This is a genomic window from Streptomyces sp. NPDC006739 (assembly GCF_042869815.1).
Lineage (GTDB): Bacteria > Actinomycetota > Actinomycetes > Streptomycetales > Streptomycetaceae > Streptomyces.
The window spans coordinates 112,703-340,540 of the sequence record NZ_JBIAGM010000001.1 but is presented as its reverse complement, the minus strand read 5'-3'; the positions used below and the strand labels follow the sequence as shown (position 1 = coordinate 340,540).

208 protein-coding genes, 2 tRNA genes, 1 pseudogene and 1 riboswitch (2 of these 212 only partly in view) are annotated in these 227,838 nt (G+C 70.8%); of the genes and pseudogenes, 128 read left to right on the top strand and 83 right to left on the bottom strand.

Going from position 1 to position 227,838, the window contains the following annotated elements; all coding sequences use genetic code 11:
• Positions 1-1,971, top strand: partial view of a transglycosylase domain-containing protein gene (locus ACFYMM_RS01565; RefSeq protein ID WP_388382692.1) — the 3' portion only. Its footprint begins 426 nt before the window's first position; 1,971 of the gene's 2,397 nt are visible here — the last part of the coding sequence; its start codon lies off the left edge, out of view; the stop codon is at positions 1,969-1,971.
• Between the two features lie 38 nt (positions 1,972-2,009).
• Here the strand turns inward: ACFYMM_RS01565 and ACFYMM_RS01560 are convergent, their stop codons facing one another.
• From ACFYMM_RS01560 to ACFYMM_RS01545, 4 genes are all read right to left on the bottom strand, one after another.
• Positions 2,010-4,145 carry a SpoIIE family protein phosphatase gene (locus tag ACFYMM_RS01560; RefSeq protein WP_388382691.1) on the bottom strand — a complete coding sequence of 712 codons (2,136 nt, stop codon included), beginning with the start codon at positions 4,143-4,145 and terminating at the stop codon, positions 2,010-2,012.
• A gap of 293 nt (positions 4,146-4,438) precedes the next feature.
• Positions 4,439-5,140: a DUF402 domain-containing protein gene (locus ACFYMM_RS01555; protein ID WP_388382689.1), complete on the bottom strand. Its 702-nt coding sequence runs from the start codon at positions 5,138-5,140 to the stop codon at positions 4,439-4,441.
• A gap of 84 nt (positions 5,141-5,224) precedes the next feature.
• Positions 5,225-6,631 (bottom strand): class II fumarate hydratase, encoded by a 1,407-nt coding sequence (locus tag ACFYMM_RS01550; protein WP_388382687.1) that lies wholly within the window; start codon positions 6,629-6,631, stop codon positions 5,225-5,227.
• Between the two features lie 171 nt (positions 6,632-6,802).
• Positions 6,803-8,470, bottom strand: a complete 1,668-nt coding sequence (locus tag ACFYMM_RS01545) for a fumarate hydratase (RefSeq protein WP_388382685.1) — start codon at positions 8,468-8,470, stop codon at positions 6,803-6,805.
• Positions 8,471-8,636: 166 nt separating this feature from the next.
• Between ACFYMM_RS01545 and ACFYMM_RS01540 the strand changes: the two genes are divergently transcribed.
• Positions 8,637-9,338 carry a DUF1707 domain-containing protein gene (locus ACFYMM_RS01540; protein ID WP_388382682.1) on the top strand — a complete coding sequence of 234 codons (702 nt, stop codon included), beginning with the start codon at positions 8,637-8,639 and terminating at the stop codon, positions 9,336-9,338.
• A gap of 174 nt (positions 9,339-9,512) precedes the next feature.
• Positions 9,513-9,890: a WhiB family transcriptional regulator gene (locus ACFYMM_RS01535; RefSeq protein WP_388382681.1), complete on the top strand. Its 378-nt coding sequence runs from the start codon at positions 9,513-9,515 to the stop codon at positions 9,888-9,890.
• A 66-nt stretch (positions 9,891-9,956) separates the two neighbouring features.
• Here ACFYMM_RS01535 and glpX read toward each other — a convergent pair whose 3' ends face one another.
• Positions 9,957-10,991 (bottom strand): class II fructose-bisphosphatase, encoded by a 1,035-nt coding sequence (gene glpX / locus ACFYMM_RS01530; RefSeq protein WP_388382679.1) that lies wholly within the window; start codon positions 10,989-10,991, stop codon positions 9,957-9,959.
• A 127-nt stretch (positions 10,992-11,118) separates the two neighbouring features.
• Between glpX and ACFYMM_RS01525 the strand changes: the two genes are divergently transcribed.
• Positions 11,119-11,643: a DUF4245 domain-containing protein gene (locus ACFYMM_RS01525; protein WP_388382677.1), complete on the top strand. Its 525-nt coding sequence runs from the start codon at positions 11,119-11,121 to the stop codon at positions 11,641-11,643.
• A gap of 79 nt (positions 11,644-11,722) precedes the next feature.
• Here ACFYMM_RS01525 and ACFYMM_RS01520 read toward each other — a convergent pair whose 3' ends face one another.
• From ACFYMM_RS01520 to xseA, 3 genes are all read right to left on the bottom strand, one after another.
• On the bottom strand, positions 11,723-12,313 hold the full coding sequence (locus ACFYMM_RS01520) for a malonic semialdehyde reductase (protein ID WP_388382675.1): 591 nt from the start codon (positions 12,311-12,313) through the stop codon (positions 11,723-11,725).
• A 139-nt stretch (positions 12,314-12,452) separates the two neighbouring features.
• Positions 12,453-12,686, bottom strand: a complete 234-nt coding sequence (locus ACFYMM_RS01515) for an exodeoxyribonuclease VII small subunit (RefSeq protein WP_388382673.1) — start codon at positions 12,684-12,686, stop codon at positions 12,453-12,455.
• 9 nt (positions 12,687-12,695) lie between these two features.
• On the bottom strand, positions 12,696-13,988 hold the full coding sequence (gene xseA, locus ACFYMM_RS01510; protein ID WP_388382671.1) for an exodeoxyribonuclease VII large subunit: 1,293 nt from the start codon (positions 13,986-13,988) through the stop codon (positions 12,696-12,698).
• A gap of 86 nt (positions 13,989-14,074) precedes the next feature.
• Here xseA and ACFYMM_RS01505 point away from each other — a divergent pair, with 86 nt between their 5' ends.
• Both ACFYMM_RS01505 and ppgK read left to right on the top strand, forming a co-directional pair.
• Positions 14,075-15,091, top strand: a complete 1,017-nt coding sequence (locus ACFYMM_RS01505; protein WP_388382669.1) for a 4-hydroxy-3-methylbut-2-enyl diphosphate reductase — start codon at positions 14,075-14,077, stop codon at positions 15,089-15,091.
• 78 nt (positions 15,092-15,169) lie between these two features.
• A complete protein-coding gene (ppgK, locus tag ACFYMM_RS01500; RefSeq protein WP_388382667.1) occupies positions 15,170-15,916 on the top strand; it encodes a polyphosphate--glucose phosphotransferase in 747 nt (248 codons plus the stop codon).
• A 39-nt stretch (positions 15,917-15,955) separates the two neighbouring features.
• Here the strand turns inward: ppgK and ACFYMM_RS01495 are convergent, their stop codons facing one another.
• Positions 15,956-16,486 (bottom strand): DUF6542 domain-containing protein, encoded by a 531-nt coding sequence (locus ACFYMM_RS01495; protein ID WP_388382664.1) that lies wholly within the window; start codon positions 16,484-16,486, stop codon positions 15,956-15,958.
• 188 nt (positions 16,487-16,674) lie between these two features.
• Between ACFYMM_RS01495 and ychF the strand changes: the two genes are divergently transcribed.
• Both ychF and ACFYMM_RS01485 read left to right on the top strand, forming a co-directional pair.
• A complete protein-coding gene (ychF, locus tag ACFYMM_RS01490) occupies positions 16,675-17,763 on the top strand; it encodes a redox-regulated ATPase YchF (protein ID WP_388382662.1) in 1,089 nt (362 codons plus the stop codon).
• 97 nt (positions 17,764-17,860) lie between these two features.
• On the top strand, positions 17,861-18,433 hold the full coding sequence (locus ACFYMM_RS01485; RefSeq protein ID WP_388382660.1) for a hypothetical protein: 573 nt from the start codon (positions 17,861-17,863) through the stop codon (positions 18,431-18,433).
• Between the two features lie 319 nt (positions 18,434-18,752).
• Here ACFYMM_RS01485 and ACFYMM_RS01480 read toward each other — a convergent pair whose 3' ends face one another.
• Together ACFYMM_RS01480 and ACFYMM_RS01475 are read right to left on the bottom strand one after the other, a co-directional pair.
• Positions 18,753-19,160: a DNA-binding protein gene (locus ACFYMM_RS01480; protein ID WP_388382658.1), complete on the bottom strand. Its 408-nt coding sequence runs from the start codon at positions 19,158-19,160 to the stop codon at positions 18,753-18,755.
• Complete coding sequence (locus ACFYMM_RS01475) at positions 19,157-19,432, bottom strand: hypothetical protein (protein WP_388382656.1); 276 nt, start codon at positions 19,430-19,432, stop codon at positions 19,157-19,159. Before ACFYMM_RS01475 ends, ACFYMM_RS01480 begins: the two co-directional genes overlap by 4 nt.
• Before the next feature lie 502 nt (positions 19,433-19,934).
• Between ACFYMM_RS01475 and ACFYMM_RS01470 the strand changes: the two genes are divergently transcribed.
• From ACFYMM_RS01470 to ACFYMM_RS01460, 3 genes are all read left to right on the top strand, one after another.
• Positions 19,935-21,176, top strand: coding sequence for an argininosuccinate synthase-related protein (locus ACFYMM_RS01470; RefSeq protein ID WP_388382654.1), 1,242 nt, complete (start codon positions 19,935-19,937; stop codon positions 21,174-21,176).
• A gap of 35 nt (positions 21,177-21,211) precedes the next feature.
• A complete protein-coding gene (locus tag ACFYMM_RS01465; RefSeq protein WP_388382652.1) occupies positions 21,212-21,955 on the top strand; it encodes a 2OG-Fe dioxygenase family protein in 744 nt (247 codons plus the stop codon).
• 89 nt (positions 21,956-22,044) lie between these two features.
• A complete protein-coding gene (locus tag ACFYMM_RS01460; protein WP_388382650.1) occupies positions 22,045-23,040 on the top strand; it encodes a DMT family transporter in 996 nt (331 codons plus the stop codon).
• Between the two features lie 83 nt (positions 23,041-23,123).
• On the opposite strand, the gene ACFYMM_RS01455 is transcribed toward ACFYMM_RS01460, so the two are convergent.
• Positions 23,124-24,113, bottom strand: a complete 990-nt coding sequence (locus ACFYMM_RS01455; RefSeq protein ID WP_388382648.1) for a LuxR C-terminal-related transcriptional regulator — start codon at positions 24,111-24,113, stop codon at positions 23,124-23,126.
• Positions 24,114-24,385: 272 nt separating this feature from the next.
• Between ACFYMM_RS01455 and ACFYMM_RS01450 the strand changes: the two genes are divergently transcribed.
• The 3 genes from ACFYMM_RS01450 (at position 24,386) to ACFYMM_RS01440 (ending at position 26,711) form a co-directional block, all read left to right on the top strand.
• Complete coding sequence (locus ACFYMM_RS01450) at positions 24,386-24,652, top strand: hypothetical protein (protein ID WP_388382647.1); 267 nt, start codon at positions 24,386-24,388, stop codon at positions 24,650-24,652.
• Between the two features lie 5 nt (positions 24,653-24,657).
• Entirely contained in the window at positions 24,658-25,536 is an 879-nt protein-coding gene (locus ACFYMM_RS01445; protein ID WP_388382645.1) for a hypothetical protein, read from the top strand.
• A gap of 296 nt (positions 25,537-25,832) precedes the next feature.
• The gene (locus ACFYMM_RS01440) at positions 25,833-26,711 is read left to right on the top strand and encodes a methyltransferase domain-containing protein (protein ID WP_388382643.1); all 879 of its coding nucleotides are present in this window, start codon (positions 25,833-25,835) and stop codon (positions 26,709-26,711) included.
• An 8-nt stretch (positions 26,712-26,719) separates the two neighbouring features.
• Here ACFYMM_RS01440 and ACFYMM_RS01435 read toward each other — a convergent pair whose 3' ends face one another.
• Complete coding sequence (locus tag ACFYMM_RS01435; protein WP_388382641.1) at positions 26,720-27,301, bottom strand: Uma2 family endonuclease; 582 nt, start codon at positions 27,299-27,301, stop codon at positions 26,720-26,722.
• A 175-nt stretch (positions 27,302-27,476) separates the two neighbouring features.
• Here ACFYMM_RS01435 and ACFYMM_RS01430 point away from each other — a divergent pair, with 175 nt between their 5' ends.
• The 5 genes from ACFYMM_RS01430 (at position 27,477) to ACFYMM_RS01410 (ending at position 35,490) form a co-directional block, all read left to right on the top strand.
• Positions 27,477-29,525, top strand: coding sequence for a hypothetical protein (locus ACFYMM_RS01430; protein WP_388382639.1), 2,049 nt, complete (start codon positions 27,477-27,479; stop codon positions 29,523-29,525).
• 46 nt (positions 29,526-29,571) lie between these two features.
• Entirely contained in the window at positions 29,572-30,660 is a 1,089-nt protein-coding gene (locus tag ACFYMM_RS01425; RefSeq protein ID WP_388382637.1) for a hypothetical protein, read from the top strand.
• Between the two features lie 43 nt (positions 30,661-30,703).
• Positions 30,704-30,994, top strand: coding sequence for a hypothetical protein (locus ACFYMM_RS01420; RefSeq protein ID WP_388382636.1), 291 nt, complete (start codon positions 30,704-30,706; stop codon positions 30,992-30,994).
• A 54-nt stretch (positions 30,995-31,048) separates the two neighbouring features.
• Positions 31,049-31,990, top strand: coding sequence for an NAD-dependent epimerase/dehydratase family protein (locus ACFYMM_RS01415; RefSeq protein WP_388382634.1), 942 nt, complete (start codon positions 31,049-31,051; stop codon positions 31,988-31,990).
• A gap of 71 nt (positions 31,991-32,061) precedes the next feature.
• Positions 32,062-35,490 (top strand): aminotransferase class I/II-fold pyridoxal phosphate-dependent enzyme, encoded by a 3,429-nt coding sequence (locus ACFYMM_RS01410; RefSeq protein WP_388382632.1) that lies wholly within the window; start codon positions 32,062-32,064, stop codon positions 35,488-35,490.
• Between the two features lie 94 nt (positions 35,491-35,584).
• Here ACFYMM_RS01410 and ACFYMM_RS01405 read toward each other — a convergent pair whose 3' ends face one another.
• The 5 genes from ACFYMM_RS01405 to ACFYMM_RS01385 all read right to left on the bottom strand — a co-directional run bounded on the left by ACFYMM_RS01405 (position 35,585) and on the right by ACFYMM_RS01385 (position 40,073).
• On the bottom strand, positions 35,585-36,160 hold the full coding sequence (locus ACFYMM_RS01405; RefSeq protein ID WP_388382630.1) for a toxin: 576 nt from the start codon (positions 36,158-36,160) through the stop codon (positions 35,585-35,587).
• A gap of 13 nt (positions 36,161-36,173) precedes the next feature.
• Complete coding sequence (locus ACFYMM_RS01400) at positions 36,174-36,614, bottom strand: helix-turn-helix domain-containing protein (RefSeq protein WP_388382628.1); 441 nt, start codon at positions 36,612-36,614, stop codon at positions 36,174-36,176.
• A gap of 232 nt (positions 36,615-36,846) precedes the next feature.
• The gene (locus tag ACFYMM_RS01395) at positions 36,847-38,034 is read right to left on the bottom strand and encodes an MAB_1171c family putative transporter (RefSeq protein ID WP_388382627.1); all 1,188 of its coding nucleotides are present in this window, start codon (positions 38,032-38,034) and stop codon (positions 36,847-36,849) included.
• 41 nt (positions 38,035-38,075) lie between these two features.
• The gene (locus ACFYMM_RS01390; protein ID WP_388382626.1) at positions 38,076-38,804 is read right to left on the bottom strand and encodes a TetR-like C-terminal domain-containing protein; all 729 of its coding nucleotides are present in this window, start codon (positions 38,802-38,804) and stop codon (positions 38,076-38,078) included.
• Between the two features lie 93 nt (positions 38,805-38,897).
• The gene (locus ACFYMM_RS01385; protein WP_388382624.1) at positions 38,898-40,073 is read right to left on the bottom strand and encodes a serpin family protein; all 1,176 of its coding nucleotides are present in this window, start codon (positions 40,071-40,073) and stop codon (positions 38,898-38,900) included.
• A 154-nt stretch (positions 40,074-40,227) separates the two neighbouring features.
• Here ACFYMM_RS01385 and ACFYMM_RS01380 point away from each other — a divergent pair, with 154 nt between their 5' ends.
• The 6 genes from ACFYMM_RS01380 to ACFYMM_RS01355 all read left to right on the top strand — a co-directional run bounded on the left by ACFYMM_RS01380 (position 40,228) and on the right by ACFYMM_RS01355 (position 46,789).
• Entirely contained in the window at positions 40,228-41,460 is a 1,233-nt protein-coding gene (locus ACFYMM_RS01380; RefSeq protein ID WP_388382622.1) for a DUF4190 domain-containing protein, read from the top strand.
• A gap of 147 nt (positions 41,461-41,607) precedes the next feature.
• Positions 41,608-42,360, top strand: coding sequence for a GntR family transcriptional regulator (locus tag ACFYMM_RS01375; protein WP_388382620.1), 753 nt, complete (start codon positions 41,608-41,610; stop codon positions 42,358-42,360).
• Positions 42,361-42,696: 336 nt separating this feature from the next.
• Positions 42,697-42,888 (top strand): SPOR domain-containing protein, encoded by a 192-nt coding sequence (locus ACFYMM_RS01370; protein ID WP_388382618.1) that lies wholly within the window; start codon positions 42,697-42,699, stop codon positions 42,886-42,888.
• Between the two features lie 102 nt (positions 42,889-42,990).
• On the top strand, positions 42,991-43,401 hold the full coding sequence (locus ACFYMM_RS01365) for a (deoxy)nucleoside triphosphate pyrophosphohydrolase (RefSeq protein WP_388382615.1): 411 nt from the start codon (positions 42,991-42,993) through the stop codon (positions 43,399-43,401).
• Positions 43,402-43,521: 120 nt separating this feature from the next.
• Positions 43,522-43,950, top strand: coding sequence for an ATP-binding protein (locus ACFYMM_RS01360; RefSeq protein ID WP_388382613.1), 429 nt, complete (start codon positions 43,522-43,524; stop codon positions 43,948-43,950).
• Between the two features lie 250 nt (positions 43,951-44,200).
• Positions 44,201-46,789: a SpoIIE family protein phosphatase gene (locus ACFYMM_RS01355; RefSeq protein WP_388382611.1), complete on the top strand. Its 2,589-nt coding sequence runs from the start codon at positions 44,201-44,203 to the stop codon at positions 46,787-46,789.
• A gap of 21 nt (positions 46,790-46,810) precedes the next feature.
• On the opposite strand, the gene ACFYMM_RS01350 is transcribed toward ACFYMM_RS01355, so the two are convergent.
• Positions 46,811-48,376, bottom strand: a complete 1,566-nt coding sequence (locus tag ACFYMM_RS01350) for a hypothetical protein (protein ID WP_388382609.1) — start codon at positions 48,374-48,376, stop codon at positions 46,811-46,813.
• 82 nt (positions 48,377-48,458) lie between these two features.
• On the opposite strand from ACFYMM_RS01350, the gene ACFYMM_RS01345 reads away from it, so the two are divergent.
• Positions 48,459-49,550 carry a hypothetical protein gene (locus ACFYMM_RS01345; protein ID WP_388382606.1) on the top strand — a complete coding sequence of 364 codons (1,092 nt, stop codon included), beginning with the start codon at positions 48,459-48,461 and terminating at the stop codon, positions 49,548-49,550.
• A gap of 4 nt (positions 49,551-49,554) precedes the next feature.
• Here ACFYMM_RS01345 and ACFYMM_RS01340 read toward each other — a convergent pair whose 3' ends face one another.
• Genes ACFYMM_RS01340 through ACFYMM_RS01325 form a run of 4 tightly spaced genes read right to left on the bottom strand, consistent with a single transcriptional unit; the run spans position 49,555 to position 53,421 of the window.
• Entirely contained in the window at positions 49,555-50,325 is a 771-nt protein-coding gene (locus tag ACFYMM_RS01340; RefSeq protein WP_388382603.1) for a succinate dehydrogenase/fumarate reductase iron-sulfur subunit, read from the bottom strand.
• Positions 50,322-52,271: a fumarate reductase/succinate dehydrogenase flavoprotein subunit gene (locus tag ACFYMM_RS01335; RefSeq protein ID WP_388382601.1), complete on the bottom strand. Its 1,950-nt coding sequence runs from the start codon at positions 52,269-52,271 to the stop codon at positions 50,322-50,324. Before ACFYMM_RS01335 ends, ACFYMM_RS01340 begins: the two co-directional genes overlap by 4 nt.
• Positions 52,272-52,290: 19 nt before the next feature.
• A complete protein-coding gene (locus ACFYMM_RS01330; protein WP_388382599.1) occupies positions 52,291-53,112 on the bottom strand; it encodes a hypothetical protein in 822 nt (273 codons plus the stop codon).
• A gap of 18 nt (positions 53,113-53,130) precedes the next feature.
• On the bottom strand, positions 53,131-53,421 hold the full coding sequence (locus ACFYMM_RS01325) for a hypothetical protein (protein ID WP_388382597.1): 291 nt from the start codon (positions 53,419-53,421) through the stop codon (positions 53,131-53,133).
• A 290-nt stretch (positions 53,422-53,711) separates the two neighbouring features.
• On the opposite strand from ACFYMM_RS01325, the gene ACFYMM_RS01320 reads away from it, so the two are divergent.
• The 6 genes from ACFYMM_RS01320 (at position 53,712) to ACFYMM_RS01295 (ending at position 63,232) form a co-directional block, all read left to right on the top strand.
• Complete coding sequence (locus ACFYMM_RS01320) at positions 53,712-55,919, top strand: ABC transporter family substrate-binding protein (protein ID WP_388382595.1); 2,208 nt, start codon at positions 53,712-53,714, stop codon at positions 55,917-55,919.
• A 175-nt stretch (positions 55,920-56,094) separates the two neighbouring features.
• The gene (gene typA, locus ACFYMM_RS01315) at positions 56,095-58,002 is read left to right on the top strand and encodes a translational GTPase TypA (RefSeq protein WP_388382593.1); all 1,908 of its coding nucleotides are present in this window, start codon (positions 56,095-56,097) and stop codon (positions 58,000-58,002) included.
• 164 nt (positions 58,003-58,166) lie between these two features.
• Complete coding sequence (locus ACFYMM_RS01310) at positions 58,167-59,129, top strand: ABC transporter permease (RefSeq protein WP_388382591.1); 963 nt, start codon at positions 58,167-58,169, stop codon at positions 59,127-59,129.
• Between the two features lie 11 nt (positions 59,130-59,140).
• Positions 59,141-60,979: an ABC transporter substrate-binding protein gene (locus ACFYMM_RS01305; RefSeq protein WP_388382589.1), complete on the top strand. Its 1,839-nt coding sequence runs from the start codon at positions 59,141-59,143 to the stop codon at positions 60,977-60,979.
• A gap of 20 nt (positions 60,980-60,999) precedes the next feature.
• Positions 61,000-61,980, top strand: coding sequence for an ABC transporter permease (locus tag ACFYMM_RS01300; RefSeq protein ID WP_388382587.1), 981 nt, complete (start codon positions 61,000-61,002; stop codon positions 61,978-61,980).
• Positions 61,981-62,020: 40 nt separating this feature from the next.
• Positions 62,021-63,232 (top strand): ABC transporter ATP-binding protein, encoded by a 1,212-nt coding sequence (locus ACFYMM_RS01295; protein ID WP_388382585.1) that lies wholly within the window; start codon positions 62,021-62,023, stop codon positions 63,230-63,232.
• Here the strand turns inward: ACFYMM_RS01295 and ACFYMM_RS01290 are convergent.
• The 3 genes from ACFYMM_RS01290 to ACFYMM_RS01280 all read right to left on the bottom strand — a co-directional run bounded on the left by ACFYMM_RS01290 (position 63,229) and on the right by ACFYMM_RS01280 (position 65,099).
• The gene (locus ACFYMM_RS01290) at positions 63,229-63,984 is read right to left on the bottom strand and encodes a class I SAM-dependent methyltransferase (protein WP_388382583.1); all 756 of its coding nucleotides are present in this window, start codon (positions 63,982-63,984) and stop codon (positions 63,229-63,231) included. The genes ACFYMM_RS01295 and ACFYMM_RS01290 overlap by 4 nt on opposite strands.
• Before the next feature lie 64 nt (positions 63,985-64,048).
• Positions 64,049-64,249 (bottom strand): DUF397 domain-containing protein, encoded by a 201-nt coding sequence (locus tag ACFYMM_RS01285; protein ID WP_388382582.1) that lies wholly within the window; start codon positions 64,247-64,249, stop codon positions 64,049-64,051.
• A 7-nt stretch (positions 64,250-64,256) separates the two neighbouring features.
• Positions 64,257-65,099, bottom strand: a complete 843-nt coding sequence (locus tag ACFYMM_RS01280; protein WP_388382581.1) for a helix-turn-helix domain-containing protein — start codon at positions 65,097-65,099, stop codon at positions 64,257-64,259.
• 190 nt (positions 65,100-65,289) lie between these two features.
• Between ACFYMM_RS01280 and ACFYMM_RS01275 the strand changes: the two genes are divergently transcribed.
• The gene (locus ACFYMM_RS01275) at positions 65,290-65,694 is read left to right on the top strand and encodes an ATP-binding protein (protein WP_388382578.1); all 405 of its coding nucleotides are present in this window, start codon (positions 65,290-65,292) and stop codon (positions 65,692-65,694) included.
• A 76-nt stretch (positions 65,695-65,770) separates the two neighbouring features.
• On the opposite strand, the gene ACFYMM_RS01270 is transcribed toward ACFYMM_RS01275, so the two are convergent.
• The 6 genes from ACFYMM_RS01270 to ACFYMM_RS01245 form a co-directional block, all read right to left on the bottom strand.
• A complete protein-coding gene (locus tag ACFYMM_RS01270; protein ID WP_388382576.1) occupies positions 65,771-67,408 on the bottom strand; it encodes an NAD-dependent malic enzyme in 1,638 nt (545 codons plus the stop codon).
• A gap of 301 nt (positions 67,409-67,709) precedes the next feature.
• Entirely contained in the window at positions 67,710-68,756 is a 1,047-nt protein-coding gene (locus tag ACFYMM_RS01265; protein WP_388382574.1) for an ABC transporter ATP-binding protein, read from the bottom strand.
• A gap of 26 nt (positions 68,757-68,782) precedes the next feature.
• Positions 68,783-69,820, bottom strand: a complete 1,038-nt coding sequence (locus tag ACFYMM_RS01260; RefSeq protein ID WP_388382572.1) for an ABC transporter ATP-binding protein — start codon at positions 69,818-69,820, stop codon at positions 68,783-68,785.
• Positions 69,821-69,867: 47 nt separating this feature from the next.
• Positions 69,868-70,848 (bottom strand): ABC transporter permease, encoded by a 981-nt coding sequence (locus ACFYMM_RS01255; protein ID WP_388382570.1) that lies wholly within the window; start codon positions 70,846-70,848, stop codon positions 69,868-69,870.
• 96 nt (positions 70,849-70,944) lie between these two features.
• Complete coding sequence (locus ACFYMM_RS01250; RefSeq protein ID WP_388382568.1) at positions 70,945-72,702, bottom strand: ABC transporter substrate-binding protein; 1,758 nt, start codon at positions 72,700-72,702, stop codon at positions 70,945-70,947.
• 82 nt (positions 72,703-72,784) lie between these two features.
• Entirely contained in the window at positions 72,785-73,774 is a 990-nt protein-coding gene (locus tag ACFYMM_RS01245) for an ABC transporter permease (protein ID WP_388382567.1), read from the bottom strand.
• Between the two features lie 532 nt (positions 73,775-74,306).
• Between ACFYMM_RS01245 and ACFYMM_RS01240 the strand changes: the two genes are divergently transcribed.
• Genes ACFYMM_RS01240 through ACFYMM_RS01220 form a run of 5 tightly spaced genes read left to right on the top strand, consistent with a single transcriptional unit; the run spans position 74,307 to position 79,850 of the window.
• Positions 74,307-75,935: an ABC transporter substrate-binding protein gene (locus ACFYMM_RS01240; protein ID WP_388382565.1), complete on the top strand. Its 1,629-nt coding sequence runs from the start codon at positions 74,307-74,309 to the stop codon at positions 75,933-75,935.
• Positions 75,936-75,941: 6 nt separating this feature from the next.
• Entirely contained in the window at positions 75,942-76,865 is a 924-nt protein-coding gene (locus ACFYMM_RS01235; protein ID WP_388382563.1) for an ABC transporter permease, read from the top strand.
• Positions 76,858-77,823, top strand: coding sequence for an ABC transporter permease (locus tag ACFYMM_RS01230; RefSeq protein ID WP_388382561.1), 966 nt, complete (start codon positions 76,858-76,860; stop codon positions 77,821-77,823). The genes ACFYMM_RS01235 and ACFYMM_RS01230 overlap by 8 nt, the downstream gene beginning before the upstream one ends.
• Before the next feature lie 7 nt (positions 77,824-77,830).
• Complete coding sequence (locus ACFYMM_RS01225) at positions 77,831-78,805, top strand: ABC transporter ATP-binding protein (RefSeq protein ID WP_388382559.1); 975 nt, start codon at positions 77,831-77,833, stop codon at positions 78,803-78,805.
• A complete protein-coding gene (locus ACFYMM_RS01220) occupies positions 78,798-79,850 on the top strand; it encodes an ABC transporter ATP-binding protein (protein ID WP_388382557.1) in 1,053 nt (350 codons plus the stop codon). Before ACFYMM_RS01225 ends, ACFYMM_RS01220 begins: the two co-directional genes overlap by 8 nt.
• A gap of 127 nt (positions 79,851-79,977) precedes the next feature.
• Here ACFYMM_RS01220 and ACFYMM_RS01215 read toward each other — a convergent pair whose 3' ends face one another.
• On the bottom strand, positions 79,978-82,089 hold the full coding sequence (locus tag ACFYMM_RS01215) for a prolyl oligopeptidase family serine peptidase (protein ID WP_388382555.1): 2,112 nt from the start codon (positions 82,087-82,089) through the stop codon (positions 79,978-79,980).
• Between the two features lie 177 nt (positions 82,090-82,266).
• Here ACFYMM_RS01215 and ACFYMM_RS01210 point away from each other — a divergent pair, with 177 nt between their 5' ends.
• A complete protein-coding gene (locus ACFYMM_RS01210; protein WP_388382553.1) occupies positions 82,267-82,461 on the top strand; it encodes a hypothetical protein in 195 nt (64 codons plus the stop codon).
• Between the two features lie 72 nt (positions 82,462-82,533).
• Positions 82,534-85,275, top strand: a complete 2,742-nt coding sequence (locus ACFYMM_RS01205; protein ID WP_388382552.1) for a DEAD/DEAH box helicase family protein — start codon at positions 82,534-82,536, stop codon at positions 85,273-85,275.
• 13 nt (positions 85,276-85,288) lie between these two features.
• Here the strand turns inward: ACFYMM_RS01205 and ACFYMM_RS01200 are convergent, their stop codons facing one another.
• Positions 85,289-85,498: a DUF397 domain-containing protein gene (locus ACFYMM_RS01200; protein WP_388382550.1), complete on the bottom strand. Its 210-nt coding sequence runs from the start codon at positions 85,496-85,498 to the stop codon at positions 85,289-85,291.
• Positions 85,495-86,370, bottom strand: coding sequence for a helix-turn-helix domain-containing protein (locus tag ACFYMM_RS01195; protein ID WP_388382548.1), 876 nt, complete (start codon positions 86,368-86,370; stop codon positions 85,495-85,497). Before ACFYMM_RS01195 ends, ACFYMM_RS01200 begins: the two co-directional genes overlap by 4 nt.
• A 154-nt stretch (positions 86,371-86,524) precedes the next feature.
• Here ACFYMM_RS01195 and ACFYMM_RS01190 point away from each other — a divergent pair, with 154 nt between their 5' ends.
• From ACFYMM_RS01190 to ACFYMM_RS01140, 11 genes are all read left to right on the top strand, one after another.
• The gene (locus ACFYMM_RS01190; RefSeq protein ID WP_388382546.1) at positions 86,525-86,992 is read left to right on the top strand and encodes an ATP-binding protein; all 468 of its coding nucleotides are present in this window, start codon (positions 86,525-86,527) and stop codon (positions 86,990-86,992) included.
• A 218-nt stretch (positions 86,993-87,210) separates the two neighbouring features.
• Entirely contained in the window at positions 87,211-88,107 is an 897-nt protein-coding gene (locus ACFYMM_RS01185; RefSeq protein ID WP_388382544.1) for a helix-turn-helix domain-containing protein, read from the top strand.
• Positions 88,108-88,159: 52 nt separating this feature from the next.
• Positions 88,160-88,777: a Uma2 family endonuclease gene (locus ACFYMM_RS01180; protein WP_388382542.1), complete on the top strand. Its 618-nt coding sequence runs from the start codon at positions 88,160-88,162 to the stop codon at positions 88,775-88,777.
• A 93-nt stretch (positions 88,778-88,870) separates the two neighbouring features.
• Positions 88,871-89,575, top strand: a complete 705-nt coding sequence (locus ACFYMM_RS01175) for a hypothetical protein (RefSeq protein ID WP_388382540.1) — start codon at positions 88,871-88,873, stop codon at positions 89,573-89,575.
• A gap of 36 nt (positions 89,576-89,611) precedes the next feature.
• Positions 89,612-90,469 carry an N-acetyl-1-D-myo-inositol-2-amino-2-deoxy-alpha-D-glucopyranoside deacetylase gene (gene mshB / locus ACFYMM_RS01170; RefSeq protein WP_388382538.1) on the top strand — a complete coding sequence of 286 codons (858 nt, stop codon included), beginning with the start codon at positions 89,612-89,614 and terminating at the stop codon, positions 90,467-90,469.
• Positions 90,466-90,882: a DUF6113 family protein gene (locus ACFYMM_RS01165; RefSeq protein ID WP_388382536.1), complete on the top strand. Its 417-nt coding sequence runs from the start codon at positions 90,466-90,468 to the stop codon at positions 90,880-90,882. The genes mshB and ACFYMM_RS01165 overlap by 4 nt, the downstream gene beginning before the upstream one ends.
• A gap of 155 nt (positions 90,883-91,037) precedes the next feature.
• Positions 91,038-93,320, top strand: coding sequence for a hypothetical protein (locus ACFYMM_RS01160; RefSeq protein ID WP_388382534.1), 2,283 nt, complete (start codon positions 91,038-91,040; stop codon positions 93,318-93,320).
• A 149-nt stretch (positions 93,321-93,469) separates the two neighbouring features.
• Positions 93,470-94,396 carry an ABC transporter ATP-binding protein gene (locus ACFYMM_RS01155; protein ID WP_388382532.1) on the top strand — a complete coding sequence of 309 codons (927 nt, stop codon included), beginning with the start codon at positions 93,470-93,472 and terminating at the stop codon, positions 94,394-94,396.
• Positions 94,393-95,124 (top strand): ABC transporter permease, encoded by a 732-nt coding sequence (locus ACFYMM_RS01150; protein ID WP_388382530.1) that lies wholly within the window; start codon positions 94,393-94,395, stop codon positions 95,122-95,124. Before ACFYMM_RS01155 ends, ACFYMM_RS01150 begins: the two co-directional genes overlap by 4 nt.
• Positions 95,125-95,129: 5 nt before the next feature.
• The gene (locus ACFYMM_RS01145) at positions 95,130-96,323 is read left to right on the top strand and encodes a sensor histidine kinase (protein ID WP_388383287.1); all 1,194 of its coding nucleotides are present in this window, start codon (positions 95,130-95,132) and stop codon (positions 96,321-96,323) included.
• 10 nt (positions 96,324-96,333) lie between these two features.
• The gene (locus ACFYMM_RS01140) at positions 96,334-96,948 is read left to right on the top strand and encodes a DNA-binding response regulator (RefSeq protein WP_388382528.1); all 615 of its coding nucleotides are present in this window, start codon (positions 96,334-96,336) and stop codon (positions 96,946-96,948) included.
• Between the two features lie 14 nt (positions 96,949-96,962).
• Here the strand turns inward: ACFYMM_RS01140 and ACFYMM_RS01135 are convergent, their stop codons facing one another.
• Both ACFYMM_RS01135 and ACFYMM_RS01130 read right to left on the bottom strand, forming a co-directional pair.
• The gene (locus ACFYMM_RS01135; protein WP_388382526.1) at positions 96,963-97,814 is read right to left on the bottom strand and encodes a transglutaminase-like domain-containing protein; all 852 of its coding nucleotides are present in this window, start codon (positions 97,812-97,814) and stop codon (positions 96,963-96,965) included.
• 2 nt (positions 97,815-97,816) lie between these two features.
• Positions 97,817-98,911, bottom strand: a complete 1,095-nt coding sequence (locus tag ACFYMM_RS01130; protein ID WP_388382523.1) for a GNAT family N-acetyltransferase — start codon at positions 98,909-98,911, stop codon at positions 97,817-97,819.
• A 140-nt stretch (positions 98,912-99,051) separates the two neighbouring features.
• Between ACFYMM_RS01130 and fdxA the strand changes: the two genes are divergently transcribed.
• Both fdxA and ACFYMM_RS01120 read left to right on the top strand, forming a co-directional pair.
• Positions 99,052-99,372, top strand: coding sequence for a ferredoxin (gene fdxA, locus ACFYMM_RS01125; RefSeq protein ID WP_030929316.1), 321 nt, complete (start codon positions 99,052-99,054; stop codon positions 99,370-99,372).
• A gap of 164 nt (positions 99,373-99,536) precedes the next feature.
• The gene (locus ACFYMM_RS01120) at positions 99,537-100,631 is read left to right on the top strand and encodes a bifunctional succinyldiaminopimelate transaminase/glutamate-prephenate aminotransferase (RefSeq protein WP_388382521.1); all 1,095 of its coding nucleotides are present in this window, start codon (positions 99,537-99,539) and stop codon (positions 100,629-100,631) included.
• A 99-nt stretch (positions 100,632-100,730) separates the two neighbouring features.
• Here the strand turns inward: ACFYMM_RS01120 and ACFYMM_RS01115 are convergent, their stop codons facing one another.
• Together ACFYMM_RS01115 and ACFYMM_RS01110 are read right to left on the bottom strand one after the other, a co-directional pair.
• Positions 100,731-101,180, bottom strand: a complete 450-nt coding sequence (locus ACFYMM_RS01115) for an ATP-binding protein (RefSeq protein WP_388382520.1) — start codon at positions 101,178-101,180, stop codon at positions 100,731-100,733.
• Between the two features lie 288 nt (positions 101,181-101,468).
• The gene (locus tag ACFYMM_RS01110; protein ID WP_388382518.1) at positions 101,469-102,443 is read right to left on the bottom strand and encodes a heavy metal transporter; all 975 of its coding nucleotides are present in this window, start codon (positions 102,441-102,443) and stop codon (positions 101,469-101,471) included.
• 55 nt (positions 102,444-102,498) lie between these two features.
• On the opposite strand from ACFYMM_RS01110, the gene dapE reads away from it, so the two are divergent.
• Both dapE and ACFYMM_RS01100 read left to right on the top strand, forming a co-directional pair.
• Positions 102,499-103,584: a succinyl-diaminopimelate desuccinylase gene (dapE, locus tag ACFYMM_RS01105; protein ID WP_388382516.1), complete on the top strand. Its 1,086-nt coding sequence runs from the start codon at positions 102,499-102,501 to the stop codon at positions 103,582-103,584.
• Between the two features lie 103 nt (positions 103,585-103,687).
• Positions 103,688-104,446 carry a TIGR00730 family Rossman fold protein gene (locus ACFYMM_RS01100; RefSeq protein WP_388382514.1) on the top strand — a complete coding sequence of 253 codons (759 nt, stop codon included), beginning with the start codon at positions 103,688-103,690 and terminating at the stop codon, positions 104,444-104,446.
• A gap of 53 nt (positions 104,447-104,499) precedes the next feature.
• On the opposite strand, the gene folP is transcribed toward ACFYMM_RS01100, so the two are convergent.
• Entirely contained in the window at positions 104,500-105,360 is an 861-nt protein-coding gene (gene folP, locus ACFYMM_RS01095) for a dihydropteroate synthase (protein ID WP_388382511.1), read from the bottom strand.
• Between the two features lie 163 nt (positions 105,361-105,523).
• Here folP and ACFYMM_RS01090 point away from each other — a divergent pair, with 163 nt between their 5' ends.
• Positions 105,524-105,874 carry a DivIVA domain-containing protein gene (locus tag ACFYMM_RS01090; protein WP_388382509.1) on the top strand — a complete coding sequence of 117 codons (351 nt, stop codon included), beginning with the start codon at positions 105,524-105,526 and terminating at the stop codon, positions 105,872-105,874.
• Positions 105,871-106,467 carry a DNA-3-methyladenine glycosylase I gene (locus ACFYMM_RS01085; RefSeq protein WP_388382507.1) on the top strand — a complete coding sequence of 199 codons (597 nt, stop codon included), beginning with the start codon at positions 105,871-105,873 and terminating at the stop codon, positions 106,465-106,467. The genes ACFYMM_RS01090 and ACFYMM_RS01085 overlap by 4 nt, the downstream gene beginning before the upstream one ends.
• 22 nt (positions 106,468-106,489) lie before the next feature.
• Here the strand turns inward: ACFYMM_RS01085 and ACFYMM_RS01080 are convergent, their stop codons facing one another.
• Complete coding sequence (locus ACFYMM_RS01080) at positions 106,490-107,293, bottom strand: enoyl-CoA hydratase/isomerase family protein (protein WP_388382505.1); 804 nt, start codon at positions 107,291-107,293, stop codon at positions 106,490-106,492.
• Between the two features lie 372 nt (positions 107,294-107,665).
• Here ACFYMM_RS01080 and ACFYMM_RS01075 point away from each other — a divergent pair, with 372 nt between their 5' ends.
• Complete coding sequence (locus ACFYMM_RS01075) at positions 107,666-107,833, top strand: DUF3117 domain-containing protein (protein WP_018544333.1); 168 nt, start codon at positions 107,666-107,668, stop codon at positions 107,831-107,833.
• 90 nt (positions 107,834-107,923) lie between these two features.
• Here the strand turns inward: ACFYMM_RS01075 and ACFYMM_RS01070 are convergent, their stop codons facing one another.
• Positions 107,924-108,619, bottom strand: coding sequence for an O-methyltransferase (locus tag ACFYMM_RS01070; protein ID WP_388383286.1), 696 nt, complete (start codon positions 108,617-108,619; stop codon positions 107,924-107,926).
• Positions 108,620-108,794: 175 nt separating this feature from the next.
• Between ACFYMM_RS01070 and sigE the strand changes: the two genes are divergently transcribed.
• The 5 genes from sigE (at position 108,795) to ACFYMM_RS01045 (ending at position 114,083) form a co-directional block, all read left to right on the top strand.
• Positions 108,795-109,511 carry an RNA polymerase sigma factor SigE gene (gene sigE, locus ACFYMM_RS01065; RefSeq protein WP_388383284.1) on the top strand — a complete coding sequence of 239 codons (717 nt, stop codon included), beginning with the start codon at positions 108,795-108,797 and terminating at the stop codon, positions 109,509-109,511.
• Positions 109,508-110,482 carry an anti-sigma factor family protein gene (locus ACFYMM_RS01060; protein ID WP_388382503.1) on the top strand — a complete coding sequence of 325 codons (975 nt, stop codon included), beginning with the start codon at positions 109,508-109,510 and terminating at the stop codon, positions 110,480-110,482. The genes sigE and ACFYMM_RS01060 overlap by 4 nt, the downstream gene beginning before the upstream one ends.
• Before the next feature lie 605 nt (positions 110,483-111,087).
• Positions 111,088-112,677 carry a trypsin-like peptidase domain-containing protein gene (locus tag ACFYMM_RS01055; protein ID WP_388383282.1) on the top strand — a complete coding sequence of 530 codons (1,590 nt, stop codon included), beginning with the start codon at positions 111,088-111,090 and terminating at the stop codon, positions 112,675-112,677.
• Between the two features lie 84 nt (positions 112,678-112,761).
• Complete coding sequence (locus ACFYMM_RS01050) at positions 112,762-113,235, top strand: sec-independent translocase (protein WP_388382501.1); 474 nt, start codon at positions 112,762-112,764, stop codon at positions 113,233-113,235.
• A gap of 176 nt (positions 113,236-113,411) precedes the next feature.
• A complete protein-coding gene (locus ACFYMM_RS01045; RefSeq protein ID WP_388382500.1) occupies positions 113,412-114,083 on the top strand; it encodes a hypothetical protein in 672 nt (223 codons plus the stop codon).
• 63 nt (positions 114,084-114,146) lie between these two features.
• On the opposite strand, the gene ACFYMM_RS01040 is transcribed toward ACFYMM_RS01045, so the two are convergent.
• The 3 genes from ACFYMM_RS01040 to ACFYMM_RS01030 are packed head-to-tail and all read right to left on the bottom strand — an operon-like array spanning position 114,147 to position 117,214.
• Positions 114,147-115,280, bottom strand: a complete 1,134-nt coding sequence (locus ACFYMM_RS01040; RefSeq protein WP_388382498.1) for an Mrp/NBP35 family ATP-binding protein — start codon at positions 115,278-115,280, stop codon at positions 114,147-114,149.
• Positions 115,281-115,323: 43 nt separating this feature from the next.
• A complete protein-coding gene (locus tag ACFYMM_RS01035; RefSeq protein WP_388382496.1) occupies positions 115,324-115,935 on the bottom strand; it encodes a DUF1003 domain-containing protein in 612 nt (203 codons plus the stop codon).
• The gene (locus tag ACFYMM_RS01030; RefSeq protein WP_388382495.1) at positions 115,925-117,214 is read right to left on the bottom strand and encodes a magnesium transporter MgtE N-terminal domain-containing protein; all 1,290 of its coding nucleotides are present in this window, start codon (positions 117,212-117,214) and stop codon (positions 115,925-115,927) included. The genes ACFYMM_RS01035 and ACFYMM_RS01030 overlap by 11 nt, the downstream gene beginning before the upstream one ends.
• A gap of 215 nt (positions 117,215-117,429) precedes the next feature.
• Between ACFYMM_RS01030 and ACFYMM_RS01025 the strand changes: the two genes are divergently transcribed.
• Positions 117,430-118,179: a hypothetical protein gene (locus tag ACFYMM_RS01025; RefSeq protein ID WP_388382493.1), complete on the top strand. Its 750-nt coding sequence runs from the start codon at positions 117,430-117,432 to the stop codon at positions 118,177-118,179.
• Positions 118,180-118,214: 35 nt separating this feature from the next.
• Here the strand turns inward: ACFYMM_RS01025 and ACFYMM_RS01020 are convergent, their stop codons facing one another.
• Positions 118,215-118,730 carry a hypothetical protein gene (locus ACFYMM_RS01020; protein WP_388382492.1) on the bottom strand — a complete coding sequence of 172 codons (516 nt, stop codon included), beginning with the start codon at positions 118,728-118,730 and terminating at the stop codon, positions 118,215-118,217.
• Positions 118,731-118,766: 36 nt separating this feature from the next.
• A complete protein-coding gene (locus ACFYMM_RS01015) occupies positions 118,767-119,903 on the bottom strand; it encodes a magnesium and cobalt transport protein CorA (RefSeq protein ID WP_388382490.1) in 1,137 nt (378 codons plus the stop codon).
• Positions 119,904-120,408: 505 nt separating this feature from the next.
• On the opposite strand from ACFYMM_RS01015, the gene ACFYMM_RS01010 reads away from it, so the two are divergent.
• A complete protein-coding gene (locus tag ACFYMM_RS01010; protein ID WP_388382488.1) occupies positions 120,409-120,993 on the top strand; it encodes a suppressor of fused domain protein in 585 nt (194 codons plus the stop codon).
• A 111-nt stretch (positions 120,994-121,104) separates the two neighbouring features.
• On the opposite strand, the gene ACFYMM_RS01005 is transcribed toward ACFYMM_RS01010, so the two are convergent.
• Complete coding sequence (locus ACFYMM_RS01005; protein ID WP_388382487.1) at positions 121,105-122,331, bottom strand: MFS transporter; 1,227 nt, start codon at positions 122,329-122,331, stop codon at positions 121,105-121,107.
• A gap of 187 nt (positions 122,332-122,518) precedes the next feature.
• Here ACFYMM_RS01005 and ACFYMM_RS01000 point away from each other — a divergent pair, with 187 nt between their 5' ends.
• The 3 genes from ACFYMM_RS01000 (at position 122,519) to ACFYMM_RS00990 (ending at position 125,351) form a co-directional block, all read left to right on the top strand.
• On the top strand, positions 122,519-123,160 hold the full coding sequence (locus ACFYMM_RS01000; protein WP_388382485.1) for a DUF6758 family protein: 642 nt from the start codon (positions 122,519-122,521) through the stop codon (positions 123,158-123,160).
• Positions 123,161-123,272: 112 nt separating this feature from the next.
• Positions 123,273-124,130, top strand: a complete 858-nt coding sequence (locus ACFYMM_RS00995) for a PHP domain-containing protein (protein ID WP_388382483.1) — start codon at positions 123,273-123,275, stop codon at positions 124,128-124,130.
• 615 nt (positions 124,131-124,745) lie between these two features.
• Positions 124,746-125,351, top strand: a complete 606-nt coding sequence (locus ACFYMM_RS00990; RefSeq protein WP_388382481.1) for a MarC family protein — start codon at positions 124,746-124,748, stop codon at positions 125,349-125,351.
• A 79-nt stretch (positions 125,352-125,430) separates the two neighbouring features.
• Here ACFYMM_RS00990 and ACFYMM_RS00985 read toward each other — a convergent pair whose 3' ends face one another.
• A complete protein-coding gene (locus ACFYMM_RS00985) occupies positions 125,431-125,583 on the bottom strand; it encodes a hypothetical protein (RefSeq protein WP_018571269.1) in 153 nt (50 codons plus the stop codon).
• A 206-nt stretch (positions 125,584-125,789) separates the two neighbouring features.
• On the opposite strand from ACFYMM_RS00985, the gene ACFYMM_RS00980 reads away from it, so the two are divergent.
• A complete protein-coding gene (locus ACFYMM_RS00980) occupies positions 125,790-126,683 on the top strand; it encodes an NYN domain-containing protein (protein WP_388382479.1) in 894 nt (297 codons plus the stop codon).
• On the opposite strand, the gene ACFYMM_RS00975 is transcribed toward ACFYMM_RS00980, so the two are convergent.
• Together ACFYMM_RS00975 and ACFYMM_RS00970 are read right to left on the bottom strand one after the other, a co-directional pair.
• Positions 126,680-127,597 (bottom strand): alpha/beta fold hydrolase, encoded by a 918-nt coding sequence (locus ACFYMM_RS00975; RefSeq protein ID WP_388382477.1) that lies wholly within the window; start codon positions 127,595-127,597, stop codon positions 126,680-126,682. The two genes, ACFYMM_RS00980 and ACFYMM_RS00975, sit on opposite strands and share 4 nt — an antisense overlap.
• A 94-nt stretch (positions 127,598-127,691) precedes the next feature.
• Positions 127,692-130,184 (bottom strand): DEAD/DEAH box helicase, encoded by a 2,493-nt coding sequence (locus ACFYMM_RS00970; RefSeq protein WP_388382475.1) that lies wholly within the window; start codon positions 130,182-130,184, stop codon positions 127,692-127,694.
• 506 nt (positions 130,185-130,690) lie between these two features.
• Between ACFYMM_RS00970 and ACFYMM_RS00965 the strand changes: the two genes are divergently transcribed.
• Positions 130,691-131,428, top strand: a complete 738-nt coding sequence (locus ACFYMM_RS00965) for a ferritin-like fold-containing protein (RefSeq protein ID WP_388382473.1) — start codon at positions 130,691-130,693, stop codon at positions 131,426-131,428.
• A gap of 39 nt (positions 131,429-131,467) precedes the next feature.
• Here the strand turns inward: ACFYMM_RS00965 and ACFYMM_RS00960 are convergent, their stop codons facing one another.
• From ACFYMM_RS00960 to ACFYMM_RS00945, 4 genes are all read right to left on the bottom strand, one after another.
• Complete coding sequence (locus tag ACFYMM_RS00960; protein ID WP_388382470.1) at positions 131,468-131,737, bottom strand: hypothetical protein; 270 nt, start codon at positions 131,735-131,737, stop codon at positions 131,468-131,470.
• Between the two features lie 168 nt (positions 131,738-131,905).
• On the bottom strand, positions 131,906-132,133 hold the full coding sequence (locus tag ACFYMM_RS00955; RefSeq protein ID WP_388382469.1) for a DUF3107 domain-containing protein: 228 nt from the start codon (positions 132,131-132,133) through the stop codon (positions 131,906-131,908).
• 134 nt (positions 132,134-132,267) lie between these two features.
• Positions 132,268-132,909 (bottom strand): TetR/AcrR family transcriptional regulator, encoded by a 642-nt coding sequence (locus tag ACFYMM_RS00950; RefSeq protein ID WP_388382467.1) that lies wholly within the window; start codon positions 132,907-132,909, stop codon positions 132,268-132,270.
• 233 nt (positions 132,910-133,142) lie between these two features.
• Complete coding sequence (locus tag ACFYMM_RS00945; protein WP_388382466.1) at positions 133,143-133,367, bottom strand: hypothetical protein; 225 nt, start codon at positions 133,365-133,367, stop codon at positions 133,143-133,145.
• Between the two features lie 193 nt (positions 133,368-133,560).
• Between ACFYMM_RS00945 and ACFYMM_RS00940 the strand changes: the two genes are divergently transcribed.
• From ACFYMM_RS00940 to moeZ, 12 genes are all read left to right on the top strand, one after another.
• Entirely contained in the window at positions 133,561-134,556 is a 996-nt protein-coding gene (locus tag ACFYMM_RS00940) for an alpha/beta fold hydrolase (protein WP_388382464.1), read from the top strand.
• Between the two features lie 8 nt (positions 134,557-134,564).
• The gene (locus tag ACFYMM_RS00935) at positions 134,565-136,124 is read left to right on the top strand and encodes a DUF3152 domain-containing protein (protein WP_388382462.1); all 1,560 of its coding nucleotides are present in this window, start codon (positions 134,565-134,567) and stop codon (positions 136,122-136,124) included.
• Positions 136,125-136,180: 56 nt separating this feature from the next.
• Positions 136,181-136,273, top strand: a complete 93-nt coding sequence (locus ACFYMM_RS00930) for an Ms4533A family Cys-rich leader peptide (protein WP_388382459.1) — start codon at positions 136,181-136,183, stop codon at positions 136,271-136,273.
• 174 nt (positions 136,274-136,447) lie between these two features.
• On the top strand, positions 136,448-138,166 hold the full coding sequence (locus ACFYMM_RS00925) for an ABC transporter substrate-binding protein (RefSeq protein WP_388382458.1): 1,719 nt from the start codon (positions 136,448-136,450) through the stop codon (positions 138,164-138,166).
• Between the two features lie 4 nt (positions 138,167-138,170).
• A complete protein-coding gene (locus ACFYMM_RS00920) occupies positions 138,171-139,181 on the top strand; it encodes an ABC transporter permease (RefSeq protein WP_388382457.1) in 1,011 nt (336 codons plus the stop codon).
• Positions 139,178-140,176, top strand: a complete 999-nt coding sequence (locus ACFYMM_RS00915) for an ABC transporter permease (RefSeq protein ID WP_388382454.1) — start codon at positions 139,178-139,180, stop codon at positions 140,174-140,176. The genes ACFYMM_RS00920 and ACFYMM_RS00915 overlap by 4 nt, the downstream gene beginning before the upstream one ends.
• A complete protein-coding gene (locus tag ACFYMM_RS00910) occupies positions 140,173-141,777 on the top strand; it encodes a dipeptide ABC transporter ATP-binding protein (RefSeq protein ID WP_388382452.1) in 1,605 nt (534 codons plus the stop codon). Before ACFYMM_RS00915 ends, ACFYMM_RS00910 begins: the two co-directional genes overlap by 4 nt.
• Positions 141,778-141,978: 201 nt before the next feature.
• Positions 141,979-143,805 (top strand): DUF3492 domain-containing protein, encoded by a 1,827-nt coding sequence (locus ACFYMM_RS00905; RefSeq protein WP_388382449.1) that lies wholly within the window; start codon positions 141,979-141,981, stop codon positions 143,803-143,805.
• Positions 143,802-145,088, top strand: coding sequence for a hypothetical protein (locus ACFYMM_RS00900; protein WP_388382447.1), 1,287 nt, complete (start codon positions 143,802-143,804; stop codon positions 145,086-145,088). The genes ACFYMM_RS00905 and ACFYMM_RS00900 overlap by 4 nt, the downstream gene beginning before the upstream one ends.
• A 193-nt stretch (positions 145,089-145,281) precedes the next feature.
• A complete protein-coding gene (locus tag ACFYMM_RS00895; protein WP_388382445.1) occupies positions 145,282-146,241 on the top strand; it encodes an NAD-dependent epimerase/dehydratase family protein in 960 nt (319 codons plus the stop codon).
• Positions 146,229-146,978: a spherulation-specific family 4 protein gene (locus tag ACFYMM_RS00890; RefSeq protein WP_388382444.1), complete on the top strand. Its 750-nt coding sequence runs from the start codon at positions 146,229-146,231 to the stop codon at positions 146,976-146,978. The genes ACFYMM_RS00895 and ACFYMM_RS00890 overlap by 13 nt, the downstream gene beginning before the upstream one ends.
• Positions 146,979-147,041: 63 nt before the next feature.
• Complete coding sequence (moeZ, locus tag ACFYMM_RS00885) at positions 147,042-148,220, top strand: adenylyltransferase/sulfurtransferase MoeZ (protein ID WP_388382442.1); 1,179 nt, start codon at positions 147,042-147,044, stop codon at positions 148,218-148,220.
• A 116-nt stretch (positions 148,221-148,336) separates the two neighbouring features.
• Here moeZ and ACFYMM_RS00880 read toward each other — a convergent pair whose 3' ends face one another.
• The 4 genes from ACFYMM_RS00880 to ACFYMM_RS00865 all read right to left on the bottom strand — a co-directional run bounded on the left by ACFYMM_RS00880 (position 148,337) and on the right by ACFYMM_RS00865 (position 154,989).
• Positions 148,337-148,720 carry a DUF4440 domain-containing protein gene (locus ACFYMM_RS00880; RefSeq protein WP_388382440.1) on the bottom strand — a complete coding sequence of 128 codons (384 nt, stop codon included), beginning with the start codon at positions 148,718-148,720 and terminating at the stop codon, positions 148,337-148,339.
• Complete coding sequence (locus tag ACFYMM_RS00875; protein WP_388382438.1) at positions 148,717-150,264, bottom strand: alpha/beta hydrolase; 1,548 nt, start codon at positions 150,262-150,264, stop codon at positions 148,717-148,719. The genes ACFYMM_RS00880 and ACFYMM_RS00875 overlap by 4 nt, the downstream gene beginning before the upstream one ends.
• 135 nt (positions 150,265-150,399) lie before the next feature.
• Entirely contained in the window at positions 150,400-151,944 is a 1,545-nt protein-coding gene (locus tag ACFYMM_RS00870; RefSeq protein WP_388382437.1) for an alpha/beta hydrolase, read from the bottom strand.
• Positions 151,945-152,019: 75 nt separating this feature from the next.
• Positions 152,020-154,989 (bottom strand): lysylphosphatidylglycerol synthase domain-containing protein, encoded by a 2,970-nt coding sequence (locus tag ACFYMM_RS00865; RefSeq protein ID WP_388382435.1) that lies wholly within the window; start codon positions 154,987-154,989, stop codon positions 152,020-152,022.
• A gap of 162 nt (positions 154,990-155,151) precedes the next feature.
• Here ACFYMM_RS00865 and ACFYMM_RS00860 point away from each other — a divergent pair, with 162 nt between their 5' ends.
• From ACFYMM_RS00860 to nudC, 5 genes are all read left to right on the top strand, one after another.
• Entirely contained in the window at positions 155,152-155,538 is a 387-nt protein-coding gene (locus ACFYMM_RS00860; protein ID WP_388382433.1) for an MGMT family protein, read from the top strand.
• A 255-nt stretch (positions 155,539-155,793) separates the two neighbouring features.
• On the top strand, positions 155,794-159,249 hold the full coding sequence (locus ACFYMM_RS00855) for an ATP-dependent helicase (RefSeq protein ID WP_388382431.1): 3,456 nt from the start codon (positions 155,794-155,796) through the stop codon (positions 159,247-159,249).
• A gap of 101 nt (positions 159,250-159,350) precedes the next feature.
• The gene (locus ACFYMM_RS00850) at positions 159,351-162,815 is read left to right on the top strand and encodes a UvrD-helicase domain-containing protein (RefSeq protein WP_388382429.1); all 3,465 of its coding nucleotides are present in this window, start codon (positions 159,351-159,353) and stop codon (positions 162,813-162,815) included.
• Positions 162,816-162,825: 10 nt separating this feature from the next.
• Positions 162,826-164,238, top strand: coding sequence for a dipeptidase (locus tag ACFYMM_RS00845; protein ID WP_388382427.1), 1,413 nt, complete (start codon positions 162,826-162,828; stop codon positions 164,236-164,238).
• A 144-nt stretch (positions 164,239-164,382) separates the two neighbouring features.
• Entirely contained in the window at positions 164,383-165,327 is a 945-nt protein-coding gene (nudC, locus tag ACFYMM_RS00840) for an NAD(+) diphosphatase (protein WP_388382425.1), read from the top strand.
• 78 nt (positions 165,328-165,405) lie between these two features.
• Here nudC and ACFYMM_RS00835 read toward each other — a convergent pair.
• Positions 165,406-165,501: pseudogene (locus ACFYMM_RS00835) on the bottom strand (NrdH-redoxin); the annotation flags it as partial.
• A 56-nt stretch (positions 165,502-165,557) separates the two neighbouring features.
• On the opposite strand from ACFYMM_RS00835, the gene ACFYMM_RS00830 reads away from it, so the two are divergent.
• On the top strand, positions 165,558-167,120 hold the full coding sequence (locus ACFYMM_RS00830) for a recombinase family protein (protein ID WP_388382423.1): 1,563 nt from the start codon (positions 165,558-165,560) through the stop codon (positions 167,118-167,120).
• Positions 167,121-168,159: 1,039 nt separating this feature from the next.
• Here the strand turns inward: ACFYMM_RS00830 and ACFYMM_RS00825 are convergent.
• The gene (locus tag ACFYMM_RS00825; protein ID WP_388382420.1) at positions 168,160-168,543 is read right to left on the bottom strand and encodes an STAS domain-containing protein; all 384 of its coding nucleotides are present in this window, start codon (positions 168,541-168,543) and stop codon (positions 168,160-168,162) included.
• 230 nt (positions 168,544-168,773) lie between these two features.
• Here ACFYMM_RS00825 and ACFYMM_RS00820 point away from each other — a divergent pair, with 230 nt between their 5' ends.
• From ACFYMM_RS00820 to ACFYMM_RS00795, 6 genes are all read left to right on the top strand, one after another.
• Positions 168,774-169,028, top strand: coding sequence for a helix-turn-helix domain-containing protein (locus ACFYMM_RS00820; RefSeq protein ID WP_388382418.1), 255 nt, complete (start codon positions 168,774-168,776; stop codon positions 169,026-169,028).
• 52 nt (positions 169,029-169,080) lie between these two features.
• Positions 169,081-169,251, top strand: coding sequence for a hypothetical protein (locus ACFYMM_RS00815; protein WP_388382415.1), 171 nt, complete (start codon positions 169,081-169,083; stop codon positions 169,249-169,251).
• Positions 169,252-169,266: 15 nt separating this feature from the next.
• Complete coding sequence (locus ACFYMM_RS00810) at positions 169,267-169,977, top strand: hypothetical protein (protein ID WP_388382413.1); 711 nt, start codon at positions 169,267-169,269, stop codon at positions 169,975-169,977.
• 140 nt (positions 169,978-170,117) lie between these two features.
• Positions 170,118-170,465, top strand: a complete 348-nt coding sequence (locus ACFYMM_RS00805) for a hypothetical protein (RefSeq protein WP_388382411.1) — start codon at positions 170,118-170,120, stop codon at positions 170,463-170,465.
• A gap of 635 nt (positions 170,466-171,100) precedes the next feature.
• Positions 171,101-171,853 (top strand): histone-like nucleoid-structuring protein Lsr2, encoded by a 753-nt coding sequence (locus tag ACFYMM_RS00800; protein ID WP_388382409.1) that lies wholly within the window; start codon positions 171,101-171,103, stop codon positions 171,851-171,853.
• A gap of 397 nt (positions 171,854-172,250) precedes the next feature.
• Entirely contained in the window at positions 172,251-173,690 is a 1,440-nt protein-coding gene (locus ACFYMM_RS00795; protein ID WP_388382407.1) for a DUF3987 domain-containing protein, read from the top strand.
• A gap of 336 nt (positions 173,691-174,026) precedes the next feature.
• Here the strand turns inward: ACFYMM_RS00795 and ACFYMM_RS00790 are convergent, their stop codons facing one another.
• The 4 genes from ACFYMM_RS00790 to ACFYMM_RS00775 form a co-directional block, all read right to left on the bottom strand.
• Positions 174,027-174,455 carry a hypothetical protein gene (locus tag ACFYMM_RS00790; protein ID WP_388382405.1) on the bottom strand — a complete coding sequence of 143 codons (429 nt, stop codon included), beginning with the start codon at positions 174,453-174,455 and terminating at the stop codon, positions 174,027-174,029.
• A gap of 76 nt (positions 174,456-174,531) precedes the next feature.
• Positions 174,532-174,969 (bottom strand): glycine-rich domain-containing protein, encoded by a 438-nt coding sequence (locus tag ACFYMM_RS00785; protein ID WP_388382403.1) that lies wholly within the window; start codon positions 174,967-174,969, stop codon positions 174,532-174,534.
• Positions 174,970-175,295: 326 nt separating this feature from the next.
• The gene (locus ACFYMM_RS00780; RefSeq protein WP_388382401.1) at positions 175,296-175,529 is read right to left on the bottom strand and encodes a hypothetical protein; all 234 of its coding nucleotides are present in this window, start codon (positions 175,527-175,529) and stop codon (positions 175,296-175,298) included.
• On the bottom strand, positions 175,526-175,888 hold the full coding sequence (locus tag ACFYMM_RS00775) for a hypothetical protein (protein ID WP_388382399.1): 363 nt from the start codon (positions 175,886-175,888) through the stop codon (positions 175,526-175,528). Before ACFYMM_RS00775 ends, ACFYMM_RS00780 begins: the two co-directional genes overlap by 4 nt.
• A 182-nt stretch (positions 175,889-176,070) precedes the next feature.
• Here ACFYMM_RS00775 and ACFYMM_RS00770 point away from each other — a divergent pair, with 182 nt between their 5' ends.
• The 4 genes from ACFYMM_RS00770 to ACFYMM_RS00755 are packed head-to-tail and all read left to right on the top strand — an operon-like array spanning position 176,071 to position 178,105.
• A complete protein-coding gene (locus ACFYMM_RS00770) occupies positions 176,071-176,478 on the top strand; it encodes a hypothetical protein (protein ID WP_388382397.1) in 408 nt (135 codons plus the stop codon).
• Positions 176,450-176,974: a DUF6879 family protein gene (locus ACFYMM_RS00765; protein WP_388382395.1), complete on the top strand. Its 525-nt coding sequence runs from the start codon at positions 176,450-176,452 to the stop codon at positions 176,972-176,974. The genes ACFYMM_RS00770 and ACFYMM_RS00765 overlap by 29 nt, the downstream gene beginning before the upstream one ends.
• Before the next feature lie 7 nt (positions 176,975-176,981).
• Positions 176,982-177,836, top strand: coding sequence for a helix-turn-helix domain-containing protein (locus tag ACFYMM_RS00760; RefSeq protein ID WP_388382393.1), 855 nt, complete (start codon positions 176,982-176,984; stop codon positions 177,834-177,836).
• An 11-nt stretch (positions 177,837-177,847) separates the two neighbouring features.
• Positions 177,848-178,105, top strand: coding sequence for a DUF397 domain-containing protein (locus tag ACFYMM_RS00755; RefSeq protein WP_388382391.1), 258 nt, complete (start codon positions 177,848-177,850; stop codon positions 178,103-178,105).
• Between the two features lie 574 nt (positions 178,106-178,679).
• Here ACFYMM_RS00755 and ACFYMM_RS00750 read toward each other — a convergent pair.
• The gene (locus ACFYMM_RS00750; protein ID WP_388382390.1) at positions 178,680-178,949 is read right to left on the bottom strand and encodes a mycoredoxin; all 270 of its coding nucleotides are present in this window, start codon (positions 178,947-178,949) and stop codon (positions 178,680-178,682) included.
• A 181-nt stretch (positions 178,950-179,130) separates the two neighbouring features.
• Between ACFYMM_RS00750 and ACFYMM_RS00745 the strand changes: the two genes are divergently transcribed.
• From ACFYMM_RS00745 to ACFYMM_RS00725, 5 genes are all read left to right on the top strand, one after another.
• On the top strand, positions 179,131-181,326 hold the full coding sequence (locus ACFYMM_RS00745) for an ATP-dependent DNA helicase UvrD2 (RefSeq protein ID WP_388382389.1): 2,196 nt from the start codon (positions 179,131-179,133) through the stop codon (positions 181,324-181,326).
• Positions 181,327-181,492: 166 nt separating this feature from the next.
• Positions 181,493-181,807 carry a hypothetical protein gene (locus ACFYMM_RS00740; RefSeq protein ID WP_388382387.1) on the top strand — a complete coding sequence of 105 codons (315 nt, stop codon included), beginning with the start codon at positions 181,493-181,495 and terminating at the stop codon, positions 181,805-181,807.
• 169 nt (positions 181,808-181,976) lie between these two features.
• Positions 181,977-182,345, top strand: a complete 369-nt coding sequence (locus tag ACFYMM_RS00735; protein ID WP_369233332.1) for a WhiB family transcriptional regulator — start codon at positions 181,977-181,979, stop codon at positions 182,343-182,345.
• A complete protein-coding gene (locus tag ACFYMM_RS00730; protein ID WP_388382385.1) occupies positions 182,342-182,665 on the top strand; it encodes a hypothetical protein in 324 nt (107 codons plus the stop codon). Before ACFYMM_RS00735 ends, ACFYMM_RS00730 begins: the two co-directional genes overlap by 4 nt.
• Before the next feature lie 136 nt (positions 182,666-182,801).
• On the top strand, positions 182,802-183,014 hold the full coding sequence (locus tag ACFYMM_RS00725; RefSeq protein ID WP_388382383.1) for a hypothetical protein: 213 nt from the start codon (positions 182,802-182,804) through the stop codon (positions 183,012-183,014).
• A 26-nt stretch (positions 183,015-183,040) separates the two neighbouring features.
• On the opposite strand, the gene ACFYMM_RS00720 is transcribed toward ACFYMM_RS00725, so the two are convergent.
• Both ACFYMM_RS00720 and ACFYMM_RS00715 read right to left on the bottom strand, forming a co-directional pair.
• Entirely contained in the window at positions 183,041-184,393 is a 1,353-nt protein-coding gene (locus ACFYMM_RS00720; protein ID WP_388382381.1) for an ABC1 kinase family protein, read from the bottom strand.
• The gene (locus tag ACFYMM_RS00715; RefSeq protein WP_388382379.1) at positions 184,386-185,600 is read right to left on the bottom strand and encodes a TOMM precursor leader peptide-binding protein; all 1,215 of its coding nucleotides are present in this window, start codon (positions 185,598-185,600) and stop codon (positions 184,386-184,388) included. The genes ACFYMM_RS00720 and ACFYMM_RS00715 overlap by 8 nt, the downstream gene beginning before the upstream one ends.
• 224 nt (positions 185,601-185,824) lie before the next feature.
• Between ACFYMM_RS00715 and ACFYMM_RS00710 the strand changes: the two genes are divergently transcribed.
• From ACFYMM_RS00710 to ACFYMM_RS00695, 4 genes are all read left to right on the top strand, one after another.
• Positions 185,825-186,421 carry a M48 family metallopeptidase gene (locus ACFYMM_RS00710; protein WP_388382377.1) on the top strand — a complete coding sequence of 199 codons (597 nt, stop codon included), beginning with the start codon at positions 185,825-185,827 and terminating at the stop codon, positions 186,419-186,421.
• A 140-nt stretch (positions 186,422-186,561) separates the two neighbouring features.
• Complete coding sequence (locus ACFYMM_RS00705) at positions 186,562-188,220, top strand: TerD family protein (protein ID WP_388382375.1); 1,659 nt, start codon at positions 186,562-186,564, stop codon at positions 188,218-188,220.
• An 11-nt stretch (positions 188,221-188,231) separates the two neighbouring features.
• On the top strand, positions 188,232-188,912 hold the full coding sequence (locus ACFYMM_RS00700) for an AIM24 family protein (RefSeq protein ID WP_388382372.1): 681 nt from the start codon (positions 188,232-188,234) through the stop codon (positions 188,910-188,912).
• Positions 188,913-188,930: 18 nt separating this feature from the next.
• Positions 188,931-189,686 carry an AIM24 family protein gene (locus ACFYMM_RS00695; protein ID WP_388382370.1) on the top strand — a complete coding sequence of 252 codons (756 nt, stop codon included), beginning with the start codon at positions 188,931-188,933 and terminating at the stop codon, positions 189,684-189,686.
• Between the two features lie 55 nt (positions 189,687-189,741).
• Here the strand turns inward: ACFYMM_RS00695 and ACFYMM_RS00690 are convergent, their stop codons facing one another.
• On the bottom strand, positions 189,742-190,263 hold the full coding sequence (locus ACFYMM_RS00690) for an NUDIX hydrolase (protein WP_388382368.1): 522 nt from the start codon (positions 190,261-190,263) through the stop codon (positions 189,742-189,744).
• A complete protein-coding gene (locus tag ACFYMM_RS00685) occupies positions 190,260-191,687 on the bottom strand; it encodes a zinc-dependent metalloprotease (protein WP_388382366.1) in 1,428 nt (475 codons plus the stop codon). Before ACFYMM_RS00685 ends, ACFYMM_RS00690 begins: the two co-directional genes overlap by 4 nt.
• Before the next feature lie 193 nt (positions 191,688-191,880).
• Here ACFYMM_RS00685 and ACFYMM_RS00680 point away from each other — a divergent pair, with 193 nt between their 5' ends.
• From ACFYMM_RS00680 to ACFYMM_RS00665, 4 genes are all read left to right on the top strand, one after another.
• A complete protein-coding gene (locus ACFYMM_RS00680; protein WP_388382365.1) occupies positions 191,881-192,993 on the top strand; it encodes an SDR family oxidoreductase in 1,113 nt (370 codons plus the stop codon).
• A gap of 138 nt (positions 192,994-193,131) precedes the next feature.
• Positions 193,132-193,593 carry a molybdenum cofactor biosynthesis protein MoaE gene (locus ACFYMM_RS00675; protein WP_388382363.1) on the top strand — a complete coding sequence of 154 codons (462 nt, stop codon included), beginning with the start codon at positions 193,132-193,134 and terminating at the stop codon, positions 193,591-193,593.
• Between the two features lie 125 nt (positions 193,594-193,718).
• The gene (locus ACFYMM_RS00670) at positions 193,719-193,883 is read left to right on the top strand and encodes a hypothetical protein (protein WP_388382361.1); all 165 of its coding nucleotides are present in this window, start codon (positions 193,719-193,721) and stop codon (positions 193,881-193,883) included.
• A 58-nt stretch (positions 193,884-193,941) separates the two neighbouring features.
• Positions 193,942-195,039 carry a PDZ domain-containing protein gene (locus tag ACFYMM_RS00665; protein WP_388382359.1) on the top strand — a complete coding sequence of 366 codons (1,098 nt, stop codon included), beginning with the start codon at positions 193,942-193,944 and terminating at the stop codon, positions 195,037-195,039.
• A 3-nt stretch (positions 195,040-195,042) separates the two neighbouring features.
• Here ACFYMM_RS00665 and ACFYMM_RS00660 read toward each other — a convergent pair whose 3' ends face one another.
• Positions 195,043-195,585 (bottom strand): PPA1309 family protein, encoded by a 543-nt coding sequence (locus ACFYMM_RS00660; RefSeq protein WP_388382357.1) that lies wholly within the window; start codon positions 195,583-195,585, stop codon positions 195,043-195,045.
• Between the two features lie 164 nt (positions 195,586-195,749).
• Between ACFYMM_RS00660 and ACFYMM_RS00655 the strand changes: the two genes are divergently transcribed.
• The 4 genes from ACFYMM_RS00655 to ACFYMM_RS00640 all read left to right on the top strand — a co-directional run bounded on the left by ACFYMM_RS00655 (position 195,750) and on the right by ACFYMM_RS00640 (position 200,905).
• The gene (locus ACFYMM_RS00655) at positions 195,750-198,617 is read left to right on the top strand and encodes a UPF0182 family protein (protein WP_388383281.1); all 2,868 of its coding nucleotides are present in this window, start codon (positions 195,750-195,752) and stop codon (positions 198,615-198,617) included.
• Positions 198,618-198,667: 50 nt separating this feature from the next.
• Positions 198,668-198,741 (top strand) — tRNA-Met (locus tag ACFYMM_RS00650).
• 204 nt (positions 198,742-198,945) lie between these two features.
• Entirely contained in the window at positions 198,946-200,751 is a 1,806-nt protein-coding gene (locus tag ACFYMM_RS00645; protein ID WP_388382355.1) for a sel1 repeat family protein, read from the top strand.
• Positions 200,752-200,831: 80 nt separating this feature from the next.
• Positions 200,832-200,905 (top strand) — tRNA-Met (locus ACFYMM_RS00640).
• A 126-nt stretch (positions 200,906-201,031) separates the two neighbouring features.
• Here the strand turns inward: ACFYMM_RS00640 and ACFYMM_RS00635 are convergent.
• Positions 201,032-201,448 (bottom strand): Fur family transcriptional regulator, encoded by a 417-nt coding sequence (locus ACFYMM_RS00635; protein WP_388382353.1) that lies wholly within the window; start codon positions 201,446-201,448, stop codon positions 201,032-201,034.
• A gap of 333 nt (positions 201,449-201,781) precedes the next feature.
• Between ACFYMM_RS00635 and katG the strand changes: the two genes are divergently transcribed.
• Positions 201,782-203,998, top strand: a complete 2,217-nt coding sequence (gene katG, locus ACFYMM_RS00630) for a catalase/peroxidase HPI (protein ID WP_388382352.1) — start codon at positions 201,782-201,784, stop codon at positions 203,996-203,998.
• An 87-nt stretch (positions 203,999-204,085) separates the two neighbouring features.
• Here katG and ACFYMM_RS00625 read toward each other — a convergent pair whose 3' ends face one another.
• Complete coding sequence (locus tag ACFYMM_RS00625) at positions 204,086-204,481, bottom strand: cyclic nucleotide-binding/CBS domain-containing protein (protein WP_388382350.1); 396 nt, start codon at positions 204,479-204,481, stop codon at positions 204,086-204,088.
• Between the two features lie 147 nt (positions 204,482-204,628).
• On the bottom strand, positions 204,629-205,429 hold the full coding sequence (gene hisN, locus ACFYMM_RS00620; RefSeq protein ID WP_388382348.1) for a histidinol-phosphatase: 801 nt from the start codon (positions 205,427-205,429) through the stop codon (positions 204,629-204,631).
• Positions 205,430-205,859: 430 nt separating this feature from the next.
• On the opposite strand from hisN, the gene ACFYMM_RS00615 reads away from it, so the two are divergent.
• A complete protein-coding gene (locus tag ACFYMM_RS00615; RefSeq protein ID WP_388382347.1) occupies positions 205,860-206,468 on the top strand; it encodes a TetR/AcrR family transcriptional regulator in 609 nt (202 codons plus the stop codon).
• Between the two features lie 60 nt (positions 206,469-206,528).
• Here the strand turns inward: ACFYMM_RS00615 and ACFYMM_RS00610 are convergent, their stop codons facing one another.
• The 4 genes from ACFYMM_RS00610 to ACFYMM_RS00595 all read right to left on the bottom strand — a co-directional run bounded on the left by ACFYMM_RS00610 (position 206,529) and on the right by ACFYMM_RS00595 (position 210,047).
• The gene (locus ACFYMM_RS00610; protein ID WP_388382345.1) at positions 206,529-206,852 is read right to left on the bottom strand and encodes a DMT family transporter; all 324 of its coding nucleotides are present in this window, start codon (positions 206,850-206,852) and stop codon (positions 206,529-206,531) included.
• Between the two features lie 76 nt (positions 206,853-206,928).
• The gene (rsgA, locus tag ACFYMM_RS00605) at positions 206,929-207,939 is read right to left on the bottom strand and encodes a ribosome small subunit-dependent GTPase A (RefSeq protein WP_388382343.1); all 1,011 of its coding nucleotides are present in this window, start codon (positions 207,937-207,939) and stop codon (positions 206,929-206,931) included.
• Positions 207,940-207,955: 16 nt separating this feature from the next.
• On the bottom strand, positions 207,956-209,296 hold the full coding sequence (gene aroA, locus ACFYMM_RS00600; protein ID WP_388382341.1) for a 3-phosphoshikimate 1-carboxyvinyltransferase: 1,341 nt from the start codon (positions 209,294-209,296) through the stop codon (positions 207,956-207,958).
• A gap of 28 nt (positions 209,297-209,324) precedes the next feature.
• On the bottom strand, positions 209,325-210,047 hold the full coding sequence (locus tag ACFYMM_RS00595; RefSeq protein ID WP_388382339.1) for a M50 family metallopeptidase: 723 nt from the start codon (positions 210,045-210,047) through the stop codon (positions 209,325-209,327).
• Between the two features lie 139 nt (positions 210,048-210,186).
• Here ACFYMM_RS00595 and ACFYMM_RS00590 point away from each other — a divergent pair, with 139 nt between their 5' ends.
• The 10 genes from ACFYMM_RS00590 to ACFYMM_RS00545 all read left to right on the top strand — a co-directional run bounded on the left by ACFYMM_RS00590 (position 210,187) and on the right by ACFYMM_RS00545 (position 220,226).
• Positions 210,187-211,002 carry an SOS response-associated peptidase gene (locus ACFYMM_RS00590; protein WP_388382337.1) on the top strand — a complete coding sequence of 272 codons (816 nt, stop codon included), beginning with the start codon at positions 210,187-210,189 and terminating at the stop codon, positions 211,000-211,002.
• 37 nt (positions 211,003-211,039) lie between these two features.
• Positions 211,040-211,705: an alpha/beta family hydrolase gene (locus tag ACFYMM_RS00585; RefSeq protein WP_388383279.1), complete on the top strand. Its 666-nt coding sequence runs from the start codon at positions 211,040-211,042 to the stop codon at positions 211,703-211,705.
• A 255-nt stretch (positions 211,706-211,960) separates the two neighbouring features.
• Complete coding sequence (sigR, locus tag ACFYMM_RS00580) at positions 211,961-212,644, top strand: RNA polymerase sigma factor SigR (protein WP_388382335.1); 684 nt, start codon at positions 211,961-211,963, stop codon at positions 212,642-212,644.
• Positions 212,641-212,970: a mycothiol system anti-sigma-R factor gene (gene rsrA, locus ACFYMM_RS00575; protein ID WP_388382333.1), complete on the top strand. Its 330-nt coding sequence runs from the start codon at positions 212,641-212,643 to the stop codon at positions 212,968-212,970. The genes sigR and rsrA overlap by 4 nt, the downstream gene beginning before the upstream one ends.
• Before the next feature lie 111 nt (positions 212,971-213,081).
• Entirely contained in the window at positions 213,082-214,392 is a 1,311-nt protein-coding gene (locus ACFYMM_RS00570) for an HD-GYP domain-containing protein (protein ID WP_388382332.1), read from the top strand.
• Positions 214,389-215,642 carry an HD-GYP domain-containing protein gene (locus tag ACFYMM_RS00565; protein ID WP_388382330.1) on the top strand — a complete coding sequence of 418 codons (1,254 nt, stop codon included), beginning with the start codon at positions 214,389-214,391 and terminating at the stop codon, positions 215,640-215,642. Before ACFYMM_RS00570 ends, ACFYMM_RS00565 begins: the two co-directional genes overlap by 4 nt.
• A gap of 97 nt (positions 215,643-215,739) precedes the next feature.
• A complete protein-coding gene (locus ACFYMM_RS00560) occupies positions 215,740-216,720 on the top strand; it encodes a tetratricopeptide repeat protein (protein WP_388383277.1) in 981 nt (326 codons plus the stop codon).
• A 102-nt stretch (positions 216,721-216,822) separates the two neighbouring features.
• The gene (gene def, locus ACFYMM_RS00555) at positions 216,823-217,473 is read left to right on the top strand and encodes a peptide deformylase (protein ID WP_388382328.1); all 651 of its coding nucleotides are present in this window, start codon (positions 216,823-216,825) and stop codon (positions 217,471-217,473) included.
• Between the two features lie 300 nt (positions 217,474-217,773).
• Positions 217,774-218,859: an epi-isozizaene synthase gene (gene cyc1 / locus ACFYMM_RS00550; protein WP_388382326.1), complete on the top strand. Its 1,086-nt coding sequence runs from the start codon at positions 217,774-217,776 to the stop codon at positions 218,857-218,859.
• Positions 218,856-220,226, top strand: a complete 1,371-nt coding sequence (locus tag ACFYMM_RS00545; RefSeq protein ID WP_388382324.1) for a cytochrome P450 — start codon at positions 218,856-218,858, stop codon at positions 220,224-220,226. Before cyc1 ends, ACFYMM_RS00545 begins: the two co-directional genes overlap by 4 nt.
• A 79-nt stretch (positions 220,227-220,305) precedes the next feature.
• Here ACFYMM_RS00545 and ACFYMM_RS00540 read toward each other — a convergent pair whose 3' ends face one another.
• The 5 genes from ACFYMM_RS00540 to ACFYMM_RS00520 form a co-directional block, all read right to left on the bottom strand.
• Positions 220,306-221,316, bottom strand: a complete 1,011-nt coding sequence (locus ACFYMM_RS00540) for a ribonucleotide-diphosphate reductase subunit beta (RefSeq protein ID WP_388382322.1) — start codon at positions 221,314-221,316, stop codon at positions 220,306-220,308.
• Positions 221,316-223,676, bottom strand: coding sequence for a ribonucleoside-diphosphate reductase subunit alpha (locus ACFYMM_RS00535; protein WP_388382320.1), 2,361 nt, complete (start codon positions 223,674-223,676; stop codon positions 221,316-221,318). The genes ACFYMM_RS00540 and ACFYMM_RS00535 overlap by 1 nt, the downstream gene beginning before the upstream one ends.
• 145 nt (positions 223,677-223,821) lie before the next feature.
• A riboswitch (cobalamin riboswitch) is annotated at positions 223,822-223,911 on the bottom strand.
• Positions 223,912-224,121: 210 nt separating this feature from the next.
• Entirely contained in the window at positions 224,122-225,750 is a 1,629-nt protein-coding gene (gene mctP, locus ACFYMM_RS00530; protein ID WP_388382318.1) for a monocarboxylate uptake permease MctP, read from the bottom strand.
• The gene (locus tag ACFYMM_RS00525) at positions 225,747-226,010 is read right to left on the bottom strand and encodes a DUF3311 domain-containing protein (protein WP_388382316.1); all 264 of its coding nucleotides are present in this window, start codon (positions 226,008-226,010) and stop codon (positions 225,747-225,749) included. The genes mctP and ACFYMM_RS00525 overlap by 4 nt, the downstream gene beginning before the upstream one ends.
• A gap of 106 nt (positions 226,011-226,116) precedes the next feature.
• A complete protein-coding gene (locus ACFYMM_RS00520; RefSeq protein ID WP_388382314.1) occupies positions 226,117-226,881 on the bottom strand; it encodes a GntR family transcriptional regulator in 765 nt (254 codons plus the stop codon).
• Between the two features lie 305 nt (positions 226,882-227,186).
• Between ACFYMM_RS00520 and ACFYMM_RS00515 the strand changes: the two genes are divergently transcribed.
• Positions 227,187-227,838, top strand: partial view of an extracellular solute-binding protein gene (locus ACFYMM_RS00515; RefSeq protein ID WP_388382312.1) — the 5' portion only. The gene runs 629 nt beyond the window's last position; the window shows 652 of its 1,281 coding nt (coding positions 1-652); it begins with the start codon at positions 227,187-227,189; its stop codon lies beyond the right edge, outside the window.

Genomic DNA, 227,838 nt, shown 5'->3' with positions numbered 1-227,838 from the left:
AAGGACGTCCAGCGCTGCTTCGTCGCCGCCGAGAACAAGACCTTCTACACCGACGTCGGCATCGACTTCCGGGGCACCGCGCGCGGTCTGCTCAACACGGTGACCGGCCGCGGCACCCAGGGCGGTTCGACGATCACCCAGCAGTTCGTCAAGAACTACTACCTGAACCAGGACCAGACCGTCACCCGCAAGCTCAAGGAGATGGTCATCTCCCTGAAGGTGGACCGCGAGAAGTCCAAGGACTACATCCTCGCCGGCTACATCAACACCAGCTACTACGGCCGCAACGCCTACGGCATCCAGGCCGCCGCCCAGGCCTACTACCGGGTCGACGCGGACAAGCTCACGGTCGAGCAGGGCGCCTATCTCGCGGCCCTGCTGCAGGCGCCGAGCCAGTACGACTGGGGCGTCGCGTCCGCCACGGGCAAGAAGCTGGTGACGGCTCGCTGGAACTACGTCCTGGACAACATGGTCAAGCAGCACTGGCTCGACGCGGCCAAGCGGCAGGCGATGAAGTTCCCGGTGCCCAAGGACCCCAAGGGGACCCCGGGTGAGGAGGGCCAGAAGGGCTACCTCGTCCAGCTCGCCAACCAGCAGCTGGAACAGCGGCTCATGGACCAGCAGGGCATGACGCAGGCCCAGGCGGAGAACGCGGTCGTCGACCACGGCTGGACCATCACCCTGAACATCACCAAGAAGAGGCAGGCCGAGCTGGAGAAGGCGGTCAAGTCCCAGCTGACCAGCAAGCTCGACGCCAAGAAGCGCAAGGTCGACGGCAATGTGCAGGCCGGCGCCGTGTCCGTGGACCCCAAGACGGGCAAGATCGTCGCCCTGTACGGCGGCCAGGACTACTTCAAGCACTACATCAACAACGCGACCCGCCGGGACTACCAGCCCGCCTCCACGTTCAAGCCCGTGATCCTCGCCGCCGCGCTGGAGGAGAACGCCCAGACGCAGGACGGCAAGCCGATCAACGCCAACACGGTCTACGACGGCACCAGCGGCCGCGAGGTCGAGGACCACGGCACCAAGGTCGGCTTCGCCCCGCCCAACGAGGACAAGCAGAGCTACGGCCCCATCACCGTCCAGGACGCCATGGACAAGTCCGTCAACTCCGTCTTCGCGCAGATGGGCGTCGACGTGGGCATGGACAAGGTGATGAGCGTCGCCGGCAAGCTCGGCATGAACACCAAGGGCATGCAGGCGGTGCCCGCGCAGACCCTGGGCTCCATGGGCGCCAGCCCGCTGGAGATGGCCGGGATCTACGCCACCTTCGACAACCACGGCAAGAAGGTCACCCCCAGCCTCATCGCCTCGGCCGAGCAGAAGAACCGCACCGTCGACATACCGAACCCGGTCGGCGACCAGGTGATCAGCCGCACCGCGGCCGACACCGTGACCTCGGTGCTGACCGGCGTGGTCGACGACGGCACGGCCAAGGACTCGGTGGCCGGGAACCCCCTGCGCAACGGCCAGCAGGTGGCGGGCAAGACCGGTACCTCCGACAAGAACAAGTCCGCCTGGTTCACCGGCTACACCCCGGACCTGGTCACCTCCGTCGGCCTGTTCGGCGAGGAGAGGAATACCGGGCGCCAGGTGCCCCTGACGGGCGCGACCGGCCTGATCAAGAGCCCCGGCCGGATCAACGGTGGCGGTTACCCGGCCCAGATCTGGGCGACGTACACCTTCGGCGTGACGGACAAGGCCACGTTCGACCTGGAGACCACCCAGGGCGCCGCCGTAGCCCCGTCGGACACCCCGACCACCTCGCCGAGCCCGACCGCGACGGCCTCCCACTCGCCGAAGCCGTCCCACAGCCCGACCCACAGCCCGTCCAACAGCCCGTCGGACACCCCGACGACCAAGCCGCCGACGTCGTCCCCGCCGCCGACGAGCAACCCGCCGACCTCGCCCAACCCGCCGACCCCGACGGGCAACATCACGAACAACCCGCTCAACCCGGGCGGGTAGCAGGCGGAAGGAAGGGCGAGGGCACCGGCAGGGACCGGCTAGGTCCGGTTCAGTTCGAACCAGACCACCTTGCCGGTGCTCAGCCGGGTCGCGCCCCAGCGGCGGGCCAGGCGGTTGACCAGGTACAGGCCGCGGCCGCCCTCGTCGGTGGCCCGGGCCTGGCGCAGCCGGGGCAGCTGGGGCACGTCGTCGCCGACCTCGCAGCGCAGTACGTCGGTGCGCAGCAGACGCAGGGTCACCGGCCGGGAGGCGTAGCGCACCGCGTTGGTGACCACCTCGCTCACCAGCAGCTCGACCGAGTCGGTGAGGTCCTCCAGGCCCCAGCGGGCCAGCGCGCGCCGGGCCAGCCTGCGGGCCTGACCGGGAGCGGAGTCCTCCGGCTCCAGGAACCAGTACGCCACATCGCTCGGCGCGATCCCGTCGAAGCGGGCGGCGAGCAGCGCGATGTCGTCGTCCCGGTCGCCCGGCCCGAGCATGTCCAGCACGTCGTCGCACAGCGCCTCGAGCGGCGGCGGATGGTCGGCCCCGGTCAGCTGGGCGGTGGCGGCCAGCTTCTCGCGCAACTGCTCTATGCCGGTCCACACGTCCCGCAGCCGGGACTCCACCAGACCGTCGGTGTACAGGAGCAGCGTCGCCCCGGCGGGCGCGTCCAGCTCGACGGCCTCGAAGTCGACGCCGCCGACGCCGATCGGCGCGCCCGGCGGCACCCGCAGCACCTCGGCCCGTCCGCCCAGGTGCAGCAGGATGGGCGGCGGATGGCCGGCGTTGGCGATGGTGATGCGGTGCGAGACCGGGTCGTAGACGGCGTACAGGCAGGTCGCCATGCGGTCGGTGCCGAGGCGCTGGGCCTGCTCGTCGAGGTGGTGCAGGACCTCCTGCGGGGGCAGGTCGAGCCCGGCCAGGGTCTGGGCCGTGGTGCGCAGCTGGCCCATGATCGCAGCCGAGGTCATGGAGTGGCCCATGACGTCGCCGACGACCAGCGCGACCCGGCTGCCGGGCAGCGGGATGGCGTCGTACCAGTCGCCGCCCACCCGCGCGGTCTCGGCGGCGGGCAGGTACCGGGAGGCGAGCCGGACGCCGGTCGGCCGGGGGAGCGTCTCGGGCAGCATGGTGCGCTGCAGCTCGTCGGCGATGTAGGCCTCACGGCCGTACAGCACCGCCTTGTCGATGCCGAGGGCGCTGTGCGTGGCCAGCTGGGCGGCGACCAGCAGATCGTCCGCCTCGAAGGCCAGCCGCTCCGGGCGGCGCAGGAACAGGGCGGCGCCGATCACCCGGCGACGGCCGCGCAACGGCGCGAGGATCGCGTGCCGGCCGTCGGGAACGATCGATTCGCCTGACTCGCCGAGGAGTTCGGGCAGCGCCTCGCGGGCGCCGGGCGCGTCGGCGAAGACCGGCCGCACCCCGCGCAGCACCTCGTTGAGGGCGCCACCGGGCCGCACCTCGCACAGCTCGGCGGTCAGCGCGGACAGCTCCGACAGCGCGGACGGCTCCCCCTCCGGCTCGGGCAGCGGCACGGGCAGGAAACCGCCCTCGGTGTCCCGCTCCTCCGGGATCCGGTCGGTACGGCGCAGCCGCAGCACCACGGGACCGGTGGGCCGCTCGTCACCGACCGGCAGCGGGTCGCGCAGATAGACCAGGATCGCGTCCGAGAACGTCGGTACGGTCGCCCGGCACAGCCCCATCACGATCTCGTCGAGGTCGATGCCCCGGGCGATCCGCCGGGTGGCCGCGCCGACGAACCTGAGCCGGTCCCCGTCCCGCCGCATCGGCATCGGCCGCCCGGGCGGCAGCCCCCGCCCGCTGCGGCGCTCACCGTCGCCCGTCACCCGCTCCTGCTCGGCACCCGGCTGGGGCGGAATGCCCTCCGGCGTCGGACGCGGACGATGCTCCCCCACGCTCGAGTCCGCTCGCGCTGCAGGGGCCCCCATGGGCTCGTTGGTGGCCGGCTGGGAGTGCTCGGGGCCGTTGACGGGGGGCTCCTTCCGCTTGCCGCAGGGCGTGGTCGTACCCGGCCCGGCAGGCGTCTGGTCGGCGCGGGCCTGTGCCGCTAAGCCGCCGGCGCCGAGCGGCTGCGGGGCACGCAGGAGCGCCCCGCGGGTCTCCGCGGGGTCGACGCCCGGCTTGGGGCGCTCGTAGGAGGAGGTGGGCTGCTCCGTCACGCGTGTCGAATCCATCCGTTGGGGGCTGCGCGCCGCGCGCGCAGTTCGTCCCGCAGAAATCCCGATACCCGGAATACGTGCCTGGGGAACGGAATTCCCGCGTGGTCAGAGGCTGTTCCTGTGCCGTCGGCGCACCGTTCCCGGCCCGTCACGGCGTTGCCCTCGTGCCCCTCGCTCACTTCCTGCCGCCCCTCGGTGACGTACGGTCAAGCCCGGCGCAGTCTCCGGGAGTTGTCGCTGTCAGTTGTACCTGTGCGCCCTTGCGGAGGACGATCCTACGGTTGTGTACCGGGGGCGCATCAAGGGTCTCATGAGGACACGTGCGCGGGCGTACGGTCCCAGTCCTTCGGCAGCGACGGTACCGCCCAGGACGGGTCCGGGCGCCAGTTCTGCCAGCCCTGCGAGAACGGCGGCCCCCAGGCCTCGATCACCTCCACCGCGGCCCGCCCCGCCGACCGGACCCGCTCGGCGGTCTCCTCGTCCATCAGCCCGTCCCGCTGGGCCTGCGCGAACTCGTCCTCGTCCCGCCAGTGCCAACTCCGATCCGGATGAACGGAGATGTCCAGAAAGTAGTCCTCCGAGTCCACACCGCCGTCCCAACGGGACAGTGGCTGCTCAAGATTGACGTACCAGTTCTTGAAACACCAGCCCGGATCCCAGAACAACCACACCGACCAGGGCTCGCCCGGCCGGGCCAGCTTCAGCACGCCCGTGCCGAACCACCGGTCCAGCTGCACGGTGCGCGGCTTGGTGTAACGCGACTCCAGCGGCTCCAGGTGGACGGGCGTGCCGTCGGCCAGCACCGGCTTGACGCACTCGGTGCCCGGCGCCATCCAGACCGCGAGCAGCTCCGCGTCGTCGCGGACGACGGTGACGGGACGCGCGATGTGGAAGCGCCGGCCGGCGTTCTCCCGGTACCGCCACAGGATCTGGCTCCCGGCCGCCCAGAAGGCCGCCGGACCGCCCGCTCCCCCGCGTGCCACGCGTCTCATCGCTCCACCGTCTGCCATGCACAGATATTAGGTGCCGCAGGCATACGACGCTGCGGCGCGCGTCACGGTTCTGGCCGGACGGCGTGAATGGTTCGCGGGCGGTTACGGGCGCGTCATACGCAGGACATCCAGCGCCTCGTCCAGTTGTTCCCGGGTCAGGTCGCCGCGCTCCACGTACCCGCCCTCCAGCACCGCCTGACGGATCGTCTTACGTTCCGCGAGAGCCTTTTTGGCCACCTTCGCGGCCTCCTCGTACCCGATGTACTTGTTCAGCGGGGTCACCACGGACGGCGACGACTCGGCGTACTCCCGGGCCCGCTCCCGGTTCGCGGTGATCCCGTCCACGGTCCGTTCGGCGAGCAGCCGCGAGACGTTCGCCAGCAGCCTGACCGACTCCAGCACGTTCTTGGCGATGACCGGGAGCATCACGTTCAGCTCGAAGTTCCCGGCGGCGCCGGCGGTGGCGATGGTGGCGTCGTTGCCGATCACCTGCGCCGCGACCATCAGGACGGCCTCCGGGATCACCGGGTTCACCTTGCCCGGCATGATCGAGGAGCCGGGCTGGAGGTCGGGCAGCCGGATCTCGGCCAGCCCCGTGCGCGGCCCCGACGACATCCACCGCAGGTCGTTGGCGATCTTCGTCAGCCCGACCGCGATGGTCCGCAGCTGTCCGCTGGTCTCCACGATCCCGTCCCGGGCCCCCTGCGCCTCGAAGTGGTCCCGAGCCTCGGTCAGCGGCAGCCCCGTGACCCGGGCCACCTCCGCGATCACCGCGCCGGAGAACCCGGGCGGCGTGTTGATCCCGGTGCCCACGGCGGTCCCGCCCAGCGGCAGCTCGGCGAGGCGGGGGAGCGAGGCACCGAGCCGCTCGACGCCGTACCGGATCTGCGCGGCGTACCCCGCGAACTCCTGACCGAGGGTCACCGGCGTGGCGTCCATGAGGTGCGTCCGCCCCGACTTCACCACGTCGGCGAACTCCTCGCTCTTGCGGGTCAGCGAGCCGGCGAGCTGTTCCAGGGCCGGGATCAGGTCACGGGTGACCGCCGCGGTGGCCGCGATGTGGATCGAGGACGGGAAGACGTCGTTGGACGACTGCGAGGCGTTGACGTGGTCGTTCGGGTGTACGTCCCGGCCCAGCCGCTCACTGGCCAGCGTCGCGACGACCTCGTTGGTGTTCATGTTGGACGAGGTCCCGGAACCTGTCTGGAACACGTCGATCGGGAAGTGGTCGTCCCACCTGCCCTCGGCGACCTCACCGGCCGCCTCCTGGATGGCCTCGGCGATGTCCTTGTCGAGCACCCCCAGCTCGGCGTTCACCTTGGCCGCCGCCGCCTTGATCCGTCCGAGCGCCTCGATGTGCGCCCGCTCGATCCGCTGCCCGGAGACCGGGAAGTTCTCGACGGCACGCTGGGTCTGCGCCCGCCATTTCGCCTCTGCGGGGACCCGGACCTCGCCCATGGAATCGTGCTCGATGCGGTACTGCTGGCCTTCGGACTGACCGTCTGTCATGGGTGACACCTCCATGGGGGACAGCATCGGGGAGACACACGGTGTTCCCCGGCCGCCCGTCCACACACCCGCGGCCCTTCGTCCGGCCGGCCCAGCGCCCACCGGCACGGCCACTCGACGGCACCCTCCGCCCGCCCCTGTCCGCGCCAGGGGCGGGCGCCCGCCACACCGCTACGCCAGGCCGGGCCCGCGCACCGGGATGCTGGTGAACGTGGGCTGCGGGGCCGGGTTCTGGAAGAAGTCGTTGCCCTTGTCGTCCACCACGATGAACGCCGGGAAGTCCTCGACCTCGATCTTCCAGACCGCCTCCATGCCCAGCTCCTCGTACTCGACGACCTCGACCTTCTTGATGCAGTCCTGGGCGAGGCGGGCCGCCGGGCCGCCGATGGAGCCGAGGTAGAAGCCGCCGTGCGCGTCGCAGGCGGCCGTGACCTGCCGGCTGCGGTTGCCCTTGGCGAGCATCACCTTGGAGCCGCCCGCCGCCTGGAACTGCTCGACGTAGGAGTCCATGCGGCCGGCCGTGGTCGGGCCGAAGGAGCCGGACGCGTAGCCCTCGGGGGTCTTCGCCGGGCCCGCGTAGTACACCGGGTGGTCCTTCAGGTACTGCGGCATCTCCTCGCCGGCGTCGAGGCGCTCCTTGATCTTGGCGTGCGCGATGTCGCGGGCCACGACCAGCGGGCCGGTGAGCGAGAGGCGGGTCTTCACCGGGTACTTGGTGAGCTCGGCGAGGATGGCGTCCATCGGCTGGTTGAGGTCGATCCTCACGACGTCACCGGCCTCGTCCAGATGCTCGTCCGTCGTCTCCGGCAGGAAGCGCGCCGGGTCCGTCTCCAGCTGCTCCAGGAAGACGCCCTCGGGGGTGATCTTCGCGAGGGCCTGGCGGTCGGCGGAGCAGGAGACGGCGATGGCGACCGGGCAGGACGCGCCGTGCCGGGGCAGCCGCACCACGCGCACGTCGTGGCAGAAGTACTTGCCGCCGAACTGCGCCCCGATCCCGATCTTCTGCGTCAGCTCGAAGACCTTCTGCTCCAGCTCCTTGTCCCGGAAGCCGTGGCCCAGCTCGGAGCCCTCGGCCGGGATCTCGTCCAGGTAGTGCGCGGAGGCGTACTTCGCGGTCTTCAGGGCGTACTCGGCGCTCGTACCGCCGACGACGATCGCCAGGTGGTACGGCGGGCAGGCGGCCGTACCCAGCGAACGGATCTTCTCCTCCAGGAACTTCATCATGGAGGCCTCGTTCAGGACGGCCTTGGTCTCCTGGTAGAGGAACGACTTGTTGGCGGAGCCGCCGCCCTTCGCCATGAACAGGAACTTGTACGCGCCGCCGTCGGTGGCGTACAGCTCGACCTGCGCGGGGAGGTTGGAGCCGGTGTTCTTCTCCTCCCACATGGTGAGCGGAGCCATCTGCGAGTAGCGCAGGTTGAGGTTCAGGTACGCGTCGTAGATGCCCCGGGAGAGGGCCTCCTCGTCGCCGCCCTCGGTGAGCACGTTCTGTCCGCGCTTGCCCATGACGATCGCCGTGCCGGTGTCCTGGCACATCGGGAGCACGCCGGCGGCCGCGATGTTGGCGTTCTTCAGCAGGTCCAGCGCCACGAACTTGTCGTTGCCGGACGCCTCGGGGTCGTCGATGATCCGGCGCAGCTGGGCGAGGTGCGCGGGCCGCAGGTAGTGCTGGATGTCGTGGATGGCCTCCTCGGCGAGCTTGCGCAGCGCCTCCGGCTCCACCTTGAGGAAGGTCCGCCCGTCGGCCTCGAAGGTGGAGACACCCTCGGAGGTCACCAGCCGGTACGGGGTGGTGTCCTCTCCCATGGGGAGCAGATCGGTGTACGCGAACTCAGGCATCTCAGCCCATTCCTCACTCTGCGGACGGCGGCCCGCCGACGTTGGCGGGCCTCACCAGCCTAGAACCTGGCTCCGACGTCGAATCTGTGAGGTAGGGCTCAGTCGCGGCTCGCCAGGTTTTCCACAACCCTAGTCGCGATCTATCGCGTTTCGGTACGCTGCTGTCGTGGACCTTCAGAAGCAAGCCCCCGGGCAGGGCGCGTCGCCGCGTGTTTCCGAACTGCGCGCCTCGGACGCCGACCGTGACCGCATCGCCGACATCCTGCGGGACGCCCTCGCCGAGGGCCGCCTCACCGCCGACGAGCACGCCGAGCGGGTGGAGGGGGTGCTGAACGCCAAGACGGTCGGCGAGCTGGAGGTCTTCATACGGGACCTGCCCGCCGCCCACCGGGCCGCGTCGGCCCCCGCCTACACGCCCGTGCCGCCGAGGCCGACGCCCGGTGCGATACCGGCCGAGGCCGACGCCAACGTGGTGGCCGTCTTCAGCAGCGCGGTGCGCCGGGGCCGCTGGCGTGCCGGGCGCCGGTTGCACGCGTACGCCGTCTTCGGCACGGTCGAGATCGACCTCAGCGAGGCGATCTTCGAGTACCAACAGGTCGTGATCAAGACAGTGTCGGTCTTCGGCACCGTCGAGATCCGCGTCCCGGAGAACGTGACGCTGCGCGGCAGCGGCGGCGGCGTGCTGGGCACCTTCGAGGTGGACACACTGGATTCGGTCGAGTCCGACGCGCCGGTCGTCTACGTCGACGGGTGGGCCGTGCTGGGCACGGTCGAGGCCCGTCCGAAGCGGGGAAAGGTCGTCGCGGACATCCTGGACCGTGTGCACCACAAGGTGGACAAGGCTTTGCGCAAGCACGTCGGCCGTTGACGGCCGCGAATCCGCCCGGAACCGGAAGGAACCGGTCCTGCGGCGGCGGGCGCACAGGGTCGTGAACCAGCCGTCGCGCTCCGGCGGTCGGGAACGCAGTGCATAGGCCCGCGCACAGCGGGTAGGCCTTGCTGCATCGTCTCTCGCTCGCGAAGCCGTCGTCAGGAGTAGACCGTGCTGCAACCGCCGCATTCGTCTCTGCAGGTAGCCGCCGTACCGGCTCAGCGGGAGCCAGTGCGGGACAGGGACCAAGACGCCCCCTGGCACACCGAGGCGGTGTGCCGGCGCGACGAGGCCGGCCTGTTCTTCGCACCGTCCAAAGAGCCCACCGCCGCCCGGCTGTCCCGCGAGGAGGCCGCCAAGCGGGTCTGCGCGCGCTGCCCGGTGATGGTCGAGTGCCGCGAGCACGCGCTGCTGCAGCCCGAGCCCTACGGCGTCTGGGGCGGCCTCACCGCCGCCGAACGCCGGGTGGTCCTGGCCCGGCGCCGCCGCCGCGACCTGGAGCTGAAGAAGACGGCCAACGCGGCGAACCGCATAGCGGCGGCGGGCTAGCCGATCACGTACCCAAGAGGGCGCCCCCTCCGCACCAGGGGGCGCCCTCTTGTGTACGCCGCGCGGCTACTTGGCCCGGTCGAAGTCGATCGCGCTGTAGGCCCGCAGCTTGCTCAGCCGGTGCTCGGACTCGATCCTGCGCACCGTCCCGGACTTCGACCGCATGACGATCGAGTCGGTCGTCGCGGTCTCCGACCGGTACCGCACACCCCGCAGCAGCTCGCCGTCGGTGATGCCGGTGGCGACGAAGAACACGTTCTCCCCGGTCACCAGGTCCTCGGTGGTCAGCACGCGGTCGAGATCGTGCCCGGCGTCGACGGCCCGGGCGCGCTCCTCGTCGTCCTTGGGCCACAGCTTGCCCTGGATGGTGCCGCCCAGGCACTTCACGGCGCAGGCCGAGATGATGCCCTCGGGTGTGCCGCCGATGCCGAGGAGCATGTCGACGCCGGTGCCCTCGCGCAGTGCGTAGATCGAGCCGGCCACGTCACCGTCGGAGATCAGCTTGATGCGCGCGCCTGCCTCCCGGATCTCCTTGATGATGCCCTCGTGGCGGGGGCGGTCGAGGATGACGACCGTGACGTCCTCGGGCGTGGACCGCTTGGCCTTGGCGACCCGGCGGATGTTGACCGACACGGGCGCGTTGATGTCGACGAAGTCGGCGGCCTCGGGGCCGGTGACCAGCTTGTCCATGTAGAACACGGCGGACGGGTCGAACATCGCGCCGCGCTCGGTGGCGGCCAGCACCGCGATCGCGTTGGGCATGCCCTTGGCGGTCAGCGTGGTGCCGTCGATCGGGTCGACGGCGATGTCGACCTCGGGCCCGGTGCCGTCGCCGACGCGCTCCCCGTTGAAGAGCATCGGAGCCTCGTCCTTCTCGCCCTCGCCGATGACGACCACGCCGTTCATCGACACGGTGGAGACGAGGGTCCGCATGGCGCGCACCGCGGCACCGTCGGCGCCGTTCTTGTCACCGCGCCCGACCCAGCGGCCGGCCGCCATCGCGGCGGCTTCGGTCACCCGGACGAGTTCCAGGGCGAGGTTGCGGTCGGGGGCCTCGGAGGGGACATCCAGTTCCGAGGGCAAATGATGATGCTCGGTCATCGGAGCGCACCTTTCTGATACGACGACGGCCGGATGAGGGTGTTGGCCCCGACTCTATCGCCAGGCGGACAAAATGAGCAGGGCCCCCCACGGATGAGCGCATCCGGCACCTGCGACGATAGGGGACGTGGCAGGTACGAACGGCAGGCAGAAAACGGTCCGGGACATGATCCTCTCCCTGGGCCTGATCGGGATCGCGGCTGCGGTGATCTATTTCTTCGTCCCGCACGACGATCACGCTCCCGACGTGAAACGGGTCGACTACCGCATCGAACTGCTCACCGCGCGCCGCGCCGCCTCCTACCCGGTGGCCGCGCCCGAGGGTCTGCCGGACACCTGGAAGGCGACCTCGGTCCGCTTCCAGGGCGAGGCGTCCAACCGCTGGCACCTGGGCTTCCTGGATCCCGACGGCAAGTACGTCCAGATCGAGCAGTCCGCTCAGAAGCGCGCGGACTTCATCGACCAGGCGAGCCAGGGCGCGTCGGCGACGAAGACGACCGAGCGGATCGGTGGCCGCACGTGGACGCGCTACACCGGCGGCCGCTACGACGCCCTCGTCCTGGAGAACACACCGGGCTCCACGACGGTGGTGGCGGGTACGGCGCCGTTCGCCGAGCTGACGAAGATGGCGCAGGCGCTGAAGATGGCGTGAGACCGGGCCCGGCCAGGCACGCGAAAGAGGCCCCCGGCGGTGCTGGGGGCCTCTTTCGCGCGTCTTGCCGGGGGGTGGCTCAGACGGTGGTGACCACGTCGTCGAAGGCCAGGCGCGGGGAGCGCGGGAACCAGGCGTCCTCGCCCGGCTTGCCGATGTTGACGACCATCAGCGGGGTGTGGTCGTCGTCCAGGAACTCCTTGCGGACGCCCTCGAAGTCGAGGCCGGTCATCGGGCCGGCGGCCAGACCCGCCGCGCGGACGCCGATGATGAAGTAGGCGGCCTGGAGGGCGGCGTTGAGCCCGGCGGCGTTCTCGCGGGCCGCGCGCTCGCCGAAGAAGACGTCCTTGGCCTGCGGGAAGTGCGGGAAGAGCTGGGGCAGCTCCTCGTGGAACTCGTTGTCCGCGGAGAGGATCGCGACCAGCGGGGCGGTGGCCGTCTTGGGCCGGTTGCCCTCGGCCATGTGCTGGACCAGGCGCTCGCGGGCCTCGGGGGAGCGGACCAGGGTGATGCGCAGCGGGGACTGGTTGAAGGCGGTGGGGCCGTACTTGACCAGGTCGTAGATCGCCTGCACCTGCTCGTCGGTCACCGGCTCGTCGGTGAAGGTGTTCGCGGTGCGGGCCTCGCGGAACAGGAGGTCCTGGGCGGCGGGGTCAAGGGCGAGAGACATGCGGGATCTTCCTCACGTACGCGTCCCGGTCCGGGCGGGGCCGGACGGGCTGACGGCATCGACACTACGACAAGGAAGTTCAACCTTCAACAAAAACGGGAGCGTGGTGACCCGCTTCACAACCGCCGCCCTCCTCGGGCTACCGCTCCCCGGCCTCCCCGGCCTCTTCCTCCTCGGCCAGCGCCGCGTCCAGCCGGGCCCGGGCACCCTCCAGCCAGCGCCGGCACACCCTGGCCAGCTCCTCGCCGCGCTCCCACAGGGCGAGGGACTCCTCCAGGCTCGTACCGCCGGCCTCCAGCCGCCGTACGACCTCGATCAACTCGTCCCGCGCCTGCTCGTACGAGAGCGTCTCTTCCGCCACCTTGCCGGTCATCCGCCCACCCTAGACATCGCTTTGAACCTCACTCTGAACTTCACTCCGAACTTCACTCCGAACCTCGCCCCGGACTTCGCTGTCACCGTCGCCCTGATCGGCGACCCGCACCGTGAAGGCGCCCCCGGCGACCCGCGCGCGCAGCGTCTCGCCCGCCGACACCTCCTGCGGAGCGCGCACCACATGGCCGTCGGCCCGCTGCAGCACCGCGTACCCGCGCTTCAGCGTGGCGGCGGGGGAGAGCGCCACCACGCGCGCGTGCGTGTGGCCCAGCTCCGAGTCGGCGCGGTCGAGGAGGTGGCCGAGGGTGCGCCGGCCACGGTCGGCGAGGGAGGTGACGTGCTCCGCCCGCTCGTCGAGCATCCGGTGCGGATCCTCCATGCACGGCCTGGCCAGCGCGTGCGCCAGCCCCCGCTCCTCCCGCTCGACCAACGCCCGCGCACACCGCCGGGCCCGGTCGCGCAGCATCCGCACCCGCTCCAACTCCTCCCCGACGTCCGGTACGACCTTCTTGGCGGCGTCCGTCGGAGTGGAGGCGCGCAGGTCGGCGACGTAGTCGAGGAGGGGGTTGTCGGGCTCGTGCCCGATGGCGGAGACGACGGGTGTACGACAGGCCGCGACCGCCCGCACCAACTGCTCGTCGGAGAACGGCAACAGGTCCTCCACGCTGCCACCGCCCCGGGCGACGACGATCACGTCCACCCCCTCGGCCTCGTCCAGCTCCTTGACGGCCTGCACGACCTGCGGCACGGCGTGCACGCCCTGCACGGCGACGTTGCGCACCTCGAAGCGGACGGCGGGCCAGCGGTGCCGCGCGTTCTCCAGCACGTCCCGCTCGGCGGCGGAGGCACGCCCGCAGACCAGCCCGATCAGCTGCGGCAGGAAGGGCAGCGGCTTCTTGCGCTCGGCCGCGAACAACCCCTCGCTCGCCAGTGCCTTCTTCAACTGTTCCAGCCGCGCGAGCAGTTCGCCGACCCCCACCGGCCTTATCTCGGCGGCCCGCAGGGACAGCTGCCCGCGCGGGGCGTACCACTCCGGCTTCGCGAGGACGACGACCCGGGCGCCCTCACCGACGACATCGGCGACGGCGTCGAACACCTGCCGGTAGCAGGTGACGCTCACCGAGATGTCGTACGACGGGTCGCGCAGCGTCAGGAACACCACCCCGGCCCCCGGCCGCCGCGACAACTGCGTGATCTGCCCCTCGACCCACACGGCGCCGAGCCGGTCGATCCACCCCCCGATGAGCCGTGACACCTCACCGACGGGCAGGGGGGTCTGCGGGGACGAGTTCACTGCCATGCCGCGAGACTAACGGCCGGGACCGACAGTGCCCGCCCTCCCGGGCCGCCCCGGCCCGCCGAAGGCGTCCGGGCGGCGGCCTTACGATGGGTGCCATGACCGCTTCGCCTGGCCGCCGTGTCCTGCTCGCCGCCCCCCGTGGCTACTGCGCGGGTGTGGACCGCGCCGTGATCGCCGTCGAGAAAGCCCTGGAGCAGTACGGGGCTCCCGTCTACGTCCGGCACGAGATCGTCCACAACAAGTACGTCGTGCAGACCCTGGAGAAGAAGGGCGCCGTCTTCGTCGAGCGGACCGAGGAGGTCCCGCCCGGGAACATCGTGATGTTCTCCGCGCACGGCGTGGCCCCCGTCGTGCACCAGGAGGCCGAGCGCGGCCGCCTGGCCACCATCGACGCGACCTGCCCGCTCGTCACCAAGGTCCACAAGGAAGCCGTCCGGTTCGCGAACGAGGACTACGACATCCTGCTGATCGGGCACGAGGGCCACGAGGAGGTCATCGGCACCTCCGGCGAGGCCCCCGACCACATCCAGCTCGTCGACGGCCCCGAGGACGTCGCCAAGGTCGAGGTCCGCGACCCCTCCAAGGTCGTCTGGCTGTCCCAGACCACGCTCTCCGTCGACGAGACCATGGAGACCGTCGACGCGCTGCAGGAGAAGTTCCCGCAGCTGATCTCGCCGCCCAGCGACGACATCTGCTACGCCACGCAGAACCGCCAGCTCGCGGTGAAGCAGATGGGCGCGGAGGCGGAGCTGGTCGTCGTGGTCGGCTCGCGCAACTCCTCCAACTCCAAGCGGCTCGTCGAGGTCGCCAAGCTGGCCGGCGCCCGCGCGGCCCACCTCGTGGACTTCGCCGACGAGATCGACGAGGCCTGGCTGGAGGGCGTGACCACGGTCGGCGTCACCTCCGGCGCGTCCGTCCCGGAGGTCCTGGTCGAACAGGTCCTCCAGTGGCTCGCCGAGCGCGGCTACGAGGATGTGGAGATCGTCAAGGCGGCCGAGGAGTCGATCACCTTCTCGCTGCCCAAGGAACTCCGCCGCGACCTGCGCGAGGAGGCGGCGGCACTGGTCGCCGAGCGCGGCGGCTCCGGCACCCCCGAGGCGTGACGGCGGGGCCCGGCGGTGCCCATGACACCCGCCCGGCCGGGGCGCGTGACGGTCAGTCGTACGACGTAACGTAGGGCCATGCAGATCTTCGGCGTGGACATCGGCGGATCCGGGATCAAGGGCGCCCCTGTGGACCTGGCCAGGGGCGACCTCGCCCAGGAGCGCCACAAGGTGCTCACCCCGCACCCGGCGACGCCCGAGGGCGTGGCCGACGGGGTGAAGCAGGTCGTCGACCACTTCGGCTGGACCGGCCCGGTCGGCCTCACCTTCCCCGGCGTGGTCACCGGCGGGGCGACGGTGCGTACGGCGGCGAACGTCGACAAGAGCTGGATCGACACGGACGCGCGGGCGCTGTTCAGCGGGCGGCTGGGCGGGCTCCCGGTGACGGTGGTGAACGACGCGGACGCGGCGGGCGTCGCCGAGATGCAGTTCGGCGCCGGTCAGGGCCGGCGGGGCACGGTCGTGCTGCTCACCTTCGGCACCGGCATCGGCAGCGCGGTCTTCACCGGCGGCGAACTCCTGCCCAACACCGAGCTGGGCCACCTGGAGCTGGGCGGCCACGACGCGGAGAAGCGGGCCTCCAGCAAGGCCAAGGAGGACCACGACCTGACCTGGGAGCAGTGGGCGCACCGGGTGCGGAAGTACCTGGCCCATGTGGAGATGCTGTTCTCCCCCGAACTGTTCATCATCGGCGGTGGCGTCAGCCGCAAGGCCGCCAAGTTCCTCGACCTGATCACCGGCATCCAGGCCGACATCGTGCCGGCCCAGCTGCAGAACAACGCGGGGATCGTGGGGGCGGCGATGCAGGCCGCGAAGAACACGTAGGCGCTGCCCGGTGGGGGCGGCGGATCGGGGCCGGGCGCCTCAGGGGCGGCGCCGGCGTTGCCGTACCGCCGCCACCCGTCGTACGAGCACGAGCCCACCGGCGATCAGCGTGCCGCCGTACAGCCAGCCGGCCTGCGTGGCCAGGTAGGTGACCAGGGACATCAGCCGGCCCGCGAGGCCGCCGGCGCCGTCGGTGATCGGCAACAGGCCGGCCGCGAAGGCGATCGGCACGACCACGGGCGCGGTCAGCAGGTCGTCGCCGCGCACCCACAGCGCGGTCAGCGCGCACACCGGCAGGAACAACAGGCCGTACACCGCCGGTGACGCGCCGAACAGCAGCTGGTCGAGACAGCCGAGCAGGAACATCACCGCACCGCAGAACAGCCCCCCGCCCAGCCCGGTGAGCCGGGGGTTGGGCAGCCGCCGCACGGGAGCCGCCTCACCGGCCGCCCGCGCCGGGCCGGGCCCCCGCTGGCCCACCGGGCGGCGTCTGGCCTGCGGCGGCAACGGCGCGGGAGGCGTACCGCGTCGCTGTCCCTCGGGCCGGCCTGGCGTCCTGTGTTGCTCCACTGGACCAACTTAGGTCGGCTTATGTGTCGAACGGCCCGTCAGACACGCCGATGGCCGCAGCTTGGCCATGGGTTCGAAGCGCCCGCCGATCCGCCGCCGGGGACGCCGTAGACTGGTGGATCGGCCAGCACCCTGGCCCCCTCACCCCCTGGCAGCCTCTGGCCCTCTCACGTACGGGAAGTCGCAACGTGTCGCTCACGATCGGAATCGTCGGTCTGCCGAATGTCGGCAAGTCGACCCTGTTCAACGCCCTGACCAAGAACGACGTGCTCGCGGCCAACTACCCGTTCGCGACGATCGAGCCGAACGTGGGCGTGGTGGGCGTCCCGGACGCGCGCCTGACGAAACTGGCCGAAATCTTCTCCTCCCAGCGCGTCCTGCCGGCGACCGTCGACTTCGTCGACATCGCGGGCATCGTGCGCGGCGCCTCCGAGGGCGAGGGCCTGGGCAACAAGTTCCTCGCGAACATCCGCGAGTCCGACGCGATCTGCCAGGTCATCCGCGCCTTCAAGGACGAGAACGTCGTCCACGTCGACGGCAAGGTCTCACCCAAGGACGACATCGAGACGATCAACACCGAGCTGATCCTCGCCGACCTGCAGACCATCGAGAAGGTCCTGCCGCGCCTCCAGAAGGAGTCGCGGATCAAGAAGGACGTGGCCCCGAAGGTGGCGGCGGTCGAGGCGGCCAAGGAGATCCTGGAGAAGGGCGACACCCTCTTCTCGCAGGGCGTCGTCCAGGGCGGCGAGCGCGCGGAGCTCCTCCACGACCTGCACCTCCTGACGACCAAGCCCTTCCTGTACGTCTTCAACGTCGACGAGGACGAACTGGTCGACGACGACTTCAAGAACGAGCAGCGCGCCCTGGTCGCCCCCGCCGAGGCGATCTTCCTCAACGCCAAGCTGGAGGCGGACCTCGCCGAGCTGGACGAGGAGGACGCCCTGGAGCTGCTGGAGTCGGTCGGCGCCGAGGAGCCGGGCCTGGCCACCCTCGCCCGCGTCGGCTTCAACACCCTCGGCCTGCAGACCTACCTCACGGCCGGCCCCAAGGAGTCCCGCGCCTGGACCATCAAGAAGGGCGCCACGGCCCCCGAGGCGGCCGGCGTGATCCACACCGACTTCCAGAAGGGCTTCATCAAGGCCGAGGTCATCTCCTTCGGCGACCTGGTCGAGACCGGCTCGGTGGCAGAGGCCCGCGCGAAGGGGAAGGCGCGGATGGAGGGCAAGGAGTACGTGATGCAGGACGGGGATGTGGTGGAGTTCCGCTTCAATGTGTAGCGGGTGACATATCACCACGCCACTGATCTGGCAAACATGCAGGTCAGAAGGGGGCCGACTCTTCGGGGTCGGGCCCTTGGTTTTTTCCCGTGCTGGGATGGTGCTGGGATGGCTGACCCCTCGTCACCTGTCGTCATCCCTGGTCATCCGTACCGTGCTGGGATTGTGCTGGGACGTGGATGCGGCGCCGGTGCTGGGTTCTGCTCAGGTGAGTGGCCGAACCGTGGGACGGCGACTGCTGGCATCCCGCCCGTTCACCGCCGACAGCATGCTGCTATTCCAGATGGCCGCAAGCCGGGACGCGTTCCTCTCGCTCTTTCCGAACATCCTGCCGAGCGAGGCGCATGACGGCGCTCCGCTGAGGGGCCCTGTCGTCGCCACTTACTCCCGTCACGACCGGGCGACGGGGTTCTGGCACCTGCGGGCCGAGCAGCAACCTGGCATCGGACACTCCGGAATTGGTCCGGCCCCAGCGCCCATGTTCACCACCCCCCTGCTGCCACTCGACGAGCGGTATCCGCACTCCGCGCTCGACCATCGTTTCGTCAACATCGACGCCTCCGACGTGTATGTTCGCGGGCGCCACCTCAATCCGGCAGGTGCCCATTCCGATCACGTGCGCGCTGAGTCGGCACACCTGCTACTCACCCTCGCGGACTACTCGCGCTGAGGAGACGGTCCAAGGTCCCCCTCGCCAGAGGACTGCACCGTCGCGCAACTCGTGTACGCCGGCACCACTCATCCGCTATGCCTCGCGCAGCCGACCGTGGAACCGCTCACTCAACCTTGACCCTCCCGGGCCCTTCAAAATGACCCCACGGGTTTCGTTGGGCTCAGCCGCGGGGTCGGTGAGACAGCGCTCGTATTCGAGCTGATCGCCGACGCCTTTGCCCACCTGGAACAGGGTCACGCCAAGGGCAAGGTCGTCGTCCAGATGTCGTGATCCAGTCACAATCAGCAGGTGAATTCAAGCTGAGTGAACGCCGAGGTCAGACATCCTTGATCTGTACTCCGTCGCCGCACAGTTTCGACCAGTCGTCGCGGTCCGAGGTCAGCACCAGGACGGGCGCTGGCGAGCGGAGCACCATCGCGGCGACGAGTGCGTCGATGGCGTACTTGTGACCGTGCAAGCCACCGGCGTCGCTCAGCAACTGCACCGCGGTGAGGCTGTCCGCCTGGGTGACGTCCTGGACCTGAAGGCGGGAGAGCACCCAGCGCAGCCGGGCGGTATCTGTCTTCCCGTAGACGGCCTCCACCACAGTCAGGGCCGATACGAGGACGGGCACGCCTACGCGCCGGGCGGCCTCGATCCGGGTGATCATCTGGCGGTCGTTGCGCAGCAGTAGCGACAGCGCCTGGGAGTCGAGCACCAGGGACCTGGCCGCGGGCTCCTTCACGCGGCGCTGTCGTTCGACGCGTAGGGCGCCGGTGCGTCACCAAACAGTTCGCTCTGCGCGGCCTGGACCTCGGCATCGCTCAGCGGCTCGTGCTCGGCTTCGTAGGCAGCCACGATCTCGGCGAGGCCGTCCATGGCGAGCTGATGCCGGACTGCCGCCGTCACGTATGCGGACACGCCGCGCTTACCGGTACGGGTGCGCAGGGCACCGAGGAGTTCGGAGGGCATCGACACGGAGATGTTCTCCGTGCCACCGGGGCGGGATGACTTCATGGCCACAAGTCTAGTACAGAAACTATTACAGCGTCTGGAGCGCTGTGCGGCCTGTATCCGGGGCGGGCGCTGATGCGTAGTCTTGGCGCTTCTGGATCTTCTTGTACTTTGCAGTGAATCCCGTGCTGGGACGGTGCTGGGATGCGCCCGCATACCTGCAGGTCAGAGCCTTGTGGTGGAGTTCCGCTTCAACGTCTGATCCGTCTGACGAAAGGCCGTGACCTGCGGTGGAGCGGGTTGGGCGGCCTTTGCTGTCCGCGGGGAGTCGGCAGGGCGCCGGCTCCCTCGACGCGACCGCGGGCCGTCGTCGGATCGCAGCCGGGGCCGGACTGCCCCTGGGCGGCCCCTCATCGCCCTGACGAGCCGAGATCACGCGTCGGGGCTTGTCGGTGTCCATCCTCCGGAGCCTGCCGTCGCGGGTGGCGTCCGGGTCCGGTCATGGCCGGGCGCGGCCGTCGGGAAAGCGTTGTGCCGGGCGCCGCCGGGCAGAAGTCTGCTCCCCGTGACCACAACAGAGGCTGCGAACACCGCAACGTCCCCGCTCGTCCGTTCCTTCGGCCAGCTCGCGGACCTGGACCCCGACCGACCGGTCGTGACCCTGTTCAGCGGCGGGCTGGACAGCTCCTACCTGCTGCTGCGCCTGCGCCGGATGGGATTGCGCGAGGTGCACGCCGTGAGCGTGGACATCGGCGAGGACGAGTCCGGCCCCTACAAACGCCAGGTGGCCGAGGCGCTCGGCGCACGGCTCCACCTGTTCGACCGGCGTGCGGAGTTCGCCGACCGCTTCGTCGCACCGGCCATCGCCGCGCAGGCCGTGTACCTCGGCATCCACCCGGTCAGCTCCACGCTCAGCCGTCCGCTCATCGCGGAGACCGCGGTGCGGCTGGCCCGCTCGCTGGGCGCGCAGGCCGTCCTGCACACCGCCAACCGTTCGCAGAACACCCTGCGCCGGCTCAACGGAGCGCTGGCGCTGCTCGGGTACGAGGGCGCGTACGGCAGCCCGTACGACCTCGACCCCGTCACCCGTGAGGACAAGCTGACCGCCCTGCGCGCCGCCGGGGTCGACCTGCTGGCCGGACGGATCGTGAGCGGCGACTCCAACCTGTGGTGCCGCGAGTTCGAGTCGGGCATCCTCGACGATCCCGAACACCACAACGTGCCCGAGGAGATGTACGCGTGGAGCCGGCCCACCGCCGCGCCGGGCGCCACCGAACTGCTCACCGTCACCGTCGAGAACGGCCGCCCGGTCGCACTGGACGGCGCCCGGCTGCCGCTCACCGAACTGATCGAGCAGCTCAACCGGCGCGTGGGCGCCTACGGGCTGGGCCGCTACTCGGGCCTGGAGCACCTGGACCACGGCGAGAAGGTCCTGGAGATCCGCGAGATGCCGGCCGCCTGGCTGCTGCTGAGCACCTACCGGCACATCGAGAGCGCCTGCCTCGATGCCGAACTCGTCCGGGAGAAGCGGCACCTGGAGCAGCTGTGGGTCCGGGAGGCGCTGGAGGGCCGGTGGTTCGGCGAGCTGCGGCTGGCCGCCCAGTCGTTCGTCGACGCCTGCGCGTTCCGGACCAGCGGCAGCGTCACCTGGCGGCTGCGCACGGGCGGTGCCGACACCCGGTCCATCACCGCCGACCGGCCGCTGTACCTGCGGGACCGGGAGGAGTGGGAGGACCTGGCGATCGCCGCCGAGTCGGCGCCGTTCGACGCTCCCGCCGTCCCCGCGCTGCTTCCCGCGACCGCCTGACCACCCCCACTTCCACGACGTACGGAGTCGCACCCATGACCACCGCTCTCGCCCACCCCGCCGCCCTCGACGCCGTCGCCGCCCTGTCCGGGCCCGGCGGGCATCTGATGCCGTCGGCCGAGCTGTCCTCGCTGCTCGGTGTCGACGCCACCGACTGGGCGCGGTTCGCCGCGCACTGGGACGAGCTGACCCTGGACACCTACATGGCCGACGGCGGCACCTACCGCTTCCGCCGCTACGGCCAGTTCGACCTGGATCCGGCCGCCGGGGAGCTGACGCTGCTGCCGCACGAGCCGTACCGGCAGGAGACCGACGTCAATCCGCTCAACGGCGGCGTCGAGCGGATCTTCGACCCGCTGACGGTGTCGTTCGTGGGCGACCCGCTGCTGCGCTCGGTGCTCGTCACGCTCGGCCGGATCTTCGGCTCCGTCCTCGGCCCGGACACGGACGGCACCCGGCGCTGGAACGTCAAGCTGCACCCGTACCGGATCAGCGCCGCCGACGGACAGGTGGGTCAGCCCGCTCCCGAGGGCCGGCACCGCGACGGGGTCACCTTCATCACCTCGCTGCTGATCGGCCGTACCAACGTCGGCGGCGGCGAGAGCGGGGTGTACGCCGACTCGGGCGCCCACCTGCTGACGACTACGCTGTCCGAGCCCGGTGACCTGCTGCTGGGCGACGACCGCCGCACGCTGCACTCGGTGACCCCGGTGCATCCGGTGGACCCCGCGCTGCCCGCACACCGTGACGTCCTGGTGATCGCGTACACAGCACGCTGAGTGCCGACCGCCGCGCGCGCCAGGCTCCCGTCCCCTTCGCAGCACCGTCTTCGCAGCACCGTCGTCCCCAGTTCCGCAGAGGAGTGCCCATGACCGTCACCGCGGCCCGCAGCAGCCGGCTGACCGATCTTCCCGTCCTGCTGGTCGCGGTGGTGTGGGGCTCCAGCTATCTGGCCGCCAAGGGTGTCACCACGGAACGGACCGTGCCGGCCGTGCTGGTGCTGCGGTTCGCCGTGGTGCTGCCGGTGCTGGTCGCCGCCGGCTGGCGGCGGCTGCGCGGCCTGAGCGCCGTGCAACTGCGCGGGGCCGGACTGCTGGGACTGATCCTCGCCGGGATCTTCCTGCTGGAGACGTACGGCGTGGTGCACACCTCGGCGACCAACGCCGGGCTGATCATCAGCCTCACCATGGTCTTCACACCGCTGGCCGAGAGCCGGGTGCGCGGCACCCGGCTGCCGGGCGCCTTCATGGCGGCCGCCGGGCTGTCGGTGCTCGGCGTGGCGCTGCTCACCCAGGGCGCCGGTTTCAGCGCCCCGACCGTCGGCGACCTGCTGATGCTGGGGGCCGCCGTCGCCCGTACCGTGCACGTCCTCGCCATGTCCCGCATGGAGTCGGTACGCGGAGCGGACGCGCTGTCGCTGACCACCGTCCAACTGGGCGGGGCGGTCGTCGTGTTCGCCGCCCTGGTGGCGCTGCCGGGCACCGGTGCCTCGCCCTGGGCGGCCGCGGCCGGCTTCGGCGCCGGGGACTGGCTCGGGCTGCTCTACCTGTCCGCGTTCTGCACTCTGTTCGCGTTCTTCGTGCAGATGTGGGCGGTGCGCCGTACCTCCCCGTCCCGGGTGAGCCTGCTGCTCGGCACGGAGCCGGTGTGGGCCGCGGCGGTCGGTATCGCCGTCGGCGGCGACCGGCCCGGCTGGCTGGGCCTGCTCGGCGCGGTCCTGGTGCTCGCCGGCACGGCGTGGGGGCGGTCGGTGGCGGACCGGGAACGGGGACCCGCGAACGCCACGGAGACGGCGGCCGCGGGGGCGGGAGCCGAGGCCGCGGGGGCCGGGATCCGTCCGGCGGATCAGGTCGCCGGACAGTGACGGCGCCTCATCAACGCGGGTGGGCGGGGGTGATGGGGTACGTATCCCCCCGGCCGGACAGGCCCTGACGCCGCCAGGTGAGATCAGGCGTCCAGCCAGCCGAGCCGGACGGCACAGGCTCCGGCCTGGAAGCGGCTGGCGGCACCGAGGCGTTCGGTGAGCTCGGAGACGAGGCGGCGGATCGTGCGTTCGGAGACGCCGAGCTTGCGGGCCATCGCCTCGTCGGTGAGTCCGCCCGCGAGCATCCGCAGCAGTTCCAGGTGGCGTCCCTCGGGGCGCCATGCGCCGTCCGTCCCGGCCGCCGCGTCGGTCAGCACGCTCGCCGCCGCCCAGCAGTGCTCGAAGATCTCCCGGAACACTCCGACCAGCGTCTCTCCCCGCAGGATCACCGCCGTGATCTCACCGATGGCCGACGGCGGCGCCGGCACCAGCGCGGTCGAGCTGTCCACGACGATCAGCCGCAGCGGCAGCGTGTGCGCGGTGCGCACCTGCGCCCCGGCCGCGCTCAGCCGCCGCAGGTAGGACGCCATGTGCGGCACGGCCGCCGCGGAGCCCAGGTGGATCGTGCGCATGCGCACCCCGCGCCCGATCACCCCGAGGTCCCGATCCAGGCCCGACTCGACCATCTGGGCGGGCAGCGCGCGTCCGGGGTGCAGCGACAGCACCTCCTCCTCGACACGGCGGGACACGTCCTCCAGCACCGCCGAGACGTTCGCGGCACCGGTCACCACCTCCATCCGCACCGGGAGCAACTCCCGTGCGTGCACCGGCTGGAAGTCCGTGAGGATCCGCGTCAGTGCGGAACGCGTGCGCTGAACGGAGCTGAGCAGCCCGGCCGTGTGCTGCTCCTCCTCCACGAGGAGGTTGCGCAGCGCGGTGTCGGGCGACAGCGCCGTCCACCCGTTTCCGCTGTCCGGGGCCGATACGAACAGCCTCAGCCTGTTGAGGAGTTGAATGGCGTCCGCGAACTCCGCGTCGCTCCAGCCACGCTCGCCGATCACGCTCTCGGGGTGCCAGTTCGCATCCTCCAGCGCGATGCGGTACAGCTCCTGCGCACGCTCCTTCACATCCATCGGGCCCCTCCATGTCGTCCCCCGGCGCGACCGCCCCCCGGCCAGGCACCCAGTGGATCTTAGGAACGTCCCTGCTCAGCTGGCCAGACAAGGTCCGGCATACGGACGCGGCGGGAGCCGGGCGAGCCGTCCGGGCCTGGCCATGGCCGGTCCCGGAACCAGCGGAGACATGGCGGTGGGTGACCGTCCCGGCACATGCTGACGGCGCACCGCGTACTCGCGCACCACACACCCAGCCCACACCCAGCCCACCCCCATCCCGGAGGTCCGCCATGCCCGCTCCGTCAGCCGCGTCTGCCCTGTCGTCCGCGTCCCTCCTGTCCGCCGCGTCCGCCCTGTCGTCCGCGTCCGTCATGTCCTCCGCATCCGTCATGCCCGCTGCGTCCGTCATGTCCTCCGCGTCCGTCCGGCGCCGGCTCCGGCGTGCCGCCTCCGCCGTGGCCCTCGCCGCCCTGCTCGCGGGCGGCGCAGCCGTCGCGGGTACGCCGACGGGCACCACGGCCGTCGCCGCCGGCTCCGACTCCCTCATCTGGGGCTGATCACCGTGCCCGTACCGGCCGTCGCCGTCGTCGCCCCGCTCACCGGGCCGCGAACGGCCGCGGGCACCGTCCTCCTCGCCGAGGTGGACCGGATCCGTGGCGGCGCCCCGGGAACGGCCGACTGGCAGGTCTTCCACGAGACACCCGGTGTCGCGCACACCGTGGCGGCCGGCGGCTTCACGGCGGTCGTCGGCCACGCCGACCCGACGGTCGCCGACGGCGCCCTGGACGTCTACCGGCAGGCCGGACTGCCCTGTCTGCTGCCGCTTCTCCCCGGCCGCGCGCCCGCGCTGAGCTGGGCACCCGACGAAGCCCACCTCGCCCGCACCCTGGCCGACGCCGCGCTCGCCCTCGCCGCGACGGCGCTGACGGTGGCCTGCGACGACGACCCCGGCAGCACCGGACTGGCCGGGCTGCTCGCCGCGCAGGCACGGGCGACGGGGCTCGCCGTGCGAACCGGTGGGGGCACCGGTGACGTCCTCGCCCTGATCGCCCCACAGCACCGGTTGCCAGCCCTCCTGCGCGCCCGGGAGGGGAAGTCGTGGCGGGCCGTGCTGGTGGTGACGGACTGCGGGTTGCCGTCGTTCGACGCGCTCGTGACCGCGGCCGCGCGGCTGCCCGTGTGGGCCGTCCACGCTGAGCCGTGTCTGGTCCGCCGTACCCGGGCGGCCATGGCCTCGCTGGCCGCCGCCCTGGCCGAGGACCCCTCGCTGCGGGGGGCCCGGCTCGTCTCGCGGGTCCTGTCCCGCTCGGCCCTCCTGATCGGTCCGGACGGCGGTGTGCTCGGCGAGGGGCGGCGCGTGTCACGGCTGTCCGCGGTGTGCCCGATCCGGGCCGCGGTACGGGAGGACGCCCTGACCCTCCCGCACACCCAGCCGGTCTGACTCCCGCTCGGGCGACCCGCACCCCCGCCGCCGAACCCCCGCCGACCAGCGGCGGCAAGAGCCCCTCCCGCCAAGCCGCTTCCCGAACGCCTTCGCCGCATACGAGTCGGGCTACGCGGGGCTCCGTAGACTCATGACGTGGCATTCATGAGCACTCCGCACTGCTGCTTCCTGTGACTGGGAGGAGTTGAGGGCGATGCCGGACGGCGTCGCCCTCCTCGGCGTGCCTGCCGCGTGAACCACCTTTCCGGCGCGCAGGCACGGTCCCTTCCCCTCACCCGTGCCAGGAGTGCCCCGTGCCCGTGTCGCTTCCCCCTGCCCTCGAATCCTCCCTCGACCTGCTGTGCTGCCCCACATGCCGCACGCGCCGCCTGCACCCCGGCGGCGGCGCACTGCGCTGCCCGAAGGGCCACACCTTCGACATCGCCCGCCACGGCTACGCCGGCCTGCTGACGGGCCCCCGCGCCACCAGCGGCGACGACGCGCCCATGGTCCGGGCCCGCGACCGGTTCCTGTCCACCGGCACCTACGCGCCCGTCCGCGACACCGGGGCCCGTCTGGCGGCCGACGCCGTGTCCGAGCGGGCCACGGTGGTGGACGTGGGGTGCGGAACCGGCTACTACCTGGCCGGCGTACTCGACGAGCTGCCCGGCGCCCGGGGTCTGGGTCTGGACACATCGGTGCGCGCGCTGCGTTCGGCGGCCCGTGCGCACGACCGGGCCGCGGCGGTGGCCTGGGACGTCTTCCGTCCCCTGCCGCTGGCCGACGGGGTGGCCGATGTCGTGCTGGACATCTTCGCCCCGCGCAACCCGGCCGAGTTCCACCGTGTGCTGCGTCCGGCCGGCCGGCTGGTCGTCATCCGTCCCACCGGACGGCACCTGGCCGAGCTGCGCGGCCGGCTGCCCGCGATGGTCACGGTCGACCCGGCCAAGGAACAGCGCCTGCACCGGGCGCTCGACCCCTTCTTCGAGGCAGCCGTCACCGAACAGGTGGAGTACCCCGTGACCCTGACCGGGCCGGCCGCCCTGGACCTGGTGGCGATGACGCCGAGCGCCCGTCACGTGAGCCGGGCGGACCTGGACGATGACGGCTTCCCGCCCGGTGAGGTCACCGTCTCCGTGCTGGCCACCGCCTACCGGCCTCGGCGACCAGGAGCCGGCGCGTCCGCCCGCTGACCTTCGGGTCAGCCGCTGCGGGGCGGGGTGAGCCTGTCCAGGGCGAGATCGATCTCGAAGGGCACGGGCCGGTGCAGCGAGCCCCGGAAGATGCCGGCGGGCGCGTAGGCGCGGGTCGGCTCGTCCAGCTCGTAGACATGGACGACGGGGGCGCCGGCCTCGTCCTCGACGCACCAGTAGTGCGGGATGCCCACCTCGGCGTACTTGCGGAGCTTGACCGTGCGGTCGCGGTGGGCGGACTCGGGGGAGACGACCTCGATGACGAGACGGACGCTGTCGGGCGGGTAGCACGTACGGTCCGGATCGTAGGGAAGGGTCGTCAACAGGAGATCCGGCTCGGGGCGGTTGCGGTCGTCGAGGCGGATCGTCATCTCCCGCTCGACCGCGAGGCCTTCCGGGGCCTGAGCCGTCATCGCGGTGGTCAGGGCAGTAACGACGCGGCCATGCCAGGACCGCTGCGGTGACAGCATGAAGACGAGCGCTCCGTCGATCAGCTCGGTGTGGCGGGGCGCCTCGGGGAGGCGGTCCAGGTCCTCCGCGAACCAGCCTTCCGCGCGCGGCGGGCGCATCCAGTCGGGCAGTGCGGTCACGGCCCTACGGTAGCGACTCGGTCGGGAACCGGCCACGAGATCACCCGCGGTCTCCCCTTTGGGGGACATGTCACCGAATCCCCACACACTCTTGGCGCCCACTTGACCTGTGCAAGACATCCCCCTATGCGCAGGCGATAACCTCTGCTGAGCCACGGCACGGGGGAGAAACGGCATGTCTGAATTCGCGGGGGTCGACCCCCATCGGGTACGTCTGCTGGCCAACAAGCTCAGGGACCTGGCGGACACGCTGGCGCGCGAGGCGCCGACCATTCGCAAGCTGTTCGACGAGTGGGGCGGGACGATCGACCAGTCCCAGCTCTCGCGACAGGTCACGCAGGTCCAGGACGACGCGCGGGACATGGCCAAGCGGGCCGACGAGGCGCTGAACCTGCTGCACGGCCCGCGGTTCGTCGATCCCAACGACCCCCACAAGGACTGGATCACCATCCCCTGGGACGTGTCGAAGATCAACACCAGCTACGAGGCGCAGCAGGAGGCGCTGGACCTCAAGCAGGCGATGGACAACCCGAAGGACCCCTCGTCGCGGCAGACCATGGCCGAGGTGGCCCAGTCGCTCGCCGACCACCAGGACGACCCGGCCTACCTCCAGGCGTTCATGGCGAACGGCGGCATGGACCAGGCCGCCCGCGTCGCGCGCATCCTGCACCAACAGGACGGCACCCACGACGGCGTGGTGCTCTCCAAGGACTCCGAGGCGATCCTCGCCCAGTTCGGCCAGGGCGTGCAGGCCGCGACCAGCCTCGCCCAGGACGGCAAGATCACCCTCCCGCCGAACTACCTGGACAAGCTGACGAAGCCGGACGGCGGCGACATGTGGTCCGTCGGCATGCTCTTCAAGTACGGCCCGGGCGGCGACAAGTGGGACCCCCATGTGCTGTCGGCGGTGGGCGGCGCGATGCTGGACTGGCGCCAGAAGAACCCCATGCGCCCGGACTACGTCGCCCCGGACTTCTCGTCGGGCGGCTACGGCGGCTACGTCGAGGGCAAGGACGACTACTGGTACAAGTCGCTCGGCCTCAGCGTCGACTACAGCAAGGGCAGCAACGGCGTCGACGCGAAGATCGCCGCCATCGACGCCAACGACCCCTCGCTCGCCCTCATGCAACGCCTCAGCGAGAACGCCGACGCCTCGCGCCTGGTGCTCACCGGGCCGGACGGCGCCGACCACGCGAAGGACCTGGTCAGTTACAAGTGGGCCACCCCTGGGCCCCAGTCCTTCGATGACTCCAAGTGGCCTGCGGCCGTCATCACGGCGGCAACCTCCGACCGGATGGGTCATGCGCAGCAGTCCGCCGAGGCGGCGGCGAACATCGTCACCGCCGGCGCGGCCGAGTACGCGGCGGAACAGAGCAGGAACGACCTCGACAAGCAGGAATACCCCTCCCTGCCGACCGACCTGACCCATTCACTCGCCCAGGTGTTCGCCAACTACACGACCGACTTCGCGTACTCCACCGACGGCAAGAACGGGGACGGCGCCTACCCCATCCAGCCACAGGGCGACGGCACGTGGATGATCCACGTCAGCCGCGACACCATGAAGAACTACTTCGCGGAGATCATGCAGAACCCGAACGAGGGCAACAACGTCGTCAACGCCGTCAACGCGCAGGTCGCCCTGACCACCGCCCGCGGCATCGACAGTGAACAGGCGAAGGCCTACCTGGCCAACCTGGCCGAACTCCGGGGCGAGGTGTCTGTAGCGGGCCAGAAGGTGGGCTATGACAAGGCCGCCCGAACGGACGCCCAACACGTTCAGGACATCATGTGGCTCAACGCGGTCGGTGGCTTCATCGCGAGCGTCCCCACACCCGGGTCCATTCCGTTCGAGGCGGTCAAGACCGGGATGGACTACACGAAGGCCGCCATCTGGGGCGGCCTGCCGATCGCCAGCGCCGCGTTCTCCACCGACAACGCGGCGACGGTGGACACCAACGCCCAGACCACGGTCTACGACGACTACTCCCAGATGCGGGTCTCGATCATGCAGGGACTCGTCGCCTCCGGCCAGGTCAAGGCACCGCCCGGCCATCCGGAGTGGGCCAGCGGCGTCATCGCCTTCAGCGGCAAGCAGGACCAGCAGGACTTCGAGGGGTGGTGGACCGGGGTCACGCAGAAGGACCCCGCCCTCGAGAACGTGTTCAAGACCTCGATGGGAAGCGCCTACAGTCTGGGCTCCGAGCGGTTCAACTCCAACTAGGTCTCCGTTCTCCCGTACACGAACAACGAGCGAAAGTGTCATACGCATGAGCTTGCGTGCATTGCCGGCCGCCCTGGCCGCGGTCCTGCTCGTGGGAACCGCCGCGGCCTGCACCAGCGACAGCGGGGACCACGGGAACCAATGGGTCGCCCCTGGCAAGGGGCAGGCGGCGCAGCTGCTGGACTTCTCGGACGGGGGGCGCGACGCCGCGACCAAGGACGTGGCCTTCTACGGTTTCCACGGGGCGTCGCGGGGCATGGCCACCGGCCCTGACGGCAGTACTTACGCTCTCGGCCAGAAGCTGGTCCAGCTCAAGCGTGATCGCACCGTGTCGATACGGCTCGACGGAGGCGGCTGGACCTCGGCCGGGGGCGTCGTCGCGCCGGCCGACGACTCCGTGGTCTACGGCAGCAACGGCCAAGTGAAGAAGATCGGCCCCCAGGGCAACGAGACGGTGCTGGCCGGAGCGTCGGGGCAGCACCGAACCGCGGGCCACCCTCTTCCGGCGTCGGCGCCCGCGACCACTGTCCGGTTCACCGCGAACGCCGGCCCGTTCGGAATCCGCCCCGACGGCAGCATCCTGATCGCCGACGGGGACGCCCTGTGGACGCTGAGGGACGGGACGGTGAGGCGCCTCTACCAGGTCACCGCGAAATCGTCGGACGGGCTGCCCTTGCTGCTGGCCCAGAACAACGCCGTGGACGCTACGGGAACCGCCTACCTGTCACCGGAGAGCGAGGGCACCGGTGTCGACGGAACACTCGGCGACGTGGTGACGGTTCGCCCGGACGGACGGCTCGGCAAGCCGCTTCTGCCGGCGAAGATCAGCGGTTTGCCGGGCGTGCTCGCCGCCTATCGGGTCCGGTGGCTGACGGGTGACGGCAGTGACGGAGTCTTCGTCCTCGTGTACGACCGGTCGGGCGGCAACGGGGCCGTCGTGCACCTTCACTCCGGCAAGGCGGAATTGATCGCCCACGAGAAGGCAGGCGCCGCGTCGGGCAAGCCCTGCTCGATCACTCGCCCGGTGGACGCACTTCATCTGCCCTGCGGGCTTCCCGAAGCGATGACATACCGGTCCGGCAGTCTCATCCTCGGCGGGTTGGCGGACTTCGTTCTGCAGATCCGCGTCGCATAGAGAAGACAGCATCCACATCGGCATCAAGTAACGGGGAACACCCATGGGCATACCTGACGAAGACAAGCTGGGCACTCTCTGCCGCCAGGACATGAACAAGATCGAGGCGTCCGTCTCGAACATCCGCGCCGCCATCACGGCCGTCAACAACCTGATCGGCTGCGAGACGTGGGTCGGCGCCGACGCCGACAAGTGGGGCAACGACTTCCAGGGCCGTATGGGAGCCCTGGGCAAGCTGTTCGACTCCTACCCGCCGGAGGAGCAGCGCCTGGTCACCAAGGCGCAGAAGGACCAGGCGGCGATGGACCGCAAGCGCACCGGCGGAGGGGCGTAGGCCCTGTCGTGAATACCCGCCTGGGGTGAGTGTCATTCGCGCTAGTGTGCGACGGTGAGTCTTTCCGTCGTGATAGGTTTCGGACCCGCCGGAGCGGCCACCGCACGGCTGCTGGCCGCAGAGGGTCGATCAGTGCGGGTCATCACCAGGTCGGGCCGGAGCCCGGAACCCGGTATCGAGCACGTCGCGTTGGACGCGACGGACAGCCAGGCACTGACCGGGGCGGCGCGCGACGCGGCCGCCATCTACAACTGTGCCGCCCCGCCCTACCACCGCTGGCCGAGCGAATGGCCGCCCCTCGCCTCGTCGGTGTGTACGGCGGCCGAGGAGACCGGCGCGGTCCTGGTCATGCTGGGCAACCTCTACGGCTACGGCCCGGTCCGGGGCCCCCTGACCGAGACGCTGCCGCCGGCGGCCACCGGTCCCAAGGGGCGGACCCGCGCGGCCGTCTGGACGCAGGCCCGCGAACTCCACGAGCAGGGCCGTATCAAGGCCGTCGAGGTACGGGCCTCGGACTTCTTCGGCCCCGGCGTGACCGACGGCGGCCACCTGGCCGCGCGGGTCATGCCCCGGCTGCTGCGCGGCAAGCCGGTCTCCGTCCTCGGCGACCCGGACGCCCCGCACAGCTGGACCTACCTCCCCGACGTGGCCAGGGCGCTGGTCGAGGTCGCCGGTGAGGAACGGGCCTGGGGGCGTGCCTGGCACGCGCCGACGCGGCCCGCGCTGTCCTCCCGGCAGATGGTCGGCCTCCTCGCCGCCGAGGCCGGGACGGGCCCGGTCGCGGTACGGCCGCTGCCGCCCGCCGTGCTGACGCTCCTCGGGCTCGTCTCTCCGCTGATCCGCGAACTGAAGGAGGTCCGCTACCAGTTCGACCAGCCGTTCGCCCTCGACACGAGCGACTACGAGGGCGCCTTCGCGGTCCGGGCCACCCCCCTCGACGAGCAGATCAAGGCCACCGTGGACTGGTGGCGCGAGCGACTGACGGACGGCAGGTGACCGCTGTGCGAGCCCAAGACGGTTTAGTGGATTCGGGGGGAGCGCGGCGCGACGACGTCGCGATCGTGGGGATGGCGTGCCGGTTCCCCGGGGCGCGGAACCTGAACCAGTACTGGCGGCTCCTCACCGCCCCGCAGGCCCAGTTCGCCGGCGTACCGGACGCGCGGTGGCGCAGCGCCGCCTTCCTCAGCGACAACTTCCGTGACACGTCCGCCGCCTACACCGACATCATGGCCCTGCTGCCGGACGTGGGCCACTTCGACGCCGCGCACTACGGCATCCCGCCGCGCCGGGCCAAGTCGATGGATCCCCAGCACCGGCTGCTGATCGACCTCGCCCGGGAGGCGCTCCAGGACGCCGGCTGGGAGGCGGAGGGCTTCGACCGCGAGGACACCTCGGTGATCACGGCGCTCACCGACAGCGGCTACCGTGAGATCAGCACCCTGCAGATCCGTATGCGGCAACTGGCGGGCGGCGAGTTCGGGGCCCGGGTCGGCGATCCCGCCTGGCTCGACGCGGCGCGCGGGGTCGACGGGCTGCAGGGCACCGCCGTCGCCGGTCTGCTGCTCAACATGGGTCCGAACACCGTCAGTTCGGTCTTCGACCTGCACGGCGAGAGCTACGCGCTGGACTCGGCCTGCTCCGGCGGCCTCATGGCGGTCGCCAACGCGGTGTTCGCCCTGCGCTCGGGCCGCTGCCGCATCGCGCTCGCGGGCGGCGCCCAACTGGTTCTCACGCCCGACCTGTTGATCGGGCTGTGCCGGGTCGGCGCCATCTCGCCGAGCGGCCGGTGCCTGCCGTTCGGTGCCGGGGCCGACGGCTTCGTCCTGGGCGAGGGCGCCGGCGTCCTGGTGCTGCGGCCCCTGTCCGACGCGCTGGCCGCCGGTGACCGGGTCTACGCGGTGATCCGGGGCGTGGGCACGGCCAACGACGGTACGGTGCCGGGCGGTATGCAGCCCCAGGCGGCCGGCCAGCTGCGCGCGCTGAGCCGCGCCTACCGTGACGCGGGCCTGCCCCCGGACGCCACGCAGTACCTGGAGGCGCACGGCACCGCGACCACGGTCGGCGACCCGATCGAGATCGACGTCCTGCGCGAACTGCGCGGCGACCAGGGTGCCCCCGCCTACCTCGGGGCGGTGAAGGCGGTGGTCGGCCACTCCCTCAACGCGGCCGGGATGGCCGGCCTCATCAAGACCGCGCTGGCCGTCCACCGGGGAGTGATACCGCCGCAGCCGCAGTTCGACCTGGCCGACCGTTTCGGGCTGGACACCGCGCGGCTGACCGTCCCCACGGCGCCCACCCCCTGGCCGGGGTCCGGGCAGCCGCGCCGGGCCGGCGTGAGCGCCTTCGGCTTCGGCGGCACCGGAGTCCATCTGGTGGTCGAGGAGTGCGCCCCGGCACCGGCCCGCCCCGAGGCGTACGACGCCGGTCCGCAGCTCCTGGTGCTCAGCGCCCGCGACCGGGCCGGGCTGGCCCGCCACGCCCGGGAGCTGGCGCACACCCTCGCCGCCGACCGGCCGCCGCTCGCCGAGGTGGCGGACACCCTGGCCCGCCGGGCCTACTTCCCGGAACGCCTCGCCCTGGTGGCCGGGGACCTTGCCGACGCCGTCACCGGCCTGACCGCGGCGGCCGAGGCCGTGGCGGCGGGGAGAGGCGGCACACTGGGGCCGGGGCAGGAGACCGGCACGGCGCCGCGGGGCGCGCTGCCCGAGGTCGTCGTACCGGCGCCGGGCGCGCTGCCCGAGCAGGCGCGCGCGGCCGAGCTGGCCCGGCTCGCGCGGCGTGCGGTCAGCGACGCGGACCCGCGGCCGGCGGGCGGGCGCGTCCCCCCGTCCACGCTGCCGCCGAGCCCGCTCGCGCCCCGCCACCACTGGGCGGTGGACGAGTCGGCACGCGACCTGGCCGACCAGGTGCCGCCGGCGGCCCTGCCGGCGCCGGCCCCCGAGGCCGTACCGGTGGCGGGTGGTGCCTCCGCCTCCGCCTCCGCCTCCGCCTCCGCTTCCGCCATCGTGCTCGAAGCCGTGTCGCGGACCGGTGTCTTCCCGCTCTCCGACCTGAACGAGCGGATGGCGCTGGTGGCCGACCTCGGCTTCGACTCCCTGATGCTGCAGGAGCTGGAGGTCGGCATCGGGAACCGGATACCGGGCTTCCGCACCGACGAGATCTTCTCGCCCGGCCTGACCATCGAGAAGCTGATCGCGCTGGCCGACCCGCACCTCGACCCGCATCTCGCCGCACCGTCCGCCCCCGCCGCACCGCCCCTTCCCCCTCGGACCCGGCCGTCCTGGGACGCGACGACCGCGAGCGTCGACGACTTCCCGGAGGTACGGCAGTTCGAGCAGCGGCTGAGCGCGATCACCGAGAGCGGCGTCGACTACCCGTACTTCCGGGTGCACCAGGGCAACATCCGCGACACGACGGTGATCGACGGCCGGCCGTACCTGTCCTTCGGCAGCTACAACTACCTCGGCCTCTCCGGCCACCCGGCGGTCAACGAGGCCGTGCACCGGGCGGTCGACCGGTACGGCACCTCGGTCTCCGCGAGCCGGCCGCTCTCCGGCGAACGCGACCTGACCGTACGGCTGGAGCGGGCCCTCGCCGACTTCCTCGGCGTCGAGGACTGCCTGGCCCTGGTGAGCGGCCACGCCACCAACGTCACCGCGATAGGGCACCTCGTCGGCGCCGGGGACCTCGTGCTGCACGACGCGCTCGCCCACGACAGCATCCTGCAGGGCTGCGCCCTGTCCGGGGCGGCCCGACGGCCGTTCGCCCACAACGACTTCGGTCAGCTGGACCATCTGCTGCGGCTCAACCGGCACCGGTTCAAGCGGGTGCTGATCGCCGTCGAGGGCGCCTACAGCATGGACGGCGACCTGGTCGACCTGCCCGCCGCCGTCGAGCTGAAGAAGCGTCACGGGGCCCTGCTGATGGTGGACGAGGCGCACAGCATCGGCACGGTGGGCGAACTCGGGCGCGGTGTCGGGGAGTTCTACGGCGTCGACCGGACCGGTGTGGACCTGTGGATGGGCACCCTGTCCAAGGCCTTCGCCAGCTGCGGCGGTTACCTCGGCGGCTCGGCCCGGATGGTGCGCTGGCTGCGGCACACCCTGCCCGGCTTCGTCTACAGCGTCGGCCTGACCCCGGCCAACGCGGCCGCCGCGCTGGCCGCCACCGAGCTGATCGTCGCCGAGCCGCACCGGGTGGACGCGCTGCGGCGCAACGCGCGGCTCTTCCTCGACCTGGCCGGCTCGGCCGGGCTGGCCACGGGATCCAGCGCCCACACGCCGATCGTGCCGTGCCTGCTCGGCGACTCGGCCCGGACCCTGCGGGTCGCGGACCGGCTGTACGACCGGGGGGTCATCGCCGATCCGATCTTCCACCCGGCGGTGGAGGAGGGGCTGGCGAGGCTGCGGTTCTTCGTCACCGGCGAACACCGTGAGCAGGACATCCGACGGGCCGTGTCGATCCTGGCCGAGGAGGTGGCGGCCACCGGAGGATGAGCGGCCCACGGCCGGTGCCGCGTGCCCCACGGCCGGTCCCGCGTGCCACGCATCCGGTCCCTCGTGTCGCACGCCCGGTGCCGCGTGCCGCATGTCAGAACAGGGTGCGTTCTATCCGGCTGAGCATGGCGTCCGTTCCCGACTCCGGGCCGTCCTCGGCCTCTTCCGGCCCGGGCACGCCCTGCCGCTCCTGGGTGCTGCCCACCCGCTGGGAGAGCAGATAGGCGATGATCTCCGCCTCCTGCTCCTGGACGTCGTCGTAGGTCGCGCGCAGGAGCATGTCACGCACGAGGTCGGGGTCGAGGTTGGGGAAGAGGAGGCGGGCACTCGCCTCGTCCAGCCAACCCGCCCCGCGGTGGCAGCAGATGATGTGGCCCAGCTCGTGCAAGATGATGTGCTCCTGATGCGCGCCGGTCGTGTTGGCGTCGTAGAAGATCAGGTCCTCGTCGCGCGCGGCGACCCACATGCCGCACGGGTGCGTGGCGGGCATCTGCATCGGGACCAGCGTGATGGGGCGGTCGCGGACCTCGCCGAGGTAGCGGCAGAGTTCGGCCACGTCGGCGACCTCGGGCAGGTCCAGTTCGGCGAGCTTGCGGGCACCGGCCTTGCGGAGCACCTTCAGCTGATGGCGGCGGTCCTGCTCGGCCGCCCGCGCCTTCCTGCCCCTCACGCGCCCGCGCCCCTCACTCCGGGGCCGAGGTGTCGGCCACCGGCGGCAGGCCCTGCATCTGCCGGTACTGGTCCATGATGGCCGTGATGGCCTGGAGGTTCTCCTTCTTCATCCCGGCCGCCCGCATCGCCACCGCGCGCACCCCGGCCTGCCGCAGCGCCTCGATGGCGGCGACCTGGCTGAGGACGGACTCGGCTATCTCGTCGTCGAAGAAGTAGGCCACCGACACGCCGAAGAAGCGCGCCAGCGCGGCCAGCAGGTCCGGTGAGGGATTGGAGCGCTTGCCCGTCCGCAACTGCGACAGATACACACCCCCGACCCTGAGTTCGGGGTTGGCCCGTTTCAGCTCCTCCGCCACTTCGGCGTTGGTCCAGTGCCTGCCCTTGGGACGAACCGTCTTGAAGAGGTTGTCCAGACGCACTGCCAGCACGGGCCGGTCGTCAGTCTCTGACATTGCGAAGCTCCTTCCGTCACCTCCTCGGCCTTGCTCTCAGCTAACCGCAAGTTTCGCAGATTAGCGGACAGTTGACAATCGACCGAGAGTCAGCCACCGTTGACCTCGCGCCAATAGCTGGCAGCTAACTTCGCTTACGGGGGTAGCCGGGTTGGTTGCCGATGACAGGCGCGCCACGGGGGAACGGGGGACTCCCGCCCGGTCTGACGGGGGCAGACCGGGCGGGCAGCCGTCACCCCGCCCTGCCGAGCCTGCGGTAGGCCGACGCGACCTTGGTCAGCCAGGCCACCTCGGCCGTGAAGTTGTCCGTGTCACGGTCCTCGAAGTCGGCGGCGTCCTTGTTGTCGTCCGGGATGGTGCCGGCCCGCTTGGCGTGCAGGGCCTGTCTGATCTGGGCCGCCTCGGCGAACGCCTGCCGCGACTCCTCGGTGCTTCCTGGACTCCCTGGGCTTCCTGGGCTTGCCGGGCTCCCGGTACCCGGCCCGCCGCCGTTGGAGCTGCGGTCGATGTAGGGGCGCAGGTCCCGCCAGCCGTCCCGTATCTCGATGACCCGCCGGTGCAGGCGGTAGTCGAGGTCGGACACCGAGGCCCCGGGCGGCTCCAGGACGATGTCCGGCGAGGACTCGTACAGGTCCCGCCAGAGCGGGTAGAGCGCCCGGTACGAGCGGTAACTGTGCGCCCACTCCGCCAGCCTGGTGGCCGAGGCGCCCCACGAGGTGATGGTCAGACTGAGCGAGAGGGTGACGATGCCCGCCGCGCTGAACACGGACGCGGCGAGCGTCCAGACACCGATGTCGATCCCGCCCGCGGCGGTCAGGATGTTGACGGTCCGGGCCAGGCAGTAGAGGAACAGGATCACCGCGGCGACGGACAGCACCCGCAGCGCCTGCCGCAGCGAGGCCTTGTCGGTCATCCGGGCGTAGGGGCCGCACTGCCGGAAGATGGTCACGCACGGAACCGCCTGGGACACGATGAAGACCAGGAGGTAGGTGAGGACCAGCGGCTGCCCGCTGCCGGTGTTGAAGTCCGTGGCCGGCCGGGAGGGACCGTCGGCGACGAAGAACAGCGCGACCAGCAGCGCGTTGAGGGCGAAACCGGTGATCAGCCAGTACCGCGTCCTGCGCGCGGCCTCCTCGTCGGTCGTCGCCCAGCGCAGCAGGATGATCTGCGCGCTGACGCAGAAGGCCACCGCCGAGACGTGCATCACGAGGATGGCGAGATTGCCGACGCCCAGGAAGCTCCCGTCGCCCATGGCGACCGCACCCATGGTGAAGGTGAGGCACTGGAACAGCAGGGTGACGATGAGCGTCCGGTAGGCGTTGTCCCGCCGGCTGCGCCGGGCCTGGCCCAGCCGGTAGACGAGCGCGGCGTACGACGCCAGCGCCGCTATGCCGAAGCAGATCGTTCTGGTGGTGTTCACGGCCTGATTCCCCCGCCGGTGCCGCGCAGGCGGCGGACGGCCTAGTCGGTGGACCCGCCCACGGGAACGGTGAGCCCGATGCTCTCGGCGGCCACCGCGATGGCGTAGTCGAAGAACGCGGACTCGTCCCGGACGCTGTCGTGGGTACGGCTGAAGACCTGGAAGACCAGGAGTCCGATCAGATTGCTCCACAGCACGATGCCGCGCTCGATGATGTCCGAGAACGGCGCCTCGGGTACCCCGCCGAACAGCTGCACGGCCTCCGGCAGGAGCAGCGGCGGACCGGGCACCTCGCGCCGGGGCGGGGTGAGTTCACCGGCCTCCAGCGCCGAGCGCACGATGCCGGCGAGCACGGCGGGGGTGCGGGAGGCGGGCGGGACCGTGTCCTCGGGGGCGTGGTAGTCGGGAACGGGAGAGCCGTAGATCAGCGTGAACTCGGCCTGGTTGTCGAAGGACCACCGGCGCAGCGCGCGGGTGACCGCGAGGAGCCGCGCGCCCGCCGGTGCCCCGGCGTCCACGGCGGCCCGGTCGGCCCGCTCCATCGCGGCGCCGGACTCGTCGTAGGCGTCGATCACCAGCGCGGTCAACAGATCGTCCCGGTGCGCGAAGACGGCTTCCACCTCGGTGACGGCGAGGTTGCTGTCACCGGCGACGGCCTCCAGAGTGAGCCCTCCGGCCCCCAGTTTCACCAGCAGTTGACGGGCGGTGGCCTTGATGGCCTCCGGCAGCCCGGCGTTCTCATCGGTGGCGCTCGTTCCGGAAACATCCATGGCCAAACCGTACCGGTCGGCTACGACGGCGATGGGCGCGGACGCCACAGCGCACCCCGGCATGCGCTGTGTTCCGGCCACCGCGAACACCCCTCACCGGAACGGCGACGGATCCGTCACCCAGCCCGCCACGAGGACCAGCCGCGACTCCCGGTGTACGGCGAGGAATCCGAAGGGGCGGTCGAAGCGGGCGCGTACGACGGTGGACTCGTAGCGGTACTGCGGGGGACCGCTGCCCGCCACGGGCATGAGGGCCGTCGCCGCGGCGGCCCGGAAGCCGAGCGCGCCGAACTGGGCGAGGGCCGACTGCCGGGCGGCGCCCACGGCGAGCGGGGAGGCGCTGATGCCGGGGAAGTGGGAGCGGCTGTCGTCGCGGGCCGTGGCGAGGCCGAACAGGCCGTCCAGGGCCAGCAGATCGTGGTCCGCGCGGATGTCGTACCCCACGGTGGTCACGTCGAGCTGCAGCGGCTCCGGGGTGAGGGAGGGCTGCCGTTCCACGTACAGGCCCGGCCCGGCGTGGCCCTCGGAGAGCCGGAAGCCCGAGACGAGCGGGAACGCGTGCTCCAGGACGCCGACCCCCGCGCCCAGCACCTGGCCGGGCGGCATCCGCTCCTCGCCGAGCAGCAGATGGACGTCGATGCCGTTGTCCCCGGGGACCTTCAGCGCGGTGACGAAGCCGCCCGGCGTGCTGGTGACGCCGACCCGGTCCGGGCGGACGCTCCTGCGGTGCAGTCCGAGCAGGTCGCGGCCCTGCCAGGGCCCGGCGCCGGGCCGCAACGGCAGCTCCGTGAACGGATGGCGCCACTCGGTGCGCAGGGCCAGCGCGCCGGCCAGGACCATCCGGGCGTCCCTGGTCAGCGTCACCGGCATGCGCTCGATCAGCCCGCCGGTCCGCTTCGCCGCCCAGGCGTCCAGCGCCTCCTGCGCGGACACCAGGTCCTCGCCGAACACCCCGTGCGCCCCGGCGGGCAGCCCTGCCCGCCACTGGTCGCGCAGCTCCAGCGTGCGCTCGGTCCACAGACCGAGGGCGCTGTCCAGGCCCGGCACCGCGTCCAGCCCGGCCAGCAACTCCCGTGCCGCGTGGGCCGCCTGTTCGGCGGGCACGTCGAGCGCCTGCGCCAGTTCGGCCCGGGCCGGGCCGGCGGCCCCGTCGGCCAGGAAGGCCAGCAGCGGCCAGACACCCGGGCCCGAGAACACGGTGCCGTGGGACACGGTCCCCGCCCAGCGTGCCGTCAGGCCGTTGACGCGACGGACGGTCTCCGTCGTCACCGTGCTCACTCCTGGTCCTCCCCGGACTGCCCGTTCCCCGCGCGGACAGCCGCGCTCCCCACCCTCATCACGCCCCCACTCGAACCCCGCTTACGATGCGCCAGTCGTACGTCAGTTCTGCACTGCCGCCGCCCGACCCAGGAGCACGGTACCGGTGTCCACACCTCCGCCCCCCGGCCCCCACCAGCCGCAAGGGCCGTATCAGCCGCCCCCGCCCTACCCGCAGGGCCCTTACGGACCCCCGCCGTACCCCCAGCAGCCCCATCCGCGGGGAGCCCACGGGCAGCCGCCGTACCAGCCGTGGGCGCAGGGCTACGGCCCCTACGGCGGTCCCGCGCCGGTCAACGGTCTCGCCATCGCCTCCCTCGTGCTCGGCATCCTGTGCTGCCTGCCGGGGGTGGGGCTGGTGCTGGGGCTGATCGCGCTCGGTCGGATCGGCAAGCGGGGCGAGCGCGGCAGAGCGATGGCCGTCACCGGTGTCGTGCTGTCCGGTGCCGGCCTCGCGCTGTGGGTGCTGTTCTTCGCCTCGGGCGGCCCGGCCGCCTTCTGGCACGGGTTCAAGCAGGGCGCGCGGGACCGCGCGAGCATCTCACTGGTGAAGGGCGAGTGCTTCGACGCGCCGGGCGGCGCGCTCAGCGGTGAGACGTACGGCGTCGGCAAGGTCTCCTGCCGGGGCCCGCACGACGCCGAGGTGTTCGCCTCCTTCCGGATGGAGGGCGGCGGCTATCCCGGGGACGCCTCGGTCGCCCGCACCGCCGACCGGCGCTGCTACGGCCTGCGGGACAGCTACGCGATGGACGGCTGGGCCCTCCCCGGCGACGTCGACGTGTACTACCTCACGCCCACCCGGGGCAGTTGGTCGGCCGGGGACCGCGAGGTGACCTGTGTGTTCGGCAGCTCCACCCAGGGCGCGAAGCTCACCGGCTCGCTGCGCGACGACGAAACGGTCCTCGACGCCGACCAGCTCGCCTATCTGAAGGCCGCTCACGTCCTCAACGCGGCGATGGCCACCGTCCCCGCCGCAGACTCCGCCGAGGACGACCTGGCGGGGCACAGGGCATGGGCCGGGCGCGTGTCGGCCGCGCTGACGCAGCAGGCCGGGATGCTGCGCGGACACGACTGGCCGACGGGCGCGAAGCGGCCGGTCGCCGCCGTGGCCGCCGGCCTCGACAAGGCCCGTGCCGAGTGGGCGGCGGCGGCCCGCTCGTCCGACGCGGAGGCTTTCCGCGCGCACTACGACGAGGGCCTCAGGCTGCTCGACCCGGCCCAGGCCGTCACCGCGCGCAAGGCCCTGGGCCTCGCCACCACCCCGCCCTCCGGTGGTGGCGGCACCGGCGGGGGCGCCGGCTCGGGCAGCGGTGGAGGCGGCGCCGGCCTGGAGGTGTGAGGGCGGCCATAGCGGGGAGAAAGTGCCTGCGTAAAGCCCCTCCCCGGCGCAAGTCATCACATCGAGTGATTCCCTGGCCTTTGCTTGCACGGCACAACCCACGGTTGCCAGGCTGTTGCTGTCTGTACAACCTGATGGGAGCGGCCAGTGACTTTCGGTGAGCAGCCGGCCTACTTGCGTGTCGCGGGTGACCTGCGCAAGAAGATCGTCGACGGTTCACTGCCGCCCCATACCCGACTGCCCTCCCAGGCCCGCATCCGCGAGGAGTACGGCGTCTCCGACACGGTCGCGCTGGAGGCCCGCAAGGTGCTCATGGCCGAGGGCCTGGTGGAGGGCCGCTCCGGCTCGGGGACGTACGTGCGCGAGCGGCCCGTGCCCCGACGGGTGGCCCGCTCCGGGTTCCGCCCGCTCGGGGGTGCCACTCCCTTCCGGCAGGAACAGGCCGACGCCTCGGCGCGCGGCACCTGGGAGTCCAGCAGCGAGCAGGCCGAGGCCGGCGGGGCCATCGCCGAGCGGCTCGCCATCGAACCCGGCGACCGGGTGATGCGCACCAAGTACCTCTTCCGGGACGGCGGTGAGCCGATGATGCTCTCCACCTCCTGGGAGCCCCTCGCGGTCACCGGCCGCACCCCGGTGATGCTGCCCGAGGAGGGGCCGCTCGGCGGGATGGGCGTGGTCGAGCGGATGCGCGCCATCGACGTCATCGTCGACAACGTCGTCGAGGAGGTCGGAGCCCGCCCCGGCCTCGCCGAGGAACTGGTCCTGCTGGGCGGTGTTCCCGGGCATGTGGTGGTGGTCGTCCAACGCACCTACTTCGCCTCCGGCCGCCCGGTCGAGACCGCCGACGTGGTCATCCCCGCCGACCGCTACCGGGTCGCGTACCACCTCCCGGTGAAGTAGCGCACACCCCCAGGGCGGTTGCCCTGCTCACCCACCCGACCCGGGCCCCCGGACGGGCCGTTGGAATCCGGCCGTTCTCCCAGGTGGTCCCGGCTGTCCCCGGCATGCCCGCGACCCGAAGCACCGGCGCGCACGGCGGCGCACTCGTCATCGTGCGCCCCCGGCGTTCTGGCTGGTTGCGTACCTCTTTGTGAAAAGGCGTATTCGCTGCGTGAAGGTTAGGCGTACGCTCGGGCATATGCGCAGTGCGGTTTCCTCAGCGGGGTGGGGCAGGACGGGAGCGAGGACGTGCGACGGACCGGGGTGGGGACACGGGGCCAGGGACGGTGGGACGCCGTGAGCGAGGGGGCGGTCTCGCTGCCCTGGCTGGTGATACGGCAGGACGACAACGGCAACCGCTACCGCGTGGGCCGGTACGCGACCCGGGCCGAGGCCCAGAAGATCGCCGACAGCCTCGACGACCGCCAGCACAAGCAGCTCTATTGGGTCGAGCGCGTCGGCCAGAACGGGGACGGCACCCGCAACTGACCTAGTAGGGCCCGTCTGACAATTCCCGCCTGCCCGCCCTTGGGGCGGACGACGGGAATTGTCAGACAGGCCCTGAGTCCGCGCTCCCGTAGGCTCCGGCCCATGGACCGACGGATCGTGGTGGTGGGAGCCGCCCTGCTCGACGACGGCCGCCTGCTGGCCGCCCGCCGCAGCGCGCCCCCGGAGCTGGCCGGACGCTGGGAGCTGCCCGGCGGCAAGGTGGAACCCGGCGAGCGGCCCGAGGACGCCCTGGTGCGCGAGCTGCGTGAGGAACTCGGCATCGACACCGAACCCGTCGAACGCGTCCCGGGGGAGTGGCCCCTGAGATCCCCGTACGTCCTGCACGTCTGGACCGTCCGTCTGCTCCCCGGCTCCGACGCCCCCCGTCCCCTCCAGGACCACGACGAACTGCGCTGGCTCACCCCCGGCCGGATCTGGGAGGTGGACTGGCTCGACCAGGACGTCGCTGCCGTCCGCGAGGTCACCGGGCGGCTCGCCGCCGGGGGGCGCTGAGATCGTCACCCGGTACGGGTGAGCGCCCCTACGCCGTTCGTGCCACAGCGCGCCCTTTCGCGCGGTACTGCGCCCCGGATATCGGGTATGTGCCCATTAACCCCATGAAACCGGACGTGGGTGGGCTCGCTGGCCTGGGAAGTGATCGGCGTGATCGACACCGAAGGCGACCGCGCCGAGTGGACCTTCCCGGCGGAACCGGGCGCCGTGCGCAGCGCCCGCACGGCGGTCCGCGACCAGCTGTGCGGCTGGGACCTCGACTCCGTCGCCGATGTCACGGCGTTGCTGGTCAGCGAGCTGGTGACCAACTCCCTGCGGCACGCCACCGGCCCCATCGGGGTACGCCTGGTACGCCCCGGCGGCCTCGCCGACACCCTGCTGGTCGAGGTCTCCGACCCGCTCCCCGACCCGCCGCACGAGCGCGCCGCCCGGCCCGAGGACGAGAGCGGCCGCGGTCTGCAACTGGTCGCCGGCTCCTCCCGCCGCTGGGGCACCCGGCCCGACGACACCGGAAAGATCGTCTGGTTCGAGCTGGCCGTGCCCGGGTGAGACCGGTGTACATCCGTCCGTCCGCCGTCCAGCCGACGGCGTTGGCCGAGGACCGTTGCCCCGGCGGGTGGTTCATCGCCGTGTTCCCTGGTTAGAAGACTGGGAGTGTTGTCGCGGCCCGGTCCGAAAAACGCCTGGACCGAGCTGTGATCGTGAACACCGTGTCATGCGGCGCCGTAGTGCTGGATACTGCGGGCAGCCGCCGCCGGTGACCGGTGCCGGACGCGGTGAGCTGGAGGGGACGGTTCGCGTGAGCGAGATACCAGCGAAGGCCACGGAGTCGGAGGACCCGTCGGACGGCGCGAGGACGCAGGCCGGGGAGGCTGCGGCGGCGCCCGGGGTCGCCGTGTGGCAGAGCAGTCCGCCCGGCTCCATCTACGACTACATCAAGGTCGCGTCCTTCTCCATCGGTCCCGGCGGACTCGTCGACCAGTGGAGCCTGCGGGCCGAGCAGCTCTTCGGCATCACCGCCGAACGCGCCGTCGGCATGGACCCCATAGAGGCCTTCATCGACCCCGACCTGCGCGAACGCGGGCAGCGGAAGATGGCCGAGATCCTCGACGGACGGGAGTGGACCGGAGTGGTCCCCTTCCGGATGCCTGACGGCCCGGACGGGCGGCGCGGCGAGGAGGGACTCGCCGAGGTCTACGTCATGCCCACCCGGACCGCCGAGGGCGACAAGGCCGCCGTCTGCATCGTCGTCGACGTCCGTACCCTGCGCAGCATCGAGACCGACCTCGCCGCCGCGCAGTCGATATTCGGTCAATCCCCGTTCGGTTTCCTGCTGATCGACCCCGACCTGCGGGTCCGCCGCGCCAACATGCGGTTCGCCTCCATCTTCGGCGGCACCCCCGACGACCACCGCGGCAAGGGCGTCCACGACTATCTGCCCAGGCCCGAGGCCGAGCGCGTGGCGGCCACCCTGCGCCGGGTGCTGGACAGCGGCGACCCCATCGTGGACATGCACGTCACGGGCTTCGTGCCGGGCTCCGAGGAGCGCCGCCACTGGTCCGTCAACCTCTACCGGGTGCACAGCGGTTCCGGCCGCCCCATCGGCATCGCCTGGCTCGGCACCGACATCACCGCCCGCCGGGCCGCCGCCCGCGAGGCCGCCGCCGCACGGCGCAATCTCGCCCTTCTCAACGAGGCCGGCGCCCGCATAGGGAACTCCCTCGACCTGGAGACCACCGCCCGCGAACTGCTCGACGTGGTCGTCCCCGGCTTCTGCGACCTCGCCACCGTCGACCTCTACCAGGGACTGCTGGCCGGCGACGAGACCCCGCCCGGTCTCGCCGACGGCAGCGCCGAACTGCGCCGGGTCGCCTTCGCCAGCGCGGTCTCCGACGCGCCGTTCGTGGGCGGCGGCGCACCGGTCGCGGTCGGCGCCGTCCACCACTACCCCTTCAACTCGCCCTGCGCCGACGCCCTGCGCACCGCCCGTCCGCAGAAGGTCCCCGCCGAGGAGGGCGGCCTCGTCCAGTCCACGCTGGCCGTGCCGATGGTCGCCCACGACACGGTGGTCGGCCTCGCCCAGTTCGCCCGGACCAAGGGCAGCGAGCCGTTCGGCGACCGGGACCGGGACCTCGCCGTGGAACTGGCCGCGCGCGCCGCCGTCTGCATCGACAACGCCCGCCTGTACCGCCGCGAGCACGAGCGCGCGCTGATCCTGCAGCGCTCCCTGCTGCCCCCCGGCGACCCCGAGGCCTCCGGCCTGGACATCGCCTGCCGCTATCTGCCGGGCAACGCGGCGACGGAGGTCGGAGGCGACTGGTTCGACGTCATCGAACTGCCCGGGCACCGCACCGCGCTGGTCGTCGGCGACGTGATGGGCCGTGGGCTGCGCGCCGCGGTGGCCATGGGCGAACTCCGCACCGCCGTCCGCACCCTGGCCCTCCTGGACCTCGAACCGGCCGAGGTGCTCTCGGCCTTGGACGAGATCGCGCGCGGTCTCGGCACGCCGGGCGGGGTCCAGCAGGCCACCCGCGCCGCCCGCCAGCCCCGGGACGCCGACCTGTCCGAGGTGTACCTGGCCACCTGTGTGTACGCGGTGTACGACTCGGTGACCAGGCGCTGCACGTTCGCCAACGCGGGCCATCTGCCGCCCGTGCTGGTGGAGCCGGGCGAGGCGGCGCTGATGCTCGACGTGCCGCCCGGCATGCCGCTGGGCGTGGGCGGCGAGCCCTTCGAGGAGGTCGAGGTCGAACTCCCCGAGGGCGCGCTGCTGGCGCTCTACACGGACGGCCTGGTCGAGTCCCGCGACCACCCCCTGGACGAGGGGCTCCAGGCGTTCGTCGGCGCGCTCACCGACCCCTCCCGGCCCCTGGAGGACGTCTGCGACCACGTCCTCAACACCCTCGACACCCATCACGGCGAGGACGACATCGCCCTGCTGATGGCCCGGGTCCAGGGTCTGCCCGCCGACTCCGTGGGCGACTGGACGCTGCCGCGCGAGCCGCGCAGCGTGGGCCGGGCCCGCGAGTACGCGCGCGGCCAACTGCTCAGCTGGGACCTGGAGGCCCTGGTCGACACCACGGAACTCCTGGTCAGCGAGCTGGTCACCAACGCCCTGCGGTACGGCGAGGGCGAGATCCGGCTCCGGCTGCTGCTGGACCGCACGCTGGTCTGCGAGGTCTGGGACTCCGGCCTGGTCCAGCCCCGCCGCCGGCGCGCCCGCGACACCGACGAGGGCGGCCGGGGGCTGCAGCTGGTCGGCCTGCTCAGCGCGGCCTGGGGCTCCCGCCGCACCCCGCGCGGCAAGACGGTGTGGTTCGAACTCCCGCTCCCCGACGGGGAACACGGCCTGACGGACCCGGCAGAGGCCCTGCTGAGCCTGTTCTGACACCGGCGGCTCCCCTCGCCGCTACGGAAGCCGGCGCCGGCCGCGTGTCCGTGGGCCGCCGAAGGACGCCGGTGGGCCGCCGTCCGGTTCCTCGGCGAGGAGGATGCCGCCCAGTACCGCGCCGGCCAGCCCGCTCGCGTGCTCGGCCGTACCGGCGTACGGGTTGCCGTGCGCCCGTACGTCCCGTTCGGCCAGCTCCCGTGCCTGGCGCGCCGACGCGTCGGCTCCCGAGGCGTCCCCCGCGCCGAGCAGCCGTCCCGCCGTCGCCAGCCGCGCCCGCGCCTCGGCCCCCACCGCCCCCCGGTGCGCGCTGACGAAGTCCTCCGCGCCGGCGACCGATGAGCGTGCCACGAGCAGTCCCCCGGCCCCCGTCACCCCCGCCCGCCCCACCTCCAGCCGGCTCACGGCCCGCACGACCCGGCGCAACGCGTCCAGCGGGTCGTACGCCGCACCGGTCAGCTCGCGGCGTACGGCGGCCAGCACGCCGTCGGCGTGGGCGAGGCGCGCGTGCAGTTCGCCCGCGGGGACCGGCGGGTCGCCCTTGCCCATCGCCTCCCGCGCCGCCGCGATCTCCGCCTCCCCGCCGGTCAGCGCGGCCGGCAGCATGTCCGCCGCCTCCCGCAGCTCCCCGGCGAGCCGCTCCACCCCGGTCACCAGGACGCCGGCCTGGGCGACCGCGCCCTCGGCGGCGCGCAGGTCCCGGTCCGCCCGTTCCCGGTGCCCCGAGTCGCCGCTCTGACGGGCCTGGTTGAGGTGGGTGGTGGCGAACACCAGCCGGTCCTTGGCCTGTTCGACGTACCCGGCGACGGGCTCCACGGCGAGGGCCCCGTACCGCCGCGCGAGGTCCGTCAGCGTGGTCTGCGCCCGCCCGGCCCGCGCGGCCAGTTCCCGGAACCGGCCCTCCGCGGCCTCCAGCGCCGCCTCCGCCGTACCCCGCAGCCGGTCGAAGTCCCCGGCCGCCGCGTCCAGCCGACGGCCCGCCTCGGCGCACCGCCCGACCACGCCGGCCAGCGCCTGCCGCCGGGCGGCCTCGTCCCCCGGAACCCCCTCCTCGTACCGCCGCCAGATGGCGAACGCCGCCGCCAGTTCGGTCTCCGCCGCCCGCAGTGCCCGTACGAACGGCTCCGCCTCGCCCGCCTCGAACAGGGGCTCGGTGAAGGCGAGTTCCTCCCGGCTGGTGCGGACGCAGTCGTCGGCCACCACCAGCGCCGCCCGCGCCTGCCGTTCCGCCTCGACCGGTGAGGGCACGGGCGGCCGCACCGACACCAGCCCGGGCGTCGTACGGGTGCGGGCGCGCCGGGTGCGGCGCACGTACCCGTACCCCGCCAGCACCGCCACCACGGCCAGCGCGGCCAGCGGCAGGACCAGGTCGGCGACGGACGTCTCGTCCTGGTGCGGCGCGGCGGCACCCGCGACCGGCGCGGCAGCGGCCCCGGCGGCGGGAACCGGCCCCCCGGCCGCGATCGTCATCACCGGCAACACCAGCCACACCACCGCGGCGACGCCGCCCAGCAGGGCGCGCACCACCCGCACGCGTATGCGCGCCGTGGCGTGCCGCGGTCGGCCCCGGCTCAGGGTTGACGTCACATTTCGGAGCGTATGGGCAGGTAGGCGGCGCCGCGAGCGGGGCGGACACGGACGGGGGAGGACATGAACAGGGGGGTCAGGGATGGAGACGGGACCGGGCGAAGAGCCGACGCCACCGGCGGCACCGGCGGCACCGAAGCCTCCCGGGGCGGCCGACAGGCGTAGGAAGGTCCTCCGCCGGACCCGGCGCCTCACCCTCGCGCTGCTCCTGCTGGTCCTCCTGCCCACCCTCACCGCCGAGATCGCCCTCCGGGTGAACTACTCGGGGGACCCGGCGGCAGGCGCCCGCACCCGCGGCAAGGACGCGATCTGGCTGGGGCACGCCTGGATCGACGGCCGCAAGACCGACGCCGACGTCACCGCTCTCGCCGACCGTCTGCGCGACACCGGCATCCGCGACCTCTACGTCCACTCGGGCCCCCTGGAGGACGACGGAACCCTCCCCGCGTCGGCGTATCCGAAGGCGCGTCGGCTGATAGCCGCCGTGCACCGGGAACTGCCCGGCGTACGCGTCCAGGCCTGGCTGGGCGACGAGCTGGCCACCGAGAGCCCCGACGGCCTGCGCCTCGAACGCGCCGCCACCCGCGCCGCCGTCGTCCGCTCCACCCGCCAGATCCTCGCCACCGGCTTCGAGGGCGCCCACTTCGACCTGGAGCCCCTCCACTCCGGCGACCGCGACTACCTCTCCCTCCTCGACCAGCTGCGCCGGGTCACCCGCGAGCGGCACGCCCTGCTCTCCGTGGCCGCCCACCAGATCGACCCGCTCCCCGCCTTCCACTCCTTCTGGGGCGCCACCACCGGCCACCCCAAGTGGTGGTCGCAGGCCTACTTCGGCCAGGTGGCGCGCCGCGTCGACCAGATCGCCGTGATGTCGTACGACACCATGCAGCCGCTGCAGAGCCTGTACGGCGGCTACGTCGCCCAGCAGACGTCGCTGGCCCTCGAGGTCACCCCGCCCGGCACCGACCTGCTGATGGGCCTGCCCTTCTACCACGAGAACCGCTTCGGCCACTGGGCGCACGCCGAGACGGTCCCCGCCGCGGTGCGGGGCGTCCGCCTGGGCCTGACCCGCACGGACGCGCACCGCCCCGGCTTCGGCGTCGCCCTGTACGTGGACTTCGCGGCGACGGAGGCGGACTGGCGGGCCTACCGGCGGGACTGGGTGCGCCGGTAGCGCCCTACGAGGGCCGCCTCCTGATCTTCGACCCCAGCCACACCAGCGGGTCGTACTTGCGGTCCACCGCCCGTTCCTTCAGCGGGATCAGCGCGTTGTCCGTGATCTTGATGCCCTCGGGGCAGACCTCCGTGCAGCACTTGGTGATGTTGCAGTAGCCGAGGCCGTGCTCGTCCTGGGCGGTCTTCTTGCGGTCGAGACCGGTCGCGGAGGCCGCGTCCAGGGGGTGCATGTCGAGCTCCGCCACCCGCATCAGGAAACGCGGGCCCGCGAACGCCGTCTTGTTCTCCTCGTGGTCGCGCACCACATGGCAGGTGTTCTGGCACAGGAAGCACTCGATGCACTTGCGGAACTCCTGCGAGCGGTCCACGTCCTCCTGCATCATCCGGTACTCGCCCGGACCCACCCCCTCAGGCGGCACGAAGGCCGGGATCTCGCGCGCCTTGGTGTAGTTGAAGCCGACGTCCGTCACCAGGTCGCGGACGACCGGGAAGGCCCGCAGCGGTGTCACGGTGATCGTCTCGTCCCGGGTGAACACCGACATGCGCGTCATGCACATCAGCCGGGGCCGCCCGTTGATCTCCGCGGAGCACGAACCGCACTTGCCCGCCTTGCAGTTCCAGCGCACGGCCAGGTCGGGCGCCTGGGTGGCCTGGAGGCGGTGGATGATGTCCAGGACCACCTCGCCGTCGTTGACCTCGACCTTGAAATCGTCCAGGCCGCCGCCGTCGGCGTCACCCCGCCACACCTTGAAGCGGGCCTCGTAGCTGCTCATTCGTACAGCTCCTCTTCGGCGAGGTACTTGACCAGCTCCTCCTTGTCGAAGAGGGCGAGCAGGTCGGGGCGGATGGGCTCGGTGGTCTCCCGGGTCAGCGCGATCTGGCCGCGCACCGGGTCCGTCGCCGCGGGTCCGCCCGTCGGGTCGGTGAGCCGGCACAGCAGGTTGAGGCGGCGCCAGGAGCGGTCCATGGACGGGTAGTCCTCGCGGGTGTGCCCGCCGCGCGACTCCGTGCGCTCCAGCGCCGCACGCGCCACGCACTCGCTGACCAGCAGCATGTTCCGCAGGTCCAGCGCGAGGTGCCAGCCGGGGTTGAACTGCCGGTGGCCCTCCACTCCGGCGCGCCGGGCCCGTACCCGCAGCTCGGCCAGCCTGTGCAGCGCCTGCTCCATCTCGCCCTCGCGGCGGATGATGCCGACCAGGTCGTTCATGGTCTGCTGGAGTTCCTGGTGCAGGGTGTACGGGTTCTCCGGCGGCCCCCCGGCCGGGTCGGCGTTCCCGGCGGCGAAGCTCTCGGCCGAGAAAGGCCGCAGCGCCTCCGCCGCCGCCTCGTCCACCTGCCCGTCGTCCACCAGCGGCCGGTCCCCAACCAGCCGCGCCGCGTACTCGGCCGCGTGCCAGCCCGCCCGGCGCCCGAAGACCAGCAGGTCGGAGAGGGAGTTGCCGCCGAGCCGGTTGGAGCCGTGCATCCCGCCCGCCACCTCACCGGCCGCGAACAGCCCGGGCACCCCGCGTGCCGCCGCCGTGTCCGACTCGACGGCGATACCGCCCATCACGTAGTGACAGGTCGGCCCGACCTCCATCGCCTCCGCCGTGATGTCGACGTCGGCCAGTTCCTTGAACTGGTGGTACATGGAGGGCAGCCGGCGCCGGATGACCTCGGCCGGCATACGGGTGGACACGTCGAGGAAGACCCCGCCGTGCGGGGAGCCGCGGCCCGCCTTCACCTCGGAGTTGATCGCGCGGGCGACCTCGTCGCGCGGCAGCAGCTCCGGGGGACGCCGGTTGTCGTCGGGGTTCTCGTACCACCGGTCGGCCTCGTCCTCCGACTCGGCGTACTTCTCCTTGAAGACGTCCGGGATGTAGTCGAACATGAACCGCTTGCCCTCGGAGTTCCGGAGCACCCCGCCGTCGCCGCGCACCGACTCGGTGACCAGGATGCCCTTCACCGACGGCGGCCAGACCATGCCCGTCGGGTGGAACTGCACGAACTCCATGTTCAGCAGGTGCGCGCCGGCGAGCAGCGCGAGGGCGTGCCCGTCGCCGGTGTACTCCCACGAGTTCGAGGTGACCTTGAAGGACTTGCCGATGCCGCCGGTGGCGACCACCACGGAGGGGGCCTCCAGCACGAAGAAGCGGCCCGTCTCGCGCTCGTAGGCGAAGACGCCGCTCACCTGTGAGCCGTCCTTCAGGATCCGGGTGACCGTGCACTCCTGGAAGATCCTCAGCCGGGACTCGTAGCTCCCCGTCTCCCGGTGGTCCTTCTGCTGGAGCGCGACGATCTTCTGCTGGAGGGTGCGGATCAGCTCCAGCCCCGTCCGGTCGCCGACGTGCGCGAGGCGCGGGTACTCGTGTCCGCCGAAGTTGCGCTGCGAGATACGGCCGTCCTTCGTACGGTCGAACAGCGCGCCCCAGGTCTCCAGCTCCCACACCCGGTCCGGGGCCTCGCGCGCGTGCAGTTCGGCCATCCGCCACTGGTTGAGGAACTTGCCGCCGCGCAGGGTGTCGCGCAGGTGCACCTGCCAGTTGTCGTGCTCGTTGGCGTTGGCCATCGCCGCCGCGATGCCGCCCTCGGCCATCACCGTGTGCGCCTTGCCGAACAGCGACTTGCAGATCACCGCCGTACGCGCCCCGCGCTCCCGTGCCTCGATCGCGGCACGCAGGCCGGCGCCTCCCGCACCCACCACGACGACGTCCCATTCCTGACGGTCGACCACTGGCATCAGAAGCCCCTTTTTCCGGCTAGAAGATGGTCGGATCGACGAAGACACCGGACGCGACCAGGTACACGTAGAAGTCGGCGAGCGCCACGCTGATCAGCGACGCCCAGGCCAGCAGCATGTGGCGGGCGTTGAGCTTCCCGACGAACTGCCACGCCCGGTAGCGCACGGGGTGCTTGGAGAAGTGCTTCAGCTTCCCGCCGACGATGTGCCGGCAGGAGTGGCAGGAGAGGGTGTACGCCCAGATCAGCACGATGTTGACCAGGAACACCAGGGTGCCGAGGCCCATGTGGCCCCAGCGGTAGTGGCTGTCGCGGAAGGACAGCACGGTGTCGTAGGTCAGCACTCCGGCGACCAGCAGGGCGGCATAGAAGAAGTACCGGTGGACGTTCTGCAGGATCAGCGGGAAGCGGGTCTCACCGGTGTACGCGCGGTGCGGCTCGGCCACCGCGCAGGCGGGCGGGGAGGCCCAGAAGCTGCGGTAGTACGCCTTGCGGTAGTAGTAGCAGGTCAGGCGGAAGCCGAGCGGGAAGATCAGGATGATGATCGCGGGGGAGATGCCCCACCAGCTGCCGAACAGGTCCGCGTTCGGGCCCCCGTGCATGGTCCGGCACCTGTCCGCCAGACAGGGCGAGTAGAACGGGGAGACGTACGGCGCGGAGTAGTAGTCCGCGTCGGCGAAGGCCCGCCAGGTCGAGTACACGACGAAGGCGAACAGACCGGCCGCGGTGACGGCGGGGGCCAGCCACCAGCGGTCGGTCCGCAGATGGGGAGCGTCGATCGCGGCGCGCGTACGGGCGTGTACACCGCCGCTGTTCTGTTGGGGTTCCGTACCAGTGGCCAATGCTTGACTCCGGTCGGTTCAGGGGGCGTGCCGGTCGCGGGCGCCCAGACCCTCGTCGTCCGAGTCCGTCCACAGACTGATGTCGTACGGCGTGTCGGAGATCGTGACGAGGTCGGGGCGGTTCGAGGCGGCCGGAGCGGTGGCCGTCTCGCGCAGCAGGGCCACGCTCTCGCGCAGATGGTCGGTGTCCGTCCGGACCCGGCGCATCTCCAGGCCGCTGCGGCCGAGGTGCTGTTCCAGGCGCCCCAGCGACCGGTGGAGGTCGTCGAGACAACGCTGGACGGATGACAGTTCGTCGTGCACGGACATGACTTGCCCTCACTTCCGTGGGTCCTGCGGGCCCTGGGCGGCAACGTTCATGCGCCTGCGAGTGTTGCGCGTCACACCTCTCGCTGTGAAGGGATGTGCATCGATTGGCGGAGGCGTACGGACGCATGTCCGGATGTGTTGCGCCGCACGGGTGGGCTTACAGCCCGTCGTCGCCGTGTCGCCCGCTGTTGCCGGATCCTTTCCTCTTCAGTGGCCGCATAGATCTGATCAGCTCCATATACAGCCAAAAGTGATCATAACGCCCGCGGCTTCCCGGAGGTAGCAGAGACATGTCCCACGACGGAGTCGGCCCCAGGCCTGGTCGGCCCAGCGCGGTCATGCGCTCGGCCGCCTTCCTCGCGGCGGGAGCGCTCGCGGTGCCCGTCCTCGCCGGCTGCGGCTCCGACGACGAGGCGAGCCGTCCGCTCGTCGGCCAGGACATCGCCGCCGTCGGCCGCGACCTGGTCGCCGACGGCGGCACCCTGAAGTGGGCGGTCGACGACGTACCGGAGACCCTCAACACCTTCCAGGCCGACGCCGACTCCGGCACCGGCCGCGTCGCCCAGGCGGTCCTGCCCGCGATGTTCCGCGTCGACGCCACCGGACACCCGGTGCGCGACCCCGACTACCTGGAGTCCGCCAGGGTCATCGAGACCGAACCCCGCCAGGTCGTCCTGTACAAGCTCAACCAGCAGGCCGTGTGGAGCGACGGCCGGGAGATCGGCGCCGCCGACTTCGCCGCCCAGTGGCGCGCCCTGTCCGGGAAGGACTCCGCCTACTGGACCGCCCGCAACGCCGGCTACGACCGCATCGAGAAGATCGAACGCGGGGCCGGCGACCTGGAGGTCCGGGTCACCTTCAGCCGCCCCTACGCCGACTGGAAGTCGCTGTTCTCGCCGCTGTACCCGAAGGACGTCATGGGCACCCCGGACGCCTTCAACGACGGGGCGCGCCGCAAGCTGCAGGTCACCGCCGGACCGTTCAAGGTCGACAAGGTCGACACCGCGAGCAAGGACGTCGTCCTCACCCGCAACCCCCGCTGGTGGGGCCGCCCCGCCAAGCTGACCGAGATCGACCTGCACGCCGTACCCCGCGACAAGCGGGTCGCCGCGCTCGCCGAGGGCACCGTCGACCTCGCCGACATCGACCCCGCCGACGCCCAGCGGATCCACCTCGCCAGCCGTCCGAAGGGCACCGGCACCCCGCTCCAGGGTGCCGGGAAGACCTCCGCCAAGAAACTGCGCGCCTGGGCGCTCGCCCACGGCTTCGACTCCGACGAGGTGCACGCCGGCCGGAAGGAGCTGCGCGAGGCCGTCAACAGGTACCTCCGCCAGCAGGAGGAGCTGCGCGACTTCGAGGTCCGCAAGTCCCTGGAGCCCGCCTACACCCAGCTCGCCCTCAACGGCGCCGAGGGCCCCCTCGCGGACCAGCGGGTGCGCCGGGCCGTCGCCCGCGCCATCGACCGCGACGAGCTGGCCAAGCTGGTGCTCACCCCGCTCGGTCTGCCCGCCGTACCGGTCGGCAGCCATCTCGCCCTGCTGGGCCAGGACGACTACGCCGACAACAGCGGCGCCCTGGGCGGCCAGGACACCAAGGAGGCGCAGGCGCTGCTCGCGGACGCCGGCTGGGTGGCCGGCGGCCCGGTGCGCGAGCCCTCCAAGGGCCAGAAGGCGGCCGGCGCCGAGAGCGGCGAGAAGACCGCCAAGGAGGATGAGTCCGAGGGCGGCAGCGACGGGGCGTACATCGTCGGCGAGGACGACAAGAGCAGCGGCGGCCGGAGCGCGGACGGCAAGAGCGGCGACGACAGCCGCGACCACCGGCACCAGGACAAGAGCGACGAGGGCGGCAGGCGACTCGCGAAGCAGGGCGGCGCGCCCGGGGCGTACGCCCCCAAGGGCACCGCGGCCCCGGGCGGCGCGCCGGCCGGACCGCTGGCCAAGGACGGCAAGGCGCTCAACCTGCGCTTCGTGCTCCCCTCCGGTCCGGGCTCGGAGACGCTGAGCAGTGTCGCCGAGCGGATCACGGCGATGCTGGAGCGGGTCGGGATCCGCACGACGATCACCAAGGTCCCGGACGAGAGCTACTTCAAGGACCACATCGCCTCCGGCGAGTACGACCTCGCCCTGTACTCCTGGCCGTCCTCCGCCTTCCCCGCCACCGACGCCCGGCCCATCTACGCCAAGCCGGTCCCGGCGGCCGACGGCTCCCTGAGCATCGAACAGAACTACACCCGCGTCGGCACCGACCAGGTCGACCAGCTCTTCGACGAGGCCGCCGCCAGCCTCGACGAGGACGAGGCCCGCGATCTCATCCGCAAGGCCGACTCCCGCATCTGGGCGGCCGCCGGCTCGATCCCGCTGTACCAGCGCCCCCAGCTCGTCGGCGTGCGGAAGAACCTGGTCAACGCGGGCGCCTTCGGTTTCCAGACGCCGGTCTACGAGGACATGGGCTTCCTGAAGAAGGGCGTGCGGATCTCCCCGAGCCCGTCCGCCCGCTGAGGCCGTCACCGAGGCGGCACCGGGGCCGTCACCGAGGCCGCGTGGCCCTGCGGAGGCCGTCTCCCGCAGGGCCACGTAACATGGGGTGAGGCCGTGGCATGTCAAGCCCGGCAGGGCCCGCGTCACACGGACGTACGCAGAGGGCCTTCCTCACACCCCGGGAGTACGTCGCAATATGGCCACGCGCCACGACATCCGCAACGTCGCCATCGTCGCCCACGTCGACCACGGCAAGACGACCATCGTCGACGGCATGCTGAAGCAGGCCGGCGCCTTCGCCGCGCACCAGCTCGAAGGCGTCGACGACCGCATGATGGACTCGAACGACCTGGAGCGTGAGAAGGGCATCACGATCCTCGCCAAGAACACGGCGGTGAAGTACCACCCGAAGGATGGCGGCGACGTCATCACCATCAACATCATCGACACCCCCGGGCACGCCGACTTCGGCGGCGAGGTCGAGCGCGGTCTGTCGATGGTCGACGGTGTCGTGCTCCTCGTGGACGCCTCCGAGGGCCCGCTGCCGCAGACCCGCTTCGTGCTGCGCAAGGCCCTGCAGGCCCGCCTCCCCGTCATCCTGTGCATCAACAAGACGGACCGCCCCGACGCCCGGATCGACGAGGTCGTCAACGAGACGTACGACCTCTTCCTCGACTTGGACGCGGACGAGGAGCAGATCGAGTTCCCGATCGTCTACGCCTGCGGCCGTGACGGCATCGCCTCGCTGACCAAGCCGGAGGACGGCACCGTCCCCGCCGACTCCACCAGCCTGGAGCCGTTCTTCTCCACGATCCTGGAGCACATCCCGGCCCCGACCTACGACGAGGCCGCCCCGCTCCAGGCCCACGTCACCAACCTGGACGCCGACAACTTCCTCGGCCGTATCGCGCTGCTCCGCGTCGAGCAGGGCGAGCTGCGCAAGGGCCAGACGGTCGCCTGGATCAAGCGTGACGGGTCGATCAGCAACGTCCGCATCAGCGAACTGATGATGACCGAGGCGCTCACCCGCAAGCCCGCGGAGAAGGCCGGCCCGGGTGACATCTGCGCCGTCGCCGGTATCCCGGACATCATGATCGGCGAGACCCTCGCCGACACCGAGAACCCCATCCCGCTGCCCCTGATCACGGTCGACGAGCCCGCGATCTCCATGGTCATCGGCACCAACACCTCCCCGCTGGTCGGCCGTGGCGGCACCGGCAAGGGCGCCGACGCGAAGGCGGCCGTCAAGGACCGCAAGGTCACCGCCCGCCAGGTCAAGGACCGCCTCGACCGCGAGCTGGTCGGCAACGTCTCGCTGCGGGTGCTGGACACCGAGCGTCCCGACGCCTGGGAGGTCCAGGGCCGTGGTGAGCTGGCGCTCGCCATCCTGGTCGAGCAGATGCGCCGCGAGGGCTTCGAGCTGACCATCGGCAAGCCCCAGGTCGTCACCAAGGACGTCGACGGCAAGGTCTACGAGCCCGTCGAGCGCATGACCATCGACGTGCCCGAGGAGCACATGGGCGCGGTCACGCAGCTCATGGGTGTCCGCAAGGGCCGTATGGACAACATGTCCAACCACGGCTCGGGCTGGGTCCGCATGGAGTTCGTGGTGCCCTCGCGCGGCCTCATCGGCTTCCGTACCGAGTTCCTGACCAGCACCCGTGGCACCGGCATCGGGCACTCCATCCACGAGGGCTTCGAGCCCTGGTTCGGCCCGCTGCAGACCCGTAACAACGGCTCGCTGGTCGCCGACCGCTCCGGCGCCGTCACCGCGTTCGCGATGACGAACCTCCAGGAGCGCGGTGTGCTCTTCGTGGAGCCGGGCACCGAGGTGTACGAGGGCATGATCGTCGGCGAGAACTCCCGCTCCGACGACATGGACGTCAACATCACCAAGGAGAAGAAGCTCACCAACATGCGGTCGTCCACGGCCGATGTGGCCGAGTCGATCGTCCCGCCGCGCAAGCTCTCCCTGGAGCAGTCGCTGGAGTTCTGCCGCGACGACGAGTGCGTGGAGGTCACCCCGGAGGCGGTCCGCATCCGCAAGGTGAACCTGGACGCCCGCGAGCGCGCCCGCGCCGCGAGCCGCGCCAAGCACGGCTGATCCACACCGGCACGAGCGCCGAGCCCGGGTGCCCCCATGACGGGGGCACCCGGGCTTGTCCGTATCAGGCTCATGACAGATAGTTAGATCAGTGACGTTCCGCTCGACAGGCCTCGCGCTGTGTGATCCAACTGTGTGATCAAGCCGACTGAAACGGACGAACCGTGACCAGTCCTGTCAACCTCATAGGCCGGTCCCCGGGCCGACTGATGTGGATCCGCTTCAAGCGCGACCGGACGGGCGTGACCTCGGCCTACGTCGTGGGGTTCTTCTTTCTGGCCGGACTGCTCGCCCCACTGGTCGCCGCCCTGTACGGCAAGAACCCGTACACGGTGTACGCGGACGAACGCCCCGAACTCTTCGACAGCGCCGGGGTGCCGGTGCGGCCCGACGGCGGTATCAGCGGCGAGTTCTGGTTCGGCCTCGAACCGGGCAACGGCTACGACGTCTTCACCAAGCTCCTCTACGGCATCCGCACCTCCCTGATGATCTCGGTGGCGGTCACCGTCGCGGTCGTGGCGACCGGGATCCTGCTCGGCGTCGCGGCCGGCTACCTCGGCGGCCGTACCGACTACGTCATCGGCCGGCTGATCGACTTCCTGCTGGCCTTCCCGGCGCAGCTGTTCTTCATCGCCGGCATGCCGGTGGTGGTCTCCCTGTTCGTCAGCCCCCGCGACGAGACGCCGACCTACGTCCGGGTCGTCGCCCTCATCCTCGTCCAGTGGTTCCTGGGCTGGATGGGTCTCGCCCGGATCCTGCGCGGCACCTCGATGGCCCTGCGCGAGCGGGAGTTCATCGAGGCGGCCAGGGTCAGCGGCGCCTCCCCGTGGCGGATCATCCACCGGGAGATCCTGCCCAACGTCGTCACCCCCCTCCTGGTGCAGGCGACGTACCTGCTGCCCGGCTTCGTGACCGCCGAGGCCGGGCTGTCCTACCTCGGGGTGGGCATCGTCGAACCGACGCCGGACTGGGGACAGATGTTCGCCAAGGCGTCCACCGAACTCGTGATGCGCGACGACATCACCTACATGTTCTTCCCCGGCATCTCCATGATCGTCTTCGTCGTCGCGTTCAACCTGCTCGGCGACTCGCTCAGAGACGCCTTCGACCCCAGGACCGCACGCTGACCCTCCGACAGATGGGTGGGAAATCCCGTGATGAGCCAGTGACGAGAAGAGGCGGACGCCCCGCGTACGGCGCGCTCTGCGTGCTCGCGGCCGGGGCTCTGGTCCTCGCCGGCTGCAGCAAGGGCGGCAGCGACCACGGTGGCGACGACAAGAAGGACCAGCAGAACGCCAGACGTCAGCAGGCCCCGATCAGATTCGGTGACGCGGCCGACTCCAGGGGCCCCGCCGCCCCGGTGCCAGGCGCCCGCTCCGGCGGCACCATGGAGGTCCTGCAGCGTGACACCTACGCCCACCTGGATCCGGCGCAGATCTACGTCCAGAGCGAGATGTCCGTCGCGCAGCTGCTCCACCGGGGGCTGACCGGCTACAGGGCGACCAGCGACGACGGCACCAGGCACGAGGTGGTCGGCGACCTGGCCACCGACTCGGGGACCGCCACCGACGGCGGCCGGACCTGGAAGTACACGCTCAAGGACGGCATCAGGTTCCAGGACGGCTCCCCGATCACCTCCCGGGACGTCCGGCACACCGTCGAACGGCTCTTCGCCCCCTTCATCGACCAGGGCCCCACCTACCTCCAGCAGTGGCTGGCCGACTCCGCCGGCACCGGCTACCGCAAGCTCCTCAAGGGCGGCCCCTACAACGGCCGGCACCTGCCGGACAGCGTGCTGGAGACCCCGGACCCGAAGACGGTCGTCTTCCACTTCCGCGCCCCGCACCCCGACCTGCCGTACGCGCTGGCCATGGCGGGGTACGCGATGGTCTCCGAGAAGGGCGACACCAAGGAGAAGTACGACAAGGCACCGCTGGCGACCGGGCCGTACGAGATCCGGTCGTTCAAGTCCGGCAAGTCCATGGTCCTGGTGCGCAACCCCAACTGGGACGCGAGGACGGACCCGTTGCGTCACCAGTACGTCGACGGCTTCACCATCCTCTTCAACCAGCAGTACGAGACCTCGACCAAGGCGCTGCTCGCGGACACCGGCGCCGACCGGGCCGGCGTCAGCTTCACCAACCAGGTCGACGCGGGCGACCTCTCCAACGTCCGCGGGGACCCGAGGCTCAGGTCCCGCACCGTCTCCGGCTACCAGGCGTACGTCGGCCAGATGAACATCAACATGAGCCACCCGGCGATGCGCGACAGGCGGGTCCGCGAGGCCATCGCCTACGGCCTGCCCATCACCCCGTTCCTCCGCGCCTACGGCGGCACCGACGCGATGGAGGTCGCCGGCGGCGTGATCTCCCCGACCGTCCCCGGCTACGACCCGTCCTTCGACCCGTGGGGCAAGAAGCGCAGACCCGCCGGTGACCCGGACAAGGCCAGGGAACTGCTGAAGCAGGCCGGCAAGCTCGGCCTGAAACTGACCTTCGGCTACGTCAACACGCCCGAGGGACAGCAGTACTCCACCGCCATGGCGGCAGGCCTGAAGAAGGCCGGCTTCGACGTGCAGCGCCAGGAGATCCCGGCCGAGACCTACTACGACCAGGTCAGCAAACTCGACAACGACTACGACATCTTCCACACGGCGTGGGCCGCCGACTGGCCGTCCCCCTCGACCGTGATCCCGCCGACGTTCGACGGCCGGGTGATCGCCGACGGCGCCGCGAACTACTCCCAGGTCGACGACCCGAAGATCAACAGCTGGATCGACAGCGCCAGCAGGATCACCGACCCGACCCAGGCCGCCTACCAGTGGGAGAAGCTCGACGACTACATCGTCAAGGGCGTCGTCAACGTCGTACCGACCGCCTACTACAAGCAGACCCAGATCGCCGGCTCCAGGGTCGGCGGCCTCGTCTACGACGCCGTGATCGGCGGCGTCGACCCGCGCCGCCTCTACCTCAAGTAGCCGAGAGAGCCGCCCCCGTCATGCTGCGCTTCCTCGTCCGCCGGATCCTCGGTGCCGTCGTCATCCTGTTCCTGCTGAGCATCGTCACGTTCCTGCTGTTCTTCGGGATACCCCGTGACCCGGCCCTGCTGATGTGCGGCAAGACCTGCAACCCGCAGCGCCTGGCCGAGATCCACCAGGCACTCGGCCTGGACAAGTCCATCCCCGAGCAGTACGGGATCTTCCTGCACAACCTCGTCCTGGGCAGCGACCGGTTCGCCCAGGGGCCCTGCCCCGCACCCTGCTTCGGGTACTCGTACCACACCGGCGAGCCGGTCTGGCCGACCCTCATGGACCGGCTGCCCACCACCGTCTCGCTCACCCTCGGCGGCGCGGTCTGCTTCCTGGCCGTCGGCCTCGGCACCGGCCTGCTCGCCGCCTGGCGGCGCGGCACGCTGATCGACAGGACGGCCACCGCGGGCGCCATGGTGATCAGCTCGATGCAGATCTACTTCCTGGGCCCCCTCGCCCTGGCGCTCCTCGTCTACCGGACCCACTGGTTCGACAAGCCCGCCTACAACGACTTCACCGCCGACCCCGTGAGCTGGTTCACGGGCCTGATCATCCCCTGGGTCGTGCTGTCCACGATCTTCGCCGCGCAGTACACCCGGATGGCGCGCTCGTCGATGATCGAACAGCTCCAGGAGGAACACGTGCGCGCCGCCCGGGCCAAGGGCATGTCCCGGCGGTACGTCTTCTTCCGCTACGCCTGGCGCGGCTCGCTGATCCCGCTCGTCACCGTCTTCGGCATCGACCTCGGCTCCCTGTTCGGCGGCGCCATCATCACGGAGTACACCTTCAGCCTGCCGGGCCTGGGCAACCTGGCCGTCCAGTCGGTCTTCTTCAGCGATCTGCCGCTGCTGCTGGGCGTGATGCTGTTCTCGGCGACCATGATCCTGCTGTTCAACATCGTCGTCGACGCCACGTACGCGTTCATCGACCCACGGGTGCGGCCGGCGTGAGCCGGTCGGGCCGGGGCAGGGCTCCTGAGGAGGACACGCCATGTCGGAGGACCTGATACCGCAGGGGCCGCGTGGGGAGGGCGACTTGACGCCCCAGGGCGCCGGGAAGGCCGAGAGCGCCGGGAAGGCCGAGGGTGTCGAGAATGCCGAGGGCGCCGGGAGGGCTGAAGGCGTGCGTGGGGAACCGTTGCTGCGGGTCTCCGGGCTGACCAAGCACTTCCCGGTCAAGGGCGGCTTCCCGATCCGCCGCACGATCGGCCAGGTCCAGGCGGTGGACGGCATCGACCTGACCGTGCACGCGGGCGAGAGCTTCGGTCTGGTGGGCGAGTCGGGCTGCGGCAAGTCGACGACGGGCCGGCTGATCACCCGACTGCTGGAGCCGACGGCGGGCCAGGTGCTGTACCGGGGCGAGGACATCAGCCACGCCTCGCGCAGACAACTGGCGCCGATCCGCTCCGAGATCCAGATGATCTTCCAGGACCCCTACTCCTCCCTCAACCCACGCCAGACGGTCGGCAAGATCATCGCCGGTCCGATGGAGATCAACGGCATCGAGCCGGAGGGCGGGAGGGAGAAGCGGGTCCGGGAACTGCTGGAGATCGTGGGCCTGAATCCCGAGCACTACAACCGGTTCCCCCATGAGTTCTCCGGCGGCCAGCGCCAACGCATCGGCGTCGCCAGGGCCTTGGCGCTGGAGCCGAAGCTGATCGTGGCGGACGAGCCGGTGTCGGCGCTGGACGTCTCGATCCAGGCCCAGGTGGTGAACCTGCTCCAGGAGGTCCAGAAGGAGCTGGACATCGCCTTCCTGTTCATCGCGCACGACCTGGCGGTGGTCCGGCACTTCTCGCAGCGGGTGGCGGTGATGTACCTCGGCAAGATCATCGAGGTGGGGGACCGGGAGGCCATCTACGCCCGGCCGCGTCACCCGTACACGCACGCGCTGCTGTCGGCGGTACCGGAGGTGAACCTGGCGGAGGCCGGGGCCGACTCGGCGGGGCGGGAGCGCATCCGCCTGGCCGGCGACGTACCGTCCCCCATCTCCCCGCCCTCGGGCTGCCGCTTCCGTACCCGCTGCTGGAAGGCGCAGGAGAGGTGCGCGGTGCAGGAGCCGCCGCTGGCGCGGATCCCGGGGAACGGGGCCGGTCACCTGACGGCCTGCCACTTCCCGGAGGACCCGACGACCGAGGCCCGTGCGGAGGACATCGTGCTGGATCCGGCGCTGGCGGCTTCGGAGGGGGAGGGGGACGGCTAGGGTGCCAGGGCGGCGGCCACGGTGATGATCTCGGGGCTGCTGGAGGACACCGGCTCCCGTGCCCAGTCCCCGTACTGCTCGACGACGCGCAGTCCGGCCTCGGCGAGGAAGTCGGCCAGCATCTCGCCGTCGAGGAAGCGCAGGGTCGCGGTGCTGACTCTGGGCCGGTCCCACGCGTCCGCCTCGAAGGTCTCGGTGAACGTCACCCACTCCCCGGCCGGCCCGCCCCGCACCGCCCGCACCTCGTGCGAGACCCGTACGGCCGTACCGTCGGCCCTCGTGATCTCCCGCGCGCGGTCCGGTGTCCAGGCCTCCCAGGGCCGCGCGGCCGGATTGCGCGTGTCGAAGACGAACCGGCCGCCACCGGGGGCGAGGGCGTCCCGTACGGCTCGCAGGCAGAGCCGCAACTCCTGGTCGCTGACGAGTACTTGGAAGGCGTGTCCGGTCATCACGACGAGGTCGAAGTCCGCGTCCCACAGCTTGGCCCGCATGTCCCCGAGCATCCAGTGGACGTCCGGTGCGGCCCGCCGCGCCTGTACGAGCATGGCGGCGGCCGGATCGATCCCCATCAACACCCCCGAGTGCCCCTCGGCGCGCGCCCGCCGTAACAACTGCCCGGTACCGCAGCCGACGTCCAGCACGGACCCGGCGGACATCACCAGGCCCAGGTAGAAGTCGTCACCCGGCCCCCAGGGGTTGAGGGTGTCGTAGAGCGCGGCGAGCGAAAGATCGGCGAACGAGTGATCGACCACCGGCGCAGTGTGCCATACGGCGTCGGACGGTGTGTCAGTTTCGGCCGCGGTTCTTGAGCGACTCTCAACTCTCGGTGGAGAAGCTGCTCTTCAGGGCTTCGATGAAGGGGGTGAAGGCGTGGGGTGGGAAGGTGAGGGTGGCTCTGGCGGGGGTTTTGGAGTCGCGGATGGATATCCGATGCGGTGAGTCGGCGATCTCTACGCAGGAGTCGCCGTCGCCAGGTCCGGAGTGGGACGACTTCCGCCACTCGTCGGGGATACCCATGGGTGCCTCACAGCTCTTTCGCCAGCCTGTGGATGAAATCGCGCGAGCGCTCGGGATCGAGCGACACTGCCTCCACCTTACGGAAGAGCGTTCGAAAGGCGCCGAGCTGGGCTTCGGAGTCGATGAAGGTTGCACCCTGAGGGCCGTCGCGTACGACGGTGTCCAGCTTCGGTACGGCTCCTCCTGCATACGTCATGGCGCTCGCGGCGCCGGCGAACCCTTCCACCTGGAAGGGGATGACGCGTACGGAGACGTGTTCCGCTTCGGAACGCTCCAGAACGTGTGCGAGCTGGGCGCGTGAGGCCGTGCGGTCGCTGACCATGATGCGCAGTGCGGCCTCGTGGATGATTGCCTCGTACGGGGTACCTGCGATGGCTGTCTTGCGTTGCATGCGGTGGCGCACGCGCAGCTCGAGCTGTTCAGCCGGAGGTTCCGGGGCCCGGTAGGAGAAGACGGCACGCGCGTAGTCCTCTGTCTGCAGCGGGCCGGGGACGAAGAGGAACTGGACCTCCCGCAGGAAAGTGGCGTGATGCTCCAACTCCGCGAGGTCGAGGAAGGGTGCGGGCAGCAGCTCGCGGTACTCCTCCCACCAGCCGCTCGTCCGACCGGTGGCGATGGCAACCAAGGCGTCGATGAACTCTTCGTCCGTGCAGGCGTAGTTCGCGGCCATGCGGCGCAAACGTTGCTCACTCACTCCTGAGACGCCCGACTCGATCTGACTGATCTGTACGGAGTTCACGCCGAGCAAGATCGCCGCCTCACGGGAGCTGAGGCCCGCCGCCTCGCGGAGCCTGCGCAACTCGACGGCAAGCCGCATCTGTCGCGCTGTGGGCTCGCGCTTGGTCCCCATCAGGCACTCCTCGGTTCAACGCGACTCGTTCGGGGTCAGGTTACGGGACCGGCTTGCACTCTCTTAAATCTAAGGTCTACCGTCGGTGACGCACCGCACACGCAGCGGAAGCGCACCGTGCCGTCCTGCCACGACGGCTGCGGCATTGCCACCGTGTGTGAAATCCCCACTCGCCGAACGGAGCTGACGCATGTCGGAAACCTGGGACTACACCCTCTACGTGCCCAACGACCTCAGAGCGGTCACCATCTGCCGCCGTACCCTCCGCCTGATCCTGACGATGCACGGACTGATCGGGCTGGTCGACACGGCGGAGCTGCTCGCGGCGGAGTTGGTCTCCAATGCCGTACGGCACACGAAGGGGCCCGCCGCGCTCAGGGTGCGCCGGTCGGCGGAGGGGGCGGTGTGGATCGGGGCGTGGGACGCGGACCCCGAGCCACCTCGGCCGCCGCAACGGACGGAGGAGGCCTCGGAACTGGAGGAGGGGCGGGGCCTGGTGCTGGTCAGTGCGTGCGCGGCGCACTGGGGCTGGCAGCCGTCGGCCAGGTTCGGTGATCGCGGCAAATTTGTGTGGTGCGAACTCGCGGCGGCGTAGCTCGTTGATCACATCGGACGAAAAGGGAGGGCTGATGGTCGGCTCGGCCGATCTGGAGACGATTCGGCATGGGTCATCACTCGTACCGCGGGGTCCACTGGGCGCGTTCGACCGCTGCCCGCAGCTCGTCCTCGGTCGCGTGCGGGGCGACGCCGTCTTCGACGGCGGCCATCCCCGCGGCCACGGCGATCTCCCGGGCCGCGTCGCGCATCTCCCGCAGCGGTGGCAGCAGCGGCGGGGGGACGGCGTCGTCCGTCGCGGACCGTGCGGCGCACCGGCCCACGGCGCGGGCGGCGGCGACCATCATCCGGTCGGTGACCCGGGTCGCCCGGGCTGCCGTCACCGCAAGGCCGATGGCCGGGAAGACGTACACGTTGTTCGCCTGCGCCACCGGCACCTCGCGGCCGTCGGTCTTCAGGGGCGGGAACGGCGAGCCGGTGGCGACCAGGACCTTGCCGTCCGTCCAGCGGGCGAGGTCGGCCGGGTCGGCCTCGGCGTGCGAGGTCGGGTTGGACAGCGGGAAGATCACCGGCCGCTCGCAGGCGGACGCCATCTGCCGGACGATGTCCTCGGTGAAGGCGTTCTTCGCGGTGGACAGGCCGATCAACACGGTCGGCTCCGCCCGCCGGACCACTTCGGCGAGGCCGTACGACTCCTGCTCGTCGTCGCGGGCGTAGACACGCTGTTCCTCACTGAGCCCGTCGCGGGAGGCGGTCAGCAGCCCGTCGACGTCCACGAACCAGAAGCGTGAGCGGGCTTCGTCCGGCGACAGGCCCTCGTCCGTCATCGCCGTTCGGATCATGTCGGCCACCCCGACCGCCGCCGAACCGGCTCCTAGGATCACGATCCGCTGGTCGGTCAGGCGGGTGCCCGCGACCGTGGTGGCCGTGGTCAGTGCCCCGAGGGCGACGGCTGCCGTGCCCTGGATGTCGTCGTTGAAGGTCAGCAGCCGGTCCTGGTAGCGGGTGAGGATCGGGCGGGCGTGGGCGGTCGCGAAGTCCTCCCACTGCAGCAGCGTGCCGGGCAGTTCTGCCTCCACCGCCGCCACCAGCGATTCCACCAGCTCGTCGTACGCGGAGCCCGTGACACGACGCTCCCGGCGGCCCAGGTAGTGCGGGTCGGCCAGCAGCTCCTCGTTGTCGGTCCCGGCGTCCAGCAGGATCGGCAGCGTACGGGCCGGGTGGATGCCGCCGATGGCGGTGTAGAGGCTGAGCTTGCCGATCGGGATGCCCATGCCGCCGACGCCCTGGTCGCCCAGGCCCAGGATGCGCTGCCCGTCGGTGACGACGATGACGTCCACGTCCGGGTGCGGGCGGTTGCGCAGGATCTCCCGGAAGCGGTGCCGGTCCTCGTAGGACAGGAACAGTCCGCGCGGGCGGCGGTAGATCTCGCTGAAGCGCCGGCACGCCTCGCCGACGGTCGGCGTGTAGACGACGGGCAGCATCTCCTCCAGGTGCCGGGTGACCAGGCGGTGGAAGAGGACTTCGTTGGTGTCCTGCAACTGGCGCAGATAGACGTGCCGGTTCAGCGGCTTGTCGTAGCCGCGGAACGCCTCGTACGCGCGGTCGGCCTGTTCATCGAGCGTCTCCACGGCGGCCGGAAGCAGCCCGTCCAGACCATGGTCGGCCCGCTCCCGGAGGCTGAAAGCGGTGCCTTTGTTGCGCAGGGGGTCTGCGAGCAGGGCCGCGCCGCGCGGAAATTCGTTCACTGTCATGTGAGCCGTCTTCCCGTGCCGCGTGCGCATGGACGCAAAACCATCGGCAAAGTACGGTCATCACTTCGTCCAGCCGACGTCCGACGACATCCCCTCCGCGTCGGCGGACCTGCTCTGCCCGCCGGGCGTGGCACCGGAAGGGGGCCGCCAGCACGATGAAGGCATGTGGCGCCAGCCCCTGCCGGCGAGTGTCCCTTCTGCGACACAGTGTCCGGTCAGGCCGAAGCGGGAGTGGGCAAGGCCTGCGCCTCCTGTGTGGAGGTGCAGGCCTTGTCCTGGGACCTGAGAGCCGTACGCCCTGTCAGACGGCGTTCTCGGCGTCCTTGGAGAGGGTGGTGGCCGGGACCGTGTCCGACGTCTCCGGGTAGTGGCAGGCCGTCAGGTGGCCCGCCTTGTTGCCCTCCACCTGGACCAGCGGCGGGGCCTCCGTCGCGCACTTCTCCGTGGCCTTCCAGCAGCGGGTGCGGAAGCGGCAGCCGGAGGGCGGGTTGATCGGGGACGGTACGTCGCCGACCAGGCGGATGCGCTCGCGCGGGGCCTCGTCCTCCACCGTGGCCTCGGGCACGGCGGAGAGCAGCGCCCGGGTGTAGGGGTGGCGCGGGTTGTCGTACAGGTCCTCGCGGTCGGCGATCTCGACGATCTTGCCGAGGTACATGACCGCCACGCGCTGCGAGAAGTGCCGGACGATCGCCAGGTCGTGGGCGATGAACACGAACGCGATGCCGAGTTCCTTCTGCACCTTCTGCAGGAGGTTCACGACCTGCGCCTGGATGGAGACGTCCAGGGCGGAGACCGGCTCGTCCGCGACGATCAGCTTCGGCTCCAGGGCGAGCGCCCGGGCCACGCCGATGCGCTGGCGCTGGCCGCCGGAGAACTCGTGCGGGAAGCGGTTGAAGTGCTCGGGGTTGAGGCCCACGATCTCCAGCAGCTCCCGGACGCGGTTCTCGCGGCCGCCGGCCGGGTTGATGTCGTTGATCTCCATCGGACCCGCCACGATCTTGCCGACCGTCTGCCGCGGGTTCAGCGAGGCGTACGGGTCCTGGAAGATCATCTGGATCTCGGAGCGGATCGGCGCCAACTGCTTGCGGCCCGCGTGGGTGATGTCCTGTCCGCGGTAGGTGATCTTGCCGCCGGTCGGCTCCAGCAGCCGGGTGATCAGCCGGCCCGTGGTCGACTTGCCGCATCCCGACTCGCCGACGAGGCCCAGGCTCTCGCCCTCGGCCACCTGGAAGTCCAGCCCGTCCACCGCCTGCACCGCGCCGACGGTGCGCCGGATCGGGAAGCCGCCCTTGATGGGGAAGTGCTTCGTCAGCCCGGAGACGTCCAGGAGGGGGTTCGTGTTGCTCATGATCGTGAAGTCCCGTCTCGTGTCCGTCAGTTGTGCCGGGTTCCGGCGAAGTCGGCGAAGAGTTCCCGCTTCTGCTCCGGGGTGAGGTGGCAGGCGGCGCCACGGCCGTCGGTGAGTTCGAGCGCCGGCCGGTCGGTGGAGCACTTGTCGCCCGCGACCTGCTCGGTGAAGGAGCAGCGCGGGTGGAAGCGGCAGCCGCTGGGCGGGTTCAGCAGCGACGGCGGGGAGCCGGGGATCGGCGACAGCGGGACGTCGACGGGCCCGGTCAGGCTGGGCATGGAGTTCATCAGGCCCACGGTGTAGGGGTGCTGCGGATCGCGCAGCACCTCCCGCTTGGTGCCCCGCTCCACGCACCGGCCGCCGTACATCACCAGCACGTCGTCCGCGATGTCGGCGATGACACCGAGGTCGTGGGTGATGAAGATGATGGCCGTGCCGAACTCCTGCTGGAGGTCCTTCAGCAGGTCCATGATCTGCGCCTGGACGGTCACGTCCAGCGCGGTCGTCGGCTCGTCGGCGACCAGCAGCTCGGGGTCGCAGACCAGCGCCATGGCGATCATCGCGCGCTGGCGCATACCGCCGGAGAACTGGTGCGGGTAGTCGTCCACCCGCATGTCCGGCTGCGGGATGCCGACCCGGCGCAGCATCTCGATGGCGCGCTTGCGGGCCTCGGACTTGGAGGCGCCGGTGTGCTTGCGGTAGGTCTCGGCGATCTGCGTGCCGATCGTGTGGTACGGCGACAGCGAGGCCAGCGCGTCCTGGAAGATCATGGACATCTTGTTGCCGCGCAGCTGCTCCAGCTCCTTCTCGGAGGCGGTGAGCAGCTCCTTTCCGTCCAGCAGGATCTCGCCCTCGATGGCGGTGTGGGCGCGGTCGTGCAGGCCCAGGATCGTCAGGTTGGTGACGGACTTGCCGGAGCCCGACTCACCCACGATGCCGAGGGTCTGGCCCTTGGCCAGGTCGAAGCTGAGCCCGTCGACGGCCTTGACGACGCCGTCCTCGGTGGAGAAGTGGACCCTGAGGTCCTTGATGGAGAGGAACGGCTGCTGATCGGTGCTCGTCACGGGGACGCTCCTGGGGGTGATGCGAGGGGTCGGGGGTGGGGCGGAGGTCAGGCGAGCCGGATCCGCGGGTCGATGAAGGCGTAGACGGCGTCCACGATGATGTTGAAGATCACGATCGCGCCGGCGGACAGCAGGGTCACACCGAGGACCATGGGGAGGTCGCTCTTGTTCACGGCGTCCAGCGCGAGCCGGCCGACGCCCTGGAGACTGAAGACCGATTCGGTGATGATCGCGCCGCCGATGAGCGTGGCGAGGTCGATGCCGAAGATCGTGACGATCGGGCCCATCGCGCCGCGCCAGGCGAACCGGAAGAACACGTTGCGTGCGGACAGGCCCTTGGCACGGGCCGTGCGGACGTAGTCCTCGCTGAGCGTCTCGACCAGCTGGGAGCGCGTCATACGGGTGTAGTTGGCGGTCCAGATCAGGGCCAGGACGAGCCAGGGCAGCAGCAGACCGGAGGCCCACTGGACGGGGTTGTCGGTGATCGGCGTGTACGACGGGTTGTCGAGGACACCGAGCTTCGCGACGAGGAAGTACATCACGATGTAACCGACGAAGTAGATCTGGAGCGAGGAGGCGACCAGCGACGCCGAGCTGGCGAACTTGTCCTGCCACTTGCCCTGCTTCACCGCGGCGATCATGCCCGCGCCGATGCCGAAGACGAGGAAGACGACGGCCGAGCCGAAGGCGAGGGAGAGGGTCAGCGGGAGCCGGTCGAGGATCGTGCCGAGGACGGGCTCGCGGTTGGCGAACGAGTAGCCCAGGCAGGGGGCGTTGCAGTTGCCGAAGTCGCCGTAACTGCGCCCGACGAAGAGGCCCTTGAGCCAGTACCAGTACTGGACCGGGACCGGGTGGTCGATGCCCAGGTTGTGCCGGACCTGCTTGAGCATGTCGGGCGTGCAGTTCTTGCCGCAGGACATCATGGCGGGGTCACGCGGAATGGCGTAGAAGAGCCAGAAGGTGACGGCGCTGATGACCAGCAGGATGACCAGCGCGCCGATGACTCGGCGGACAAGGAAGCGGAGCATGGGGCGTGACTTTCCGGACGGGGCGCCGTCGCCGGTGGCAAGGGGGGTGGGCCGTAGGGGGCGGCCAGGTCGTGGCCGCCCCCACGGGTTCAGCGCTTACTTCTTGACGTACAGCTTGCAGAGCGCGATGCAGGTGTTTCCGGCGTCGTACACGACGTTGCCGACCTTGGATCCGTACATCCAGTTACGGATCTTGTGGTAGTCCGGGACGACCGGCGCCAGTTCCATGATCTGACGGTCGATGTCGCCCCAGGCCTTGTTGGCGGCCGTGGTGTCGGCGATCTTGGCTGCCGCGTCGATCGCCTTGTTGATGGTCGGGTCGTTCAGCTGCGCGTAGTTGCTGCGACCGTCGCCGATGTTCTTGCCGCTCCAGCAGGGGTAGAAGACCGAGTAGCCGTTCGGCCAGTCCGGGCTCCAGCCGGCCGCGAACAGGTCGTAGCCGTTGTCGATCTTGCCGATCTGGGTGTAGAAGGTCGACTTGTCGACCTGCTTGTTGACGACCTGGAAGCCGGCCGCCTCCAGCGCGTTCTTGATGGCGACGGCGCTCTTCACCGCGGTGTCCGAGGCCTGGTAGGCGATGACCAGCTTCTGGCCGATCTTGCCGGCCTCCTTCAGCAGGGCCTTCGCCTTGACGGGGTCGCCACCCGGCTTCTTGTCCGTGCCGTACAGGTCGAACTTCTGGTAGCCGGGGGTCACCGGGCTGAGGATCGTGGTGGCGATCGCGCTGGTGGCGGGGCCGCCACCGATGGTCTGCAACTGCAGGTGCGGCCATGCGTAGTTGATGGCCTGGCGGACCTTGAGGTCCTTGATCCGGGTCATGTTGATCGGCCAGTAGTAGGTGACCGTGTCGACCTGGGTGAGGACGCGCTTCTTCAGCGTGGCGTTGGTCAGGACCTGGGCCGTGCGCTCCGGGGCGACCTCGTTGAAGATCGACACCGTGAACTGGTCGTTGCCCTTGTCCGAGATGTAGCGGTCGGTGGAGGCGACCAGCTCGAAACCGAACTGGAAGAGGTACTTGTCCGGGTAGGCGTTGCGCATCGAGTCCGTCTTCGGGTCCCAGTGCTCGTTGCGCACGTAGGTCAGGGACTTGCCGATCTGACGGTCACCGATCTTGTAGGGGCCGAGCGCGAACGGACGCTTGTCGTACTTCTCCTTGGTGTCCTGCTTCTTGTTGACGAGACCGTAACCCGGCATGCCGAGCGTGAAGTTGAAGTCGGTACGCGGCTCGGTGAGGTGGAAGGTGATCGTCTTCCCGGAGACCTCGAGCGAGTCGATGTGCTTGCCGTCGTACGGGCCCTTGTACTTGTCCCCGCCGACCAGCCACTGCTGGACGTAGCGCGGACCCTCGGTGACGAAGGAGGCGAAGAGCCGCTCGAAGGTGTGGCGGACGTCGTCCATGGAGAGGTCGGAACCGTCCTCCCACTTGATGCCGTCCTTGATCGTGAACGACCAGGTCTTGCCGCCGTCCTTCATGGTGCCGGCGTCCGTGGCGACGTCGCCGACGAGGGTGGCGCCACCCTTGTCGTCGACCTTGTAGCCGGTCAGGCCGCGCAGGATCGGACGGGTGATGGCACCCTCGGTCGAGACGTAGATCTGGGCGGGGTCCAGGTGGTCCATGTCGAACTGGTCGAGACCGTAGATCGTCCCGCCCTTGACCGCGCCCGGCACCTCGGGAGCCGGACCCGTCGAGTCGGCCTTGGTGCCGACCGGGATGTTCATGGTCTTGGCGTCGCCGACCGACGGGACGTTCTTGTCCGTCGAGCTCTTGCTACCGCTGCTGCAGGCACTCAGCACGGTCGTGGAGGCCGCGGCCACACCTGTGGCGATCATGAAGTTTCTGCGAGAAAAGGACATGCTGAGCCTGCCTATGAGGGTCAATTCGGACGGTCGGAACCAGCCGGACGTCATCGAGCCGGGCCGGGTGGTACAGGAGTTGCTACCGCTTGGACTTCGGGTCGAGCGCGTCGCGTACCGAGTCGCCGAGCAGGTTGAAGGCGACCACGAAGAGCACCATCGAGATGCCCGGGAAGAGCATGAAGGTGATGTCCTCGGAGTAGAACTGTGAGCCCCGGGCGATCATCACGCCCCAGTCCGGGGTCGGGTCGATGATGCCGACGCCGAGGAAGGACAGACCTGCCTCGGTGGTCACGAGGGCCGGGAGCAACAGCGTGGACTGGATGATGATCGGCGTCCACAGGTTCGGCAGCAGTTCCTTGAAGACGATGCGCATCGGAGATGCGCCCGTGACCTTGGCCGCCTCGACGAACTCGCGCTCACGCAGGCCGAGTACCTGCCCGCGCAGCAGACGCGCGATGGACGCCCAGCCGAACGTGGACAGCACCAGGATCAGCGCGGTGGCGCGCAGCCACGTCGGGATGTTGTCGTCCGGGGCGACGAAGAGGCCGTAGACGACAGGCATGAACGCGATGAAGAACAGGGTGGACGGGAACGACAGCAGGATGTCGATGACCCGGCCGACCAGGTAGTCGGTCTTGCCGCCCAGGTAGCCGGCCGTCACGCCGATCACGACACCGGCGATCACGGTGAGGATCGTGGCGGCGACGGCGATGCTCAGCGAGGTGCGGATGCCGTACAGCAGGAAGGTGAAGACGTCTCGGCCGAGCTGCGGTTCGACGCCGAACCAGAACTGCGAACTCATGCCTCCGTTCGGCCCCGACGGGTACGCGAACGCGTCGAGCAGGCTCGGGTCCTGGCTCGCGTAGGTGGTGTACGGGTTCTTGCCGTACAGCTTGGATATGAGCGGCGCCGCTATCGCGATCACGAAGAAGAAGATCACGACATAACCGGATATTACGCCCGTCCGGTCGCGCTTGAAGCGCTTCCAGGCAAGTCGCCCGGGGGAGCGTCCCTCGCTGCCCTTCGGAACGCCGGAAGTGATCGACTTCGCGGCGGACTCGTCGGTCACCTCGAGGGGGACAGCCGTAGATGAAGTTGGGAGGGTCATGGTGCTCCTGGCCCAGGGAGGGTCTGATGACTCCGCAGGGCACTCCCCTACGGGCTACGCCGGACTTTTTCAACGCAATTCATTCAAGGTCAATAAATTCTCGGGCGCCTTGGTTGTCTATTTACCTTTTTTACTCGCACTTGACTGTTCCGTAGCTACGCGGGTAGCGCGCTGTAATCAATCCGTGCTTCACATCGGGCTAATCGGGCTAATCGGTCAATGAGTTCGTTATGCGGACGGCTGTGTGTCGAAATGCGTACATCGACGGGTCGTAATCCAACGTTTCGGCATCGTTACGCGGAGATCCATTGCGCCCGGAACCAAGATCGGTCCGGCCCGTCGGGCGACCCCTCGGCCGGGGGTGCCGCAATGTATCCGCAATGTGCCTGCAATCGGCTGACGTGTCCCTCTAAAGGGTCGTCAAACCTGCGATATGTGCGGTATCGGACGATATTGACGAGTGATGGATCACCCGTCGCGGAGGAGGCACGCCATGCGTGGAGCCAGGCACGCCACAGGGGCCGTCTGTGCGGTGCTGGCCGTGCTCGCCGCCGCCGGGTGCGGGGGCGGTTCAGCCGGCGGCAGCGGCGCCGGCGGGGCGACGCTCAGCTCCTCCTGGGGTGATCCGCAGAACCCGCTGGAGCCGGCGAACACCAACGAGGTGCAGGGCGGGAAGGTCCTCGACATGGTCTTCCGGGGTCTGAAGCGGTACGACCCGAAGACCGGCGCGGCCAAGGACATGCTCGCGCAGAGCATCGACACGAAGGACTCGCGGAACTTCACCGTCAGGCTCAGGAGCGGCTGGACCTTCTCCAACGGCGAGAAGGTGACCGCCAGGTCCTTCGTGGACGCCTGGAACTACGGGGCGAGCCTCAGGAACAACCAGAAGAACGCGTACTTCTTCGGTTACATCGAGGGGTACGACAAGGTCCACCCGGCCACCGGCTCGCAGAGCGCGGACACCCTCTCCGGGCTCAGGGTCGTCGACGACCGGACCTTCACGGTCAGGCTGAACCAGACCTTCTCCAGCTTCCCGGACACCCTCGGCTACGCCGCCTTCGCGCCGCTGCCCCGGGCGTTCTTCTCCGACCACGCGGCCTGGCTGAGGAAACCGGTCGGCGACGGACCGTACGCGATCGAGTCCTACACCAGGGGCTCGCAGATGGTGCTGAGGAAGTGGGACGGCTACCCCGGCGCCGACAAGGCGCACAACGACGGGGTGACCCTGAAGGTGTACACCGACAGCAACACCGCCTACACCGACCTGATGGCCGGCAACCTCGATCTCGTCGACGACGTTCCCGCCGCGCAGCTGAAGAACGTCAAGAGCGACCTCGGCGGCCGCTACCTCAACACCCCGGCCGGCATCCTGCAGACCCTCGCCTTCCCGTACTACGACCCGGCCTGGAACAGAAGCGGCTCGGCCAAGGTCCGCACCGGTCTGTCCATGGCGATCAACCGCGGGCAGATCACCGACACGATCTTCCACCGGACCCGGACCCCGGCCACCGACTGGACCTCGCCGGTCCTCGGCACCGCCGGAGGCTTCAAGGACGGTCTGTGCGGCAGCGCCTGCGACTACGACCCCGCCCGGGCCAAGCAGCTGATCAAGGAGGGCGGTGGGATCCCCGGCGGTCAGGTCAAGATCACGTACAACGCGGACACGGGCTCCCACAAGGAGTGGGTGGACGCCGTGTGCAACTCCATCAACAACGCCCTCGGCGACGACAACGCGTGTGTGGGCAATCCCGTCGGCACCTTCGCGGACTTCAGGAACCGGATCGGGCAGCACAAGCTGAGCGGGCCGTTCCGGGCGGGCTGGCAGATGGACTACCCGCTCATCCAGAACTTCCTCCAGCCCCTGTACTACACGGGCGCCTCCTCCAACGACGGCAAGTGGTCGAACAAGGACTTCGACAAGCTGGTGGACCGCGCCAACGCCGAGACCGACACCGCCAAGGCCGTCACCACCTTCCAGGAGGCCGAGAAGGTCGTCCGCGACAACATGGCCGCCATCCCGCTCTGGTACCAGAACGGCAGCGCCGGCTACTCGCAGCGGTTGTCCGGCGTGGCGCTCAACCCGTTCAGTGTCCCCGTCTACGACGAGATCAAGGTCGGCTGACCCGCCATGGGGCGCTATGTCGTGCGACGACTGCTCCAGATGGTCCCGGTGTTCGTCGGGGCCACGCTGCTGATCTTCCTCATGGTCAACGTGATGGGCGACCCCGTCGCCGGGCTGTGCGGCGAACGGTCCTGCGACCCGGCGACGGCCGCCCAGCTGAAGCGGGAGTTCGGCCTCGACCAGCCGGTCTGGCAGCAGTACCTGACCTACATGCGGAACGTGTTCACCGGCGACTTCGGTACGGCGTTCAACGGACAGAAGGTCACCGAGCTGATGGCGTCGGCGTTCCCCGTCACCGTCCGGCTGACCGTGGTGGCGATCCTGTTCGAGGTCGTCGTCGGCATCGCGCTGGGCGTGCTGACCGGCCTCGGACGCGGACGGCCCGTCGACACCGGGGTGCTGCTGGGCACGCTCGTCGTCATCTCCGTACCGACGTTCGTCACCGGTCTGCTGCTCCAGCTCCTGCTCGGCGTCCAGTGGGCCTGGATCAAACCGTCCGTCTCCCCGGACGCCGGCTTCGGCGAGCTGATCGTCCCCGGCCTGGTCCTGGCGTCCGTCTCGCTCGCCTACGTCACCCGGCTGACCCGCACCTCCCTCGCCGAGAACAGGCGGTCCGACTACGTCCGCACGGCCGTCGCCAAGGGTCTGCCGAGGCACCGGGTCATCACCCGGCACCTGCTGCGCAACTCCCTCATCCCCGTGGTCACCTTCATCGGCACCGACATCGGCGCCCTGATGGGCGGCGCGATCGTCACCGAGCGGATCTTCAACATCCACGGCGTCGGCTTCCAGCTCTACCAGGGGATCCTCCGGCAGAACACCCAGACCGTCGTCGGCTTCGTGACCGTGCTCGTCCTGGTCTTCCTGGTGGCCAACCTGCTCGTCGACCTGCTGTACGCCGTACTCGACCCGAGGATCCGCTATGCCTGAGCAGCCGTACGAGCCCGAGGGCGCCATCGCGGGGACCGGCATGGGCGGGGCGATGGACCTGGCGGCCGGCGAGGCCACCACGCTGGAGCAGCGGTCACCGGCCGCCGCCGCACGGGCGCGCTCGCTCTGGTCCGACGCCTGGCGGGACCTGCGCCGCAACCCCGTCTTCGTCCTGTCCGCCCTCTTCATCGTCTTCCTGGTCCTCATCTCCCTGTGGCCCTCCGCGATCGCCTCCGGCAGCCCCCTCACCTGCGACCTCGCCAAGGCCCAGGACGGCTCCGGGCCGGGCGCCCCCTTCGGGTACGACGGCCAGGGCTGCAACGTCTACACGCGGACCGTGTACGGCGCCCGTACGTCCGTCACGGTGGGCGTCTGCGCCACGCTCGGGGTCGCGCTGTTCGGCTCCGTGCTGGGCGGCCTCGCGGGCTTCTTCGGCGGGGCCTGGGACGCCCTGCTGTCCCGCGTCACCGACATCTTCTTCGCCATCCCGGTCGTCCTCGGCGGTCTGGTCCTGCTCTCCGTGGTGACCAGCAATACGGTCTGGCCGGTCATCGGGTTCATGGTGCTGCTCGGCTGGCCGCAGATCTCCCGGATCGCCCGGGGCGCGGTCATCGGCGCCCAGCACAACGACTACGTGCTGGCCGCCCGTGCCCTCGGCGCCTCCAACTCGCGCATCCTGCTGCGGCACATCGCGCCCAACGCGGTGGCGCCCGTGATCGTCGTGGCCACCATCGCCCTCGGCACCTACATCGCTCTGGAGGCGACCCTGTCGTACCTCGGCGTCGGTCTCAAACCGCCCAGCGTCTCCTGGGGCATCGACATCTCGGCCGCCTCCCCCTACATCCGCAACGCCCCGCACGCCCTGCTGTGGCCCTCCGGCGCGCTGGCGGTCACCGTCCTGGCCTTCATCATGCTCGGCGACGCGGTGCGCGACGCCCTCGACCCGAAGCTGAGGTGAGGGTGCCGTGCTGCTCGAAGTGCGTGACCTGCGCGTGGAGTTCCGCACCCGGGACGGGGTGGCGCACGCCGTCAACGGGGTCTCCTGCGAAGTCGACGCGGGGGAGACCCTCGCCGTACTCGGCGAGTCCGGCTCCGGCAAGTCGGTGACCGCCCAGGCGGTGATGGGCATCCTGGACATGCCGCCGGGGCGGATCACCGGCGGCGAGATCCTCTTCCAGGGCAGGGACCTGCTGAAGCTGAGGGAGGAGGAGCGGCGCAGGATCCGGGGCGCCGGGATGGCGATGATCTTCCAGGACGCGCTGTCGTCCCTCAACCCGGTGCTCTCGGTGGGCGATCAACTGGGCGAGATGTTCGTCGTGCACCGGGGCATGTCGAGGAAGGCCGCGCGCGCCGAGGCCGTCGAGCTGATGGACCGGGTGCGGATCCCCGGGGCGGCCCAGCGGGTGCGGGACTATCCCCACCAGTTCTCCGGCGGTATGCGCCAGCGCATCATGATCGCCATGGCGATGGCCCTGGAGCCGGCCCTCATCATCGCCGACGAGCCGACCACCGCGCTCGACGTCACCGTGCAGGCCCAGATCATGGACCTGCTCGCGGAACTGCGGCGCGAGTACCGGATGGGCCTCGTCCTGATCACCCACGACCTGGGCGTGGTCGCGGACGTGGCCGACCGCATCGCCGTCATGTACGCGGGCCGGATCGTCGAGTCGGCCCCGGTCCACGAGATCTACAAGGCGCCCGCCCATCCCTACACCCGCGGACTGCTGGACTCCATCCCCCGCCTGGACCACAAGGGCCGGGAGCTGTACGCCATCAAGGGCCTGCCGCCGAACTTGATGGACATCCCGCCGGGCTGCGCCTTCCACCCGCGCTGCCCGATGGCCCGGGACGTGTGCCGCACCGACGAGCCCCCGCTGTACGGGGTCGACGCTGACCGGGGCAGCGCCTGCCACTTCTGGCGGGAGTGCCTCGATGGCTGAGCCGATCATGGAGGTCAGCGGGCTCGTCAAGCACTACCCGCTCACCCGGGGAATCCTCTTCAAGAAGCAGGTCGGCGCGGTCAGGGCGGTGGACGGCGTCGACTTCACGCTGGGCCGGGGCGAGACGCTCGGCATCGTGGGCGAGTCGGGCTGCGGCAAGTCGACGGTGGCGAAACTGCTGTGCAACCTGGAGAAGCCGACGGCGGGCTCGATCAGGTTCAAGGGCGAGGACATCACCAAACTGTCGGGCCGCGCCCTGAAGGCGGTGCGCCGCAACATCCAGATGGTCTTCCAGGATCCGTACACCTCCCTCAACCCCCGGATGACGGTGGGCGACATCATCGGGGAGCCGTACGAGATCCACCCCGAGGCGGCCCCCAAGGGCGACCGGCGCCGTCGGGTGCGGGAACTGCTGGACGTGGTCGGGCTCAACCCCGAGTACATCAACCGGTATCCGCACCAGTTCTCCGGCGGCCAGCGCCAGCGCATCGGCATCGCGCGGGGACTGGCGCTGCGGCCGGAGGTGATCGTCGCCGACGAACCGGTCTCGGCGCTGGACGTGTCGGTGCAGGCGCAGGTGGTCAACCTGCTGGAGCGGCTGCAGAGCGAGTTCGACCTCTCGTACGTGTTCATCGCGCACGACCTGTCGATCGTGCGGCACATCTCGGACCGGGTGGGGGTGATGTACCTGGGCCGGATCGTGGAGACCGGCAGCGACGAGGAGATCTACGAGCACCCGACGCACCCCTACACCCAGGCGCTGCTCTCCGCGGTCCCCGTGCCGGACCCCCAGGCGCGGGAACGGCGGGAGCGGATCATCCTCACGGGGGACGTCCCGTCGCCGACGGACATTCCCTCCGGATGCCGCTTCCGGACCCGCTGCTGGAAGGCGCGGGAGCGCTGTGCCCTGGAGGTGCCGGCGCTGGCGGTGCCGGAGGAGTTCCGCGGCGCGACGGGCCCGGCCGCGCACGACTCGGCATGCCACTTCGCGGAGGAGAAGGCGGTGGTGCGCACCCCCGAGGGGTACGGCAACGGGCCGGGATGACATGGCGCATCCCGGCCCGTTCACGGCACCCGCACGGCCGTACGCTCTGTAGCCTCGCGCGTCCGTATATCGGTACCGCTTCCGTGAAGTTGCCTGCGTGTTAACGCAGTTAACGGCGTTTGCGGGGTTATGCGAGCGAACGTTTGAGGAAGTCCACCTGGAGGAGCAGCAGGTTCTCCGCGACCTGCTCCTGCGGGGTCATGTGGGTGACGCCGGACAGGGGCAGCACCTCGTGCGGCCGTCCGGCGGCGAGCAGGGCCGAGGACAGCCGCAGGGTGTGGGCCGCCACCACGTTGTCGTCGGCGAGGCCGTGCACGATCATCAGCGGCCGGTGCGGTTCGGCGGGGGCGGACAGGCCCTCGTCGGTGACCAGGGAGCTGCGGGCGTACGACTCCGGGTCCGTGGCGGGGTCGCCGAGGTACCGCTCGGTGTAGTGGGTGTCGTAGAGCCGCCAGTCGGTGACGGGGGCGCCCGCGATGCCGGCGTGGAAGACGTCCGGGCGGCGCAGCACCGCGAGACCGGCCAGCCAGCCGCCGTAGGACCAGCCGCGGATCGCGACCCGGGACAGGTCGAGCGGATACCGCTGCGCGAGATCCCGGAGCGCCTCGACCTGGTCGTCCAGGCTGACCGTGAAGTCCTGGCGGACCGCCTTCTCCCAGGCGGGGGAGCGCCAGGGCGTGCCCCGGCCGTCGGCCACGACCACCGCGAAGCCCTGGTCGGCGAACCACTGCGAGGTCAGGTGCGCGTTGTGCGCGGCGACCACCCGGGGGCCGTGCGGACCGCCGTAGGGGTCCAGCAGAACCGGAAGGGGACCGTCCCCGTGGTAGTCCCGCGGCATAAGCACGGCGCACGGGATTCGACGTGCGCCCCCCTCGGTGAGCGTCACGCGCGGGGACAAACCAGGATCTTCGGCGTACGACCGGACAGTCGTCACCGGCTTTCCGTCCCGCAGTACCTGGACATGGGCGCCCGGGGTGTCCGGCGTCACCGACACCAGCACGGTCACGCCCCCGGCGCGGACCGCCGAGTGCACACCGGGCCGCTGCGACACGCGCTCCACGCCCAGCTCGTTCACCCGGTAGACGTGCACCTCGCCGGTTTCCGGCTCCTGGGCCTCCTCGCCCGCCGAGGCCGAGACCAGCACGTCGTCGGCGGTGACATCCAGCACTGCGCGGATGTGCAACTGGGCGCCGGTGAAAGGCCGTTCACCCACCGCGAGGACTCGGGCGCCGCCCTCGTCGGCGATCCGCACGAGCCGTCCGGACGGACTCCAGCAGGGCACTCCGGCGAAAAGTTCAAGCCAAGTTGGATCTTCGTCCGCGTGCACCATCCGGGTCGTCCCCGACTCCGGGTCCACGGCCAGGAACAGCTGGCTGCGCTGGTCCCGCGCCTGTACGAGCAGCAGCGGCGCACCCGCCTCTGACCAGTGCACACGCGCCAGGTAGGGGTAGTGCGCCCGGTCCCAGACGACCTCGGTCCGGCCGCCGTCCAGCCCCGTCACGAACAGCCGCACCTCGGCGTTCTCCGTCCCCGCCGCCGGGTAGGCGACGTGGTGTGGCTCACGCTCCGGATGGGCGGGGTCGGCGATCCACCACCGCCGTACCGGCGTGTCGTCCACCCGCGCCACCAGCAGCCGGTCCGAGTCCGGAGCCCACCAGAAGCCCCTGGTGCGCCCCATCTCCTCGGCCGCGATGAACTCGGCGAGGCCGTAGGTGACGGCGTCCGATTCCGGCTCCGCGAGCGGCCGGTCGCCCTCGCCCTCGGCGCCCACGACCCGCAGGGCACCGCCCACGACGTACGCGATGTGCCGGCCGTCGGGGGACGGCCGGGGATCGATGACCGGCCCGGGAACGGGCAGTTCACGCGCCGTGCCGGCCCGCAGCTCGGCCGTGAAAAGCCGCCCTGACAAGGCGAAAGAGGCCAACTCCACGGCCGCGTCGGTGGCGTAGCCGACGATGCCGGCGCCGCCCTCGCGACTGCGCTCGCGGCGGGCGCGTTCCTCGGGCGAGAGCTGCTCCGAGGCGCCTTCGAGCAGGGTGCGCGGGTCGGCCGCGACGCGCTCCGCGCCACCCGGCAGGTCCAGCACCCACAGGGAGTTGGCGCGGTCGGTGCCCGAGGACGAGCGCAGGAACGTGACACGGGAACCGTCGGGGGCCACGGTGAACGCGCGCGGCGCGCCGAGCGTGAACCGCTGGGTGCGGGCGTGCCGCCGGGGGAAGGAGTCAACCTCATCCGTCATGCCCCGACCATATTGGCCATGCGCCCCCTTGTGCGGCCGTGCGCCGAGCGATGCGCGAGCACGCATAGTTATGATCACTACCGCTAAGTGGGTATGAACCCGCTGGCATCTGCGTGGAGTCACAACCCCCATAGTCCGAACCCCCCGTGTCCCTGGGATCTTTGGAGGTGAGCCGCCGTGGCACTCTCGATTTCGGCGGTGGTGCTGCTGGCGATCGTCGTCTTCTTGTTGATCAGGAAGTCCGGGCTCAAGGGCGGTCATGCGCTCGTCTGCATGCTGCTCGGCTTCTATCTCGCTTCCTCGACAGTGGCTCCCACGATCAGCCAGCTGACGACGAACGTCGCCAGCATGATCGGCAGTATCAAGTTCTGACCCGTTCTGCTGCTTCCCGCTGCCCGGCTTCGTAAGCTTTACCGTCTCAGGACGGTCGAGCGGGGGCAGCGGGTGGACGAGCAGGACGTGGACAGACGGCTCAGGGAACTGGCGAAGGCCTCAGCCAACTTCGGGCGCCTGTACGGGTACCAGCCACTTCTTGCCATCTACGGTTCGCAGGCCGAGCTGACCGTCCTGACCAACCCCAACGCGGCCTATGTCAGTGCAGGCCAGTTCGGTGAGGTGCTTGCGGAAGAGTTCGTCACGCGTACCGGGACCCGTGTCGAGGGCACCAACCAGGTCGACCGCATCAACGCGCTTACCCGGGCGGGCGTCCTTGTCGGCTGGAGCCGTGATGCCTTCCACAAGCTGCGCCGGGGCCGGAACGAAGCCGCGCACAACCATCTCTTCGACACGACGATGGCCCTTGAGGCCCTGAAGCTGTGCTGGCAGCTCGGTGACCTCTTTGACCGGGCCATGGGTGGCACGCGCGCGGTAACGGCGTTCGTACCGCCCACACTGCCCGCTGAGGCGTCACCGACCGATCCCGAGGAGATCGCGCAACTGCGGGAGGCGCTGGACGGGCACCGGCGCACGCTGGCCGAGTCCCGCATCAAGCTGTCGGAGACCAGCGACCGGTTGGAGGCCGAGCGGCGGGCCCGCGCCGAGGCCGAGGCACTCATCGCCAACGTCGAGCAGGCCAAGGCCACGTACGCGGCGCAGATCGAAGAGCTGCGGGCACAGGTCACCGAACTGCGGGCCGCGCACCAGCAGCAGTACGACCGCGAGCGGCTGCAACCCCGCAAGGTCGCCTCCGCCGCGCGAGACGCCATCGTGGAGCGTGCCCAGCGCCCGGCACCGCTCAACGAGGTGCAGGCGCGGGTGAAGATCGACGCCATGCTCGCCAAGGCGGGCTGGGTGATCCAGGACAAAGCGGACGCCAATCCGCTGGACGAGCGCAGCAGGGGCGTCGCCATCCGCGAGTTCACCGTGGCGACCGGCCGTGCCGACTATGTCCTCTACGTTGACGGGAAGATCGTCGGCGTCATCGAGGCGAAGCGCGAGGGCACACCGCTGGCCGGTGCCCTGGCCCAGAACGAGCGGTACGCGGCGGGTGTGCTCAAGGAGCACGCGATGGCTGTGTGGCGCCGCGAGGAGCCCTTCGCGTTCCGCTACGCGACTACTGGTACGGAGACGTACTTCCTCAACCGGATCGACCCCGAGGCCCGCTCGCGTGAGGTCTTCACCTTCCACCGCCCCGAGACCCTCGCGGCATGGATGCGGTACGCCGACGAGCACCCGGACGCCCCCACGTTCCGGGCGGCCCTGCGCACGAGCATGCCGCTGCTGGAGACGCACGGCCTGCGCATGGCCCAGGTGGAGGCGATCACGGGCCTGGAGGACTCTCTGGCCGCCGACAAGCCGCGTGCCCTGATCCAGATGGCCACGGGCGCCGGCAAGACCTTCACGGCCGTCACAGAGACCTACCGGTTGCTCCGTCACGCGGGTGCCCGCCGGGTCCTCTTTCTCGTAGACCGCAACAACCTCGGCCGCCAGGCCCGCGCGGAGTTCGACAAGTACCGGACGCCGGACGAGAACCGGAAGCTGACCGACCTCTACAGCGTGGACATGCTCGGCCGGAGCGGGCTCCAGGAGACCTCCTCGGTCGTGATCTCGACGATCCAGCGTATGTACGCACTCCTCAAGGGCGAGCCGCTGATGGACGAGCCGGAGGCCGAGGACCGCGAGGACAAGAATGCGTCGCGGCTGGACGAGAGCTACGCGACGGACGAGCCGATCAGCGTCGACTACAACCGGGACGTACCGATCGAGTCGTTCGACGTGATCGTCGTGGACGAGTGCCACCGCTCGATCTACGGACTGTGGCGCGGCGTCCTGGACTACTTCGACGCCCACCTCGTGGGCCTCACTGCCACGCCCACCCGGCAGACCAAGGGCTTCTTCGACCACAACGAGGTCTCGAAGTACACCTACGAACAGGCTGTCGCCGACGGGGTCAACGTCGACTTCGACATCGTGCGCCTCAACACCGACCTCCGCGAGGGCGGCGGCGCGAAGATCGAGGCAGGTACGACGGTCCGCATCCGAGACCGGCAGACGCGCGCCCAGCGCTACGAGGAACTGGACATCCAGTACGACCGCGACGACTTCACCGCGACGACCACCAACAAGCAGCTCAACTTCCTCCAACACATCATGTCGCTCACGGCGATCGGCGGACGTGCTGCCGTCGTCCTCCCGGACAACGTTCTTTTCGAGGGCGGGGCCGGCGAGAAGGTCCGCCGTAAGCTCCTCGACGAGTTCGACCTCCACACCATCCTGCGGCTGCCCACCGGCATCTTCTATGCGGGCGGTGTCAAGGCCAACGTCCTGTTCTTCGAGAAGAAGTCCCCACGCGCGGACGGCAAGCCGCACACTACGGAAACCTGGGTATACGACTTCCGTACCGGCCAGCACTTCACTCAGAAGCAGCGCCCGCTCACCCGTGCCAGCCTCGACGACTTCGTGGCGGCCTACCGCCCCGGCGAGCCCCGCTCCTCCCGCGTCGAGTCCGAGGACGAGAACGGGCCTTTCAAGAAGTTCAGCTACGAGGAACTGATCGCCCGCGACAAGGTCAACCTCGACATCACGTGGATGAAGGACCCCGCCCTCGACGACGCCGACAGCGGCCTGCCGCCCGAGGTGATCGCCGAGGAGATCGTCCGTGACCTCCAGTCCGCCCTGAACGAGTTCACGGCCATCGCCCGTTCCCTGGGTGGCGAGGTGGACGTACCGGAGGCCGAGGTCGAGTGACCGACCCGTCGGGTCAGTCTTCGGGCGCGTACGACACGAAGTGAGTCCAGGCCCCCGGCGTCAGCGTGAGCCGGGGGCCTTCCACGTTCTTGGAGTCGCGGACGTGGACAGCGCGGGGTGCTATGGCGATCTCCACGCAGGAGTCGCCCTCGGGGCCGTCGCTGTAAGTGCTCTTGAACCAGGTCAGTCCGGAGGTGTCACTCGCAACGGTCTCGCGGATCATGCTTCTCCCAGCAGTTGCTCGATGAAGGCCAGCGACTCCCGTGGGGAGAGAGCCTGAGCCCGGATGGTGCTGTACCGCAACTCAAGGATGCGGAGCTGTTTCGGATCGGAAGTCGGGCGGCCGTTGAACGCTCCGTCGGAGCGGCCCACCGCCGTACCGTCCTCGAACTTCAGCACCTCGATCTTGCCGCTCAGCCCGGGATGAGCACCGGAGTCCGTCGGCATCACCTGAAGCGTGACATTGCGTGACTCAGCCACTTCCAGCAGGTGTTCGAGCTGCTGACGCCACACCATTGTGCCTCCAACCCTTCGGCGCAGCGTCACCTCTTCCTGAACGAAGCTGAGCACCGGTGCGGGGTCCTGCCCGAAGATCGATTTACGGCCCATGCGTGCAGCCACCAGACGTTCCAACTCGGCCTCCGAGTAGGCGGACTGGGACACCTCGAACAAGGCCCGCGCATGCTCCGGCGTCTGCAGCAGGCCATGGATGCTGAGCCCGACGTACACCCCCATCTCCACGGCCTTGGCTTCCAGCTCCGCCAGTTCTCGCACCTTCTTCGGGTACCGGACCTTCTCCACGTCCTCCTTCATGGCAGAGAGCAGCCCGCCCGCCCTCAACACCTTGTCGGCCTTGTCCAGATACTCGGGCCGGGGAATCCGCTTGCCGCCCTCGATCTTGTAGACGAGATCCTCGCCGTACCCGACCGCCGTCCCGAACTCAGCGGCCCGCATGCCCGCCGCCTCCCGCCGCAGCTTCAACTGCCGCCCCACCGTTGCGACCACGGCCACGCCCCAGTCGTCGTCCGGATCCACCTCCCACCCCGGCTCGTCCGCCTCGCTCCGGAGCCGTACCGCCTCGCCGTCCACCGCCATTCGCGCCCCTCCGTCGTGCCGCGTCGCGCCGTCAGGCCCTACCCGTGCGCCCTCTGCCGACAGCCCGGACAGCGCCGGACGACCTGTGGACAGTCACCGTACGCAACGGCGTAGTCACTCACCACGGTATGCGTCACCAGCCACGCTGAGTGACGTGAATCAGGAAATCGCCGAGACCGCGCCCGAACACGACGGCTGCGTCAGCAACTTCAGCGTCCTGCTGTCGTGCACCCCGCGCGGCGCCCGCCTCGCCCGTCTGCTCGCGGCCGACCAGTTCCGCGACTGGGGACTTCCGGGCGAGGCTGCGACTCACGTCGTGGCGGAGCTGGCGGCCAACGCGGCCACCCACGGGCGCGTCCCCGGCCGCAGTTTCCGCATCACGCTCTACGTGGTCGGCCGCACGCTTCGCATCGAAGTCACCGACGCACGCGGTGATCGTCTCCCCAAGCTCCAAGAGCCCGGCTTCAGCGCGGAGTCCGGCCGTGGCCTGGTGCTCGTGGACGCGCTCACCGACCGCTGGGGTGTCACCGAGGGGCGCTTCCCACGCAAGACCGTCTGGGCCGAACTGGGCCTTACGGCACCGGAACCCGGCCCCACGAAGCCCGGTGCCGCCAGCGACTGAAAGGCAAAGAACCGACGGGGAAAGAACCTGGCCAAGCCCCACCCCTCCGCCCGTGGCCCACTCTCACCCGGGCGGGTGAACATCTCCGGCTCGGCTGGATTTTGCAACCCCCGACACCTCTACGCTCAGCGCAACATCACAGCAGACATGCGACGGCCCCCGCCGGGACGGCAATCCCAGTGCGAGGGCCTGACCACCGAGGAAGAGGCACCTTCCTGATGGGTACCCAGCACCCTAGCCTGTCCCCGCACGCTCAGCCCCCTGTCGCGGGCAACAAGCACCCCAACCGGGGCGCCCGCACCGGCGGAGTCATCCACGACAACACCCGTCACACCACCCGCTTCACGGTGATCGGCAACCACCTCACCCAGCACCCGGACCTCTCCCTTCTCGCGATCGGTCTGGCCTGCCACATCCAGTCGCTGCCGAGGGGCGCCCGCGTCGACATCAAGACCCTCGCCGCCCGCTTCCCCGAGGGAGCGACCCGCATCGCCGCGGCCCTCCGTGAACTGGAGGCGCACGGCTACCTGCGCCGCGAACGCGAACGCATCCCTGGCGGCCGTATCGTCACCCGTACGGTCTCCTGCAACCAGCCGGCGGCCCGGCGCCACGCCAACAGGTCCAGCTGCCCTGACCGTGCGGCCAACCGGCCGACATCACCAGCGGCGGTCCCGGCCAAGCGCACCGTCGGCACCACCCCCAAAGCCCTCCCCGCCGTACCGCAGCCCGCCTGCACCGCCCCCGCCCTCCTTCAGGCCGCCAACGACCTGCTGGCGGACCTGCACCGTCACGATGACCGCCTCCTGCTGTCCGAGGCTGACGCGGCACATCTGGCTCCCGGTGTCGCGGCCTGGCTGGAACGGGATGCGAGCCCGACAGCCGTACGCCATGCCCTGACCGCAGGGCTGCGGGGCGAGCGCCTCGGGCGGCCGGCATCCGTGCTGGCCCACCGCCTGGCGACCCAGCTCCCAGCCCCACCACCGTTCCGGGCGCCTGCCGCCCCGCCTCCCGCACGGCAGCCACTCCAGACCTGCGACGGCTGTGACCGTGCCTTCCGTGCGCCCGAACCCGGCCGCTGCCGAGACTGCCGAACCGATCTTCTGGAGGCCGCCTAGCATGAGAGCGACGATCCTTGCCCCTGGGCACAGACGACGAGGAGCGAGCGCCATGACCATCGCACCGGACAGCGCCCGGCAGGGTGGCCCGCACATCTACCGGGCCATGCGGGACCTCGTTCAGTCCATGGACGACACCGTTCCGGGCAAATTCGAGATCACGAAGAAGGGGATCGTCCACGACATGATGGCGCCTGTCGGTCCGCATGAGCTGACCACTCTGCACCTCCGGAAACGGCTGGAAAAAGTCATGCCGGACGAGATCGTGGCGCACACCGGAGAACCCGACGTCGAGAACGAGTCCGAGGGAATCATGCGCCGCCCCGACGTGATGGTGATCGCCTGGGCGGACATGGAAGTCCCCGGATCCTTCGATCCCCGCACGCTACTCGCCGCCGTCGAGGTGGTCTCCCGCTCCAACCCGGACAACGACTGGGTCGGCAAGGTACGCGACTATCCGTTGATGGGCATCCCCGTCTACGCCATCTTCGACCCCCGTACCGGCACCGGCGCCGTCCTCACGGACATCCATCCCACCCCTGACGGCCCTCGCTACGCCACCCGCAAGGACTTCGTCTACGGCGAAGAGGTCACCATTGCCGACTGGACGATCAAAACGGACGGTCTGCCGCGCTACCAGGACGAGAGCAGCACGGAGCCCCAGTCCTGAAGGGCATGTTCCGGATACGCGTGAGCAGGTTTCGGTCACCTTGGTCCAAGTCGGCTCACCTCACTTGACTGACCCCCGTACGTCTCGGGAATCGTGCTCGCAGAGATCGTGACGAAGAGTTGGTACGGGGTGGGCATGGCTATTTCCAGACCGCAGACACGGCAGTTCGAGGCGTTCATGACGAACCTGTCCTACGCCCGGCGCATGGTCAAAGCAGGGGCGATGCTGGATCCGTTCCGGTCTCCCACCATCGACATCGACGACTTCTATCGGGCGGCGTGGGTCCAGGCAGTCGGTGCCATCGACCACTGGCTGCACGAAGAGGTCCTGCGTCGGGTCGCCGAACTGGCGGCGAAGGACAGCCCCGAGATGCCGTACCAACTCCGCGTCTACGAGCTGCCTTTGCACAGGGTCGAGGCCGTACGGCGGGGCGAGGTGACACTGTCCGACGCAGTGGTCGAGCACTTGCGGGAGAAACTTTCGGGGCAGGCACTCCAGCACCCCGGAAAGATTTCCGAGGTGCTCAAACTGGTGACGGAAAAGAAGGTCTGGTACGAGGCTGCGGGGTGCATCAACAAGGAATTCTTCCAGGACCGCACCACACTCAACGAGAAGAAGCTCCGGAGCCGCTATCTGGAGATCACCCAGCGGCGCAACAAGATCGCACACGACGCCGACCTGATCGACGGCGATCTGGAGCAGCGCCGCCCCATCGACGAGGCGGAGGTGACCGACGCCATCGACTGGATCGAGCGGATCGCGCTGGCCATCGCCCGCGTTCTCGACAGCACAGGTTGAGAAGCGGCCGGAAGAAGCGCCTCGTAGGGTGGCCCCATGAAGGACATGCCCGGCCGGCGGCTGTTGCTGGTGCACGCTCACCCGGACGACGAGTCGATCAACAACGGCGCGACCATGGCCAAGTACGCGGCCGAGGGTGCCCATGTGACCCTGGTCACCTGCACTCTCGGCGAGCGGGGCGAGGTCATCCCGCCGCCGCTGCGGCATCTGACGGGCGCCGCCCTCGGCCGGCACCGGCTCGACGAGCTGACCGCCGCCCTGCGTGAGCTGGGCGTCGACGACTTCCGGCTGCTCGGCGGCCCGGGGCGGTACGGGGACTCCGGAATGATGGGCCTGCCGGACAACGACGATCCCGGCTGCTTCTGGCAGGCCGACCTCGACCAGGCGGCCGCCCTCCTCGCCGAGATGGTGCTGGAGGTCCGGCCCCAGGTCCTCGTCACCTATGACAGCGACGGCGGCTACGGGCACCCGGACCACATCCAGGCCCACCGGGTCGCCATGCGCGCGGTGGAGCTGGCCGCCGAGGCCGGGCACCGCGTCGACAAGGTCTACTGGAACCGCATCCCGCGCTCCGTCGCCGAGGCCGCCTTCGACCGTCTGAAGGGCGAGCTGTCCGGACTGTCGTTCGAACAGAGCGCGAGCGTGGACGACCTCCCCGGCGTCGTCGACGACGAGCGGATCACCACGGCGATCGACGGCACCGCCCACGCCCGCGCCAAGGCCGCCGCCATGCGGGCCCACGCCACCCAGATCGACGTCATCGACGCCTACTTCGCCCTCTCCAACGACCTCGCCCAGCCCCTCTTCACCACCGAGTACTACGAGTTGGTGAGCGGGGAGCGGCCGGCCGGGCGGGAGAGCGACCTGTTCGCCGGGATCGAGGAGGCCTCATGAGCCAGCCGGTACGCGGGTCCATGCTCGCCCAGCCCCTGCAGCGGCCGTCGGCCGGCCGCGTCGTCGCCCACCTCGGACTGTTCGTGCTCGGCGCCGTGGTCGGGGCCGCCGGGGCACTGGTGCAGGCCGGCTGGTTCCCCGGCGGGCTGCTGCTCGGGCTCGCGGGCGCGGCCGGCCTGTTCCTGGGCGGGGCGCGGGCCACCGGCGGGCGGGCCGGGGCGGTCGCCGGGGCGGCGGGCTGGATCGTCACCGTCATCCTGCTCACCGCGAGCCGTCCCGAAGGGGACTTCCTGTTCGGCGCGGGAGGCGGCTCCTACCTCTTCCTCCTCGGCGGCATGGCCCTCGCTGTGATCTGCGCCACCATCGGCGGCGGGCGGCAACCTGACGGCGGTCCCGCCCGACTTGGCAAGTGACGTACCACTTCGCCACACGGCGCACGTGCGAGTCCGGTGTGGGTTTCCCCGGCGGTCGTGGGATACGGGCCAGAAGTGGCCAGTATGGTGGTGCGCGCCGCCGGGCCGCCCGAGCATGGTCGTAACGGCGGCGGAGCCAACCGGGAGAACCTGCCTTGAGTCGTGAAACTGACACTCCGTCCTCCGGGCCCAACGGGCGCGGCGGAGCCGCATACCCGTCCGGCACGCCGCCGTACGGGACCCCCATGGCTTCCGACGACGTCGCGGGTGCGGGCCGTTCGGCCGCGCAGCCGGAGGAACGCAAGACCGAGACCACGCTGACGACCCGGATCCGGATCAACATCCCCGGGTCGCGGCCCATTCCGCCGGTCGTCGTGCGCACGCCCGTCGTGGGCACCGAGGGAACCGCCGACGGCGACACCGCCGCCGAGCCGCGCCCGGCGCCCACCGCGATGGCCACCGGCACCTTCGAGGCCCCCGCCGAGTCCGGGGCCCAGGGCGACGAGAAGACCAGCGACTGGTTCGCACCCCGCAAGTCGGGCCCGGCCAAGGGCGGTCAGGGCGCCGGCGGCACGAACGGCGCCGCAGTCCCCGGCGGTTCCCCCTCCGGCGCCCCGGCGGCGCCGACCGCGCCGGGTGCTCCGGGTGCCCCGCAGGGCGGTGCCCGTCCGGGCGGCGGCCGTCCCGGTGGCGTCGTCGGCTCCATGAGCGCGCCCGGCTCCCGGGGCGGCGGCACGAACGGCGCGGGGCTGCCCGGTGCCACCGGCGGGCCCGTGGCCCCGGGGCACGGCGGCGGCACCGGTTCCTTCGACGTGACCGAGGCGCTGGCCGCGGGCCCCCTCGGCGGCGGCACCCGTGCCGGTGCGAGCGGCGCCGGTGAGCCGCGCCGCGACGAACTGCCGTACTTCTCGGAGGGCGGCGGGGCACAGGGCGGCCTCGGCGGCCGGGACGGCACGGGCACCGGCTCCGGTTCCGGCAGCCGTAACGGCCAGGGCGGCCCGGGCGGCCCCACCGGCTTCAACGGGCCGAACGGCCCCGGCGGCCCCGGCGGCCCGCAGGGCCCCGCGGGCCCGACCAGCGGTCCGGTCACCGGCGACGGCCCCTTCGTCTCCCCGGCCGGCGGCGGCCCGCGCGGCACCGGCATGGACCTCGGCGAGTCCTTCGGCGGCCCGGCCGGCCCGGGCGGCCACGGCGGACCGCTCGCTCCCGGAGCCCCGGGCGCCGGTCTGGGCCCCGGTGGCGGGATGAGCGACGACACCGCGATCCTCACCCCGCAGAAGCCGGCCCCCGAACCCGGCATGCCCGGCTACCGCTCCCCGGACAACGTCTCCGGGCACACCGTCACCAGCGGCATCCCGGTCGTCCCGTCCGCCGGGAACTCCCCGTTCGGTCCGGGCGCCCGCACCGACGGCCCGGTCCCGCACACGCCCCCGAAGCTGCCCGAGCCCGTCTCGCCGCCCCCCGCGCAGGCCAAGGGCAAGGCCAAGCCCCAGAAGAAGGGCCGCAGCAAGCTGGCCCTGCTCGGCGGCGGTGTGGTCGTGGTCGCCGGTGTCGCCTACGGCGCAGGGCTGCTGATGAACCACTCCGACGTGCCCAAGGGCACCACCGTGCTCGGCGTCGACATCGGCGGCGGCACCCGCGACGACGCCGTCAAGAAGCTCGACGACGCCTTCGGCAGCCGGGTGAACAAGCCGCTGAAGCTGTCGGTCGGCGGCAGGACGGTCGCCCTCACGCCGGACCAGGCGGGCCTGCAGTTCGACACACAGGCCACGGTCGGCGCGGCCGCCAAGAGCGACTACAACCCGGTCTCCGTGATCGGCTCGCTCTTCGGCCAGAAGCGGGTCGTCGAGCCGGTCATGCCGGTCGACGAGGAGAAGCTCCAGGCGGCCCTGCAGCAGGCGGGAGGCGGCTCCGGCTCGGTCACCGAGGGCGGCATCACCTTCGAGGCCGGCAAGGCCGTCGCCGTCTACGGCAAGGCGGGCAAGGCCATCGACGCGACGCAGTCGGCGCAGGCGGTCGTGCAGGCGTACCGCACGACGGTGGAGACGGACACGGCGACCCCGGTGGCCGTACCGACCACCACCAAGCAGCCGACGGTCTCGAACGCCGAGGTCGACCGGGAGATGAAGGCCTTCGCCGAGCCGGCGATGTCGGCCCGGGTGAAGGTGGAGACGGACCCGGCGCACGTGGTGCTGATGAGCCCCGAGAAGTCGCTGTGGAAGTTCCTCAGGGTGACCGCGGTCAACGGCAAGCTGGTCGACAAGCCCGACCTGACCGCCCTGCAGGGGCTCTACGGCCAGGCGTTCGACCATGTGCTGATCACCCGGGGCAACGGCAAGAAGACGCCCGTGACCCCCGAGGACGTCTACAACGCCCTGCGCCAGGCGCTGATGAGCAGGACCAACCGGGTCGCGGTCATCAGCACGACCCCGAACTAGCGCGCGGCGCACGGCCGTGCAGGGGGCGTCGGGTACACCGCCGGGCGCCCCCTTCGGGCATGTCACGCCGGACACATGACATCTGTCATCCGGCACCGAGGACCGCCGACACTGCCGGACCCCCGGGCCGGCAGGCCAGCATGGTGGGCATGACAACGACAGCGGCGCCGGCCGCCACCACGGTGGTCGGATTCGATCAGGTGAGCAAGACGTACGGCAGCACACGGGCCGTCGACGGGCTCTCGCTCCGGCTGCACCCGGGCGAGACCGTGGCCCTGCTGGGGCCGAACGGGGCCGGCAAGTCGACCACCCTCGATCTGCTGCTCGGCCTCAAGCGCCCCGACACCGGCACGGTCACCGTGTTCGGCACCAGCCCGCGCGAGGCGATCGTCGCCGGGCGCGTCGGCGCCATGCTGCAGAGCGGCGGACTGATGGACGAGGTCACGGTCACCGAGCTGGTGAAGCTGGCCTGCTCCCTGCACCCGAAGCCGTACAAGGTGACCGACGTGCTCGCCCGGGCGGGCGTCACCCAGATCGCCGACCGCAAGGTCAACAAGCTCTCCGGCGGCCAGGCCCAGCGCGTCCGCTTCGCCCTCGCCACCGCCGGCGACAGCGACCTGATCGTCCTGGACGAGCCGACCACCGGCATGGACGTCTCCGCCCGCCAGGCCTTCTGGGCCACCATGCGCGAGCAGGCCGACCAGGGCCGCACGGTCCTGTTCGCCACCCACTACCTCGAAGAGGCCGACGCCATCGCGGACCGCGTCCTGGTCCTGCACCGGGGCCGGCTGCTGGCCGACGGCACCGCCGCCGAGATCAAGGCCAAGGCGGGCGCCCGCCGGGTCTCCTTCGACCTGGAGGGCGAGATCGACGAGGCGGCCCTGCGCGCCCTGCCCTTCCTCACCTCCGTGGACGTGTCGGGCCAGACCGTCCGCATCCAGTCCACCGACGCCGACGCCACCGTCCACGCCCTCTACGGCCTCGGCGTCTACCCCCGCAACCTCGAAGTCGCCGGCCTCGGTCTGGAGCAGGCCTTCGTCGCCATCACGGAGGCCGAGGAGGCCAAGCAGTCATGAACAGCCTGATCAAACTGGAACTCACCCGCGCCCTGCGCAACCGCAGGTTCCTGTTCTTCTCGGTGATCTACCCGTCAGTGATCTTCCTGCTGGTCTCCAACCAGACGGGCAAGGTCGACGGCACCGGTCTGAGCGTCGCGAAGTACATCATGGTCTCCATGGCCTCCTTCGGCGCCCTGACCGCCGTCCTGATGGGCAACAGCGAGCGCATCGCCAAGGAGCGGGAGGGCGGCTGGGTACGGCAGTTGCGCCTGACCACGCTGCCCGGACGCGGGTACGTCCTCGCCAAGACCGCCAGCGCCGCCGTGGTCAGCCTGCCGTCCATCGTGGTGGTCTTCCTCGTCGCCGCCGCCGTGAAGGACGTACGGCTGGACGTCTGGCAGTGGGTCGCGCTGACCGGCGCGATCTGGGCCGGCAGCCTGGTCTTCGCCGCGCTCGGCGTCGCCCTCGGCTACGTCGCCTCCGGGGACGCCGTCCGTCCCATCACGATGATCATCTACTTCGGTCTGTCGATCCTCGGCGGCCTGTGGATGCCGTCCTCCTCGTTCCCGTCCTGGCTCCAGGACATCGCGAAGTGGCTGCCCACGCACGCGTACGCTGCCCTGGGACGGGCGATCGAACAGAGCCAGGCACCGCACGCCACCGACGTCGCCGTCCTCGTCGTCTACTTCGTCCTCTTCGCGGGTGGCGCGGCCTGGCTGTACCGGAAGGACACGCTGAAGGCGTGAGCACGATGACGGACGAACTGAGGCCCGACGACGAAGCCCGGGCGGAGCGGCTGATGCGGATCGGGCAGTCGCCGCGCAACGCGCGCGAGGCGGTGCGCAAGCTGGTGTGGGTCCTGCCCTGGCTGGTGTTCCTCGGTTCGCCCGTGGACGACCTGGTGTCCGGCCACCACACCACCTCGACCACGGTCGCCGGCTGGGTGGGCCTGGTGGCGTTCGTCGGGACCTACCTGGCCGTCGTCTTCCGCTCCATGGGCCGGCCCTTCTCCGGCCGGCTCCTCGCCGCCCTGGTCGCCGTGCTGTGGGTGCTCGCGGTCGTGCTGGCCTTCGGCCTCGGCAGCTCCTGGCTCGGTCTGTTCGTGTACGTCTCCGTCACCTGCGGGGTGACCCTCCCGCTGCGGGCCGCGTACTGGACGATCCCGCTGACCACCGCCGCCATGATGCTGGCGGGATGGCGCGACCACGACCTGAACGACGCCTGGGGCCTGTTCCTGGTGGTGCTGCTGGTGGGCTACTCCATGTCGGGCGTACGGCAGCTCGTGCGCACCACCGTCGAGTTGCGCAAGGCCCGCGCCACCGTCGCCCAGCTCGCCGCCAACGAGGAGCGGCTGCGTCTCGCCCGGGACCTGCACGACCTGCTCGGCCACTCGCTCTCCCTGATCACCCTCAAGAGCGAGCTGGCCGGCCGGATGCTCCCCGGCCACCCCGACAAGGCGGCCCAGCAGGTCGCCGACATCGAACAGGTCAGCCGGCAGGCCCTGGTCGACGTCCGTGAGGCCGTCACCGGTTACCGGCGCCCCCGCCTGGCCGCCGAACTCGCCGGTTCCCAGGTCGCCCTGGCCGCCGCCGGCGTCACCGCCCAGGTGCCCGCCGAACCGGACCTCACCGGTGTCCCCGAGGACCGCGAGTCCGCCCTCGCCTGGGCGCTGCGCGAGGCGATCACCAACGTCGTACGGCACAGCGGCGCCCAGCGCTGCGTGGTGGAGCTGGTGCACCGGCAGACCCTGGACGGCCCGGTCCTCGAACTCTCCGTCGAGGACAACGGTTCGGGCGGTTCCGGCACGGGCCCTGGCAACGGCCTGACCGGTCTGACCGAACGGCTGGAGAAGGCCGGGGGCACCCTGGAGGCGGGCCGGGTCCGGCACGGTTTCCGGCTGGTCGCCCGCGTCCCCACGTCTTCACGGTCACCCCGGTGGACGTAGGATCCGGGGCATGAGCAGTACGATCAAGGTTCTCCTCGCCGAGGACCAGTCGATGGTCCGCGAGGCTCTGGCCGCTCTGCTCGGCCTTGAGGACGACATCGAGGTCGTCGCCCAAGTCGCCCGCGGGGACCAGGTGTTGGCCGCGGTACGCGAACACGGCGTGGACGTGGCGCTGCTCGACATCGAGATGCCCGGCTGCACCGGCATAGAGGCGGCGGCCCAGGTGCACCGCGAACTGCCCGCCGTGAAGCTGGTCGTCCTCACCACCTTCGGCCGGCCCGGCTATCTGCGCAGCGCCATGGAGGCGGGCGCCGACGCCTTCCTGGTCAAGGACGCCCCGGCCGCCCAGCTCGCCGCCGCGATCCGCACGGTCCTGTCCGGCGAGCGGGTCATCGACCCCACCCTGGCCGCCGCCGCCCTCGCCGAGGGGGCCAACCCGCTCACCGACCGCGAACGCGAGGTGCTGCGCGCGGCGGCGGACGGCTCCACCAACGCCGAGCTGGCCAAGGCCCTCCACCTGTCCCAGGGCACGGTCCGCAACTACCTGTCGACGGCGATCCAGAAGCTCGCGGTACGCAACAGGGCCGAGGCGGTACGCATCGCGCGGGAGAAGGGCTGGCTGTAGGCCCCGCGGAACACTCAGTTCAGCAGGGACCGGGCTTCCGAGGCCTCCCCCCGCACCCGCTCGGCCAGCGCCGGATCCACCACCTCGACCAGATCGGCGTACGCCTCCATCTCCACCGCCCCCTCGACGAACTCACCGCGCCGCACCAGGAGCCGCGCCCGCTCATAGCGCAACCGGGCCGGGTGCGAGGGCAGCAGCAGCGCCAGCTCCACGGCCCACAGCCCCACGTCCGACCGCTCCGGCCGGGCCGTGGCCCACGCGCCGATGTTGTTCAGGATGCGCCGTACGACGTCCAGCGGGTCCGCCGGCACCAGCATCCCCGGATCCAGCGGAGCGCCCGTCGCCCCGGCCACCAGCAGCTCCGCGTCGGCGCCGGTCAGCACCCGGCCGCCGTCGAACGGGTCCGCGAGCACCTGTTCCCGCGCCTCGCCGAACCCGACCACGAAGTGCCCCGGCAGTGCCACCCCGTACACCGGAGCGCCGGCCCGCCGGGCCACCTCGATCCACACCACGGACAGCAGGATCGGCAGCCCCCGCCGCCGTATCAGCACGTCGTGCAGCAGCGAGGACTCCAGCCGCTGGTAGTCCGCGGCCGAGCCGTGGAAGCCGTACCACTCGCCGAGCAGCTCGCACAGGGCCGACGCCCAGGCCCGCGGGCCGCCCGGCCGGTACGGCAGCTGCCCGGCCAGCCGGTCCAGCTCCATCTGCGCGGCGTCCATGCCCGCCTCGTCCAGCGTGCCGTCCGCCTGCGCGGCCAGCAGCAGGCACAGCGCCGACAGGTCGGGCCGCCCGGAGCGCGCCTCCTCGGCGAACCGCTGCCGCAGCTCGGCGGAGCGTTCCGGCGGCGGGGGACAGGGGGAACGCATGGTCACTCCGATCCGCGCGGCCGGCCGCCGGGCACAGCGGCGGCACCGGCGCCCGGCTCGCGGTAGTGGTGGTACGCGTGGTGCGCGCCGAACCCCGTCCGCGCGTACAGCGCCCGCGCCCCCTCGTTGTCCTCCTCGACCTGCAGCCACGCGGCCGAGGCGCCCTCGTCCAGCGCCCGCCGGGCCAGCGCGGCCATCACCTCGGTGGCAAGCCCCCGGCGCCGCTGCCCGGGATCCACCTCGACGGCGGCGAACCCGGCCCAGCGCCCGTCCACGACACACCGCCCGATCGCCGCCGGCGCCTCACCGCCCGCGCCGGGCACGGTCGCGAACCACACCGAGGGCCCGCCGTTCAGCACCCGCAGGGCCACCTCGCTCACCCCCTTGCGCCGGTACCGCGCGAGCCACGCCTCGTCCGCCGTCCGGGACAGCAGCACCCCGCCGCCCTCCGCCAGGTCCGCGACCGGCGCCAGAGCGCCGATCCACAGCTCGGCGGTCACCTCACGCACCCAGCCGCGCCGCTCCAGCTCCGCGCAGAGCCGGTCCTGCGCGCCCTCGGCTCCGGTCGCGGTCTGCACGTAGGCGGGCAGGCCACGCTCGCCGTACCAGCGTCGTACGGCCACCAGCGCCGCGTCGAGCGGAAGACCCGGATCACCGAGCGGCAGCACACTGTTCGCCCGCCGTGTAAACCCCGCCCGTCGCCCGGCCACCGCCCCCCACGGACGCGCTTCGCGCGGCACCTTCTGCACTGCCGCCCTGAGTTCCCACTCGCCGAGCCGCTCGCTCTCCAGCGGGGGCCAGGCGCGCGAGGCGACGCGGGCCAGCTCCGGGTAGGACGCGGCCGGGCCGCGGCGCCGGGCCGGCGCGGCCGGCACCACCTTGCCCGCGACCAGCGCGGACTCGGCGATCCGGACGCTCTCCCCGCCCCGCCGTGTGATCAGCAGCACGCCGTCGTCCCATGATGTGAGAACACCGACCGTGTCGGTGAACTTCTCTCCCGCGCTTCCAGCGTCGCTCAAGCGTCGTACGGAGACCCGTTTGCCCACGTCAGCGGCGGTGATACGGACCTCGAAGCGCCCACCGGCCGAGATTTCCACAGGTCAGTTCACCCCTCCTGTTCGGATCTTGCCCCGGAACGGAGATACTAGGGGCGGGCATCGACGACGCCGCGCTCCCGCGCGCCAGGCGGCGGAGCCTGCGGAGGCCCGCCAGCGCCCTATCGAGGAGGAACGACAGCGTGACCTACGTCATCGCGCAGCCTTGTGTCGACGTCAAGGACAAGGCGTGCATCGAGGAGTGCCCGGTCGACTGCATCTACGAGGGCCAGCGGTCCTTGTACATCCACCCGGACGAATGCGTCGACTGTGGTGCCTGTGAGCCGGTCTGCCCGGTCGAGGCGATCTTCTACGAGGACGACACTCCGGAGGAGTGGAAGGACTACTACAAGGCGAACGTCGAGTTCTTCGACGAGCTGGGCTCCCCCGGCGGCGCCAGCAAGCTGGGTCTCATCGAGCGGGACCACCCCTTCATCGCCGCGCTGCCGCCGCAGGCCGAGTAGCCACGCGGGCGGCCCGCACTCCCCCACTCTCGGCTCCGCTCGAGCGGGGGGACCCCCAGCGCCGCCTCGGTCCCGTACGGCCCGATCGACCTCGATCACCGTACGGGGCCGAGGCGTTCGCCGTACGAGGGCCTCGTGCCGTACCAGAAAGTGAGCCAGATCCCGTGTCAGCAGTCTCCGACCGCCTGCCCACCTTCCCCTGGGACAGGCTGGAGCCGTACAAGAAGACGGCCGCGGCGCACCCGGACGGCATCGTCGACCTCTCGGTCGGCACCCCGGTCGACCCGGTCCCCGAACTGATCCAGAAGGCGCTGATCGACGCGGCCGACTCGCCGGGCTACCCGACGGTCTGGGGCACCCCGGCCATGCGCGACGCGATCACCGGCTGGCTGGAGCGCCGCCTGGGCGCCCGCGAGGTCACCCACCGCCATGTGCTGCCGGTAGTCGGCTCCAAGGAACTGGTGGCCTGGCTCCCCACCCAGCTGGGCCTCGGCCCCGGCGACAGGGTCGCCTACCCGCGTCTGGCCTACCCGACCTACGAGGTCGGCGCCCGCCTCGCCCGTGCCGCGTACGAGGTCTACGACGACCCGCGCGACCTGGACCCGGAGGGCCTGCGGCTGCTCTGGCTGAACACGCCGTCCAACCCCACCGGCCGGGTGCTGGGCAAGGACGAGCTGACCGGGATCGTCGCCTGGGCCCGCGCCCACGGCGTCCTGCTGGTCTCCGACGAGTGCTACCTGGAGCTGGGCTGGGAGGCCGACCCGGTCTCGGTGCTGCACCCCGAGGTCAACGGCGGCTCCTACGACGGCATCCTGGCCGTCCACTCGCTGTCCAAGCGCTCCAACCTGGCGGGCTACCGCGCGGCCTTCGTGGCCGGCGACCCGGCCGTCCTCGGGCCGCTCCTGCAGATCCGCAAGCACGGCGGCATGATGACCTCGGCACCCACCCAGGCGGCGGTCGTGGCCGCCCTCGGTGACGACGCCCACGTCCAGGAACAGCGCGAGCGCTACGCGGCCCGGCGTACGGCCCTGCGCGCGGCGCTGCTCGGCCACGGGTTCCGCATCGAGCACAGCGAGGCGAGCCTGTACCTGTGGTCCACCCGTGACGAGCCCTGCTGGGACACCGTCGCCCACCTGGCCGACCTGGGCATCCTCGTCGCACCCGGCGACTTCTACGGCCCGGCGGGCGCGAACTTCGTGCGGGTGGCCCTGACGGCTACGGACGAGCGGGTGGCGGCGGCGGTGGCCCGCCTGCGCTGACCGCCCGCACCGCGCCGCCAGGACGGGGAGGCGGACAGGAAGACGGGGCCCAGGGAACACCCTGGACCCCGTCAACGGTCACAGCCGGACCAGCCGGACCTAGCCGAGCGGAAGTCCCTTGCCCGGCAGCGACGACGTGGGCACGCCCTGAGTGAGGGAACCACCCGCGGGCAGCCCGCCCTTGGTCGCGGAGGCCGCGGTGTCGCCCAGGACGCTCCCGGCCGCCCCCGTCGCCTCACCGGCGGTCTTCTGCACGGCCGGCGCCGCCGTCTTCACGGCCTTGCCACCGGTCTTGGTCGCGGCCGGCACCGCCTGCTTGACGGCCTTGCTGCCCGCCTCGCTCGCCAGCCCGGTGACGTGCTGGGTGGCTCCGTCGACGGTGTTGCCGACCTGTGCCCCGTCCAGCGCGGACAGACCGCCCAGGTTCGGAGTGGCGGCCGGCAGGTTCGTGGCCGCTCCGGCAGAGCCGGCCGCACCGACCCCGGCGGCCGCTCCTGCTGCGACAATCAGCGCGGCACGGGCGATCCGGCGGGTCAGGGGGAGGGACATGATGCTCCTTCGCGGAAGGGGAACGATGAACTGATCGTCCGGTCTCGGACGCAGTGACTACCGCTCGAAGCCCGCGAAGGTTGCGGAGGCCAAAGGTAAAGAGTTGATAACGCATCGCATTATCTGCTGTGGATAAAACCGGCATAAAGCACCTGCCGGAAACCGTGCAGAATCCTTACCGCCCCCTGTTTCCAAGGGGTTCCCGCGGCGTCGGAACGACCCCGGGACAAGCCTGCCCACGCTGCGGGCCGGTGCACCCGACATGACCCCCGCGAGTGACCCCTCGTACTACTGCCCGGTCAGGATCCGAACGGTCCCCGTGTCCCCGGCCGCACCGCCCGCACGCCACTGGCTGTCCGTGCTGCCTGCCGCCCACTCCCGCCCGGCGTAGGACACCCGCTGGATGTGCAGCGCCGAGGCGTTGGCCACCGCCCAGTGCGCCAGCTGCCAGCCCCGCTCCCGCTCGCCGCGCCCCGCCACGTCCTTCCGTCGGCCCCGGGGCACGGGTACGGTCACCGTCCGCCCGTGCGCCGTCGCGGTCACGCTCGGCGTCGGCGAGGGGGACCGGACGGGTACGCCGCTCACCTCCGCGCCGGTCTCCTGCAGCGCGTCACGGCCGAAGTCCCGCACCAGCGCCGCCCGCACCGCGTCCGGACCCGTCGCGGCGGCCGTGGTCGCCGGGCGCCCGTCGCAGGTCAGCGTGGCCGCCGCCCGGCCGGTCAGCGCGGCGGCCAGCAGCGTGGCATCCGGCTCGTGCTTGGCGTACGCCTCGGGGTAGCCGCTGCGCTGCACGCGCTGCGCGGCCACGGTGAGCGGGAGGGCCGAGTAGTCGGGCACCCTGGCCAGATGCGCGTAGAAGATGCCCGCCGCGTACGAGGGGTCCATGATCTGCTGCGCGGTGCCCCAGCCCTGTGAGGGCCGCTGCTGGAACAGGCCCAGCGAATCCCGGTCCCCGTGCTCGATGTTGCGCAGCTCCGACTCCTGCAGCGCGGTCGCCAGCGCGATGGCCACCGCCCGCTCGGACATCCCGCGGTCGGTGCCGACGGCGGCGATCGTCGCCGCGTTCACCGCCTGCTCGGGCGTGAACTCGTACGCCGCCCCGTCACCCGTCCCGGAGACCACCTTGCATCCCGGCGCGCCCCCGCCCCCGGTGACGTACTGCACCACCAGGTAGGCGGCGACGGCGGACAGGACCAGGAGGGCGGCGCCGAAACGGAGGAGACGTCCGCGACGCTTGCGAGAAGTGGGTGACGGCTCTGGCACGCGTACAAGGTACTGGAGAGACGACAGGGCCTGTCGCGGGGCTAGGGTCGAGGTCATGGCCGACACCGACACCTCGCTTGACCTCACCCTGGACGCCGCCGCGCTCACCGCGCGGCTGGTCGACTTCGCCTCCGAGAGCGGCACCGAGAAGCCCCTCGCGGACGCGATCGAGAGCGCGCTGCGCGCCCTGCCGCACCTGACCGTGGACCGGTACGGCAACAACGTGGTCGCCCGGACGAACCTGGGCCGTGCCGAGCGCGTGATCCTGGCCGGCCACATCGACACCGTCCCCATCGCCGGCAACGTCCCTTCGCGGCTGGACGAGGACGGCGTCCTGTGGGGGTGCGGCACCTGCGACATGAAGTCGGGCGTCGCGGTGCAGCTGCGCATCGCGGCCACCGTGCCCGCCCCCAACCGCGACCTCACCTTCGTCTTCTACGACAACGAGGAGGTCGACGCCGAACTGAACGGCCTCAAGCACGTCGCCGAGGCCCACCCCGACTGGCTGGAGGGCGACTTCGCGGTCCTGCTGGAGCCCTCCGACGGCGAGGTCGAGGGCGGCTGCCAGGGCACCCTGCGGGTCCTGCTGAAGACCGAGGGCGAACGGGCCCACTCGGCGCGCGGCTGGATGGGCTCCAACGCGATCCACGCCGCCGCCCCGATCCTGGCCCGCCTGGCCGCGTACGAGCCCCGCTACCCGGTCATCGACGGCCTGGAGTACCGCGAGGGCCTGAACGCGGTGGGCATCTCGGGCGGAGTGGCCGGCAACGTCATCCCCGACGAGTGCGTGGTGACCGTCAACTTCCGCTACGCCCCCGACCGCTCCGAGGAGGAGGCCGTCGCGCACGTCCGCGAGGTCTTCGCGGACTGCGGGGTGAAGGAGTTCGTCGTCGTCGACCACAGCCCCGGCGCGCTGCCCGGCCTGTCCCACCCGGCGGCGGCCGCCTTCATGGAGGCGGTGGGCGGCACCGCCCGGCCCAAGTACGGCTGGACGGACGTCTCCCGCTTCGCCGCCCTCGGCACCCCCGCCGTCAACTACGGCCCCGGCAACCCGCTCTTGGCGCACAAGCGGGATGAACGAGTCGAAACGGACAAGGTGCTGGCGGGTGAGGAACGCCTGCGGGCCTGGCTCACGCGCTGACGTCCCGCACGGCGCTCCACGGCGGACATGCGTACGTCCCCCCTCCGTAACCCGCGTGGATCTACGCTGAGGCAGGAACGCCCGCAAGCGGAGGGAGCGCAACATGCCTACCGGTAACCCCGAGGGGAAGAAGCAGCCGCCGGACGAGCAGCGGCTGGGGCCGGTCCTCCGACGGCGGGGCGCCGTCACGGCGAGCACCACGGACCAGCGGCTGCTGGACGCCGGGGGCCCCTCGGACTGGGTGCACACCGACCCCTGGCGGGTCCTGCGCATCCAGTCGGAGTTCATCGAGGGCTTCGGCACGCTGGCCGAACTCCCGCCCGCCATCAGTGTGTTCGGCTCGGCGCGTACGCCGGTGGACTCGGCGGAGTACGACGCCGGCGTCCGCCTCGGCCGAGGCCTGGTGGAGGCGGGCTGGGCCGTGATCACCGGCGGCGGGCCGGGCGCCATGGAGGCGGCCAACAAGGGTGCCTGCGAGGCGGGCGGCACCTCCGTGGGCCTCGGCATCGAGCTGCCCTTCGAGCAGGGGCTCAACCCCTACGTCGACATCGGCCTCAACTTCCGCTACTTCTTCGTCCGCAAGATGATGTTCGTCAAGTACGCGCAGGGCTTCGTGGTCCTGCCGGGCGGCCTCGGCACCCTGGACGAATTCTTCGAGGCCCTGACGCTCGTGCAGACCCAGAAGGTCACCCGCTTCCCCATCGTCCTGTTCGGCACCGAGTACTGGGGCGGCCTGGTCGACTGGCTGAAGAACACGCTGGTGGCCCAGGGCAAGGCGGCGGAGAAGGACCTGCTGCTCTTCCACGTCACGGACGAGGTGGACGAGGCGGTGGCACTGGTGTCCAAGGAAGCGGCGCGCTAGAAGGTGTGGTCCAGGGGGGCGGGAGCCCCCCTGGGCCCCGGGCCCCGGGAGACCTACGCGAGCCCCCGGCGGGCGACGGCCGGCGGACGGCGCCCGGCGATGGCCGCCACCATCTCCAGCACCTGCCGGGTCTCCGCGACCTCGTGCACCCGGTACACCTGAGCCCCCAGCCACGCCGACACCGCCGTCGTGGCCAGGGTCCCGATCAGCCGCTCCTTCACCGGCCGGTCCAGGGTCTCGCCCACGAAGTCCTTGTTGGACAGGGAGACGAGCACCGGCCACCCGGTGGCGACCATCTCGCCCAGCCGCCGTGTCGCCTCCAGACTGTGCCGGGTGTTCTTCCCGAAGTCGTGCCCGGGATCGATCAGCACCGACTCCCGGGGGACCCCGAGCCCGACCGCCCGCTCGGCCAGCCCCACGGTCACCTCCAGGATGTCCGCCATGACGTCGTCGTACGTCACCCGGTGCGGCCGGGTCCGCGGCTCGGCCCCGCCGGCGTGCGTGCACACCAGCCCCGCCCCGAACCGCGCGGCGACCTCGGCCAGCTCCGGATCCACCCCGCCCCAGGCGTCGTTCAGCAGATCGGCGCCCGCCTCGCACACCGCCGCCCCGACCCCGGCCCGCCAGGTGTCCACGCTGATGACCAGGTCCGGGAACCGGCGCCGTACCTCCGCCACGAAGCCGACCGTGCGCCGCGCCTCCTCCTCGGCCGAGACCTCTTCCCCGGGCCCCGCCTTCACCCCGCCGATGTCGACGATCGCGGCGCCCTCGGCCACCGCCCGCTCCACGCGTGCGAGCGCCGGCTCGTCGCGGAACGTGGCCCCCTGGTCGTAGAAGGAGTCCGGCGTCCGGTTCACGATCGCCATGACCACCGGCTCGTGCGGCCCGAATTCCCGCCTGCCCAGTCTGAGCATCCGCTGTGACCTCTCCTGGTGCGTCCCGCAGTACGGTCGCCTGCGACCCCGACTGTCAGACTCGCATGGCACGATCGGAGCCGGATACTTTCGACAGCGTGCGCACCGAGCACACCGTGCCGCGGCAGACCGTGCGGCACACCGAGCGTGGGGACCCTCAGCGATGGTTATGTTCTTGTTCCTGGTCGTCGCGCTCGCCGTCGTGGTGGCCGCGGTGACACTCGCCGTGGTGGGCGGCGGCGAGAGCGGTCCGTTGCCGGAGGCGGCGCCGGAGCGGCTGCACGACCCGCTGCCCCCGGACCGCCCCGTCGGCCGGGCGGACGTGGAGAGCCTGCGCTTCCCGCTGGCCGCGCGCGGCTACCGCATGGCCGACGTCGACGACGCCCTCGGCCGCCTCGGCGCCGAACTCGCCGAGCGGGACGCCCGCATCGCGGACCTGGAGTCCGCGCTGGCCGGCGCCCAGGCCGCCGCGCACGCCCGCACCGAGCGGCCCGGACCGGAGGACCAGCGGTGAGCGACGGTGCCGCCCTCGCCGGGGCCGACGGCGTGCTGCGCTGCCCCTGGGCCCTGTCCACCCCGGACTACGTGTCGTACCACGACGAGGAGTGGGGCCGCCCGGTCCACGGCGACGACGCCCTCTTCGAGCGGGTCAGCCTGGAGGCCTTCCAGTCCGGCCTGTCCTGGATCACCATCCTGCGCCGCCGCCCGGGCTTCCGCGCCGCCTTCGCCGGCTTCCGGATCCAGAAGGTCGCGGCCTTCACCGACGAGGACCGCGACCGGCTGCTCGCCGACCCCGGCATCATCCGCAACCGCGCCAAGATCGACGCGACCCTGGCCAACGCGCGGGTGCTCGCCGACTGGGCCCCGGGCGAGCTGGACGAGCTGATCTGGTCGCACGCCCCCGACCCGGCGGGCCGCCCGGTGCCGAGGACCCTGGCCGACGTGCCCGCGGTCACCCCGCAGTCCACGGCCCTGTCGAAGGCCCTGAAGAAGCGCGGTCTGCGGTTCGTCGGTCCGACGACGGCGTACGCGCTGATGCAGGCGTGCGGGCTGGTCGACGACCACCTGGAGCAGTGCGTCGGCAGAACCGGCCCGCGCGGCGCCTGAGAACGGCCCGCTCGGGGAAGGGTCAGCGGCCCAGGTACTTCGGCTTCTCCTTGTTGACGAAGGACTGGACGGCGATGGCGTGGTCCTCGGACCGCCCCGCGCGGGTCTGCAGCTCGTCCTCCTTCTGCAGCGTCTCCTCCAGGGAGTGCGTCAGCCCGTAGGCCACCGCCTCCTTGAGCGCCGCGTACGCCACCGTCGGCCCCTCGGCCAGCGCCCGGGCCACCTTCTCGGCCTCGGCGCGCAGCTCGGCCGAGGGCACCACACGGTTGGCGATCCCCAGCTCGTGGGCGTCCTGGGCGCTGATGCTGCGCGGGAAGAGCAGCAGGTCGGCCGCCCGGGCCGGGCCGACCACCCGGGGCAGCGTCCACGAGACACCCGAGTCGGCGGTCAGCGCGACCCCGGCGAACGAGGTGTTGAAGGCCGCCGTGTCCGCCACCACCCGGTAGTCCGCGGCGAGCGCGAAACCGAAGCCGGCCCCGGCCGCGACCCCGTTCACCGCGGCGACCACCGGCTTCGCCGCCCCGGCCAGGGCCCGCACGATCGGGTTGTAGTGCTCCACCACCGTGCTCATCGTGTGCCGCGACCCGGTCTCCCGGTCGGCGGCCAGCAGCCCGATGTGCTCCTTGAGGTCCTGGCCCACGCAGAACGCCCGGTCGCCGGCCGCGGTCAGCAGCACCGCCCGTACGGCGGTGTCGCCGGCCGCGGACTCGACCGCCTCCCGGAGGGCGACCTTGGTCGCGATGTTCAGCGCGTTCATCGCCTCCGGGCGGTTCAGCGTGATCGTCGCGAGCCCGTCGCTCACCTCGTAGAGCACGGTGTCGGCCATGGCGTATCCCCTCCGGTGTCGCGGCTCCGACGTACCGCTCGGTACGCCGTTGTCTGAAGGACAGCATGGCGGAGATCGCCGCCCGGGGACCGGACCCGACGTGTGACCTGCGTCAAAGATTGCCGCTCCGGGTGCGGCCGGCCAGGGTCGGTGCGGCGACGCAGTATCGCAGTCACATCGCCGAATTGAGTGGTTTTGCTCGCGCGCGTTGCCCAAGCGATGCCTTCTGATGTTGGTCATCGGGTCCTGAGATGCGGGATAATGGCTGGGAAGCAATGTGTTCGATGCCGGTGTCGCGTGTCCTGTCGGACCGCGCATGCCCTCCAGGGCCGTCGGCTGACGTTGAGCTGGGTTTCAGGAAGGGGAACGAGCATGGCGGCCATGAAGCCGCGAACGGGTGATGGCCCGCTCGAGGTGACCAAGGAGGGGCGGGGCATCGTCATGCGCGTTCCGCTCGAAGGCGGCGGTCGGCTCGTCGTCGAGCTGACCCCTGACGAGGCCGAGGCGCTTGGCGACGCCCTCAAGAAGGTCGTCGTCTGACGCACCGGCGATCCCAACCTTCCGGCCGCCCCGGTACCGCACGCGGTACCGGGGCGGTTGCCTTCCCGGACCGGCGCCGCGGGCCCCGGGTCAGCGCTTGACGGCGCACAGCAGGCCGTCGCCCACCGGCAGCAGCGACGTCACCAGTTCCTGGCTCTCCCGGACCGTGCGCAGCAGCTCGCGCAGCCGCAGCACCTCGGTCGGCTGCGGCCCCGAGTCGATCGTGCGGCCGTGCGCGAAGACCCCCTCGAAGACCACCAGACCGCCCGGACGCAGCAGGCGCAACGATTCAGCGAGGTAGTCCAGGTACTCCAGACGGTCGCCGTCGCAGAAGACGAGGTCGTACCCGGCGTCCGCGAGCCGGGGCAGCACCTCCAGGGCGCGCCCCGGGATGAATCGGGCCCGGTTGCTGGCGAACCCGCAGGCCCGGAAGGCCTGCCGGGCGAACTGCTGGTGCTCCGGCTCCGGGTCGACGGTGGTCAGCACGCCGTCCGGGCGCATGCCGTGCAGCAGATGGAGGCCGGACACCCCGGTACCGGTGCCGATCTCCGCCACCGCCTTCGCTTCCACGGTGGCGGCGAGCAACCCCAGCGCGGCGCCCGTGCCGGGCGACACCGAGCGCAGCCCTGCCTCGCGGGCCCGGTCGCGGGCCCAGCGCAGCGCTTCGTCCTCGGCGACAAAGGCGTCGGCGAACGCCCAGCTCGTCTGCCGGTTGGCGGTAATGACCCTCTCCCGTCCCCTGGTTGCCTGGGCGTGACTGTATCCGTTGGCGTCGGGAACCCGCAGATGGGACCGGGCGTTAAAAGGAGTGGCCCGGCAGTGGGGACACCATGGGCCAGAATCAAATTCTCGTAAAACCGCTTATCCGGAGCTAACGGGCGAGGTGGCTATGGTAGGGGCTCCACTGGACACCACCAGAGCCGACAGGGGAGGTGCGGCCGCACCTGTGGATCGGGGAGGAGTGCTGCGGCGCTTCCTCGGGTCGGCGGGCAGGCCGAAATCCGTGAACAACATCGCTGACCACAGCCACGCCGCCACCGGCTTCGCCGCGGGCGACCCCCAGACCGCGACCTTCTCCACCGACGCGGACGGGCAGGCGTGGACTCCGCCCACGTGGGAGGAGATCGTCAGCACGCACAGCGGCCGGGTCTACCGGCTGGCGTACCGCCTCACGGGCAACCAGCACGACGCCGAGGACCTCACGCAGGAGGTCTTCGTCCGTGTCTTCCGTTCCCTGTCGACGTACACGCCGGGCACCTTCGAGGGCTGGCTGCACCGCATCACGACCAACCTCTTCCTGGACATGGTCCGGCGCAAGCAGCGCATCCGGTTCGACGCGCTCGGGGAGGACGCGGCCGAGCGCCTGCCCAGCCGCGAACCCACTCCGCAGCAGGTCTTCAACGACGCCCACTTCGACGCGGACGTCCAGCAGGCCCTCGACACCCTCGCGCCGGAGTTCCGCGCCGCGGTCGTCCTGTGCGACATCGAGGGACTGTCGTACGAGGAGATCGCCGCCACCCTCGGTGTGAAGCTCGGCACGGTCCGCTCGCGCATCCACCGCGGCCGCTCCCAGCTGCGCAAGGCCCTCGCCCACCGCGCGCCCCAGGCCAGGACCGCCGAGCGCCGGTCCTTCGTGCCCCGCATTCCCGCACTGGGAGGAGGGGGCGCGACCGCGTGAGTGGATCACGGCCGAAACCTGCCGGGCGACAACTGGCAGAGCAGCACCTGGGAGACCGCCTCTCCGCCCTGGTGGACGGAGAGCTCGGTCATGAGTCGCGCGAACGCGTCCTCGCCCACCTGGCCACCTGTGCCCGGTGCAAGGCGGAGGCGGACGCCCAGCGCCGGCTGAAGAACGTCTTCGCGGAAGCGGCGCCCCCGCCGCCCTCCGAGAGCTTCCTGGCCCGCCTCCAGGGGCTTCCCGGGGGAGGTGACCTCGACGGCGGTGGCACGCCGCTCGACGGGGGAGGGTTCTCCGGACGGGGGGCCGACGCCGGCGTCTTCGACGTGAACCGCGGCGACCGTTTCGAGTTCGGCTACGTCCCCGCCGGCCCGCACACCGCGCCGGAGGACCGTGGTTTCCGTATCCACCCCGTCGGCCGTCCGGACGCCGACCGGTCCGCCTCGCGCGGCCTCAGGTTCGCGTTCGTCGCCGCCGGGGCGGTGTCGCTGGCCGCGGTCGCCCTCGGCGGTGTGACCACCGGCATCCCCACCGACACCTCGGCGGACGCGCGCGGCGGGGCCGGGGCCGGCAGCAATGTGATCCCGTCGCGTGCGGCGGGTGCGGGGGCCGCGTCGGCGGACACACAGCGCCGCCGCACGGTGGGTCCGCTGCTCGCGCAGGGCGCGGCGCTCGGCGGGGCACCGGTGGCGCCCACGTCGGTGTCGGCACCGTTGCTGCCGGGCGTACCGGCGCCGGGCGCGGGCCGGCTCCAGGACACCGCCCATGAGCTGACCACGCCGGTGATGGCCGGTGCGGCCGCCGTCTCCCCGCTGATACGTTCGCTGACCGCGACCCCGCCGTTCGCCCTCACCTCCTGGTCCACGGCCCCCGGGGTGACCGGGCCCAGCCTGCTGTCCGCGCCCGTCCCCGACCCCGCGTCCGCTCCCTCCCCCTCCTCCTCCGCCTCCCCCTCTCCGTCGGCTCCCTGACCAGCCACTGCGTCCCCGGCCGCGAACCTGGTTGAATCCGGTGAGGGCCGCGCGCCCGCGCCGGTGGTCCGGCGCGGAGCCGACGTTCCGCGGCCGGCTGTGGGGAGAGCATGGACAAGGGGAACGGTGTCCCGCCCGGGGACGGGCAGGCAGACACACCGGCGGGTCCGGAACGGGAGCCGGGGGCGGACAGCGCGGCGACACCGGCCGGGGCATCCGGTCCCCGGTCCGCTCCCCAGGACACCGACGGCGACTTCGAGCTGGCGAGGCCGGCGGGGACCGTGGACGTACCGGTGGCACCGCCCACCGGTCCGGCAGGACCTGCCGGGGGTCTGGCAGGCTCTGCCGCAGGTCCGGGAGACGCCGCTGCAGGTCCGGCGGGCTCCGCCGGGGGTCTGGCAGGCTCTGCCGCAGGTCCGGCAGGCTCTGCCGCAGGTCCGGGAGACGCCGCTGCGGGTCTGGCAGGCTCTGCCGCAGGTCCGGGAGACGCCGCTGCGGGTCTGGCAGGCTCTGCCGCAGGTCCGGCAGGCTCTGCCGCAGGTCCGGCGGGCCCCGCCGGGGGTCTGGCAGGCTCTGCCGCACCCCCGGCGGGCCCCGCCGGGGGTCTGGCAGGCTCTGCCGCAGGTCCGGGAGACGCCGCTGCAGGTCCGGCAGACTCTGCCGCAGGTCCGGCAGGCCTCGACGCAGGCCCGGCGGGCCCCGCCGGGGGTCTGGCAGGCTCTGCCGCAGGTCCGGGAGACGCCGCTGCAGGTCCGGCAGACTCTGCCGGAGGTCCGGCGGGCCTCGACGCAGGTCCGGCGGGCACCGCCGGAGGTCTGGCGGGCCCGGACGCAGGTCCGGTAGGCCCCCGCGCCGACTGCCCGAAGCCCCTGCACGACCCCGACCCCTACAGCACCCCGCCCTACGGCGGCCCGGGCCCCTGGGCGCCCGCCCCGCCCGTGCAGCACCCGGCGGCACACCCGTCGACGCCTCCCTCGTCCGCGGGGGATGCCACCCCGGCGCCTTGGCAGCGGTACGACCCCTGGGCCGTGCCGGCGCCGCTTCAGCAGACCGGGGATGCCGTGGCGGCCGAGCGGCGGCCTCGTAGCCGGTCCAGGGGGGTGCTTCTCGGCTGGGCTCTGGTGATCGCCGTGACCGCCGGGGCCGGCGGCGGGATCGCCGGTGCCTGGCTGGAGCGCAACGGCGGTCTCGGCGGCGTACAACTGCCGCGGGCCGGGAAGGTGCCCGCCGGACGGGCGCCGGACAGCGTGGCCGGGATCGCCGCCCGGGCCCTGCCCGGCGTCGTCACCCTGCACGTGGGCGGCGGTGGCGAACAGGACACCGGCACCGGTTTCGTGCTCGACACCCGGGGCCACATCCTCACCAACAACCACGTCGTCGAGTCCGCCGGGACCGGCGTCGGGATAACCGTGACGTTCAGCAGCGGCGACACCGCCAGGGCGAAGGTGATCGGCCGCGACAGCGGTTACGACCTCGCCGTCGTACAGGTCCAGGGCGTGCGCGGGCTCACGCCCATGCCCCTCGGGAACTCCGACGACGTCCACGTCGGCGACCCCGTCGTCGCCATCGGCGCCCCCTTCGACCTGGCCAACACCGTCACCTCCGGCATCATCAGCGCCAAGGAGCGGCCCGTCACCGCCGGCGGCGACAAGGGCGACGGGAGCGACGTGTCGTACGTCGACGCGCTGCAGACCGACGCCCCCATCAACCCCGGCAACTCAGGCGGCCCACTCCTCGACTCCCAGGGCCTGGTCATCGGCGTCAACTCGGACATCCGCTCGGCCGCCGACGGAACCGACAGCCAGGACGGCCAGGCGGGCTCCATCGGCCTGGGCTTCGCCATCCCGGTCAACCAGGCCCGGCGCGTCGCCGAACAGCTGATCAGCAAGGGAAAGGCCACGCACCCGGTGATCGGTGTCACCCTCGACATGAGCTACACCGGCGAGGGCGCCCGCATAGACACCCAGGGGGCGGACGGCGGCCCGGCGGTCACCAAGGGCGGCCCGGGTGACACGGCGGGCCTGAAGGCGGGCGACGTCATCACCGAGGTGGACGGCGTCGGCGTGCACTCCGCCGAGGAGCTGATCGTCAGGACCCGCGCCCACCGCCCCGGCGACCGCCTGCGTCTCACCGTCCGCGGCGACGGCGGGACGCGGGAGGTCTCGCTGGTGCTCGGAGCGTCCGACCGGAACTGACAGAAGTCTCACCTCGGGACGGTACCGATCCGACTGGTACGCCGGGTACCGTTGAGCGACCGAGGACATCGCAAGGAGCTTCAGGTGTTCAATGACATAGGGCCGCTAGAGCTGGTGACGCTCATTGTGCTCGCCGTGCTCATCTTCGGTCCGGACAAGCTCCCGAAGGTCATCCAGGACGTGACGCGCACGATCCGGAAGATCCGTGAGTTCTCGGAGAGCGCCAAGGCGGACATCCGCAGCGAACTGGGTCCCGAGTTCAAGGACTTCGAGTTCGACGACCTCAACCCGAAGGCGTTCCTGCGCAAGCAGCTGGACAACGACGAGCTGGGGCTGAAGGAGATCCGCAACGGCTTCGACCTGAAGAAGGAGATGGCCGAGATCACGGACGTCGTACAGGGCCGCGAGAGCGACACCTCCTCGCCGTCGTCCCCGTCCTCGTCGTCCCCGTCTTCCTCGTCGTCCTCCTCTTCGTCCGGTGGGCGCATCGACATGACCAAGAAGCCGGAGGACCCCGGCAAGGACGAGCGGCCGCCCTTCGACGCGGACGCCACCTAGCCACATGGCTGCACCCACGGCGTGAACGGGCCGCCCGCGCGGCTCACGCGCCGGGCGGCTTCACAGCGGCTCTCAGCGGTGTGGATATGCTGCCGAGTTGTTGTGCGGACCGGAGGAGTACGCCCGAAGGGGGGCGGGCCGCCCCGGTCCGACGAGAGCGAGGAGGCGTCCGGCACATGGAGACGACAAGTCGGGTGGGCGCGGAGCCGCCGGCGGCGGAGGGCGGACAACAGGTCCCCTCCAACCGGCGCACGGTCGGCGCCTACCTGGAGGCGCCCTTCCCGTGGTACGGCCTCGACGAGGCCTTCGCGGGGCCGCGTTGGCTGATGCAGGTCGGTACGGCGGCCGACGGTGCCGTCGAGCACGGGTCGATAGGGCACGGTGACGAGCCCACCGTACGCAACGAGCACATCGCCGCGTCCACGGACGAGCCCAGGGAGAAGTTCGCGGTCGTGGTCACCGTGGCGGCGAATCCGTCCCGCCGGAGCGCGGACGGCACGGGTCTGCTGGAGGCGACGTCCGTCTCCTCGGCGGCCTGGCTGGCCGGGGTCGGGCTGCTGTCCTTCACCTGGCCCGGCCAGATGGACCACAGCCTGCGCGACGACTGGCTGGAGCAGCAGACGGAGACGGCCTGGGCGCTGGCGGACGACCTGGCCGGGCCCGAGTGGTCCACGCTGTCCCTGCCGGTGGACGGGGTGCCGACGCCGTTCCACTACCGCGAGTCGGAGTTCGGCTGGGTGCTCGCCGGTTCCACCGAGGTGGGCGTGCACCTGGGCGCCTACGGGCGCGGAATGAGCGCGTACGGGCTGGCCTTCGCCGTGGTGAAGGACATCACCGCGTACGCGTGAGATCGCGGGGCGCCGGTGGGATTCGGCGCCCCCGCTTCGTCACCGGGCCTTCAGGACAGGCCCTCAGAACTTGTTCTTGGGCGTGATGCCCAGCGAGAGCCCCGAAAGCCCACGCTGCCGTCCGCCCAGCTTGCCCGCGATCGCGCGCAGTGCCGAGCCCGCCGGGGAGTCCGGGTCCGTCAGGACCACCGGCTTGCCCTCGTCGCCGCCCTCACGGAGCCGCACGTCGATCGGGATGGCGCCGAGGACCGGCACGGACGCGCCGGTCGTGCGGGTCAGCCCGTCGGCGACCGTCTGACCGCCGCCCGTACCGAAGACGTCGACCATCTCGCCGCAGTGCGGGCAGGGCAGCCCGGACATGTTCTCGACCACGCCGACGATCTTCTGGTGGGTCTGGACGGCGATGGAACCCGCGCGCTCGGCCACCTCGGCCGCCGCCTGCTGCGGGGTCGTCACGACCAGGATCTCGGCGTTCGGGACCAGCTGGGCCACCGAGATCGCGATGTCACCGGTACCGGGCGGCAGGTCAAGCAGCAGCACGTCCAGGTCGCCCCAGTACACGTCCGCGAGGAACTGCTGGAGAGCGCGGTGCAGCATCGGGCCGCGCCAGACGACCGGGGCGTTGCCCGGCGTGAACATGCCGATGGAGATGACCTTCACGCCGTTCGCGGACGGCGGCATGATCATGTTCTCGACCTGGGTCGGGCGACCGTCGGCGCCCAGCATGCGCGGCACCGAGTGGCCGTAGATGTCGGCGTCGACGACACCGACCTTCAGGCCGTCGGCGGCCATCGCCGCCGCGAGGTTGACCGTGACCGAGGACTTGCCGACGCCGCCCTTGCCGGAGGCGACCGCGTAGACCCGGGTCAGGCTGCCGGGCTTGGCGAACGGGACCTCGCGCTCGGTCTGGCCGCCGCGCAGAGCGCTTGCCAGCTCCTTGCGCTGCTCGTCGCTCATCACGTCGAGCGTGACGTCGACGCGGGTGACGCCGTCGAGGCGGGAGACCGCCTCGGTGACGCGCTGCGTGATCGTGTCGCGCATCGGGCAGCCGGAGACCGTCAGGTACACGGCGACCGAGACCGCTCCGTCCGCGCCGATCTCCACCGATTTGACCATCCCCAGTTCGGTGATGGGTCGGTTGATCTCGGGGTCGTTCACCGTCGCCAGTGCCTCGCGCACCGCGTCTTCCGTAGCCATAAGGACGATGGTACGGCGACCGGAGGGGGCGGCGGGTAGCCCCTCAGCGGTCGTCTGCGTCACGCCCCGGTGGCCGTTCTGACCGTTCCGCCGGGAATAGGGCGTGGCCGGCGTGACCGTCCCCCCGCCGCCGCTCCTCCAGCTCCTTGACCAGGTCCTGCAGTTCCGAGCGGATCCAGTCCCGGGTGGCCACCTCGCCCAGGCCCATGCGCAGCGCGGCGACCTCGCGGGTCAGGTACTCGGTGTCGGCGATGGACCGCTCGTTCTGCTTGCGGTCCTGTTCGAGGTTGACCCGGTCGCGGTCGTCCTGCCGGTTCTGCGCGAGCAGGATCAGCGGGGCCGCGTAGGAGGCCTGGAGGGACAGCATCAGGGTCAGGAAGATGAAGGGGTAGTTGTCGAAGCGCAGGTGGTGGGGTGCGGCGATGTTCCACACCACCCACGCGATGATCACGACGGTCATCCAGACGATGAACCGTCCCGTGCCGAGGAACCGCGCGATCTTCTCCGACAGCCGCCCGAAGGCCTCGGGATCCCATTCGGGCACGATCCTGCGCCGGGGCGGCCGCGGCTGGTCCAGGCGGGGCGTGCGCGGGCGGGGGGCGGCGGTGGCGCCCGCCGGGGTGCGCTCACGGTTGCTGTCGCGCTCAGGAGTCATGGACGGCCGCCCCCTCCCCCTCGTCCAGGTGGAACTCCGTCTCCCGCCAGTCCTCCGGCAGCATGTGGTCCAGTACGTCGTCCACGGTCACCGCGCCCACCAGCGCCCCGGACTCGTTGACGACGGGCGCCGCCACCATGTCGTACGTGGCGAAGAACCCGGCGACGACGGGCAGCGCGGCGTCCGGGTCGAGGGGTTGCAGGTCGTCGTCGACGAGCGAGCTGACCAGGGTGTACGGCGGGTCGCGCAGCAGCCGCTGGAAGTGGACGGTGCCCAGGTACTTCCCGGTCGGCGTCTCGTCCGGTGGCCGGCACACGTAGACCTGGGCGGCGAGGGCGGGGGAGAGGTCGGGGTTGCGGACCCGGGCGAGGGCGTCGGCGACGGTGGCGTCGGGCCGCAGCACGATCGGTTCGGTGGTCATCAGACCGCCGGCCGTGTGCTCCTCGTACGACATCAGGCGCCGCATGTCGGCCGCGTCGGAGGGCTGCATCAGGCTCAGCAGCCGCTCCTTGTCGTCCTCGGGCAGTTCGGAGAGCAGGTCGGCCGCGTCGTCCGGGTCCATGGCCTCCAGGACGTCCGCCGCGCGCTCCTCCTTGAGCTTGCCGAGGATCTCGATCTGGTCGTCCTCCGGCAGCTCCTCCAGGACGTCGGCGAGCCGGTCGTCGTCGAGGGCGGCGGCGACCTCGGCGCGCCGCTTGGCGGAGAGGTGGTGCAGCACGTTGGCGAGGTCGGCGGGGCGCAGCTGTTCGAAGGTGGCCAGCAGGCTCTCCGCGCCCTGTCCGTGCTCCTCCAGGGAGAACCCGGTGACGGCCGACCACTCCACGGTCAGCGTCTCCCCCCTCGCCCGCCGGAAGGCGCTGCCCCTGCGCCCCTTGCGCACGAAGACGCGGTCGACCTCCCACTCACGGCGGGCCGGCAACTGCTGCACGGACAGGTCGAGGACGGTGACCTCCTCGCCGCTCTCCACCAGCTGCACCCGCCGGTCCAGCAGTTCCCCGAAGACGAGCCGTTCGGTGGGCCGCTGCTCGAAGCGGCGGACGTTGACCACGCCGGTGGTGATGACCTGGCCGGACTCGATGCCGGTGACCCGGGTCATGGGCAGGAAGATGCGGCGCCGGGTGGACAGTTCGACGACCAGCCCGAGCGGGCGCGGGGGCCTGCGGCCGACGCGGAGCATGACGACGAGGTCGCGTACCCGGCCGACCTGGTCGCCGCTGGGGTCGAAGACGGGGACACCGGCGAGGTGCGAGACGAAGATCCGTGGGGCGCCGGCTGCCATGTCTGTGGTTCCTTTGCGTGTGACGTGCTCTGTGTGCCTGCTTGTCTTCGTGCCTGCTCGTCTTCCGAATTGCCCGCCCGGTGGGCTTCAGGCTAGCCCGTGCGGATCCGGTGTGCTCTGGCGGGCGGTCCGGACGGACCGGCTCCGCCCGGCGGCCGGCACACCGGTACGCTGCCGTACGCCGCTCAGGACCCGTCAGAAAGGCAGCCCCACCTGTGACTGCGATTCCCCAGCGCCGGACCCGCCGTGCCGCACCGGTGACGGTGGCCTGCGTACTGGTCGTGACGGCTACGGGGACGCTCGCGGGGTGCGGCGGCGGGGATCCGAACGCGGACACGAACGGGGTCGGCAAGCTGCCCGCCGCGCAGATCCAGGCGAAGAGCCGCGCGGCGGCGGACTCGGCGGCGGCGGTACGGCTGTCGGGGACCGTGGTCACCAGCGGGCGCACCTACACCCTCGACATGCAGTTGAAGGCCGACGGCGGGACCGGCTCGGTGACCTCGAAGGGGGCGACCTTCCGGCTGCTGCGGATCGGTGAGCAGCTGTACCTGAAGGCCGACGCGGGCTTCTGGGGCCACGCCGACGGCAGCGACGGGAACGCGGCGGCCGTGGACAAGCTCGGCGGCAAGTACGTCAAAGTGCCGCAGCAGGACCCCTCGTACAAGAAGTTCAGCGGCTTCACGGACAAGAGCGTCCTGCTCGACGGCCTGCTGACGTTGCACGGCACCCTGGCGACCGACGGTCGGCACGACCAGTCGGGCACCCCCACCGTCCGCATCAGCGGCGACGGCGGCTCCGGCGGCACCCTGGACGTCTCCCTCCAGGGCAAGCCGTATCCGCTCCGCCTGGTGCGCGGCGGCGGCGCGGGCACGCTCCGCTTCGCGGACTGGGACAAGGACTTCGCGGTCACGGAACCCGCGGCGGGCGAGACGGTGGACTACGGCAGGCAGCTGCCGACGTCGTAGGACCTCCCGCTCCCTCGTCTCCTCGCCACCTCGTCCTACTTCGGCTTACGGCGCCTGAGCAGCAGCCTCGGCAGCCCCGCCGGGGCCGGCCGCCGGGTGGTCGCCGCGGACGGCAGCGGCGGTTCGGCCAGGCTGCCCTCGGGCAACGGCGACGTATGCCCCGTCGGCGCGAGGCGCAGCACCCGGCACTCACGCGCCCAGCGTTCCGTCATCGCCTCGCCGTCCGGGGCGTTCAGCCGCTTGCCCTTCAGTTCGGCGACCGCCGCCTCCCACTCGGGCGAGCCGGGGGCGACCTCGGAGACGGCCGCGGTCCAGGTCACCAGCCGGCCGCCCTTGTCCTTGCTGCGGACGGTCACCTCGGCCGAGCCGCCGTCGGCCAGACCGGGCAGCGGCTGCTCACCGGGTCCGTCGCCGACCAGGCACACGGCACCCTCGTGCCACACATGCCACAGGGCACGCGCGGCCGGGGCCCCGGCGCCCCTGACCCAGACGAGACCGGACTTCTTCGCGGCCTCCTCGATCAGGGCCTGGTCGAGCAGCTCACTTGTCATGCGCCCAGCCTATCGAGAGGGTCTATCGAGAGGGTCCTACAGCCAGCCGTTCCGCTTCAGCGTGCGGTGGATGCCGAGGCACAGCACGACCGTGATGCCCATGATCACCGGGTAGCCGTACTTCCAGTGCAGTTCGGGCATGTTCGTGAAGTTCATGCCGTAGACCCCGGCGACCATGGTGGGAACGGCGAAGATCGCCGCCCAGGAGGAGATCTTCCGCATGTCCTCGTTCTGCGCCACGGACGCCTGCGCCAGGTTGGCCTGGAGGACCGAGTTCAGCAGTTCGTCGAAGCCGACGACCTGCTCCTGCACCCGGGCGAGGTGGTCGGCCACGTCCCGGAAGTACTTCTGGATGTCCGGGTCGATCAGCCGCATCGGCCGCTCGCTGAGCAGCTGCATGGGCCGCAGCAGCGGTGCCACCGCCCGCTTGAACTCCATCACCTCGCGCTTGAGCTGGTAGATACGCGCCGAGTCCACACCGCGCGACACCCCGCCTCCCGGCCCCGGCGAGAACACCTCCGTCTCCACGTCGTCGATGTCGTCCTGCAGCGCGTCCGCGACCGCGATGTACCCGTCGACGACGTGGTCGGCGATGGCGTGCAGCACCGCCGAGGGGCCCTTGGCGAGCAGTTCGGGGTCGTCCTGGAGGCGGTGCCGAAGCGCCCGCAGGGAGCCCTGGCCGCCGTGCCGGACGGTGATGAGGAAGTCCCGGCCGGTGAAGCACATCACCTCACCGGTCTCCACGACCTCGCTGGTGGCGGTGAGCCGGTCGTGCTCGACGTAGTGGATCGTCTTGAACACCGTGAAGAGCGAGTCGTCGTAGCGCTCCAGCTTGGGCCTCTGGTGGGCCTGGACCGCGTCCTCCACGGCCAGCGGGTGCAGCCCGAACTCGCCCGCGATACCGGCGAATTCGGCCTCGGTCGGCTCGTGCAGCCCGATCCACACGAAGCCTCCGTCGCGGCGCACCAGCCGCATCGCCTCCTGCGGGGTCAGCGGCCTGCCGCTCTGCACGCGGGCGCCGTCGCGGTAGACGGCGCAGTCGACCACGGCCGACGGTGTGCCGGGATCGCGGGTGGTGTCGTACGCACCGGTGTCCTTGCGCAGGCCGGTGTCCTTGCGCAGCGAGACACGGGAGGGGCGGACGACGGCGCGCAGGTCGCGGATCATCGACATGGGCAGGCTCCTTCGCGGGCGAGCAACGAAAGACCGCCGGCGACGGGTGGAACTACCCGGAATGAGGACGTCTGCACTGGGGATGTTTGGCACGTCCACAAAGCGGGGAGCACCGCATCGTCGCGGTGGCGACTTCGCTACTGACTCAGAACTGATGCAGACCAGATGCAGATCAGACGGATCAGGCAAAGCGAAACGAGTGCTCTTCCGAATGACGCGTAGGACGCGGCGCGAGCGTGAGAGGTGGCCGTCAGCCAGGCAGCGGAAGCGGCGCAGCCGGAGCAGCTACATCAGCAGCCGGAAGAGCGAGTGGTACTGCACGGTCGACTTCGATCCATGACAGCCCCACCTCCTCCGGCCGGTCCCTCGTAAGGGAGTCTCGTCGGCGTCGGGGCCTGACCGCGACGCTTCTGCGTGCTGCCCCGAACCACCGGCCCAGAGTACCAGCCGGCCGAACTGTCAAGGCGCCGCTTTGCCCGGTACTGACGAGTTCTATGCTCACCGCATGGTTGATGTTCTGCCGCTGGTCGAGGCCAGGTTGAGTACGGCGCTGGGGGAGCCCGACGCGCGTGCCGCGGTCACCTTCCTCGGGACCGACCGGGTCGAGGTCCTCCGCTTCCAGGAGGGGGACCTGATCCGTTACGCCACGCTCGGCATGTCCGCGCACCCCATGACGGATCCCACGGCGACGCTCGCCGATCCGGTCAGGGGCCCCCGCGCCGAGCTGGTCCTGTCCGTCCGCGCCGGCCACTCCGACACCGACAAGGTGCTCCGCCCACTCGCCGTGCTCGCCGCCTCCCCGCAGGTGGAGGGCGTGGTGGTGGCCCCCGGCGCCTCCCTCGACGTCGGCGAGCCGCTGTGGCCCGGCGCTCCCTTCACCTCGGTCCTGGTCGCCGAACCGGGCGGCCTGGTCGAGGATCTGGAGCTGGCGGAGCCGATGGATCCCGTACGGTTCCTGCCGCTGCTCCCGATGACCCCGAACGAGGCCGCCTGGAAGCGCGTGCACGGCGCGCAGGCCCTCCAGGAGCGCTGGCTGACGAACGGGACGGACCTGAGGGATCCCTCCCGCAGGTCCGTCCCGCTGGACTGAGTCCGGCGTGAGCCATCTCACCAACACCCGGCCGGCACCGGACGGTTGACGGCTCACCTCGGCTCACCTCGGTTCGCCTCGGTTCGCCGAGGTTCGGCCGGCGCGGGCGGCTCAGCTCGCGAAGACCGCGACGCCGTCCTCGGTGGCGTGCCGCGGCTCCAGCTCCCGCGCCTCGTGGGAGAGGGCCTCGCGCCGTACGACGACCACCAGCGCGCCGAGGACCGCCGTCGCCGCCGCGACCACGAACGGGACGTGGATGTCGGTCCACTCCTCGATCTTGGGCGCGAAGTAGGGGGCCGCGGCGGCCGCGAACCAGCGCACGAAGTTGTAGCCCGCGCTCGCCACCGGGCGCGGCGCGTCCGAGACGCCCAGGGCGAGTTCGGTGTAGACCGTGTTGTTCACGCCGATGAACGCGCCGGACAGGATCGTGCAGACGACGGCCGCGGTGTGGTTGCCGTAGCCGAGGACGAGCACGTCGGCGGCGAGCAGCACCAGGGAGCCGCCGAGCACCTTCAGCGAGCCGAACCGCTCCTGCAGACGCGGTGCCACGAGCACCGAGAAGACGGCGAGCAGCACACCCCAGGCGAAGAACACCGCACCCGACTTGTACGGGGTCATGTTCAGCACGAACGGGGTGAAGGCCAGCACGGTGAAGAACGTGTAGTTGTAGAAGAACGCGGAGACGGCGGCGGAGGCGAGGCCGCCGTGGCCGAGCGCCTTCAGCGGGTCCAGGAGTGAGGTCTTGCGGGCCGGCTTCGGCTGTTCCTTCAGGAACGCCGTGATGCACAGGAACCCGATCGCCATCAGGGTGGCGGTGCCGAAGAAGGGGTAGCGCCAGCTGATGTTGCCGAGCACCGCTCCGAGCAGCGGGCCGCAGGCCATGCCGAGGCCGAGCGCGGACTCGTAGAGCAGGATCGCCGCCGCGCTTCCTCCCGCGGCCGCGCCGACGATGACCGCGAGGGCCGTCGACACGAACAGGGCGTTGCCCAGGCCCCAGCCGGCCCGGAAGCCGACGAGCTGGCCGACCGTGTCCGAGGTGCCGGCCAGGCCCGCGAAGACCACCACGAAGGCCAGGCCGAGCAGCAGCGTCCTGCGGCCGCCGATGCGGCTGGAGACGAAGCCGGTGAGCAGCATCGCCACGGCGGTGATCAGGAAGTAGGAGGTGAAGAGCAGGGAGACCTGGCTGGTGGTGGCGTGCAGGCCCTGGGCGATGGACGGGAGGATCGGGTCGACCAGTCCGATGCCCATGAAGGCGACGACGGACGCGCCGGCCGTGGCCCACACCGCCTTGGGCTGTCGCAGGATGCCGCCCGCTCCGGCGTCGAAGGGGTCAGCCATGAGGTGTCTCCAATCCGAGGCAGGGATGATAGTTGCTATATACACATAGTACGTTAGAGCGGCTAACTAATGCAAGATGCATCTAGTCTTGGCCGGTGGGCAGGTCCGCCGCCCGCCGCGCGGTCCTTCCCTCCGGACGGGTGATCGTCCTTGACGTGGGCGGGCAGGGGTAGGACCGTGGGGCCCTATGAGGGGCGAACCCAGTTGCCCGAAGTGTGGTGGCCGGGTCAGGGCTCCCGGACTCTTCGCCGATTCCTGGCAGTGTGATGTGCACGGGACGGTGCAGCCGCTGCAGCCCGTGATCCCGCCCAGCGTCGAGGCCCTCAGCGTGGTGGTGCACCGGACGCAGGTGCCCGTCTGGATGCCGTGGCCGTTGCCGGTCGGCTGGCTGTTCACGGGCGTGGCCTACGCCGGCGACGACCGCAGCGGCGGTCGGGCCACCGCCGTGGCCTGCTCCGGGCCCGGCCCGTTGGGCGGCATGGGCGAGCTGATCCTGGTCGCGGAGGAACTCGGCGTCGGTCTCGGCGCGCGGTACGCGGGCATCGACGGCCCGGACCCGGGGCCCTATCTGAACGTCGAGAAGCCGCCCCAGGCCAAGGTCCTGGCCGCCGGCCGGCCGACCCCGCTCTGGCATGTCACCGGCACCCCGGACGACCGCGCCGTCTTCGCGGGCGAGGCGTGCGGGCTGTGGCTGTGGGCGGTGGCGTGGCCCGAGCAGTCGGGGCTGCTGATGTACGACGAACTGGTGCTGACGGACCTGCGGGACGCGGGGGCGGAGATAGACCTGGTGCCGTGCGGGGCGCTGTCGCCGAGGCTGCTGGAGCCCTGAGCCCATGTAGGGGGCGTACCGGCCCTGCGGGTGTGACAGGGCACCCCGTTCTTCCCGCTATCCTTGGGTGACCGCGTCAGTCCCGTCAGTCCCGTCACCGCTTGGAGCCCGTGTGCGCATCGACCTGCACTGCCACTCCACGGCCTCCGACGGCACGGACACCCCTGCCGAGTTGGTGCGCAACGCGGCTCGCGCCGGCCTGGACGTCGTCGCGCTGACGGACCACGACACCACCCGGGGGTATGCCGAGGCGACGGCCGCGCTGCCCGAGGGGCTCACCCTGGTCACCGGGGCCGAGCTGTCCTGCCGTGTCGACGGCGTCTCCATGCACATGCTGGCCTACCTCTTCGACCCCGAGGAGCCGGCCCTGCTCGCCGAGCGGGAGCTGGTCAGGGACGACCGGGTGCCCCGGGCCAAGGGCATGATCGCCAAGCTGAACGAGCTGGGCGTTCCGGTCACCTGGGAGCAGGTGGGGCGGATCGCCGGGGACGGCTCGGTCGGGCGCCCGCACGTCGCCACCGCGCTGGTCGAGCTGGGTGTGGTGGCCACGGTGGACGACGCGTTCACCGAGCAGTGGCTGGCCGACGGCGGCCGGGCCTTCGTGGAGAAGCACGAGACCGACCCCTTCGAGGCCATCCGGCTGGTCAAGGGCGCCGGCGGTGTCTGCGTGTTCGCGCACCCGGCCGCCGCCAAGCGAGGTCGTACGGTGCCCGAGTCGCGGATCGCCGAGATGGCCGAGGCGGGTCTGGACGGCCTGGAGGTCGACCACATGGACCACGACGCCGACGCCCGCGCCCGGCTGCGCGGTCTGGCCAAGGAACTGGGACTGCTGGTCACCGGCTCCTCGGACTACCACGGCAGCCGCAAGACGGTCTCCCTCGGCCAGTACGCCACGGACCCCGAGGTCTACGGCGAGATCACGCGACGCGCCACGGGAGCGTTCCCCGTCCCGGGCACCGGCGGAATCTGACGCCCACCCGGAGCACAGCCCCTGCCCGGGGTTTCGCCGCCCGTTCCGGGTCCCGGGTCCCCGCTCGCGGCCTCGGTCCCATGGAATCCGGCCCGTTGGGCTTCGGCTTCGGCCTGGGCTCGGGCGCTCGTCTCCCTGCCCGGTGTTCGGCACCTCGTGAAGCTCCGGTTTCGCCAGAGGACCGCCCCGGTCCGGGTCGGCCCCGCATGGGTCTTGGCTCCGTATGGGCCGCGGGCCCGTGGGGGGCTCGGCTCCGCGCGAGGCTCCGGCCCCGTCCGAGGCCGGTCCCTGACCGGGCCAGGCACCGCTCGCAACTCCGGCCCTCATGAAGTCCCGGCCCCGCCCGGTGCTTCGGCCCTGACCTGAGGCCCGGCCTCGCGTGGCCTGTCCTTGTCCCGACACGGGGCTCTCCGCTCCGCCCGGGGCCGGGCCTCATACAGGGCTCGGCTCCGCATGGGGCTTGGGCCCTGCGTGGGTCTGGGCCTCGCCTGATGCTCCGCCCCGCTCGATGCTCCGCCCCGCCTGATGCTCCGCCCCGCCCTGGGTCGGTCCCCTACTGGGCCCGGCTCCACCCCTTCATCGTCCGTCCCTCTCCCCGCAAGGCCCGCCACCACCATGTTCGACGTCGCTGTCTTCGGCTCCCTCTTCCTCACTCTCTTTGTCATCATGGATCCCCCGGGGATCACCCCGATCTTCCTCGCGCTGACCGCCGGCCGCCCGGCCAAGGTGCAGAAGCGGATGGCCTTCCAGGCCGTCTGCGTGGCGGGCGGGGTCATCGCCGTGTTCGGTGTCCTGGGCCACCAGATCCTCAACTACCTGCACGTCTCCGTCCCCGCCCTGATGATCGCGGGCGGCCTGCTGCTCCTGCTGATCGCGCTGGACCTGCTCACCGGCAAGACCGACGAGCCCAAGCAGACCAAGGACGTCAACGTGGCGCTCGTGCCGCTGGGCATGCCGTTGCTGGCGGGCCCGGGAGCGATCGTGTCCGTGATCCTGGCCGTGCAGAAGGCCGGCAGTGTCGCCACCCAGGTCTCCGTGTGGTCCGCGATCCTCGCGATCCACGTCGTGCTGTGGCTGGTCATGCGGTACTCGCTGCTGATCATCAGGGTCATCAAGGACGGCGGCGTGGTCCTGGTGACCCGGCTCGCGGGCATGATGCTCTCCGCGATCGCCGTCCAGCAGATCATCAACGGGATCACCCAGGTCATCCACGGCGGCTGAGCCCCCCCGCATGCGCGAAGCCCCCGTACGGCGACCGTGCCGTACGGGGGCTTCGAAGCTTTGCGGTGATCCGCGTCTGTTATGAGGCCGGGGTGTCGGCCGGCCGGATCCACAGGCGCTGCCCTATGGCAGCGGCTTGCTGAACGATCCGGTTGACGGAGGCGGCGTCCACGACGGTGCTGTCCACGGTCGTGCCGTCGACCTCGTCGAGTCGCATGATTTCGAAGCGCATGGCCTCTCCCTTCGTCTGGTCATCCTCCTGAGGAGAACTACTGGGGCGACTTGATGTCACTCGTATGCAACGGGCTGCGTGTTACAAACATTCCCTACGCTAAAGAAATTTTTCGAACGACTAATTACCGACTGGTAAGCGGTTCGCGCGGTGGACCGACCGGGGCCGGTTGTGTTCACAGCGTGACCGCCGGGACAATGGAGGCGATGAACGACGACCTGGCGGCCCTGCGAGCCGGTATCGACCGCACGAACGAGCTGCTTCAGCGGATGCTCGCCGAGGTGGCGAAGACGCCCTCCACTCACGCGATCTTCGTCGACGCGGGGTACCTCTACGCGGCCGCGGGCCGGCTGATCGCCGGGACGGAGGACCGCCGTGCCTTCGACCTCGACGCCGAGGGCCTGATCGAGGCGCTCATCGACCGCGCCCGCACGATCTTCGCGGACAGCAGGCTGCTGCGCGTCTACTGGTACGACGGCGCCCGGCGCCGCATCCACACCGCCGAGCAGCAGTCCATCGCCGAACTGCCCGACGTCAAGGTCCGCCTCGGCAATCTCAACGCCAACAACCAGCAGAAGGGCGTCGACTCCCTCATCCGCTCCGACCTGGAGTCCCTCGCGCGCCACCGCGCGATCAGTGACGCGGCCCTGCTCGGCGGTGACGAGGACCTGGTCTCGGCGGTGGAGGCGGCGCAGGGGTACGGCGCCCGTGTCCACCTCTGGGGCATCGAGGCCCCGGAGGGCCGCAACCAGGCGGAACCGCTGCTCTGGGAGGTCGACAGCCAGCGCACCTTCGACCTGGAGTTCTTCAAGCCGTACGTCTCGCGGCGCACGGCACCCGCCTACGACTCCGCGGCCGGCCGGCCCACCCGGGAGGACGTCCGTTTCGTCGGCGCCCAGATCGCGGCGAAGTGGTTCGCCGCGCGGGGCCGCGAGGCGCTGGTGGAACTGCTCCCCGGCCATCCCTACCTGCCCGGCTCCGTCGACCAGGACCTCCTCGTCGAGGCCGAGGGTCTGCTCCAGTACTCCCTGCGCGGCCAGGCGGACCTGCGCCGCGCCCTGCGGGACGGCTTCTGGGAGCACCTGCAGACGCAGTACTAACCGCGGCCCTGATGGGCGTCGCGGTCCGCATGGGCGCCGCGGCTGGGGTGGGCGTCCCAGAAACCGGCGAGCGCGCGGGCCGTGGCGAGCGGCTGGTCGGTGTTCGGGGAGTGCTCGGCGCCCTCGACGACCGTACGGCGAGCCCGCAGCCGTAGGGCCATCTCGTCGAGCAGCGCCACCGGCCAGGTGTCGTCCAGCGCGCCCGACAGTACGTGGAAGGGCAGGGGCAGGGCGGCGAGTTCGGCGACCCGGTCCGGCTCGGAGCACAACTGGCGTCCGGTGGCGATGAGTTGGGCGGGCTTGGTGCGCAGCCAGCGGCGTCGCAGGTCCTCGCGGTCGTCCAGGCCGCCGTCGAGTTCGCCGGTGTCCGTCTCCTCCGGGGTCTCCATGGCCTGGATGGCGTCCCACACCTCGGCCATCGTCATCACGGTGAGCGCGTCCCGCAGCAGCTTCACCCGCTGCTGCTGGGACTCGGAGATCTGCGCCGGCCCCGAGGACATCAGGGTCAGCGACCGGAACGGTTCGGGGTCGAGCAGTACGGCCGCGCGCGCGATCTGACCGCCCAGGGAGTGCCCCAGCAGGTGCACGGGCGCGCCGACCGCCGCCGCCTGCGCCAGCACGTCGCGTGCCAACTCCTCCTGCGCGTAGGCGGATTCGTCGTCCTGGGGGCCGTCCGACTCGTACTGCCCGCGCCCGTCCACGGCCACCGTCCGGTATCCGCGCCGGGCCAGCGGCACGTGCAGCGGATTGAAGTCCTCCTTGCTGCCGGTGAACCCCGGCAGCAGCAACGCGACGCCCCGGGGTTCGACACCGTCGGCCGCGGGCGCGTCGACGACGGCGAACTCGCCCCGCGCGGTGGACAGCGAGTACGCGCGCGAGCCGGGGGGCGGCACGAAGGTGGGAGGCCTGCTCATGGGGGAGAGGTTATCCGGCGCGGGCGCGCCGACGGCCCGGTCCCACGTGGGTGGGCCGGGCCGTCGACGGTGCCTGCGGAGCGGAGGCGGTGGATCAGGCCTCGGGGGCCTCCACGACAGCGGCCGCCTTACGCGTCCGGCGCGCCCTGGGCCTGACCTCGGCGGCCACCTCGGCCACGGGGGTTTCCGGGGTGCCGGCCACGGCCTTGCGGGCACGGCGGGGCTTGACCACCGGCTCCTCGGTCGCCTGTGCCGGAATCTCCGCGACGACCGTTTCGGCAACGGCCTTACGCGTCCGACGCGCCCGGGGCTTGACCTCGGTGGCCACCTCGGCTGCCACCTCGCCCACGGGGGCCTCCGGGGCGGTGGCCGCGGTCTTGCGGGTGCGGCGCGCCTTGGGCTTGACCTCGGCCTCGGCCTCGGACACGGCGGTTTCGGCCACGGGGGTTTCCGTGGTGGTGGCCGCGGTCTTGCGGGTGCGGCGCGGCTTGGCCTCGGTGGCCTCGGCCGTGTCGACCGCCGTCTCGGCAGTGATCGCGGTGGCCGCGGTCTTACGCGTGCGGCGTGCCTTGGGCTTGGCCTCGGCCTCGGCCTCGGCTTCGACTTCGGCCACGGGGGTTTCCGGAGCGGTGGCCGCGGTCTTACGCGTGCGGCGTGCCTTGGGCTTGGCCTCGGCCTCGGCTTCGGCCACGGGGGTTTCCGGAGCGGTGGCCGCGGTCTTGCGGGTGCGGCGCGGCTTGGCCTCGGTGGCCTCGGCCGTGTCTACCGCCGTCTCCGCTGCGGTCGCCGTGGCCGCGGTCTTGCGGGTCCGGCGCGGCTTGGTCGCCGTAGCCGCCTCCGCCGTGGCCTCGACCGGCTCGGCGACAGCGACGGCCGTCGCCGCCGTCTTGCGGGTGCGGCGGCGCGGTGTCGCCTCGGGCTCGGGCGTGACCTCCGGCGCGACGGCCTCGGTCACCGGGCTCTCGGCCACCGCGGTCTCGGCCACCGGGCTCTCCGCGGTCTTGCGGGTGCGGCGTCGGCGCGGCTTCTCGGGGGCCTCGATCGTGGCCGGACCCTCCGCCGTCTGCACGGCGGTCTCCGCCGTCACGGTCACCTGGGCCTCGACGGCCTCGACGGCCTCGGCGGTTCCGGTGGCCGCCACGGGGGCCGTCTCCGCCGCTCCGCCGCGGGTACGGCGACGGCGGCGCGGGGTACGGGTTGCCGAGGGCTCCTCGGGCCCACCGGTCTCCGCCGTCTCCGCGACGGGGCTCGCGGTGGACTCCAGCGGCGCTCCGTTGCGCGTGCGGCGGCGACGGCGGGGCGTACGCGCCGGACGCTCGCGCTCGGCGGACGGCGCCTCGTCGCGACCGGCCCGGCCGCCACCCCGGCCACCGCGACCGCGTGCGCCACGGCCGCCGGTCTCGCCCAGGTCCTCCAGCTCCTCCGCGTCCAGCCCGGCGCGGGTGCGCTCCGAGCGGGGCAGGACACCCTTGGTGCCCGCGGGAATGCTCAGGTCCTCGAAGAAGTGCGGGGAGGTGGAGTACGTCTCCACCGGGTCCGGGAAGCCCAGCTCCAGCGCCTTGTTGATCAGCTGCCAGCGCGGGATGTCGTCCCAGTCCACGAACGTGATCGCCGTACCCTTCGCGCCCGCGCGGCCCGTACGGCCGATGCGGTGCAGGTACGTCTTCTCGTCCTCGGGGGACTGGTAGTTGATGACGTGGGTCACGCCCTCGACGTCGATGCCGCGCGCGGCGACGTCGGTGCAGACGAGGACGTCGACCTTGCCGTTGCGGAAGGCGCGCAGCGCCTGCTCGCGGGCGCCCTGGCCGAGGTCGCCGTGGACCGCGCCGGAGGCGAAGCCACGGTTCTGGAGCTGCTCGGCGATGTCGGCCGCCGTGCGCTTCGTACGGCAGAAGATCATCGCCAGTCCGCGGCCGTCGGCCTGCAGTATGCGGGCGATCATCTCCGGCTTGTCCATGGAGTGAGCGCGGTAGACGAACTGCTTGGTGTTGGCGACCGTCGCGCCCGTGTCGTCCGGCGCGGTGGCACGGATGTGCGTGGGCTGCGACATGTAGCGGCGGGCCAGGCCGATGACCGCGCCCGGCATCGTGGCCGAGAAGAGCATGGTCTGGCGCTTGGCCGGAAGCATGTTGATGATCTTCTCGACGTCGGGCAGGAAGCCGAGGTCGAGCATCTCGTCGGCCTCGTCGAGGACGAGGGACTTGATGTGCTTGAGGTTGAGCTTCTTCTGGCCCGCGAGGTCCAGCAGCCGGCCCGGGGTGCCGACCACCACGTCGACGCCCTGCTTGAGGGCCTCGACCTGGGGCTCGTAGGCCCGGCCGCCGTAGATCGCGAGAACGCGCACGTTGCGCACCTTGCCCGCGGTCAGCAGGTCGTTGGTGACCTGAGTGCACAGCTCGCGCGTGGGGACGACGACGAGCGCCTGCGGGGCGTCGGTGAGGGCCTCGGGGGCCGCGCGTCCGGCCTCGACGTCGGCGGGGACGGTGACGCGCTCCAGGAGCGGGAGGCCGAAGCCCAGCGTCTTTCCGGTGCCGGTCTTGGCCTGGCCGATGACGTCCGTGCCGGAGAGGGCGACGGGAAGGGTCATCTCCTGGATGGGGAAGGGGGAGACGATGCCGACGGCCTCCAGGGCCTCGGCGGTCTCGGGAAGGATTCCGAGTTCTCGAAACGTCGTAGTCAGGGTGCTGCCTCTTCTGTGTGGCGCGGTGCGAGGCGAGCGCGGGGGTCTTTGACGGACCGTGCCGGGGGACGTCGGCTGCCATACGGGCGAACCTCTCGGGCCAGCCGTAAAGCACGGGACCTCTGCCGACGCTCTAGCGCTCTCACCGCTGAGGGTGTCCCTCCGGCTTTCGTACGCACAGTGCCGTACGGGTCAGGAGGGCTGTCGGGTCGGAGCCGATCGGGCCACCGACCGGGCATCCTCATGCGTGCGGCCTGTCGAAGTACGTCGAGGAACATCGACCTACTCAGCAGGCGCATTACCACCATACCCCGGAAACGCGCACATGCGATGGCCGATTTGGTCACGTAGTCGTCATCACACTGATTGACCAGGGACTTCCACGGCCCGGCAAGCGGACTATTGTGCGCTTCATGACGACGCCTGACAACACCTCTGACGCATCCGCCGAACGCACCGGAGTGGCCGCCCAGGACTGGGCCCAGGCCTCCGCGGACCCCCAGTACCGGGCCGCGGTCGTCGACCTCCTCGGCGCACTCGCGTACGGCGAACTCGCCGCGTTCGAGCGCCTCGCCGAGGACGCCAAGCTGGCGCCGACGCTCGCGGACAAGGCGGAGCTGGCGAAGATGGCGTCGGCCGAGTTCCACCACTTCGAGCGGCTGCGGGACCGGCTGACCGAGATCGGCGAGGAGCCGACCGGGGCCATGGACCCCTTCGTCGCCGCGCTCGACGGTTTCCACAAGCAGACCGCGCCCTCGGACTGGCTGGAGGGCCTGGTCAAGGCCTACGTCGGTGACTCGATCGCCAGCGACTTCTACCGGGAGGTCGCGGTCCGCCTCGACTCCGCCACCCGCGAACTCGTGCTGGCCGTCCTCGACGACACCGGGCACGCCGGCTTCGCGGTGGAGAAGGTGCGCGCGGCGATCGACGCCGACCCGCGGGTGGGCGGCCGGCTCGCGCTGTGGGCGCGGCGCCTGATGGGCGAGGCCCTGTCGCAGTCCCAGCGGGTGGTCGCCGACCGGGACGCGCTGTCCACGATGCTGGTCGGCGGTGTCGCGGACGGCTTCGACCTGGCGGAGGTCGGGCGGATGTTCTCGCGGATCACCGAGGCGCACACCAAGCGGATGGCCGCGCTGGGTCTCGCGGCCTAGCCGCGGGCGGCCCGCGTCCTGTGGGCGCCGTCTGCGTGACTACGCCGGGATCGATCGTCGGCGCAGGCGGCCCGCCGGGCGGAGCAGCAGGGAGAGCGACGCCGCCGAGACGATCGCTGCGCCCAGCAGGCTCAGCAGGGGAGTGCCGGGGCCCAGCGCGCTGTGGGTGACGAAGTCACCGAAGAGGGCTCCGGCGACACCCGTGGAGAACACCAGGGGGCGGGCCGGCAGACGGTGTGGCAGGCGGTGTGCGGCCGCCCAGGCGAGAACGATTCCGAGCAGGGCGGATCCGAGAACTTCCAGGATCATGCTGAGTCCCTCCCACGGCCGGCCCGCGCATCACGGTCGTAGCCCGTCATACCCGTGACCTGCGGAATGCAATCCTCCTCCGTGGACGAGTCGTGCTCCGTCCGTGTGGGTGTTCCACGCGGAAGGGCCCGGCGGCACACTGCCACCGGGCCCTTCCGCGACTCGGACCTACAGCGCGCCGAAGCCCACCTTGCGGACCGTCGGCTCGCCGATCTCCACGTAAGCCAGACGGTCCGTCGGGACCAGGACCTTGCGGCCCTTCTCATCCTCAAGGCTCAGCAGCTGCGTCTTCCCGGCCAGCGCCTCGGACACGACGCGCTCGACCTCCTCGACGCTCTGACCGCTCTCCAGAACGATCTCGCGGGGCGCGTGCTGCACGCCGATCTTGACCTCCACGGCTATGTCCCTCCGACGGTCAGTGATGTGCGCGATCTTCCGCGCCGTACGCAGCACACATTAGCCCGGTGAGGGGACGCGGACGCTCCGGGCCGGAACGCCATCAGCGAACACGTGGGGGGAACAGACGTCCGTCAGTGGTGATCGGTGCCGTGCAGCGGGAAACCGGCGATGCCCCGCCACGCCAGTGACGCCAGCAGCTGCACCGCCTGATCGCGCGGGACGCTGCGGTCGCTGTGCAGCCAGGAGCGCGCCACGACCTGGGCGAGACCGCCGAGGCCCGAGGCGAGCAGCATCGACTCCGCGCGGGAGAGGCCGGTGTCCTCGGCGATGACGTCACAGATCGCCTCGGCGCACTCGTTGGTGACCTTGTCGACGCGCTCGCGCACGGCGGGCTCGTTCGTCAGGTCGGACTCGAAGACCAGACGGAAGGCGCCGCCGTCGTCCTCGACGTACGCGAAGTAGGCGTCCATCGTCGCCCGCACCCGCTGCTTGTTGTCGGTCGTCGAGGCGAGCGCGCCGCGCACGGCCCGGATCAACGACTCGCAGTGCTGGTCCAGCAGGGCGAGGTAGAGGTCGAGCTTGCCGGGGAAGTGCTGGTAGAGCACCGGCTTGCTGACGCCGGCCCGCTCGGCGATGTCGTCCATCGCCGCCGCGTGGTAGCCCTGCGCGACGAAGACCTCCTGGGCGGCGCCCAGCAACTGGTTCCGTCGGGCTCGGCGCGGCAGACGGGTGCCGCGTGGGCGCGCCGCCTCAGTTTGCTCGATGGCTGTCACGCCGCCTCCCAAAGTCGTCCACAGTGCGGTGTGCGCCGCGCGGCCATCGTACTTTTCGGTAACCCCGGTGTGCGCGGTGCGAGCGCAGAATTTCACGTACCGGACGATGGCGAAAGTGGTACAGAGTGCAGTAAACGGGACGAAGAGTCCCTTATCTCCGGCTCATCCGACGGTATCTCCGGGTCGTTCGACGGTGATCCCCCGGTGATCCCCCGGTGATCAGCCGTTCGGGGTCACCGGTAGTCGTCCTCGTCGAGCGAGACGACGCGAGCCTGTTCGATGAGGTCGGCCTCGTTCGCGCGGTCCGGGTCCACTCCGGTGAGGGGGTCGTCGCGGTCCGGCTTGACGTCCGCGAGCTGCTCGGCGGCGTCGTCGGCGGGGGCCTCGACGTCGATCTCCGGGGCGTTGTCGACCTCCCGCTCGGCGAGCGCCTCGGGGTCGGTGGGGTCATAGGCCATGGTGGGCTCCCTTCCTACGAACGTCCCTGAGAAACACAGGGGCCACATACGGGTGCCCTCTGTACGAGCCTAGGAGACACCCGATCTGGACGCCATGCCGGATCCGTGCCGGCGACCAAGCCGTGGGGACGCCCTGCCGCTCTGTGACGGCGAACACATGAACCAGTGTGTGATCGTCTCGTAACATTGCCGCATGTCTTCGACCGAGTCGCCGTCCGTTTCGGCCGCCAGTGTGCTCCCGAGGGTGGCGCCCGTCAGGGTGGCGGAGGGCGAGCGGCTGAGGTCCGCGGGACTGCCGGGGGTGACGCTTTCGGTCCGTTCCAGGCCCCCCGCGCGCGAAGGGCTGCCGGCCGCGCTGTACGTCCACGGGCTCGGCGGTTCCTCGCAGAACTGGTCGGCGCTGATGGCCGAGTTGGACGGCGTCGTGGACAGCGAGGCGGTCGACCTGCCGGGCTTCGGCGACTCCCCGCCGCCCGACGACGGCGACTACTCCGTCACGGGTCACGCGCGCGCGGTCATCCGCTACCTCGACGCGTCCGGCCGCGGCCCGGTCCACCTCTTCGGCAACTCGCTCGGCGGAGCGGTCGCCACCCGGATCTCCGCCGTCCGTCCCGACCTGGTGCGCACGCTCACCCTCGTCTCGCCCGCCCTGCCGGAGCTGCGCGTGCAGCGCACCGCGGTGCCGACGGGGCTGCTCGGCGTGCCCGGCGTGGCCGCGCTCTTCACCCGGCTCACCAGGGAGTGGACGGCCGAGCAGCGCGTGCGCGGGGTCATGGCCCTGTGCTACGGCGATCCCGGGCGGGTGTCGGCCGAGGCGTTCGGGCATGCGGTGGAGGAACTGGAGCGGCGGCTGCAACTGCCGTACTTCTGGGACGCGATGGCGCGTTCCGCGCGCGGGCTGGTGAACGCGTACACCCTGGGCGGGCAGCACGGCCTGTGGCGCCAGGCCGAGCGGGTGCTGGCCCCGACCCTCCTGATCTACGGCGGCCGTGACCAGCTGGTCGGCTACCGCATGGCCCAGAAGGCCGCCCGTACCTTCCGTGACTCCCGCCTGCTGTCCCTGCCGGACGCGGGGCATGTGGCGATGATGGAGTACCCGGAGGTGGTGGCCGACGCGTTCCGTCAGCTCCTGGCGGACTCGGGTGAGCCGGCCGGTTCCGGTGCCGCCGCCCCGGGCGCGGGGAGCTGAGGGGCGAGGTGGGACGCCACAGCCGTCGCGGCCCGGCCCCCAAGGGCGACCCCGCGGCCGCGGGAGAGCGGGGCCCGGATTCCGGGACCGCTCGGAGCGGTCCCGAAGCGCGGCGAGCGACGCCGGGACTGCCGGGACAACGGCAGGCACCGCCGGACGGGGCACGATTCGACGTACCGGGTTCTCAGGGCGGTGGCGCGCAGGGGCAGACCCAGGTAGGGGTACGACGTCAGGGGCGCCCAGGGGCGGACAGGCCGGCGCAGGCACCGAGGGCACCACAGCCCCAGCCCCCGCGCCTGCCGGACGGCACCCCTGCGCGGGGCGTGCCCGGACTTCCCGACGGCACCCCGGGCCGGGGCACCCCCCATGTCCGGGGCGCCCACCCCGAGCTGCGTGAGGCGGGAGGGGGATGGGGGGAGTTCGCCGGAGCTGCCGCAGGGGAGCGGCAGGGGCCGCGCCTGCCGAGGCAGCGGCGGGCCGTCGGGCCCCGGCAGGATTACCTCGACGCGTTCGACGAAAAGTTCTCCGACCAGGACGTCACCCACCACAAGGCCTCCGACCAGAACCTCTCCGCCCGGAACCTCTCCGCCCGGAACCTCTCCGACCAGAACCTCTCCGACCGGGACGTCCGCGACCGCGGCACCCTCGGCCCGGACGTCCTCGACCTGGACGTCGACGTCTTCGTGCCCCGCGCACGTACCTCGCGCGCCGACGCCGTGCGGCCGTACCCGCCCGCCGCGGCTCCGCACGGCGCACCCGCCGACGGCGCCGCACCGCAGAAGGGCGGCGCCAAGGGCCGGGCCTTCACCGGTGTCGTGGCCGCCGCCGTCACCACCGTGCTCGCGGTGATCGTCGCCGGGCAGGTCGCCGACGGCCGGCACGACACCGCCGTACGGTCGCGGTCCGTGCCCGAGCAGGCCTCTGACGCCCGGACCGCCGTCCCGTCCGCCGCGCCCGGCGCCGTGACGCTGACGTACGAACAGAAGATGGACACCACGTACCCGCTCAGCGCCACGCTCAAGGCCTCGGGGAAGTTCGACGTGGTCCCGGGGTTCGACAAGGCCCCCGGCAAGGGACAGAAGTACACCTACCGCGTGGACGTCGAGCAGGGGCTGGGGCTGGACGGCGGGTTGTTCGCCGAGGCCGTGCAGAAGACGCTCAACGACGACCGAAGCTGGGCCCACCACGGCGCCAAGACGTTCGAACGGGTCTCCACCGGCAAGCCCGATTTCGTCATCACCCTCGCCAGCCCCGGCACCACCGCGCAGTGGTGCGCCAAGTCCGGCCTGGACACCACCGAGGACAACGTCTCCTGCGACTCCGCCGCCACCGAACGCGTGATGATCAACGCCTACCGCTGGGCGCAGGGCTCGAAGACCTACGGCGACAAGATCCACGCCTACCGGCAGATGCTCATCAACCACGAGGTCGGCCACCGCCTCGGCCACGGCCACGTCACCTGCGACAAGAACGGCGAGCCGGCCCCGGTCATGCAGCAGCAGACGAAATTCCTCGACCACGACGGAATCCACTGCCTGCCCAACCCCTGGCCGTTTCCCACGAGTTGACAGGCGTCACCTGACCCACGTTGACATGCGCAGAAAGTTCGTTCATATTTCTGCGCATGTGGTCTAGTCATGCCGTCGACAGCGCAGCCATCGAGCTGGCGCTCATCGGCGTGACCGCGCTCTGCGTGTCCGACATCCACTGTCGCTGACGCCGCCCCTGGCGTTCGCGTCGCGACTTCTCACCACCCCTCCGTGACTCGGTCACGGCTTTTCGACGACCCGGCGCCGGGGCAGACGTCTGTTCATTTTCGTCTCACTCCTCGTCCATCTGTCTCACCATCCGAGAGACAGGTTGAGAAGCCAACCGAGAGGTCGTCATCCCGATGCGTCAACCGTCCCTCACAGCGCGCCGCCTGGCAGCGGCATCCGTCGGCCTGGTCGTGGCAGCGGGCGCCGTCGCCTGCGGGCCGAAGGACAACGATGCCAAGGGGTCCACCGGCGACTCCACGCCCCACAAGGGCGGCACGCTCACGGTCCTGAACGCCGAGGCCCAGACGGACTTCGACCCCGCCCGCCTCTACACCTCCGGCGGCGGAAACGTCCCCTCCCTGGTCTTCCGCACGCTCACCACCCGCAACCGCGAGAACGGCGCGGCCGGCGCCAAGGTCGTCCCGGACCTCGCCACCGACACCGGGCGCCCCAACAAGGACGCGACCGTGTGGACGTACACCCTGAAGAAGGGCCTCAAGTACGAGGACGGCACGCCGATCACGTCCGCCGACATCAAGTACGGCATCGAGCGCTCCTTCGCCCCCGAACTCTCCGGCGGCGCCCCCTACCTGCGGGACTGGCTGGTCGGTGCGGCCGGCTACCAGGGGCCGTACAAGGACAAGAAGGGCCTGTCCGCGATCGAGACGCCGGACAGCCGGACCATCGTCTTCCACCTGGACAAGCCCGAGGGCGAGTTCCCGTACCTGGCCACCCAGACGCAGTTCGCGCCCGTACCGAAGAGCAAGGACACCGGCACCAAGTACGAGGAGCACCCGGTCTCGTCCGGCCCCTACAAGGTCGTCACGAACGAGAACGACGGTGAGCACCTCGTCCTGCAGCGCAACACCTACTGGTCGACGGCGACGGACGTCGAGCGCAAGGCGTACCCGGACAGGGTCGACGTGCGGTCCGGCCTGGACTCGTCGGTGATCAACCAGCGGCTGTCCGCGTCCCAGGGTGCGGACGCGGCCGCCGTGACGACGGACACCAACCTCGGTCCCGCCGAGCTGGCCAAGGTGACGGGCGACAAGCAGCTGGCCGCGCGCGTCGGCACCGGCCACTTCGGCTACACGAACTACATAGCGTTCAACCCGACGGTCAAGCCGTTCGACAACGCCAAGGTGCGGGAGGCGGTCTCCTACGCCGTCGACCGGTCCTCGGTGGTCAACGCGGCGGGTGGTTCGGCGCTGGCCGAGCCCGCCACCACCTTCCTGCCCAGCCAGAAGTCCTTCGGCTACACGCCGTACGACCCCTTCCCGGCGGGCAGCACCGGCAACGCGGCCAAGGCCAGGGAACTGCTCGCCCAGGCCGGTTACAAGAACGGCCTCACGGTGACCCTGACCCACTCCAACAGCAAGGACTTCGAAACCAGCCCGGAGATCGCCACCGCGATCCAGGACGCGCTCAAGCAGGCCGGCATCACGGTCAAGCTGCAGGGTCTGGAGCTGAACGACTACAAGGACAAGATCCACAGCGTCAAGACCGAGCCCGGCTTCTTCCTCGCCCACTGGGGCGCCGACTGGCCCTCCGGCGGCCCCTTCCTGGCCCCCATCTTCGACGGCCGCCAGATCGTCAAGGACGGAGCGAACTTCAACACCGGTCTGCTGAACGACAAGTCCGTCAATGACGAGATCGACGCGATCAACAAGTTGACCGACCTTGACGCGGCCGCCAAGCGATGGGGCGCACTGGACAAGAAGATCGGCGAGCAGGCCCTCGTGGTGCCGCTGTTCCACCCGGTCTACAAGCGGTTGGTCGGCTCGGACGTCAAGAACGTCGTGATCAGCGACTGGACCGGCGTCCTGGACATCTCCCAGGTCGCGGTGAAGTAGCGCCGTGAGCGAGGCACTCGTCGCCTCCCAGGTCCCCGGGACGGGCACAGCCGTCCCGGGCTCCTCGGGGGCTCGTCGGTTCTGGCGGCGGCTGCGCACGCAGCGCGCCGCCCTGGTCGCGGCGGCCGTCGTCGCCCTGCTCGTCCTGGTCGCGCTCGCCGCGCCGCTGCTCACCGCCCTGGAGGGCCAGGACCCCACCACCTACCACCCGTCACTCGTCGACTCCGCGCGCGGAGGGGTGCCCATCGGCTCCTTCGGCGGCATCGGCGGCGACCACTGGCTGGGCGTCGAACCGCAGACCGGACGCGACCTGTTCGCCCGCCTGGTGTACGGCGCGCGGGTCTCCCTGGGGGTCGCCCTGGCGGCCACCGTGATCCAGGTCGCCCTCGGTGTCGTGATGGGTGTCTCCTCCGCGCTCGGCGGCGGATGGGTTGATCAACTATTGAGCCGGGTCACCGACATCTTCGTCGCCATGCCCTTGATGATCATGTCGTTGGCGCTGCTCGCGATCGTGCCGCCGAGCTTCCCGCGCCCCGTCCTGGTCACCCTCGTCATCGGCCTCCTCGCCTGGGGCAACATCGCGAAGATCGTGCGGGCGCAGACGCTCACCCTGAAGGGGCTCGACTACGTCTCCGCCGCCCGGCTCAGCGGCTGGGGCACCTGGCGGATCGCCCGCAGGGAGCTGCTCCCCGGGCTCGCCGCCCCGGTGATCACCTACGCCGCGATCCTCATCCCGGTGAACATCAGCGTCGAGTCCGCCCTGTCGTTCCTCGGCGTCGGTGTGAAGCCGCCGACGCCCTCGTGGGGACAGATGCTCACCGCGGCCGACGTCTGGTACCAGGCGGCCCCGCAGTACCTGCTGCTCCCGGCCGGAGCGCTGTTCGTGACCGTGCTGGCGCTGGCCGTACTCGGCGACGGCGTGCGCACCGCCCTGGACCCACGGGCCGCCTCGCGCCTGCGCGTCGGCACGGGCCGCGCGCGGGAGACCGGGACCCCCGAGGAGGCCACCGCATGAGCGGCTTCGGAGGCTTCCTCCTGCGTCGCGGCGTCGGCGCCGTGGTGACCCTGCTGGCCATCTCGGTGATCGTCTACGTCGTCTTCTACGCCACCCCCGGCAACGTCGCCCAGATCACCTGTGGCCCGCGCTGCTCCCCGGAGCAGGTGCACCAGGTGGCCCAGCAGCTGAGGCTGGACGACCCGCTGTACGTGCGCTACTGGCACTTCCTGCAGGGTCTGGTCGTCGGCCGGGACTACTCCACCGGCACCTCGGTGGAGCACTGCCCGGCCCCCTGCCTCGGGCTCTCCTACCAGACCGACCAGCAGGTCACCGACATCATCCTGACCAGGCTCCCGGTGAGCCTCTCCCTGGTCCTCGGCGCGATGGTGCTGTGGCTGGTGCTCGGCGTCGGCACCGGCATCCTCTCCGCCTGGCGGCGCGGCCGGCTCACCGAGCGGGTGCTGACCGCCCTCACCCTGGCGGGCTGGGCCACCCCGGTCTTCGTCATCGGTCTGATCCTGATGATCGTCGTCTGCGGCGAACTGCGGCTGCTGCCCTTCCCGCAGTACGTGAACCTCACCGACGACCCCGAACAGTGGGCGTGGAACCTGCTGCTGCCGTGGCTCTCGCTCGCCCTGATCGAGGCCGCCTCGTTCGCCCGGCTGACCCGGGCGTCGATGCTGGAGACGCTCGCCGAGGACCACATCCGCACCTTCCGGGCGTACGGCGTCGGGGAGCGGTCGATCGTCGAACGGCACGCCCTGCGCGGAGCGTTCGCGCCGGTCATCGCGCTGAACGCGAACAACTTCGGCTCGGCGGTCGGCGGCGCGGTGCTCACCGAGACGCTGTTCGGCCTGCCCGGCATCGGCCAGGAGCTCGTCCATGCCGTCAATGTGGTCGATCTCCCGGTCGTCGTCGGCATGGTCCTGGTCGTCGGCTTCTTCGTGGTCCTCGCCAACGCCGTCGCGGACGTCCTGTACGCGGTGGCCGACCGACGGGTGGTGCTGACATGAGTCTCGTACAGGTCACGGACCTGTCCGTCGAGTTCGGCGAACTGCGGGCCGTGGACGGCCTCTCCTTCCGTCTGGAGCAGGGCGCCGCCCTGGCCCTGGTCGGCGAGTCCGGCTCGGGCAAGTCCACCGTCGCCTCGGCCCTGCTGGGGCTGCACCGGGGCACGGGCGCGCGCGTCGGCGGGTCGGTCGAGGTGGCCGGAGTCGACGTACGGAAGGCGACGGACGACGAACTGCGCCGGCTGCGCGGCAAGAAGGCCGCGATGGTCTTCCAGGACCCGCTGTCGTCCCTCGACCCGTACTACGCGATCGGCGACCAGATCGCCGAGGTGTACCGCGTGCACACGCGCGTGTCACGACGGGCGGCACGCGCGCGTGCGGTGGAGGTGCTCGACCGGGTGGGAATCGCGGACGCGCCACGCCGGTCCCGCTCGCGCCCCCACGAGTTCAGCGGCGGCATGCGCCAGCGCGCGCTCATCGCCATGGCGCTGGCCTGCGAGCCGGAGCTGCTGATCGCCGACGAGCCGACCACCGCGCTCGACGTGACCGTCCAGGCCCAGATCCTCGATCTGCTGCACACGCTGCGCGAGGAGACCGGCATGGGGCTGCTGCTCGTCACGCACGACGTGGGAGTGGCCGCCGAGAGCGTCGACGAGGTGCTCGTCATGCGCCACGGGCGCGTCGTCGAACACGGTCCGGCCGCCGCCGTCCTGGGCTCGCCCGCGCGGCCGTACACGCGCGAGCTGCTGTCCGCCGTGCCGCGCGTGGACGCGGTCCGTGCGCGCTCGACGGCGTCCGACGAGGTCGTCCTGGAGGCGACCGGGCTCAGGCGCGAGTTCGGGCGCGGCAAAAGGACCTTCACGGCCGTCGACGACGTCTCGCTGACCGTCCGCCGGGGCGAGACCCTGGGCGTCGTGGGGGAGAGCGGCAGCGGCAAGACGACCCTGGGCCGCATGCTGGTCGGGCTGCTGGAGCCGACCGCCGGGCGGATCCGCTATGCCGGGCAGGCGCACACCGGTGTGAACCCCGCCCTGCAGATGGTGTTCCAGGACCCCGTCTCCTCCCTCAACCCGCGCCGCAGCGTGGGCGAGTCCATCGCCGACCCGCTCCGCGCGCGGAGCGGGCACAAGGACGAGGAACGCGTCCGGGGGCGGGTGACGGAACTGCTGGAGCGGGTGGGGCTCGAAGCGGCGCACTACGACCGCTACCCGCACGAGTTCAGCGGCGGACAGCGCCAGCGCGTGGGCATCGCGCGGGCGCTCGCGGCCGATCCGCGCGTCATCGTCTGCGACGAGCCGGTCTCCGCCCTCGACGTCACCACACAGGCCCAGGTGGTCGCCCTGCTCGCCGAACTGCAGCGCGAACTCGGGCTCGCGCTGGTCTTCGTCGCGCACGACCTGGCCGTCGTACGGCAGGTCAGCGACCGGGTCGCGGTCATGCGCGGGGGCCGGGTCGTCGAGTCGGGACCCGCCGACCAGGTGTACGACAACCCGCGTGACCCGTACACCAAGCAGCTCCTGGCCGCCGTGCCGGTCCTCGACCCGGGGCTGGCGGCGGAGCGGCGGGCGGCCCGGCTGGAGCTGTCCGCGACGCCCGTGGCGTAACGTTTCGCGATCGAGCGATCACCCTGCGATCTCTTAGCGCGTCGGAACGCCATCCGTAAGCGAAAGTTACGACCGTTCACCCCTTTTGGTGGCGCGATGGACAACCGTCCGTCGCGCCACCGCCTTGTCCGCATACCTTCGTCCCGCTGCGAGCCGCCGGCGCAACGGCGGCTCCCCACACGGGAGATCGGGGGTGCGCTCGTGCGCATCGGACTGCTTACGGAGGGTGGCTATCCGTATGTGAGCGGTGACGCCAGGCTCTGGTGCGACCGGCTCGTGCGCGGGCTCGGGCAGCACGAGTTCGACATCTACGCGCTCAGCCGCAGCCGGCGCCAGGAGGACGAAGGCTGGATCCCGCTGCCCGAGCAGGTCGGCCGGGTGCGAACGGCACCGCTGTGGACGGCCCCGGACGACGGGGGCGCGTACGGTCGGCGCGCGCGCCGGCGCTTCGGCGACTGCTACGGGGAACTGGTCGGGGCGCTGTGCTCCGGCACGGAGATCGACGCCGGAGGCGGCGCGGACGTCGGCGCCGGGGTGGGTGCGGAGGTCGGCACCGGGGTCGGCACCGGGGTCGACGCCCATGCCGGATCGGGCGGGGGATTCGGCGCGAGGCCCGCCGAGGGAGCGGCCCCACATCAGGCGGACCGTTTCGGCAGTGCGCTGTACGGCCTGGCGGAACTGGCCCGGGAAGAGGGCGGCGGACTCGTCGGCGCACTCCGCTCCGACACCGCCGTACGCGCGCTGGAGCGCGCCTGCCGCGCGCCCGGCGCACCGCGCACCGCGCGCGAGGCGCGGGTACCGGATCTGCTCGCCGTCGCCGCGCACCTCGAACGCGCCCTGCGCCCGCTCTCCCTCGACTGGTACGACGACGACGGCCTCGGTGCCGCCGACCTCTGCCACGCGACCTCCGGTGGCCCGGCCGCCCTGACCGGCCTGCTCGCACGGCACTTCGCCGAGGTACCGCTGCTGGTCACCGAGTACGGCGTGCACCTGCGCGCGCGCTACCTGGCGCTGGGCCCCGACGCGGCCACCCCGGCCGTCCGCACCCTGCTCACCGGCTTCCACCGCGCGCTGGCCGCCGAGCTCTACCGGCGCGCCGCGATCGTCACCCCCGGCAACGGACACGCCCGCCGCTGGCAGGAACGCTGCGGTGCCGACCGGAGCCGGATCCGCACGGTCCACCCGGGCATGGACGCCTCCCGGTTCACGGAGGCGGGCGAGTCCCCGGACCGCGCCGACCCGGAAACCCTGGTCTGGGTCGGACGCGTCGAACCCGTCAAGGACCTGGTCTCGCTGCTGCACGCCTTCGCGGAGGTCCGCAGGCAGGAGCCCAAGGCCCGGCTGCGGATCGTCGGCGCGGCGGCCGGCCCGGAGGGCGAGGCCTACCTGGGTCACTGCCGGGCCCTGGCCGCGCAGCTCTTCCCGGACGAGGCGGAGGGGGCGCACGCCGTAGGGGAGAACCCGGTCTCCTTCGAGGAGATCGGGGGCCCGGAGGCCCCGACCCTGCCCGAGGCGTACGCCTCCGCTGCCGTCGTCGTGCTGTCCAGCGTCGTCGAGGGCTTTCCGATCAGCCTGGTCGAGGCCATGCTCTGCGCGCGGGCCACGGTCTCCACGGACGTCGGCGCGGTCGTGGAGGCCATCGGCGGCACCGGCCTGGTCGTGCCCCCGCGCAACCCCCGGGCGCTCGCCGAGGCGTGCGTGACACTGCTGCGCGACCCCGAGCGCCGTGCACGCCTGGGCGCCGCCGCGCGCGCCCGCGCCCTCGAACTGTTCACCGTGGAGCAGAACATCGCGGCGTTCCACAGCATCTACCTGGAGATCGTCTCCCACTGCCCGGTGCGCCGGGTCGTGCTGGACCGGGCCGGCGAGCCCCTCCCCTTCGCCGCACCCGCCGAGGCCCACGTCCCCGGCCGCTGGGCGGGCCCCATGCCCCGGGTCGTGTCGCGGGGCGGTCCCGGCGGCCCCGCCTGGGCGACCGGCAGGCCGGTGCGGACCGCGGCCGCCGCGGCGCCCGGAGGCGCGCGATGACCGAACTCGACGGACTGGACCGGCCAGGGACGCCGGGCAACCCCGGCCCCTGGGACGCGCGGGCGCACGGATGGCCGACTGCCGCTCCCGGCCGGGGTGAACCGGCTCACGGCGACGAGGACGAGCCGCCGTCACGCGGGGCGAGCGCCACCGGCGGCCGCCGGAACCGCGGGCCCGCCGCCCGACGAGGCGCGGCCGATCCCGTGAAGGCACTGCTCCACCGCCACCGCGACCTGTGCCGGCGGGCCGTGGATCCGCTGGAGATCGCGGCGGCGCTGGAGGCGCACGGCCTCACCGACCGGACCGCCGCCCGCTACCGCCACCGCGACGTCTTCTCGCTCGCCGAGGAGTTGTACGCGCGCGTGCCCCACGACGGCGAACCCCGCGCGTGCCCCGAGCCGGTCCCCGCTCCCCGCGTCCGCGCCGACTGGCTCCTGCTGGCTCTCCTGCCCGGCGCCCTGAGCGCGGCGGCCGTGACCGGCCTGCGCCTCACCCACGGCCGACCGCGTCTGCTGGTGGCCGCCGCGGCTGTCCTCACGCTGGGCCTGGCCGTACGCACGGTACTGCGCCGAGGACCGCTCGGCCTGCCGCCCGGCACCCGTGCCTGGCGCACGGCGACCGGCACGCGCGCGTGCACCACCTGGCTCCTCGCCTACGCCCTCCTCGGCGACGGCTTCCTGCGCGCCGTCGTGAACGGCGGCCCCGACGGCCTGCCGTCCGGCGCGCCGGACGGCCCGTGGCCCCTGGCCACCGCCCCCGTCCTGGCCCTCACCCTGGCCTTCGCCCCCGCCGCCTGGAGCGCCCACCTCTTCGCGGCGGGCGCCCGCCGCAGGCTCGCGGGCAGCCGGAGCCTGGCGGAGTTCACGGCCGCCGCCCGACCCCTGCTGCTCGGCGCCCTCGCCCTGTTCCTGGGCGCGCTCACCGCCCTGCTCGCCCTGTCCGCCGCCGCCCTGCGCGCAGCCGCCGCCTACCCCGAAGCGCTCACCCTCGGCGCACTCCTGCTGCTCGCGCGCCTCCTGACCGTCCACCACGTCCGGCGTGGCCCGTCGCCGACCCTCGCCGTCGCGGCCTTGACCGAGGCGGCGGCGCCGGCGCTGGCTCTCACCGGCCGCCTCCCCGGCTGCGCCTTCCTGGCGGCACCCGTCGACACCCTCGTGGACACCTTGGGCCCGGGCAGCGTCCCCACGCTGGCCTGCGGAACCGCCGCCCTGACCCTGCTCGTCCAGGCGACCCGCACCCTCACCCGGGCCTCGGCCCACGGGCCGACCGGAGCGGACGAGTGAACCTTCCGGCACGCCGCACGACCCCACGCCGCACACACCCCCAAGCCCCCGCACCCCGGGGCGACAAGCGCCCACCGCAGTCGCAGGCGCCCGGCGCACCGCCCCAGGCAACCGCAACACCCCCTGAAGGAGAACGCCAGATGACCACCTCCCGACCCGGAGCCTCCGGAGCGCACACCCCGGGGGCCGCCCGATGAGGGTTCTGCTGATCGGAGCCAACGGATACCTCGGCCGATTCGTCGCCGACCGCCTGCTCGCCGACCCGGCCGTCCAGCTCACCGCACTCGGCCGAGGCGACGACGCCGACGTCCGCTTCGACCTCGCCACGGGCAGCCCGGGCGCGCTCACCCGCTTCCTCGACGCGGTCCACCCCGGCGTCGTCATCAACTGCGCGGGCGCCACCCGCGGCGGCGCCCGCGAACTCACCCGGCACAACACCGTCGCCGTCGCCACCGTCTGCGAGGCCCTGCGCCGCAGCGGCTGCGGCGCCCGTCTGGTGCAGATCGGCTGCAGCGCCGAGTACGGCCCGAGCCAGCCCGGCTCCTCCACGGCCGAGGACGCCGTCCCCCGCCCCGGCGGCCCCTACGGCGTCAGCAAGCTCGCCGCGACCGAACTGGTCCTCGGCTCCGGCCTGGACGCCGTCGTGCTCCGCGTCTTCTCGCCCGCCGGGCCCGGCACCCCGGCCGGCTCCCCGCTGGGCCGCCTCGCCGAGGCCATGCGCCGCGCCATGCAGTCCGGTGACGGCGAACTCAAACTCGGCGGCCTCGGCGCCCAGCGCGACTTCATCGACGTCCGCGACGTCGCCCGCGCCGTGCACGCGGCCTCGCTCTCCGCCGCGCAGGGCGTCATCAACATCGGCTCGGGCCGCGCCGTCCGCCTCCGCGACGCCGCCGCCGTCCTCGCCCGCGTCGCCGGATACGGCGGCGCCCTCCACGAACTCGACGGGCCGCCCGGCCCGCTGCGGGCGACCATCGGGCACCCCCGTACCGATCCCGACCATGTGCCCCCGGTCGCGTACCCGTACCCGGACGGCTGCGGCAGCTGGCAGCAGGCCGACGTCCGCACCGCCCGCGACCGGCTCGGCTGGCGTCCCCGGATCAACCTCGAAGAATCCCTCGCCGACATCTGGATGGAGGCGGCGTGCCGCATCTGACCAGGGCCAAGGCCGGGTTCGCGAGCACCGGCGTGCGTACCGCGCTCGGTGTCCCCGGCTACGCCCACCCCCTGCTCGCCCCCACCGAGTGGGCCGCGCTCACCCGCCCCGGCACGCCCCTGGACTGGGTGGTCCTCGACGTGGCCGCCGGCCCCGGCAGCCGCCCCGACCCGCACTGCCTCCAGGCGGCCGGGCGGCTGGCCGCCGCGGGCGTCCGCGTCCTCGGCCGCCTGGACACCGCGCACGACGCCCGCCCCGTCGGCGACCTGCTCTCCGACGCCCGCCGCTACCTCGACTGGTACCACGTCGGAGGCTTCCTCCTGGACCGCTGTCCCACCGAGCGCACCGCCCTGCCGGCAGTCCGCCGCACGATCGGCGCCCTCCGCGCGATCAGCGAGGGCGCTCATCTGGTCCTGGGTCACGACACCCACCCGCACCCGGGTTACGCCGAGAACGCCGACCAGTTGGTGACCTTCCGCGGCTCCTGGTCCGACTACCGCTGGTCGCAGGTCGCCGAGTGGACCGCCGACTACCCGCCCGACCGCTTCTGCCACTTCGTGCACGGCGTGCCGCGCGGCCACCTCGACGAGGCGCTGCGGATCGCCCGCTGGCAGGGCGCCGCGACCATCTACTTCACGGACCGCACCGACCGCTGCGGACGCACCGATCCCTGGGAGACCATGCCCGGCTACTGGGACGAACTCGTCTCGCGAGTCGGAACGGGTGTCTCGGAATGAAGAAGGCCGTGGCAGTGTTACAGGGAGAACAACCGTAGTGATCGACCGACCAACGGAGTCCCCGTGTCGCTGCCACCCCTGGTCGAGCCAGCCTCTGAGCTCACCGTAGACGAGGTCCGCAGGTACTCCCGCCACCTGATCATCCCCGATGTCGGGATGGACGGGCAGAAGCGGCTGAAGAACGCCAAGGTGCTCTGTGTGGGCGCCGGCGGTCTGGGCTCGCCGGCGCTGATGTACCTGGCCGCCGCGGGCGTCGGCACCCTCGGCATCGTGGAGTTCGACGAGGTCGACGAGTCCAACCTGCAGCGCCAGATCATCCACAGCCAGGCCGACATCGGCCGCTCCAAGGCCGAGTCCGCGCGTGACTCCGTCCTCGGGATCAACCCGTACGTGAACGTGATCCTTCACGAGGAGCGGCTCGAGGCCGACAACGTGATGGACATCTTCAGCCAGTACGACCTGATCGTCGACGGCACGGACAACTTCGCGACCCGCTACCTGGTCAACGACGCCTGCGTGCTGCTGAACAAGCCCTATGTGTGGGGCTCGATCTACCGCTTCGACGGCCAGGCCTCCGTCTTCTGGTCCGAGCACGGCCCCTGCTACCGCTGCCTCTACCCGGAGCCCCCGCCCCCCGGCATGGTCCCGTCCTGCGCCGAGGGCGGCGTGCTGGGCGTGCTGTGCGCGTCCATCGGGTCCATCCAGGTCACCGAGGCGATCAAGGTCCTCACCGGCACCGGTGAGCCCCTGGTCGGCCGCCTGATGATCTACGACGCCCTGGAGATGCAGTACCGTCAGGTCAAGGTCCGCAAGGACCCGGACTGCGCGGTCTGCGGCGAGAACCCGACCGTCACCGAACTCATCGACTACGAGGCCTTCTGCGGCGTCGTCTCCGAGGAGGCCCAGGAGGCGGCCGCCGGCTCGACGATCACTCCCAAGCAGCTCAAGGAGTGGATCGACGACGGCGAGAACATCGAGATCATCGACGTCCGCGAGATCAACGAGTACGAGATCGTCTCGATCCCCGGCGCCAAGCTGATCCCCAAGAACGAGTTCCTCATGGGCACCGCCCTGGAGGGCCTCCCGCAGGACAAGAAGATCGTCCTGCACTGCAAGACGGGCGTCCGCAGCGCGGAAGTCCTCGCGGTCCTGAAGTCCGCCGGCTTCGCCGACGCCGTGCACGTCGGCGGCGGCGTGATCGGCTGGGTCAACCAGATCGAGCCGCACAAGCCGGTGTATTAAACGGCCTGCTGGCTGACCAGCAGTACTGAAGAGGTCCACGGCTCTGACCGGTTCAGATGCCGTGGGCCTCTGCCGTTGCCGGGCAGCGGGAGGCAGGACCGGGCGGACGCAGGCAGTCAGTCGACGCCGGGCGGCACGCGCGTGGCGTGGTGGTAGTACATCCGCCAGCCCTCGGTCTCGTCCTTCTTCCGCCAGATCGAACTGTGCCTGGTCCTGCGCTCGCCGAGCATCGTCTCGAACGTCAGGTGCACCAGGCCCGGTGCGAGCAGCGCGCCCGAGATCTCCGAGGGTTCGTACCGGGGAGCGTCCGGCGAACTGCCGGGATGGTCGGCCAGTTCGGCGAGCATGATCTCGTACGTCCACCGCCGTCCCGACCCGCCGACCTCGACGAATTCCGGGTCGAGGAGCTGTCCCGCGCGTTCGGGTGAGGCGCGGACCCGCGGATCCATGAGCTCCAACTCGGCCGCGATCGCCTGGTCCACCTCATCCGAATGGGTCATGAGCACACCTTGCCGTCCTTCGGTACCGTCCCGTTCAGCACGTACGCGTTCACCGTCGCGTCGACACAGTCGCTGCCGCTGCCGTACGCCCCGTGTCCCTCGCCCTTCCAGGTGAGTTCGACACCGACGCCCTTGCCCAGGGCGTCCGCCATCCTGCGGGCGCCCTCGTACGGGGTGGCCGGGTCGCCGGTGTTGCCGACCAGCAGGATGGGTGCCGCGCCGGGCGCGCTCACGTCCGGGGTGTCGGACTGTCCCGCCACCGGCCAGTCGTGGCACCAGCCGGCCGTGTCCCAGCCCAGGAAGTCCCCGAACACCGGCGAGATCCTCTCGAATGCGGGCAGCAGCTTTTTCGTCTGGGCGAGCGTGGGCCGCTGCTTGTCGTCCAGGCACGATATGACCCGTTGTGCCTGGGTCGTCGTGCCGTAGTGCCCCGAGGAGTCACGATCGTTGTACTCGTCGGCGAGCGACAGCAGTGGCGAGCCGTCTCCTTGTTCCGCCGCCCTCAGGGCGCTGGTCAGCGAGGGCCAGCTCTCCTTGCTGTAGAGGGGCAGGACGATGCCGGTGATCGCCAGGGTCTGTGTCAGCCTGCGCGCGGAGGACGTTGGCAGAGGCTTGGCGTCGATCCGCCGAAGCAGGTCCACGATCTTCCGGGAGCCCTGTTTCGGGTCCTGTCCCGTGGATGTGAGGTAGTCGTCCAGGGCCCGTTGGAAGCCCCGGGCCTGGTTCTCGGCGTGGCCCACCGCGTCCGCGGTCGGATCGACCACCGCGTCGAGGACCAGCCGGCCGACGTTCCTGGGGAACAGGTGGGCGTAGACACCGCCCAGCTCCGTGCCGTAGGAGATGCCGAAGTAGTGCATCTTCGGATCGCCGAGGACCTGGCGCATCAGGTCCATGTCCCGGGCGGTGTCGGTCGTGGAGACGTGTGCCATGAGGGTGCCGACGGCCCGCTCGCAGCCCTTGCCGAAGTCGGCGGCGTCCTGGAGATAGGCCCGCTCCTCCGCCGGCGTGTCCGGAGTGACGTCCACGTCCTCGGCGGCCTGGACGTCCCGGTCGCTGCGACAGCGGACGCCCTCGCTGGCCCCGACCCCGCGCGGATCCCAGCCGACCAGGTCGTAGCGCTCGCGCAGCTTGGAGGCGGTGACGGCGTAGTACGGCATCGTCGTGACGCCCGAGGCGCCCGGGCCGCCGAAGTTGAACAGCAGTGATCCGATGCGGTCGCCGCCGGTCGCCTTGGCCCGGATGAGCGCGAGGCCGATGGTCCTGCCGTCCGGCCTGGCCCAGTCGAGCGGTGTCCTGAGCGTCGCGCACTGCCAGTCGCCGCTCGGCGCGGGGGAGTCGCCGGTGGCCTTGCAGCGGCCCCAGGCAGGCTTCTGCGAGGCGAGAGAGGCGGGAAGGCCGGTGACCGCGGTGGCCGCGGGGGTGGCGGTGGACGGATCGGACCGGTCCTTGCCCTCGTCGCCGCCGCGACCGGACGAGCCACCGCCGCACCCGGCCACCAGCAGCGTGGCGGCGACCGCGGCCGCCCACCGTACGAATCGAGACATGCGCAACCCCCTCGTGAGCCCTCCGCGTCTCGGCCGCGGGAAGCTGTCAGGCCATGGTAGGCGGATTGCCCCGAGCCTGCGGTGGCCTGTGGATAACCCTCTGACCTGCGAGTTTGCCGGGTCGGCCGTGATCGGTCAGGAGCAGACGGTGCCCGCCTTCGGCACCTTTCCGTCCAGCAGATAGCCGTTCACGGCGTTCTGTACGCACTTGTTCTTGCTGTCGTACGCGCCGTGTCCCTGACCTTTGTACGTCAGCTCGACGGCGACGCCCGGGCCGAGCGCGTCCACCATCTTCCTCGCACCCTCGTACGGGGTGGCCGGGTCACCGGTGTTCCCCACGACGAGGATCGGTGCCGATCCGGCGGCGCCGACGTCGGGATGGTCGGCGGCCCCCGGCACGGGCCAGTTGGTGCAGCTGAGCATGCCCCAGGCCAGATAGTCCCCGAACAGCGGGGACGCGGCGCGGAACTCGGGCAGCTTCTGCAGGACATAGCCGGGGGCGTACCGCGGCTTCTCGTCACCGCAGTTGATGGCCACGTTCGCGGCGGCGATGTTGCTGTAGTGACCGTTCTCGTCACGGCCGTTCATCGAGTCCGACAGCAGCATGAGGACCCTGCCGTCGCCCTCGTACGCCTGCTGCAGACCCTCGGTGAGGTACTCCCAGAAGTCCTTGGAGTAGAGGGACTGGGCGATGCCGTTGACCGCCGCGGTCTGGGTCAGGTCGCGCGGGAAGATACCGGGGATGGGTTTCCTGTCGAGGTCCCTGAGCAGCTTGGCGATACGGTTCTTCACGTCCTGCGCGCTGTCGCCGATCGGGCAGTCGGTGGACTTCGACACACAGTCCCGGGCGAAGTTGTCCAGCGCCAGCTGGAAACCCCGGGCCTGCCCGAGCGCGGCCTGTTCCGGGTTCTCGGTGGGATCGACGACCGCGTCGAAGACGGCCCGGCCGACGTTCTTCGGGAACAGGTGCGCGTAGACCCCGCCGAGTTCGGTGCCGTAGGAGATGCCGAAGTAGTGCAGCTTGCCGTCCCCGAGAACCTGGCGCATCAGGTCCATGTCGCGGGCCGCGTCCACGGTGGCCACATGCGGCAGAACCGTCTTGGAGCGCTTCTGGCAGGCGGCGTTGAACTGCTTGGTGCGGTTGAGCAGCTGGGTGCGTTCGGCGCTGTCGTCGGGCGTCGCGTCCTGCTGGAAGTACTCGTCGAGCTGTGTGTCGCTCTCGCACTCGACGGGCGCGCTGCGGCCGACCCCGCGCGGGTCGAAGCTGACCAGGTCGTAGCGGGTGCGCAGGGCCGCGTAGTCCTCGCCGAACGCGGGCAGCGCGGTGACGCCGCTGCCGCCGGGGCCGCCGAAGTTGAACACCAGCGATCCGATCCGCCCGCTCGCCGGGCCGCTCGCCCGGGCCCGGATGAGCGCCAGGCCGATGGTGTCGCCCTTGGGCCGGCTCCAGTCCAGGGGCGCCTTCATCGTGGCGCACTGCCACTTCGTGCCGTTCGGCAGCGGGGACGGGGAACCGCCGCCGCCCTCCGCCTCGGACGGGGCCGGGCAGTCCGTCCAGGCCAGCCTCTGCGTTGTCAGGTCCCCGTCCCTGGTGCCGTCACCGCATCCCGCCAGCAGGGAGGACAGCAGCACGGCGGTGGTGGTCAGGGCGGCGGCACGCAGCCAGGAGGGAGTGGGCATGTTCCCATCGTGCGGGCGTACACGACGGGGCGCGCGCCGGGCGCGGGCCGTACGAGGTACGGCCCGCGCCCGTGCCTACAGAGCGCCCTTGCGGGAAAGGTGGTTGAAGGCCAGCCAGCCGGGCAGCACCGGCAGCCACAGGGTCAGCAGCCGGAACAGCAGGACGGCCGGAGCGGCGACCTCCTTGGGCAGGCCGACGGCGATGAGTCCGACCGTCAGGGTCGCCTCCACCGCGCCCACGCCACCAGGAGTGGGGGCCGCGGACCCGAGGGCGTTTCCGGCGAGGAAGACGACGGCGACGCTGGCGATGCTCAACGAGGCCGAGCCGTGGCCGAAGGCCCGGATCGAGGCGTCCAGGCACATCACGAAACAGGCGGTCAGCAGCAGCATGCCGCCGATGCCGGTGACCAGCTTCTGCGGCCGCTGGAGCACGTCGAGCATGCGCGGCACGACACCCGCGAACAGCGACCTCACGCGCGTGACGACGAATTTCCGCAGGAACGGCACGGAGGTCACCACCAGCACCAGCACCGCCACCGTCAGCAGACCCGCGATGACCGTCCGGGACGGCGACAGCGACGGCGTCTTCTCGGTGCCGGTCAGATAGCCGAAGGACAGCAGCATCATGATGTGACAGCCGAGTCCGAACAGCTGGGACGCGCCGACGCTCGCCACCGCGAGCCCCGGGCGTACGCCCGCGCGCTGGAGGAAGCGCGTGTTGAGGGCGACCCCGCCGACCGCGGCCGGTGCCACGATCTTCACGAACGACCCGGCGACCTGTGCCCCGATGGTCCGGGGCAGCGGTACCCGCTCGGGCACGAACCCCAGCAGCGCCATGGCGGCGGCGACATAGCTCAGCGCCGAGAACGCCACCGCTGCCACCACCCAGCCCCACTGGGCCTGCGCGAAGAGGGTGCCGAACTCGATGTGAGTGAGCTGCGTCAGCAGGTAGTACGCGCCGATCGCGCCGGCGATGAAGCTCATCAGGGTGCGTGGCCGCACCCGCTCCAGCCGGGCCGGTTCCACCGGCGCCTGCGGCCTGATCCGCAGCACCTGATGCCGGATCTGGGTGAGCAGATCCTCCTCGCGCGCCTCGTCGAGGGCTTCGTCCAGCGCCCGCTTCTCGGCCCGCTGCTCCGCCCGCACCGCCTTCTTGTCCAGCTTTTCCAGCCCGGACCCGGCGTCCTGCGAGGCCTCCTCCAGGCGCGCCTGTTTGGCCTGTCGGGAGGCCTCCAGGACCGCGTCGCGCTCACGCTGCGCCCTCTCCCGGGCCAGTCTGCGCAGCGTCGCGCGCGTGGAGCGGGTCAGGGCGATCGGCTGCAGCATCGGCAGGCAGTCGGCGACCGCGTCGGGTCCGAGGACCCCCACCGCCGAGGCCACCGCCCGCTCGGCGCCCACCCGCAGACCGAGTGTGGTGACCAGTTGGGCGATGTCCATGCGCAGCAGCAGTTCCCCCGCCGCGATCTCGCCGCCGCGCAGGTCGGTCAGGATCACCGTGCCGGAACGATCCACCAGAATCGCGTCACCGGCCAGCCTGCGGTGCGCGATGCGCCGCGACTGCAGCGCCCGCACCTGATGCCAGGTGTGGCGCAGCAGGTCGTCGGTGATCTCCTCGTCGGCGAGCGAGTCCAGCGTGCGCCCACCGGTGTGCTCGTAGACGAGCATCACGGCGTCGGGACCCAGCTCGGAGGTGGCGATCAGCTTGGGCGCGTTGGCACCGGCCGCGATCGCCGCGTACGCCAGCAGCGCCTCCTGCTCCAGCGCCTGGCGCAGCGACTGGAGGCTGGAGCGGGTGGCGAAGCCGCGCAGGGTGAGGTTGCGCCAGGCACGGTAGAAGAAGCCCTGGGCCTGCTGCTCCCGGTCGACCACCGTGACGTCCAGCGGCGGGCCGTCCTCCAGGGTGACGAAGTAGCGCCGGCCGCGGTCGCCGTTCTCGGCTTCGGGGGCCTCCTCGCGGGCCGCGCTGACCGGACGGAAGCCGACGTGCCTGAGGCCTGCCATCAGCGTCTGCCCGGTGGGGCGCACATTGGGCGAGCCGACCGCGTACAGCGTGCCGTAGGCCACCGTCCAGCCGATCAGCACCGTCAGGATGATCGAGAACGGGGTGGTGTAGCCGGTGACCAGCATCGAGAACGCGTCGAGCAGCAGGACGATCCACAGCACGGAGCGCCACCGGGGCCGCCGGGACATGCCGACGGCCGTCATATAGGCGATGACGGGCGCCAGATAGCCGTGCACCGGGTCGGTCAGGGCGTGCAGGTCGCCCGGCGAGGGCTGGGTGAGCGCCTCCTGGATCGAGCCCGGGGCGGCTCTCGCCACCCACAGGTCGGTGGCGAGGGTCACCCCGTGGGCGAGGACGGCCGCGAGCACGCCGTCGGCGATGCGCAGCCCGTCCCTTTTGATCAGCCGCTCGATCGCGAACGCGACGGGCACCAGGAGGATCGCGATGCTCGACGCCAGTCCCGCGAACCGGATGAGCAGGTCAGGGGCCTGCCCCGTGCCCTTATTGATGTCCTGTTCGAGCCCCGAGGTGGTTCCGTGCGCGAACGCTGCGATCGCCAGCAGCACGACGACGGCGAGCACGCCCACCAGCAGCCGCATGAGGTCGGAGGGGCGGTGCACGCGCGCGGGGAGCAGCGGTTCGTCCCCCTCGACCTCGTCGGCGTGCGGATCGTCGGGGTACGAATCGTCGGCGCGCGGGCCGTCCGCGTGCGAGCCGTCCGCGTGCGGGCCGTCGGTGTCCGTGCCGTCCGCGTCCGGACTGTCCGGGCTGTCGGTGCGCGGCGGGGCGCCCGTCGGTGTTGTGTCCGCGGGGGCGGCTTCGGCGCGCCCGCCGTCCGGGGGTCCGGGTTCGGCGGGCCGGTCGTCGGTGCGCGGCGAGTGCGGGACGTGTGCCCCCTGGGCGGTGTCGTCGGTGTCGCTGGTCTCCGGGGCGTCCCTGCCGTCGGCGTCCGGGTCAGGGCGTGCGGCGGCGGCAGGGGCGCCCGACCCGCCTCCGGGGTGCGCGCCCTGCTGCTTCGTCGTCTCTTCTTGGTCTCGTATCACCAGTCACCGCCCGCACGATGGTGGCATGCCCCACCCGCACGCGGGGGCATCAGGGTGCACATGCGGGGGCGCACAGTCTGCCCCAAGCGCCGTGCCGGGGCGAGGGGCCGGCCTCGCAGCGACCGGGCCGCGTTGTCGGTGGGGTGCGGCAGGATGGGGCGAATGAGCGAGCCGAGCCTGCCCGAGGACACCCGAGAGGGGTACGCCGACGCGCTGCCCGAGTACGCCGAGCGGGTTCTCGAGGTCGCCGAGCGGATCCCGCCCGGGCGTGTGATGACGTACGGGGACGTCGCCGAGTGGCTCGAGGAGGGCGGCCCGCGCCAGGTCGGCCGGGTGATGGCCCTCTACGGGAGCGCCGTGCCGTGGTGGCGCGTGGTGCGCTCCGACGGAGTGCTGCTGCCCGGCCACGAACTGCGGGCGCTCGGTCACTACCGAACGGAGGGCACCCCGCTGAAGGAGGCGAGCAGGGCCGCCGAGGGCCATCTGCCGCGGCTCGACATGAAGCGCGCGCGGTGGGACGGCGGCGCGGACGCGGAGGGTCACACCTGACAGCTTCCGCCATCGGAGGCCTCCAAGGGGAACCCGTGGCCCGTATGAGGGAAACAGGGGACGTTCGTGGCATGCCGTACGTTCGTGAGGGGTGGGGCACGCGTGACGCCAGAGCCCTGAGGGAAGAAGCGGAAACCCCGCTTCCGCCTTGTTCCCGGGCGTAGCGTCGACCGGACGTGTCCCTCCCACCTCGCGGCCATCGCCCCTCCGGTGACCGCCTGCCCACCAGCACACCCACCAGGACCGGCGAACCACGTGAGCTCCTCTTCCTCCCTCAGGCGCCTGCCGCACCCCCAGGTGCGCCAGGGGAGCCATGGCGCTTACCGACTGGTCCGTACCCCCGCCGCCGCAGTGGATCCCCCTCGTCTGGACGCCGCTCAGCGTGCCGTGGTTGATCACCGTGCCGGTCCGTTGCTCGTTCTCGCCGGTCCGGGCACCGGCAAGACCACCACCCTGGTGGAGTCGGTGGCCGCGCGGATCGCCCGCGGCGCGGACCCCGAGCGGATCCTGGTGCTCACGTTCAGCCGCAAGGCCGCCGTCGAGCTGCGCGACCGCATGGCACTGCGCATGGGGGCCGCCCGCGCGCCGAGGGCGACCACCTTCCACTCGTACTGCTACGCGCTCATCCGTGCCCACCAGGACAGCGGGCTGTTCGTGGAGCCGCTGCGTCTGCTGTCCGGCCCCGAGCAGGACGTCACCGTCCGCGAGCTGCTCGCCGGCCATCCCGAGCTGGAGCGGCTCGGCCTCAGGCATGTGCGCTGGCCCGACGAGCTGCGCGCCTGCCTGACCACCCGAGGCTTCGCCGACGAGGTCCGCGCCGTCCTCGCCCGCAGCCGGGAACTGGGCCTCGCCCCCGGCGCGCTGGACGCCTTCGCCCGCCGTATCGGCCGCCCCGACTGGCGCGCCGCCGCGGCCTTCCTCGCCGAGTACCTCGACGTGCTCGACCTGCAGGGCGTCCTCGACTACGCGGAACTCGTCCACCGCGCCGTCCTGCTCGCCCGCCGCCCCGAGAACGCCGCGCGGCTGGCCGCACAGTACGACGCCGTGTACGTCGACGAGTACCAGGACACCGACCCGGCCCAGGTGCGCCTGCTGCACGCCCTGGCCGGCGGCGGGCGCACCCTGGTCGCCTTCGGCGACCCCGACCAGTCGATCTACGCCTTCCGGGGAGCCGACGTGAACGGCATCCTGGAATTCCCGGCGGCCTTCCCGCGCGCGGACGGCCGGCCGGCACCGGTCCAGGTGCTGCGCACCTCCCGCCGCTCCGCCGCCGGCCCGCTCACGGCGACCCGTCTGCTCACCCAGCGCATGCCGCTCACCCGGCTCCCCGCCGACAAGGTCCGCGCCCACCGGGAGCTCGCTCCGCTGCGGGACGGGGGCCGGGTCGAGGTCTACACGTACCCCACGCCCGGTACCGAACTGGACAACGTCGCCGACATCCTGCGCCGGGCGCACCTGGAGGACGGCGTGCCCTGGAGCGACATGGCCGTCCTGGTGCGCGCCGGCTCCCGCACCATCCCGACGGTGCGCCGCGCCCTCACGGCGGCCGGTGTCCCGCTGGACATCGACGGCGACGACCTGCCCCTGCGGCACGAGCCGGCGGTGGCCCCGCTGCTGACGGCGCTCCGGGCGGTGGCCACGGCGGAAGCGGCGCGGCGGCCCGAGGACGCCTCCGACGAGGTCCCCCACGCCACCGAAGAGGTGCCCACGGCCCATGAAGAGGCCACCGACGGCCCCGACGGCCCCTGGCCGACCGCCGGGCACGAGGTACGGCCCCCGGAGACCCCCGAGCGGCAGCAGGCCGCCGAGGGCAGGGAACGGCCCGCCCAGGACCCCTGCTGGCTCGACACCGAAACCGCGCTCACCCTCCTCGCCTCGCCCCTCGCGGGCATGGACGCGGCCGATCTGCGCCGCCTCGGCCGTGCCCTGCGCGAGGAGGAGCGGGCCGCGGGCAACCCGCTGCCGCCGCCCTCGGACGACCTGCTCACGCGGGCGCTCGCCGAGCCGGAGCGCCTCGTCGCGCACGATCCGGCGTACGCGCGCGGGGCCCAGCGCCTCGGCGCGCTGCTCCGGAAGGCCCGGGAACGCCTGGCGGGCGGCGGAACGGCCGAGGAGGCGCTCTGGGACCTGTGGGAGGGCACGCCGTGGCCCACACGCCTGGAGCGGGCCGCCCGGCGCGGCGGCGCGGCCGGCCGCAACGCCGACCGTGACCTGGACGCCGTCTGCGCGCTGTTCGCCACCGCCGCGCGCGCGGAGGAGCGCACCGGCGGCCGGGGCGCCCTGAACTTCCTGATGGAGATCGAGGCCGAGGACATCGCCGCCGACACCCTCACCCGGCGCGCGGTGCGCCCGGACGCCGTCCGCCTGATGACCGCGCACCGCTCCAAGGGCCTGCAGTGGCGGCTGGTCGTGGTGGCCGGCGTCCAGGAGGGCCTGTGGCCCGACCTGCGCCGTCGCGGCTCCCTGCTGGAGGCCGACCGCATAGGACGCGACGGACTCGCCGAACCGCTCACCCCGGGCGCGCTGCTCGCCGAGGAGCGCCGCCTGTTCTACGTGGCCGCCACACGCGCGCGTGAACGTCTCGTCGTCACCGCCGTGAAGGCCCCCGCCGACGACGGCGACCAGCCCTCCCGGTTCCTCACCGAACTGGGCGTCGAACCCCAGGACGTCACCGGCCGCCCGCGCCGCCCGCTGTCCGTGGCCGCGCTCGTCGCCGAGCTGCGCGCCACGACCGTCGACCCGCGCGTGTCCGCCACCCTCCGGGAGGCCGCCGCCCGCCGGCTGGCCAGGCTCGCCGCCCTCACCGACGAGGACGGCCGCCCCCTGGTACCGTCCGCGCACCCCTACCGCTGGTGGGGGATGTTCGAGCCGACCGAGAGCAAGGTGCCGCTGCGCGACCGCGACCAGCCGGTCGTGCTCTCCGGCAGCGCCCTCGACCAGCTCGCCAACACCTGCGCCCTGCAGTGGTTCCTGGGCCGGGAGGTGAAGGCCGACGCGCCCGCCACCACCGCGCAGGGCTTCGGCAACGTCGTCCACGTCCTCGCCGACGAGGTCGCCTCCGGGCGCACCCCCGGCGACCTCGCCGTCCTCATGGAGCGCCTGGAGTCGGTGTGGAACGCGCTCGCCTTCGACGCGCCCTGGAAGTCGGCGCAGGAGAAGGAGCACGCGCGCGTGGCGCTCGAACGCTTCCTGAAGTGGCATGTGCTGGACCGCACCGGCCGCACAGCGGTGGCCAGTGAGCAGGACTTCGACGTCACCCTCCGAGCGGGCGACTACCAGGTGCGCATCCGCGGCCAGATGGACCGGGTCGAGGCGGACGGCGAGGGCCGGGCCTACGTCGTCGACTTCAAGACCGGCAAGCAGGCGCCGACCGCGCGCGAAGTGGAGCGGCACCCGCAACTGGCCGTCTACCAGCTCGCCGTCCGCGAAGGCGCCGTGGACACCGCCTTCGACGGCGTGCGCCCCGAACCCGGCGGCGCCGAGCTGGTCCACCTGCGACAGGGCGCCGCCCGACGGGACGGTGGCGAGGAATTGCCCAAGGTGCAGGCCCAGGAGCCGCTGACGGGGGAGTGGGTCGGCGAGCTGCTGGCCAACGCCGCCGGAAAGGTCCTCGACGAACGCTTCACCCCGACCGCCGGCCAGCACTGCACGCACTGCGCGTTCCGGGCGTCGTGCAGCGCGCGGCCCGAGGGGCGTCACGTGGTCGAGTGACCTGAGTGACGCACACCACCACAGGGCCTGACCTGCGCTTCTCGGGTCGCGGTGGGGCGCCGCGTCCTCGGTTGTCAGTGGCCGCCGCTAGCTTTGACGGCATGCCCGCCCGTATCACCGACCCCGAGCAGCTCAAAGAGCTTCTCGGGATCCCGTTCACCCCGGAGCAGACGGCCTGCATCACCGCGCCGCCCGCCCCGCAGGTGATCGTGGCCGGAGCCGGATCGGGCAAGACCACCGTGATGGCGGCCCGCGTGGTCTGGCTGGTCGGCACCGGGCAGGTCGCCCCCGAACAGGTCCTCGGCCTGACCTTCACCAACAAGGCCGCCGGTGAACTCGCCGAACGCGTCCGCAAGGCACTCGTCAGGGCCGGCGTCACCGATCCCGACGCCATCGACCCCGACAACCCGCCGGGCGAGCCGGTCATTTCGACGTACCACGCCTTCGCCGGCCGCCTGCTGACCGACCACGGCCTGCGTCTCGGACTGGAACCGACCTCCCGCCTGCTGGCCGACGCCACCCGCTACCAGCTCGCCGCACGGGTGCTGCGCGAGGCCCCCGGCCCCTACCCGGCGCTCACCCGCTCCTTCGCCGACCTCGTCAGCGACCTGCTCACCCTCGACTCCGAACTCGCCGAACACCTCGTACACCCCGAGGAACTGCGCACCTGGGACGACGGCCTGCTGGGCACGCTCCAGGGCGCCAAGCTCACCAACGCCGACCTGCGCAAGGTCCCCGACACCGCCGCCGCCCGCCGCGAACTCGCCGAACTGGTGCTGCGCTACCGGGCGGCCAAGCGCGAGCGCGACCTGCTCGACTTCGGCGACCAGATCGCCCTCTCCGCCGAACTGGCCCGCATCCCCGAAGTGGGCCGGCTGCTGCGCGAGGAATTCCGCGTGGTGCTCCTCGACGAGTACCAGGACACCTCGGTCGCCCAACGCGTCCTGCTGGCAGGCCTGTTCGGCGGCGGCACCGGCCACCCGGTGACCGCGGTGGGCGACCCCTGCCAGGCCATCTACGGCTGGCGCGGCGCCTCCGTCGCCAACCTCGACGACTTCCCCGAGCACTTCGCTCACGCCGACGGCCGCCGCGCCACCCGCCAGGCGCTCAGCGAGAACCGCCGCAGCGGCGGCCGTCTCCTCGACCTCGCCAACGGCCTCGCCGAGCCCCTGCGCGCCCTGCACGCGGGCGTGGAGGCGCTCCGCCCGGCACCCGGCGCCGAACGCGAGGGCACGGTCCGCTGCGCCCTGCTGCCCACCCACGCCGAGGAGATCGACTGGATCGCCGACTCCCTCGCCCATCTCGTCCGCACCGGGACCGCCCCCGGCGAGATCGCCGTCCTGTGCCGCACGGCGACCGACTTCGCCCAGATCCAGGGCGCGCTCGTCGCCCGCGACATCCCCGTCGAGGTGGTCGGCCTCTCCGGGCTGCTGCACCTGCCCGAGGTCGCCGACCTCGTCGCCGTGTGCGAGGTCCTTCAGGACCCCGGCGCCAACGCCTCCCTGGTCCGCCTGCTGACCGGCCCGCGCTGGCGCATCGGCCCCCGCGACCTCGCCCTCCTGGGCCGCCGCGCCCGGCTGCTGGTGGCCCACGCGCGCGTGGGCGACACCGACGACCCGGACCGCCGGCTCGCCGCGGCCGTCGAGGGCGTCGACCCCGCCGAGGTGATATCGCTCGCGGACGCCCTCGACACCTTCCTGGAAACGCCCTTCGACGACGAGAACGGGGACGACGACGGACTGCCGTTCTCGCCGGACGCGCGGGTGCGTTTCGCGCGCCTGGCGGCCGAGCTGCGCGAGTTGCGCCGCTCGTTGTCCGACCCGCTGATGGACGTCCTGCACCGCGTCCTCGCCGTCACCGGCCTGGAGGTGGAGCTGTCCGCCTCCCCGCACGCGCTGGCCGCCCGCCGCCGCGAGACCCTGTCGAACTTCCTGGACGTCGCCGCCTCCTTCGCGGCCGGCGACGGCGAAGCCACCCTGCTGGCCTTTCTCGGCTTCCTGCGCACCGCCGCCCAGTACGAGAAGGGCCTCGACAACGCCCTGCCCGGCGGCGAGAACACCGTCAAGGTCCTCACCGCGCACAAGTCCAAGGGCCTGGAGTGGGACGTCGTAGCCGTCCCCGGACTCGTCAACGGCACCTTCCCGAGCAGCCAGGGCCGCGAGAAGTGGACCGCGCAGGCCAAGGTGCTGCCGCACGCCCTGCGCGGCGACAGCGACACCCTGCCCGACATCGAGTCCTGGGACTCCCGGGGCATGAAGGCCTTCCACGAGGCCATGAAGGAGCACCAGCACACCGAGGAACTGCGCCTGGGCTACGTCACCTTCACCCGCCCCCGTTCCCTGCTCCTCGGTTCCGGCCACTGGTGGGGGCCCAACCAGAAGAAGCCACGCGGCCCCTCAGACTTCCTCCAGGCCCTGCACGACCACTGCGCCGCCGGACACGGCGAGACCGAGGCCTGGGCCGACGAGCCCGCCGAGGACGAGGAGAACCCCGCGCTGCACACGGCCGCCGCCGACCAGGTCTGGCCGCTGCCCCTGGACGCCGCCGCCCTGGCCCGCCGCCGCGCCGCCGCCGAAACCGTCCTCGCCCACCTGGACACCCTCACCGCCGCAGACCACGGTCAGCCGCCGGCCACCCACGTCCCCGCCGGTCACGAGGACCCGGACTGGCCCCCGCCACCGGAGGACGAGCCGCCGTACGAAGACGACGACTTCCCGTACGCCGACGAGCCCCCCTACCCCGACCAGTCCCCGTACCCCGACGAGCCCCCCTACCCCGACCAGTACGACGACCCCGCGGACCGCCGCCCCACCGTCCCGCACCAGGCCGCCCCCCTCACGCCCGAGGAGGCCCGGACCATCGCCTCCTGGGACCGCGACCTCGACGCGCTCACCGGAGAGCTGCTGCGCGCCCGGCGGAGCGTCACGGACGTACCCCTGCCGACCACGCTGACCGCCTCCCAGCTGATGCTGCTGGCCAAGGACCCGGACGGGCTCGCACAGGAACTCGCGCGCCCCATGCCACACCCCCCGCAACCCGCCGCGCGCCGAGGCACCCGGTTCCACGCATGGGTGGAAGCCCGCTTCGAAGAGCTGACGCTGCCCATGCTGGAACCCGACGAACTGCCCGGCAGCGAGGCCGAGATCGCCGACGAACGCGACCTGGAAGCCCTGAAGGAAGCCTTCGAAGCCACCGAGTACGCCCACCGCACCCCCTACCGCGTCGAGGCGCCCTTCCAGCTCGCCCTGGCCGGCCGCGTCGTACGGGGCCGTATCGACGCCGTCTACAGAAACGGCGACGGTGACGCCGTGACGTACGAGATCGTCGACTGGAAGACCGGCCGCGCCCGCACCGCCGACCCGCTCCAGCTCGCCGTCTACCGGCTGGCCTGGGCCGAGCAGCAGGGCGTGCCCCCCGAGTCGGTCACGGCCGCCTTCCTCCATGTGCGCAGCGGCGAGGTCGTACGACCCGAGGGCCTGCCGGACCGGTCGGCCCTGGAGCGGCTGCTCACGGCGGAACCCGAGTGTGACGAACCGCCCGCCGAGGATGTCGGCGCGGGCCGATAGGCTCGTGGACATGAGCCAGCCCGTTGACAGTGCCGTCAGCGCCGTCCGTACGTACATCGAACAGCACCGCGCCGCGTTCCTCGACGACCTCGCGGCATGGCTGCGCATCCCCTCCGTGTCGGCCCAGCCCGACCACGCCCCCGATGTACGGCGCAGCGCCGACTGGCTCGCCGCCAAGCTCCTGGAGACCGGCTTCCCGGCCGCCGAGGTGTGGGAGACCCCCGGCGCCCCGGCCGTCTTCGCCGAGTGGCCGGCCGGCGACCCCGAGGCGCCCACCGTCCTCGTCTACGGCCACCACGACGTGCAGCCCGCCGCCCGCGAGGACGGCTGGGACAGCGAGCCCTTCGAGCCCGTAGTCCGGGACAACCGCCTCTACGCGCGCGGGGCGGCCGACGACAAGGGCCAGGTGTTCTTCCACACACTCGGCGTCCGCGCCCACCTCGCCGCCACCGGCCGGACCGCTCCCGCCGTCCACCTCAAGCTGCTGATCGAGGGCGAGGAGGAGTCGGGCTCCCCGAACTTCCGCGCCCTCGTCGAGCAGCACGTCGGCCGGCTCGCCGCCGACGCGGTGATCGTCTCCGACACCGGCATGTGGTCCGAGGACACCCCGACCGTGTGCACCGGCATGCGCGGCCTCGCCGAGTGCGAGATCCGACTGCACGGCCCCGACCAGGACATCCACTCCGGCTCCTTCGGCGGCGCGGTCCCCAACCCGGCCACCGCCGCCGCCCGCCTGGTGGCCGCCCTGCACGACGAGCACGCACGCGTGGCGGTCCCCGGCTTCTACGACGGCATCGTCGAGCTGACCGACCGGGAACGCGAGCTGTTCGCCGAGCTGCCCTTCGACGAGGAGCAGTGGCTGCGCAGCGCCCGGTCGTACGCCACCCACGGTGAGGCCGGGCACACCACCCTGGAGCGCATCTGGGCCCGCCCCACCGCCGAGGTCAACGGCATCGGCGGCGGCTACCAGGGTCCGGGCAGCAAGACGATCATCCCGTCCTCGGCCATGGTGAAGCTGTCCTTCCGGCTGGTCGCCGGCCAGGACCCGGGCCACATCGAAAAGGCCGTCCGCACCTGGGCCGCCGAGCAGGTGCCCGCGGGGATCCGGCACGAGATCACCTTCGCCCCGGCCACCCGCCCCTGCCTCACCCCGCTCGACCACCCCGCCCTGCAGTCCGTGGCCCGTGCCATGTCCCGGGCCTTCGAGCGCCCGGTGCGCTTCACCCGTGAGGGCGGTTCCGGACCCGCCGCCGACCTCCAGGAGGTCCTCGGCGCGCCCGTCCTCTTCCTGGGCATCTCGGTCCCCACCGACGGCTGGCACGCCCCGAACGAGAAGGTCGAACTGAACCTCCTCGTCAAGGGCGTCGAGGCCAGCGCCTACCTGTGGGGCGACCTCGCCGAGAACTGGCGCCATGTGCCCTGACCCTCCGGAGCCGTCCGAAGCGGCTCCGCGCGGGGGGGGCACACTGTAAGGACCGCCCCGCCCGCCCCGGTCCCCTCCCTGCCCTACGTCCCGCCGAACCGCCCGCCGAAACAAACCGTTCCACTGGGGGAGTTGGAAGCACCCGTGACCACCTGGACCGACCACACCGCCGACCGACCCATCTCGCTCACCGCCCCGAGCGGCATCGACCGCGCCGCCCACCACCGGCTCGACGAGGCCTGGCTGGCGGCGGCGTGGAGCCACCCCACGACCCGCTGCTTCGTGGTCTCCGGTGGCCAGGTGTTGATCGACGAGACGCCCGACGGGCGGACCGTACTCGTGATGACCCCCTCCTTCGAGGCGCCGCTCACCGAAGCGCACCGCTACTTCCTCGGCATCGACGACGCGGGCGTCAGCTACTTCGCGCTCCAGAAGGACTCGCTGCCCGGCCGCATCGACCAGTCCGCCCGCCCGGCGGGCCTGCGCGAGGCGGGGCTGCTGCTCTCGCCGCGTGACACGGGCCTCATGGTGCACGCGGTCGGCCTGGAGAACTGGCAGCGCACCCACCGCTTCTGCTCCCGCTGCGGCGAGCGCACGGTCATCGCGGCGGTCGGTCACATCCGCCGCTGCCCGGCCTGCGGAGCCGAGCACTACCCGCGCACCGACCCGGCCGTGATCATGGCCGTCACCGACAAGGACGACCGCATCCTGCTCGGCCGCCAGGTCCACTGGCCCGAGGGCCGCTTCTCCACGCTGGCCGGCTTCGTCGAGCCCGGCGAGTCCATCGAGCAGACTGTGCGCCGCGAGGTCTTCGAGGAGGTCGGCGTCACCGTCGGCCCGGTCGAGTACGTCGCCAGCCAGCCCTGGCCGTTCCCGTCCAGCCTCATGCTCGGTTTCACGGCCCGTGCCACCTCCACCGAGATCAACGTCGACGGGGACGAGATCCACGAGGCTCGCTGGTTCTCCCGCGAGGAACTGCACGCCGCGTTCGAGGCCGGCGAGGTGCTGCCCCCGTACGGCATCTCCATCGCCGCCCGCCTGATCGAACTGTGGTACGGCCAGCCGCTGCCGATGCGCAGCTTCGTGTGAGAAACGGCACGCCCGACGCACGAAAGGGCGGTACCCGAGACCTCTCGGGTACCGCCCTTCGCGTCTGCCGTGGAGCGGTCAGACGCCGATCTTCTGCTTCACCTGGGCCAGCGACGGGTTCGTCAGCGTCGAACCGTCCGCGAAGAGGACCGTCGGAACGGTCTTGAGAGTTCCCACCACTCGGTTTGCTACGGTCACCCGGCAACCCTGAGCAAGAGGAACCACCACAGATGAAGCGCGCACTCGGAGTCATACGGCTCTCAGTCGGCAGCGTCGGCCAGACTGGCGACGACACCCAGCGGCGACGCATCACCAAGCGCGTCGAGGCTGACGAACTCGACCTCGTTGGCTTTGCGGAAGACATCGACGTATCGGCCTCCCTGCCCCCGTGGCTGCGTCCAGACCTGGGCGACTGGCTGAACAACCGCAGGGACGAGTTCGACGTCCTGTACGTCCTCAAGATCGATCGCATCGTGCGTTCCGTGAAGCACCTGAGCGATCTGCTGGACTGGTGCGATCAACACGGCAAGACCCTGGTGTCTGTCGAAGAGGGCTTTGACTTCGGTACGTCTTGGGGCAAGACGATTGCGAAGATCCTCGCTGTCCTGGCCGAAGCTGAACTAGACGCCATCAAGGCCCGCATCAAGGCTTCGCGAGAGTCCATGCGAGCTACGGGGCGCTGGCCCGGGGGACTGGTGCCCTTCGGTCGAGTCTCAGTGAAGGGCGAGGATGGATTCTCCCTCGGTATCGATCCGGAGTACGGGCCCGTGCTGATGGAGATGATCCGGCGGTTCATGAGCGACAAGAGCTTTTCGGCTGTCGCCACATGGCTGAATAGCAAGGCCGTGCTCACAGCCATGGACATTGCGCGCATGCGGGCAGCCGAGGGAACGTCCACGACGCGGCTCGACGGAGAGAAGGCAAAGCCGCGAGGGGCGAAGTGGACGCCAACGGCTGTTCAGGCCGTCCTCACCTCTCGTAGCCTGCTCGGGGAATACGTGAGAGCTGATGGCACGGTGGTCCGAGACGCGGACGGCAGCCCCGTCATGCGGTCCGAGCCCGTACTCACGCACAGCGAATGGGATGCATTGCAGGAGATTGTGTCGCTCGTGAAGTACACAAAGGGCCCCATCAAGCGGTCCCCCCTGCTCGGCGTCCTCTTCTGCGACGGCTGCGGCAATCCCTTGTACTACGTCAAGGAGGGCAAGAGGGGCGGGAGCGCCCGGTACCGCTGCCACGGCAACAAGTCCAAGGGGGTCACGCCCTGCAAGGGTGTGTCCTTTAACGCCAAGATCCTTTACGGGGATCTGACGCGCCTCCTGATGGTCAAGATCGGCGATCTCGACGTGATGGAGAAGACGGTCAAGGTAGATGAGTCCGTGGCCGTGAAGGTGGCTGTGCTTGACGCTCGCCTTGAGCAGCTTGGAGCAGAGTTCAAGGCGGGCCGGATCGGGGCTGTCGAATACGCCTCCATGGTGGCGACCACGGCAGCGGAACGAGAGATGGCTGCCAATGCGACCGGTTCCGGTCCGGTCGAGGTGTGGACGAGCACCGGGCAGACATACCGGCAGTGGTGGGAGTCGTCCACCGAGGAGGAGCGCCGGGAAAAGCTGATCCTGTGGGGCGTCCGGGCGCATCGGCGAGTTGACGGTTTCCGTCTTGACTTTGGCACGAGTCTCCGTGAACGGCTCGGAGCGAACAACGACTGGGGCCCAGACGACCCCACTTGGTTTGTTCGCAATGAGCTGCTGACCAACCGCGAAGCCTTCCACGAGGCGTTCGGAACCTGGTAGGTCTCAGGGCTCCGAGAAGGTGAGTTCAGCGGGGCCTCGACACGTGGGGCCCCGCACGGTGGCGGCCATGCCGGCCTAGCCGTCCAGGAACCGGGTTGACTCGCCTGGCGGGTGGGCGTACATCTGGAAGAGGAGGGCAGCGCCCCCTGACGAGCAGCGAGAGGACCCCGAACCGGCACACCAGAAGGCACGCTAGGAGCCCCAGCCCGCTTGCCCATGCGCGGGCCCTGACTCGTCCCAGACCCCCAATCGTGGTGACCCCGGTCACCGTTCAGGCCCCCGGCCCACACCGGGGGCTTCTCTTATGCCCGATGGAGGCTTGTTGAGCTACCACTTTGCCAAGGTCTACCGGCCGGAACATTCGAACCCCGCGATTGGGAGCGCGGTTCTGCACCTTGAAACACGTATGTGGTTGCTGGCATTGGATCGCATGCAGCGGGGCGGCCATGCCCCGTTGGGTTCCGGTGAATTGCAGCTCATCTTGACCAACGAGAAAGGGGAGCCGTACAGCGCTGGCCGCTACTCCCAGGCACTGGGGTCTCTCAAGGCTGCTGGACTTCTGGCTCCGGAAGCGAAGCCGCGATGCCTGCTCATCCCGTCCACCGTGGCTGCGATGGACGCCCCGTCGAGGAGGAAGCGAGAGGAGTGCGCCACACACGGGCACAACATCCCGTGGGACGGCAGGCACGGCGACTGGATGTTCAGCACCCCGGAAGCTGCTCAGCGTTGGGAAGCGGAGTGCGACAACATCGCCCGGCATGGATCCCCGTTCCCCTCGAACGAGTGGGCACAGAGGGTCCGACTCAGGTCCGAGAAGTTTAACGAAACGGGCCTCTCGGCCGCTTAATTCCAAGGGCGAGTCCTACGCCCCTTCTTAAATAGAGTTGACTCCAGCCGGGGCGGCCTGAGCCCTGGCCTGTTCCACTCCATCAAGAAGCCGCCCCCTTCTCGTGGGGGCGGCTCCATCTCCTGAAACCTTTTCAGGGTTTGTTTGTGACGCGCCTCGCTGCCGCTCGGGGAATCGGTTTTACTGTACTTATCACTGAGCATCCGAGGTCGCGTCTTCCAGAGACGCACGCACGTCCAGTACCGAATCAGCCCCGGTGATTTCCAGCACCCGTTGGAACTGCGGAGTAGGAGCAACTAGTCGAAGGCCGGTTTGGGCATGGATGCGAATGATCAGGTTCAGGAACGTTGAGTCTCCGAAGGTGACCCCGGAGATATCCAGTACGACAAGCGGATGCTTCCGCGCTGCCGACTCAAGGGTCTCGGCGAGAGGATCGATCGTGTTCATGTCGTAGTCGCCCTGAGCGACCACTACCCAGGCGCCGTTCAGCTCGTACTGAACCGGCCCCCCAGGCTGCGGAGCAGCTCCCTTGAGCTGCGGAAGTGCCTGCTCAGGATGCCTCTCGCCTTCGCTCATGAGTAGCAGTATGCCTGAACGGCCACGGTCCGACGAGGGGCACTTGCCCGACCGCAAGTATCCCAAGCGTGTGACATGCGCCTCACTTCATGACGGTGCTGTCCCGGGCTGACTCCGTTGACACCGACATCTCTATTGGGAACAGGTTTCCTCTTCAGACCCCGGCCCTGGGCCGGGGTCTCCTTTTCCCCCACTGTCGCGCATTTCTGCACTACCGGATTGGAGTCCACATGTTCGATCGCCACTTCTTCGCCGCGCGTCGTGCTTCCCTGGGCCTGTCTATCGAGGCCCTGGCCAACCAAATGCTCGTCGCCCCTTCCACGGTCCGCCGCTGGGAATCCGGTGAGACGTGCCCGAGTCTCCGCATGCTCATTCTCGCCTCCCGCCACCTGCGCACCCCGGTGCGGTCGTTGATCAGCGAAGAGCACATCGATGTCACCGCCCCAGACCCTCCACCGCAGCACCACGCCGGCCGCCAGAGCTGAATAACTGTGAGGGCGAACGCCGAGATTCACCGCATAGCCAAGGAGATAAACGATGACCGATGACCCAATCCGCGCAATGATCCGAGACGAAATCCTGAAATCGATGCGAGAGGCCAGGCCCGCGCAGTACACGCGGGACGATCTCACCCGGATGTCTCCGGAGCAGATTGCCCAGGCCCGACGCGCGGGCCACTTTGACGACCTGATGTTCGGCCGTAACTGAAACCCGAGGAGACCCATGACCATCATTCACAGGGGATTTGACCTGTCGGCATTCCAGCTCTCTGAGGAGACTCTGGAACTGATTCAAAAGCGTGACGCGCTGGAGGAGCGCCACCGCAAATACAGAATGGAGAATGGGGACTGTGCTCGCCAGTATGTCGACGACAGTAACGGCCGTCCGTCGCGTGATTACTACGTTCCCGCGATGCGCAAGGCCGATAAGGAACTCAGGGAGCAGGAGATGCAGGCCGTAGCCGACGGCAGACCGCTTCCGGATCGGGATGATTATTTGGCCGAGGTACGTTCCAGAGTCAAAGAGTACGAGCGAGTAGAGCCTGCCCTGGCCCGTGCTGTGGAGCAGGCCGAATCCGCAGTAACAGACGCCATCGTGAACGAACTGCCGGAACTGGCCCGCCAGGGGTTTGAGCAGTCTGAGCGTGCACTGAAGCAGTACAGGGCCGCGATCGCCAAGGCGGAAGCGGCGCGCGCGCAGTTGGCAGGCAGCGTCAGCCGCTTCCTGTGGGCTACAACGGGCGGAGAGCTGACCTGGCCCAAGTGGCGCGGATTCTCTGGTGCCCTGGGCGAAGAGGTGAACGCCTGGCGGACCACTTCGGATGGCCGACTCACTTTCGACAGCGCCAAGGATCTGGGCCTGATCGACCAGTACCGAGGCAACCGGGCTGAGTTCGGAGACTTCGTCGCACCACCCGGGGAAGACGCCGCCTGACATTTTCTGTTGAATCGGTGGTTTCCCGGTTCCTGATCCTGGATTTGTTCGGGCCCTCGTCAGCGGGGGCCCGGTTTTCCTCACCACCCGTTGATCACACGGCTCAGCCGGCCGTGACTGTCCGTTTTCCCGGAGGAAGCATGCCGAAGGCTCGACAGCCGAATTCGCCAAACTCGCGCTATCGCGAAGCGCAGAAGCTCACCGTTCTCCCGCTGGAGCACAATTTGCCTGTACCAGAACTGCCAGCAGGCCGTGACTGGTCGGATCACGAGCGTGCCTATTGGGTTGAACTGTGGGAGACGCCGCAGGCGTCACAGTGGGACGATTCCACGGCCGGTGTCGTGGCCGCTGTGGTCGTCTACTGGTCCGCCATTCTGGCCGGTACCGCATCGAACGCTCAGCACATGGAATATCGGCACCTGGTGAAGGCTCTGGGTCTCACTCCAGAGGGGATGCGCACGCTTGGGTGGGTGATGGGGGATGAGTAGGAAGGTCGTTCGTCGCAGGGCCGCTCAGGCTGTCGGCGCAAGGGGCACCGTCCCCAGAGCGTCACATGTAGACGGAGTGGAGTGCCCTGACTTCAGCACTTTCGAAAATGGGATCACGGGGGAAACGCACATTCAGTGCGATGTTTGCTGGGGCCTCTACTGCTTGCATCTCGCTTGGCTTGCGACCGGTGACGAGGAACCGTGGCGCGACGGGCAGGGACACGATTCGGGAAAGTGCTTCGAGTGCCGGAAGAAGTGAATGGCCGAACGGGAGGGTCGCCACCTCCGGCGGCCTCACCCAGTTCCGAAAATTGATTGGCTGACACACGGTGGCCGGCTGGCACCCCCGGTGGGTCCGCATAAAGGAATTCAAGGCATTACCCCCAGGTGTTGACTGACCATCAGGCACGCCTCTGACCTGCGACGATGCACCCTCTATCACTCTCCGATTTCTCTCGTCACCGAGAATTCAAGTTATCGGAACGTTATTGGTATTGTGGGAATTCACTCCCGCATTTGATAAGGTGGATACATCGCTTCGCGGGGAAATGAAGTGGGGCGGCGGTCGCGTTGATGGGCCGATTCCAGCGGACTGACTTATCTGTCCGGTCGTATATTCCTGGGGGTTATTCGCCATGCGTAAAACGGTTCTTGTCCCGGTCGAATTGACCTTTTGCGATGCGCACATTGCGCGTGACGGTTCTGAGGTTGAGGCCACGTCATCGCTGACGCTGGGAAACGACACGTGGCACCTCTGCTTGGAGCATGACGTCACATTTGGTCGCTACCTCTGCGATGCGTTGGGTGCTCCGTCTGAGAACCAGATCACACCGACTGAACCCGAGCCCGTGCCGGTTGTTCAGCCTGTCTCGGAGCCGGAGCCGGAGCCGGAGCCGGAGCCGGAGCCGGAAGCGGTTCCCGTGGCGGAATCTGACCCTGAGCCTGTCCCGTCTGTGATGATCGCTGGTGAGGTTCCGGGGTACGGCTGGGAGGATGCGCGGGAGGCCGTTCGCCGCATGGGGTATCAGGTGGTGGGACGCGCTGATGAGAGCACGGTCCTGCTCATCCTTGGCGACGGTGGCGACCGGAATGCGACCAAGCTGCGTGACGCTTCCGAGCGTGGCATTCCTGTGATGGACGTGCGGAAGCCGGGCCGGTTCCGTGACGCGATTCGGGCCGGTGAGTTGGTCGGCGGTGACCCGCTTCCGGAGCCTGCCAAGGTGGACCGTTCCGGTATAAGCGAGCGTGAGCGAAACCGTGCCGTGCGAGCGTGGGCGCGAGAGAACGGCTTCACCGTGCCTGCCAAGGGCAGAATCCCGATGAACGTGAGGCATGCGTACGAACTGACGCACCTGGATGCGTCGGAGGGAAAAGCAATCGCGGCGTGAGCGCCGCGCCCACTGTGACGGCCGCTGACTGCGGCCGTCACCCCCGGCCCACCGACCTGAGCGCCTGGAAGAGCGCCACGGGATACGGGGCAGGGAGCAAGCCTTCCAAGGGCGACTGCACGCCCGGTTCCTGGGTCACCTGGACCACGCCCAAGGGAAAGCGCCGTACCGGAATCGTGAGCAACGACCCGCTATCGGTGGTCGCTGTCCGCCGCCACGTCCCGATGGACAAGGTGTCCCGCTGTACCGCTGTGATCGTTCCGGCGGACGGGGGAGACGCGCTCCCCCTGCTGCGGAAGTCAGCCAAGGAGCCGAACTTTCAGACCAAGGACGGGGGCCGATGGCGGCCAGTCGTCTCCCTTCGCAACCAAACCAACTCCCAGAAAGCGCAGGCAGCATGAGCACCCCCGTTCTGTACGGTCCGATCGGACGCGCGGTTCGCAGGATCGCCCCGTTCCTGGAAACGGATGCTTTGGGGGTGTACGTGGCCGCCCTCTCGATGTGGTCGGCCGCCATCGGTGGCACGGTCAAGGTGTCATCCCGTGGCAACGCTCGGCCGGTGCTCATATGGTCCGCGCTCTGCGCAGGTACCGGACGTGGAAAAGGCACTGCACTGCGGGCTGCGCATCACGTCGTAGACAAGGCACTGGGCCGTTTCCTGGCTACCCACACGACGAGCGGGATCACCTCCGGGGCGAGCCTGGTCAACCACTTGTGGGACCAGCAGGAAGCCACTTCCGAGACTGAACACGGTCGGGACGTGAGGACGTTCGTTTGCGAGGAGGAGTGGACTGAAGTCCTGAAGCGGGTCAAGCGTGACCCCTCCTTCACTTCGAGACTCCGGGCGGCTTGGGACGGCGCAACTCTCCGCAACACCACCAAGGATGAGCCCCAGGAAGTGCGCGACCCCGCCATGGTCCTGCACTCGCACATCACACCGTCCGACTGGGCCAAGTACGTGGGTGAGTCGGAAGCGGCCGGAGGGTCCTATAACCGCATCCTGCCGTTCCTGCTCGGCTCCGTGCCGATGCTCGATGACGACCGGGTGACCCTGCCGCAGGTGGATGGACGGGAGCTGTCCGACGCTTACGGCTGGGCCACGGCCCGGCCCCGTGTGGTCACCCTCGGGGAGGACGCCCGGCCCTTGTGGCGGATCGTACGGCGCTATGCGCGCATCCTCGGTGAGGCACTGCCGGAAGGGCAGGCCGTATTCATCGAACGGACCGCAGAGCAGACGCTCAGGGTCGCAGCCTGCCTCGCTGCCTCCGAGTGCTCCGAGACCATCACGGAAGAGATGGTGTCGGCTGCTTTCAGCTTGGTCCGTCGGTCGGTGCAGGACGCCGTGCGGATCACCAAGGGCGCCACGTCCCCGAAGGTGAAGCGGCAGCCGCTTAGCCTTGAAGACAAGGTCCGGGCCCGGATCGAACTCCATGGGGGGCGCGCCACGTCCTCTCAGGTGCTCCCGTACGTGGGTGCCAGCACGGCTGACGTTCGCGCACTGCCCGGAATCGTCGTGACTGTGGAGCGGTCAGGTAGGACGGGCCGACCAGCCACCGTTTTCTCACTCCGCGGTGACACATCCGGTGACTCTGCGCCGCAGCCGGCCAGCGCGGACAGCGACAGGAATCGGGACACTTCCCGCCACGCTGAGCCGCAGCCGGCCAGCGCGGAGCGTGAGCAGAAGCGCGCAACGGTTGTCCGTCTGGACGCATACCGTCCGGAACCGAACGGGGCCCCGGAGCCTGCGCCGGAACTGAAGCGGTCGGTTCGCCCACCGGTTTCCGTGACCGAGCGGCCCGAACCGCTCGAAGAGAACCCGTTCCGCGCACTGCTCTAGCAAACAAAGCGTTCCTGGCTTCTGGCAGGCGTCACAATGCAGAAACCCCCCGCATCCGAACTGCGGAGGGTTTCTGTCCTCCGGGACACGGCGGCGTCCCATTGGCGATCATGGAGCCTAATTCACTCCTCCAGAGGCTGATGCCCAGAGGGCGGCTCAGCGGGGCTTGTGCTGGGTACCTTGCGGCCGGGCCGGTGGAGGGCCGCCCGGCGGATCAGGCCCTGGTGTTGTCGCCGGAAGGTCTACCCTCATAGGTGAGTTCCCTTCATCTGATGGTGGTGGGGAGCCAGGCGCCTCGGCCACTTGACCTTTGCGAGAGCGAGAGTGGTCGGGGCGTCATCCCGCGTACTGCGGGTAGTAGGTGAACTTCGGGGCGATCTGCTCGGCGGTGAGGTCCGGCACTGTGAGGTTGCCGGTAACCAATACGTCTTGATTGCACCAGGAGTCGCCAAGCTCCACGAGCCAACCACCAGGCTCCATCTCCCAATCCGCGTCGGGGAGTTTCACGACAACGTCGCTGCCGCAGATGAATGCACGGGACGCCTGCGAGACGATCCACTGAGCCTTCCTGGTCTCCGAGACTCCGTCGTTGTGGCAGCGCTCGGCCATCTGCCAGAGCTTCCGCCAATTGACGGCCGGAGTGAGCGGACCGATGTAGGCGACCTGTTGGTCATCGACCAGAGTGCTCGCGTAGCCGAAGACGGGCCCGAACATGGAAAAGACGGTTACCCGTCCCCGGCCCTTGGTTGCTTCGGCAGTTGCCATGAAAACTCCCTTTTTTACTTAGAGTCCTGGATTGTGAGGGCCGGACTCTAGCGGCTGCCACTGACAGCGGCCCGCATCAGCAGCACGGGCCGTCGCCGCAGCACGTCGGCTCGTTGCAGTCGGCCTTGGTGCCCCACAGCGACTCGTCAACCTCATAGCCGTGGGCGCGGATCTTGGCCACGACGTCGACCATCGTGGCTCGATCGCGGTAGCGGCTCTTGGGGGCGTGGTGGATGAACCGGCCGTACCGCGCCGTGCAGAAGGCGGCGTAGTCCTCGGTGTGGAGCATGAACGTGTGCCAGCCGGGATCCACGACCTGAGAGGGCGACATGCCCTCACCGGTCTTGCCCATGACATCGATGAACGCCAGGGCCTCGTTCATGATGCGCTCGGCGATCGAGCGCTCGTGCCCGTACTCCTCGGCGCAGAAGTCCACCAGGCGCTCGAACAGCTCGGGCGCCACCAGGTCCCTGCCCTGGAGCAGGGAGACGGGCCTTTCGGGTGCCACAGTCATTCGGAAGTCCTCTCTTCCTCTGATCTGATGTGCACTTGCTGACCCACCCCAGGCCCCGACCGTGACGTCCCAGGCCGGGGGCGGGCGTTGAACCCCGCCCATCCGTCGGGGGAGGCAGATGGGCGGGAGCTTCTAGGCCGGTTGTCTGTCCCGGCGCCGGTTGTAGTTGCGGACGAAGTTCCGCATGTAGCCGCAGCAGCCTTCACAGGCATGTACCGGGGCTTGCATGCCGTCCGACTCGACCGGACCTATAAAAACGACCATCGCCCAGTGACGGCCGAGGACGCACCAACCCCAACTCATCGGCCTACTCGGTCGGCTTGCCACTATTCCGCCTTCTCCACCAGGGCGTAGTCCTTGTAGGTGCGCTCGAAGCGCGTGTGGCCCGTCTCCTTGGTGTGCTCGGCCATCCAGTCAGCAGGGGGTTCGTCGCCTTCGAAGACCAGGGACTCGGCCCCGCACTCCTCCTCGTCCCCGGACACACAGCGGGCCCTATAGGTGGCCTCGCCGATCGGATCTCGGGTGATCTTGTAGTTGACGAACCGCAGTACCGCTCTCACTGGGCCTCGCCCTCGCGCTTCGCCACGTAGACCTTCAGAAGCTCGAAGGTGACTGTCGCCGTGTCGCGCATGTAGGTGAAGGCGTCATAGGCCGGCGTCCGGTTCGTTGGCCGCCTGGACAGCTCCAAGTGCGCGTAGGCCCGGCGGAAGAGCTGCATCACGGTGTCGTCCCGGTCCGCTCCCAGGTCTTCCTTCAGCAGCTCTTCCAGGTGCTCGATGCACTCTTGGGTCAGAGTGTCGATGTCTGCTCGCGTCGACCGGGAGAGGTCCATGAGCTGAATCACGGTGATGGTGTCCCTGAACCAGTCGACTTCGAGGTGTTCTCTGGCTGTCTCAGGCTCTCGGATCACGCTGGCCACCACGATTCTCCCCTCGGTGCTGCCTCAGCAGGTTGGGTCCGAAGACGAACGTAGAGGGGCTGGCGTCCAAGTCCCAAGGAGATTGCGCCAGTTTGCAGCAAGCCGATTGACGGGCTCGAACGGCCTCGCGACCATCGTCGTGTCGCGCAATCCGGCGCAAGGAAGCGGACGGGAGAGCAACCATGCAGCTACGGTTCCTTGGGAAGAACTCCACCCCGGGAGACAGCCCCACCCTGTACGCCAGCGACCAGGACACCTACGTCATCCAAGGCTGGAAGGTGTATGCGAACGAACTCCTCATGCAGCTCGACGTGCCGGAGGGACAGACCGTCATCGAGGTGCCGACCGAGCTGTTCGAGCACCTGACCAAGGACGGACTCCCCACAGGCGAGATCAAGAAGTACAACGACCCGATCAAGATCGTCACTGAACAGGGGACCTGCGTCCTTCAAGGCCCGGAAATGCACGACGCTGAAGCCCTGAGCCAGATGCGCATGCCCGACTATGAGACCTGCATCGAGATTCCCAAGTCCTCGATCACGGCCCTCCTGGAGGAAGACAGTGGACCTGATCAGCCCCGCGCAGCGTGACGAGCTGTTCAACCAGTTCGAGCGTGATGCCTTCCATCTGGAGCTGCGAGACGACTACGGGTCTCCCATTGAGGACACGCCGTACGCCCGATGGAAGCGTGGCGAACCCGACGACTACTCATGGCTCGACGACTGGACGACATTGATGAAGCGCGTTACGGGTGAGGGCAAGACGGTCCGTCGCGTTCGCGTGGTCACAGAGCCCCACAGCCAGTACGTCACTTGGGAGCACTCGCTCACCCACCTCAACATCGAGATGGGCGAGGACATCCGATGGCTTCCGAGGCACCGGCTGCCGGAAGGGGTTGCCTTCCCCCTAAGAGGGAACGACTGGTGGCTGTACGACGAACGCCTTCTTGCCGTGGGGCACTTCGATCCTGAAGGCCGAGTTCTCGGGTCAGAGATCGTGGAAGACCCTGACACCGTGGCCGAGTGCATCCGTTTGCGAGACCTGCTCTGGGCCATCGCCATCCCGCACGCCGAGTACAAGCCCTGACCCATCAGTGAGCAACCAAGCACAAGAAGCACGAGAGGCGTTGGGTGCCCGGCTTCGCGGGTTCCGCAAGGATGCGGGCTTCGCGAGCGGCCGGGCATTCGCGCTGGCCACGGGATGGCAGGAGTCGAAGGTCTCCCGGATCGAGAACGGGAAGCAGAACGCCAGCGAGGACGACATCCGCCTCTGGTGCACGACGACCAACAGATCCGAGCAGATCGAAGACCTCATTGCCACGGTCCGGCACATTGACGAACTATGGCTTGAGTGGCGCCGGCAGTTGGCGACTGGGGCAGAGAAGAGACAGCAGGCCGCAATACCTGTCTACTCGAAAACTAAGATATTTCGAATCTGGCATCCGACGCTCGTATGGGGGACGCTCCAAACGTCCGAGTACGCCGCAGAGACCTTCAAGCAGGTCGTCGACTATTACGAGATTCCCGACGACACCGAAGCCGCCACGGCCAAGCGGCTTGAACGTCAGCAGTACCTATACCGAGGCGATCGGATCTTTAACGTCTTGCTCGGCGAGCAGGCGCTGTACAGCAACTTTGGAGGGAAAGAGGTGATGAAGGGGCAACTCGACCGCCTGTTGTCGGTCATGGGGCTGGCCAGGCTCAGCCTCGGCATCGTCCCCAGGTCTGCGCCCCTTCGCATCTGGCCAGGTAACTCATTCTCGATGTTCGATGACAAGCTCGTTCTAGTTGAGACCTTCTCAGCAGAATTTTCCGTTACTCAACCCCGAGAAATCGAACTGTACGCTAAGGCATTCGCCCTCTTGAAGCAGTCAGCGGTCTACGGAACCGCTGTGCGAGACCTCATTTTTGCTGCAATCCATCACTACGACAGGATGCCGACCGATTAGGAGGCGGGACCTTGGCCGCGAACCCGAATTGGCGTACGAGTTCCTACACGAAATCCGACAGCTGTGTTGAAGTCGCAGACAATGACCTCTCTCGTGTCATGGTGCGAGACACTAAGCACCGGGAATTTGGTCACCTGAGTCTCGATCCGGCTTCTTGGAACCGGTTCATCGAGGCTACGAAGCAGGTCCTCAGTAGCGAGCACATACATTCGCCTCTACGAGAGACGGAGGCCTCAAGCTGCCTGAAGCTGGACCGGTTGGACACGTGACCAACGCATGATGAGCGACAGACCTGCTCCGAACGTCGGGGGTGCTTCGCCCCCGGCCTGACCGCCTGAGCGGCCCCTCGGCAGCCCCAGTCGTGTACTTCCCCCGTGGCGTATGGCGGGGGCTTCTCGCTGCTCAGTGCGGATCTTTGGTCGGCTCAGCCTGGCGCACACCTGTCTGGCACGCCGGGCACAGTTCGTGCAGTCCTTTGTCGGTGATCACGGTTCCCCACCCGAGGCACACCGCACAGCCGTGGGCCAGGGCCGGATCAGCGCGAGGCGCAGGCTGGGAAGCGGTGTCGTCACCATGGGCCATTAGACGAGTACTCCTCACTCATCCAGCCGGTACGGGGTGCAACTCCATGGGCCCATCTTATCCAGATATAAAGGGGCCATTCACTCGGAGATGGTGACGCTTAGTAGTCGCACCTCACATACGAGCAAGGTGTGGATCGTCAGCCACTTGAAGCTCTCAGAGCGGGTTGGCCACGTGACCAACGCATGACGAGCAGCGGTCAGGAACGGGCAGAAACAGCAGGGCCCCGGCCGACCGGCCGGGGCCTGAGCGCAAGATCGCCTAGTTGGCGCCGACGCCCGACAGCGCAGCCTTCACCTGAGCAAGGCTCGGGTTCGTCATAGTGGTAGGCTCCCCGCCATCCCCGGGAACTACCAAGACCGTCGGCACCGTCTGGTTTCCGCCATTCGCCTTCTCCACGAACGCGGCGGATTCCGGGTCCTGCTCGATGTTGATCTCGTTGTACGTGATGCCCTCGCGCTCCAGCTGGCTCTTCAGCCGGCGGCAGTAGCCGCACCACGTCGTGCTGTACATCGTCACAGTGCCCTGCATCTCGCTCGCGCTCCTCTGGCAGCTCGGGAAGGTCGTCCTCGAAGGGAACGTACGCGACAGGGCGGCCATTCCCGTCACGGGTACCAGGCCGCACGTGACGCCTGCCGCATTAGTACGACTGCGGGGGTCTGCCTGTGGACAACCGGCCCGGCCGTCTCGGACGACCTGGCAGCATGGCCATGTGACAGCAGCAACGCACTCCCCTCTCTTCCCGCGGGTACCGGACTCGGCCGACGCGGTGCTCGAAGGGCTCGATCCCGAGCAGCGCGAGGTGGCCACCGCCCTGCACGGTCCGGTGTGCGTACTCGCCGGCGCCGGCACGGGCAAGACCCGGGCGATCACCCACCGCATCGCCTACGGGGTGCGCGCCGGCATCCTCCAGCCGTCCAGCGTGCTCGCCGTCACCTTCACCAACCGTGCGGCCGGCGAGATGCGCGGCCGGCTGCGCCAGCTCGGCGCGCACGGCGTCCAGGCCCGCACCTTCCACTCGGCCGCCCTCCGACAGCTCCAGTACTTCTGGCCGAAAGCGATCGGTGGCTCCATGCCCCGGCTCGTCGACCGCAAGATACAGCTCGTCGCCGACGCGGCCGCCGCCTGCCGCATCCGCCTCGACCGCGGCGAGCTGCGGGACGTCACCGGCGAGATCGAATGGTCCAAGGTGACCCAGACCGTCCCCGCCGACTACCCGGCGGTGGCAGCGAAGACCGGGCGCACGGCACCGCGAGACCCCGCCGAGATCGCCCACCTCTACGCGGTCTACGAAGACCTCAAGCGGGACCGCGGGGTCATCGACTTCGAGGACGTCCTGCTGCTGACCGTCGCCGTCCTCCAGGACCGGCGTGACATCGCCGAGCAGGTCCGCTCCCAGTACCAGCACTTCGTCGTCGACGAGTACCAGGACGTCAGTCCCCTGCAGCAGCGCCTGCTGGACCTGTGGCTCGGCGACCGCGACAGCCTGTGCGTCGTCGGCGACGCGAGCCAGACGATCTATTCGTTCACGGGAGCAACGCCCGATCATCTGCTCGACTTCCGCACCCGCCACCCCGGCGCCACCGTCGTCAAGCTCGTCCGTGACTACCGCTCCACCCCCCAGGTCGTCCACCTCGCCAACGGGCTGCTCTCCCAGGCCACCGGCCGGGCCGCCGACCACCGGCTGGAGCTGATCTCCCAGCGCCCGTCGGGCCCCGAGCCTCTCTACACCGAGTACACCGACGAGCCCGCCGAGGCCGAGGGCGCCGCCCGCCGTATCCGGGAGCTGATCGACGCGGGCGTCCCGGCGGGCGAGATCGCCATCCTGTTCCGCACCAACTCCCAGTCCGAGACCTACGAGCAGGCCCTCGCCGACGCCGGCGTCCCCTACCAGCTGCGCGGCGCCGAGCGCTTCTTCGACCGGCCCGAGGTACGCAAGGCGGGCATCGCCCTGCGCGGCGCGGCCCGCTTCGGAGGCAACGACTCCCTGCTGGACGACGTCGTGGACCTGCCCTCCCAGGTGCGCGCGGTCCTGTCGGGGGAGGGCTGGACCACGGAGCCTCCGGCAGGCTCCGGCGCCGTCAGGGAGCGCTGGGAGTCGCTGGCCGCCCTGGTCGGCCTCGCCCACGACTTCGCCGCCGCCGTCCCCCGTGCCACCCTCGGCGACTTCGTGGCGGAACTCGACGAGCGGGCGAACGCCCAGCACGCCCCGACCGTCCAGGGCGTCACCCTCGCCTCCCTGCACTCGGCCAAGGGACTGGAGTGGGACGTCGTCTTCCTGGTCGGCATCGCCGAGGGCATGATGCCGATCACCTACGCAAAGACGGACGAGCAGATCGAGGAGGAACGCCGTCTCCTCTATGTGGGCGTGACCCGCGCCAGAGAACGGCTCCATCTCTCCTGGAGTCTGTCCCGTTCGCCGGGCGGCCGGCCGAACCGCAGGCCCAGTCACTTCCTCGACGGCCTGCGGCCCGGTTCCACCGGTACCGTCGGCCGGTCCGCCGCGGGCGCGGCCGGCGGCATCGAGCGGGGCTTTCCCGGCGCGGCCGTCGTCGCGCCGCGGCGCACCCAGCGCACCCCGGCCCGCTGCCGGGTCTGCGGACGGACGCTCACCGACGCGGGCGAGATGAAGCTGATGCGCTGCGAGGACTGTCCCTCCGACATGGACGAGGGCCTCTACCTGCGGCTGCGGGAATGGCGGGCGGTCCAGGGCGCGCGCAGCGGACAGCCGGACTTCTGCGTCTTCACCGACCGGACCCTGATGGCCATCGCCGAAGCCCGTCCGGCGGACTCCACCGAACTGGCCCGCATCCCCGGCGTCCTCACCCGTAAGCTGCAGCGCTACGGCGCCGATGTTCTGGCCATCTGCGCAGGCCACGAGGCCGGCGGAGGGGACGAGGACGACTGATGCGAACTCGTCGAAAAAATAGTTTGCGCATGCCCCAGCAATCCCCATAGGTTCTAGGCACGGAAACAGGCGGCCTTCTCGAAGGCCCCGATTCCGTGCTGTACTTGCACATCCGAGCGGATCGGTTCACCCCGGTCCCCCAAGACGCCGAGAGGAGGCGAGCCCAGTGATCAGCATCGAGACCATCAGCACGGCCAAACTGACCGATCGCTCGGCCGTCTCCGCGTGCATGCTCGGCGTCTCCAACCTGGGCACCGGTCTGTCCGGCATTTCCGCCGTGCGTCCGGCGTCCTCCGTGTCTCTGGCGGGTCTTCCCGTCCGTGAGCGCAATGAGCGACCGACCAAGGCACTGGAAGCAGTAGCGGCACAGGCGCAGGCCTATGCCTTTGCGGCGGCCGGTGCCGGATTCCGGAAGCAGACGACGCAGCACCACCAGATGTGGGCCTTCCGTGGGCCAGAACCCTGGAGTGATCCAGCCTGATTCGATCAGGCCGGCGCCTTCAGGGCCGCGGAACCCCACCCGGGATCCGCGGCCCTTCTGTTTTCCCCGAACGGGGAGAGCGGAGCGAAGGGGCCTCGGGCGAAAGAGAACCCGGTACCAAGCCGACACCCGGTCAACCAGCCGGAACGACAGACGAGGAAGACGACCCGTGCAACTCGAAGCGCACGCCCCGTCCGTACCGCCTTCCGAAACGATCCCCCCGCCCGGCCTCACGGAGGACTCCACCTTGATCCCCCTCACCGCGCTCACCGCGCTCGACGACGCCATCGAGAACCTCGGCGTGCCCGTCCCCTGCCGCTCCTACGACCCGGAGGTCTTCTTCGCCGAGTCGCCGGCGGACGTCGAGTACGCCAAGTCCCTGTGCCGCACCTGCCCGCTGATGGAGGCCTGCCTCGCCGGCGCCAAGGAGCGCCGTGAGCCCTGGGGTGTCTGGGGTGGCGAGCTGTTCGTCCAGGGTGTCGTCGTCGCCCGGAAGCGGCCGCGTGGTCGCCCGCGCAAGAACCCGGTCATGGCATGAACATCACCGGAACGATCGACCGCCCTCTCACGCACGACCCCAAGAAGCAGGCCCCGATGAAGCCGTCCGCCAGCGAGCCCACAGGCTCCGCGACCCCAGACTTCACCACGTCCGGCGCGACCGACTCGCGTCAGAACAGGACCCGAGAGATGCAACTCATCCCAGAAGCCCTGGCTCGTGCGCATATGCACGAGCGACTGCATGAGGCCGAGCAGGAACGCCGGGCCGTGCGCCTGGCGGCCGCCCGCCGGATGCAGCGCCGGGCCGAGCGCGCCTCGCTGCGCGCCCGCCGGGCGCTCGCCATGGCGGTCATGCAGTAAGACACCCACACCTGAAGCGGTGGCCTTCCGATCCCGGAAGGCGAAAGCTCCCCGCGGGGGCCGGTCCGGCCGAACGGACCGGCCCCCGCGGTGCGTTGTCCCGTCGATCCGCCGGCCGCGGCGATATCGTCGTCGGGTGACGAGTCTTCCCGGAGGCAGTGATCACGACGGCTCCGCCGACGAGCCCGGTCAGGTCGTGTGTGCCCGCTGTGGCGCTCCTGTCGCCGGGCCGCCGCCCGCCACCTGGACCTGCTCCGTCGAGGACGGCGTCCGCCAGTACTGCTGCGACGTCTGCTCCCGGGAGAACCTCCGCGCGATCGAAGGCCGGCTGGACTCCTCCTGGTGGTGATCGCGCCCAAGGAGGGGGTGACCCGGTTACGCGGTTTCCGTGCTCTCCTCCTGCACGAAACCCGGCAGCCATTCCTCCAGTTCGTCCCGCAGTCGCACGGTGGCTCCCAGCTGGCACAGCACACCGATGGTGCTCAGGGTCACCCGGTGTATCAGCAGGTAGGCAGGCGGCAGGTTGAGCTGCTTGCCCAACTGGTAGGCGGGGGAGCGCGGGTCGGCGATGCGGGCCGCCTGGCTGCGCATCCAGCCCCGGGTGAAGGTGAACGCGTCGACCCGGGCCGGTTCGATGATCGGCATCAGGTAGTCCAGCACCGCGTCGGGGTCCAGCGCTATCGACTCCTTGACGAACCCCTCCTCGCACAGCAGCTCGTAGACCGTCTCGGCATCGCCGTCCAGCGTCATGCGCAGGGAGTCGCCGATCGGCGTGGGCAGGCCGCCGGGCAGCCGGTCGACGGTGCCGAAGTCGAGGACCCCCAGGCGCCAGTCCTCCTTGCCGCCGGGGCCGCCGGGGAGCAGCCGGAAGTTGCCCGGGTGCGGATCGGCGTGCAGGAGGCCGGTGCGGGCCGGGCCCGAGAAGAGGAAGCGTGCCAGGAGCTGGCCGGCCCGGTCGCGCTGCTCCTGGGTGCCGTCCGAGATGACCTCCGAGAGCGGAATCCCGTCGATCCACTCCGTGACCAGCACCTGCTCGCACTGGTGCACCACCGCGGGAACCACCACGTCGGGGTCGTCGGTGAACTCCTCGGCGTGCGCGGCCTGCGCCTGGGCCTCCAGGCCGTAGTCCAGCTCCTCGGAGACCCGGTCCCGCAATTCCGCGATCAGCGGCTTGATGTCCATGCCTGGGATGAGCGGACCCAACAAGCGGGCGAAACGGCTCAACTGGGTCAGGTCGGACAGCAGAGCCTCGCCGGCGCCGGGGTACTGCACCTTGACCGCCACCTCGCGGCCGTCGTGCCACACCGCCCGGTGCACCTGCCCGATCGAGGCGGCCGCCGCCGGCTTGTCCTCGAACTCCAGGAACAACTCCCGCCACTGGGCCCCCAGGCGTTGCTCCAGCACCGTGTGCACCGTGCGGGTCGGCATCGGCGGGGCGGCCTCCTGGAGCTTGGTCAGCGCCGCCCGGTAGGGGCCGGCGACCTCCTCCGGCAGGGCGGACTCGAAGACGGACAGGGCCTGTCCGAACTTCATGGCGCCCCCCTTCAGCTCCCCGAGGACCTTGAAGAGCTGCTCCGCCGTGCGCTGTTGCAGCTCTCGGCCGACGATCTCCGCGGACTCGCCCACGATCCGCTTGCCCAGCCCCCAGGTGGCCCGGCCGGCGAAGCCGAGCGGGAGCGCGGCGAGCTTGGCGGTTCGGGTGACCGCCTTCCGGGGAAGATCAGACATGCGCCCTCCAAGTCCCAGTCGGCCGTGCGGCGCCCGCCTCGCGTACCGGCTTCACCGACGACCGTTGCACCGCCATTGTCTCGTGCCGTCCGCCGCTCGTGGAGGAGTGTTCCCCTTTACCTCTGTCCGCCGCTCCGCAGCCGCATGCGGGATGCGGCCACACGGGCCGCGACCTCCAGTTCAGGCCGGGTACGGACACCTCCCAGCGGGCGCCCGCGCCGGACGGGGACTCACCGTCGAGGAAGGCGAGGGCGTGCGCGGCGGCCAGCCCGGCGACCGTGGTGGCCAGCGCCAGATCGCACGCGCCCACCCGGCGGGCCTTGCCGGACCGCCACTGCGCGACCAGGCGGGGCCAGGCCGGATCCCGGTCCACGCGGTCCTCGTGCAGGCAGCCGGCGCAACTGGTCTCACCGGGCAGGACGAGGGGGCCGACGACGCCGGTGCCCTCCACGACGCCCGCGTAGAGATGGGGCGTGCCCGAGGCCATGAGCGGTCCGGCGGCGGCCGGGTCGGGCGCGTGCACGGCGACGTCGTCGCGCGGGGCGAGGATCACCAGGGAGTGGCCGGGCTCGCCCGCGTCGGACGCCGACGGGTGCGTGCGGCGCGGCGGGCGGCCGGGGGCGGCGCGCCGGGCGGCCTTGCGCGCCGCCTCGTCCCTGCGCTCGCCGACCGCGTCCGCCGGCAGCCCGCCCGGCGCGACGTCCCACGGCTCGACCCGCCCCACGTCCCGCACGTCGACCTCGCCGACACCCGCCCCCGAGAGGACGGAGGCGAGTACGGCGCCGACCCGGCCGGCGCCCCGCACCTGCACGCGCAGCGACCGGCGGGCCGCCAGCCGGCTCATCGCGCCGCCCGGTTCGGGGCTGATCAGGGAAAGGGACGACAGGTCGGCCCGCAGTCGTTCCAGTAGGTCCGTCTTCTCCCGCAGGGCATCCGCGGCCGGTCCGCCACCCCGGGCGTCGTCGAGCAGCCCGGCCCGTGCCAGGCGCTCCACCAGCGCGTCGACATGACCGTCCGGCAGGTCCATGCGGTGGCCCTCCTCGCGCAGCAGCGCAAGCCCGCGGGTGCCGTTGAGCAGCTCCAGGAAGCTTCCTGTCGCCGTGTCCATCGGACCGAGCGTCATCGCGTGCGCGGGAGTCATCCCGAACTGCACGGTGTTGAGATCGCGCCAGCCGCGCCGGAGCGCGGGCTTCACCATCGGATGCATGACAAACCCCCGTTGTGCATGGAAGTTCCGAACGTACCCATCCGTCGGTGGAACCGGTCACGCTCCGCCGACGACTGCCAGCATGCCGGGCCGTGCCGCGGTGTGCCGAAAGTTGTCCACAGGCCGGGGGTATTCGTCGTACAAATCAAACGCTTGGTGGTGGATCGACACCGAACCGTCCCGGAGCCGGGACTTCCCGTGTGTGCAGCGGGTAACGTCGGGGCGTGCCCGCCGACCCCCTGCACCGCGCCGGAAAGCCACAGCGCAGCACGACGAGCCAGCCGCCGAGCGGCTCCGGGGCGAGCGCGATCGAGGTCCGCAGGAGTGCCCGGCGACGCCGGACGGTTTCCGCGTACCGCGAGGGCGATCGCACCGTCGTGCTGATCCCTGCCCGGATGTCCGAGGCGGAGGAGCAGCGCTGGGTGACCGTCATGCTCGACAAGCTGGCCGCTCAGGAGAGCAGGCGGGCGCTGGGCGACGCCGAACTGACCGAGCGCGCCGGGCGGCTGTCGGCCCAGTACTTCGACGGCCGGGCCCGGCCCAGCTCCGTGCGCTGGGTCACCAACCAGAACACCCGCTGGGGTTCATGCACTCCCGCCGAGGGCAGCATCCGCCTCTCGCACCGGCTGCAGGGCATGCCGGAGTACGTCATCGACTACGTCCTCTGCCACGAGCTGGCGCACCTGCTGGTGCCCGGGCACGGACCGCGTTTCTGGCGGCTGCTGGAGTCCTATCCGCGCACCGAGCGGGCCCGTGGCTACCTGGAAGGGGTGGTGGCCGCCGACCGGCTGCCCCCGGTGCCCGACGCGGGTGACGAGTGACCCGGCGGCGGGGGCGACGCCCGCGACGGCGCTGAAAGCGCGGTTGTGTACCGGGTCTGTACCGACTGCGTCCGATGTCGGAGTTTGCCGTTAGCCTGGCGCGACGCACTCGCATTCGGGATGGGGGACGGTCGTAACGCATGGCCAGGGAATTCCAACGCGGCCACAAGGCCAGGATCAGTGATCTCACGGCGGGCACGGATCTGTACGTAGGCGTGCAGATCTCCGCCCCTGGACTGACCTTCGACATCAGCTGCTTCGGCCTCGACGCCGACGAACGTCTCTCGGACGACCGGTACTTCGTCTTCTTCAACCAGCCGAAGTCCCCCGAGGAGTCCATCCAGCTGCTGGGCGCCCAGGCGGGCGACACGGAGTCCTTCCGGGTCACGCTGGACCGGATCCCGCCCCGGATCCGCAAGCTGTCGTTCACCGCGACGATCGACGGCGCCGGGCAGATGTCGCAGGTCAGCCCCGGGTACGTGCGCATCGTGGCCGGTGGTGAGGAAGTCGCCCGGTACTCGTTCAACGGCTCGGAGTTCTCCACCGAGCGGGCCGTGATGCTCGGCGACCTCTACTTCAAGGACGTGTGGCGGTTCGCCGCCGTCGGACAGGGTTTCGACGGCGGTCTCGAGGCGCTGCTGAAGAACTTCGGCGGCGAGGTGCTGGAAGAGGAGGCGCCCGCCGCCCCGCAGCAGCCGCAGTCCGCCGCCGCCCCCGGCTTCGCCCCGCCCGCGTTCGCCGCACCGGCCGCGCCTGCCCCGGCCCCCGCCCCCCAGGGCTTCGCGCCGCCGCCGACTCCGGCGCCGCAGGGCTTCACACCGCAGCCCGGCACCACGCCGCCGGCTCCGGCGCCCGCGCCGAACGTGCACGCCGCGCCGACCGTCATCGCCCCGCTGACCCCACCCGTCGGCGGCACCGTTCCCCCGCCGCCCCCGGCTCCGACGCCCTACGGCCAGCCGCCGCAGCCGTCGTACGGCGGCCAGTTCGCCGCCCCGAGCGCCCCGATGCCGCCCGGCTACGGCCTGCCCGCGGCCCCCGGCGCCCCCATGCCGCCCGGCTACGGCCAGCAGCCCTACGGCCAGGTCCCCGGTCAGCAGGCCGCCCCGTACGGAGTGCCGCAGGGCGTCCCGCAGGGCGGTGCCGGAGTGGGCGCCGCGCTCGAGAAGTTCAAGGAGACGCCCACCGGGCAGCGCTGGACGTCGCAGAACAGCAAGCTCGTCCGCGTCGACCTCGGTGTGGGCGGCCAGCCCGTGCTGGCCCGGCAGGGCAGCATGGTGCTCTACCAGGGCAAGGTGGACTTCGGTTACAAGGGCGCCGGTTTCGCCGGGCGGCTCGTCGGCAACGTGACCGGCCAGGAGATGCAGCTGATGCGCTGCACCGGCCACGGCCAGGTGTTCCTCGCCGAGAACGCCACCTACCTGCACCCCGTCGAACTCCAGGGCGACGCCATCTGCGTCTCCGCCGAGAACGTCCTCGCCTTCGACGAGAGCCTTCAGTACGAGGTCCGGCGCATCGAGGGCCACGGCATCCCCGGCGGCGCGCTGTTCACGATGCAGTTCCAGGGCACCGGCACGATCGTCGTCAAGACGCACGGCACGCCCGTCGTGCTGCCCGTGACGCCCACGACCTTCGCCGACTGCAACGCGGTGGTCGCCTGGTCGGCCGCCTCCCAGGTGATCGTCTCCAGCCAGGTCCGGATGCGCCGCAACGCCTACCCGGGCGACACCGGGGAGAGCGTCAACCTCCAGTTCCGGGGCGCTCCCGGCAACTTCATCGTCGTCCAGCCGTACGAGGTCTGAGGGAGCCCGTCATGAACCAGCCACTCGCGGGCTATGCTCCCGCACCCGTCGCCGCCCGTATGGACAACCACGGCGACCACATGCTGAAGGTCGCCATGCAGACCGGAAACGACCTCCTCGCGCGCGTGGGGTCGATGGTCGCCTACGAGGGCTTCGTCCAGTACGAGCCCAACCCGCCGGCCGTCCGCCAGATCGCCCGCGACTGGATCACCGGCGAGGGCGCCCCGCTGATGAAGTGCTCCGGTGACGGTCTGCTCTACCTCGCCGACTACGGTGCCAACGTCGTCGTGATCAACCTCAACGGCGACGGCATCTCGGTCAACGCCACCAACCTCCTCGCCTTCGACGCCCACCTCACCTGGGGCGTGGAGCGGGTCAAGGGCCTGGCCAAGTTCGCCGGACAGGGCCTGTGGAACACGAAGATCTCCGGTCAGGGCTGGGTCGCGCTGACCTCCCGGGGCAAGCCGATCGTCGTCGACTGCGGTGGCGGCGAGGACGAGACCTACGTCGACCCCGACGCGCTCGTGGCCTGGTCCCCGAACCTCAGGGTGAAGGGCAAGCGCAGCTTCAAGGCCCAGTCACTGATCGGCCGGGGCAGCGGCGAGGCCTACCAGATGGCCTTCTCCGGCCAGGGCATCGTCGTCGTCCAGCCCAGCGAGGACAGCACCGACCGCCTCCGGATCCGGGGCTGAGGGGGAACCAGAAACACCATGCAGAGCCCGCTTTTCGCGCACAACGACCTCCAGACACAGGAGCGCTGGAGCCTGCAGAACAAGCAGATGCTCCGCGTCACCATGGAGGGCCACGACGACATCCTCGCCCGCAAGGGCACCATGGTCGCCTACCAGGGACTGGTCGAGTTCGACGCCGAGTACCAGAGCAACAACCAGGCACGCGCGCGTGCGTACACCGGCGAGGGTCTGGACCTGATGCGCTGCCACGGGCAGGGCACCGTCTACCTGGCCAACCTCGCCCAGCAGGTCCATGTGCTCGACGTCGAGCAGGACGGCCTCACGGTCGACAGCAGCTACGTCCTGGCCATGGACTCCTCGCTGCACCACGAGGTCATCGCCGTCGACAGCCTCTACGGCATCTCCGGCTCGGGTAAGTACCAGCTGAACATCACCGGTCGCGGCAAGGTCGCCCTGATGACCTCGGGCGCGCCGCTGCTGATGCAGGTGACGCCCGACAAGTACGTCAACTGCGACGCCGACGCCATCGTGGCCTGGTCGACCGGGCTGCGGGTGCAGATGCAGGCCCAGACGCACTCCTCCGGGGTGTGGCGGCGGCGCGGCAACACCGGTGAGGGCTGGGAGCTGAGCTTCATGGGCAGCGGCTTCGCGCTCGTCCAGCCCAGCGAACTGCTGCCGCCGCAGAACGCCCAGATCGGCCAGGGCCTCGCAGCGCAGTTCGGCATGGGCCAGCACGGGGCCCGGGGCCAGAACCAGGGCAACGTCTGGAGCTGAGCGTCCGGACAGCAGACGTAAGGGGCGCTCGCCGTGGTGGGCGCCCCTTACCCCTTCACAGCCTCGCGCGCGCCGCTTCGAGCAGTCGTACGACGGACTCGTCCGCGACATCCGCGACCTCGCGGTAGGGGAACCAGCGGACGTCCAGCGACTCGTCGCTGATCGCGTGGTCCGCTCCCGGGGGTGCCAGGGCCGCGTACTGCACGTCGAAGTGCCAGTGGCACGGCGCCGGGACGGGATGCCGGTCGAGGCGGACCGGGCCGCCCGGCAGCAGGGTCAGTTCCGTCATGCCGGACTCCTCCGTGGCCTCGCGCAGGGCCGCCTGAGCCACGGTGGTGTCCACCGGCTCACAGTGGCCGCCCATCTGCAGCCACATCCGCAGCTTGCGGTGCAGCGTCAGCAGCACCCGCTCGCGTGCCGGATCGATCACCAGGGCGCTCGCCGTCACGTGGCCCGCGTGGCAGGCCTTCCACATGCCGTTGGGGTGGGCCGCCAAGTGGTCCAGATAGGTCTGGCGCAGCTGTTCCTGGTCCTCGTACCCCTTCAGCACGAGGACCGCGTCGTCGTACAGGCTCACTCGGAGTCGTCGTCCTCGTCCTTGTTGAGGTTCGGCTTCTCGGCGGAGCCGTCCGCGGCCTCGCCGAGCATTTTGTCCAGCTCGGAGAAGTCCAGCTGCTCGCGGTGGACGAAGCCGTCCGGGTCGTCCAGGTCGGTGGCCGTCGGCAGCATGTCCGGGTGGGCCCACAGGGCGTCGCGGCCGTCCACCCCGCGCGCGTCCGTGAGCGAGGCCCACAGACGGGAGGCGTCGCGCAGCCGGCGCGGGCGCAGCTCCAGGCCGATCAGCGTGGCGAAGGTCTGCTCGGCCGGGCCGCCGGTGGCGCGGCGGCGGCGCAGGGTCTCACGCAGCGCGTCGGCGGACGACAGGCGGGGCTTGGCGGCCGCGTGGACCACCGCGTCCACCCAGCCCTCGACGAGCGCCAGGGCCGTCTCCAGACGGGCCAGGGCGGCCTTCTGCTCGGGCGTGTCCTCCGGCTGGAACATGCCCTGCTGGAGGGCGTCCTGCAGCTGCTCCGGGTTCTGCGGGTCGAACTGGCCGACCACGTCCTCCAGCTTGGCGGTGTCGACCTTGATCCCGCGCGCGTAGCCGTCGACCGCGCCGAACAGGTGCGACCGCAGCCACGGCACATGCGCGAACAGGCGCTGGTGGGCGGCCTCGCGCAGGGCGAGGTAGAGCCGCACCTCGTCCTTCGGCACGCCGAGGTCCTTGCCGAACGCCTCGATGTTGGCCGGCAGCAGCGCGGCCTTGCCGGCCGGGCCGAGCGGCAGGCCGATGTCGGTCGAACCGACGACCTCACCCGCGAGGACACCGACGGCCTGCCCGATCTGCGTGCCGAACATGGCGCCGCCCATCGAGCGCATCATGCCGATCAGCGGGCCGGCCATGGCCTGCATCTCCTCCGGCAGGACGTCGCCCATGGCCGCGCCGACCCGCTCGGCGACCGGGTCGACCAGCTCCTGCCAGGCGGGCAGGGTCGCCTCGACCCACTCCGCGCGCGACCATGCCACGGCCGAGCCGGCGCCCGAGGGCAGGGACGTGGCGTCGTCCAGCCACAGGTCGGCCAGACGGACGGCCTCCTGGACCGCCGTACGCTCGGCGGGGCCGACGCTCGCGTCCTTGACGCCGTCGGACGTGCCCTGGGAGACCGTCTGGCGGGCGATCTGCTTGGCCATGTCCCAGTTCACCGGTCCGCCCTCGTAGGAGAGCATCTGGCCCAGCTGCTGGAACGCGGCGCCCAGGTCGGTGGGGTTCAGCGAACCGAACATGGCTGCGAGCGGATTGTCGGCGCCGGGGCCGCCAAAGGCGCCGGCTCCGGACGGCCCGAAACCGAACGGATTGGCCGGTCCCTGACCACCACCGCTCTCCTGGTCCTTCTTCTTGCCCTCGTCGCCGTCTTCCGGCTCCTCCGGCGGAAGGCCGAATCCGAATGGGGTGTCACTCACGGGATTCCTCGGCTGGTAAGGCCACCGGCTTCTCTCCGGCGGCGCGGCTGCCCGACAACACCACCCAGCGTAGACACCCCGACCCGATCGGGCCTCGGTGCTTCGCCGAGTCTTGGCCTGCGGCAGGATGGATGCCACCTGGTACGTACGCGTCACTCACGCCCGTACTGAAGACAACCGCTGGAGACGCCCGGTGAGTTCCCCAGATCCGCAGGTTCGCGCAGCGCGAAACCCTTCAACCCCTCCCACCGTGCGCGGGCCTGTCGTCGCGGTCACCGGCGCTGCCACCGGGGTCGGCGCGCTGCTCACCGAGCGGCTCGCCGCCTCCGAGGAGATCAAGCAGGTCGTCGCGATCGACGAGCGGCGCGGCGAGTGCGCGGCGGCCACCTGGCACATCCTGGACGTGCGGGATCCGGCCATCGCGGACAAGCTGCGCGGCGCCGACGTGGTCGTCCATCTGGCGCTCGACCTGGACCTGGAGACCGATCCGGCGGCGCGTACGGCCTACAACGTGCGGGGGACGCAGACGGTGCTGACGGCGGCGGCCGCCGCCGGCGTGCACCGGGTGGTGCTGTGCACCTCGTCGATGGTCTACGGGGCGCTGCCGGAAAACGAGCTGCCGCTGTCGGAGGACGCCGAGCTGCGGGCGACGGCCGAGGCCACCGGGGTGGGTGACCTGCTGGAGATCGAGCGGCTGGCGCGGCGCGCTCCGCGCGCGCATCCCGGGCTGAACGTCACCGTGGTGCGGCCCGCCATTCTCGTCGGGGGCACCGACACCGCGCTGACCAGGTACTTCGAGTCGCCTCGGCTGCTGGTCGTGGCCGGGTCGCGGCCCGCCTGGCAGTTCTGCCACGTCGAGGATCTGTGCGCCGCCCTGGAGTACGCCGTCCTGGAGAAGGTCGACGGGGAGCTGACCGTCGGGTGCGACGGGTGGCTGGAGCAGGAGGAGGTCGAGGAGCTGAGCGGGATCCGGCGGATGGAGCTGCCGTCGGCGGTCGCGCTGGGTGCGGCGGCGCGGCTGCACCGGATCGGGCTCACCCCCTCGCCGGCCGGGGACCTGGCCTACACGATGTACCCCTGGGTGGTGAGCGGCAGCCGGCTGCACGATGCCGGGTGGCGTCCTGGCTGGACCAACGAGGAGGTGCTCGCGGAGCTGCTGGAGGAGGTCTCCGGGCGGCACACGGTGGCTGGGCGGCGGCTGGGGCGCAAGGACGCGACGGCGGCCGGGGCCGCGGGGGCGACGGTGGCCCTGCTGGGCGCCGCGGCCGTGGTGCGGCGGGCGCGCAAGGCACGCCGGCGCATCTGAGGGGGGCGCGCCCGCACCTCGACAGGACAGGACGCCGTCCGGCTGGACGCCACCTGTAGGACACTCCAAACACCGACGCGCGCGTGCCTGGTGAAAGTGACATTCCGCGATGTCGTGGGTGTGCGGCACCATGGAGGGATGGCACCCATGATCGACCACCCCGGTGAGCAGGCGGCGCAGGATCCCATCAAGCTGATCGCCGTACGGCAGACCCCGCTCTCCGTCGACGAGGTCTTCGGGGCCGTCGGGGACCACGCCGCCGGCGGTATCGCGCTCTTCGTGGGGACCGTGCGCGACCACGACGGGGGCGCGGACGTGGACGCGCTCGGGTACTCCTGCCATCCCAGTGCCGAGGCGGAGATGCGGCGGATCGCCGAGAAGGTCGTCGCGGAGTATCCGGTGCGGGCGCTGGCCGCCGTGCACCGGGTCGGGGACCTCGGCATCGGGGACCTCGCCGTCGTGGTCGGCGTGTCGTGCCCCCATCGGGGTGAGGCCTTCGAGGCCTGCCGCAGGCTCATCGACGACCTCAAGCACGAAGTGCCCATCTGGAAGCACCAGAAGTTCTCGGACGGCACGGAGGAATGGGTCGGGGCCTGCTGAGTCCCCCGGCGGTTCCCCTGGTCCGTCCGGTTGCGTAACCGCACCCCTGCCATGAGCGTTGTCAGTGCGGATGGTTAATCTGCTGATCAGTCAGTCTCGGACGCTCATGGGGTTGGGAGGTCGGCATGGCGGCGCTCGTCTGGTTGCTGATTCCGCTGGTGGCCGCGGTGGCTGCGGGCATGTGGGGCAGTTGGGCCAACCGGACCCGCAGGGCGCGCAGCGACGGGCCGGAACTGGACGGGTACGCCCGGTTCCGCGAGGCGATGGAGAAGCCCCACCCGCGCACCTGAGACCGGGGCCGGGGTGCCCTGACGGTGCGCTGACAGGGGCGTCCCGTACTGTCGTGCCATGCCACGCCGCACCGCGACGATGCTCGCCTCCACCCTGATGCTGATCGCGCTCCTGTGCGCGGGGCTGCTCATCCCCGTGCCGTACTCGGAGATGTCCCCCGGGCCGACCGTGAACACGCTCGGGGACCACGACGGCGAGCCGGTGCTGCAGATCTCCGGGCACAAGAGCTACCCGGCCTCCGGGCACCTCAACATGACCACCGTCCGGGTCACCAGCGCCGACTACCGGATGAACCTCGTCGAGGCCGTGTACGGCTGGCTCGCGCACGACGACAAGGTCGTTCCGCACGACACCCTCTACCCGGACGGCAAGACCGAGCAGCAGTCCACCCAGGAGAACGCCGAGGAGTTCAGCCAGTCCCAGGAGAGCGCCAAGGTCGCCGCCCTGAAGGAGCTGGGCGTCCCGGTGAGGTCCTGGGTGATCGTCGCCACCGTCGTCAAGGGCTCCCCGGCCGAGGGCAAGCTGCACGCCGGTGACGTGATCAAGGCCGTCGACGGGGCGGCGGTCAGGCAGCCGTCCGACGTCGCCAAGCTGGTCACCAAGCACCAGCCCGGTCAGAAGGTCGTCTTCACCGTCGTCCCGGCCAAGGACCAGGCCGCCGCCGAGAAGGCGAACAAGACGGCGACCCGGACCCAGGACGTCACGATCACCACGACGACCTCCGACGACACCGGCGCCAAGCGCGCCATCGTCGGCATCTCCGCCGGCACCGACCACACGTTCCCGTTCACCATCGACATCAAGCTCGCCGACGTCGGCGGCCCCAGCGCCGGCCTGATGTTCTCGCTCGGCATCTACGACAAGCTCACCCCGGGCGACCTCACCGGCGGCAAGTTCGTGGCCGGCACCGGGACCATCGACGACGACGGCAAGGTCGGCCCGATCGGCGGCGTCGAGATGAAGACCGTCGGCGCGCGCAGCAAGGGCGCCCAGTACTTCCTGACGCCCGCCGACAACTGCGCGGCCGCCGCCAAGGACACCCCGAGCGGGCTCACCCTGGTCAAGGTCAAGACCATCGGTGACGCGCTCGACGCCCTCAAGGACATCCGCAGCGGCGACACCGCGGCCCTGACCACATGCACCACCAAGGGCTGACCGTCAGTCCTCGAACGTCGCGGTCAGGGCCTCCGCCAGGCCGGGCACCAGGTCCGGCCCGGTCAGGACCTCCGTGGCGGAGTCCTTCTCCCGCAGCCGCAGGGCCGACTCGCGGGTGCCGTCCCGCAGCACCGCGACCGTCATCCGGACCTCCTGGCGCTCGGGGTGCTGCGCCACCCACTTGGCCAGCTTGGCCTCACTCAGGCCCTGCGGTACCTGTGCCTCGGCGGACGGCGGGAGCATCATCCGCTCCACGGTGAGCGCGCAGCCGGCCACCGCGTCGGGCCAGGCGATGGTGCCGAGGAACTCGTCGAGCGCCCGGGACGTTGGAATCTCGTCCTGCTCGATCGGGGTGAGACCGGTGGTCTCGGGCTCGTCCTGCAGGCCCAGCTGGGCCGCGAGGGCAGGTTCCTGAGCCCGCAGCCGTGCGGTGTCTACGAGGGCGAAGAGGCGAGCGGGCTGGTCCCAGCCGAGGCCGGAGGCGTACTCGTCGATCTCGAGTACGGCCCGGGTGAGCGGGTTCGCTGCCATGGGAGTGTTGGACATGGTCACAATCCTGCCTCGTTCATGGCCGGAATCGGGAACCGAGTAAACCGTGAGTAAGTTGCATAGGTGTGGGCCCGCGATCACGGGGGGCCACGGAAGGTCCGCGAAACCGGGGGCCTGACGGATCAACAGCGAACTTCGAGGGGCGCACCTTGGCTTTCCAGATGCCGGACCGCGGCGGAGGCCCGACGGGACCGCGGATCAGAGCGGGCAACCCGTCCCGGCGCGTTCGGACCCTGCTCGTGACACTGGGCGTCCTCGCCGTTCTCGGCATGGCGTTCACCATGTTCGCGGGATTCTGGACGGACTGGCTGTGGTACCGCTCGGTGCACTACTCGTCCGTGTTCACCACCACACTGTGGACCAAGATCGGGCTCTTCTTCGTCTTCGGCCTGCTGATGGCGGTCGCGGTCGGCGTCAACATCTGGCTCGCGCACCGGCTGCGGCCCCCGCTGAGCGCCATGTCCATGGAGCAGCAGAGCCTCGACCGCTACCGGATGGGCATCGCGCCGTACAAGACCTGGCTGCTGCTGGGCATCGCCGCCCTCGTCGGTCTGATCGCCGGCGCCTCGGCGTCGGGCCAGTGGCGGACCTGGCTGATGTGGGTCAACGGCGTGCCCTTCCACCAGCAGGACCCGCAGTTCCACCTCGACGTCTCCTTCTACGCCTTCGACCTGCCCTGGTACCGCTTCCTGCTGGGCTTCGGCTTCGCCACCGCGATCCTGTCCCTGATCGCCGCCGCGCTCACCCACTACCTGTACGGCGGGCTGCGCGTCACCAGCCCCGGTGCCCGCGCCACCGGTGCCGCGACCGGGCACCTGTCAGTGCTCCTCGGTGTCTTCGTCGCCCTGAAGGCGGTCGCCTACTGGCTCGACCGGTACGGACTGGCCGTCAAGTCCAGCGACTTCAAGGCGACCGACGACTGGACCGGCCTGCGCTACGTCGACGCCAACGCCTACCTGCCCGCCAAGACCATCCTGTTCTGCATCGCCGCCATCTGCGCGCTGCTGTTCTTCGCCACCCTGTGGCGGCGCACCTGGCAGCTGCCCGTCATCGGCTTCGGACTGATGGTCCTCTCGGCGATCCTCATCGGCGGCCTCTACCCGGCGATCGTGCAGAAGTTCCAGGTCCAGCCCAACGAGCAGGCCAAAGAAGCCCCGTACGTCCAGAAGAACCTCAAGGCGACCCGCGAGGCGTACGGCATCGACGACACCAAGGTGACCGAGTACGAGGGCAAGTCCACGACCGCGGACAACACGAAGCTGCGGGGTGACGTCGACGACGCGGCCAGCATCCGGATCATGGACCCGAACATCGTCTCGCCGACGTTCCAGCAGCTGCAGCAGATGCGGAACTACTACGGGTTCCCGACCAACCTCGACGTCGACCGCTACACCAAGAACGGCAAGGACCAGGACACCGTCATCGGGCTGCGCGAGCTGAACCTGGCCGGCGTCCCGAAGAACAACTGGATCAACGACCACTTCCGTTACACCCATGGCTACGGCGTGGTCGCCGCCAAGGGCACCGAGGCGGACTCCGAGGGGCAGCCGGTCTTCACCGAGTACGACCTGCCGTCCAAGGGCGACCTGGGGACGTATCAGCAGCGCATCTACTACGGCGAGAAGACCACCGAGTACTCGATCGTCGGCGGTCCCCAGAAGGAGATCGACTACTCCGACGACAACGGCGAGAAGACCACCAGCTACACGGCGAAGAGCGGCGTCAACCTGGCGAGCCCGATCAACCGGGCCGCGTACGCGGTGGCGTTCAACGAGCCGCAGATCCTGTACTCGGGCGCGATCGGCAAGGGCTCGCGGATCCTGTACAACCGCACCCCCAAGGAGCGCGTCGAGGCGGTAGCGCCCTGGCTGACCATCGACGGCGACGCCTACCCGGCGGTGGTGAACCACCGTATCCAGTGGATCGTGGACGCGTACACGACCACGAACGGATACCCGTACGCCTCTCGCACGACCCTCGGGGACACGACCGCCGACTCGCTGACCGCCGGCAACAACTCCCGCGCGGTGGTGGCCCAGCAGAACCAGGTCAACTACATCCGCAACTCGGTGAAGGCGACCGTCGACGCGTACACCGGCGAGGTCAAGCTCTACCAGTGGGACACCGAGGACCCGGTGCTGAAGACCTGGATGAAGGCGTTCCCGGGCACGGTGCAGCCCCGGAGCGCGATCTCCGGCGACCTGATGGCCCATCTGCGCTATCCGCAGGACCTGTTCAAGGTCCAGCGTGAACTGCTCACCCGCTACCACGTGACGGACGCGCAGACGTTCCTGACCGGCAGCGAGGTGTGGCAGGTGCCGAACGACCCGACGAACAAGTCGGGCAACGCGGTGCCGCCGTACTACCTGAGCATGAAGATGCCCGACCAGAACGCGCAGGCGTTCTCGCTGTCGACGACGTTCACACCCAACGGCCGTGACAACCTCAGCGCCTTCATGTCGGTCGACTCGGAGGCCGGATCGAGCGACTACGGCAAGATCAGAATCCTGAAACTCCCGACCAGTACGACCGTGCAGGGGCCCAAACAGGTCCAGAGCCAGTTCAACTCCGAACAGGAGATCGCCGCGGCGATCAAGCTGCTCAAGGGCGGCGATTCCGAGGTGGAGTACGGCAATCTGCTGACCGTGCCGCTGGACGGCGGCCTGCTCTACGTGGAGCCGGTCTACGTACGCGGCGGCGGCCTGAAGTACCCGCTGCTGCGCAAGGTGTTGGTCACCTACGAGGGCAGGACCGCCTTCGAGAACACCCTGGGCGCGGCGCTCGACAAGGTCTTCGGGACGCAGGAGCCGGCCACGCCGCCGCCGGACACCGGGACGAGCAATCCGCCGGCCTCCGGCAACCCCACGGTGCAACAGGCCCTGAGCGACGCACAGAAGGCGTTCGACGCTGGCCAGGAAGCGCTGAAGAAGCCGGACTGGGAGGCGTACGCCAAGGCGCAGAAGGACCTGCAGGCCGCGCTGAAGCGGGCCGAGGAGGCGCAGGCCCGGGCGGGCGGGAAGACCGGCTGACCACCTTGATCAAGGGGGCCCCGCGCCGTGATACGGTTGCCGAGCAACGGCGCGGGGTGGAGCAGCTCGGTAGCTCGCTGGGCTCATAACCCAGAGGTCGCAGGTTCAAATCCTGTCCCCGCTACTGCAGTCGAAGGCCCGGATCCTCACAGGATCCGGGCCTTCGTGGTGTGCGAACCCATGTACGGCAGGAGAGAGCGCCGCGCCGCCATGGGGAGTTGGGCGATCTGTGTTTGACTTGTCTCTCTGTGGGCATGTCGACAAAACGCTGAAGTGACCTCACTGGCTGCGGTATACCAGGTGTACCCAGGTAGCAGGTGGTGCGACGATGGACGTTATGGGGGACAAGGCAACTCTGTGCGAGACAGGGCGATTTGTGCAGCCTTCCAGTGAGGAGCCGGCCCGGGGGGACGAGATGGGGGACGCCGCCGAGGAGATGCGCCTCCGGCTCGCCGCCGACGCGGGCGACGTCGAGGCGATGAGCGTCCTCGGGGCCATGCTGCTGCGCCGCGGCGACCTCGGCGGTGCCGAGTCCCCGCTGCGTGCCGCCACCGCCGCCGGCGACCGGGCCGCCGCCAACAACCTCGGCGTCCTGCTGCACCAGCGCGGATACGCCGACGAGGCCGCAGGCTGGTGGCGGATCGCCGCCGTCGCCGGTTCCGCCGCCGCCGCGCACGCGCTCGGCCGGCACCACCGCGAGCGCGGGGACGAGCCCGCCGCCGAGTACTGGCTGCGCCAGTCCGCCGAGCAGGGGCATGTGCTGGGCGCCTACGCGCTCGCCGACCTGCTCGAACACCGCGGGGACGCCGCCGCCGGGCACTGGATGCGGGCCGCCGCCGAACGGGGGCACCGGGAGGCCGCGTACCGGCTGGCGCGCGCGCTCGACCGCAAGGCCGCCGACGAGGACGAGGGCGGAGCCGACAACGCTGTCGAGGAGACCGAGCAGTGGTACCGGCAGGCCGCCGCGCGCGGCCACCGGCGGGCCGCGCTGCACCTCGGGGCGATCCTGGAGAAGCGCGGTGACCTCAAGGAGGCCGGGCGCTGGTACCTGACCTCGGCCAAGGACGGCGAGCCCCGGGCCGCCTGCGCGCTCGGCTTCCTGCTGCGCGACGCCGGCGACACCGAGAGCGCCGCGGTGTGGTGGCTGAGGGCCGCGCAGGACGGCGACGGCAACGCGGCCAACGCGCTGGGCGCGCTGCACGCCGAACGCGGGGAGACCCAGACCGCCGAGCGCTGGTACCGGGCGGCGATGGACGCCGGGGACGACAACGGGGCGTACAACCTCGCCCTGCTCTGCGTCGAGCAGGGCAGGGTCGCGCAGGCCGAGCAGTGGTACCGGCGGGCCGCCTACGCCGGACACCGGGAGGCGGCGAACGCGCTGGCGATCCTGCTGCTGCAGGCCGGCGACGAGACCGGGGCCGAGCCGTGGTTCTCGAAGGCGGCCGAGGCGGGCAGCGTCGACGCCGCGTTCAACCTCGGGATCCTGTACGCCGGGCGGGGCGCGGACGCCGTGGCGCTCGGCTGGTACGAGCGGGCGGCCTCCGCCGGGCACGCCGAGGCGGCGCTCCAGGTCGGGATCGCGCGGCTGCGGGACGGTGACGAGCAGGAGGCCGAGCGGCATCTGCGGTGCGCGGCCGGCGGGGGGAGCGTGGAGGCGGCGTACCGGCTGGCCACCGTGCTGGACGCGCGGCGGCCCCCGGTGTCCGAGCACGAGCTGGGGGAGATCGTGCACGAGAAGACCGAGTGCGAGGAGTGGTACGAGCGGGCGGCCTCGCAGGGGCACCGGCGGGCTCAGGTGCGGGTCGGGATGCTCGCGGCGGCCCGGGGGGACGTCGTGGAGGCGGCCCGGTGGTACCGGGAGGCCGCCGAGGCGGGCTCGCGCAACGGGGCGTTCAACCTGGGGCTGCTGCTGGCCCGCGAGGGGAGCGAGCCGGAGGCGGCGGTGTGGTGGAGCCGGGCGGCCGAGGCGGGCCACGGACGGGCGGCACTTCGGCTGGCGCTCGTCTACGCGCGTCGTGGCGAGCTGGCCGAGGGCCAGCGCTGGGCCGATCTCGCGGTGTCCCTCGGACCGGCGGAGGTCTCCGAGCGGGCGGGGCGGCTGCGGGACGCGCTGCGGGAGGAGCTGTCGGCGTGACGGCCTCCGCGCAGGTCAGGGCCCTGTCGTAAAGCGATTTGCTTCCCGCGCCATCCCTCACGTAGTGTTCAGTTCATCGACGCGGGGTGGAGCAGCTCGGTAGCTCGCTGGGCTCATAACCCAGAGGTCGCAGGTTCAAATCCTGTCCCCGCTACTGAAGGCCAAGGGCCGGAATCCAGAGATGGATTCCGGCCCTGGGTGTTTTCTGGCCAAAAACGCGAAGCCCCCGCACACGTCGAGTCGGTGCCGGGGGCTTCGCGGGTGTCGCTGTCGGGCCGGGTCAGGCCGAGGAGCAGTTGGGGCAGATGCCCCGGTACGTCACCTCGACGTCCGAGACCGTGAAGCCGAACCGCTCCGAGTCGGGGAGGTCGGTCAGCGGGTTGCCGGTCGGGTGGACGTCACGGATCGCCCCGCACCGGGCGCAGACCAGGTGGTGGTGCGGCCGGTGCGCGTTCGGGTCGTACCGCTTGGCGCGCTTGTCGGTGGAGACCTCCAGCACCTCGCCCAGGGTGACCAGCTCGCCCAGGGTGTTGTAGACGGTCGCCCGGGAGATCTCGGGCAGCTTGACGACGGCCCGGGCGTGGACCTCGTCGGCCGTCAGATGGACGTGATCACCGTCGAGGACCTCGGCCACGACGCGCCGCTGCGCGGTCATCCGCCATCCGCGTCCGCGCAGCCGTTCCAGAAGGTCACTCATGAAAACCAGCCTAACAGTGGGGGAACTCTGTCCCGAACGGGTGTGACTTTGGAGCCTCGCTTGACTTAGACATTGTCCATTGTAGGATCGACATCGGCTTTGGCCAAGTGCGACAGGAACAGGCAGAAGTCACCGCAGCGGGACTCGTACGGCGGCGCCGCGACGACGCGTGGAACGCGTGGGACCGGTGCGTCGCACCGGGGCCGGAGGCCAGGCCCGGTCGTACGGTGTCGTTGCTGACGTCGACTGCGCGGTCTGTGTCACGACTGTTCCACGCCGGCAGATCTTTTGAACACCGTGATCCTGTGATCCACCTAGTCCGGAAGGGTTCCCATGTCTGAGAACCACGATGCAATCGTCGTAGACGCGAAGACCGAGGACGGAGGTGGCTGCCCGGTCGCGCACGGGCGGGCCCTGCACCCGACCCAGGGCGGCGGCAACCGCCAGTGGTGGCCGGAGCGGCTCAACCTGAAGATCCTCGCCAAGAACCCCGCGGTGGCGAACCCCCTCGGTGAGGAGTTCGACTACGCCGAGGCGTTCAAGAGCCTCGACCTTCCCGCGGTCAAGCGCGACATCGCCGAGTTGCTGACGGACTCCAAGGACTGGTGGCCCGCCGACTTCGGGAACTACGGCCCCTTCATGATCCGGATGGCCTGGCACAGCGCGGGCACCTACCGCATCAGCGACGGCCGCGGCGGTGCCGGCGCCGGCCAGCAGCGCTTCGCCCCGCTCAACAGCTGGCCGGACAACGGCAACCTCGACAAGGCCCGCCGTCTGCTGTGGCCGGTCAAGAAGAAGTACGGCCAGAGCCTGTCCTGGGCCGACCTGATGATCCTGGCCGGCAACGTCGCCCTGGAGTCCATGGGCTTCGAGACCTTCGGCTTCGCCGGCGGCCGCGCGGACGTGTGGGAGTCCGAGGAGGACGTGTACTGGGGTCCCGAGACCACCTGGCTCGACGACCAGCGCTACACCGGCGACCGCGAGCTGGAGAACCCGCTCGGCGCCGTCCAGATGGGCCTCATCTACGTCAACCCCGAGGGCCCCAACGGCAACCCGGACCCGCTCGCCGCGGCCCGCGACATCCGTGAGACGTTCCGCCGGATGGCGATGGACGACGAGGAGACCGTCGCGCTGATCGCCGGTGGCCACACCTTCGGCAAGACCCACGGCGCCGGCCCGGCCGACCACGTCGGCCCGGACCCGGAGGCGGCCCCGATCGAGGCGCAGGGCTTCGGCTGGGCGAGCACCTACGGCACCGGCAAGGGCGGCGACGCGATCACCTCCGGCCTGGAGGTCACCTGGACGGCCACGCCGACCCAGTGGAGCAACGGGTTCTTCAAGAACCTCTTCGAGTACGAGTACGAGCTGAGCGCCAGCCCGGCCGGCGCCCACCAGTGGGTGGCGAAGAACGCCGAGGCGATCATCCCCGACGCGCACGACCCGTCGAAGAAGAAGCTCCCGACGATGCTCACGACCGACCTGTCGCTGCGCTTCGACCCGGTCTACGAGCAGATCTCGCGCCGCTTCTACGAGAACCCGGACCAGTTCGCGGACGCCTTCGCCCGCGCCTGGTACAAGCTGACCCACCGTGACCTGGGCCCGAAGTCGCTGTACCTCGGCCCGGAGGTCCCGCAGGAGACCCTGCTGTGGCAGGACCCGCTGCCCGAGGCCGAGGGCGAGGCCATCGACGCCGCGGACGTCGCGGCCCTCAAGGCCAAGCTCCTCGACTCGGGGCTGACCGTCTCGCAGCTGGTGTCCACCGCGTGGGCGTCCGCCTCGACCTTCCGCGGCAGCGACAAGCGGGGCGGCGCCAACGGCGCGCGCATCCGCCTGGAGCCGCAGCGCGGCTGGGAGGTCAACGAGCCCGACCAGCTGGCGCTGGTGCTGCGCACCCTCGAGGGGATCCAGCAGGAGTTCAACGCCGGCGCCAAGAAGGTCTCGCTGGCCGACCTGATCGTCCTCGGCGGTGCCGCCGCCGTGGAGAAGGCCGCCAGGGACGGCGGTTACGACATCGAGGTGCCCTTCACGCCGGGCCGCGTGGACGCCACGGAGGAGCACACCGACGCGGAGTCCTTCGCCGCGCTGGAGCCCACCGCGGACGGCTTCCGCAACTACCTCGGCAAGGGCAACCGTCTGCCGGCCGAGTACCTGCTGCTCGACCGGGCGAACCTGCTCACGCTGAGCGCCCCCGAGCTGACGGTCCTGGTCGGCGGCCTGCGGGTGCTGGGCGCCAACCACCAGCAGTCGCAGCTCGGCGTCTTCACCAAGACCCCGGGTGCCCTGACCAACGACTTCTTCGTCAACCTGCTCGACCTGGGTACGACGTGGAAGGCGACGTCGGAGGACCAGAACACCTTCGAGGGCCGCGACGACGCCACGGGCGAGCTGAAGTGGGCCGGCAGCCGGGCCGACCTGGTCTTCGGGTCGAACTCCGAGCTGCGTGCGCTGGCCGAGGTGTACGCGAGCGACGACGCGAAGGAGAAGTTCGTGAACGACTTCGTCGCGGCGTGGACCAAGGTCATGGACCTGGACCGGTTCGACCTGGTGTGAGGCAGTGACGCGGTGAGGTAGTGCCGCAGGGCCCGACGGGCCGGACCCCGCTGTGGGGTCCGGCCCGTTCCCGTGCGCCGGCGCTGTTCAGAGCGCCGGCGCAGGCTCGCGTACCGGGGCCCAGCAGCGGATGATGTCACGCACCGAGACGATGCCGGCCGGCTCGCCCCGCTCCAGGACGATCAGATGTCGGAAGCCGCCGTGCGCCATGGCGCGGGCCGCCTCCTCCAGGCTCCAGTCGGGGGTGGCGAAGACGACGTCGTTGGTGGTGTGGGCGTGGATGCGTTCGGTGTCCGGGTTCTGGCCCAGACCCACCGAGTTGAGGATGTCCCGTTCCGTGAGGATGCCGATGCCGCCGGCGTCCGGATCGAGGACGACCGCGGCGCCGACGCGTCGGGCGGACATCAGGGCGGCTGCCTGACGGAGGGTGTGAGCGGGGCCGACGGTGAGGACCACCGTGCTCATGGCGTCTCGGACGAACATGGCTGGGAGCCACCTCCTTAGAATCCACGGTTGTTCGCGGATTCACAAGTTCACAAGTGAGGGTGTCCCCAGGTTTGCAGGTAAAGCGGAGGTCAACAAGAGGGCGCGCGCAGCCAGTTGAGGGCGCGCGTGATCACCTCTGGCTGCTCAGTAGCGCCCGTTGAGATACCCCAGCAACTCGTCGTGCAGCAGGCCGTTGGACGCGGCAGCGTTGCCGCTGTGCGGGCCCGGGCGGCCGTCGAGGCCGGTGAAGGTGCCGCCGGCCTCCGTGACGACGATCGCGGGGGCGGCCATGTCCCACAGCGACAGCTCGGGCTCGGCGCAGATGTCCACGGAACCCTCGGCGACCATCATGTAGGGCCAGAAGTCGCCGTACGCGCGCGTGCGCCAGACCTCGCGGCTGAGGTCGAGGAAGTCGTGGAGGCGGCCCTGCTCCTCCCAGCCGGAGAGGGAGGAGTACGCGAAGGAGGCGTCGTCGAGCCGGGCGACACGGGAGACGTGGATGCGGCTCGCGGCGGACAGGCTGCGGCCGGTGAAGGCGCCGTGGCCCTTCGCGGCCCACCAGCGGCGGCCCAGGGCGGGGGCGGAGACGACGCCGACGACGGGCTGGTAGCCGCCCTCGCCCGCCTCCATCAGGGAGATGAGGGTGGCCCAGACGGGCACGCCGCGCACGTAGTTCTTGGTGCCGTCGATGGGGTCGATCACCCAGCGGCGGGGGCCGGTGCCCTCGATGCCGTACTCCTCGCCGAGGATGGCGTCCCTCGGACGGGCGCGCTGGAGCTGGCCGCGGATGAGTTCTTCCGCGGCCTTGTCCGCCTCGCTCACCGGGGTCATGTCCGGCTTGGTCTCGACCTTGAGGTCCAGGGCCTTGAAGCGAGCCATCGTCGCGGCGTCGGCCGCGTCCGCGAGGACGTGGGCGAGGCGGAGGTCGTCGAGATAGTCGGCCATGTGAGGAACGGTATCCGGGCGTGACGGCGTCGGGCCAACGGGGGTCCCACGCGGGCGTGTCCCGGCCCCGGTGAACGCGGCGTGCTCTCCCGGTGCCCTGACACCAGGGATGCCTTCGGCGTGCCGGTGCTGCGGTGGGCGGGGCCGCGCCATGCGGCCGGCCCCAGCGGCCACGAGCCACCGAGCGCCCCGTCCCCGCCCCAGCACCGCAGGCAAATGGCTGGGCCCGCGCCGAGTGTCGTCTCCGGCGGGCGGCCCCCTTCTCAGGCGCCGCAGGCAGAGCGCTCGGGTGGCGCCGGGCGCGCGGCCCCCGGCTCCTCCTCGCCCGCGCGCCGCAGGGAAAAGGCGCCCCCCAGTGCCTTCGCGGGCCCTTGACAGTGCATTTGTGCGCGTCAAATCTGGGCGGAGTGCCACTCGCCCCAGGGAGGCGATGATGCCTGCTGCCCGGGAGTCACTCCTGGATGCCGCCTACACGGCGCTCGCGCGTCGGCCGTGGTCCGCCGTGCGGATGGTGGACGTGGCCGCGGCGGCCGGGGTGTCCCGGCAGACGCTGTACAACGAGTTCGGGGGCAAGGACGGACTCGCCCGGGCGCTGGTGCGGCGGGAGGCGGACGGTTATCTCGCCGGGGTCGACCGGGCCCTGGGCGGATACGCGGAGCCGCGCGACCGGCTCACCGCCACCGCCGAGTGGACCGCCTCCCTCGCCCGCGAGAACGCGCTCGTACGGGCCATGCTCACCGGCTGCTGGACCGAGCGCCTGCCCACGCCGACGCTGTCCGCCGTACCGTCCTCCTCCGCCGTACCGGCGCAGCGCCGCGCGGACGGCCCGCTGCCGTCGCCCGGCGACTTCGTGCAGATCGTCCGGGACCGGGCGGTGTCCGTGCTGGCCGGCCCCGTCGCCGTCGGCTCCGACACCGCCGAGCTGGCCCGCTCCTGCGAACTCGTGGTCCGGCTGGCCCTGTCCTGCGTGGCGGCTCCGCCGGGCGAGGGCGGGGTGGCGGAGCTGGTGCGCGGCGCCCTGCAGAGGCAGCCCGTCTAAGGGGGCGCGGGCTCGTCCGTACCGCGCAGTGCCGGGGCAAGCGCTCCGTGGCCGGATGCCCTAGTGGGACGACCCCGACAGCTGCAGGCCGATCACTCCCACGATCACCAGGCTGATCGAGACGATCTTCAGCGTCGACACCAGGTCGTCGAGGAAGATCATCCCGTAGATCGCGGTGCCCGCCGCGCCGATGCCCGTCCACACCGCGTAGGCCGGCCCCACGTCGAGCTTGCGCAGGGAGAGGGTGAGCAGGCCGAAGCTGCCGAGGGCGAAGGAGGCGAAGGCGATCGTCGGCCACAGCCGGGTGAAACCGTGGGAGAGCTTGAGGCACACGGCGAAGCCGGTCTCGAGCATTCCGGCCACTATGACCAGCAGCCACGCCATGTGCTGTCCTCCCGTAGGTCCGGCTCGGTGCGATTATGCACTTACCGGGCCGGAGGGCCCCCAAACAACGCGGCGGTCAGTCGCCTTCCTTGCGCTCCCGGGTGGCCAGCAGCCGACGCAGGGAGTACAGCCGCGCCGGATCCGCGTGCCCCTCCTCCACCCAGGCGTCGAGCGCGCAGTCCGGCTCGTCGTGGCCGCACGCGCGCGGGCAGCCCTCCGTCCCCGGCTCCAGGTCCGGGAAGGCGTGGATGACCCGGGACGGATCGATGTGCGCGAGGCCGAACGAGCGCACGCCCGGGGTGTCCACCACCCAGCCGTCGTCTCCGCTCAGGGGCAGCGCCAGGGCCGAGGTGGTGGTGTGCCGGCCACGTCCCGTCACCGCGTTGACATGGCCCGTCGTACGCCGCCGGTCTTCCGGGACCAGGGCGTTGACCAGGGTCGTCTTGCCGACGCCCGAGTGGCCCACGAAGGCGGTGATCCTGCCGTCCAGCTGCTCCCGCACCCGGTCCGCCGCGTCGCCGTTCTCCAGCTCCTCGCGGCTGGTGACGACGTACGGAATGTCCAGGTGGCCGTACAGCTCCAGCAGTTTGTCCGGTGAGGCCAGGTCCGACTTGGTCATCACCAGCAGCGGCTCCAGGCCGCCGTCGAAGGCCGCCACCAGGCAGCGGTCGATCAGCCGGGGGCGAGGCTCCGGATCCGCCAGGGCGGTGACGATGGCCAGCTGGTCGGCGTTGGCCACGACCACCCGCTCGAACGGGTCGTCGTCGTCGGCCGTGCGGCGCAGCACCGAGGTGCGCTCCGCGATGCGGACGATCCGCGCGAGGGTGTCCTTCGTGCCGGACAGGTCCCCGACCAGGGCCACCCGGTCGCCGACCACCGCGGCCTTGCGGCCCAGCTCGCGGGCCTTCATCGCCATCACCACCCGGTCCTCGACCAGGCAGGTCAGGCGGCCCCGGTCGACGGTGAGGACCATGCCCTCGGCCGCGTCCTCGTGCTTGGGCCGGATGTTCGTACGCGGCCGGTTGCCCTTGCGGTTGGGGCGGCTGCGGATGTCGTCCTCGTCGGTGTGCTTGCCGTAGCGGCGCATGATCCCGGTCCGCCCGTCAGTTCCCCAGCATCCCGGTCCACAGGTCGGGGAAGTCGGGCAGGGTCTTGGCCGTGGTCGCCACGTTCTCGATCCGGACGCCGTCCACCGCCAGGCCGATGATCGCGCCGGCCGTCGCCATGCGGTGGTCCTCGTAGGTGTGGAAGGTTCCGCCGTGCAGCGGGCGGGGGCGGATGTGCAGGCCGTCGGCGGTCTCGGTGACGTCGCCGCCCAGCTCGTTGATCTCCTTGGTGAGCGCGGCCAGCCGGTCGGTCTCGTGCAGCCGCAGATGGGCCACGCCCCGCAGGGTGGACGGGGAGTCGGCGAGCGCGGCGACCGCGGCGATGCCCGGGGTCAGCTCGCCCACGTCGCTCAGGTCGACGTCGATGCCGTGCACCGAGCCCGAGCCGGTGAGGACGAGCCCGAACTCGGTCAGCTCGCAGGAGCCGCCCATCTGGGTGAAGATCTCGCGCAGCCGGTCACCGGGCTGGGTGGTCCGGGCCGGCCAGTCCGGGATCAGTACCTTGCCGCCGGTCACCAGGGCCGCTGCCAGGAACGGCTGGGCGTTCGACAGGTCGGGCTCGATGGTCAGATCGCGGCCGAGCAGCGCACCGGGGGTGACCCGCCACACGTTCGGCTCGCCGCCCGATTCCGGGGTGTCCACCTGGGCGCCCACCGAGCGCAGCATGTCGACCGTCATCCGGATGTGCGGAAGCGAGGGCAGCGAGGAGCCGGTGTGACGGACCTCGACGCCCTGGTTGAAGCGCGGGCCGGACAGCAGCAGCGCGGACACGAACTGGGACGAGGACGAGGCGTCGATCGACACCGGGCCGCCGTCCAGCGCACCGGCACCGTGCACGGTCAGCGGCAGCGCGCCCCGGCCGTCGTCGTCGATCCGGGCACCGAGCACCCGCAGCGCGTCGATCACACCGTGCAGCGGACGCTCGTAGGACCGCGGATCGCCGTCGAAGCGGACCGGGCCGTCGGCGAGCGCGGCCACCGGGGGCAGGAAGCGCATCACCGTGCCGGCGTTGCCGACGTCGACCGTGGCCGGGCCGTTGAGGCCCGTGGGGAGTACCCGCCAGGCCTCGCCGGTGCCGTCCGGGCCGCCCGCGAGGGACGAGCTGGATGACACGGTTTCCTCGATCTCCACGCCCATCGCGCGCAGGGCGCCCGCCATCAGCAGGGTGTCGCGGGAGCGCAGCGGGCGGCGCAGCCAGCCGGGCTCGGAGGCGAGGGCGGCGAGCACCAGGGCGCGGTTGGTGACCGACTTGGACCCGGGCACGTGGACCGTCGCGTCGACGGCTCCGCTCGCGTGCGGGGCGGGCCAGAGGGCGGTGTGTGCGTCGTTCGGGGCCATGGGGCAACTTTATAAGGAGGGGCCGCGGTCATCCCTCCAGGAGCCACCGGCCTCCGCCGATCAGCGAGCACAGCGACACCGCGTGGAACAGGAACAGCCACAGGCCCGCCGGGACGTGCGTCAGCCGGGACAGCTGGTCCGCGTCCGAGTCCCCGGCGCCGCCGCGGGAGCGCTTCGCCTGCAGCTCGAAGGCCGGTCGCACCCCGCCGAACAGCAGGAACCACACCACCGCGTACGCGAACGCCGCCTGCACCTGCGGGCCGGCCAGCCACGACACCAGCAGGAAGGCCCCGCCCGCCAGCACCACGGTCAGGACGCCGTACGCGTTGCGGATCATCACCAGCATGGCCACCAGAAGGGCGGTGGCCGCCCACAGCAGCAGGGTGATGCGGCCGCCGGCCAGCAACGCGGCGCCGCCCAGCCCCAGCAGCGGGGGCGCGGTGTAGCCGGAGGCGGCGGTGAGGATCATGCCCAGGCCGTGCGGCTTGCCGCGGCTGAGGGTGAGGCCGCTGGTGTCGGAGTGCAGGCGTATGCCGGTGAGCTGCCGGCCGGTGAGCAGGGCAACCAGACCGTGGCCGCCCTCGTGGGCGATGGTGATGGCGTTGCGGGAGAGGCGCCACAGGGTGTGCGGTACGACCACCGCGAGCGCCGCGACCAGGGTGGCGAGCACCACCCACAGGTCGGGGGCGGGCTGGGTGCCGGTCAGGCGGTCCCAGAGGTCGGGCAGCGCGGTGGCGGCGGTGCGGTCCATGTTCGGCGGTCGCTCCCTGTCCCGGAATCGATGGGGGTCGGCGCCAGGCGCCGTCGTTGGGGGTCGTGTCGTGGGGGGTGGTGTCGTGGGGGTGGTGGTCGGGTGACGGGTGGGTGGTGGGCCTGGCAGTGTGGCACGTATGTGCGGACGGTATGCATCGAGTCGTAGGCCCGAGGATCTCGCAGGTGTCTTCGAGATCGAGAAGTGGGACCCCGAGGAGACCCTTGAACCCGACTACAACGTGGCGCCGACCAAGGAGGTCTACGCCGTCCTGGACCGTCCGCTGAAAGACGCGGGGTCCCCGCGTCCGGTTCGCCAGCTGCGCCGGCTCAAGTGGGGACTGGTCCCCTCCTGGGCCAAGACCCCCGAGGGCGGCGCCCGGATGATCAACGCGCGGGCGGAGACCGTCCACGAGAAGCCGGCCTACCGCCGTGCCTTCGCCGCCCGGCGCTGCGTCCTGCCCGCCGACGGCTACTTCGAGTGGGTCACCGGGCAGCAGGAGCGGGAGCTGGAGGTCGAGGGGAGGAAGAAGCGGCCGCGCAAGCAGCCGTACTTCGTGCTGCCGGCCGACGGATCGGTGTTCGCGATGGCGGGCCTGTACGAGTTCTGGCGGGACCGGACGCTGCCCGACGACCATCCGCAGGCGTGGTGGGCGACCTGCTCGGTGATCACCACGGAGGCCGAGCGGACACCGCTGGCCGTCGCCCCGGCCGAGGGGCCGTACTCCCTCGCCGAGATCCACCCCCGGATGCCGCTGATGCTCACCCCGGACCGCTGGGACGCGTGGCTGGACCCGTCCCGCGGTGACGTCGACGACCTGCGGGAACTGCTGGCCCCGCCGCCCGAGGGGCTGATGCGGGCGTACCCGGTGTCCACGGCGGTGAGCAGTGTGCGCAACAACGGCCCCGAGCTGCTGAAGGAGCTGGAGGGCCCCGAAGAGGGCACACTCTTCTGACGTGAGGACCTCCCATGACGCGACCGCCGCTTCCGACGTGACAGCAGCTTCCGACGTGACGGCCGCTTCCCACGTCACGACCGAGATCGTCGGCACGGACGCGGGGGACGCCCGCCTCACCTGGCACCCGGCGAAGAAGGCGCGGCTGGTGCTGGCGGTGAGCCACGGCGCCGGCGGCGGCATCGACGCCCGGGACCTGCGGGCGCTGGCCGCGGTCCTGCCGGGACACGGCGTGAGCGTCGCCCTCGTCGAGCAGCCCTGGCGGGTGGCCGGCAAGAAGGTGGCGCCCGCGCCGAAGACCCTGGACACCGGCTGGCGCGGCATCTGGCCGGCGCTCGTCGCCCCCGGCCTGCCGGTGATCTCCGGCGGGCGCAGCGCGGGCGCCCGGGTCGCCTGCCGCACCGCCACCGAACTCGGGGCGCACGCCGTCCTCGCGCTCGGCTTCCCGCTGCACCCGCCCGGAAAGCCGGAGAAGTCACGCGCCGGGGAACTGCTCTCCGCGGGGGTGCCCACCCTCGTCGTCCAGGGCGGGAACGATCCGTTCGGGAAGCCGGCGGAGTTCCCCGCCGGTACGCACCGGATCATCGAGGTGCCCTACGGCGATCACGGGTTCGCCGTGCGCAAACGCGCCCCGGTCTCCCAGGAGCGCGCGCTGGAGATCATCACGGACGGCGTCGCGGAGTGGACCTCGTCACTCGGCTGACGGGCGGGAATGTTGTGCGGCGGGGCGCTGTTGTGGCCGACAGAAGTGCTGGATCGCCGGCACCGACGCCGTAGAGAGGGAGTCCGCCGCATGGGTTCGACCATCTGCCCGAACCGCAGCAGCCGTAGTGACCTGGACTGGACGGTGCTGCACGCGGCCAAGACCGCTCCTATTCGAGCGGCGGGCGGACCGGATCGTCGTCTATCCTCCGATTCTGGTGGGACCGGTTTCGGCCTCACCCGGAATCTTGAGGAGGTGGGTCCGGTTCCCGGTACCGACGCAGGGACCGACAACGGCCAGGCGGAGCTGCCCGAGGGCCAGGGCAACAGCGCGGAGTCGACCACGGAGCGCAACACGCGCTTCGAGCGGGACGCGCTCGAGTTCCTCGACCAGATGTACTCGGCCGCGCTGCGCATGACGCGCAACCCCGCCGACGCCGAGGACCTGGTGCAGGAGACGTACGCCAAGGCGTACGCGTCCTTCCACCAGTTCCGTGAGGGCACCAACCTCAAGGCGTGGCTGTACCGGATCCTCACCAACACCTTCATCAACTCGTACCGCAAGAAGCAGCGCGAGCCCCAGCGCTCCGCGGCCGAGGAGATCGAGGACTGGCAGCTCGCGCGCGCCGAGTCGCACATGTCGACCGGTCTGCGCTCCGCCGAGTCGCAGGCGCTGGACCACCTGCCCGACTCGGACGTGAAGGAAGCGCTGCAGGCGATCCCCGAGGAATTCCGCATCGCCGTCTACCTCGCGGACGTCGAGGGCTTTGCGTACAAGGAGATCGCGGACATCATGGGGACCCCCATCGGTACGGTGATGTCCCGGCTGCACCGGGGCCGTCGTCAACTGCGCGGCATGCTGGAGGACTACGCGCGTGAGCGCGGGCTGGTCCCGGCCGGCGCCGGAGAGTCGAACGAAGCGAAAGGCTCGGGCTCATGAGCTGCGGAGAGCCGCACGAGACGGACTGCAGTGAGGTCCTGGACCATCTGTACGAGTTCCTCGACAGTGAGATGCCGGACGTCGACCGCGACAAGTTCCAGCACCACTTCGAGGAATGCTCGCCGTGCCTGGAGAAGTACGGTCTGGAGCAGGCCGTGAAGAAGCTGGTCAAGCGGTGCTGCGGGCATGACGACGTGCCGAGCGACCTGCGCGCCAAGGTCATGGGGCGGATCGATCTGATCCGTTCCGGCGCGGCGGTGCCCGAGCACGATGTGACGGCCGCCCCGGCGGCTCGGCCCACCCCGGCCGCGCCCCAGGAGTCCTGACCCTTCGGTCATCACCCGAACGTGCTAATCCTCGGGTCATAAGCTCTCGTACCCCCCGATTTCAGCCCTAGGCTCCGAAGCCTGGACAGGCATGGTCGGGGGAGGGGTGCGATGGAGGCGGTTCCGGCGCGGGCACGCTGCTATGTGACCTGTGTCGCCCTGCTCGCCCTGCTCTGTCTGCTGCCCCTGCCGACGGCGTCCCGTGCCCCCTGGTGGGCACTGGCCCTGCTCGCCGCCCTGTACGCGGGCTGCGACCATCTCGTACGGCGCCGGTTCGCGGGCACCTTCTACCCCGTCCTGCTCGCCGGCGCTTTCCTGCTGCCCCCGCCCGCCGCCGCGCTCGTACCGCTGCCCGCCGCGCTGTTCCCCTGCGCCGGACCCCGCTCGGCACCGCTGCGGCGCCTGTGGCGGGCCGCTCAGCTGGCCCTCGCCGTGTGGGGTGCCTCCCGGGTGCACTGGGCGCTGGGCGGCCGGGACGCGGTCACCGGCGCCGACTTCCCCTACGCCCTGGTGCCCGCCGGGGCCGCCGTGCTCGCCTTCTGCCTGGTGCTCACCGTGCTGGACGGCGGGATCCGCGTGGTCGCCGAGCGGGTGCCGCCGCGGCGGGCCTGGCGCGGGCTGCTGTCCCGCTCGCTTGGCCCCGTGGCGGTGCACGGGCTCGCCGGGCTGATGATGGCCGTGCTGTGGCGCAGCCCGTACGGCCCCGTCGCCGCGCTGCTGGTGCTGCTGCCGATGTGCGTCTCCTGCTGGGTCTTCGCCCAGTACCACCGGGAGCGGGCCGCCCACCAGGCCACCATCCGCGCCCTGGTGCGGGCCGTCGACATCAAGGACGGCTACACCCGCGGGCACAGCGAGCGCGTCGGACACGCCTCCGTGCTGATCGGCCGCGAACTCGGCATGGACGAGGAGCGGGTGGAGGTGCTGCGCTTCGCCGGGATCCTGCACGACGTCGGCAAGCTCGGCGTGCCCACCCGGCTGCTGCGCAAGGACGGCCCGCTGACCCCCGAGGAACGGCGCGTCATCGAACTGCATCCCGAGTACGGCCATGAGATGGTGCGCGGCATCACCTTCCTCGGCGAGGCCCGGGCGGCGATCCTGCACCACCACGAACGGCTCGACGGCAGCGGGTACCCCTACGGGCTGGTGGGCGGTCAGATCCCGGAGTGCGCCCGCGTGGTGGCCGTCGCCGACGCCTTCGACGCCATGACCTCCACCCGCTCCTACCGCAGGGCCCGCCCCGTCGCGGCGGCCGTCGAGGAACTCGAGCGGTGCGCGGGCACCCAGTTCGACCCCCGCATGGTCACCGCGCTGCGGCACGCCCTGGCCCGCTACGGCTGGCACCCCGCCGTCACCGCGGACGAGACACCGCACCAGGCCCCGGCGTCCGAGCCGGTGCCCAGCAGTCCCGGGCCGCCCCGGTGAACGCGCTGCGGCTGCTGCACGGCTGCGCCCTTCTCGTCGGCTCCGGCTCGCTCCTCGTCACCCTGTGGACCGGTGTCGACGACCGGGGCGTCGCCCTCGCCTTCGGCGTCCTCATAGCCGTCGGCGAGCTGACCCGCTGGAGCGAGGCCCAGTTCCGGCAGGCCGCGCCGCTGGGGGCGGCCGGGGCGCTCGGGTACGCGCTGCTGGGCGCCGACGCCGGGCAGCCGGCCGCGCACGACGCGCCCCAGGTCGTCACCGTCGTCCTCGCCGCCGCCCTGCTCGGCAGCGTCCCGCACATCTGGCGCGGCCGCGCCACCCCGACCCGCGACCACCTCACCCGCCGCGTCCTGACCGCCGCCTTCGCCGCCGTCTGCTGCCATCCCCTCCACCACACCCTCGCCCACGAGGGCCCGTTCCAGGCCTGGGACGGACCCGCCTACGTCCCGCTGCTGGTCGCCCTGCTCGTCCTCAGCGCGCTGTGCGACGCGGTCCTGGCCGCCGCCCTGGCCCACTTCCGCACCCGGTGGCCGTTCGGCCCGCTGCTGCGCGAGGAACTGCGGGGCCTGCTCGGCATCGGCTCCGCGGTGTGCGCGACCGGCGCCGTGATGGCCCTGGCCGTCGCGGTCGCCGGACTGTGGGCGCTGCCGGTGTTCTGCCTGCCGCTGCTGCTCACCCAGCTGTCCCTGCGCCGCTACGCGGCCGTGCGCGCCACCTACCGGCAGACCATCGCATCCCTAGCCCGGGCCACCGAGATAGCCGGGTACACCCCCGCCGGACACGCCCGCCGCGTCGCCGCGCTCAGCCAGGCCGTCGGCCGGGACCTGGGCCTGTCCGGATCCGAGCTGACCGTGCTGGAGTACGCGTCGCTCATGCACGACATCGGCCAGCTCAGCCTCGTCGACCCGGTACCGGCCGGCGCCACCGCCGCGCTGCCCGCCGAGGAACAGCGGCGCATAGCGCTGCTCGGCGGGGCCGTCGTACGGCAGACCGGGGTGGACGCGGCCGTCGCGGTGGTCGTCGAGCGGCAGGCCGACCCCTACCGGGAACAGCCGGTCGCCGCGCGGATCGTCAGGGCCGTGAACGCCTACGACGAGAAGGCCAGGGACGCCGGTCCCGGCGGGCCGCTGCGGGCGCTGGAGGAACTGCGGCTGGGCACCGCGGGACAGTACGCGCCGGAGGTGGTGGAATCGCTCGCGCGGGTACTCTCCCGACGGTCTGACCTTGGTGCGGGCTGGGTAACCCATGGGTAATGAGCGCCCCTCCCGCCGTACGTGGTTGGATGCGAGGGAGAGGGTGTCCGGGGGCACAAGCCAGCCCACTGTGAACTGGAACTGGCAGGCGGGAATCGTGAGGATCTTCGGCAAGGGACGGCACCGGCCCTCCGCCTCCTGGCGGCAGGCCACCGACAGGGCGTTCACGCTCATCGGCGACGGCCGGTACGAGGACGCGGGCGAGCTGCTGACCCGCGCCGCCGACCTGGAACCCTGGCTGTCGGAGTCCTGGTTCAACCTGGCCCTGCTGCACAAGTTCCGGCACGACTGGGAGCAGGCCCGCGCGGCCGGACTGCGGGCCGTGGCGCTCCTGGACCGCGAGACCGGCGCCCCCGACTGGTGGAACGTCGGGATCGCCGCCACCGCCCTGCAGGACTGGCCGCTGGCCCGCCGCTCCTGGCAGGCCTACGGCCTGAAGGTGCCCGGCGGGGCCACCGCCGCCGGGGAACCGCTGGGCATGGAGCTGGGCAGCGCGGCCGTACGGCTGTCGCCCGAGGGCGAGGCCGAGGTCGTGTGGGGACGCAGGCTCGATCCGGCCCGGATCGAGGTGCTGTCCATTCCGCTGCCGTCCTCCGGGCGCCGCTGGGGCGAGGTCGTGCTGCACGACGGCGTACCGCACGGTGAGCGCACCACGGCCGCCGGGCCCGCCTACCCCGTCTTCGACGAGATCGAGCTGTGGGCGCCCTCGCCCGTGCCCACCTGGGTGGTCCTGCTGGAGGCCGCCACCGAGGCCGACCGGGACGCGCTGGAGCAGCTGGCCGCCGACGCGGGCTTCGCGGCGGAGGACTGGTCGTCGTCGGTGCGGCTGCTGTGCCGGATGTGCTCCGAGTCACGGATGCCCTCCGACGAGGGCGACGGGGTGCACCTGGATCCGCACGACCACAGCGAGCCGGGGCATCCGGGGCCGCTGGGGCACCGGACGGACGGGCAGCTGTGGGTGCCGGAGCGGGAGTGCGGGGTGGCCGCGCCGGCCTCGCTGGTCCGCGGGTTGCTGGACGGGTGGGTCGCGGACAGCCCGGACTCCAGGGACTGGCGGGACCTCGAAGAGGTCTGCTGAACCCGGAACCCGAGAAAGTCCGCCGGGCCGCCTGCGCTCGTCAGCCCCGTCTAGGCTGTACTGGCAGAAGTTCACATGGTTGCAGGAAGGCATACGTCGGTCATGGCGCAGCAGGACACCGATCAGCAGCACGCGGGCGTGCTCCCCGTGGACGACGAGGGCTTCGTCGTCGACACGGAGGACACCGAGGAGCGCGAGGCCGCCTGGCGCGAGCGCGGCACGTCCCGGCCCATCACGGTGGTCGGCAACCCGGTGCTGCACAAGGAGTGCAAGGACGTCACCGAGTTCGGCGAGGAGCTGCAGCAGCTGGTCGCGGACATGTTCGCCAGCCAGCGCACCGCCGAGGGCGTGGGCCTGGCCGCCAACCAGATCGGTGTGGACCGCAAGGTCTTCGTCTACGACTGCCCGGACGACGAGGGCGTCCGGCACGTCGGCGTGGTCTGCAACCCCAAGCCGGTCGAGCTGCCCGCCGACAGGCGCCGCCTGGACGACAGCAACGAGGGCTGCCTGTCGGTGCCGACCGCCTACGCGCCGCTCGCCCGCCCCGACTACGCAGAGGTCACCGGGCTGGACGAGCGGGGCAACCCGATCAAGGTGCGCGGCACCGGCTACTTCGCACGCTGTTTGCAGCACGAGACCGACCACCTGTACGGCTACCTCTACATCGACCGGCTCTCCAAGCGCGAGCGCAAGGACGCGCTGCGGCAGATGGCCGAGAACGAGCCACGCTACCCCGTGGTCGCCAACGACTGAGCCACGTCAGGGCAGTTGGGGCGCCCGGCCGGGACCACTCCCGGCCGGGCGCCCTTCGTCGTGCTCGGCCCGGTCCTCCTCGCTCAACCGTGCGTCGTACATTCGATCCTTTGTGCGTCTCTAGTGATCCCGAACCAGTCACGCAAGGGGGGATTCTCGGCACCATGGGGTAGTGAGTGAAGCAAATCCGTTCCCAGATCGGTCAGTTGTGGTGCTGAATGGAAGTGCGGGGATACGCAACGGCGCACGCCCGGCACAACGGGAGGGTGTGCGCTTCCGGCGGCTGAGAGGGGTTTGTACGTGCATGCTTTCCCACACAGCACCACATCGATGCCGACGGCGGTCGCTGTTCCGCCCTCACTGGCACTCCCGATGATCGAGGCCGCGTTTCCCCGGCACCTGCACCCGTATTGGCCGCAACTCCAGGAGAAGACACGGCTCTGGCTGCTCGAAAAGCGGCTCATGCCGGCGGACAAGGTGAGGGAATATGCCGACAGCCTTTGCTACACGGACCTCATGGCGGGGTACTACCTGGGTGCCCCCGACGAGGTCATGCAGGCCATAGCGGACTACAGCGCCTGGTTCTTCGTCTGGGACGACCGCCACGACCGTGACATCGTCCACGGCCGGGCGGCCGACTGGAGGAGGCTGAGGAACCGCCTGCACACGGCGCTCGACGCCCCCCGGCACCATCTGCACCACCCGGACCCCCTGGTCGCCGGGTTCGCGGACAGCATGGTGCGGCTCTACTCGTTCCTGCCGCGGACCTGGAACCAGCGGTTCGCCCGGCACTTCCACGCGGTGATCGAGGCGTACGACCGCGAGTTCCGCAACCGCACGGAGGGATATGTCCCGGGCGTGGAGGAATACCTCGCCCTGCGGCGCCTCACCTTCGCCCACTGGATATGGACGGACCTGCTGGAGCCGAGCGCCGGACGGGAACTCCCGGACGCCGTACGCAAACACCCGGCCTATCGCCGTCCGGCGCTGCTGAGCCAGGAATTCGCCGCCTGGTACAACGACCTCTGCTCACTGCCGAAGGAAATCGCAGGAGACGAGGTCCACAACCTCGGAATCAGCCTCATCACCCATGAGGGACTGACGCTCGAAGAATCGGTCGAGGAGGTCCGGCGACGCGTCGAGGAATGCGTCCGAGAATTCCTGCACGCCGAACGGGACGCCCTGCGCTTCGCCGACGACCTCGCCGACGGCACGGTGGAAGGAAAGGAACTCTCCGCCACCGTGCGGACCTGTGTCGGCAATATGCGGAACTGGTTCAGTTCCGTCTACTGGTTCCACCACGAGTCCGGCCGCTACATGGTCGACGGCTGGGACGACCGGTCCACGCCCCCGTACGTCAACAACGAAACGGCAGGTGAGAAATGACCGTCGAATCCGTGCGGCCCGCGCCCCCCGAGGCGCCGGAGCTGCGTGAACCGCCCCTGGCCGGCGGCGGCGTCCCGGTCCTCGGCCACGGCTGGCAACTGGTCCGCGATCCGCTGGCCTTCATGGCCCGGCTGCGCGAGCACGGCGAGGTCGTCCGCCTGCGGCTCGGACCCAAGACGGTGTACGTCCCCACCACCCCGGACCTCACCGGCGCCCTGGCGCTGAGCCCCGACTTCATCATCGCCGGGCCGCTGTGGGAGTCGCTGGAGGGCCTGCTCGGCAAGGAGGGCGTGGCCACCGCCAACGGCCCCCGGCACCGCCGCCAACGGCGCACCATCCAGCCCGCGTTCCGGCTCGACGCGATCCCCGCCTACGGACCCGTCATGGAGGAGGAGGCGCACGCGCTGACCGAACGCTGGAAGGCCGGCGAGACGGTCGACTGCACCTCCGAGTCCTTCCGCGTCGCCGTGCGCATCGCCGCCCGCTGCCTGCTGCGCGGCGACTACATGGACGAGCGCGCCGAGCGGCTGTGCGTCGCGCTCGCCACCGTCTTCCGCGGCATGTACCGGCGGATGGTCGTCCCGCTCGGCCCCCTCTACAACCTGCCCCTGCCGGCCAACCGAAAATTCAACCGGGCGCTGGCCGATTTGCATCTCCTCGTCGACGAGATCGTCGCCGAACGGCGTGCATCCGGTCAAAGGCCGGACGATTTGCTGACGGCATTGCTGGAGGCGAAGGACGACAATGGCGACCCCATCGGGGAACAGGAGATCCACGACCAGGTCGTCGCGATACTCACCCCCGGCAGCGAAACAGTGGCCTCCACGATCATGTGGCTGCTGCAGGTCCTCGCGGAACACCCGGAACACGCCGAGAAGGTGCGCGCGGAGGTTGAATCCGTGACCGGTGGCCGACCCGTCGGATTCACGGATGTCCGGAGTCTCAGGCACACCAACAATGTCGTCGTGGAGGCCATGCGTTTGCGGCCCGCCGTATGGATTTTGACACGGCGAGCGGTGACCGACACCGCGCTCGGCGGCTATCGCATTCCGGCCGGGGCGGACATCGTCTACAGCCCCTACGCCATCCAGCGCGACGCGAACTCCTACGCCGGCCACCTCGACTTCGACCCCGACCGCTGGCTCCCGGAGCGCGTCAAGGACGTGCCGAAGCACGCCATGAGCCCCTTCAGCACGGGCAACCGCAAGTGCCCCAGCGATCACTTCTCGATGGCCCAGCTGACCCTGATCACGGCGGCGATCTCGGCGAAGTACCGCTTCGAACAGGTCAGCGGGTCGAACGACGCGACCCGGGTGGGCATCACGCTCCGCCCGCACCGGCTGCTGCTCAGGCCCGTGCCGTGGTGACGGACGGCGGCTGAGACCCCGGACCGCCGGCGCGCCCAGCGGGCGCGCCGGCAGGCGGGGAACGGGATCCGGAAGGCCCTCAGAAGTCCTCGTCCAGGTCGACGGAGCCCTCCACCGCGACCTGGTACGCCGACGGCCGCCGCTCGAAGAAGTTGGTCAGCTCCTGCACGCCCTGCAGCTCCATGAAGGAGAACGGGTTCTCCGAGCCGTAGACCGGGGCGAACCCGAGCCGCGTCAGACGCTGGTCGGCGACGCATTCCAGGTACTGCCGCATCGAGTCGGTGTTCATGCCCGGCAGACCGTCACCGCACAGGTCGCGGGCGAACTGCAGCTCGGCCTCCACGGCCTCCCGCAGCATGTCCGTCACCTCCTGCTGGAGCTGGTCGTCGAAGAGGTCGGGCTCCTCCTTGCGGACGGTGTCGACGACGTCGAAGGCGAAGCTCATGTGCATCGTCTCGTCCCGGAACACCCAGTTGGTGCCGGTGGCCAGGCCGTGCAGCAGACCCCGGCTGCGGAACCAGTAGACGTACGCGAAGGCGCCGTAGAAGAACAGGCCCTCGATGCAGGCGGCGAAGCAGATGAGGTTGAGCAGGAAGCGGCGCCGGTCGGCCTTCGTCTCCAGACGGTCCAGCTTCTCCACCGAGTCCATCCACGTGAAGCAGAACCCGGCCTTCTCGCGGATCGACGGGATGTTCTCCACCGCGGCGAAGGCTGCGGTGCGGTCCTGCGGGTCGGGCAGGTAGGTGTCCAGGAGGGTCAGGTAGAACTGGACGTGCACGGCCTCCTCGAACAGCTGGCGCGACAGGTACAGACGCGCCTCCGGGGAGTTGATGTGCTTGTACAGCGTCAGCACGAGGTTGTTCGCCACGATCGAGTCGCCCGTCGCGAAGAAGGCGACCAGGCGGCCGATGAGGTGCTGCTCGGCGGGGCTGAGCTTGGCGAGGTCGGCGACGTCCGAGTGGAGGTCGACCTCCTCCACGGTCCAGGTGTTCTTGATGGCGTCCCGGTAGCGCTCGTAGAAGTCCGGGTAGCGCATGGGGCGCAGCGTCAGCTCGAAGCCGGGGTCGAGCAGATTCTGGTTGCTGGGCATTACTGGCAGGCCTCGCAGGACTCGGGGTTTTCCAGGGAGCAGGCGACCGCGTCGGGGTCGGTGGCCTGCTGGACGGGGATGGTGGCCTGTGCCCGGGCCGCGCGGGCGATCCGGGTCGCCGGGCGGGAGCGCAGGTAGTACGTCGTCTTCAGCCCGGACTTCCAGGCGTACGCGTACATCGAGGAGAGCTTGCCGATGGTCGGCGTCTCCAGGAACAGGTTCAGCGACTGGGCCTGGTCCAGGAACGGCGTCCGGGCCGCGGCCATGTCGATGAGCCCGCGCTGCGGGATCTCCCAGGCCGTGCGGTACAGGGCGCGCACGTCCGCCGGGATCCAGGCGAAGTCCTGCACCGAGCCGCCCGACTCGCGCAGCGCCTCACGGGTGCGGGCGTCCCACACGCCCAGCTCCTTGAGGTCGTTGACCAGGTAGGAGTTGACCTGCAGGAACTCGCCGGACAGGGTCTCGCGCTTGAACAGGTTGGACACCTGCGGCTCGATGCACTCGTAGACGCCGGCGATGGAGGCGATCGTCGCGGTGGGGGCGATGGCCAGCAGCAGCGAGTTGCGCAGACCGGTCGTCGCGATCCGCTCGCGCAGCGCCGCCCAGCGCTCGGGCCAGGCGAACTCGACGCCGTAGTGGTCGGGGTGCAGTACTCCCCGAGCGGTGCGGGTCTTCTCCCAGGCCGGCAGCGGGCCGTTGCGCTCGGCCAGGTCGGCGGAGGCCTCGTACGCGGCGAGCATGACGCGTTCCGCGATCCGGGTGGAGAGCGCCTTGGCCTCGGGGGAGTCGAAGGGCAGGCGCAGCTTGAAGAAGACGTCCTGCAGGCCCATGGCGCCGAGGCCGACCGGCCGCCACTTGGCGTTCGACCTGCCCGCCTGCTCGGTGGGGTAGAAGTTGATGTCGACCACACGGTCGAGGAAGGTGACGGCCGTGCGGACCGTCTCGTCGAGGCGTTCCCAGTCCAGGTCGCCGTCGTCGACGAACGCCCCCAGGTTCACCGATCCCAGGTTGCAGACCGCCGTCTCCCCGTCGTCGGTGACCTCCAGGATCTCCGTGCACAGGTTGGAGGAGTGGACCACGTGGCCCGGCTCCGCCGTCTGGTTGGCGGTGCGGTTGGCGGCGTCCTTGAAGGTCATCCAGCCGTTGCCGGTCTGCGCGAGGGTGCGCATCATACGGCCGTACAGCTCCCGGGCCGGCATGGTCTTCCTGGCCAGGCCCGCCGCCTCGGCCGCGCGGTAGGCGGCGTCGAACTCCCCGCCCCACAGGTCGACCAGCTCCGGCACGTCGGCCGGGGAGAACAGGGACCAGACGCCGTCCGCGTCGACCCGGCGCATGAACTCGTCCGGGATCCAGTGCGCGAGGTTCAGGTTGTGCGTACGGCGGGCGTCCTCACCGGTGTTGTCGCGCAGTTCCAGGAACTCCTCGATGTCGGAGTGCCAGGTCTCCAGGTAGACCGCCGCGGCGCCCTTGCGCCGGCCGCCCTGGTTCACGGCGGCGACCGAGGCGTCCAGGGTCTTCAGGAACGGGACGATGCCGTTGGAGTGGCCGTTGGTGCCCCGGATCAGCGAACCCCGGCCGCGGATGCGGGAGTACGACAGCCCGATGCCGCCGGCGTGCTTGGAGAGCCGTGCGACCTGGTGGTAGCGGTCGTAGATGGAGTCCAGCTGGTCCAGCGGGGAGTCGAGCAGGTAGCACGACGACATCTGGGGGTGCCGGGTGCCGGAGTTGAAGAGGGTGGGGGAGGAGGGCAGGTAGTCGAGGCGGCTCATGAGGCGGTAGAGGGCGGCGACCTCGTCCACGGACCGCGTGCTGTCGTCCTCGGCGAGGCCGGCGGCCACGCGCAGCATGAAGTGCTGGGGCGTCTCGACGACCTTGCGGGTGATCGGGTGCCTGAGCAGATAGCGGCTGTGCAGGGTGCGCAGGCCGAAGTAGCCGAAGCGGTCGTCGGCGCCGGTGTCGACCAGCGCGTCGAGGCGCTCGCCGTGCAGGCGCGCGAACTCGGCGGTGCGGTCGGCGATGAGCCCCTCGCGGTGCCCCACGGCGATGGACTCGGTGAAGCGGGTGACGCCCTGGGAGGCGGCCTCGGCGCGGATGGTGAGGGTGAGCAGGCGGGCGGCCAGCCGGGAGTAGGCGGGGTCGTCGGAGATGAGGCCGGCGGCCGCCTCCGTGGCCAGCTCGCGCAACTCCGGCTCGTCGGCCCGGGCGGACCGGCCGCGCAGCGCGGCGGCGGCGACCCGGCCGGGGTCGGCGTCCGGGAGGTCGGCGGTCAGCTCGGTCAGGGTCCGCAGCAGCGCGGCACCGGGACCGTCGTCGGCCACAGAGGCGGTCGCTGAAGCCGGATCGGCTGGCGCGATGGTCACGTGGGGCTCTCCCTCGCTCGGCAGGGGGCCTGGCGGAGGGCAGGGGGCAGCACACGAGCGCACGCGGCGTCGCGTCCACCGGCCCATTCCACGAGGCCCGGACGTCAGGACACCCGGACGGGGTCGGCCGGGTGCGCGGTCGGCAGGTCCTCGGACTGAACAGGCGTGCGCATACCGGGAGGTACGCACGCGAGTACACCGTTGCGGGTCAGTTCCGGATTCGCACCGGATTCCCCTGCGGCGACAGCGAGCATGAGCATACATCTTGTGCCGGGCTGCGGTGCCACCCCCAGATGTTGTGTCGTGGTGGTGTCGGAGCGTCAACTCGTAGGTGAGGAGAGTGAGGTCCCTGCCGGGCCGGGCGGGTACGACGACGGGCCGCCGGATCTCTCCGACGGCCCGCCGGCAGCCGTACCTACGACAGCCGTACCTATGACAGCCCTACCTAGTGGGACGCCCCGGCGGTGGCCGGCGGCAGTTCCACCTGTACCCCGGGGTCGCCCGCGTCGGCCGTGTAGTCCTCCGGGCTCGTCTCGTCGATGCCCTCGGGGGCCTTCACCGCCTTCAGGACGAAGGTGAGGACCACCGTCACGACGACGTTCAGCACGAACGCCGTCAGGCCGATGTAGCCGATCTCGCCGATGCCCGGGATCTCCTTCGACGAGCCGCCGAAGTGCTTCTGGGTCGGCGAGGCCACCCCGTACGCGGCGAACGTGCCGTAGACCATGCCGACCGCCCAGCCCGCGAGCAGCGCCCAGCGGTGGAACCAGCGGGTGAACAGGCCGCCGACCAGCGCCGGGAAGGTCTGCAGGATCCAGATGCCGCCCAGCAGCTGGAAGTTGATCGCCACCGTCTTGTCCATGGTCAGGACGAAGGCCAGCGCGCCCACCTTCACCAGCAGCGAGACCAGCTTGGAGACCCGGGTCTCCTGTTCCGGCGTGGCGTCCGGCCTGATGAAGTCCTTGTAGATGTTGCGGGTGAACAGGTTCGCGGCCGCGATGGACATGATGGCCGCAGGGACGAGCGCGCCGATGCCGATCGCCGCGAAGGCCACGCCCGCGAACCAGGACGGGAACATGTCCGCGAAGAGCTGCGGGATGGCCAGCTGGCCGTTGGTGACCTTCACGCCCGCGGCGATCGCCATGAAGCCCAGCAGCGCGAGCAGGCCCAGCATCAGGGAGTACAGCGGCAGGATCGTGGTGTTGCGGCGGATCACCTCACGGCTCTTCGAGGACAGCGTCGCGGTGATCGAGTGCGGGTACATGAACAGGGCGAGCGCGGAGCCGAGCGCCAGCGTGGCGTACGTCCACTGGCCCGCCACCGGCGGGGCCAGCGCGCCGCGTGGCTTGCCCGTCGCCGGGTTGACCTGGCTGAACGCGTGGCCGGCCTTCGCGAAGACGTCGTCGAACCCGCCGAGCTTGACCGGGATGTAGATGATCGCCACCAGGATGACGAGGTAGATCAGCCCGTCCTTCACGAACGCGATCAGCGCGGGCGCGCGCAGCCCCGACGAGTAGGTGTACGCGGCCAGCACCCCGAAGGCGATCAGCAGCGGCAGGTCCTTGACGAACCAGTTGGTGTTGTCGCCGCCGCCGACGCCCATCACGTCCAGGACCGCCTGGATGCCGACCAGTTGCAGGGCGATGTACGGCATCGTGGCGAGGATGCCGGTCAGCGCCACCGCCAGCGACAGCCCCTTGGAGCCGAAGCGGCCGCGCACGAAGTCCGAGGTCGTGACGTAGCCGTGCCGGTGCGACACCGACCACAGACGGGGCAGGAACGTGAAGATCAGCGGGTACACGAGGATGGTGTACGGCACGGCGAAGAAGCCGGCCGCGCCCGCCGCGTAGACGGCCGCCGGTACGGCGACGAACGTGTACGCCGTGTACAGGTCACCGCCGAGCAGGAACCAGGTGACCCAGGTACCGAACGACCGTCCGCCCAGGCCCCATTCGTCGAGACTGGCCTCGTTGTCCGCCCTGCGCCAGCGCGCGGCCAGGAAGCCCATGACCGTGACGGCCAGGAAGAAGAAGATGAAGACGCCGAGCGCGACGCCGTTGACGCCGTTCTTCACTTCGACACACCGCCCTTCTGGGGGGCGCGGCCGCGCTGGTCACGCCGCCACAGTTGGTACGCGGTCATGGTGAGCGCGGTCGACAGCGGCACCCACAGCATCTGGTACCAGTAGAAGAACGGGATACCGATGAACGTGGGACCGGTCCTGGCGTACGAGCCGACCCACAGCATCGCCACGAACGGCGCGACGAGACACAGGCCGATGACCACCCGGACCGGCGTCACGACCGGTGGCCTCACTTCAGGTGTTTCCGACATGCCACGGCTCCGTCCCCTCGCTGATCACCTGTGTAATGCGCAGGCAATCTAGGTGACCGGGTCACGGCAGTGGAAGACCTCGCCCGCATATCGGTATGCCGATCCGCTACTCCGCCGGGCGTTTGAGGCGGGCCACGAACTTGTAGCGGTCCCCGCGGTACACCGACCGCACCCACTCCACCGGCCGGCCCTCCCGGTCGAGGGAGTGCCGGGAGAGCAGCAGCATGGGCAGGCCCACGTCGGTGCCGAGCAGGCCCGCCTCGCGCGGGGTGGCCAGCGAGGTCTCGATGGTCTCCTCGGCCTCCGCGAGGTGGACGTCGTAGACCTCGGCCAGCGCGGTGTAGAGGGAGGTGTACTTCACCAGCGAGCGGCGCAGGGCCGGGAAGCGCTTGGCGCTCAGATGGGTGGTCTCGATGGCCATGGGTTCGCCGTTGGCCATGCGCAGCCGTTCGATGCGCAGCACGCGTCCGCCGGCCGTGATGTCGAGCCGCTCGGCGAGCCGGTCGTCGGCGGTGATGTAGCCGATGTCCAGCAGCTGCGAGGTCGGCTCCAGGCCCTGGGCGCGCATGTCCTCGGTGTACGAGGTCAGTTGCAGCGCCTGGGAGACCTTGGGCTTGGCGACGAAGGTGCCCTTGCCCTGGATGCGTTCGAGCCGGCCCTCGACGACCAGTTCCTGCAGGGCCTGGCGAACGGTGGTGCGCGAGGTGTCGAACTCGGCGGCCAGCGTGCGCTCCGGCGGCACCGGGGTGCCCGGGGCCTGCGTCTCCGTCATCTCCAGCAGGTGCTTCTTGAGGCGGTAGTACTTGGGCACGCGTGCGGTACGGACACTCGCCCCGGCCTCGTTCTCCGCACTGCTGACGTCGGTGCTCATGCTCCGCCTTCCCGGCTCCCGATGCGGGTCACTCGATGATTCCTTCTGTATACCGTCGCCACCTGTTTTGGTCTAGTCCATAGGTTCAAGTGGTCTAGCGGACGAGACTACTCCGGCGGCGCTGATTTCGCTGGCTTCTTACTTAAAGGTTCCTGCATATGTAGGTCGCATAACGGCTGGTCAGAGGCCATTCGAGCACTCTTGACAGGCTCCCTGGTCTGGTTCAAGCTTCCGGCACTGGTCTACACCATTGGTTCAGGTCCCGGCATGGGGCGGGGAGGTGTGGGCAACCTGAGGAGGGTGGCGTGAAGCGCAAGCTGGCAGCCGCGATCGGTATCGCGGGCATGGTGGTCTCCATCGCTGCGTGCGGGGGCAACGACAAGGGTTCTTCGGGGGGCGGCGCCGACGCCAAGGAGCTGACCGTCTGGCTCACCGTCGATGCCCAGAACAACTGGCCGGACCTGGTGAAGGCGGCCGACGCCGCCGTCCAGAAGAAGCACCCCGGCATCAAGATCAACCACGAGTACTACGGCTGGCCGGACAAGAACACCAAGCTGGACGCCGTCCTCGCCACCGACAAGGCCCCCGACGTGGTCGAGATGGGCAACACCGAGATGCTCGGCTACATGGTCAAGGGAGCCTTCGCCCCCGTCGATCCCGCCCAGTTCACCAACTCCTCGGCCTGGCTCGACGGCCTCAAGGCCTCGGTGACCTACGACGGCAAGACCTACGGCGTGCCGTACTACGCCGGCGGCCGCGTCGCCAACTGGCGCAAGGACGTGGCGGCTTCGGTCGGCGTCAAGACGCCCCCCAGGACCTATGCCGAGCTGACCGCCGCCCTGGACAAGATCCAGAAGAAGGAGGGCGACAAGTTCAGTGCCTGGTACCAGCCCACCCGTGACTGGTACGCGGCCATGTCGTTCGTCTACGACGCCGGCGGCTCCATCGCCAAGCAGG

Bases quoted from the DNA above. Each gene is read 5' to 3' on its own strand.
- ACFYMM_RS01560 (WP_388382691.1), bottom strand. From the start codon at position 4,145: ATGGATTCGACACGCGTGACGGAGCAGCCCACCTCCTCCTACGAGCGC.
- ACFYMM_RS01555 (WP_388382689.1), bottom strand. From the start codon at position 5,140: ATGGCAGACGGTGGAGCGATGAGACGCGTGGCACGCGGGGGAGCGGGC.
- ACFYMM_RS01550 (WP_388382687.1), bottom strand. From the start codon at position 6,631: ATGACAGACGGTCAGTCCGAAGGCCAGCAGTACCGCATCGAGCACGAT.
- ACFYMM_RS01545 (WP_388382685.1), bottom strand. From the start codon at position 8,470: ATGCCTGAGTTCGCGTACACCGATCTGCTCCCCATGGGAGAGGACACC.
- glpX (WP_388382679.1), bottom strand. From the start codon at position 10,991: ATGACCGAGCATCATCATTTGCCCTCGGAACTGGATGTCCCCTCCGAG.
- ACFYMM_RS01520 (WP_388382675.1), bottom strand. From the start codon at position 12,313: ATGTCTCTCGCCCTTGACCCCGCCGCCCAGGACCTCCTGTTCCGCGAG.
- ACFYMM_RS01515 (WP_388382673.1), bottom strand. From the start codon at position 12,686: ATGACCGGCAAGGTGGCGGAAGAGACGCTCTCGTACGAGCAGGCGCGG.
- xseA (WP_388382671.1), bottom strand. From the start codon at position 13,988: ATGGCAGTGAACTCGTCCCCGCAGACCCCCCTGCCCGTCGGTGAGGTG.
- ACFYMM_RS01505 (WP_388382669.1), top strand. From the start codon at position 14,075: ATGGGTGCCATGACCGCTTCGCCTGGCCGCCGTGTCCTGCTCGCCGCC.
- ppgK (WP_388382667.1), top strand. From the start codon at position 15,170: ATGCAGATCTTCGGCGTGGACATCGGCGGATCCGGGATCAAGGGCGCC.
- ACFYMM_RS01485 (WP_388382660.1), top strand. From the start codon at position 17,861: ATGGTGCTGGGATGGCTGACCCCTCGTCACCTGTCGTCATCCCTGGTC.
- ACFYMM_RS01475 (WP_388382656.1), bottom strand. From the start codon at position 19,432: ATGAAGTCATCCCGCCCCGGTGGCACGGAGAACATCTCCGTGTCGATG.
- ACFYMM_RS01465 (WP_388382652.1), top strand. From the start codon at position 21,212: ATGACCACCGCTCTCGCCCACCCCGCCGCCCTCGACGCCGTCGCCGCC.
- ACFYMM_RS01460 (WP_388382650.1), top strand. From the start codon at position 22,045: ATGACCGTCACCGCGGCCCGCAGCAGCCGGCTGACCGATCTTCCCGTC.
- ACFYMM_RS01455 (WP_388382648.1), bottom strand. From the start codon at position 24,113: ATGGATGTGAAGGAGCGTGCGCAGGAGCTGTACCGCATCGCGCTGGAG.
- ACFYMM_RS01450 (WP_388382647.1), top strand. From the start codon at position 24,386: ATGCCCGCTCCGTCAGCCGCGTCTGCCCTGTCGTCCGCGTCCCTCCTG.
- ACFYMM_RS01430 (WP_388382639.1), top strand. From the start codon at position 27,477: ATGTCTGAATTCGCGGGGGTCGACCCCCATCGGGTACGTCTGCTGGCC.
- ACFYMM_RS01425 (WP_388382637.1), top strand. From the start codon at position 29,572: ATGAGCTTGCGTGCATTGCCGGCCGCCCTGGCCGCGGTCCTGCTCGTG.
- ACFYMM_RS01420 (WP_388382636.1), top strand. From the start codon at position 30,704: ATGGGCATACCTGACGAAGACAAGCTGGGCACTCTCTGCCGCCAGGAC.
- ACFYMM_RS01410 (WP_388382632.1), top strand. From the start codon at position 32,062: ATGGCGTGCCGGTTCCCCGGGGCGCGGAACCTGAACCAGTACTGGCGG.
- ACFYMM_RS01400 (WP_388382628.1), bottom strand. From the start codon at position 36,614: ATGTCAGAGACTGACGACCGGCCCGTGCTGGCAGTGCGTCTGGACAAC.
- ACFYMM_RS01390 (WP_388382626.1), bottom strand. From the start codon at position 38,804: ATGGATGTTTCCGGAACGAGCGCCACCGATGAGAACGCCGGGCTGCCG.
- ACFYMM_RS01365 (WP_388382615.1), top strand. From the start codon at position 42,991: ATGGACCGACGGATCGTGGTGGTGGGAGCCGCCCTGCTCGACGACGGC.
- ACFYMM_RS01345 (WP_388382606.1), top strand. From the start codon at position 48,459: ATGGAGACGGGACCGGGCGAAGAGCCGACGCCACCGGCGGCACCGGCG.
- ACFYMM_RS01340 (WP_388382603.1), bottom strand. From the start codon at position 50,325: ATGAGCAGCTACGAGGCCCGCTTCAAGGTGTGGCGGGGTGACGCCGAC.
- ACFYMM_RS01335 (WP_388382601.1), bottom strand. From the start codon at position 52,271: ATGCCAGTGGTCGACCGTCAGGAATGGGACGTCGTCGTGGTGGGTGCG.
- ACFYMM_RS01325 (WP_388382597.1), bottom strand. From the start codon at position 53,421: ATGTCCGTGCACGACGAACTGTCATCCGTCCAGCGTTGTCTCGACGAC.
- ACFYMM_RS01320 (WP_388382595.1), top strand. From the start codon at position 53,712: ATGTCCCACGACGGAGTCGGCCCCAGGCCTGGTCGGCCCAGCGCGGTC.
- typA (WP_388382593.1), top strand. From the start codon at position 56,095: ATGGCCACGCGCCACGACATCCGCAACGTCGCCATCGTCGCCCACGTC.
- ACFYMM_RS01305 (WP_388382589.1), top strand. From the start codon at position 59,141: ATGGGTGGGAAATCCCGTGATGAGCCAGTGACGAGAAGAGGCGGACGC.
- ACFYMM_RS01300 (WP_388382587.1), top strand. From the start codon at position 61,000: ATGCTGCGCTTCCTCGTCCGCCGGATCCTCGGTGCCGTCGTCATCCTG.
- ACFYMM_RS01295 (WP_388382585.1), top strand. From the start codon at position 62,021: ATGTCGGAGGACCTGATACCGCAGGGGCCGCGTGGGGAGGGCGACTTG.
- ACFYMM_RS01285 (WP_388382582.1), bottom strand. From the start codon at position 64,249: ATGGGTATCCCCGACGAGTGGCGGAAGTCGTCCCACTCCGGACCTGGC.
- ACFYMM_RS01280 (WP_388382581.1), bottom strand. From the start codon at position 65,099: ATGGGGACCAAGCGCGAGCCCACAGCGCGACAGATGCGGCTTGCCGTC.
- ACFYMM_RS01275 (WP_388382578.1), top strand. From the start codon at position 65,290: ATGTCGGAAACCTGGGACTACACCCTCTACGTGCCCAACGACCTCAGA.
- ACFYMM_RS01270 (WP_388382576.1), bottom strand. From the start codon at position 67,408: ATGACAGTGAACGAATTTCCGCGCGGCGCGGCCCTGCTCGCAGACCCC.
- ACFYMM_RS01265 (WP_388382574.1), bottom strand. From the start codon at position 68,756: ATGAGCAACACGAACCCCCTCCTGGACGTCTCCGGGCTGACGAAGCAC.
- ACFYMM_RS01255 (WP_388382570.1), bottom strand. From the start codon at position 70,848: ATGCTCCGCTTCCTTGTCCGCCGAGTCATCGGCGCGCTGGTCATCCTG.
- ACFYMM_RS01250 (WP_388382568.1), bottom strand. From the start codon at position 72,702: ATGTCCTTTTCTCGCAGAAACTTCATGATCGCCACAGGTGTGGCCGCG.
- ACFYMM_RS01240 (WP_388382565.1), top strand. From the start codon at position 74,307: ATGCGTGGAGCCAGGCACGCCACAGGGGCCGTCTGTGCGGTGCTGGCC.
- ACFYMM_RS01235 (WP_388382563.1), top strand. From the start codon at position 75,942: ATGGGGCGCTATGTCGTGCGACGACTGCTCCAGATGGTCCCGGTGTTC.
- ACFYMM_RS01230 (WP_388382561.1), top strand. From the start codon at position 76,858: ATGCCTGAGCAGCCGTACGAGCCCGAGGGCGCCATCGCGGGGACCGGC.
- ACFYMM_RS01220 (WP_388382557.1), top strand. From the start codon at position 78,798: ATGGCTGAGCCGATCATGGAGGTCAGCGGGCTCGTCAAGCACTACCCG.
- ACFYMM_RS01215 (WP_388382555.1), bottom strand. From the start codon at position 82,089: ATGACGGATGAGGTTGACTCCTTCCCCCGGCGGCACGCCCGCACCCAG.
- ACFYMM_RS01200 (WP_388382550.1), bottom strand. From the start codon at position 85,498: ATGATCCGCGAGACCGTTGCGAGTGACACCTCCGGACTGACCTGGTTC.
- ACFYMM_RS01195 (WP_388382548.1), bottom strand. From the start codon at position 86,370: ATGGCGGTGGACGGCGAGGCGGTACGGCTCCGGAGCGAGGCGGACGAG.
- ACFYMM_RS01185 (WP_388382544.1), top strand. From the start codon at position 87,211: ATGGGTACCCAGCACCCTAGCCTGTCCCCGCACGCTCAGCCCCCTGTC.
- ACFYMM_RS01180 (WP_388382542.1), top strand. From the start codon at position 88,160: ATGACCATCGCACCGGACAGCGCCCGGCAGGGTGGCCCGCACATCTAC.
- mshB (WP_388382538.1), top strand. From the start codon at position 89,612: ATGAAGGACATGCCCGGCCGGCGGCTGTTGCTGGTGCACGCTCACCCG.
- ACFYMM_RS01165 (WP_388382536.1), top strand. From the start codon at position 90,466: ATGAGCCAGCCGGTACGCGGGTCCATGCTCGCCCAGCCCCTGCAGCGG.
- ACFYMM_RS01155 (WP_388382532.1), top strand. From the start codon at position 93,470: ATGACAACGACAGCGGCGCCGGCCGCCACCACGGTGGTCGGATTCGAT.
- ACFYMM_RS01150 (WP_388382530.1), top strand. From the start codon at position 94,393: ATGAACAGCCTGATCAAACTGGAACTCACCCGCGCCCTGCGCAACCGC.
- ACFYMM_RS01145 (WP_388383287.1), top strand. From the start codon at position 95,130: ATGACGGACGAACTGAGGCCCGACGACGAAGCCCGGGCGGAGCGGCTG.
- ACFYMM_RS01140 (WP_388382528.1), top strand. From the start codon at position 96,334: ATGAGCAGTACGATCAAGGTTCTCCTCGCCGAGGACCAGTCGATGGTC.
- ACFYMM_RS01135 (WP_388382526.1), bottom strand. From the start codon at position 97,814: ATGCGTTCCCCCTGTCCCCCGCCGCCGGAACGCTCCGCCGAGCTGCGG.
- ACFYMM_RS01115 (WP_388382520.1), bottom strand. From the start codon at position 101,180: ATGTCCCTCCCCCTGACCCGCCGGATCGCCCGTGCCGCGCTGATTGTC.
- dapE (WP_388382516.1), top strand. From the start codon at position 102,499: ATGGCCGACACCGACACCTCGCTTGACCTCACCCTGGACGCCGCCGCG.
- ACFYMM_RS01100 (WP_388382514.1), top strand. From the start codon at position 103,688: ATGCCTACCGGTAACCCCGAGGGGAAGAAGCAGCCGCCGGACGAGCAG.
- folP (WP_388382511.1), bottom strand. From the start codon at position 105,360: ATGCTCAGACTGGGCAGGCGGGAATTCGGGCCGCACGAGCCGGTGGTC.
- ACFYMM_RS01090 (WP_388382509.1), top strand. From the start codon at position 105,524: ATGGTTATGTTCTTGTTCCTGGTCGTCGCGCTCGCCGTCGTGGTGGCC.
- ACFYMM_RS01080 (WP_388382505.1), bottom strand. From the start codon at position 107,293: ATGGCCGACACCGTGCTCTACGAGGTGAGCGACGGGCTCGCGACGATC.
- ACFYMM_RS01075 (WP_018544333.1), top strand. From the start codon at position 107,666: ATGGCGGCCATGAAGCCGCGAACGGGTGATGGCCCGCTCGAGGTGACC.
- ACFYMM_RS01045 (WP_388382500.1), top strand. From the start codon at position 113,412: ATGGAGACGACAAGTCGGGTGGGCGCGGAGCCGCCGGCGGCGGAGGGC.
- ACFYMM_RS01040 (WP_388382498.1), bottom strand. From the start codon at position 115,280: ATGGCTACGGAAGACGCGGTGCGCGAGGCACTGGCGACGGTGAACGAC.
- ACFYMM_RS01035 (WP_388382496.1), bottom strand. From the start codon at position 115,935: ATGACTCCTGAGCGCGACAGCAACCGTGAGCGCACCCCGGCGGGCGCC.
- ACFYMM_RS01030 (WP_388382495.1), bottom strand. From the start codon at position 117,214: ATGGCAGCCGGCGCCCCACGGATCTTCGTCTCGCACCTCGCCGGTGTC.
- ACFYMM_RS01020 (WP_388382492.1), bottom strand. From the start codon at position 118,730: ATGACAAGTGAGCTGCTCGACCAGGCCCTGATCGAGGAGGCCGCGAAG.
- ACFYMM_RS01015 (WP_388382490.1), bottom strand. From the start codon at position 119,903: ATGTCGATGATCCGCGACCTGCGCGCCGTCGTCCGCCCCTCCCGTGTC.
- ACFYMM_RS01010 (WP_388382488.1), top strand. From the start codon at position 120,409: ATGGTTGATGTTCTGCCGCTGGTCGAGGCCAGGTTGAGTACGGCGCTG.
- ACFYMM_RS01005 (WP_388382487.1), bottom strand. From the start codon at position 122,331: ATGGCTGACCCCTTCGACGCCGGAGCGGGCGGCATCCTGCGACAGCCC.
- ACFYMM_RS01000 (WP_388382485.1), top strand. From the start codon at position 122,519: ATGAGGGGCGAACCCAGTTGCCCGAAGTGTGGTGGCCGGGTCAGGGCT.
- ACFYMM_RS00990 (WP_388382481.1), top strand. From the start codon at position 124,746: ATGTTCGACGTCGCTGTCTTCGGCTCCCTCTTCCTCACTCTCTTTGTC.
- ACFYMM_RS00985 (WP_018571269.1), bottom strand. From the start codon at position 125,583: ATGCGCTTCGAAATCATGCGACTCGACGAGGTCGACGGCACGACCGTG.
- ACFYMM_RS00980 (WP_388382479.1), top strand. From the start codon at position 125,790: ATGAACGACGACCTGGCGGCCCTGCGAGCCGGTATCGACCGCACGAAC.
- ACFYMM_RS00975 (WP_388382477.1), bottom strand. From the start codon at position 127,597: ATGAGCAGGCCTCCCACCTTCGTGCCGCCCCCCGGCTCGCGCGCGTAC.
- ACFYMM_RS00970 (WP_388382475.1), bottom strand. From the start codon at position 130,184: ATGACCCTTCCCGTCGCCCTCTCCGGCACGGACGTCATCGGCCAGGCC.
- ACFYMM_RS00965 (WP_388382473.1), top strand. From the start codon at position 130,691: ATGACGACGCCTGACAACACCTCTGACGCATCCGCCGAACGCACCGGA.
- ACFYMM_RS00960 (WP_388382470.1), bottom strand. From the start codon at position 131,737: ATGATCCTGGAAGTTCTCGGATCCGCCCTGCTCGGAATCGTTCTCGCC.
- ACFYMM_RS00945 (WP_388382466.1), bottom strand. From the start codon at position 133,367: ATGGCCTATGACCCCACCGACCCCGAGGCGCTCGCCGAGCGGGAGGTC.
- ACFYMM_RS00940 (WP_388382464.1), top strand. From the start codon at position 133,561: ATGTCTTCGACCGAGTCGCCGTCCGTTTCGGCCGCCAGTGTGCTCCCG.
- ACFYMM_RS00930 (WP_388382459.1), top strand. From the start codon at position 136,181: ATGTGGTCTAGTCATGCCGTCGACAGCGCAGCCATCGAGCTGGCGCTC.
- ACFYMM_RS00925 (WP_388382458.1), top strand. From the start codon at position 136,448: ATGCGTCAACCGTCCCTCACAGCGCGCCGCCTGGCAGCGGCATCCGTC.
- ACFYMM_RS00915 (WP_388382454.1), top strand. From the start codon at position 139,178: ATGAGCGGCTTCGGAGGCTTCCTCCTGCGTCGCGGCGTCGGCGCCGTG.
- ACFYMM_RS00910 (WP_388382452.1), top strand. From the start codon at position 140,173: ATGAGTCTCGTACAGGTCACGGACCTGTCCGTCGAGTTCGGCGAACTG.
- ACFYMM_RS00900 (WP_388382447.1), top strand. From the start codon at position 143,802: ATGACCGAACTCGACGGACTGGACCGGCCAGGGACGCCGGGCAACCCC.
- ACFYMM_RS00895 (WP_388382445.1), top strand. From the start codon at position 145,282: ATGAGGGTTCTGCTGATCGGAGCCAACGGATACCTCGGCCGATTCGTC.
- ACFYMM_RS00880 (WP_388382440.1), bottom strand. From the start codon at position 148,720: ATGACCCATTCGGATGAGGTGGACCAGGCGATCGCGGCCGAGTTGGAG.
- ACFYMM_RS00875 (WP_388382438.1), bottom strand. From the start codon at position 150,264: ATGTCTCGATTCGTACGGTGGGCGGCCGCGGTCGCCGCCACGCTGCTG.
- ACFYMM_RS00870 (WP_388382437.1), bottom strand. From the start codon at position 151,944: ATGCCCACTCCCTCCTGGCTGCGTGCCGCCGCCCTGACCACCACCGCC.
- ACFYMM_RS00860 (WP_388382433.1), top strand. From the start codon at position 155,152: ATGAGCGAGCCGAGCCTGCCCGAGGACACCCGAGAGGGGTACGCCGAC.
- ACFYMM_RS00850 (WP_388382429.1), top strand. From the start codon at position 159,351: ATGCCCGCCCGTATCACCGACCCCGAGCAGCTCAAAGAGCTTCTCGGG.
- ACFYMM_RS00845 (WP_388382427.1), top strand. From the start codon at position 162,826: ATGAGCCAGCCCGTTGACAGTGCCGTCAGCGCCGTCCGTACGTACATC.
- ACFYMM_RS00830 (WP_388382423.1), top strand. From the start codon at position 165,558: ATGAAGCGCGCACTCGGAGTCATACGGCTCTCAGTCGGCAGCGTCGGC.
- ACFYMM_RS00825 (WP_388382420.1), bottom strand. From the start codon at position 168,543: ATGAGCGAAGGCGAGAGGCATCCTGAGCAGGCACTTCCGCAGCTCAAG.
- ACFYMM_RS00820 (WP_388382418.1), top strand. From the start codon at position 168,774: ATGTTCGATCGCCACTTCTTCGCCGCGCGTCGTGCTTCCCTGGGCCTG.
- ACFYMM_RS00815 (WP_388382415.1), top strand. From the start codon at position 169,081: ATGACCGATGACCCAATCCGCGCAATGATCCGAGACGAAATCCTGAAA.
- ACFYMM_RS00810 (WP_388382413.1), top strand. From the start codon at position 169,267: ATGACCATCATTCACAGGGGATTTGACCTGTCGGCATTCCAGCTCTCT.
- ACFYMM_RS00805 (WP_388382411.1), top strand. From the start codon at position 170,118: ATGCCGAAGGCTCGACAGCCGAATTCGCCAAACTCGCGCTATCGCGAA.
- ACFYMM_RS00800 (WP_388382409.1), top strand. From the start codon at position 171,101: ATGCGTAAAACGGTTCTTGTCCCGGTCGAATTGACCTTTTGCGATGCG.
- ACFYMM_RS00795 (WP_388382407.1), top strand. From the start codon at position 172,251: ATGAGCACCCCCGTTCTGTACGGTCCGATCGGACGCGCGGTTCGCAGG.
- ACFYMM_RS00790 (WP_388382405.1), bottom strand. From the start codon at position 174,455: ATGGCAACTGCCGAAGCAACCAAGGGCCGGGGACGGGTAACCGTCTTT.
- ACFYMM_RS00785 (WP_388382403.1), bottom strand. From the start codon at position 174,969: ATGACTGTGGCACCCGAAAGGCCCGTCTCCCTGCTCCAGGGCAGGGAC.
- ACFYMM_RS00770 (WP_388382397.1), top strand. From the start codon at position 176,071: ATGCAGCTACGGTTCCTTGGGAAGAACTCCACCCCGGGAGACAGCCCC.
- ACFYMM_RS00750 (WP_388382390.1), bottom strand. From the start codon at position 178,949: ATGCAGGGCACTGTGACGATGTACAGCACGACGTGGTGCGGCTACTGC.
- ACFYMM_RS00730 (WP_388382385.1), top strand. From the start codon at position 182,342: ATGAACATCACCGGAACGATCGACCGCCCTCTCACGCACGACCCCAAG.
- ACFYMM_RS00720 (WP_388382381.1), bottom strand. From the start codon at position 184,393: ATGTCTGATCTTCCCCGGAAGGCGGTCACCCGAACCGCCAAGCTCGCC.
- ACFYMM_RS00715 (WP_388382379.1), bottom strand. From the start codon at position 185,600: ATGCATCCGATGGTGAAGCCCGCGCTCCGGCGCGGCTGGCGCGATCTC.
- ACFYMM_RS00705 (WP_388382375.1), top strand. From the start codon at position 186,562: ATGGCCAGGGAATTCCAACGCGGCCACAAGGCCAGGATCAGTGATCTC.
- ACFYMM_RS00700 (WP_388382372.1), top strand. From the start codon at position 188,232: ATGAACCAGCCACTCGCGGGCTATGCTCCCGCACCCGTCGCCGCCCGT.
- ACFYMM_RS00695 (WP_388382370.1), top strand. From the start codon at position 188,931: ATGCAGAGCCCGCTTTTCGCGCACAACGACCTCCAGACACAGGAGCGC.
- ACFYMM_RS00675 (WP_388382363.1), top strand. From the start codon at position 193,132: ATGGCACCCATGATCGACCACCCCGGTGAGCAGGCGGCGCAGGATCCC.
- ACFYMM_RS00670 (WP_388382361.1), top strand. From the start codon at position 193,719: ATGGCGGCGCTCGTCTGGTTGCTGATTCCGCTGGTGGCCGCGGTGGCT.
- ACFYMM_RS00665 (WP_388382359.1), top strand. From the start codon at position 193,942: ATGCCACGCCGCACCGCGACGATGCTCGCCTCCACCCTGATGCTGATC.
- ACFYMM_RS00660 (WP_388382357.1), bottom strand. From the start codon at position 195,585: ATGTCCAACACTCCCATGGCAGCGAACCCGCTCACCCGGGCCGTACTC.
- ACFYMM_RS00655 (WP_388383281.1), top strand. From the start codon at position 195,750: ATGCCGGACCGCGGCGGAGGCCCGACGGGACCGCGGATCAGAGCGGGC.
- ACFYMM_RS00645 (WP_388382355.1), top strand. From the start codon at position 198,946: ATGGACGTTATGGGGGACAAGGCAACTCTGTGCGAGACAGGGCGATTT.
- ACFYMM_RS00635 (WP_388382353.1), bottom strand. From the start codon at position 201,448: ATGAGTGACCTTCTGGAACGGCTGCGCGGACGCGGATGGCGGATGACC.
- katG (WP_388382352.1), top strand. From the start codon at position 201,782: ATGTCTGAGAACCACGATGCAATCGTCGTAGACGCGAAGACCGAGGAC.
- ACFYMM_RS00625 (WP_388382350.1), bottom strand. From the start codon at position 204,481: ATGTTCGTCCGAGACGCCATGAGCACGGTGGTCCTCACCGTCGGCCCC.
- hisN (WP_388382348.1), bottom strand. From the start codon at position 205,429: ATGGCCGACTATCTCGACGACCTCCGCCTCGCCCACGTCCTCGCGGAC.
- ACFYMM_RS00615 (WP_388382347.1), top strand. From the start codon at position 205,860: ATGATGCCTGCTGCCCGGGAGTCACTCCTGGATGCCGCCTACACGGCG.
- ACFYMM_RS00610 (WP_388382345.1), bottom strand. From the start codon at position 206,852: ATGGCGTGGCTGCTGGTCATAGTGGCCGGAATGCTCGAGACCGGCTTC.
- rsgA (WP_388382343.1), bottom strand. From the start codon at position 207,939: ATGCGCCGCTACGGCAAGCACACCGACGAGGACGACATCCGCAGCCGC.
- aroA (WP_388382341.1), bottom strand. From the start codon at position 209,296: ATGGCCCCGAACGACGCACACACCGCCCTCTGGCCCGCCCCGCACGCG.
- ACFYMM_RS00595 (WP_388382339.1), bottom strand. From the start codon at position 210,047: ATGGACCGCACCGCCGCCACCGCGCTGCCCGACCTCTGGGACCGCCTG.
- ACFYMM_RS00590 (WP_388382337.1), top strand. From the start codon at position 210,187: ATGTGCGGACGGTATGCATCGAGTCGTAGGCCCGAGGATCTCGCAGGT.
- rsrA (WP_388382333.1), top strand. From the start codon at position 212,641: ATGAGCTGCGGAGAGCCGCACGAGACGGACTGCAGTGAGGTCCTGGAC.
- ACFYMM_RS00570 (WP_388382332.1), top strand. From the start codon at position 213,082: ATGGAGGCGGTTCCGGCGCGGGCACGCTGCTATGTGACCTGTGTCGCC.
- def (WP_388382328.1), top strand. From the start codon at position 216,823: ATGGCGCAGCAGGACACCGATCAGCAGCACGCGGGCGTGCTCCCCGTG.
- ACFYMM_RS00545 (WP_388382324.1), top strand. From the start codon at position 218,856: ATGACCGTCGAATCCGTGCGGCCCGCGCCCCCCGAGGCGCCGGAGCTG.
- ACFYMM_RS00540 (WP_388382322.1), bottom strand. From the start codon at position 221,316: ATGCCCAGCAACCAGAATCTGCTCGACCCCGGCTTCGAGCTGACGCTG.
- ACFYMM_RS00525 (WP_388382316.1), bottom strand. From the start codon at position 226,010: ATGTCGGAAACACCTGAAGTGAGGCCACCGGTCGTGACGCCGGTCCGG.
- ACFYMM_RS00520 (WP_388382314.1), bottom strand. From the start codon at position 226,881: ATGAGCACCGACGTCAGCAGTGCGGAGAACGAGGCCGGGGCGAGTGTC.